Below are 230,686 nucleotides of genomic sequence, written 5' to 3'. Positions count from 1 at the left end.
ATTTCCATCGGATCGTTTTCGATTGCTTCATTTGCTTCAAGCTTCTTCAGCAAGTTAGGCGCACGGCGGGTCACGTTCAAGCCGCCATCCAAGATGCCTTCTGTTTCGAAACCACGCTCCATGCAACGCGTCATCACACGCCAGATCTGTTCTGCACGTTGATTGATGGCTTCCATATCCTGAAACGCTTGTTCGTTTTTCAGAATCATGCCGCCAAGGCTCATGCCATTCTTCTCTGCCTGTGCCAACATTTCGTCTGCACTGGAGAATGGAAACTCAACTTCTACGGGAGCAGTCGCACTGCCATTTTGCAGTTCATCCGCCGTTGCGATGAAACCACCACCGATAGAGTAGTAAGTTTCAAACCCAACCTGATTGCCGTGCGCATCTAACGCAGTAATCGTCATTCCATTCTCATGCAGAGGAAGGTTCTCTTCGTGGAACAACATGTCCGTTTTGTAGTTGAATTCGATTTCATGACGGCCATCGACAGACATCATGCCCTCTTCAATCGCCTTGCGCATCGCTTTGTTCGCAGAAGCGATTTTGATGGTATCTGGTTTGTTACCCAACAGACCCAAAATCGTGGCACGGTCAGTATGGTGACCAATCCCCGTTAACGAGAGTGAGCCGTATAAATCGACTTGAATACGAACCACTTTTGCCAAGTTCGATTCAATCAAACGAGTGAAGTGGTAACCCGCGATCATTGGACCATTGGTGTGAGAGCTAGAAGGACCCACACCAATCTTGTAAATATCAAAGATGGACAGCATAAACTTACCTATTACGACAATGCAGCATAAAGCCAATCAGGGAGAACCATACAAGCAGCGATGGTCGCCACAGCGAACACCAACAGCCCATAATGGCTTGCGGTTGGCTTTGCAAAAAGATGTTTTTGATTATTGATAAAGATTTGTTGCTCGGCAGTCACAGCGCCCCAACGACGGCTCACTAACACACCAAACAAAAGGAAGACGAACGTACCAATTGGCGCGAACCACGGCCAAGCCACGTCGAGATACATCGCAGTAAACACCGCAATCACACTCATGATACTGCCAACGATCACGCCTTTCTCATTGGCTTTCACCCAGAATAAACCAAGCACGAATGAACCCAAACGGATACCAACAAAGATAGAAGTCAGACTAGCGATGGTTTTGAGTACCGATTCATTCGATACCGCCAGAAGAGCTGGCACTACCACCATAGCCGCAGCGAGCAAACTCATCTTTCTTGCGACTTTTTCGTAGTGCTCATCATCGGCACTCTTGCGAACGAAACGCTTGTAGATATCGAACGTTGCGACGGTCGCCATTGAGTTGTAGGTAGAATCCAAGGTCGACATTGCGGCCGCCGCCAATGCGGAAATGATCAAACCAACGACGATTGGGTTAGTGTGGTTGAAGACGAAATCCAAAATCACTTCGTTGCTGTTTTCAAACGATTGATCTTGATAGAAAACACTCAAAAGAACACCGAGTACCGCGAAGAATAAGTACACAAAAAATGCACCGTAACCACACAACAGCATCGACTTCTGCGCCGTCTTTTCACATCTCGTCGCTAACGTGCGTTGGATGATCAATTGGTTGGTGCCGTACACACTCAAATGCAAAAAGCTCACGGCAACCACGCCAGCCCAGAGTGTGGTATCTACGCCTAAATCAAAGTCTAAGTTGATGATATTCAGGTGATTACGAGAAAGGTAATCTGCCGCATTAATCTCTATCATTAGAATGGCAAAGATAGCGATGCTGCCTGCTACCAATACTGCAGATTGCAACATATCGGTCCAGATAACCGTGGAAATTCCGCCCGCATAGGTATAGCAAGCAGTGAAAATACTAATGTAGATAATGGCTTCAGAAATACTGATAGGCAGAACTTGCACTAAGATCAGCGCCACGGCATACAAAATCACACCCGCAGAGATACATTGAACCACAATGAACACAATCGAGTTGATGGTTCTTGCATACACCCCAAAGCGGTGCTCAAGGTATTCATAAATCGAAGTCAAGCCCAGCTTATAGAAGACAGGCACAAAGAAAATGACGGTGAAAAAGATAACGATGGGATAGTTAAGGTGAATACTCATCGCTTCCATGCCAGAGCTATAAACCCAACCAGGCATCCCTACAAACGTCATCGCACTAATGTAAGTCGCAAGTATCGAAACACCCGCCGTAAACCAGCCAAATTGCTTTCCACCCGTAGAAAAGTCGCCACCATTGCTGTAGCGCTTATTCACTAAATAGCTGATTAATATGGTGATTAACACGTATAACGCAATCACCACAAAACTTGAGTACGTAACCATTTCAGGGTTTCCATAATTCTGGGTGCTAATTATTTGTGCTTGGATATTACTTTAAAAAAGCATATCTAAACGATAATCCCGCCATAACTGTGACTATAATCACCAATATAGACGGTTATATATTCAAAAATGCCAAAAAGACCGATTTAATGAGACTCCCATCACTAAAAATCACAAATTGGGTACGCATTCATTTTAAAATTGATATTGATCACGGATCTAATGACCTTAAAAAAACTATGATTCACCACGACACGAAATCGAAGATGATCCCAATAAGATCGTGTTCTTTAAGTTTGAATAGCAACAAATCCTAAGTGAAATAGAGGTTTATCGGTCATGAATGCCAAAAGACACATGAGCGAAGTTCCTATGATTCAAAGGGTAGCTGCCTATCTAGCGATACTGGTTGGTTACTTTTTCTATTGTTATAACTTTGTAATTATTGACTACGTACGCCCATACATCGTTGAAGCGTATGATGGTATTAGCCTGTCAGACACTGCCCAGTTCTATACATGGCAGTCGGTTGGTGCACTTATCGGTGCATTGAGCTGTGCTTGGTTCGCAACAAAATTTGGTAAGAAATCCACTCTTATTACCATCACAGCCCTAAACGGTGGCGCAACGATCATCAATATGATGTTCACCGACTACACAACATGGGCAGCAATGCGTTTCATCATTGGTTTGTCACTGGGTGGTTACTTCACCGTGGCAGTAAGTTTGATGATCGGCCTATTTACGCCAACGGTACGTGGTAAGTTGACGGCATTCGCGTCTTCTATGTTCTCTGTAGCACTGATGGTAATGGGTGCGTATGCAGCATTTATTGCAAGTATTGATGCACCATGGGAAAGCCTAATGCTTGTCGGTGGTATCCCACCATTGGCAGCGGCTGTTGTCATGATCTTTGTACTACCTAGCGACAGCAAAGTGATCGCTTACGGTGAAGAAGAGCAAGCAAAAGCAGAAGAATCAGATGCACCAGCGAAAAAAGGCTCTTGGGGCGAAATGCTAAGCAAGCCTTACCGTAAGATCACTCTAACGTGTCTATTACTGGCTGGCCTTAACTTCTACGGTTTCCAATTCTTTGGTGGCTTCGTAACCACATACCTACGTGATGTACGTATGTTCGACGGTGCAACCATCGGTCTCATCTTCTCTATCTCAGCATTTGGTTCACTGTTTGGTGCGTGGTTCTGGGGTTGGGTAGCTGACAAATTCGGTCGTAAGGTGAACGCATTTGGCTTCATCCTAGCGGGCATCATGGTTTCAATCTTCTTTGTTGCACCTGGCGACATGGTGATTGGCGGCCTAAACATGCTGGCTCTACTTGGTCTGATTTACAACTTCGGTCTGTCTTCTTCTGCGGTATGGGGTGGTTACTTCTCAGAACTGTTCCCAGCACACCTACGTAGCTACGGCGCAGCGCTATTCCACGGCGGTCGTATCCTCGGTATGTGGGCACCAATGGTACTTATCTTCATCCAAGAGCGTACCGACCTACAAACCGCAATGTGGGGTTCACCAATCGTATGGATCCTTGCTGGTCTTCTATGGCTATCACTGCCAGAGACACTAAAAGGCGGCGTGTTCGATAAGAGCAAAAAAGCCGAAGCAGCAAAAGCGTAACTGAATTTCAAAAACTCCGGCTGGCTCCCCGGCCGGATGAAAAAACTTAGTTTCGAGTCCTGTTCCCAAAGCCGACTCGACAGCAAATAAGAGAGTTTATTATGTCTAAATATCAAGAAGCAAAACGCGTTGTACGTGAATACTTCAGCGCAATGGAAAACGCAACTCACGAGAACGTGGCAGAAGTACTAAAAGCACATACTTCAAAAGATTACCTATGGCGTGGTGTTTACCCATTCCGTGAGCAACAAGGCGCTCAAGCAGCGGCTGACGTTTTCTGGGCTCCTTTGATGAAATCAATGACTCGCATGCAGCGTCGTCAAGACATCTTCATCGGTGGTGAGAACGAAGTAACATCAGGTGAAATCTGGGTAATGAGCATGGGTCACTTCATGGGTCTATTCGACGCTGAATACCTAGGCATGCGCCCAACTGGCAAAATCATGAACATCCGTTACGCAGAGTTTAACTGTGTTGAAAACGGCAAGATCACTAAGACTGGCCTATTCCTAGACCTTCTAGGTGCGATGGACCAAGCGGGTTGTTACCCACTACCACCATCAACAGGTAAGCACTTCGTATACCCTGGTCCTCGTAACCACGACGGTCTACTGTTCGAAGACGCAGCACCAGAAGAAGGCGTAGCAACACTAGCACTAGTGAACAAGATGGTTGATGACCTATCTGCACTAAACGACAGCGGTGCTATGGGTTGCCCACCAGAAGTTCTTGAGAAGAGCTGGTCTAAAGACATGATCTGGTACGGTCCATGTGGTATCGGTGCGTCTTACACAATCCCTCGTTACCAACAGCAGCACCAATTGCCGTTCCGTAACAACCTGAAAGACAAGAAGTTTAACGGCCACGTATGTCGTTTCGCAGAAGGTAACTTCTCTTGTTTCTTCGGCTGGCCAAACCTATCTAACACGCCAATCGGTGGTTTCCTAGGTATGACAGGTGGTGAAGTACGTGCAGACATGCAAGTGGTTGACGTTTACTACCGTGACGGCGACAAGCTATCTGAGAACTGGGTACTGATCGACCTTCCTTACTGGCTAAAACAGCAAGGTCTAGACGTGTTCGAGCGTACTCAACAGATCCTAAACCCTTCTCTATAAGAAGTCCTAGGGGCGGATTGTCAACCCGCCTTTATGTTGCCTGAATCCCCTCTCGGTTCAGGTGACATGCTCCCAACTCGTGCCTCAAGGATGGGGCACAACCTCAAGATAGAACCCTTATTCAAAACGGGCATGAACGCACGGTGGCTTTCTGCGCCCTGAATAATGAGATTGATGATGAAAAAGTCGACCCTTTCTGCAGTGATTTTAGCAGCGCTTACTTCTAGCTCAGCCTTTGCTGCACACACTTTTGTTAATGACGCTGGCGACAGCCTAACCATCGATGGCCGTTTCGATCTTCGCTACCAAGACCGTGGCGATGATGACAACGGCGAATGGAACAGCGGCAGCTCACGTTTCGGTTTGAAAGGCCAAATGGGTCTGGATAACGGCTGGACTGGTTTCGGTCACGCGGAATGGGGCTACAACTCTGGCGCGAACGGCGACAACATTTACGACCGCTTGCTATACGCAGGTGTTGATCACGAAAAATACGGCAAGATTGCTGCGGGTACTAAGCAGTGGTCTACCTTCTACGACGTAGCATGGTACACCGATTTAGGTCGTGTATTCGGTACTCGTGGCTCAGGTGTTTACAACCTAGCTGACTGGGGTATCGCATCCGGTGCTGGTCGTGCAGAAAACTCAATTACGTACCGTAATTCAATCAATGAAAAAGTGAGCTACGGCTTTACTTACCAAACCACGCGTGAAGATGTTGCTCTAGCAGGCAATGCGACAGCCTCACTGAAAAACGGCATGGGTGCGTCGATCACTTACAAACCCGTTGATGGCGTAACACTGGGTGCGGCTTACCATCAAAATGAAGTTGCTGATTTAGACGCAAGCGTGGTTGGCGTAGAAAACGGCGACAACATGCGCATCATGCTATTGGGCGCAAACTACAGCAACGGTGGCTTCTACGCAGGTGCGACTTTCCACGTTGGCGAAAACTGGGAAGCAGTGAGCCAAGGCGGTACGGACGTAATGTTCGATACCCTAGGTGGCGAAATCTACACTTACTACCACTTCGATAACGGCCTACGCCCAACGTTGAACTACAACTACATGGAAGATCGCGGTGACGAGACACAAGGCTACGAGCGTAACTTGCTGATTCCTGGTCTTGAATACCACTTCCAGAAGAACAAATTCCTAGTTTGGACTGAATACCAGTTCGACCTAGGTAAAGATCAGTACGATGGCAGCAAATTCGAAAACCGTGATGATCAATTCGCGGCAGGTATTCGCTACTACTTCTGATAATACTCATCGCTCACCACCTATACCCAAGTAACCTTAAGGTGGTGAGTGATGAAGTTCTTATCAACACTAAGCAAAGTTATCTTGAAGCCAAGTAGTCATCACTTCACTAATAATTAAAGGCTGCTCAAGCGTAGATAGATGCCCACACTCAGGGATAACATGAAGCGTGACGTTTGGGATGCATCTCTCCATAAGCAGATGATTGTCTAGCGGACAAAGCTTATCTTCTTTACCTGTTATCACCAACGTAGGAGCTTGAATGTCCGCCAATAAAGGTCGAGCATCCGGGCGAGTTGCTAACGCTTTAGCATGTGCTTCAAATGCCTCCAAACCTACATTGACCGCCATGCCTTCTATACGCTCAGTTAACGCTTTGTCTTGCAAACGGCTTGGATGAATCAGCACTGGCATTAGAGTATCAGGCGTAATGCGTTCAAACTCACCATTTAATGCCTGACTAACCAGTGCATCACGCTTTTGTGTCACCTCTGGCTTTTCATCTGCTGCATTGGTATCCATGAGGATCAAGCCTTTGACTCTGTTTGGCGCTTGACGGTACACCTCAAAGGCAAGAATCCCACCCATTGATAGGCCACCCAAGACAAACTCCTGCGGTGCGTCTTGCAACACTTTCTGCGCCAGCTGTTCCATTGACGGCAATGAGGCCAGCGTCGGGCATGAAGGCTCAACCCAACTTGGCAACGCTCGGTTGACTTCCTCAAACAATGTGCCATCACAAAGTAGTCCGGGTAGCCAAACTAACGAGGTGGGTTGCGTCATTTTATTCTCCTGCCAGCGGCTTTGGTTGATCAGACCCAAGAATGCAATACGTCAAACTATTACCACGCAAGTTCGTCAGTGAGTATGACGCACCTTCTGGAACATTCAGCACATCACCGCGCGTTAAAACAACACTCGCTTGTTCGCCTTGATGCGTGAGGACCACTTCAGTATCGCCATCAAAGTTGATAAGCACTTGTTTTTCTTCTCGGCAGTGTTGAGGAATCGAGCCACCTTCAGAAAGCTCATAAGCCATGATGCTCACTTCATCTTCACTCTTTACTTGGAAGTCATAACTCGCCAAAGGATGACCCGTTAAGGCGTATTGTTTCACGTTGCTTCCGCCGAAATCGCCTTTGATTTCACGATAATCTTTTTGCAGAGCGACAAATGGCATCATCTCTTCTGCGGTGTAGGTATCGAAGGTCGCGAGCTCTTCTTCGGTAAGCAGCGGCATCAATTCTGATTCTTGTGGCACCGGGTCGCCATTAATGGTGTCCACGAGTGTGCCATCGGCTTTGAGGTATAAACCATAACCTTGACTGTCTTTAATAACGTTTGGATGCCAAATAACGCCGCCACCTGAATCGTCGCCGCCAAGTACCGAGAACATAAAGCCGTAATCGCGGCCAACCACTTCAAATCCACGGAAGAGATTGGTTGGAATCGAGATGACGTCACCGTGAGACAACACCGCCTCATGCTCTCCATCGTTCCCCCAATAAAAACGGAACTGACCTTTGAACACCAAGAAAAGCTCAGCGGTACGATGAGAGTGCAACGAATTTTTGATGCCCGGCGGTTGGCCTGCGGCACCAATATTAAAGCCCGCCGTATCGCGAATATGAACATGCTGACGACTGCTCTCTGCCACCCCAGCACCGATAATGCAAAAGTTATCTTTGAGATCACTGCCTGGCGTGCGCGCATCAATAAACGCACTCGTACCCGGAATCAGTTCCATGTAGCGGACCAGGTTATTATTCATTTTAGATTGTAGAGTCATTGTAAATCCTTGTTGTCCTTGTTTGGACCTAGCCTTTGAATTGTTAGTTACAAACCTAAAGTTAGTTACAAACCTAAAGTGTGTTACAGACCTAAAGGTCGCCCACCATCAACCGCGATGGTATTGCCTGTCGAGAAGGTCAGAAGATCTGCAGCGGCGTACACGGCTTGAGCGACTTCTTCATCATTGGCTAAACGCTTAAGCGGTGTGGATTGTTCTTGTTGATTACGCCATGCGTCATCCAAGCCTTTGACAAACTCAGTGTCGACAAGCCCTGGAGCAACAGCCAGAACTCGAACCTCGGGAGACAGAGCGCGAGCTAAAGAACGGGTCATGTTCTCCGCGGCAGATTTACTTGCACAGTAAGCAATGTTGCTCCCCATCGCAGTCTGTGCCGCGATAGAAGTAATGTTCACCACACAACCATTGGCTTGCTTAAGCCAAGGCTCAAACGCTCGAACCATGGCAAAAGGCGCACGGACGTTCACTTGGAAAATTTGGTCAAACAGCTGGTCATCTAAACTTTGCAAATCAGAGTGCGCGACGAATTTCGTCATCCCCGCACAGTTGACCAACAAATCCAGCTTGTCGCTTATTTCACTGACTTGATGTTTAAGCTGTTCAATCGCACTAGAATCTGCCACGTTCAATTTGAATGCTAGATGCTCGTTACGTGGCAGCGAGGAAAGCACATCCTCGGCCGCTTTCTGATTACTGTTGTAGGTCAGAATTACGCGATATCCCGATTCAGCTAGCTTGCGACAAATGGCGGCACCCAGTCCGCCACTGCCGCCTGTGACTAAGGCAAGTTTCGACATATTACGCCTCTTCCACTTTGCCTTTGTAACGGCGCACACGAATATCCGCTTGCTCTTTGTGGCCAGCAAAACCTTCGAGTGCACACAAGCGAGAGCAGTACTCACCGACTTTTAGCGACGCAGCTTCCGTTACACGCTGGTAAGTACAGGTCTTGATAAATTTACCTACCCAAAGACCACCGGTGTATCGCGCTGCTTTCTTCGTTGGCAGTGTATGGTTGGTACCAATACATTTATCGCCGTAAGAAACGTTGGTTTCACGACCTAGGAACAAGGCACCGTAGTTGGTCATGTTATCTAGGAAGTATTTAGGATCTTCCGTCATCACTTGAACGTGTTCAGAAGCGATATCGTCTGCCACTTCCACCATTTCTTCGTAGCTATCACACACAATCACTTGTCCGTAATCTGCCCACGCTTTACCCGCAACTTCAGCCGTTGGGAGAATGGTTAACTGACGTTCAATCTCTTTGATGGTCTCTTGTGCAAATGTCTCGCTGTTGGTCAGCAAGACAGCGGGAGAGTTGTAACCATGCTCGGCCTGACCAAGCAAGTCTGCCGCTGCCAATTCCGGGTCACAGCCTTTCTCATCAGCAATGACCAAGGTTTCCGTTGGCCCTGCAAACAAATCGATACCAACGCGACCAAACAACTGACGTTTTGCCTCTGCCACAAATGCGTTACCCGGCCCTACAATCATATCGACTGGCGCAATAGTCTCCGTGCCCAATGCCATAGCTCCTACCGCTTGAACACCACCGAAGCAGTAGATTTCATCCGCACCCGCCATTGCCATCGCAGCGACAATCGCCACATTCGGCTGGCCATTAAACGGTGGTGCACAAGCAATAACACGTTTTACGCCCGCGACTTTCGCCGTCAGTACACTCATGTGAGCGGATGCAACCAATGGGTATTTACCGCCAGGGATGTAACAACCCACGCTGTTTACTGGAATATTCTTATGCCCCAGTACCACACCAGGCATGGTTTCTACTTCGACGTCTTTCATTGAGTCACGTTGAATTTGAGCAAAGTTTCGAACTTGTTGCTGAGCGAACTCGATATCATGACGAGTCGATTCATCAAGCGCATCCACACAGGCTTGGATTTGCTCTTCTGACAGGCGGAATTGCTCCGGCGACCAGTTATCAAACTTTTCAGACAACTCACGTACAGCGCTATCACCTTTCGATTCAATATCAGCAAGAATGTTTTCAACAATCTGACGCACTTTTGCGTCGTTTGATGCTGATGCTTCTTCAGTGATTCCGTTTTTTAAAATGCGTGCCATTGGTTTTCTCCTTGAACATTGAGGCTGACGAACGGTTATTTTTATGCTTTTGGATACGAATGCAAAATCAGATTAAACACTTAATTAACATTTGACAAGTTAAGTCAACAAACCACAAAAACCCCCCTTAAGCCTTTGTATTAATTAATTTAAACAAATAAAAGCAAGTAATAAGGACCTTGATTGAGTTTAATTTTTAATCAAAAATGAGTTTTAGATCACATCATTTTTACTCATCATTTACATTTCTCCGTGTTAGTTTTTGCATACCTTTGCAAAGGAGATAATCATGAGCAATTTTAAGCAACGTCTGACTAAAGAAACGCTATTAGGTACATTTGTTAAAACCCCTCACCCTCACATTATCGAGGTATTGGCACTGGCAGAGTTGCCTTTTGTGGTACTGGATGCAGAGCACGCACCTTTCGATCGTTCCTCGCTTGATCTGTGCATCATGGCGGCCAGAGCGAATGACCTCGCGTGCGTGGTACGAGTACAAGACAGCGCTCCTTCAACCATTTTGAACGCGCTTGACTGTGGCGCGGCGGGTGTACAAATTCCCCATGTTTGTACTGCTGAGCAAGCGACGCAACTGGCGAAAATCTGCCATTACGGCGAAGGTGGCCGAGGGTATGCTAGTTCCAGTCGAGCAGCGCAATACGCCACTAAGCCCATGGTTGAACACTTAAAAGACAGCCGTGCGAATACGATTGTCATTGCACAAATTGAAGACCCTCAAGGGGTCGAAAATGTTGAAGCGATTGCCAATGTTGAAGGTATTGATGCGCTCTTCATTGGCCAAGTTGATCTCACTGTCGCTTATGGTGCTGATAGCGTTCATGATGAGAAAGTCGCACAAGCAAGTATGCGAGTAATCGAAGCGGCCAGAGCCGCCAATAAACCTGTTGGCATGTTTGTCGCAACGGCTCAACAAGCTCGGGAATGGCGTGAACTCGGCGTTAGCTTCTTTTGTGTTGGGTCTGAACACAAAATGATCATTGATGCCTTCAAACAAGAGAGAAATGTGATGAATTCTTGAGTTTTCTCTGATATTTACGCCTTATCAATGTAATGCTCTAGACACAGAAATCCCCTAGCCCATACACTCAGCACGTATGAGCAGGTTCAATGGCCTTAAATAAGGAGTATCACCATTAAAGCGAAAGTAACTTCGATCGACGTCGCGAAGATGCTCGGCGTCTCTCAATCGACGGTATCTAGAGCATTCAGCCCGACTGCGAGTATTAGCGAGAAGAAACGCAAAATGGTGATGGATGCCGCAGCTAAGCTCGGATACACACCGAATGCCATCGCCCGAGGTCTGATTTCGAATCGTTCAGGCTTAGTGGCGATTGCGTTAGATAGCGAATCAAACCCAATGTACGACATGCAATCTCGTGCTTTGGCTGTCGAAATTCAAAAGCGTGGCGGACAAGTTGTGCTTTGCCCTATCGACAAGGACGACCTCGATCTCGCCATTTCACGCGCCATTGAATACCAAGTGGACGGACTCGTTATCGCCACCAGCCGTTTAACTTCACGCGCGTTTGCCCAATGCGAAAAGTTTGGCGTTCATTTAAGCTTGATCAACCGCTACGCCGAGGGTATTAATGCCAACAGCTCTGGTATTGATAACCGCTTGGCGGGCCAACAAGCAGCCGAGTATTTAACGCAGAAAGGCGCAAAACAGTGTGCTTATATCAGTGGCGATGCTGGCTCCATGACCAGTGAAGAGCGTTGGCTGGGTTTCTCTTCAAAATTGCAAGAACTCGGCTCCCCGTCACCAACCTTTATCCAAGCCAAGTACAGCTTTGAAGCAGGCTTAGAAGCGGCGAAAGCGATCTTGTCGCACACTAGCAAACCCGATGCAATTTTTTGTGCAAACGACATCCTCGCCATGGGTGTGATGGATGGCTTGCGACAAGCCGGAGCAAAGATCCCCCAAGACTTCTCTGTGATGGGTGTAGATAACATTCCGATGTCTGCATGGCCGAGCTATGATTTGACCACCATTGCTCAACCAGTCGACAAAATTGTTAAACGAGCGGTTGAAGACTTGATGAATCGAATCAACGGCAACCTGGATGCAACTGGCGAATACCTTTTCGAGCAAGGCACCTTGATCGAACGTAGTAGCACCATTTAATAAATCCATTTTTATTCATTCTTCATAAAACAAAATGCCTTGCTTTCGAGTAAGGCATTTTCTGTGATCACGATTAAATTTTCACCAATCGTTATTTAATACCTCATCAATTCATCAATCTTGTTATTGACTTGTTACTTTAATGTTTTATTTTGGATTCGTATGCAAAATGGATATGAATTGCTCAACTAATTTATAAAAACATAAAAAGTTGTGTGACTTGCCGACGAATGCCCATGGCAGGTCATACCAGAAACAAGGAAGAACGATGAAGAAAGCAATCCTTACTTCACTTACCGCACTGGGGCTTGCATTTAGCAGTATGAATACGTTTGCAACCAGTGTTGTTCGTCTTGCTCATGACAGTCAAGAAACCTCTCCCGTACACAAAGCAATGCTCTATTTCGAACAAGAAGTGGAAGCTCGCTCAAACGGTGAGATAGAAGTTGAAATCTATCCGGCAAGACAACTAGGCGATGTGCGTGAGACGACTGAACTCGTGCAGCAAGGCAACTTACAAATGACGTTTGGTGCGTCAGTTTTACTCTCTCCCTACGTCCCAGAGTTTAACGTGCTCGACGTGTTCTACCTTTTTGATAGCGAAGAGCAAGCACACAAAGCGCTCGACAGTGAGAAGATCGGACAACCATTGTTGAATGCTATGGAATCAAAAGGCTTTCATGGACTTGGCTTTATGGAGGTCGGCTTTCGTAGCGTAACCAACAACAAACAGCCAATTGATAGTATTGAGGATCTGAAAGGGCTAAAGATTCGCTCGGCATCTAACCCCACTCAAATAAGCGCGTGGAAATCTATTGGTACTGCACCAACACCTCTGTCTTGGGGAGAAATTTTCACCTCGTTACAACAAGGCCTGATTAACGCTCAAGAAAGTGCTATCTACTCTATTTATGCCGAACGTTTTTACGAGGCACAAAAGTACCTCTCTTTAACTAACCATATATACACCAACTACGTGTTGTTCATGAACAAATCGTTTTGGGATTCACTGCCGGCCGCACAACAAGCGCTGATCAGTGAAGTAAGCAAAGAAACCATCGTAAAACAGCGTGAGCTCGCCGCTAAGCAAAACCAAGAAGTAATCAAAGAGCTCGAAGCAAAAGGCATGACGGTTAACATCGTCCCAGACGAGGTACGCAGCATCATGAAAGAGAAAATGAATGCGGCCGTGTACCAGGACTTGCGCAGTAAAACGGGTAAAGACTTGTTTGACAACGTGATGGCCGAGATAGAACGCCTATAACTCCCACTCTTTTTCACGATCTGGCAACAGGTCGTGCTTTCTCGTTTTGGAGGTGAACATGAAGTGGTTTCGCTTACTAGGCAAATACCTAGAACCAACCCTTATCGTTATCGCGATCTCAACGATGACAACTTTACTGTGCTTGCAAATCGCCCTACGCCTGTTCGATGCAACGATCGCGTGGGCTGAAGAGCTGGCTCGTTATTTATTCGTATGGGCGATGTACCTGAGTATCAGCTATTGTATCCGAGATGATCGGCACATCCGCATTCGTGTGTTCATCGATAAACTTCCGGGCAATTGGACGCAATTCAGTTTGATTGTTTCTGATCTTATCTACCTTGCCTTTAGTGCAACTGTCGCCTGGTTTGGATTTAAGGTTATAAACCGCAGCCTGCAACTCGGTCAGATTGCACCCGCAATGGAAATTCCTATTGCGTGTTTGTATGCCTCTGTTTTAGTTTGCGCACTATTAAGCTGCGCGCGCCTAGTGACAAGCATTTATCAACGTGTGAACGCGTGCTCCACCAGCAATGAACGAGTTCGCTTTTCTCGCCAACGCTATCGCCATATCAAAGCAAAGTATCGTACTTCTAACCGACTATTGGAGTTTAACGCATGACGTCTGCACTTTTGTTTGGCAGCTTTGGTCTGCTTCTGCTCATTGGCGTTCCGGTCGGTATTGCTCTGGCGGCAGCCAGTATGGTCGCGATATTAAGCCTGCCATTCCTTAACATCGAGTTTTTAGTACAAGGCTTGGTGACAGGGCTCGACTCCTTCCCTCTCCTCGCCGTCGTTCTTTTTACCTTAGCAGGTAACCTTATGAGCCAAGGAGGGATCTCAAAACGATTATTGCATGTGGCGGAGGTCTTCTTTGGCCACTTTACTGGCGGGCTTGGTATCGTGGCCATTGTGGCGTGTATGTTCTTCGCATCCATCTCTGGAACAGGGTCTGCCACTGTTGCCGCTATCGGCCTGACGATGATTCCTTCGATGGTGAAGAAAGGCTACGACCGCAGCTTTGCAGGTGCTTTAATCGCGTCCTCCGGCGGAATTGGCGTCATTATTCCACCCTCTGTGGTGATGATCGTCTACGCGATCACTGCTGAAGTCTCCGTCACTAAGATGTTCATGGCGGGCATCATTCCTGGCTTGGTCGTCGGTATGGTTTTGATCGGCTATTGTCTAATTGTCTCAAAATTGCGGGGCTACACAGGTAACGAGCGCAAAGCGACCTGGGCAGAGCGTCTTGATGCGCTAAAAGAAGCCAGTTGGGCAATGCTACTCCCCGTGATCATTCTCGGCGGTATCTATTCCGGTATCTTCACACCTACCGAATCAGCCGCCATTGGTGTGCTCTATGGCTTATTCTTTGGCATGTTTGTTTATAAAGAGCTCAAACCAGCGCAAGTTGTGAAAATCATTCTAGAGTCGTCACTGTTAGTTGGCGCAGTACTCGTCATTGTGGGTGCGTCCGTGACGTTTGGCCGCATATTGACCCTAGAACGTCTACCGACCGAGATTGCTCAGTTCATTCTATCGATTACTGAAAACAAACTTCTGATACTGCTTTGCATCAATGTCCTGTTGTTGCTTGTCGGTACCTTTATGGAAACGCTGGCAGCCATTGTTATTCTCACGCCAATTCTGTTACCCATTACGTCAGCACTCGGCATGGACCCAGTTCATTTTGGTATCGTGATGATCGTGAACTTGGCCATTGGCTTTGTTACGCCTCCTCTGGGTGCCAACCTGTTTATGGCAAGTCAGGTAGGCAAAGTACCGATAGAGTCGCTCTCTAAAGCCATCATGGGTTGGATTGGTGCAATGATAGTGGCCTTGATGTTGATTACCTTCATCCCTGCCATCTCGCTATCATTACCTGCGCTTTTATCCTGATCGTTGCACTCATAGAGCGCTTATGACTGTTATAGCCACTAGATAAACACCTTTCTAGTGGCTTATTCGTTATCTACTTCCGATTTAATAAAAAAGCCTTTAAGCATTCGTATGCAAAGGGAAAATCTGAAAGATATTAGGATAATTGACACCAAAATAGCTGAATATTAGCGATAAAGTCTATTTGGGTGCCTTGATCTGCATGATTATCAGTTTTGGCTTAATCATTTGTTTCCATTCAAACAGATCAAAATAAATTAAGCGATTAAAAAACAATAAGATACTAGAAAATTCATACAAAAAACTTTGACCTCCTTTCTTATTAACACGTCTCGATAAGAGATAGCTTCCATCTCGCCTGTACTTTTTTAGTTTATTTTCCGCTCAATTGTTAAAAATCTGATCATCAGCACGCTATTTAAACAACCGAAAAACAATCCGTTGACAAAATGGCAACATGATATATTTTGAATACGTAATCAAAACATAATTATTCAATTACGGAGGTGATTTATGGCCATGGTTGGCTTCGATGAAAAGTGGCGTGATTTTCCCGACTACATTCTTGGTATCACAAAAGAGATTTGGGAAGACCGAGGTTTAAACACCTTAGAACACTACTACTCTCCCGACATTGTTGTGCGTACTCCACTCTCTATCGTTCAAGGAAACGAAGGGGTGATCAGTGCAACAATGGCGACACTGGCCGAGTTTCCCGATCGCACGCTATATGGCGAAGACGTCATTTGGTCAGGCACCCCGGAACAAGGCATGCTTTCTTCTCATCGAATCATCTCTACTGCAACACACAGTGGCAACGGCTTCTACGGGCAAGCCTCGAACCGCAAAATTCGTTTCCGTATTATCGCAGATTGCCACGCTATCAATAACCAAATCAATGACGAATGGTTGGTTCGCGATCAAGCCGATATCGCGAAACAACTGGGTATGACGTCAGAAGAGTTTGCACGCCAACAAATCGAATTTGAAGGTGGCGTGGAATCAAGCCCATTTCCGTTCACACCTGAAGTCGACATTCCTGGACCTTATTTGGGCGTAGGCAACGACAACGAATATGGTCAGCGATACGAAGCAATTCTCAGAAGCCTTATGAATGCCGAGTTCTCTATAGTACCGAAAGAGTACGACCGCGCTTGCATCGGCGAATACAGTGGCGGTCAAACTGCCCTATCACACTCGGAAGTCGATCATTTTTGGATGGCACTTCGTGCGTCTTTCCCAAATGCTCAATTTACCGTTCACCATCGTATTGGCCGAGATGACGACATGATGTCACCACGCGCGGCAATTCGATGGTCTTTGCACGGTAAGCATGAGGGATACGGGATGTTTGGTAAGCCTTCAGGAAAAGAGGTTTACATCATGGGGATCAGCCACGCTGAGTTTGGCCCTTGGGGTCTTCGTCGCGAATTCACTTTGTTTGACGAGACCGCAATCTGGAAGCAAATCCTGCTACAACAAGGCTAACGGCTGACTAAACACTATTTATTAAAATCACAGACAGTAAGGAAGCAACATGTCACTCAACATCATCGAACAGTTCTACCAGAACTACTTCAAAGCCGCAGACATCGAGCAAAAACAGGCCGCTCTGCAAACTTTGAACCCTGACGTAAAATGGTGCGTGGCGCACCCTGTGAACGATCTTAATGGCCCAGATGCAACCCACGAATCTTTCCTCTCACCACTTGTGAATGCTTTGCCTGACGCCGAGCGCCGACCAATAATTGTGATGCACGGCGAATACGAAGGCCGCACTTGGTACAACTCTACCGGCTACTTTATCGGTACATTTGAACAACCACTGTTTGGCATCCCAGCAACAGGGAAAACACTCTACTTGCGTTACACCGAAATGGTGTGTGTGGAGAACGACCAAATCACCGAATCATACATGATTCCAGACTTCATCGATGCGATGAATCAAGCAGGCTGCAACCCTCTTCGTAAAAGCTTAGGTCACGATGGCTTGGTTCCTTCTCCTGCAACTTCTAACGGTATTCAACAATCTATTGTGTCTTTGGAAGAAAGTGAAAAGAGCGCCCAGCTGGTTGAAGATATGCTGTCTTGCTTGGGTCGTTTTGATGGCAAAGATCTTTTCTCGATGGATTTAGAAAACTACTGGCACAATGACTTCATGTGGTACGGCCCTGCTGGTATTGGTACTACACGCGGTATCAAAGGTTTCCGTAACCACCATCAAGCGCCATTTGTGTTTGCCTTCCCTGACCGAAGTGTCGATATTGAGGTCAATTTTTTGGCCAAAAATGACTACGTATCCACAGGTGGTTGGCCACATATGCATGGTACTCACACTGGTCACAGTGGATGGCTCGGTCTTGCCCCAACCGGAAAACACATCGAACTTCGCGTTATGGACATTTGGCGACGCGAAGGCGATTTACTGAAAGAAAACTGGGTGGCGATCGACATCGTTCATATCCTGCTGCAACTTGGCTATGACGTGTTTGCACAAATGAAAGAACAGTTAGAAGGACCTAATTATGCATGAGTTTGGCGCACTTAACTGGAGCATCCTTGGTGGATACATAGCCCTAACGCTAGTATTGGGTGCGGTGATTGGTAAGCGAGTAACTTCAGCTAGCCAATTCGCCTTGGGTGATAAGAACATCCCTTGGTGGGCGATCGGTATTTCAGTCGTTTGTACTTACGTCAGTGCCATGTCGTTCCTTGGCGGGCCAGCTTGGTCTTACAAAGAAGGCCTGTCGGTTATCGCGATTCACCTCAATTATCCGCTGGTGATCTTCTTCATCGTGGCTGTGTTTATGCCGTTTTTCTACAACAACGGTTTAACCTCTATCTACGAGTATCAAGAACGACGCTTCGGTAAGGCTTCACGACTGACTTTGTCGTTTATCTTCCTTATCAAACAAGCATTGAGCTCGGCAGCCGTACTCTACGCGACAGCAATGATTTTAGAGTTCATTACTGGTATCGACGTGATGTACTGCATCATGATCGTCACTGCAATTGCCCTCATCTACACCGTAATGGGCGGTATAGCGGCTGTCATTTGGACCGATGTTATTCAAGCAGTAATCTTATTTATTGGCGCATTCATCATCATCGAAGCCGTGTGGAATGGCATGCCTGCCCCGATGACGGAGGTCATGGCAGAACTCAAAGCGAAAGGAATGACAGATGCCCTACAAACAAGTTTTGACCTAAGCCAAGTAACGACGGTATGGGCCGGCGTTATCGCAATGACGATGTTCCACACCACCGTGTATGGCGGTAACCAGATGATGGTACAACGCTGTATGGCCGCGAAAAACATGGGCGATGCGAAAAAGGCAATGTTGATGATGGGCTACGTGGCCTTCTTTATTTACTTTGTCTTTATCTTGCTTGGCGTCCTGTTCAACGCTTATTACGACGGTAAAGAGTTTGAAAACGGCAATACCATCATTCTTCATTATGCGAGTGAATATGGAATGCCAGGCTTGATGGGCATCATTGCCGCAGCGATTCTGGCGGCAAGTATGTCGAGTCTCGATTCCGCATTTAACTCAATGGCGACCGTTTCTGTGGCTGACTTTTACAAACGCTTCTACAAGCAAAACGAGTCGGAAGAGCATTACTTGAAGGTATCGCGCTTCTTTACAGTTGCATGGGCAATTTTGGTCATCATTCCAGCAATCATGTTTGCCACCAGCACAGGCTCGGTACTGGAAGTGCTGAGTAAGGCAGGCTCTTACTTTGTCGGTGCGAGCTTCTGTATGTTTGTCCTTGGGTTCTACTCAAAACACATTACTGAAAAAGGCTTGTTGATTGGCGTTGCTGCTAGCTTCTTGGTGATTTGGTATGTAGCCGTTGCGACCGATATTGCGTGGCCTTGGTATTGCGTGATTGGCGTCCTTGTGAATGCCGTTGTCGCTTACATTGCTAGCCTTCTCCTGACGGGTAAACAAGATGAAATGCATCTTTACACAGTGAAAGGCCAGCAAGCGGAATATGCTCGTCTAAATAAACCAATCAAGGAAGATGGTTGGTATGTCGTTCCCGGCAAAATCGATGCTCCATGTTATGGCTTACTAGTGATGTTTGTATTCTCTCTCGTGATGCTTTGGGGGATCAACGCGTTTACCGACAACGCTCCTATGCTGATTAACTTTATGCGTGGCTGCTCTATTCTTGTCGCTACCGCTTGCATCGGATACATGGGGTATTCACTCCTCTCCCCGAAACGTAAAGTTGCAGTCAAACAAGCAAATTAATGTTCTTTACGTAGATACTGTACGTCTAACAAACGGACAGTATCTACGCTCTAGATCTAGTGCTAGCTCAAAGCAAACCAAATGGGTTAACCCACATTTTGCTTTTTAATACTCCAAAGCCATTATTCTACTTAGGATACCCCGTCAGAACATTTATGAATACGTACCTATTTATGCTAGTCTTATGACCTCAATTACTGGCAACTAAGTTTTATTCATGAAATCAATTAAACACGTAGTCACATCAAAAGATGTGGCAAAGATGGCAGGCGTCTCTCAATCTACTGTATCGCGCGTGTTTGTTCCGGGTAGCTCAGTATCCGAAAAGACCAAGCAAAAAGTCTTTGAAGCGGCTAAAGCCCTTAACTACCGCCCTAACGCCTTTGCACGTAGCCTGACCACAAACGAATCGAAATTGATAGGTTTGGTGTTTCCTGATGCGGATTACCCTATCCATATGAAAACACTGCAATTAATTTCCAGTGAGTTACAGAAAAAAGGTTATTCTGCCGTATTGATTCCATGGCAAGTGGATGAAGAAGAGGGCCACTCAATCCCAAATATCTTCCAGTATCGCGTCGATGGTGTCATTGCTGCTTCCGCAACCTTCAATAAGTCCCTTTATGAAGAATGTGAAGAGTTTAATATCCCAATTGTTCAATACGCACGAGTTGTTGAAGGTACTAGGAGTAGCTACGTTATCAGTGACAACTACGAAGCAGGCCAACAAGCTGCGCAACTTCTGCACAAAAGTGGCGTGAAGAACGCGGTTTATTTGACGGGAGAAGTGCCAACCTTTACGAATGACGAACGTCAAAGCGGCTTCTGCTCTGAATTTGAAGACCTAACCGGCAAGACGCCACGCATCATTGAAGCCAGCTATGACTACGCGAGCTCACTTGATAAAGTCCGTGCCATACTGGCAGACAAAAATCGGCCTGAAGCGGTGTTCTGTGCAACCGATAACCTTGCGATGGCGGTCATGGATATCGCCCGTATAGAATGCGGGTTGAGGATTCCTCAGGACTTACAAGTCATTGGTTTTGATAATATTCCTCAGACAGAATGGTTAAGCTATCAATTAACCACGTTCCGCCAGGATTTCCGTCGCCTCGCTCGCGAGTGCGTGAAGATCATTGTTGATCAAATTAATACGAAAAACGGCAGCCTAGTAAAAATGATGGTGCCAGTGAAGTTAATCGAGCGCCAGACAACAAAAGCTTAAATAGCTATAGCCAGCCATTCGGTTGGCTTTTTTATTTGCCTCTGACTCCCAAACGGCTCATTTAGTGTTGTAAGCATTAATGAACCCATGTATATTTATGAGCTATTACACTATATGAACCAAACAAAAAAAGGCTCATAATCCTTATGACCACGTATCTTTACACTCGTTATTCGCCAAAAAATCGAGCTTACCAAGAGCACCTTAATACTCTAAAAGCTTTTGCTCCCGAAGCTCAGCATTTTGAGGATAAGGTTCGTGGTTGCATGCCTCCAACCGAGAGAGAGGCATTCTTACGACTGCTCGATTCCGTCAGAGCTGGGGATACGATTGTGCTCTGGTGGCTGACCGCATTTGGTCGCGACTTTAGTCAAGCATTGAACACGGTAAAAATGCTACTCGATAAAGGGGTAACATTGAAAACTGTATGTGAATCAATAACTTTTGAGCCAGGTTCTGTTCAGACTCAAACACTACTCACAGTGTTATCTGGATATGGGAAAGTGCAGACTGAACATCGCCTGTTTGCCGCAGAGCAAGGGCGACAGGCCATTAAAGAGCAGCCAGAATTATGGAAACAGAAGTTTCGCGGCCGCCCCGCAAACAAAACCAAACACCAACAGATCGCAACGTTACTGCTAGAAGGCTACACATTGCAAAACGTAGCAGAGCAATGCGAAGTCAGTCTATCGACTGTGAAGCGGGTCAAAGCAAAGCTAAATGAAGTGGATGACGAAGGCGGCTTAAGCTCACGACGCCAAAAAGGTTGTTTGAATGGAGACCAGTCATGAGTCGCCCAATCAACTTTCATACTATACTACTCGCCTGTCTTATTATTAGCGTTGGCCAGTTGAGCATGGGGCTAGTTATGCCCTCTTTGCCATGGATAGCAAAAGACTTTTCCATCTCCCTCGACCAAGCTCAACTGCTTGTGAGTATTTATTTGCTCGGCTTTGGCCCCTCTCAATTTATATACGGGCCAGTGTCAGATGCTTTAGGACGAAAAAGAGTATTACTTACCGGTTTACTCATCGCGATGTCTGGTCTGCTGATGATTATTTTCTTCAGTGACACATTTACAGGGATGGTGATGGGGCGCTTTTTACAAGGGTTAGGTACAGGATGCTGCGCGGTACTCGCTAGGGCGTCGACTCGAGATAGATTTAGCGGGGATGAACTCCCTGTGGCAATGTCTTACATCGCCATGGCGGCTTCAATCACGCCACTTATTGCACCTGTAATTGGCGGCTTTATCAACTTCCACTTCGGTTGGAGTATGGTGTTTATTTCTCTGTTGGGCTATGTCTCGCTGGCCTGGGTAATCATCGCCTTTAAGTTCACAGAAACCATCGCAAAACGTTCTGTCATTCCGTCACCCCGAAAAATGTTGCTCCAATACAAGAGCTTACTTACGTCTCGTTACTTTATGAGTTTCGCCAGTATCAGTTGGTTAAACTTCAGCTTAATGATTACGACAGTCTCTGTGATGCCATTTATCATGCAAGATCAAATTGGCATGACCTCCGCTCAATACGCGATGTGGGCGCTCATTCCCGCTTTGGGTATGTTATGTGGTACCACGATTTGTAACCGAGTAAGGCCAATTATTGGCAATAAAAAAATGCTGCTTTGCACCCCATTTCTTCACCTCGCTGCCGCAATATGGTTATTTTTCTGCCCTGTTGAGCCTCTATTTCTGATGCTAGGACAGCTATTAATGATCTTGGGTAATGGTATTGCCCTACCTTGTGCACAAGCGATGGTAATGCAACCTTATAAAAAGCAAGCAGGTGCCGCAGCGGCAATGTCTGGTGGTGGACAAATGGTCGTCTCCTCATTGGTCAGCTTAGCTCTGGTGCAGCTTGGATTGAGTCAAGCATGGCATCTAGCGATCGTTATCGTAATATTTGCATCGCTTACCTTCACCAACATTCAACGTGGCTTCAGTGCAGAGCAACCTTCAGAACAATAACAAAAAACATACTATTGTCCTTATAGCTACAACAAATCGTATAAACTTAAATTTAGGAAAAGTTGGCGGATACTAACATGATGTTGCATTTAAGAATTGGCGCCTTAACACTCGCCACATTGATATCCGCTGGTACTGACGCGAGCGCCAACGAGAACTGGCAGTTCGAGCGTGACAAGAATGGAATCACAATTTACTCCCGAGAACATAGTGACGGTTTAGTTGAGATCCGTGCCCGGATGTTCACACCCACCAGCTATGGTGCATTTTTAACGCTACTGGAAGACAGTGACAATATCCCGAACTGGATTGACAATGCCAGTCATAGCCGGGTTTTAAATCAGATATCGGCCACCGAGAACATCGTTTACACCCAGTTTAAAGCACCATGGCCTGCCAAAAATCGGGATATGGTCACCTACTCAAAGTACTGGGTCGATGAGCTGGGATTCACGATAGAAATCAAAAGCGCACCTGACTCATATCTTGCTGAACAAAATGGTTATGTTCGAATTCGCTCGGTTGATGCGACTTGGGAGTTACAAAAACTCACAAACGATACAACACTCGTGGAATACAAGGCGTTTGCTGACCCCGGAGGTCTATTGCCAAACTGGCTGATCAACAAACTCTCAAAAGAAAGTGCATGGGCGACATTTAGTAATTTAAGAAAAGAGTTACCTGAATATCAACAATACTCTCATCCTCAAATAGATGAGTAAGCGTCGCTCTTCCCACTCGCTTTTTAATACGGTACATAATAACAAAAGGCGGCATATGCCGCCTTTTTCTACTCAATGTGTTACTGTTGTGCAACCGTTACAGGTTTAGTTGCACCACGGTAATCAAACTCAAAACCAATACCTTGGTCTGTCACGTCCATCGTCATACCACCAACAAGCTCGCCTTGTAAGCTTTTGACAACATCATCCGGAACCGGCTCCCCAGTGATTGACGACGCACTCTCTAGCACTTCCAAAATACGCTCTGAATCAAAATCAAAGCTGAACAAGCCATTTGGAGAAAGTGATTGCGCCATCACTTCTTTGCTTGCTTCCGCAGCACTATCACCACTGTAAAGAGTGAAATGGTTTTCGTTTAGACGAGCAAACACGTCCACCTTCATGCCAGTATGCATTTCTAATAGGTCACTGACATTAACAGGTTGGTTATCCGGTTGAATTTGCAATTGAGCAAGTTCAGGAACGAACATTTGCGCAGTTTGAATAAGCATCATTGGATCATTGGCAGAAAGAGACAACATACCATCTAGCTGGCTAAATACTTCACCATGCTGAGCATTAGTATCTACTTTGATATCAAACATTTGCAGGCTTAACCCTTTAAGGCCGTTAACCATGCCTGACCCCATGCTTACAGCGGCTGCTGGATTCTGGCCGCCCATCTCTTGCTGCATTTGTGTCAATAAAGAGCATTGATATTGAGGCTGGGTCAAGTCAGCCCAAATCTGACCAATCGATGGCGCTAGCGTATTAATGTCTAAACCAAGCGCCATACTAAAGAAACTCTTATCACTTTTAGACTCTGCCAATACACCACGAATCGACTTGAGCGCATCTAGAATCACTTTATTGTTGGACTCAACAACAAAAGAACCTTTAATGAACGCCTGATCGCCTTTCATCTTGTATTCTGCAAACGCGACGGACTGAGGCCAGTTTTCTGCAACTTGAGTAAGCTCAGTATGGCAGGCTGGTGAACGCATTTCCTCAATAGTTGGTTCAGGATCTATTGCATCCAACGTGCTGATTTGACGAGCAAACATATTGCCATCTTTCGTCGTCAAACCTTTAATCACTTCGCGATGATCAAAGTAACCAAAAGAGTTGTTGTTTTCACCGTATTTGGCTTGCAACGCCTCAAGGCGTCCACTGTCAGCAATATTTTGACTTGGTGCTTCAAGCCCTAATGCCATTTTAATCGGGTTTTGAACGCCCAGTTGCGGAACATCAACCGTTAACGTAAGCACGTTATCAACCACGGCTACAACCAAGCCAATACCGTCCTGCGGGTCAATTGAATCAGTCATCTCGTAACGACGATACTCGACGTCACCAAGCTTAACCAACTCATGCTTAGCGCCGCTCATCTGCTCTTCATGATCCAGTGTTTTCCATAACGCGGCAGGGTCTTCAATATCCACTTTGTACACCGGTACCATACCAATTGTGTACAACACAGGATTAATGTTTTCCCCGGTGCCCAAATAAGCTTTTAATGTTTCTGGCGACGCAGCACTCTCTAGGTACCCATCGAATAAGTTAACTGCAAACTGCTGTTGTGGAGACAGTGGTTCATCGGCAAAAAGTTCTGCAATCGAGCCTTGGTTCGCCGTACCGAATGCGTTCATGTATTTATAATGGTTAAAAGGTTCTGTCTGATACGTCACCATAAGTGAATCTGCAGGAACTTGCGTTAACAGTGAGCCTGCATCACTTGCGGTAGTATTGTTTTGGTACAGGTAGCCAGCGCCCCCTGCAGCTGCGACCACTGCTGTAGCCAATAGTAGTTTTTTCACGACCAACTCCGTTGTCATAGTTATGTGTTCCTAAACGAAATGTAACGCTTAGGTTTAAAGCCAATGAATAGTGCTTTATATCAACCGCTATCATAAACAAGTTATCGATGTAATGAATGTCGGTTTGATAAATTATCCAACATTTATAAGGCAAACCGTGAAGTAAGTTGAATTGCGTGCGGATGCTATTGGCAATATTCACAATCCAATTTCTCGGATAACCGCCTTAAAAATCATAATATTCAGTTAAATGAAGCGATTTGGAGTAATTACGACCAAAATCAGCAGAATATTAAATCTTTATTGAGTCTTTTATCTAATATCTGAAAACGCCTCACGACCTGACACTTCTTTCCAATTTGCCTCTGGCAGTCCCTACTCGTTTTCCTTACATTCCTACTAACTCAGTGACGAGACGTATACCAAATACGAGCAATAGAAGACGATGAAAGACCAGTTGACGATCTCTATATCAACTATCAATGGCTCAAGACATTGGTACTTCAGTAAAAGGATGCAACGCAACATAAAAACGTTTTTCGTTTTTTTTGTTGTTGCTCTGGCCGCGACCGTAATCTTAATTCATCACTTGTACACTCGCGTTGATAATGCAGCGTTAAAACAAGCTGAATTGACAGAGCATTCACGCACCATGGGTGAAGAACTCAGCACACTGAAAACACTTAAATCAGAGCTAGAAAATGACCTTTCAGAACGTGAAGAACGGGTACAACTTGTTTCGGAACGTTTGGGTGAATTAGAGAAAGTGCTTGGGGTTGGAGAACATACCTCGACAAATAACTTGGATGCTAGGCTCGATGCAGCGGCGATAACCTCAAACGTTCGCATGGTGTTATTAAACCAAATACCAAGTGGCTCTCCAGTCGGCAACGTACGGCTATCTTCCGGATTTGGTAAGCGTATCCATCCGGTGACAAAAGTTGCCAAGATGCATCGTGGGCTCGATTTTGCCGTAAATATCGGCACCAAAATTTATGCCCCTGCCGATGGGGTAGTGGAAGTCACCCGCCGCAGTAATAAAGGCTCTGGTAACTTCCTCAGGCTGCAACATTCTTTCGGTTTTTCGAGTTCTTATTCGCACTTGAAAGCGTTCAAAGTAAAAAGTGGTCAGTTCGTCAAAAAAGGGCAGCTGATTGCAATTTCCGGCAACAGTGGGCTCTCTTCTGGCCCTCACCTGCATTACGAGGTGCGATTTGTTGGGCGAGCACTGAATCCGAAACCATTTGTCGATTGGAGCCTTAATGATTTCGAAGACATTTTTACTAAGGAGCGAAGAATACGATGGGAATCTTTAATCAAAACAGTGGAACAACGAGTAGCTCAGCAGCTTCAACTCTCATCGCCAAAGGCTGTTCTCTTAGCGGAGAACTCAAAGTAGAAAACGATGTCCAGATTGATGGCATCGTCGATGGTCAAATTAACGTGGAAGGCACTCTCGTTGTCGCAGAAAGCGGGCGAGTAAACGGTGAAATCTACGCTAAACAGCTGATCATTAATGGCATGATGGACGGAAACTGTCACGCAGAACACATTCAAGTACTTGCCAAGGGACGCGTAAGTGGTAGGATCTGGAGCAATAACCTCAGCATTGAACCTGGTGGTAAATTCTTTGGTGAAGCAGCTGAATTACCTGAAAAAGAAGTGGTAACGCTCAAGGGTAAGGCTCAAGACAGTGCGATCACAAAAGAAAACAACACCAACAATGAAAAGCGACTTTCGCGTAAATCAGCATAAAAGCTTTGATTTAAGTGCTTAAAAAAGACGGCTTTCACGCCGTCTTTTTTATTACTATTGCCACGATTTTCGTCAGAAACTACGTGATTATTCGGCCGGATTTAAAACCATCACCGAGCGTTTTGCCTGTGGGCCAAAAACTGATTTTGCATGCGCTTTCACTTCATCTAACGTCACACTTTTAGCCACTTTCTCAACGTCAAGTAACACATCGACGCCGTAATCATGCACCAAATAACGAGTATATGCCCATGATCTCTGTGCTGGGTTGTCATCCAATCCTTGCATCGCGACTGCCAGTTGTTTCGCGGCCGTATCCACTTCTTTTTGGGTAATATTTGACGCTAAACCATCAAACACTTTGCCTAGTTTACTCTCTAAAAGTGCCACGTCTTCGGGCTCAACTTGAGACTCCAAGAGCCAATCAGAGATGGGTTCGCGATCTTGTGTCATGGTGTAAATGCTCGGGCTGTAATCAAGGCTAGACTCTTCTCGCACAATATCCAAAACACGTGCATTACTAATACGTTGCAAAATATCTTCGATAACCGTGTCTCTTGCCGTACGTTGGTAATCGCTCGTATTAGTCAAACGCATTACATACAACGATGAAGGTTCATGCCCATCCGCAACCACAGTTCGCTCCGGCACTTCCGGGTTAAACGCAACGTGATAATCAATCGAACGACTCGGTTTCATTTCGATAGAGGCCACATATTTACGCAAAAGTGGTGTAATTTCTTCCGGCTCTACGTTTGCAACAATAACCATCTTAAAACCATCATTGGTTTTGAAAAGTTGCTCATGCACCGCTAGTATCTGCTCGGAAGTCACTTGTTCAACATCATCACTGGACACTATACGATGACGACTACCCGGCAAATAAGAATTGCCGTTTGCTTTTTGAATCAGTTTTCCCATCGGTGATTCAAAAAAAGCGCCGCTCTGCTGTTTAAACTCTTGCTTCGCTGCTGCCATCTGGCGCTCGTCGACTTTAATCTCCGTCGCTAGGTTGTATAGTCCATTCAAAGCATCAGTTAGGTGCGTATTTGGCGCCGTAATTTGTGCTCCGTGACTGGTCGCATCAAGCATCGCGCCAAGCGCAATGTTGTTTTTGCGTAAGTAGCTATCTAGCTCTGAACCAGAAAATGCCCCTAACCCACTGCGTATTGCCGTTGTTGCTGCGATTTCATAAGCGGCATACAACGTCGGATCAACAGCGGCTTTACCACCTTGGCTCGCATAGTAAATATACGCTCGACCACCCGCTTTAGTATCTTTTTGGAACCACACTTCGACACCGTTTGATAGCGTATAGACTTGAAAACCACCCGCTTCCTGACGCATGCTCGTGATGCTGCCTTCCTGGGTAGGCTTTAAGAATCCATCCACTTTGTCATACATCTCTAACGGTTTTTCGCCAGTTTGAAGATAGGCACTGTTTAGAGCGGCAAATACACCATTGAACTGTTCTGACGTTTCGCTTTTCCCCAAACCAATAAAAAAGCTTGGCTGCTGAGATAACAAAGCCGCCAATTGTGTGTTAATGCTCTCTAAATTCTCGTTGTTGATGAATTCTGCCAAACTCTGGGCATAATTCTCTTTTGATTGGCTGACACTGTCTTGTCCAATTTGAAAAACACGTGCTTCTGCGTAACTGTTTGGCTTACGCTGACTCCAATCTGAATCAATATTTGCAAGTTCACCTTGCCAATTTGACATAACGCTATCTAACTCGGATTGAGTCGCACCATAATCTCTCAACGACGCCAAGGTACGAATGAAAGTCTGGTGCATTTGTTCGCGGCGATCTGGTGCAAACGAAATCCCTGCCGACATCATACGCTGATAGTTAGAGTAATAGGGCTCTGCATAAGCGTATTGAAAAGGTTCAGCGGCATCACTGAGTACACGGATCAAACGCTGTTGAATGAGTTGTGTTGCGACTTCATCACGCCACACTTCATGTTGTTGCTCAATCGTCGTGCCGCCACTTAGACCACGCTCAATCACTAAATGAAGACTTGGTGATTCCATCGTGTTACTTGGCAAGATTCTGTTTTCGTTGTTCACTCGAATATCACGGCGCTTCTCTATTACCGTATCCGAGGTACTTTCCCAGTTCGAGAACTTGCTTTTGATAATCTTGGACAGTGAATCTACGTCGATATTACCAGTCACAATCAACTCGGCATTTTGTGGCTGGTACCATTTGTCGTAAAACGCCTTTAACTTACTTGAGGAAGCATTTTGAATCGCTTCGCGAGTACCAATTGGGTCATGCTCACCATACATAGTGCCTTCAATCGAGGCTTGGTAAGCATGCATAGAAAAGGACTTATCATCCGGATTGGCACGTCGCCATTCCCCGAGAATCACCCCTTTTTCTTTCTCTACTTGCTCAGGAGCAAACTCAAGTCCGTTACCGATATCTCTCATCCACTTCAGGGCATCTTCTAGCTTCGTATTATTCGCAAGGTCAAGTTGGTAAGACGTTTGCTGATAACTGGTAAAAGCGTTGATATCAGCGCCAAAGCTACCACCAGATTGCTCGAAAAGTTTGACAACGTCGTTACCGGTAAAATGCTCACTACCATTAAACGCCATATGCTCAACAAAGTGAGCGTAACCCTTTTGAGAAGATGTTTCTTGGAATGAGCCGATATTCATCACCAAACGGACCGAGACTTCTTGGTCTTCTGTTGGATAAAGATGGTATTTCATACCGTTCGATAACTGGTCCACGTGCCAGTTGGCGTCAGGTTGAATCGGCGTCGACTGTTGTATCAGAGCACACCCTGACACTAATAACGCGGGGACTAACAATATACTGCGCATAACGATTGCCCATAACAATGATTAAGCTAATCAATATATATCCGGTGCTATAACCTTCACATTTTTAATGGATTGTCAGACACGCAAATGTGATAAAGATCACCATTTATTGAAATCAATTCTCATTTACAAAAATCGACAAATCCTTACTTTACAAATACATAAATAATATCGTTCCAAATCCTTTTGCTTATTTGATGTAAAACTCAAATTCGCGACATGGAGTCAGTATTTATTTTGAGCAATAAAATATAATTATTGAACAGATTCGAATCTGACTTTCTGCTGCATATTCAACAGCGCAGAGAGCACTGATGAGAATAAAAACACAACAACTATTATTCAAAGATCTATTATTCGCTTTATGTTCAAAAATCTATCACTAAAAAACAAACTGGCAATCTCTGCCAGTGCCGCCATCATTCTAGGGGGAGTGCTGGTAGAGGGGCTGTCTTTTCGAGATTCATTAAACAGGCTCGATGTCGAAGTCGCACAGCGACTAGAAAGCACTAGCGCATCTTACAATCAATACGTAAAGGACTGGCTACTCTCTAAAGAGCGCGCACTAACTTCACTCTCTTCTGATTCAGAGAAACGTTCTCTGGTTACGCATTTGAAACAAGTCCGAGACTCTGGCGCGTTCGATAACGTTTTCCTCGCTTACCCGGACGGGTCACAAGACAACGCTAATGGGGTGGTTTTGCCACCAGGTAATAACGATCCTCGTAAGTGGGGTTGGTATACCAATGCAATCGCCAACCCATCGAAAGTCTTTATGGATAACCCAACCGTCGCAGCAGCCACAGGGGCTAACGTCGTGTCGCTCGGTAAAGCCTTGCAATTGCATGGTCAAACCGTCGTTCTGGGTGCTGACGTAGAGATCGGTGATATCCTGAACAGCCTCAACCAAGTGATCCTACCGGGTGAAGGTTATATGTTTATTGCCAATGAACAGGGCAATATTTTCACTCATAACAACGGTAAACTGCTGAATCAACCGGTTAGCAAGCTAGGCCTCAACAACAACGACATTACGTCTGCCGCACGTTCAGGTACAGAGCGTCGCGTCTCTATTAACGGCACCGAATATGTGATTTACGCGCGCCACATAGAGGGTACCAAGCTCACAACAGTGACGGTTTTAGATCAAAACTCGTTGGTTGCCCCACTCTACGATGCTGTTTGGGATCAGATCATCGCAACCACCATCGTCGTCGTTATCTGTGTGGCTTTGTTTAATCTGCTATGTAGCATCTTGTTCCGTCCGCTCTACAACGTTTCGAATGCGCTCGCACAAATCGCAAACGGCAGCGGCGACCTAACTCAACGCATCAAAGTAGAAAACCGTGACGAAGTTGGTGAGCTGGCTGAAAACTTCAACCAGTTCGTTGAAAGTTTGCAGCAACTTATTGGTCACATTCGTCACCAAGCGGAAGAACTGAGCCAACAATCGGAGCTGAGCACGAATCGCGCGAATCAATCGGTTTCCGATCTGAACCATCAGCAACAAGAAATCACTATGGTGGCGACCGCTGTGACTGAAATGGCATCGGCAACGCAAGAGATTGCAGCACATGCAGAGCAGACGGCTAAAGCCGCTCAAGACTCTTCAGCAAGCACACAAAACGGTCATGAGTTGGTGATCAACTCCAAATCGTCCATCAATAATTTGTCTTCTGAAGTCAACCAAGCGAGCGTTGTCATCGGTGAGCTCAACCAGCACGCGCAAGACATCTCAACCGTGCTATCAACGATTCGAGACATCGCAGAGCAAACCAACTTACTGGCTCTGAATGCGGCGATTGAAGCGGCGCGTGCAGGTGAACAAGGTCGCGGTTTTGCCGTTGTTGCAGACGAGGTTCGCGTGCTATCACAACGCACACACACCTCAACCGAAGAAATTCGCTCGACGATCGAGACCTTGCAGCAAACCACACAACGCGCTGTGACTATCATGGATACAAGCTCTCAGCTCGCGCAAGGTTCGGTGGAAGATGCTGATCGCGCAGCACTGGCTCTGGATGAAATCAACGCGGCCGTTGCGCTGATCAGCGATATGGCAACGCAAATTGCGACCGCCGCCGAAGAGCAAACGCACGTAACCAATGAAATCACGCAAAACGTCACGTCCATTAAAGATGTGACCGATCACTTGGTAGTTGGTGCCGAAGAATCGATGAATCAATCTGCTGAGCTGAAATCGCAAGCTGAGGATCTCAACTCGAAAGTGGCAACGTTTAAACTGGCTTAAACGCCACGTTAAGAACGCTCTTAAAAACAACCCCCGCTAGCAACTTGTTACTAGCGGGGGTTGTTTTTATGGATCGACGTTTTTATTGCAGATAGCTTTCGAAAGACGTAAACCTACACCGCCACACACATCGGCGTGCCTGAGATTGGGTCGTTAAATACTCTCGCTTGTAAATCAAACACCGATGCCAACATACCTTCTGTCAGTACCTCTTGCGGTGTTCCCTGCGTGACTAACTGACCTTTTTCCAACACCACCAAATGATCGCAGTAACGGCACGCTTGGTTTAGATCGTGCAGCACTACGACCACTGTTTTGCCTTTGTCGTTCATCTGCCTCATGAGTTTCATCAGCTCAACTTGGTGAGAGAGATCCAAGTAAGTGGTTGGCTCATCAAGCATCACTACGTCGGTATCTTGCGCCATTACCATCGCAATCCACGCCCTTTGCCTTTGACCGCCAGACAGCGATTCAACTGGCTTGTCAGCAAACTCAATCACGCCAGTATCTTGCATTGCTTGCTCGACTAAGGTCTTGTCTTGTTGACTTAACCGGCCCCAATGAGAGAGATAAGGCGAGCGGCCATATTCGACCAGTTTTCTGACGGTAATACCTTCAGGACTGACAAGAATCTGCGGCAGCAAAGACAACGAACGCGCCAAGCGTTTATCCCCGTAGCTGCTTAGTGGTTTGTCGTCATACAACACTTGGCCAGAAGCGGGTTTATTGATGCGTACCAAGGTTTTTAATAGTGTCGATTTACCGCAACCATTTGGACCAACTAGTGCGGTAATTTTACCTTGAGGAATCGACAAAGAGAGATCTGGAATGATGGTCTGTTTGCCGTACGCGACGGATAAGTTCTGCGTTCGTAACATGCTTACCAACCTCTATAACGATACAAAAGAAAAATGAAATATGGTGCGCCAATAACAGATGTTAGCACTCCCGCTGGTAGCTCAATTGGCGGCTGTAAGCCTCTCGCTAAACCATCGGCGCAAATCACCAACAAAGCGCCAAGGGTTGCAGCGGCTGGAATCAACAACTTGTGGTTGTGGCCAAACAGCAAACGCGCAAGATGCGGCGCAAGCAGGCCAACAAAGCTGATCGTGCCTGCCACAGACACACTGATACTCGCCAATAGCACGGCAGCAATCAACGCAATAATTTGGATCTGTCTTGGTTTCGTGCCAAGCGTAGTAGCGCTTTCTTCTCCCAGTCCCATAACATCTAGCCGCCAAGCCAGCCAAAACGCCAATGGCAGTAGCAGCAATAGAGCACTCCAAATAAACGGCACTTGTTGCCAATTTCGTCCCCACAAACTGCCGGTTAGCCATACCATCGCCGTGTTGATTTCGATAGGGTGCACAATCAGAAGAAAATCGATACCGCTGGCTAAAAATGCGCTGACAGCAACACCAATCAGCGCCAAACGTGCTGGTGTTGGTTTCGACCAGTAAGCCAGCACAGCAATAAAGCCAGCAGCAAGCAAGCCTCCCGCCATGGCGACCATCGGCAACATTTCCACTGGCGCATCCGGATACAGCACCAAACAAGCGGTAGCCGCCAGTCCTGCTCCGGCGCTTATCCCCATTAAATCTGGTGAGGCAAGTGGATTACGGATGACGCCTTGAACTAAAACGCCTGACAGCCCCAACCCAGCGCCCACGCCAATAGCGAGCAACATTCTCGGTAATCGATATTGGTGAATCACAAAGTCCGAGTCAGAGAAAGAAAACAGTAATGCAAAAACCTGTTGAGCCGACATGTTCGCCGCGCCAACAAACAGCGTGAGAGAAGACGCAATCAGCAACAATCCAACTAATGCAAACAGTTTGGTTTGATTCATCATGATGATTTCCTCATTGCAATCGCGATAAAGCAAGGTGTGCCCAACAGCGCGGTAATCACGCCCACTGGCGTTTCAGCCGGAAAGGCAATCGCGCGTGATAAAGCATCTGACCACGTCACCAATGCCGCGCCACACAAGGCGGAAACCGGAATGAGAATGTGATAGTTGTGACCAACAATCGGGCGTACCAAGTGCGGCACTAACAACCCGACAAAGCCAATTGGTCCAGCAATCGCTACACTAGTTCCTGCCAACAGCACAACCGCTAAACCACTAATAAATCGCGTAAGACGAATGTTACCACCTAGCCCAACAGCAACTTCGTCCCCCAACGCGAGTAAATTTAAGTTTCGCGCTAAGCCCATGGCGAGCACCAAACCTAAAGTCGCAAAAGGCCACAGTTGCTGCCACTGCTCAGAATCTACCGCGGAGAGTGAACCCGTTAACCAATGCAACACGCTGTAAGCCATGTCATCCGCCAAAATTACCGACGCACGAGTTAACCCTATCAGCAGTGCACTGATGGCAATGCCCGCTAGCACTAAACGCAATGGGTGAGAACGCGCGGAGAAAAAACCACCCAACAACATGACCGCACCACCACTTAGTAGCGCGCCGAGTACTGCGTTGATGATTGGGTTCAATTGAATAAAGAATGGTACGCCGATAGACGCCAAGGCCATAAAACAAGCCGCACCAGCATTAATGCCGAGAATGGATGGCGACGCCAAAGGGTTACGAGTCAATCCTTGCATCAGCACTCCGGATACCGCAAGCGAAGCGCCAATTAATAACCCAGCATAGGTACGAGGCGCACGCAGCGTCGCGAGGATTTGATGCAGCATATTGCCCTCATCAAACGCAAACCAATAGCTTGTCAGATCATTAACGCTCAAAGAAAAGTTGGACCAGCCAATCATTGAGGCTGCATAGCCTGAGAGCGTACACAACGCCATAGCACAGACAAACAAGCTCGCTTTCCAATGCGATTTGCTAACCGAAGACGCGCTTTCCGAGCTTATCGCCGCACTCATGAGCGCTCCAATAACGCTTCAAGATTGCGGGCAATTTCTTCCGCAGCCAACATGCCGCGATTTAACGACCACAGTTCAGGAGAAACCTCAACAAGTTGCTGTTTTTTCGCAGCAGTTAGCAACTTAAACAATGGATTTTTGCGCCACTCATCCACAATATTTGGTTGAGAGTAAAGTCCAACTAACAACCAATCAGGGTTGGTTTTTAGTAAAAGTTCGAAACTGGTTGGGATATACGCTTTTTGCTCAGATGGAGCCAGCGGGCTTTGGATGCCCAGCATACTCAAAACGCCCCCAGCGTAAGAAACCGGGCTATGCAACCACATCCCTTTGTCAGAAACCACACCAAACTGAATGGTTTCCTGTGTTGCAAAATGCTGTTTGAACTCCGCCATTGTCTGTTTGTGCTGCTCAATTCGTTGTGTCATTTTCGCTTGTTTGCCAATTGCCACGCCGATTTTGTGTGCGGATTCGAGATTTTCTTGATATGTCTCACCACGGCTTTTTAACAGCAAAGTTGGCGCAATTCGCTGCAAATCTTGATAAATCGCGCGATGACGTTCTGCATCAGCAATGATCAAATCCGGCTTGAGCACCGCAATCGCCTCTAAACTCGGTTGCGAGCGCATGCCGACCGATTGCCAAGGACCAACCTTGGCACGAACAGCAGGAATGACTCGTGTGGCATCGTTGTCATCGGCGACGCCTACAGGTGAGACATCGACTGCCGCTAATGCATCGACAAACGAAAATTCTAAAACCACAATACGTTGAGGTATCGCTTCTAGCTCAAAAGTGCCTTGCTCATCTTGCACGCTGCGCGCCTGAGAAAATGCGCTAAATGACATCAAAGCTGAGCTCAACAGCATCAGCAAAACTGTTGAAAAGTGTTTGATCGTAAATTGTTTTTTATTTTTCATCTTGCTTTTTTCCAGTGCTAAGAGTTTTCCATTACCTAAGATCGGCAAAGTCGCCAAGGTAAATTGGCGACTTTTCTTTTCAAACTCGGTGAACGAAACGCTTAAAACTGATAGTTCAGATCCAGTGTGTAAGAGCGTCCCGGAGCTGGGTACCGACCAACTGGGCTTGTATCAATCCCGCGGAAGTAATACTCCTCGTCAAACAAGTTGTTCACCGCAACATTCATGCGTAACTTGCCTTTGTCGTCTTTGTATAAATCCGTCCCCAAGTTGAAGTTCCACACCATGTAAGATGGTACTTTACCCGTTGCGCCAGTTGCATCTTCGGCACTGGTGTTGGCGTTATCGGTATACGAATCACTAAAGTAGAAGCCCGATAGCGTGGTGTCCATGCCGTAAAATGCGTAGGTTGCATCCCAACCAAGCTGATGCTTAGAGGTGTAAGGCAGTTGATTACCTTTATTCGCGCCTTCTTCTTCAAGCGTAGCGTCTAGATAGTTGTAGCTTGCGCCTAAACTCAGTGCAGGTAGTGCTTCAGGCACGTAACGAGCAGAAAGCTCTATGCCTTGGTGAAGTGTTTTTCCGATGTTATCGAAGGTCTGCGTTGAGCTTTGCCATTGCAATTGATCTTCAAAGTCGATGCGATAAAGTGCAGCGTTAAAGCTGGTCGCATCTTGGGTGTAACGCGCGCCGACTTCGTAGTTCCAAGCCAGTTCGCTACCTTCTTCACCCAAACCTCGGATGTAGGCAATTTGTGGCGCACGAAGTGATTTTTGCGCGTTCGCATACGTCACCCACTGGTCAGTTAAGTTGTATGCCACCGTCAAACCTGGCAACCATTCCGTCACGGTGTTGTCTGCCGTTTGTTTTTTACCACGATCGGTAAACGTCATTCGAACCGACTCAACACGCAACCCAGGCGTTACCTTCAATGTATCATTGAACAAACCAATTTCGTTGCTAACGTATCCAGCAAACGCGTCCGTATCTAGATGCCAATCACGCGGAACGCTGGTTGCACCACCGGCGATTGGAGTCTGAGTGAGTTTGTAGTCAATGTCTTCATTAACATAACGGGTACCCACGATCCAGTTTTGAGTAACGGATTTACCTTCGCCAAAGTACATCGCCATTTTTGGCTCTATACCATACACGGTAAATTCACGTGGAGAGGTACGAACGTCCGTCGCTGGCAGAGCCGGATCCGCCCAATGGCCACCCGCGCTGTTAAAGCCCCACTTGAAAAGACGCTCTGACTTATGGCCAAACGTTAGCACTTCTAGCTCGGCACTGTCGGCAAATGGCAAATCGTGGATGTACTTAACACTCCAGCGCGTCGACTTACCTTCATAATCATCGTAAGGACGTTTCGATTGGTGACGATCTTGCTCGTAATCTTGTGGCGAAAGTGCGCCCGGCATTTGCGTTTCAGCATCGTAACGTTGCAGGAATGCTTGAATCTCTTGAGTGTCACTCAGTAGCCACTGTGCTTTGGCTTGGAAGTTCTTCACGTCCGTATCGGAATGTTCACGGAAGCTTTCACCTTTTAGGAAGTTACCTTCCAACTGTAGTGCAAATGTGTCGCTTAACCAGCCGCCCGTGCGTAGGTAAAAATCATTCAGCGGCGCATCACCGCCATCAAAAACGGTAAGGCGGTTACTGATTTCAGTTTGCCACGTGTGTGGAATCGGTTTGGTCACTAAGTTGATCACACCACCGACGTTGTTTGGGCCGTACTGTACTGCGGCACCACCGCGTACAATGTCAATACGATCAAGCATCGACAGTGTTGCTGGGAAGATAGACTGACCAGTGTGACCATATGGCGCAAGTGTTAGCGGTACACCATCCATCAAGAACTGAGCATGACCACTACGGCTTGCTTTCAAACCACGTACGGAAATGTTAGGCAATACGCCCGTTCCGCTTTCATCCTGAACTTTAATACCCGGCACGCGCTGTAGCGCGTTATCAATCGAGCCTGCGGCGGTTTTCTCGATTTGATCGCGGGTAATGACGGTACGAGCACCTGGGTACTCTTTGACGTCTTCAATTTCAGATTTACCAATCACGCTACCAGTGACAACGACGGTTTCCATCGTGGTAGTTTGTTCTTTTTTAGCAGGAGCAGCAACCGCGCTCATGGATGTGGCAGAAGCGATTGCAATCGCAAGCACACTGTAAGTGGTAGACAAACCAGCACGTACACGCACTTTACCATCCAAATTCTGGTAAGACATTAAGATCTCCTTTGCGAGAAATTGAGCCTCGGGCAGAATACATCCCGTAGGCTCTAGGGGCTAAACATCCTCAATATGAGGCAAAAATCGGCTAACAGGCGCTAACTACGCACAAAAAGCCTAGAACTGATATCCGTAGCTGAGCATGAACTCGGCTGGTGCGCCGTAGCCAATCTGGTTTAAGCCAGACGTGCCGTTTGTTGCGCCAAGAATGTATTTCTCATCCAAAATGTTGTAAGCGTTCGCTTGGATTTTGTGACGACCAGTGGTGTACGCCGCCATCAAATCCACCGTTGTGTAATCGCCAAGTGCGACGGCTTCGTCGTTACCTGCGTAACGGTCGCCCACGTACTTCACACCACCGCCTAAACGCCAGTTGTCATCCAATTGGTAAGTGCTCCAAAGAGAGAACAAGTGGTCTGATACATCGTTAGGCTTTTTGCCTGTGGCTTTGTCTTCCGCATCTAAGTAGCTGTAACCAACAGAGATGTCCCACTGTTTGGTGATTTGGCCGCGAGCCTCTAATTCAATGCCTTGGTGACGCACTTCAATTTTATCGATCACATCGCCGTCCACGTTAGTTTGTGGTTGCTCTTGATCAATCTGGAACAGTGCCGCATTCAACATTAATGCGTTATCCAAAAGGTACGCTTTCGCACCCACCTCTTTTAAGTCGGTGTGGAAGAATTCCGCCAATTTTGGATTGATGTAGATACCAGCGTACGGTAACTGCCAAGAGCGCGCTAAACTGGCGTATACGGATGTGTCGGAATTGATGCGGTATACCAAACCAGCACGGTAGCTGACTTTGTCATCATCCAACTTTTCCTTATCTGAGCCCGCTTTTTGTTGTTCGAGCTCCATCGAGTCGTAACGCACGTTACCGATCAAAGAAAGGTCGCCCCACGTATAGACGTCTTGCACATACAAACCTGTCGTGGTGGTGGTATTGTCACGAAATGGCTTAAAGCCCGGATCAGGCGTTGGACCAACGACTGGGTCGTATATATTTTGCGGAGGAAGCGTTTTGTCACTTGCCAACGTTAGGTCGATATCGATCTGGTTGAAATCTGCACCCACCATCAATTGATTGTCCCTGGTTTCCCAAACCAACTCAGATTGTAAAGTGGTCGTAGTACGTGGATCGTAACCAAAGTTGTTGACGGTTTGAGACACTTCATTACCCGTCACTTTGCCCTGACGCGTGCCTTTTTGCTCAAGTTCGATATGGTTGAACGCCGCTCGGTTGTTCCATACCCATTGATCATTCAGACGCCATTCGTAATCCACCGCAATACGGAGACTGTCTGACTCCTGATAGTCGTTTGTGCCGCCAAAGTAAGTGCTTACTGGCAAATCAACTGGCTTGCCATTTTTTGATGGCACACCACGATACGGCACTAGTTCTTGATGGGCGTATTCCACGTCAATATCAATGGTGTGACCGTCCGCTGGTAACACACGAATGGTCGGTGCAATGAAGAAATCGTTTGAATCAACATGATCAACGTACGAGTCGGCTTGACGGTATTCCAAGTTAATACGCCCGTTGACCTTATCTGTAAACGCCATTGAGCTGTCGACCTGACCAACATACTGGTTGTTGCTGCCTACACTACCGTTTACGTGAGTAAAATTCTCACCGTTAGCGCGTTTCGTCACCAAGTTGATGATGCCCCCAGCCGAACCGCGGCCATACAAAGCACCCGCAGGGCCTTTCACAATTTCAACGCGTTCAACGTTCGCTAAGCTGCGGTAAGACTGCAACGTACCGTCATCTCGCAAGCCATCACGGTACATATCGTTGAGTGAATCAAAACCACGGATCATGAACTGATCGCGGCTGCCTTCGCCCAAGGTGTTATTGACCCCGGCTACCCCATCTAGCGCATCCACTAAACGCACCGCGCCTCGGTCTTGCATTTCTGTTTTCGTTACTACGGATACCGCTTGTGGCACATCAAGCCATTCCACATCGGTTTTGGTGCCTGATTGAGGCATGTGTTCAGCATAACCTTCGTACTGATGACCGAAGACTTGAATCGTTTCAGTTGCTGATGAGGTTGAGTTCGTCTCTTCTGAAGCCACTGCGCTTGGTGCTACTAATGAAGAACCAATCGCGACCGCCAAGGGGGTCAGGGTCAATAATTTATTCATTCCATAATTCCGTTTAGTTGTTATAAAGCCAACGGATGGAAATAAGAACAAATATTATTTCTATTTGCAATATTAATTTTATGCTCTATATTTATTTACCCTAAAAACACAACTAACAACAAAAAAAACCAAATATCATAACAATAAATACTAAAACTTCTGCCCTCCGTCTCGAGAGAGGCACATTGGAAGACGACCGTGAGCGACTTTATCAACGTTAGAAGAAAATGTTAGAAAATTAGGAAAGCTCATGAAATCTACGATGATTATCGTAAGTCATGTCGTTAACGATGCAGTCACTCACGGCTTTGTGCCTGCAGCTAAAGCGATGGACCTTCACGTCGTTCTTATCACCGACCACAAGCTAAGCCATTTAGAGCTGGCGAGTCGTGATAGTCACTTTAATCCGGATACCATTCTAGAATGTGATGTCTTCAACCCATTAGAACTCATCGAAACCATCACGGAGCATGAATTAAAGCCAGACGCTATTTTCAGCAATAGTGATCACTTACAAACTTCCACCGCCATCTGCGCGCAATTTTTTGGCCTCCCATCCAAAGATTGGTCTGTCACGTTAAAGGCCAAAAACAAACACTTAACTCGACAGGTGTTAAATGAAAAATCCTTACCCAACACACAAAGCTGTTTGCTGCATCGCCATTCGAATGTGGCATTAGGCATGGCCTTCCCTGTCGTAGCAAAACCCAAAGAAGGCGTGGCAAGTTTAGATGTACAGCGCTGTGACTCCCAAAGCGAGCTCGATGCTTACTCCGAGGCGTTTTGGCAAAAGCACCCAAACACCGCCATTCTGGTGGAGCAGTTTCTTCAAGGACCGTTGGTTACGCTCGAAACTTTAGGAGACGGTAACCAACTTATCGCCGTGGGCGGTTTTGATGTGTCGCTCTCTGAGCCGCCTTACTTTATCGAAACCGCCGCAGACTGGAACGGACCAAACGGCATTGCTCACCGAGAAGCTTGCTTGGCTCAACTTAAAGCGTTCGGCGTTGGTTTTGGAGTTTGCCACAGCGAATTTATCATTACGGAAAATGGCCCGGTTCTGGTGGAAATTAACTACCGCAGTATTGGAGATGGCCGCGAATTCTTGCTCAACAATCTCGCTCACTTCGGTTGGTTTAGCACAATTTTGGGTCTGCATTTGGGCCGAAGATTGGCCGGCGATTACCAAATTCATGGGTCAGCGCACGTGCACTATGTGGTTGCGGAGCACAGTGGTGTGATTGATGGAGATTCAACCTCCTTCATCCAACACGATGACGATATCATCACTCAGCAACAGGTACTAAAAACCGCTGGAGAACACTTCCAACAGAGTTATTCCAATAAGGATTATCTCGCCCGAATTTCGATTGTCTCACCATCAGGGCGAAACCTCGACCAAGCGCTGCAGAACGCGCTTAGCAATTTCGATCTCGCTCCGACTCGTGAGGTGGCAGCATGAATGACAACGCTTTGTATCTAACGCAACGATTGATCGACACTTGCTTACGGGAAGACATGTTTGGCATTTTGTCGAAAGCCAAGTTCAGTAGCGACGCGCCAAAAGGGGGAATTGTTCCTCAAGGCGAGCAAGTCTGGCTGATATTTGCCAACTCTGATTTCACGTTGTATTTACCCGTTGCGCCAACGTATTACATGCAGCACTGGCGCTACGGTCACGCCAATGACGAAGCACCACAAGGTTGGTGGGTGGAGAAAAATGGCCAAGTCGAACATCAACAACATTACAAAGAGTGGATTGCACTACTAACGACACTGGCGCATGAGAGCTCTCACGAGTTGCTGGCGGGATACCTTCAAGAACTGGAATGTGCAGAGAAACACAAAGCGCTGTGTGACCAAGCGTTTCATCATCACGCAGACCACATTTCTCAACCAATATCCGAGCTTGGTTCCTGGCATAAAAAGCTGCTGCTAGCCGACCAGATCGCTTCTTACCTTGACCATCCGTACTATCCAACTGCGCGTGCGAAGTTTGGTCTGAGCGATGAAGACCTTGCTAAGTACGCGCCCGAGTTCGCACAAAGCTTTGCTCTGCATTGGATTGCGATTGAAAAATCACTGGTGACATTAACCAGCGAACAACCTGATTGCTGGCCGACCATGGAGCAAGTTGGGCTTCCTGCTGATTTTGCACTGAGCCACGTTCTGTTCCCTGCACATCCGCTCACCCTGCGATCTTTAGAAGCCTTACCCGAAGGCATGATAGAAGCGCCTTTAACGTATCTAGACGTGACGCCGACGCTTTCCGTTCGTACTGTGGCCGTCAACGAGGCACCGCACATTCACATCAAGGTTCCGCTGATCATGCGATCGCTAGGCACAAAAAATATTCGCTTAATCAAGCCTTCAACACTGTATGACGGCCACTGGTTTGAACGCCTACTCAGCCACCTTGAACAAACGGACGCCGACTTAAACAGTCGCTTGTTCCATTGCAACGAAAAACACGGTGGACACGTCGGCGAGGATAAAACCTTCGCGTACATCGTACGTGAGTACCCACTTACTCATTGCGAAGACAAAGCGTTAGTTCCGGTTGCAGCACTGGCAAGCCCAATGCCTGACGACCGCTTGTTCTTAGAACATTTGGCAGAACATTACTATCAACAAGATACGCTGGCGTGGTTCCAAGATTACGTCGATCTATTATGCCAAGTGCACCTCACCTTGTGGCTTCGTTATGGCATTGCATTGGAGTCCAACCAGCAAAACGCCATCGTTGCATTTGATCAACAGGGCAAAATGACGCTCGCGATGAAAGACAACGACGCGGCGCGAATTTGGCCAGAGCGCTTCCGCTTTGCAACAGACCATGCTGCCGAAAAACACGGCGCAAAAACAATTCCAGTGGATTGCGATGAACTGCTCGACCAACGCATCAAAGTCGACAATGAATTGGCGCTCGGTCAGATGTTTACCACCATCACATTACAATTGGATATCGCAGCGATTGTAGAAGCAATGGCTACAAAGGGCATTGCCTCTTCAGCATCGCTTTACGCCATCGTGGCCAAAAGCATTGCTGAGCAACTCAACCGATTGGAAGGCGAAGGGTTAGAAACAAAACTGGCACGCGAGTTACTGCAAGAGGCGCCTGATTTGTACGCCAAGTACTTGTTGAGCTCTGGCAGTTTGCTCTCGAAAGAAGCCTCCGGCGCGAGTGACATCAATAAGTTCTATGGTTTGTCGGTCCCGAACTTCTTGCTGCTTTCTAGCGAAGAAGCGCAGCGCGCCTACTTAGAAGCCATCAAAAAAAGCGTACGTTAAACGATTATGACCAAACTCATCTACAGTGTGTTGTTGTGCCACTTTATCGCTGCGTTTGCCGCGTTAGGTATGCCGCTATTTCTACCCGTCGTGTTGCCAACATTAGGCGCAAGCATTGATGCGGACTGGGCAGGGGTATTGTTTATCCTACCTACGTTTTGTACTGCGTTGGCGGCGCGATTTTGGGGCAACTTTGCCGATCGCTACGGTCGCCGCCGCTCACTCTTGCGTGCGCAACTTGGCCTTGCAGCAGGTTTTGCGCTGTGCGGCTTGGCAGACAACCTCGCCATGTTTGTGTTTGGTCTTATTGTTCAAGGAACCTTTGGCGGCACCATGGCCGCCTCGAACAGCTACTTATCTAGTCAAATTAAAGAAGCCAAAACACTCGGCAAGTCACTCAATAAAACCCAACTATCTGCTCGCTTGGCGCTGATCGTTGCGCCCATTGGGCTCGGCTGGAGCTTGTCCGAAACCAACCCACTCAACGCGTACCTGTGGTTATGCGTTTTGCCTTTAATTGCTATGGGCATCACGCTAACACTGCCTGCGGATAAACCCGCCGAACGAAACCTCGAAAAGCCAAACTCAGAATCTCAGCAAGAAAAACCGGTTGCACAGAAAAACGCAATGCATGCCATTCGCTGGATCTTCTTTGCTCAGTTCGGGTTTGCGTTTTCCATGGTGGTGACCTTTCCTTATTTCTCGCCGTTTGTGCAGCAATATGGCATCACTAACCACGCATGGATCGGTTTTTTGTACGCACTGCCGCATGGTGTCTATCTGTTGCTGGCAGGCAAAATCCACGTGTTGTCAGATGGGCTGAGTCGCCATCAACCGCTGCGCACGTTGTGGCTCGGGTTTGCATTGCTTGCCGTGAGCTCTGCTTTGCATTTGATTGCGTCCGAAACCGCACTCATTGCTGCGAGAATTATCTTCGGCATCGCGATGGTGTGTTGTTATCACGGATTGCATCAGCATCTTGCGAGCAATCTGGATCGCAAACTCAGTGGCAAAGTATTTTCTCGCTTTGATGCCATGTCCAAATGGGGTGGCGTGGCAGCGGGATTTTGCGCTTCTTTCATTTCTAGCTTGGGGCTACTTGAGGTTCCTTTCCTACTTTCTGCGATAGTCAGCGTAATCACCTTGATCGCGCTGGTTCTCCACTCAAAATTTGGAAATCAACATGTTACAAACTCAATCCTCTCAGACTAGCGAGTTGCGCGCGCATGAGGTGCAGCTCAACCGTGAGAAAGCCCAACTCAACACGATAATGGGTGTTCTTAATTGTTACTTACGTGAATTTGCGCTACCGAATCAACAAGTGGAATGGCACTACCAATCGACATCGCTACCCCAAACGTTAAAACGCAACTATCCCGCTAAACAGCGGATAGCCGTTCATCTTTCTCAACAAAATGGCGTGTTGGTTTTGCCGATTCACTACGCGAGCAAACTGGGCAAAATCAAATTGGCAGAACTGCCGTGGGCGAAAATGCCGGGATCTGGTTGGGCGAAATTGGATGCCACGCAAACTCTTACGCTTTTGCTTAACTATCTCAAGCAGGTGTTGGCGATCCCATTTAACCATGAGCTGATCGAACAACTGGAAAATAGCGTGCTGGTTACCGAGCAGTTTCTCAACGTCGCGCCCAAATCGCATCACAACGAATTTATCGCTTCGGAACAATCTCTGATTTGGGGGCATACTTTCCATCCGACCCCGAAAAGTCGTTCGGGCGTCACCATGGATGATCTCTTGGCGTTTTCTCCAGAAGTCGGCGCGCAAGTCCCGCTGTACTGGTTTGAAGTGGATACGTCCTTACTTGATGTGCTGAGTTCTGACGGAGAAGCTAACCCTGCGCAGCGCATGCTACAACAGCTCGCGCCACAACACACCGCCAGCAATGAGAAGACCCTCTACCCTTGCCATCCTTGGGAAAGCTACACCATTTTGAGCAACCCAAGCGTGAAGCGTGCCATTGAGCAAGGCAAGATCACACCACTGGGTTTAGGTGGTGAAAAGATGCAGCCGACCTCTTCAGTTCGTACCCTCTACCACCCAGATATGGACTGGTTTGCGAAATTCTCCATCAACGTACGATTAACCAATTGCGTGCGCAAAAACGCGTGGTACGAACTCGACAGCGCCGTGCAGCTCACGTCGATTCTCAAACCGATTCGAGAAAACGAACAGCTGCACAACCCCGTATTTAAAGTGATGACAGAGCCTTACGCCACCACGTTGAATCTAGAAAGTGTCGCTGAGCACAACTGGGACGACAACACCAAAGCACGCGAATCGTTTGGGATTTTGTATCGCGAAAATTTCTCGCTGAGCGAAGTCGACATCTTGAAACCAACCCTCGCTGGCGCTCTGTTTGCTTACGATAATAACGGCAACAGTCGCATTGCTCAACGCCTTAAAAACAAAGCGCGTACTACGCAAAATCGCTATTCCGACATCGCGACACTTTGGTTTGAACGCTATTTGCATTGCCTGATCCCGGGCGTATTTAATTACTACTTCAAACACGGGGTGGCGTTTGAGCCGCATTTGCAAAACACCCTGATTGGCTTTGAGCAAGAGATGCCGTGTTGTGTTTGGATTCGTGATTTGGAAGGCACTAAATTACTGCCGGAGTTCTGGCCAGCAGAAACATTAACTGACTCGTCTGAACGCGCACGACAATCGGTTTACTACAGTCGCGAACAAGGCTGGAATCGCATCGGATACTGCACCTTTATCAACAACATCAGCGAAGCGATTTTCTTCATCGCAGAAGGTGATGAGCCACTAGAGCAAACGCTGTGGAATGCGGTGCAAAGTGCCATTGTGCATTGGCAATCAGTGAATGGAAAACAACCGGAACTAGAAACGTTGCTAAATGGCGGTCACTTCCCAAGCAAAAATAATTTCACCACGCGTTTGATGCAAAAAGCCGATAAGGAGTCGGGCTATACCCAAGTCGCCGCGCCTTGGCAGCAACACGAAAAAGGATCGCAACATGTCTAATTCACTCTCTCTACCGACACACGTTTGCCAACAAGTTCACACGCTCGCACGGCAGCAAAGTCAACCCTTGTGCGCGTACGTGTATGACCTAAGCGCCTTAGAAGAACACATCAAACAACTGCGTCACGTTTTGCCGAAAAATGTCGAGCTATTTTACGCAGCTAAAGCCAATCCATCGGGCCCGATTCTCAAAACGCTCGCGCCGTATGTCGATGGTTTTGAAGCGGCATCTGGCGGGGAGTTGGCACACCTCCACCAGCAACAACTCGATAAACCATTGATCTTCGGTGGCCCAGGAAAAATGCCAAGTGAATTGCAACAAGCGATTGAACTTGATGTCGATGCGATTCACGTCGAAAGCCTCACTGAGCTGCAACGCATTGGTGCGCTAACCGAGCGCCTCAACCGCCCTGCTTCGATCTTTTTGCGTATGAACATCGATATTGGCGACATCACGCTCAGCAAGTTGGCAATGGGCGGCAAGCCGACTCCGTTTGGCTTGGACGAGTCCGAACTGAGCAATGCTTTGATGTTGCTGCGCGATTTCCCGCAAGTGTCACTCAAAGGCTTCCATTTTCACTTGATGTCGCATCAGCTTGATGTTGAACGCCACTTAGCGTTAATGCAGCGCTATTTCCAAGTCGTGAAAGCGTGGCAACAAGAGTTTGAACTCGGTGAGCTGATGATCAACTTAGGCGGAGGCATGGGGATTAACTACCAAAACCCTGAGCAACACTTTCCGTGGATGGAGTTTTGCGACAAGTTGGAATTCCTCATCGCCAAAGAGCAAGTGCAAGATTGGACACTGCGTTTTGAATGCGGACGTTTCATCACGGCGGCATGCGGTTATTACGTGATGGAAGTACTGGATATTAAGCAAAATCTTGGCGAAAACTTTGTCATCGCGCGCGGAGGAACTCACCACTTCCGCACGCCAGCGGCGCAGAGCCATGATCATCCATTCGTCATCCTGAAAAACGAGCAACACCACGAAATTTCTCACCCAATTCAGCATACACAAGCGACCTTTGTCGGTCAGCTTTGTACGCCCAAAGATGTGCTGGCACGCAATCAACACGTCGCCCACGTCGATATTGGTGATTATGTTGTGTTTACCTTAGCGGGCGCCTATGCGTGGAACATCTCCCATCAAAACTTCTTGATGCATGAACCGCCGATCTTCCACTATTTTTAAACGGCATACTTCGCTTTACTCAAGCCCCAATCATTGGGGCTTTTTTATTCCATCTCGGCACAAATTCATTGCCATTAACCGCTTTGCGAAATAGCAATAATGCGTTTTATCAGCTCGTCGGGTTCCATCTTGGGATTGCGGTAAAAACGGAAGATTTCCGAGTTTATCGCTTGCTGAGCAACCGGATTGACCGCCATTGAATCAATCATACTCGGCACAGCGAGGTTGTGTTTAACGCCGTAGTGAAAGTCTTGATATGACTGGACCTGACACGGATTAAAATCGCTGATGTCGATATCGGTGCGTACCGGAATCGAGCCTTTTACCTTATTGAACTTGGCTTGAAACTCGACGTCTGCCAGCGCGCTTGCGGTTTGCTGAGCAGCCTCGGAAGAAAACGACTTGCTCGACATAAACACCAAGCTGTCCATGTTGTAGAGGAATACACCATCGCTGTCAGGCGTTGGGTAACAGCCGACCTCTTGTGGAACTGAGACTTGATTGGCGAGCAGCTCACCCAAAATCCAATCACCGCCGATTTGAAACAGCGCTTGACCGTCGGCTAGCGCTTGGGTCGCCGTATCCCACTTACTGTCGGGTAATTGGTTGTCGATCAACAAACTCAGGCGGCGAAATTGCGTCAACGCTTGGCGCAGGGTATCACTGTCGATGCTGTCTCGCTCAAGTTTAACCATTGCATTGGTGTAGAACTCAACGCCGCCAGTGGAGATCACTAAGTTCTCGAAAAGTTGGGCGACTTGCCACGGCTGCTCACCGACTGCGATCGGCTCGATGCCATTTTGCTTCGCAAGCTCCATGGCGGCGAACATTTCTTGCCAATTTTTCGGCGCGGAAAGATTCAGTTGTTTAAGCAGCTTGTGGTTGACCCACAACCAGTTCAAGCGGTGCAGCGTAAGTGGCAGGGCGATATAGCCGTTTTGTGTTTTATTGATTTCGATAGACAGCGGGTAGAGCACCTCGTCCCAGCGCTGCTCATCCGCTACCGCGTTGACGTTGTGCAAAATACCGATGGCATCCCACGCCTTAATACTTGGCCCTTCGATTTGCGCGAAGCTCGGTGGGTTGCCCGCCAGCGCGCGTGCTTGCAGTACCGTCATCGCGCTGTCGCCACCACCGCCTAACACCGGACTTTGCAGCAGCTCTATATCGTGCCGTTTTAGCTGAGCTTTAAGTGTTTGCAGCGCTTGCTGCTCGCCGTCAGAAGTCCACCAATGTAAAAACTCTACCCCTTGTGGAGACTCAGCGTGAGCGACGCAAGGGGCGAGCAACAGTGGGAACAAGAATGCCAGTTTGTTCATAGTCAGTCTCTCGGGAAAGTCAGTGTGGCGCAGAGGCCGCCAAACTGAGAATGGCTCAGCGACAAACTGCCGCCGTGAGCCTTTGCAATGCTCTGTGAAATGGTTAACCCCAGCCCACTGCCTTCTTTATCGTTGCTAGCGCGGAAGTATGGCTGGCAGAGCTTTTCAAGTAATAAATCGTCAACACCATCACCGTGATCTTCAATTTCAATCTGGATCGACTCTGGGCTTTCACTCAGCGTAATGTCCGCTTGATGGCCGTATTTGAGCGCGTTATCGATCAGATTCTGAATGCAGCGCTTAATCGCTAACGGTTTGCCGGCAAAGTGGGTGCGGATTTCACCGTGGATGCGAATCGTGTCCGGCGCATCGGCGATATTGGCGGAAATGTGCTGAATCAGTTGGGTGAAATTGATCGGCTCGATTTCCTCGTGGATATCGGTCTCTTTAATGCATTGCAATGCGCCTTTGACCATCAAATCTAGGTCGTTACTCAGGCGGATAAAGCGTTCTCGGTCGGCGTCGTCATCCAGCATTTCCGCCCGTAGTTTTAGGCAGGCTATCGGCGTTTTCAGATCGTGGGAGATGGCGCTGAACAGCATCTCGCGGTCTTTAATGTGGCTGTCGATGCGTCGGTTCATTTTGTTAAACGCACGTACCGCTGCTTTCAGTTCGTTACTGCCGCGCTCAGAGACTTCGGGCACGTCTAATCGGCTCGACATCAGGGTTGCTGCTTTTGCCAGCTCTCGAATTGGTTGAATTTCTTTGCGAACGATAAACCAGGTACACAGCAACAGCATTAGCGCGGACACCAATAGCGTCAGCCATTGGCGCAGCTCAAAATAGTTAGTCTCTAGGTTGATGTAAGGCGCGGGTAGCACCGCCGCGAGATAAAACCATTCGTTCTGTGCGACTTCGACCTGCATCACCAGAATGGGTGGGTTGAGGTCACCAAACGAAAGCGAATAATGCGCCCACAATAGTGGCAGTTCATCGATAGGTAGCTCGTTGTTGAACACTTTGAGTTTGTCGCGCTGGGTGAACTCCACCTCAATATTAGGAATGCCGCTCAGCTCGCTTTCTAATACCTCGCGAACTTCGTTGATGACCAACGTTTTGCGCTCGCTCTCTGGCAGTGGGTCGACGTCAATCTGGTGATTGTTGAGTGAGACGAAAAAGCGCGTACCACCCATGTTGCGTAGTTGATTGAGCACCAAGTGGCGATACTCCGAAGGGAGGGTTTGAAAGAAGGCGATGGTAGAAGAAGCACTCAGTGCTAAGCTTTTGACTGTGGTGGTCAGGCCTTCTTTATCGCGTTCGCTGGCGTGTTGATACCAGATAATCCCGGATAATACCTGCGCCAGAATGATCACCAGCAACAAGAACACACTGGTACGAACGACCAGTGATCCCGTCCAGTGTTTAATTCTCATAATGCACGTCCGTGGTCAGCATGTAGCCTTTGTTGCGCACCGTTAAGATCAGCGAGCGGTCTTTATCTTCAAGGTGATGACGCAAGCGGCTGATCTGCACGTCAATGCCGCGTTCAAACGGGTCGGCATCACGTCCCCAGATCTCGCGCGCAATGTCATCGCGAGACAATATTGATTGCGCGTGGTTGACGAACAAACCGAGCAGCGACAAATCCGCGCCACTCAGTTGCTTGACCTCGCGGCTAGCAACGTGGGTCAGTTGTCGGGTTACGGTATCTAATAACCAATCGTCAAAACGCACTTTACGCGTCAGTTTGCTATTGGCGGTCGATTGGCTGCGTCTCAGAATGGTTTTGATGCGCGCGAGCAGTTCACGCGGGCTGAATGATTTGGTGATGTAGTCGTCAGCGCCCATTTCTAGCCCTGCGACTCGGTCGGCTTCTTCAGTGACGGCGGTCAGCATGATGATCGGGATATCGGAGTTTTTGCGCAGTTTCTGGCACAGGGTAAAGCCGTCTTCACCGGGCATCATAATATCGAGGATGATCAAATCAGGATGGTGATCGTTGAGCAGTTGCCACATTACGCCGCCGTTTTCCGCGCAAAGCACTTCAAATCCAGCGCGGCCAAGGTAATCTGACAACGCTTCGCGAAGGTCTAGGTTGTCATCGACGACCAGTATCTGCTTGTTTTCCATCCTACTTTCCCTGTGTCCGTCCCTGTGCCTGCCCCTGAGTTTGGCGCTGGCCAATATGATGCATTCTTAAACGCCCATGCACAATCGAGCCGATTGCAATTTTCACTTCTCGGTGTAAGAGATTTGTAAGCGGCCACTTACAAACTGATTGCCTTTTGTAACCTTAGGCGCCGCCTTGCTCGCTATGATCATCCTGACCTTACGTGAAACAACATGACCTGAAGGAATCAGGTCCTACAACACTGGCATTCGTCAGGAGGAAACCATGTTTGCAAGTATATTTGGACAACTACAAAAAATAGGGCGGTCGTTGATGCTGCCTGTGGCGGTGTTACCAGTGGCCGGCTTGATGCTGGGTATTGGTAACGCGGGCTTTGCGTTTATTCCAGACGCGGTCAACAAAGTGATGCTCGCCGCCGGTGAAGGCGTGTTCGGCAACATGCAGTTGATGTTTGCGGTCGGTGTGGCGCTCGGATTATCAAAAGGCAATGACGGTGCCGCGGCGCTCGCTGGCTTAGTTGGCCTAATTATTATGAACGCATCGCTCGGTATCGTGACTGGTCTGCGCGGCCTAGAAACTGACGCCACCATCATGGGCGTTGAGACGCTACAAACCGGGGTGTTTGGCGGCATCTTTATCGGTGCGGTCGCGGCAATCATGTACAACCGCTTCTACAACATCAAACTGCCGGAATATTTGGGCTTCTTCGCGGGTAAGCGATTTGTGCCCATTGTCACCGGTTTATCGGCGATCGTCGTTGGTGCGATTCTCGCGTTTGCATGGCCACCTGTCGGACAACTTCTTGATGCATTCTCTCATTGGGCAGCGTACCAAAACCCTGTACTTGCGTGGGCGGTTTACGGCGCGGGCGAACGTTCACTACTCCCGGTTGGTTTGCACCACATCTGGAATGCGCCGTTCTTCTTTGAAGTCGGCAGCTATGTAGACCCAGAAACCGGCAAAGAGTTTACCGGTGAGCTCACTCGCTTCTTCGCGGGCGATAAAACCGCAGGTTATCTGTCTGGTGGCTTTATGTACTCCATGTGGGCGCTACCAGCAGCGGCATTGGCGATTTACCACTGCGCGTCTCCTGAGCGTAAGAAAATCGTCGGCGGTTTGATGATGTCTGCGGCGTTGACCTCTTGGTTGACTGGTATCACAGAGCCAATCGAATTTACCTTCCTATTCGTCGCGCCAGTGCTGTACGTGATCCATATTTTCCTAACTGGTATTGCGTTTGCGATCACCGCATTTTTGGAAATCAAACACAGTACTGACTTTGCGCACGGCGCGATCCAGTTCTTCCTTTACTACCCAATGTCGACCAACGCGTGGATGTTCATCATCATCGGTCCAATCTGGGCGACGCTGTACTACGGCTTGTTCCGATTCCTAATTGTGAAGTTGGATCTAAAAACGCCGGGCCGTGAAACCGACATTGCAGAAGTGAAGATTGCCGGACAACCTGATGAAATCGCGGTAGATGTAGTGGCTGCATTGGGCGGCAAAGCCAATATTAAGTCAGTCGATGCGTGTATTACTCGTCTGCGTGTCTCGGTGAAAGACATTGCTAACGTTGATGTTGCTAAGCTAAAAGCACTTGGCGCACGAGATGTATTAGTGATTGGCGACAGTTTACAAGCGATTTTCGGTACGCAGTCTGACTCAATTAAGTCAGAAGTGCACAGCGTACTCGCCACCTCCTAATCTTACCTCCCCCAATCTAGGTAAGATTTGCCAACCTCCTTGTGAGGTTGGCTTTTTCGTTTTCGGAGTAAAAAAAGCGAAGCCAATAACCAGCCCTACTTCGCCGCCGCGTTGGTTAAATTGCCCAGCACGCCGCTGATTTTGTTCAATACCTCGTCGCAGCCTTCAATATGATGGCGCTGTTTTAAATACATCGGAGCGTTGTAAGCTAACCACGTTTTGCCGTCAGCATCTTCATACACCAACACTTTTTGGGGTAAATCGAGCGCCACTTCCTGCGCACAGATCATCAGTGGCGTGCCCACTTTAGGTTTTCCAAACACGATAACTTCGGTTGGTCGCAACGTCATATCGACTTTCGTGGCATTCTCTTGATGGTTAATGCGCGCAAAGACGTTCAACCCTTTTTCTTGCGCGATAGCGACAAATTTATCCGCCGTATTTTTTGCTGAATGCGTGCTCGCAACGGTTACCACACCCTCCCCAGCCAATGCACTCAATGACGTCAACGCCACGACCAACCCAATGATTACTTTTTTCATTTGTCGTCCCTTCCTCTCTCTGAGTCGAAAACTAGATATAGAAAAACCAAGTGTAGGAAAACTATAGAAGTCAAATTCCGCTATCGCGAATTGCACTCTACCCACTCAAGAGTCGACCGTGTAACACGGATTAATTGATTCAGATTAATAAAGCGTTAACTAGCTGAGCATCAAAAGCGTGAAATACGTAACATTTGCAGCCTATTTTAGTAAGAAAGAGAAAAGTAGTGACACGCGATCAATTTGAGTTATTAGCACCCGGTGGTGATTTAGATTCCATCAAAGCCGCCATTGCCGCTGGCGCCGATGCAATTTACTGTGGGCTCGACCGCTTCAATGCTCGTAACCGAGCGACCAACCTCACTTTAGATAACTTAAATGGCGTGTTAACGTTGGCCCATCAGCACAGCTGTAAGATTTTCCTAACGTTGAATGTGCTGATTTTAGAAAGTGAAATTCCAGCGATTGTTCGCTTGCTCAGCCAACTGAACACCACCAAAATCGATGGCGTGATCGTACAAGATCTCGGTCTGGCCTACATTCTCAAACATCACTTTCCCGATTTGGATGTGCACGCTTCAACGCAACTGAACACGCATAACGAAGGCCAAATCCTCTTTCTCAACCAGCTCACCGCAAGCCGAGTAAACTTATCTCGCGAACTTAACATCAGTGAGATAAAACATCTGGCGCAATTTGGTCGCGAGCACAACGTAATGATGGAAGTGTTTGTCCACGGCTCATACTGCATCGGATTCTCCGGAATTTGCTACATCAGTTCCGCTCGCAATGGCGCATCAGGTAACCGTGGACGCTGTAGCCAACCTTGTCGCGAACAGTACGAAACGACCAAAACAGGCAACAACTACCCACTCAATATGAAAGACAACTCCGCCTTTGGGGACTTGGAAGCGCTTGCTGATGCGGGTGTGTATTCGTTGAAAGTGGAAGGCCGCATTAAGAAATCCCACTACGTGTACACCGTGGTCGATAACTGGCGTAAACAGATTGATCGCTTGTGCGAGGGTTTGGAACTCTCTGAAGACACCACAGAGTTATACACAGTGTTCAACCGTGATTTCTCCAACGCATTTTTGCAAGGTGATTTCGGCAAGGCGATGTACATCGACAACCCGCGCGACCATGCTGTAAAGCATTTTTCGAAGGTTTACCAATGCCAGTCTGCTGATGATGTACAAGCGGTGAAAAAGAAACTCTACGATGACAAAACCGCGATCATTGAGAAAGTGGCAGAGCAAACTAAGTCGTTCGATGTCACTTCAACACAAGTATCCGGCAGCAGCTTGAAAGGGTCGATTGATGTGCCAACTCTGCCAACGTTACCTCAACCAGAACCTCGCCAAGGTGCGCCAAAATTATCGGTTCTGATCTCGTCAGCACAAGAAGCCATGCTGTGCGAATACCACGACGTTGATGTTTACTATCAATTGCCAATGGGATTGTCTGGTGAACTGAGCGCGATGATTGAATTGTTCCAAGCCAACCCAATGCTCAAACCTTGGTTCCCAGCCATTTTGATTGGCGAAGACTACCACGCCGCGCGCGTATTTTTGGAAACCATCCAACCTGAGTTGTTGATCACCAACAACTCAGGTGTCGGCATGATCGCAAAAGAGCTCGGCTTAGGCTGGGTGGCAGGCCCACAACTGAACACGGTGAACTCATACGCGTTTAAATGCCTTCAAGACGAGTTCGCGGCAAGTGGCGCGTTTGTTTCTAACGAGCTGAATATGAAGCAGGTGCGTCACATAAAGCGTCCGAAAAACATGCGCAGCTTCTACAGCATTTATCACCCGAACACTCTACTCACGAGCCGCCAATGTTTGTTTCAACAAACCGAAGGATGCCGTAAGGTGAAGGTCAACAAAAGTTGTTTGAAACGCTGTGATAAACGCACGTCTATCATCAACTTAAAAGACAATCCTTACTTGGTGCAAAAACAAAAAGGCAGCCACAATTCAATCTACAGCGAGCACAACATCTTAAACCTGCAAGTGCTGCACGATCTGCCGCAATTGTTTACCGATGTGTTGATCGATCTGTGTGATATCCAGACCGAAACAAAAGTCTCAGCAAGCAAACCTGAGTTGATTGACGCGTTCTTAGCTCTACTTGAAGATCACAGTGAACAAGCCGTCCAAACGCTGAATGCCATGATTCAACCAACAGCCAACGCGCAGTATTTAAAGGGGTTATAGGCGGTACTTGAAAGTTAAACAACGCATCCACTCTCAACATATCTTGAACACATACAGTGCACTGACTACAATAGCGCACTTTTTACGGAATTTAGGTCAAACAAAATGACAGATACAGCTAAACCAGCTCTACCAGATCGCCTAGCGGGTAACCCACGTAGCCCATTCTTCATCAAAGAATGCTTCGAGCACCAAATCGGTATTCGTATCAACGGCCAAGAGCGTACTGACGTAGAAGAATACTGCATCAGCGAAGGTTGGGTAAAAATTGCTTCTCCTAAAGCAAAAGACCGTTTCGGTAACCCAATGCTAATCAAACTTAAAGGCGAAGTTGAAGCGTACTACGTGTAAGCTGACCACGCTGAATGTATTTGAAAGCTCGAGTCTGACTCGGGCTTTTTTAATGCCTGTCATATCCCCTTCTCGTTTAATCTATTCCCTCTTCTTTTCAGTACAAGTTATTAAGAAATCGATGTAAATCGCTGTTTTTATCTGATTGTTGTCTAAAGTTTCTAAAGAACGAACTGCAATAGCGATTGCCAAAAGAAACGACACCTTTTGAATACAGGGAGAGGAAATGGAAAGCCCACTTGTCACACTCAAACACGCCAGCAAAAGCTTTGTCGATGGCAAAGAGACACATCGCGTGTTGGAAGGCGTCGACTTTACGTTGAACACAGGAGCGAGCGTTGCGCTGACGGGTGCAAGTGGTAGCGGCAAAAGTACCTTACTCAATGTCATCGCTGGCTTTGAGCCGCTTTCCGATGGTAAGTTGTGGTTAGATGGCGATAACACGGCGGCTTGGAAAGACCCACAATGGAGCCGATTTCGACATCAAAAACTCGGTGTTATCTTCCAGCAATTCAATCTATTAACGCCGCTCAACGTGCAGCAAAACATCGCCTTCCCTCTGCATTTGAATCAACAAAAATGGAATGACTGGTGCGATTATTTGGTCGAGACTCTAGGCATCAGCCAACTGCTCGATAGACATGTTTCTGCCCTTTCCGGCGGTCAACAACAACGAGTCGCTATTGCGCGCGCCTTAGCACACAAACCTAAACTGCTACTTGCTGATGAACCCACAGGTAACCTCGACCAAAAAGCGGGGTTAGAAGTGATGAAGCTACTCAGTGAAATCACCACCCAAGGCAATACGGCAGTGCTGTTAGTCACCCACAGCCCTGAATGCGCTGAGTTTATGAAAACACGGCTGCGATTAGATAATAGTCAGCTACAGAACAGTCATCACCAAAACAAACATGAGCTTCGCCATGAAGCAAGCTAAGCAACCAAACACCAGATTCACGCATACTCGACTCGCCCTGAATCTGTTTGTAGCGCACTATCGGCAGGCGCCACTGCAAGCCGCCGCAATTCTGATCGGTATAGTGCTGGCAGTGACCTTGTTTGTTGCGGTGCAAGCCATCAACCTCAATGCCAAGCGCAGTTATGCTGAGTCTACCGAGCAGCTCAGCGCACAAGCTCAGAACGTAATTATTCCACCAGCAGGGCAAAACTATCTGCCCGAATCGCTCTACTTCACCCTTAGACAAAATGGGCTCAGTGCAGCACTACCGGTAATCGAAGGGCGAGTGAGAGACGAACAAGGGCGTCGCTGGTCAGTACAAGGCAGCGAGTTGATTGCCGCTATCTCTTCACGTTCTCGCTATTCATCGGATAGTGAACAGAACGTGTCTTTGTTCGACAGTGCTTTACCTTTGCCTGAGCTTTTGGCTGGCAAGCCGATCGTAATGATGAGCCAATCTCAACATCAAAACTTAGGGGAGGTAGAAACCCTAACTTTGGACGACATTCCAACCAAAGTGGTGGTGTTGCCTGACGAATGGCAGTTAGGTAGCCGAATGTTGATGGACATTGGCTTTGCCCAGCAACTGCTCAATAAACAAGGACAGCTCAGTTACATTGCGGTTTTCCATTCGGGTGATAAAGGGCATAAAGGCACGCAAGCAAATTGGCAAAGCATCATTGGTGAGCAAGGGCAATGGATTTCCAATAACCAAAGTACAGACCTTGGTTCGCTGACCGACAGCTTTCACCTCAATCTCACCGCAATGAGCTTACTTGCCTTTTTAGTCGGGTTGTTCATTGCCTACAACGGCGTAAAGTACAGCTTGCTTAAACGCAATCGGCTGTTAGTGCAAATTCAACAGGCGGGTGTTGCGCCGAGCATTGTGTTCTCTGCGCTGTTAGTTGAACTCACTATTCTCGTTACCATCGGTGCTTCCCTTGGTTTTGTATTGGGCATGCAGCTCAGCCATTGGTTGCATCCGACTGTAGCTCTGACTTTAGAACAACTTTATGGTGCGACACTGCTGCCCGGCACTTGGCAGTGGCAATGGTGGGCGCAAGCCCTGCTGCTCACGTTAGCCGCAACCCTGTTGGCGTGTTGGCAGCACTTTAAACAGCGAGTGCGTCAGCCGCTTTCCTCTCATGGTGGATTTTATCAAGCGCCGGAAGCCTCTAACGAAAACCAATTGTTCGTGATAGGTGCTGCGTTGACGACTTTCGCACTTGCAGGGTTATGGCTGAGTGAGCATCACCGCTTCACCATGGCGTGGCTCGGCGTGCTTGTGGTGTCGATTCCTTTGTATCTACCCAAAACACTCAGCGTGTTAGCCAATTGGTGTGAAAAGCGCACCAGTTCTGGTTTGATGCAGTATCTGTTTGCTGAGCTGCGCGAGCTGATTTCTCCGCTTTCTCTCGCCATGATGGCACTGCTACTCGCCGTTACAGCCAATATGGGCATGAATACGCTAGTTGGCAGCTTCGAGTCCACCCTAAAACAGTGGTTAGAACAAAGGTTGCACGCCGATATTTACGTCAGCCCTGCGCAAGGGAAAATCGCAGATGTGGAGCGCGCGTTAGGGCAATTCGACAAGGTTGAGACCGTCTACAAGCAATACTACGTCGACGATAATCTGCATGGTTTATCAATTTTGCTTGGCACCAAAGACAAAGACACCTTAGAGCAAACAATAGTGTTCAAATCGCGTTTGGAGAACTTCTGGTCACGCTTTTACCAAGGTGAGTTGGTCGCTATCAGTGAACCAACCGCGGTCAAACTGGGTTTATCTCTGGGTAGCGAGCTCACGCTTGATGCCGTTCCAAATAAGAACCTACTTGTGGGTGCGATATTCCACGATTACGGCTCACCCAATGGTGAAGTGTTATTAGCACCAAAGCTATGGCAAGAGAGCGGCTTTACCGACTTGCCGACAAGCCTTGGCATTAAAGTATCTGGTGACCCACAAATCGTATACGACCAACTGCGCGAGCAATTGAATCTGCACCCAAGTCAGCTCTACGATCAGGCGCAAATCAAATCCATCGCGTTGGATATTTTCTCGCAGACCTTCGCCATTACGCGCGCACTCAACGGCGTAACTTTGATGGTCGCGGTAATTGGTCTGTTCAGTGCTTGTTTTATGTTGCTCGACGCGCGCAAAGCCGCCATTGCAAGGCTGTATGCACTTGGCGTTAGTCGTCGTAAATTAATGACCATGGTGGTCGGACAGATCGTCGCTTTGGTCAGTTTTACTCTGGTTATCGCCCTGCCCCTCGGAGCCATGGTGGGTTACGTACTGACAGACATCGTCACCTTACGAGCTTTTGGTTGGAGCTTAAATTATCTGTGGAATTGGAGTGACGCCCTCAGCATTGCGGCAATCACAATCTTGGTGGCAGTGATCGCAACCTTGATTCCGCTGTGGCGATTGGTCAGTAAGCCTGTCGTATCCAGTTTGCAAAGCGAGGTGTTGTGATGGTTCGATTGGCAAGCAAACTTACTCTACTCATAAGCAGCTTATTCCTATTCGGTTGTGAAGATGCGCAGCAACAAAATATGGGAACTTTTCTGGGCAGTGGAGATATGCAAAGCGAAAGCAACCTATTCACACCCGTAGAAAAAGGGATTGAACTCACCTTCCCTGCAGACCATCAAGCACACCCAAACTTTCGTCATGAATGGTGGTACTTAACCGCTAACTTAATTGATGAAGATGGCACTCCACTTGGCGTCCAGTGGACACAGTTTCGCTTTGCTGCTGCGCCGCCAACGGGCGAAGATGACGTGAAGAAAACCGAATGGCAAGCTCAACAAATCTACATGGCGCACAGCGCAGTGACGACCGCAGACAAACACTACGCCGATGAAAAATGGTCGCGCGATCAAGCCTCTCTCGCTGGCGTCGACACTTCACCATTTCGGGTTTATCTCGATGATTGGCAGTGGACTTCTTCAACCACCGATCTCTTCCCTGCCACATTGAATGCAAACTCCGAACAGTTTGGCTATTCGCTCACTCTTACCAGCAGCGCACCGTATCAAAAACAAGGAGAGCAAGGGTACAGCACCAAAAGCGCCGATGGTCAGGTGGCTTCGTATTACTACAGCCAACCGTTTATTGATGTCTCCGGTGAAGTCACGATCGACAGCAAAACCCATCAAGTGTCGGGCAAAGGCTGGATAGACCGAGAGTGGAGCTCGCAATTCTTACTCGACTCACAACAAGGCTGGGACTGGTTTGCCCTAAGATTGAGTGACGACACCAGCTTGGTGGTGTTCCAGTTGCGGGATTCCAAAACCGGAGCAGCCAGTTACTCCAACGCAAGACTGATGCAGCAAGATGGCTCTGGCATCGCCATTTCTCAAAAAGACATTCAGTTAAAGGCAACTAAGCAAACAGAAATCCAAGGGCGAAAGTATCCAACCGAGTGGCAAGTATCGATTCCTAACCAGCAAATCGAACTTACGGTTTCTGCCCTCAACCCGAACGCGAAAATGCCCCTTTCTGTGCCTTATTGGGAAGGCCCAGTGCGTATTGAGGGCTCTCATTCTGGGACAGGTTATATGGAACTAACGGGGTATTGAAAAGTTGAGTGATTACCCCAATTATTCAGCTAGTACAAACACAGGTAACCGAGTGATACACTGCACCTCAGTGTCATCCAATGAATAATTGAAAGGAAATATGATGAACCCAATTATCGCCTTGCTAAAAGAGAACAACATCAGCGACGAACAAATCAACGAGATTTTTCAGACTCTGACGCAAAACCCTCTAGCGGCAATGGCAACAATCAGCCAACTAGGCTTGCCACAAGACAAGCTACAAATGCTGATGGCGCAAGTGATGCAAAACCCTGCGCTAATCAAAGAAGCGGTAGACGAATTGGGATTGGATTTCTCAAAGGTTGAAGAAGCAAAAGAGAAGCTTCAAAGCCAAAACCAAGGCAACTAAGCCTTTGCCATTTAGCGCTGAATATAGAAAAGGCCGTTAACCCGAGCATTTGGGTTAACGGCCTTTTTTGTTAGCTAATTATTAGCGATTTAAAGACGCGAATTGTTCTGCGGTCATGCCGTAGTAAAGCTTGTCGTCAAAGCCTTGCTCTCGTTTGTAGTAGTCTTTCTGACGGCCTTCTTGAGTAAAACCATTTTTCTCTAACGTTTTGTAAGAACCAGCATTAGAAGCGTAGCAATCCGCACTGACTTTATGGGCGTTTAGCTCAGTAAATCCAATCTCGGTCATCATTTGGCAAGCGCGAGTCGCAACGCCTTTGCCCCATGCACAAGTTGGTAATTGATAACCCACTTCGTAGTTGCCAGTTAAGAACATCACCGCGGTCACTGCACACATTCCCATGTACAGACCTTGTTGGTCGCGAATCACGAACGTTGGGCTATCTGGCCAAACATCGTCTTTAATCGCTTGTGCCGTATTTTCAATAATAGGGCCAAAGAAGCCTTCATATAGGCTGTTGTCAGCAGGTGCGAAGAACAGATATTGATTGACCTTATCGTCGTTCAACATCTCGATAATATCTTGTAGATCAGAGCCTTGAATCAGTTGGATAGTCAAAGATTCATTAAATGGGATGGCTTCGCCTTGTTTTAGTTTTTGATATGACATGTGTTACCTCGTTATCTGCTGAAAATAGTAGCCCAGCGGATAAGAGAAGAATTGGATTTTTGCGACAACTTTCGGGCTGATTAGCAATGTATTACGACTCAAAATCGCCATAGATATCGATGGTTAAGTCACGCTTTTTCAAGTATTTGCTCGGCGTTTTTCGTAGCTGCTGTTTGAGGGTGCGAATCAAATGCGATTGGTCACTGAAACCAAATTGTTGTGAGAAACTCGCCCAATCAATCGCCTCTTGTTGCTTGTAGAGGGTAAAAATCATCTGCTCCAGACGCGCCATTTGTTGATACTGCTTAACGCTCAACCCCACCACTTGCTTGAAACTGCGCTCAAGCGTTCTTCGAGAACAGGCGCACTGTTTGGCTATCTCATCAATATCCATCGCTAGTTCAGGTGAGCGTAGTGCTTGAGCGTCCATCACGGATACCGCTTTTTGCGATGCCAAAAACGGTTTGGTACGGCAAGGGTCGGTATCTAACGCATCTAAATGTTGTTTGATGTAGCTCAGCAAACATTGCGGTGAATCCTGCAACTCTAACTGCCATAGACCTTGTTGAAAGCGCTCATCAAACGCCGCGTTAAGCCAATCAAACCATTCGCATTGGTTAATTGCAGCTACTTGGGATGCATCACTAAACCGTGATTCAATGGCATACAAACCCTCTGGGCGAAAGGTGATACCAATACGCTTGATGGGTGCCCTATCTTCCAACAACAGCAAATGTTCGTTAGCCGTTAATAAATGGCAGCCTTTGCCAGCAAGCTTAGTGTCTCTCGTGTCGTAGCTGTAGCCTTGCTCTGATGGCGTAAAGAGTAAATGAGCACGCGGGTTTGGAATAAGGTGCGGCTTGGGGTCAATGACTTCACCCTCTAGCACTTCCAAGTACCAAACTTGATGAACGAGCCATTCGTACTCTGGCATAGACTGTTTCCAAGCTATCATGATTGTCCTAGCGGTTAGTAAAGATAATGAGCACAACGTTTTTGCTTAAACATCTGTTCGTTGAGTGTGACTGATTGACGCTCATCTCGCCACGCATTTCTCACCCTACTCCCTTGCAAGCTTGTTGGATTGCGGTAGGCTTTGAGCAGAGAATACAAGCTGAACAGAACAAGGAAATACCCCGATGCGCGTCGACTACCACCAACGACTGGTTCCTGTGATTCGCTTTTTAGAGCAACACTTTAATGAACCACTCAACCTGCCAGAAGTGGCCGCGCTGGCGAACCTTTCCCCTTATCACTTTCATCGCACCTTCAAAGCCGTGCAAGGCGAGACATTGGCTGATTTCATTCGACGTTTGCGTCTAGAAGCCGCCGCCGATGACTTATTCAAATCCAAGCAACCAGTATTGAACATTGCCCTAGAGTACGGATTTTCTAGCTCACAGAGCTTAGCCAAAGCCTTCAAACAACATTATGGCGTTACACCTACGGCCTTTCGTGACTGCGAAAACTATCAGCAATTTTCTGAATTAGCACGAAACAGCAAGATTGGACACACGTTGCGCAAGAATGGAAACGAAGTAACACCAAGCGATTCATATACTGGCTCTGAACTCACCAAATGGAGCACGACAATGGAAACGCAAAACTTTGAAAAAGCAAAACTGGCTTACATTCGCGTAAACGGCCCTTACGGGCAAGGCTATGAAGAGCCATCAGGTCGCCTGTATCAATGGGCAGGAATGAAAGGTTTGGCGGGCAATACCTGCATCTTCATCTACCATGACAATCCTGAAATCACGCCAGACGAGAAGTGTCGCACTGATATCTGCTTGATGGTGCCAGAAGATACGGAAGTTCCAAAAGGCATTGAGCTGCAAGACTTCCCCGGTGGTCAATATGCGGTGATGCGCCAGCACATTACTGACCCGAGCCAATACTCAAAAGCATGGGATGATGTCATGAGCAAGGTAATTGAATCCGGTATTGAGAACGACGACCGTCCTTGCTTTGAGCTTTACCACAGCTTTGACCCACAAACGCACCATGCAGACGTTAGCTTCTGCACTGCCATCAAATAAACCAAAAGCCTGCATCGTTGCAGGCTTTTTCATTTCTTACTCTGGTTGCTTAAATCCGTTCTTCCAAACGCTGTTTATCTTTTAATCCAATTACTTAGAACACGAATGAATACCTCAGTGTTTTCGTGATCCTACTTCGCGTTTTGACCACGCGCGTTCATTTGCTCGGCTGAGTTGGGATTCATTTCACAGATTATTCATGAAGCGAACCTAGACTGAAAAAATTCTATCGACCCCGTTAGACCTACAACGCTAGGCACAATAAAAACTAGGTACTACAGCACCTCTAGGACATTCCATGAAGAAGAACTTACTTGCCATTGCTCTTGGTAGCGTAATTGCGCTGACTGCTGCCCCATACTCTATCGCGGCTAACGATGCTGCTATCCAATCTTCCGCCGACTACTCACAGATCGTCACCAAACGTCAGGTTGTCGACCAACTGCTGAATGACGCGGTACAAGCATTCAAATCCCCTGCGCGTATCTCGCATGCGGGTTTTACCGCCAAAATGCCGAGCAACATGGAGATTGTTACCGACCGCTTACTAGAAGCCTACAAACTTGAGCCGTACCGCACTGACCTACTGATTTCTGCGGCAAACGCACAGATCTACAACAAGAATGCAGACCGCGCGATTGAACTATTTGAACAAGCTCTTTCTGTCGCACCAGACGATGTGGATTTGCACGCTTACTTAGCGGTATGGCAACGCTTTGAGGGCAACCAAGCAGAATCAGCGAAACACATGGCGACGCTCATGAAGCTCAATGCAGGTAAAGCGGCAGATATCCAACGCATCTTCGACACCGTAGACCGCGTACTTGCAACGCCACTAAAAGAGAAAGCCGATAAAGGCAAACTGGATGACAAAGGCGCTATAGTCACGTTGGGATACGCGCTGAACCCAGATGGTTCAATGCATCAAATCTTGGTTGAGCGTCTGGAAACCACGCTAGCAATGGCGAAAGCAAATCCAGACGCGTTGATCGTATTAACGGGTGGTGTACCGAAGAACCACAAAACCGAAGGCAAGTTAATGGCGGATTGGCTGATTGAAAAAGGCATCAGCAAAGATCGCATCATTGAAGAAAACTACGCCACCAGCACGGTAGGTAACGCTCTATTTAGCAGCTACGCATTGGCGCGTCATAACATTAAACACGCGACCATCATCAGCTCAGCGAGTCACGTGCGCCGTGGTCAAACATTGTTTGAAATCGCAAGTTGGCAAACTGGCCCACAAGGCATCACTTTCGACACCGTAAGCTACCCAGACAAGCCACTGAAAGACTTAGCCAAAGCCAGCGATAGCGAACTGCTTGGTATCTACCGCGATGCACTGCGTACATACGGCATGTGGAGCTACCGCTCTTACCCGCTAGAGTCGCGTTAAGTATTCTCGACTCATACCAATCAAAAAAAGCCTGCGCACTTGCAGGCTTTCTTGTCTTTGTAACGTGGTAAGAACCGCTTAAATTGCTTCGCCGTTTACCGTTACTGCCACATCAATGTTGCCACGAACTGCGTTTGAATATGGGCAAACTTGGTGTGCAATGCGCGTTAGCTCTAGCGCTTGTTCTTGTGGCATGTCTAGCTCTACCGCTAGGCTCACTGTCAGTGCAAAGCCACCGTTATCATTTGGACCAATGCCCACTTCTGCCGTTACAGGAGCGCTTTTCAGGTTTACTTTACCTTCACGTGCTACGTGCAAAATCGCGTTAGAAAAACACGCTGAATAGCCCGCTGCGAACAGCTGTTCTGGGTTAGTTGCTGCGCCTGTGCCGCCCATTTCCTTCGGGTATGACAGCTCTAGATCGAGAAGACCGTCATCAGTTTTTACTTGACCATTACGACCAGCCAAAGCGGTAGCTTGAGTTTTGTATAGAGTAGTCATGCGAGTGTCCTTCTTAATTTAAGTTGCGCACAATTTAATTGCTTGCAATCTTACATCGAAGTGAAGATAGTTTGCAACTATATTGTGCACAATTTATTTTATAACTCTCTTTCTCTGTAAGCAGGTAGGCAACACCAATGAGCCAGTGTTACACCGACAATACCATGACCGACAACGATAAACTCTTACTCGAAAACCAAGTTTGCTTCCCGCTCTACAGCGCAGCAAATGCAGTGATCCGAGCTTACCGCCCGTTGCTGGACGAGCTTGATCTGACTTACTCGCAGTACTTAGTGATGATGGTGCTGTGGGAGAAAGACGGTGCCAGCGTGAAAGAGCTGGGATCACAACTGCATTTGGACTCTGGCACACTCACACCGCTGCTCAAACGCTTAGAAGCAAAAGGTTATGTAGAACGCGGCCGAAGTGAAACCGATGAACGCGTTCGCGTACTCAACCTAACAGAACAAGGTCGTGACCTTAAAGAACAAGCCAAGTCAGTGCCAAACGCCATGATGTGTAAAATCACCTTAGAGTTGGATGAAATGATCATGCTGAAGAAGTTGTGTGGCAAAGTGCTCGACAATCTGAGCTAAAAAATAGAAGCATTCGCTTCCCAACTTCCTATTAGAAAGAGCCTGCCGAGATGCAGGCTCTTTCGATCTTATTCAGACGATCCACTTAAGGTCATCACCGCTATTCTCTATTGCTACTCTGCCTTCATCTTCAATAAAACCTATCAAAGGAACCCCTCTTACATCGGATTTCCCTATCAAGTGAAATAGGAAATGGCTATCAATAGGATAGTTACAAGCGATTTTCCTTAAACACACTCCGATGAGAATATACTTTCCGAAAGCAACAACAGCTCAGCTTAAAACATTCAAAGGAAAGTAAATTATGATTAATACTCAAATCAAACCATTTGCAGCTACAGCGTACAAAAACGGCGAATTCGTTGAAGTAACAGAACAAGACGTTCTAGGTAAATGGGCAGTATTCTTCTTCTACCCAGCAGACTTTACGTTTGTATGTCCAACAGAACTGGGCGACCTAGCAGACCACTACGAAGAGCTACAAAAACGTGGCGTAGAAGTTTACTCAGTATCAACTGACACACACTTCACTCACAAAGCATGGCACGACAGCTCAGACACAATCGGTAAGATTCAGTACTACATGCTTGGCGACCAAACAGGCAACATCACAAACAACTTCGGTGTGATGCGTGAAGGTCAAGGTCTTGCAGACCGTGCAACGTTCCTAATCGACCCAGAAGGTACTATCCAAGCAATGGAAATCACTGCTGAAGGTATCGGTCGTGACGCAGAAGACCTACTACGCAAAGTGAAAGCAGCTCAATACGTAGCAGCACATCCAGGCGAAGTTTGCCCAGCTAAATGGAAAGAAGGTGAAGAGACACTAGCTCCATCACTAGACCTAGTTGGCAAAATCTAAGCCACTGAAATTTAAGTTCTAATCAGTTCCGATTTCCTTTTTCTGATTAGAACTGAATTAGAGAGCACTTCAGGTTAGATACCTTGACGACCTTCTGCCTGATTTGCTTTCTCCCCCTCAGGTTTTATCTACAGTAACCACTTTTAATATTTTTAGGGTAGTAACAACTATGTTAGACCAAGCGATCCAACAACAACTCAAACAATATCTGGCTAATGTAAAAGAAGAAGTTCGTTTAGTGGTTAGTCTAGATGAAAGCAAAGCATCGAATGACATTTTGTCTCTAGCGAACCAAATCGCAGAGATGAGCGACCTAATCACCGTTGAACGTGACGACAACGCAAGCGCACGTAAACCAGTGATGGCGGTAACTAACCCAGCAAAAGGCACAGCACTACGCTTTGCAGGCTTGCCAATGGGTCACGAATTTACCTCTCTAGTATTGGCACTGCTTCATTCTGGCGGTCACCCAATCAAACTAGAACCAGAAGTGATTGAGCAAATCGCAGCACTAGACAAAGATCTAGACGTAGAAATCTTCATTTCACTTTCGTGTCAAAACTGTCCGGACGTGGTTCAAGCGTTCAACATGATGGCGGCGATCAACCCGAAAGTAAAAGCAACCATGATCGACGGTGGTTTGTTTCAAGATGAAGTGAAACAACGCGACATCATGGCCGTACCAAGCGTATTCGTGAACGGTGAGCTATTCGGTCAAGGCCGTATGTCTCTGACTGAAATCCTAAACAAAGTGGATGACGGCGCGAGCGAGAAAGCCGCGAAAGCACTGAGCGAAAAAGACCCATACGATGTACTTGTTGTCGGCGGTGGTCCTGGTGGTAGCGCAGCTGCACTATACGCTGCTCGTAAAGGTATTCGTACTGGCGTTGTTGCTAAGCGTTTTGGTGGTCAGGTTATGGACACCATGGCAATCGAGAACTTCATTTCGGTAAAACGCACTGAAGGTCCAAAACTGGCAACAGACCTAGCAGAACACCTAAAAGAATACGACGTAGACGTCGTGACTGAGCAACAAGCTGAGAAGCTAATGGGCGCAGCACACACTGAAGATGGCTTGATTCACATCCAACTTGAAAGCGGTGCAACGCTGAAGAGTAAGAGTGTCATCCTAAGCCCTGGTGCACGCTGGCGTGAAATGAACGTTCCGGGTGAGCAAGAGTACCGTAACAAAGGTGTCGCGTACTGCCCACACTGTGACGGTCCACTGTTCAAAGGCAAGAAAACTGCAGTTATCGGTGGTGGTAACTCAGGCATCGAAGCAGCTATCGACCTTGCTGGTATCGTAGAACACGTAACGGTTCTTGAATTCGCAGACGTACTTCGTGCAGACCAAGTGCTTATCGACAAAGCGAACTCACTACCAAACGTAGACATCATCACGATGGCGCAAACAACAGAAGTAGTGGGCGACGGTACTCGCGTAACAAGCTTGAAGTACAAAGACCGCAACACAGACGAAATCAAAGAGATTGAATTGTCAGGTATCTTTGTTCAAATCGGTCTAGTACCGAACACAGAATGGCTAAAAGATTCAGAAGTAGCGCTATCTGAGCGCGGCGAAATCGAAGTCGGCAGCCGTGGCGATACTAGCCTAGAAGGTGTGTTCGCAGCAGGTGACGCAACAACCGTTCCTTACAAACAGATCATCATTGCGATGGGTGAAGGTGCAAAAGCAAGCTTAGGCGCATTTGACTACCTAATCCGTAAGCAAGGTTAATCTCCAATTTCTTGAGCACAAAGCGCACGGTGCTGTGTTTTCTTCCCCGGAAAACCAATCGGGGCACCGTGACAGCGATGAGTAACAAGAAATAAAATCAAAAAACCTAGAAGCCCAAAGACTTTGCCAGCAGGTATTAACTGCTGGCTTTTTTGTTTTTTTTTGGGGGGGGGAAACAAATTATTACTAGAAATAACAGCGTAAAATAAAGCTGCCGAAATACACTTAGGGTGAAACATTGCGGGCTTTAACTCGTTTCTACTGCTTCAAATATCAGGCCTTTTAGCTGACAACGATGGTAAATTTCATACAAACCACCTAATTCATCATTGCAGTAAACACCGCTTCCGTTATTTTCAATCCTGAACAAGCCTCCGGATTTGATTGATTTACTACTCAACACTAATTTTTTAAACCGCTTTACACGACTTGGCTTACCATTAGCTCTTACATTTAACACAGTGCGATCCTTATCAATGGCATCGCAAGTTTTGAGTATGTTTATAGCATACCAACGCTCGCCAGCGACGCGTAATGGCAAAAACTCACAACTGGAATCAAGAGCTTCGTTTATTTGATTATATGCGGACTCAGAACAAGCAAACTCGCCTGCACGCCAGATTGCAAAATCAGGTTTTGTTGTAAGCATGTGGTTATCACTCACCCACTCCAAATCAATAATCATCCAAGTATCAGCGACACGCTCACCACATAACTCCCGCAAATCGCCATCCGAGTATTGTATAGAAATCTCTAGTTGAGTTTCTTGTAAAAAAGGGAAATTCTCAACATCATGATTAAGTGTAAAAACTTTCATCTTTTGCTTACTTAAATCAAACGGTTAACTGGAAGTCCCCCATCATGTAACATCTTTCCAATCTTGCACAAGGTTTCAATGATTTCTGTGTGAGCCAACTCTTCAGTGTCAGCTGCCTGACCTTTATAAATGGCGTCTACAAATAAAATCAAAAAAGCCCTTTACCTCAACTTTACTTGAGGTTTTAGCATATTCATCGTTGGCTAGAAAATGACAAAAAGGAGCACATCATGATCCAACTAGAACATATTAACTTAGTCGTGAAAGATATCCCTGAAATGCTGAAGTTTTACCAAACTGCATTTCCACATTGGTACGTGCGTGATGAAGGTAAAGGCGAATGGAGTGGCAAGCCAAGAAACTGGCTACATTTTGGCGACGAGTATCAATACATAGCCATGAGTGACCATGGCGAAGGAGAAAACCGCGAGTTGAGCGGGCACCAAGTTGGGCTAGCGCATTTTGCTTATGTGACCAACAACGTCGATGCAATCATCAAAAGACTAACCGATGCAGGTTATCCGATTGCCCAACCTGGTGCTGATGAACCATATCGCAAAAATGTGTATTTTGTTGACCCTGCAGGTTTTGAGATTGAATTTGTTGAATACCTGGCGGATGACCCAAAACTTCGTAACCTGACAAGCTAAAAGAGATGTAAATAATAAAACGCCAGCAGATAGTGACTGCTGGCGTTTTATTTTTTATCTATCGGGCTTCTTTATCGCATTAGCGCTGTTTGGCAAAAACCTGAGTCCAGTAATACCCGTAACGTGCAGAGTGATTTTCGACAAGCGACGCGCCCATCTGATCAAAATCCGCACTCATGATATTAAGGCAGTGACCTTCACTCGATAACCAAGCATTCACGACGGCGTTAATGGTGCTTTGCCCTACGGCGACATTCTCACCAATGGCGCTCCAAGCATAACCCGTAGCGTTAACTCGATCTGACATTTTGCTGCCATCAGAGCCTGTGTGGCTCATGAAATCGCTGTTCGCCATATCGCTTGAATGTCGATAAGCGGCGCTTTCCAAATCGTAGCTCCAAGTCAGGGCCCCAACAGGTGGCATGGTGGTTGCGCCACACTGTTGTGTAGTAGAGCGAGCGCTGTTGACCGCTGCAAGCATCTGCTCGGCAAATGTGCCTTGTGACGATGTGGAACCTGTGTTTTGTGAGCCGCTTTCTGCTGGGGCTGACGACTCCCCATCGCCGCCACATGCGCTGAGAAGTAGGGCCAAAGCAGGCACTAAGATCTTAGTTGGCATTGTCTTTCCTTTATGAGTGACGAAGAGCAAACTGCGCTTTTCGATAATAACGCCCAATAAACTAACAAAAACCAATAAAAGCGTCATATAGCTTAGGGGGTTTTAACCAAAGACTCACATGAAGTTTTCAATCGCCTTGGTTCGGTCGATAAATCGGCAACGTTTCAGCCCAAGTATGGAATGGCGTTTCATCCATATCCTGTATTGCTTGAGTGATAAAATCGATGAACACCCTAACTCGTGCAGGCACATAATCCCGGTTGGCATAGAGAAGATACACGCCATTTCCTGCTTGGCGCATGCTCGGAAATATCGGCACTAAACGCCCCGCTTTAAGCCAGTCTCTCGCGATAAAATGAGGGATCTGAGTTAATCCTAAGCCTTCTGCGCAAAGCTCTGCCATGGATTCACCGTCATTTACAATGTAGTTTCTTTCGGGGTCATATTCACTCGCACCGTCTGGTTCTGGCATCCGAATCGGCAACAGTTTCCCCGTTTGTTTAAAACGAAAACGAACCCAAGAATGGTCATTGAATACATCCGGGCCACTCGGAACACCATGGCGCGCTAAGTAATCCTGACTGGCACAAATGATAAAATCGATAGGGCTCAGCTGACGCACAATCAATTGACTATCGTGAACGACACCAGAGCGAATCGACACATCAATACCTTGCTCAATAATATCAACGTAGGCGTCATCGTAATGAATATCGATAGTGATGTTAGGGTAGCGGCGACAAAACTCTTTTAATAAAGGACGAATATAGAGGCGACCGTACGAGACTGGCACATTAATCTTAAGCTGCCCTGAAAGCGCATCATTGTGACTTTTTAATGAATCCTCACATGCCGCCAGCTCCTCCAGTACAAACCTAGCAGTATTTGCGTACCTACGACCAGCTTCTGTCAGGCGGCTCTGTCGCGTAGAACGTTGAAAAAGCTGTATACCCAAATCGCTTTCAAGACGATGTATGGCTTTACTCACGGTCGAAGGGTCAGTGCCATACACTTTGGCAGCCGCAGCAAAACTACCGCCATCTAAAGTGGCAATAAAAAATCGTAGGGACCGTATCTTATCCATATAACCAATGAACTCTATTCATGAATTTTATTCACTTTAGTAAAGACCAAGTGGCTCTTCAATCACTAATTAGCCTAAATATAATGAACCTCAATAACTTGATGCTCTGTTAGCGAGGAAAAAACCATGGGTAAAAACGGATTGAAGAATGCACTACAACTATTGATAGCGACACTAGTCCTATTCTTTGGGGTGCTTCAAACAGCACATGCCGCAGATAAACGAATTGGTATTCTGGTTTACGATGGCGTACTGACCTCTGATGTTACTGCTCCTTTAGAGGTTTTTGGCGTCGCAAGTCGTCTCACTTGGTTTAGTGATTATGACGTGCTCACCATTTCCGTCTCAGATCAGAAAACCATCACCACTGAAGAAGGATTAAAAATTGGTGTGGATGCTTGGATTGGTGATCTGCCGGAACTCGACGTATTGGTTTTAACATCCAGCTATGACATGGATGCACTAATCGAAAATAAAGATCTCATTCACTTTATTAAAACTACCTCAAAGGCGGCAGATTGGATGGCAAGTAATTGCTCTGGCGCGTATTTGTTAGCCGAAGCTGGCCTTTTAAACGGCAAAAAAGCAACAACTTGGGCCGGAGGTGAAAACGGCTTTCAAAGAGATTACCCAGCAGTCAAAGTACAAGTCGACCAGAATTTTGTCATTGATGATGGCGTTATCACTTCGAACGGTAGCCTAGTTAGCTATCAAGCTGCTCTTAAGCTACTTCACCTTATGACTTCAGAGTCTAAAGCTCAGGAAGTCGCAGATGCCATCCAGTACTCACGTTTTTCCAACCAACCATTTTAAGCGTGTAAGAAAGTAATCAGAGCCACCCTTCGATATTTCGAAGGTTAACTCTTCGAATTTATCTTCCTAATCGAACAACCCTTTTTATCACTGTAAAAGCGATAAAAAGGGTTGTCGTTCATCTGGCAGACACAACGTGCTCTCCAAACTTTTTATCTTAATGCTATGGAAAAACATAAACGTTACGAAGCACTGACGAAAGATCGATACCAAGAGATCTACCGTCTCGCGTATTGGTTATGCAAAGATCACCACCTTGCTCAAGATTTAGCGCAAGAAACCTTTCTGAAAGCGTGGCGATTCTTTGATAAATTAAATGACCCCAACGCCGCGAAGTCTTGGCTCATTACTATTTTGCGTCGTGAGAATGCTCGGCGCTTTGATAGAAAACAGTACGATTTTGTCGACATTGATGAGTGTGCAATACAGACAAAAACCTACCCTGGCAGTGACTACGACATGGCCCAAGATTGGCTTCAAAAACAAATGATGATTCTCGAACCCAAATACCGAGAGCCGTTGCTCTTGAGCTTAGTGGCTGGGTTGAATCATGATGAAATTGCCCAAGCCTTGAGGCTCAACCACAACACAGTGGCGACTCGATTATTCAGAGCGCGTAATCAGATCATCGCACAGAAGGAGAGTCATTAAGACACAAAAAGTAGTCAATCATGTAAACTAACTGGCTATGCTCCGGTCTATTTCATAAGTCGTTACACAACTCGACGCTTTAACGCTTTACATCAAGCGCGACTAGATGAACACTTCTTGTCAAAGTACAATAACAGCCGACATAGAGTAGAGTCAGTAAAACATTATGAGTAACACGACGGCGAAAAAGCCGAATCCCTTATTTGAAATCCTTTTCAACGTATTTATCCCTTCCTTCATTTTGATGAAGTTTAGTGGCGATGAGCATCTAGGGACAGCAATGGCGCTGGTTGTCGCTTTGCTATTTCCTATCATTTATGGCGGTATGGACCTTGTCCGTAACAAGAAATTTAACTTTATTTCTGCTCTGGGCTTTATCAGTGTTCTACTAACTGGTGGCATCGGCTTGTTAGAGCTTGATACACGCTGGTTAGCACTAAAAGAAGCCCTGATTCCTGGCCTGATCGGTTTAGCGGTTTTGGGTTCAACGTTTACCCGCTACCCACTGATGCAGAAGTTAGTACTGAATAACACAGTGTTGAATCTCGCGTTGATTAACCAACGTTTAAAAGAAAATGGTAAAACCGATGCGTTCGAACGTTGCCTTATGTCTTCTAACTACCTGTTTGCAAGTACTTTTGCGTTCTCATCTGCAATGAACTACTTCCTTGCGACTTGGATTGTGACTAGCCCTTCTGGTACTGCTGCCTTTAACGAAGAGTTAGGAAAAATGACGCTGTACAGTTACCCAATGATTGCCATCCCAAGTATGTTGATGATGTTCGGTATTTTTTATTACATTTGGCGTCAAGTACGTGCGATGACATCGCTCGAAACAGAGCAAATCTTCCATCTAAAATAGCCCAATCATTACAAGTAAACCCATAAAAAAGGGAGGATTTTATCCTCCCTTTTCTCAACAGGCTCACTGTAATTCACAGCGTCAAAATGATTTTTCCTGACACTGCTGACGAGCGTCGCTCAACCATTTCAATCGCTGTTTGAAAGTCCTCTAACGGCAGATCATATGCAACGTTTAACTTTATGTCGCTGCTAATAAAGTGTTCTAACATTTCAGCGAACACCGTCTTTCTCCCACCTTTACCTACCGATTCTTCCCAATACCGCAAAAAGAATGTACTAAAGTCGATGTTGTTGGCCTCCATCGATTCAAAAAACCCAGGCGTATAAGGCGTTAACGACAATGTTCCGTAGTTAATGTATTGGCCGTTTTCTTTCAAGGTACGAATGAGATCCGTGCCAGCCTCACCACCTATCGCGTCCAGAGCGACCGTTGGTTGTGGCAGTTGGCGCGTTTGCAGCTGCGCTTGTAAGTCTTTCTTCGCGTCCAACACTGGAATCGTATCGTACGGATACTTTTCTGGCTTTGAAGTCACAGCAATCAGTGTAAAACCCAGTGAGTGAGCAAGCTGGGCGAATATCTTACCGATCGCTGACCCTGCCGCATTGATGATCACCACATCGCCTTTGTTCAACTTCGCCACTTTAGTGGTGATAACCCACGCGGTTAGCGCGTTGATGTACAATTGGCAGGCATAGCCGTTCTCCAAACTCTCAGGTAGCGGAAAAAGATTCTCAGGCGAGGCATCTATGTAGTATTGCCAAGTACCACTCATCGCCACCAACACCTTTTGCCCAACTTGAAGGTCAGTTTGACCAACTGCACTGACTTCCACCACACGCCCAACCGCTTCAAATCCCGGCACGCGAGGTGGTACGTGAACGCGGCGGTATTGCCCAACACCATGAATGGAAAGCAAGTCACTTGGGTTAATATTGGTGGCTTCCAGTCGCACCCGAACCTTGCCCTGAGCAAGCGGTTTGAGGGGCTCTTTTTCCAACGACAGCGACGTTTTGGGTTGACCAAAACAGAATTGATTCACTCGAGTATTTATCGTTGGTGCCATTGTTATTCATACCATGTAATTGAAATTCAAAAAGGAAGTTTCGCGACTTCTACTCAAAAGCATTAAGTGAAGTCGAAGCTCTGTATTTCTACCTGCGCGATGCGCCGTTCACTCTAAACTGTTGTGGCGTCATATCAAAATAGGCTTTAAATGCTTTGATGTAGGATGAGTCATTTTGATAACCCACTAGGTCTGCAATGGCTTGGATTGGCAACGATTCATCTAACAAAGAAAGCGAGTAAATTAGCCGAATTTGTTGCCGCCAAAGTAGAAATGAAGTGTTGAATTCCTTGGCGAACAGCCGTGATAAAGTACGCTCAGACGCCCCAATTTTCTCCCCCCACTCTTTTAGCGAACAGCTCAACGCTGGCTCGTCAGTCAGTCGCTCGAAAATCAGTTTTAGTCGTCTGTCTTGTGGCAGCAATAACTGAAATGTCTGCACGTTGCGTTTCAAAATTTGATCATGCAGCACCGCCAGTAAATGCAACACTTCTTCGTGGCTTGTCTCACCTTCACACAGTCTGCGGATCTCTTGTAAAAGCTCATTTAAAAACGACGTTAAAGCAATGGTTCTCACTTGTGGCTCGTACGTCGCACCAAACTCAGGGTTGAGGTAAATGCCAACAAATATCGTATTGCTTAGAGCAATCGACTCGTGTTGAACACCCGCAGGAACAAATAACGCAGAGGTGTGCGGAACCAAGTGCTGATAATGCTCCGTTTGTGTTTGCAATAACCCTTTGATAGGAAAGATGATTTGATGCCAAGTGTGTTGATGCAGCGCATCAATGTAACCTTTTGGCATGTCGATGGTTTTCACTAAAACAGGAGAATGGGGATTCGCGGCCATCATCTCATTGGAGGTGACGACGCCTGACTTCGAATCAATTTGGCGAGTTAGCATTGTTAGTTGTCTTTTCATCCCTACACCGACACAAGTTTACTAGGCTATCATGCTCCGCATCGCGAATGAAGGTAAACACTTTATCTCTCATTCAAATAATAAGGAGGTTATATGAAGAAAATCGGCGTCGTAAAAGCTGTGCTAGCAGGGAAAACCGTCCCTTATGCTCATGGAGCGCAAAGCGCAATCAACAAACAAGTGCTACCTGAGCGCCAGCACGCAACAGAGCTTGGTTTTATCAGTGATGAACAAGGCGATCCGCGCTTTCATGGTGGCATTCAAAAAGCGCTTCATATTTACCCAAGCGAGCACTACCTAATCTGGCAACAAGAATTAGGCGAAAGACCAATTTTCCAATCCGCCGGCGGCTTTGGCGAAAACATCAGCTCCGAAGGCGTCACCGAATCCACGATTTGCTTGAAAGATAAAATTCGCATCGGCTCAACACTACTGGAAGTGTCGCAAGGTCGCATGCCTTGTTGGAAACTTAACGTACGTTTTGACCAACACGACATGGCGAGAAAACTGCAAGATACGCTTCGAACAGGCTGGTATTTCCGAGTGTTGGAAGAAGGCGATATCGGTGCAGGTGACGAGATTATTCTGTGCGAAAGACCTTATCCAGAATGGCCACTGGCTCGCATCATGGGCGCGGTTTTCACTGGCTGTTTAGATAGAAAAGAACTCACTCAGCTGTCTGAGCTGCCGTTAGTCGAGTCTTGGGGCAAGTTGGTCGAGCGCCGTCTAGAAACTGGTGAAGTCGAAGATTGGGAAATGCGCTTGATTGGCCCAACTGCCGTTAATACTCAAAAGTAAAATTTGTAAGCCATGCTCTGAACCGACTATGCCGTCAAGAGCGTGTTTTTTGTTTTACTTCGCACTCGGGGCTGGGCGTTTCGACTTACCTTGAAACTGCTTAATGCTCTTCTTAGCATGAGTTCGACGGTTGGCTTTTTTATCGCGTGGCGCGCGTTTGCTCTCGCCAGTTGATGGCTTATCCGTTACTGGAAAACCTGCCAGATCTTGCACTGGTAATGCACGTTGAGTCAGGTGACGAATCGCGCTTAGTGCGTCCATTTCACCATGACAAACCAATGACACCGCCACACCTTGTTCGCCTGCGCGAGCGGTGCGCCCTACTCGGTGAACATAGGTTTCTGCATGCATTGGCAGTTCAAAGTTGATCACTACAGGCAATTGCTCAATGTGAATGCCGCGCGCTAGTAGATCGGTGGCAATCAACACCTGAATTTGCCCAGATTTAAACTGCGCCAGTGCTTCTTCTCGCTCATCTTGACTCTTATTGCCATGCAGCGCATTGGTTGAGATGCCCGCTTTATTCAGCTTCTTCGCTAAGCCATCGGCGTTCTCTTTCGCACCAATAAAGACTAATGCCTGAGTCCACGCGTTTTTTTGAATCAGTTCAATCAATGCCTTGGTTTTACTGCCTTTGTTAACGAGGTACAGCGTTTCAGCAATATCTTGGTTGGTGCTGTTTTCTTGATGCGCTGCAACTTGCTTTGGTGCCGGCATAAGCAGCTTCGCTTTACCCTTCAACTCATCTGAAAACGTTGCCGAGAACATCGCGGTTTGACGCTGGTTTGAAATAAGCCCCGCAATATTTTGTACGTCAGGCCAAAAGCCCATATCCAACAGACGATCCGCCTCATCCAATACTAGATAATGAACATTGCTCAAATCCAAGCCATTATTTGCTAGGTCAACCAAACGACCTGTCGTCGCGACAAGGATATGAGGATTTGTCGCTAGCGCCTGCTGTTGTTGCTCTTTATCAACGCCGCCACACAAACACACTGCGTTGAGTTCAAGAACTTGACCAACTTGGTTAATTGCTTCACTCACTTGCATTGCCAGCTCACGAGTTGGCACAAGAATCAGCGCTTTTTGCTCTGGATTGACACCCAGCTTTTCCAACAAAGGCAAACCATAAGCAAGGGTTTTGCCGCTGCCTGTATTTGCCAAAGCCAATAGATCTTGACCAGCCAACAGCTCAGGAATGGCCAACGCTTGAATATAAGTCGGCTTCTTGAAGTCTTTTGGCAGTGCATGAATCAGCTCAGAACTCAATGAGAGAGTAGAAAATGGCATTAACGAAAACCTTGTACTTTGGGTTGAAGAAGCAATGAAAATAATGAAGATGCGGTAAAACGAAGGCGCGGACTTTACCACAATCTGCTAGGTGAACCATCCTATTTTAGGCGCTTAAACCAAGCGTCGCCTACGCAAATCGTCAGAAAACTAAAAAGCGCAAAAAAGCCGTTAGTCTGTACTGCCACAGAGCTAACGGCTAAAAACCCTTGAAGAGAACGCTTCGTCAGCCTTTCACTGCGGCTGAAAAGAAATGTGCAGTTTATTAAAGCACAGCTTTACGATTCGGTAAGAACACTTCACCCAACATGCAACGAACCGAACCACCACCAATAGATTCTATGGTAGAAACGTCGAATGGCAGCAATTTACCGTGCGTCGCCAATTGGTTTCTTTGTGCTGGTGAGAATGCATCGTACGCCGATTGCGACATCGCAATCACCTTGTCGCCGTTGATCGTTTCCAGTTGCAGAATGTTACCGCAGAACTGGTTCATCTGTTCAAGCGAAATTGAGATGACTTGCTTGTCTTTGGCGAGTGACTTCATTACAAAACGACGCTCAAATTCTGGGATCACTTCGTCACAAATCACGCAAAACTGTTCGCCAACCGCCATCATCACATTGGTGTGATAAATCGGCGCACCAGACGGCAAACGAGTTTGGAAAGAAATCACTCGTTCATAGCCAATACGATCGGCGTAATCTTCTAAAACCAGACGATCACAACGTTGTGAGAGTGCGGCATAGACCGTTTTATTTAGGTGGTCAAACACCATCACACCCGTGCTTTCTAAATACGCTTGCTCGTCAAGATATTCAGTTAGACTGCTGCGTCGATGAACTTCTCGCCCTGCTTGCGCTAGTGCTGCCACAAGCGCATCGGGACGTACTTCTTTTTGACGGTTTTCACAGGCCATTGGAAAGGTGTACAACGTGCCATCTGGCGTAGTGCTAAACCAATTGTTTGGAAATACCGCGTCTGGCGTCGCAACATCTGAAGTTGGATAATCAAACTCAACAACTTGAACGCCCTCTTGACGCAGCGTTGCAACCATACTCGCGAACTCGGCCATTACTCGACGTGAGACTTCTTCTTGGCTGAGTGACACTTTATGTTGGAACTCATTATCTTGTGCGGTTTCTTCATTAAAACGAAACTCTTTCGGTGGCACCATCACTACGCAGTTTGTGGTTTGGCGCTGAGCACTTTGCGTGCTTTCTTCTTTCCCATTAGCAAATTGGGTCACTGATTCGTGTAATAGCATCCAATATATTCCTTATCACTAGAATGAGGAGATTGTAAATTTATTGTTAACTTCAGTTTTGCTGTTTTGACAATTAATTTAATTGCACAAAAGTGTTTTTTGCTGCATTAAGTTTATTTCTCCCTAAATTTTATTGTCACTTTGCAGGTTTAAGATTTTATGGCACCGTGATGAACATGATAAGAATTCATCATAAGAATCAGAACCATAGACAATCACACTCATAACCAACTAGTTACATTTAAGACACAATCGGTTAGACTATTTTTTCGCCCCTCTCGTCAATCGGTCTGCTTTATCGAGGAGCAGGCAAGAAACTCTCATACACGCGGTTTCGTCCAAAGCAGCGTGAATCGATGGATTTAGCCACCCCAAATGGCACTGTTTTAACTTTAGGATGAGTTATGTTTAAACGATTTGAAGGCTTTACAGAGCCGTTCCCCAAATCTACACCGGATCAGCCTCCTTCAGGGATGTTCGCTTTTCTGCGTTATTACACTCGTGGTTATGAAAAGCCTTTGATCATCATGTCTTTGATGGCCACAATTGTGGCTGTTGTTGAGGTAATGTTGTTTGGCGCCATGGGACAACTGGTTGATTGGTTGTCTACCAGCAATCCAGAAACGTTCTTACAAGACAATAAATCGGATTTGATTTTCTACGGAGCCTTATTGCTGGTTGTCATGCCTATATTGGTGATCTTGTACTCGTTGCTCGTTCATCAAACGTTATTGGGCAACTACCCAATGTCTATCCGCTGGCTTGCACACCGGTATTTGCTCAATCAAAGCTTGAACTTCTATCAAGATGATTTTGCAGGTCGAGTCGCAACGAAAGTCATGCAAACCTCATTAGCTGTGCGCGAAACCGTAATGAAAGCTATGGATGTGTTTGTTTACGTTACGGTTTACTTTACCAGCATGATCATTATGTTAGCGACGGCAGACTGGCGTTTGATGATCCCAATGATCGTCTGGCTACTCGCTTACATCGCTATCCAAATCTATTTTGTCCCTAAGCTCAAAGACGTCGCTTCAGCGCAGGCCGATGCACGTTCGACAATGACAGGGCGTATCGTCGACAGTTATACCAATATTCAAACCGTCAAACTGTTTTCTCATAGCCAGCGCGAAACCCAATATGCCGAGCAAGGCATGAAAGGATTTTTAAATACGGTCTATCGTCAAATGCGCCTAGTGACCGGCTTCGACGTCGCTGTAGAGATCTCAAACTATATTTTGGTCTTTTCCGTTGCTGCTTTATCGATTTACCTGTGGTTGGATAGTGCCATCAGCGTTGGCGCGATTGCGATTGCTGTTAGTCTTGCATTGCGCGTAAACGGTATGTCGATGTGGATTATGTGGGAAGTTGGCGCCCTCTTTGAAAACATGGGAACCGTTGTCGATGGAATGAAAACGCTTTCTAAGCCTATTGATATTAAAGATAAACCAGGCGCAAAAGACTTGGTTGTCACTGAAGGAGGCATTCACTTTGATAACGTAAGCTTCCATTACGGCGAGAACAAAGGCGTAATTAGCCATCTCGATCTCAACATCAAACCAGGAGAGAAAGTAGGCTTGGTTGGGCGCTCCGGCGCCGGGAAATCGACTTTGGTGAACTTGTTACTTCGTTTCCACGATGTCGAAGACGGCAGCATTAAGATCGATGGACAGAACATCTCAGAAGTCACACAAGACTCTTTGCGTTCAAAGATCGGTATGGTGACCCAAGATACTTCTCTGCTACACCGTTCAATTCGTGACAATATTTTGTATGGCAATCCAGATGCGACAGAAGAAGATTTGCTGAAAGCCACTAAGCAAGCGCATGCCCATGAGTTTATCGAAACTCTGACCGACCCATTTGGTAATGTCGGATACGATGCGCAAGTTGGTGAACGTGGTGTGAAACTGTCTGGCGGCCAACGTCAGCGTATCGCAATATCTCGTGTGCTACTCAAAGACGCACCATTGCTGGTATTGGATGAAGCAACATCGGCTCTGGATTCAGAAGTCGAAGCGGCGATTCAGGAAAGCTTGAATGAATTAATGCAAGGGAAAACGGTTATTGCTATCGCTCACCGATTATCGACCATCGCACAAATGGATCGCCTCATCGTGCTAGATAAAGGCAGCATCGTTGAACAAGGTTCTCATCAAGAACTCATTGCGAATAACGGCATTTACGCCCAGCTTTGGGCGCATCAAACTGGCGGATTTATCGCTGAAGAACTAGACAATCAACACGCTTCTTAACGAGTGATAAGCTCAATAAAAACGGCGCTTTAAGCGCCGTTTTTTATTTTAATCCATGGCTAGATGCTCATATAGCCATTGTGGTTTCTCATATATGAAACACTCTCCATGATAAAGCTCACACTTTTTCTGCTAATATACCGCCTCGTTGCGTATCCATTGCAATGAACACAATACAGAGTATTGAGCCGTCTTCATTTGTCATTTCACTTTTTGAGAAACAGCTATACTCAATAGATGGCTTAGTTATTATATTAACAATAAGGTAATTAGCTTATGTGTAAATGTGGTTCAATGCAGATCGTACAACTCAAACCAAGTTGGGCTGACAAGCTATTCGGCTACTCAGAAAGATGGAAATGCCAACTTTGTTGTAAGATCTACCGCATCTAAAATTAAAAATAGAATCTTAGTTTTTCTAAGAAAAAGCAGTGGCCCGACAATGATTGTCGGGTTTTGTTTTTCTGTACATCCATTTTTATCCCTTCGCAACACGGTCACTCATCACGGCAAAACCTAGCATCTCAATGTGACTTAGGTATAGAATCAGGCCCACTTATTCTTTCCGATATTCACATATAACTGGTCACTATGAACAAAAGTTTGCTAACGAATGTCCTCGCTATCGCTTTGATGGCTGGAGGTCATCAATTACAAAACGACTATCTTTGGTATGCGGGGCTATTTGCGTTCTCAGGCGCCATCACCAACTGGCTTGCCATCCATATGCTGTTTGAGAAAGTGCCTGGATTATACGGTTCTGGCGTGATCCCCGCGCGATTTGAAGAGTTTAAACTGGCTATCAAAAACCTGATGATGGAACAGTTTTTTACTGAAGCGAACATTGACCGATTCTTGAATAAAGAAATGGCGGGCGGTGTGAACATCGATCTTCAACCAGTAATTGAGAAAGTAGATTTAAATCCAGCATTTGATTCCCTAGTGGAAGTAATTGAAGGCTCTCAGTTTGGTGGCATGCTAGCGATGTTTGGCGGCTCGGAAGCGCTACAACCCATGCGCCAACCTTTCGTCGAAAAGATGCAAGAATCCATCATTGAGTTGAGCAAGAGCGATAACATCAAAGAAGCACTGAAAGAGCAATTCGAATCTCCTGCAATGATGGATGAGATAAAGCAGAACATTGAAGGTATCATCGATCAACGTTTAAGCGAATTAACACCGGCATTAGTTAAAGAAATGGTGCAAAAGATGATCAAACAACACCTTGGCTGGCTAGTCGTTTGGGGCGGTGTTTTTGGTGGTTTAATTGGCGTTATCAGCACCTTTATCGGGGCATAATCGCTCACCGATTTATTAAAAAAGTAATATACCAAGCCACGCTAAATAAGGAGGATCAACACATGCCTCGCCTAACCAAGGAGCTCGGGATTAACACCAAATCCCGTTTTATGTTCTTCTATGACCACTTCACTACGAGTTTGAATCACGCCCGGAAGCGTGCCTAACTTGCTCGACATAAACTCCTGATACGCTTTCATGCTCTTAACACGAACTTTTATCATGGTATCGAAATCTCCAGAGAGCGAGTAGCACTCTTCAATTTCAGGCATCAATTCCACCGCTTTCGCAAACTTTTCAAAAATAGAAAAACTGGTTTGGTCTAAACGAATATGGATGAATACTTGCACATCCAGCCCCAACTTTTCCGCATTCAACTCCGCATGGTAACCATTGATATACCCTTCTTTTTCTAGTCGCTTTACACGGTCAGAACATGGAGAAGTCGTTAAGTTAATCAGCTTTGCTAGTTCTACAACTGGAATTCTGCCTCTCGAATGAAGCACTCTCAAAATATGTAAATCAATCCGGTCCAATTGATAACTCATTAACCCACTTCCTTGTAACCACTTAGAAAGCATCACATTAATCGTTGCTCAAACAATTGCAAACCATCAAATGCACAGCATGTGAAATTCAGCAGAGAATAACCAGAAAACAACGAAGGAGGGAAAGAGCTATGATTATTGCCGCTCACTTAGTAACCGTGATATGAAGAGAAAAAGCAACCTAGCGGCTCCCGCGGAGTCGCAAATTTGAAAGCGCATGACACGCCTGTATAGATATGTCGTTCGGGCAACACTGCCCTATTTAACCATTAATCATGGCTATCACTCAGAATTAGAGTGCGGCCGATGTATGCCGTGTAGGATGTGGAACAACCTCTCCAATTGCACGATGATTACAACAACGGCAGTAGTATTGAGGCTCCATCTCGTAATAATGTTCACCTGATACAAATTTCGCCATCAGCTGTGTAAAACTCACCATTTTGCCTGTTAACGACTCAACAGACTGAGGCTCGCAACGCTTCATAATCACTTTATGTTGCGTTGATTTTCTACAAGCTGCGCAATATATATCCGGCATTTCTCTTCTCCCTACTTTTCGTCCTACTGACAATTGACATATTTTGTTCAAAATAATTCCACAATTAAAAAGCTCCTTTAATTTTTTGTGCCCTATCTTCAAAAAATTGAACGAAAGTATCAAAAAACTGAGACATTGGTCAGACCTCAACTTTTGTACCATCAATATGAGCAAACGTGCTTATGTGTGTAATAATACGACACATTACACATAAGCAATTGTTCGGGCTTATTATTTAGTAAGGCGCATGACAACTACACGCCTGGCTAGATCGAGCTTTCGAGACGCCTTGTTATCTCGATTTACCCCGCAAACCAGTTGCTAGCAGCTATAGCCGTCTCATCAAGGAAGAAATGCATGACGATACAACCGATTCTCACTACCGAAAGACTCGTCCTCCGACCATTCAATATCGATGACTGCCAACAAGTGGCTTTACTCGCTGGAGATAAGCGAATTGCCGACATGACAGCAAACATCCCTCATCCTTATGAGCGACCGATGGCGCAAGCATGGATAGATAGGCACGATCCGATGTATCAGCAGCATCAAGGCGTGGCGTACGCTATTACCTTGCGAAACACCGGGGAGTTACTTGGTGCAGTGAGTTTACCGCGTATCGAAGAGGGCTACGGTACATTAGGCTACTGGGTTGGCGTGCCACATTGGGGGAAAGGCTATGCATTCGAGGCCTCCAAAGCCTTACTCGAATTTGCTCGAATGCACTTTGAGTTAAACGGAATAACCGTGATGCATTTGGTGGACAATCAGCGTTCTAAATCGGTGATCCAAAAACTAAATATCCCTTACATCGGTGACAAAACATTGCGCATGCAAGGCAAAGAACGAAAGGTTTGTGTCTACCAACTCACGTTCGTCGCTTCTGAATAAAGTCGAGGAATATGTCGGATGATCATCCATGAAACTTCACAAAATCTGCCCAAGAACAACCCTTTCTTGCTAGGAACTGTATTGTTGTCGCTGTTCTATTTTTCCTACCTAGCAGACAAGATCGTCGAGTTTGGACTCGTAGCACTCACAATAATAGGATTGAAACTGCTCTCAACGTACTTCACGCGCCGCGCGTTCAATCCTAAAACGCTAGATATCGATGCAAGCACCAACACCTTGAAGTACCGCCAGGGCTCAACGGTTTACTTCCGTCTACCTCTTGATGACATTGTCAAAGTCCAAATACAGAAAGAGTTCTTCTCTAGCAAAAGTTTGATGCTCTACACAGTCAACGACGCTTACCAAGTGCCGAATTCAGACAATTTCGATTCTCTACAGTTAAAGGATTTAATGAAACAACTTGAAGAGAGAATTGATGATCAATCTCGCTAAAACGAAAAGAGAAGACATTCTAGAATGTTGCCAATTTGGTCTCTAAATAGAAAGACAAAAAAGCCAGCAATAACGCTGGCTTTTCTCTGTGTTAGTCTTGTGCGACTTTCACGCGAATTTTGCTTTTTTCTACGTTCGTCAAATTCAGTGCTTCAAGAGCAGAAATGGCTTCTGCTTCGTCCGGCATGATGACAAAACCGAAGCCTTTCGACAAACCCGTGTCTTGATCAAGCACTAGCGAACACAGTTCTACTTTGCCGTACGCTGAGAATAATTTGCGGATATCTTGCTCGGTCATGTGACGAGCCAAGTTTCTTACTAAAAGTTTCATAATGAACCTAGTTGGTTTGATAACGGTTCGATTCTCTCAGTTTCTCTCTGGCAAACCAAGTGAATAATATGACGGCGTTGACTAGATCATTCTAAGTACATCTGTTTAAATGATTTTCCGTTCATTTTTCACCCATAGGAGAGTCGGCATGGAAACGAAACGTCTCAAACTCATCCCTGCTTGTTTAGAACGAGCCGAAGAGGCGCATCAAGCTGTCGTTCGCAGCCAAAAGACTCTCGAAGTCTATCTGCCGTGGGTGCCTCATGTGCTGACATTAGAAGCGATGATAGAAGGGACAGAGAAAGCCATCGCAAACTTTGAAAACTTCGAAGAAGAGCTGCGTTACTACATCATTGAAAAGGAAAGCGATCGCTTACTGGGTGCGGTCGGCTTGATGATTCGAGATCCCGACGTACCATCCTTTGAGATAGGTTATTGGTTAGATAATGCTGCCGTTGGCAATGGTTATGTTGCCGAGGCTGTGCTCGAAGTTGAGCGCTATGCGTTTGATGACTTGGGCGCCAAGAGAATCGCAATTCATGCTGATAGCACCAACCAAAAGAGCTGGGCTGTAGCCGAACGCTGTGGTTATGAGTTCGAAGGAGAGCTCAGAAACGAACGTCTGACTACATCGGGAGAGTTGAGTAACACCGTTATTTACGCCAAAATTCGTCGCGACTAACACTCCAATCTAACCGAGCAATGCTAAGCTTTGATCTCAAGCTACCACCATTAACGTTAATTAAGTTTCAGATAAAACAAAGCCCGCTAAAATAGCGGGCTTTGTGTTCATATACGGGAAGTTACTAGTCTAGTTCAACCAGTTTTTTCTCGAACGACTGGTGTTGGTCTAACACGTCTTGCGCAGCACCGCCCGTTGCTTTACTTACCACAATGATAGCAAGCGTAGAGAAGATGATGCCCGGTACGATTTCGTACACATCAAACCAACCGCCAGTTAGCTGCTTCCAAACCACGATAGTGATACCACCAACAAGAATACCTGCTAACGCGCCGTTACGGTTCATACCGCTCCAGTAAAGGCTAAGTACAACCGCAGGACCAAATGCCGCACCAAAACCAGCCCAAGCGTAAGATACAAGACCAAGTACTGAGCTATCAGGCGTCATCGCTAGGAATAGCGCAACAAGCGAAATAACGATAACACCGATACGACCAATCATTACGATTTCTTCAGAAGACGCTTCTGGCTTGAATACTTGCTTGTAGAAGTCTTCTGCAAGCGCTGAAGATGAAACAAGGAGCTGTGAGTCAGCGGTACTCATTACCGCCGCTAGGATTGCTGCTAACAACATACCCGCAACGACAGGGTGGAATACTGCGTTAACCAATAGCATGAAGATCTTCTCACCGTCTTCTAGTTGAGTACCCGGATGACCCGTAACCCAAACCAGACCAACAAGACCAACAAGCATTGCACCGACCATAGATAGTGCCGTCCAAATCACTGCGATACGACGTGCAGTCGTTAGATCTTTGTTTGAACGAGACGCTTTAAAACGCGCTAGGATGTGTGGCTGACCAAAGTAACCAAGGCCCCACGCCGCTAGAGAGATAATAGCAATCGCAGATAATGGTTCGCCTTTCGCGTCATTCCATAGCGTTGCAAGTTCTGGGTTGATGTCATGTAGATCAGAACTTAGCTGACCTAAACCACCGTCCATTACTGCTATAGGAACAATCATTAGTGCAGCCGCCATTAGTAGACCTTGCACTAAGTCAGTCCAAGATACCGCTAGGAAACCACCGAATAGTGTGTAAGAAACGACACACACCGTACCGATGATAACAGCGTAGGTATAATCTAGACCGAATACCGTCTCAAACAGTTTGCCCCCTGCGACCAAACCTGAGCTGGTGTAGAAAAGGAAAAATAGAAGAATGAAAAACGCAGAGATTGTCTGAATCAGCTTCGACTTATCGTTGAAGCGACGTGACAGGAACTCTGGCAACGTTAGCGCGTCAGTTTGGATACTGTAGGTACGAAGGCGTTTTGCACTGATGAGCCAGTTTGCCCATGTACCAAGAAGTAGACCGCCGGCTAACCAGAAGGCCTCGATACCCGCAGCGTACGCATAGCCAGGCAAGCCTAGCAGCAGCCAACCACTCATGTCTGAAGCACCTGCAGATAATGCAGCAGGCCACGGACCTAGGCTACGGCCACCTAGGAAGTAGTCAGATGAATTGGAAGTCCTCTTATACGCGTAAACGCCAATAGCAACCATAATCAGTAAATACGCCACAAAAGTGGACGTGATAGCAAAGCTATTTTCTATCATTAGATAGTCCTCGTTATAATTATTTCCTTCCTTGCCTGCCCTGATATTTTACCGTCTCAGCAATACATCAGAGTATAAAAAACCAATCTGGACCGGCTCTCAGTCCAGTTACTCCAGATTGGCATTACAAGTCAGGTTAGTGAGTTTCGTTCCCCAACTCGAGTAGAGTTGCGTTACCACCCACCGCGGTAATATTTATCGTTCGAGTGCGCTCAGTAATGAAACGCAACGAGAGATGAGGATCATGAGCCAATTTCGGTGACTCTAAATCCGTTTCAGAAACTAAGCCGACGATTGCACCGTCACGCTTAGCTAGTTGAAGATTGAGCGCATGCTCAACCTGTGAACGCCCAACATAACCCACACTACGTACATCGTTCTCAAGCAACGGGGCAGACGCATCGTACGCAACAACCTGGACTAAGTTAGATGGGAAGTTTGCCAACGCTACAGCTTGCTTAACCAATTGGTTTAGCTCTGCATTGTCACTGCAAACGACCACACTGTTGCCTGCAATTAAGGCACAGGTGATCATCGCAAAAGCACTGTATAACGCATTATCAGCAGGCTCGATGTTGTTTTCACAAATCACCAAAGCCACACCGCGTCCTGCGGCATACAGTTCGTTAGTTTCCCCTGTAGGGCCAACTAACTGGTGAGTTTCTGCAAGAAGAGCTGATGCTTGTTGCAAGTGGTAAGAAACCACTTTGGCAACGGTAGACTGCTGCCCTTCTAGTGCAGATTTAAATGCCAGAACATGCTCGCATTTGTAATCAAAATCAGTCAGATTCCACTGCTCCCACGCAGAGAATGCATCTTTAAAATAGGTGATCTGATGAACCATAATGCGACTCCTTATGCGTTTTCTGCTTGAACAAGAAGATGTTGAGTAAAGCGGAATAGGTAGTGTGGACCACCAGCTTTTGGGCCAGTACCCGACAAGCCTTGACCACCAAACGGCTGTACACCAACCACAGCGCCAACTTGGTCTCGGTTGATGTAGCAGTTACCTACTCGAGCATGCTTCTCAATCCAACGGTACGTGGTTTCGTTACGGCTATGGATACCCATCGTCAAGCCAAAACCCGTTTTGTTGATCTGCGCAACCACGTTCGGTAATTCAGACGCTTTAAAGCGAACAATGTGCAATATTGGACCAAATTGTTCTTCTTTCAGCACATCGATGCCCGAGATTTCAAACGCACTTGGTGAGACAAAGTCACCATGCTGGCACGATTCATCCAGCTGTAGCTGAGCGACTTTAGTCTGTGTTTTGCTCATTTGCTCAAGGTGAGCGAGGAGTTTTTGTTTTGCATTGCTGTCGATAACCGGACCAACATCTGTTTTGTGTAGGTAAGGTAAACCAACATGCAGTTCATTCATCGCACCCTGAATCAGGTTGATCATACGGTCTGCTACATCTTCTTGTACAAATAGAACACGAAGGGCAGAACAACGCTGACCAGCAGATGCAAACGCCGAACGAATCACATCACGCACCACCTGCTCTGGCAATGCAGTACTGTCCACAATCATTGCGTTTTGGCCACCTGTTTCCGCAATAAACGGAACCGGTTTCGCGCTGCGCTCCGCAAGCGTAACGTTAATGCGTTGCGCCGTTGCCGTTGAGCCAGTGAATGCCACACCAGCAATAGCATCATGAGAAGTCAGTGCATGACCAATCTCAGCGCCGCGACCAGTAAGTAACTGAATCACACCTGCAGGGAAGCCAGCATCAAGCATTAGTTCAATAGCGCGAGCGGCAATTAAGCTTGTTTGCTCAGCAGGTTTTGCAACCACTGTGTTACCCGCAATCAGTGCTGCCGTCACCTGACCAAGGAAGATAGCCAACGGGAAGTTCCAAGGGCTGATACACACAAACACACCAAGACCTTCACGGCTAGAAATGCGTTTCACACCATCAAAGCCTTCTAGCTCAAATGGCTGTAGGTTTTGCGCTTGTTTCGCGTAATAACGACAGAAATCCACCGCTTCACGAACTTCATCAATGCTATCGTGAATCGTTTTACCCGCTTCTTTGTGACAAATCGCCACCAGCTCAGCCAGGTTTTCTTCCATTAAGTCAGCAAGCTTTTCTAAACAAGCCGCTTTTTGCTCAACAGGAACGGTTTTCCAATCAGAGAAAGCAGTTTGCGCCGCATCAATTGCAGCGGAAACGTGATCAAGAGTTGCAAATGCCACTTTGCCGACTTCAATTCGGCGATCGTATGGTGCGGTGATGATCTCAGCCGCATTTTCCTTGATCATGCTTTCGGCAAAGCGTTCACCATTGATCATCGGGCCTGCAACCCACTGGTTGTCCATGAAGCTTTCGACCTGAGCTTCAAATGGCTTCGCTTCACTGTCGATGTCGATGTTGACGCCATATGAGTTCTTACGCTCAGGGAAAATGTCGGCAGGTAATGGGATCTTGTCGTTGTGTAGCGTGTCAAAACCCGTCAACACATCCACAGGGTGATGGGTCAACTCGTAAATTGGACAACGCGCATCAACTAGACGGTGTACAAACGAGCTGTTCGCACCATTTTCAAGCAGACGACGAACCAAGTACGGAAGAAGATCAGCATGGCTACCGACAGGTGCATAAATACGTACTGGCTGACCGTACATTTTCATAACATGGTTATACAGTGAATCACCCATACCATGCAGGCGCTGGAACTCGTATTCTTTGTGCTCCGCCATGACAGCAATTGCCGTCACCGTGTGAGCATTGTGGCTTGCAAATTGTGGGTAGATATTACCGCGAACACCTTCGCTAAGTAGGAAACGAGCACAAGCTAGGTATGCAACGTCCGTCGCTTCTTTGCGAGTGTATACTGGGTAATTTGCATAACCCGCTTGTTGAGACCACTTGATTTCGCTGTCCCAGTACGCGCCTTTAACCAAACGCAGAGGAATAACGTCACCTTGTTCTTTTGCGAGTGCATTTAGCCACACCAAGACTGGTAGCGCACGTTTTGAGTAGGCTTGAATAACCAAACCAAACTTGCCCCAACCCTTCACAAGATCGCTACGGTATACTTTCTCAAATAGCTTCAGGGAAAGCTCAAGGCGATCCGCCTCTTCTGCATCGATTGTGATTGCAACGTCGACTTCAATAGCACGTTTTAGTAGTTGCATTAGTGAGTCATACAACTCTGTCATTACACGCTCTTCATTTGCGACTTCGTAGCGCGGGTGTAATGCAGAAAGCTTGATGGAAATCGAAGGCGCTGGACTGGTGTCGTTACCGTAAGTCTCGCGACCCACCGCTTCGATCGCCATTAGGTAATCTTTGAAGTACTTGTTCGCGTCCGCTGTAGTTAACGCCGCCTCACCTAACATATCAAATGAGTAGGTGAAACCTTTGTCGCGCATTGGACGACCGTTCTTTTGCGCTTCTTCGATCGTACGACCACGAACAAACTGGTGACCCATGATCTTCATTGCCTGATACATGGCTTTACGAATCACAGGCTCAGAGAATTTATTTACCAGACGGTTTACAGCCTGACCTGGGCTCTGGGTGCCTTGCTCACCAAGACCAACCACTTTACCTGTTAGCATAAGGCCCCATGTTGATGCGTTAACAAACACAGAGTCAGAGTTCTTCAGGTGAGATTTCCAGTCTGCGACACTCAACTTATCTTTAATCAAAGAATCTGCTGTCGCGGCATCTGGGATGCGCATTAATGCTTCTGCAAGACACATCAGCAAGATACCTTCTTGAGTATCTAAGCTGTATTCTAGCAATAAAGCATCAATCATCTGGATTGACTTCTTATCGGCACGAATGGCTTCGATAAGGTGGGTCGTTTGGGTAGTGATCGCCGATTTTTCATCCTCTGTCGGCGTCGCTAGTGGCAATAGTTGCTCTAGCCATTGAGACTCGTCCACCATATATAATGGCGAGATCAGTGACCACAACTTATCAAGCGGCTGCCCGATAAATTCCGGTGTCAACACGTTCGTAGCTGTAAACATGTGTGTTCCTCAATCTCACTCCTCGAAAACCGCTTCGAGGATTATCAATGGCTGGCAGTGTATTTTGAGGCCGATAAGAATACTTGTCAAAAACTACGACATTTTTGCCAAAAACTCGCTTTTATAACAAAACATCCACATAGTCACATTCAAATAGGTAATATTTTGTGTTGTAAATTTTAATTTTTTCATTGCATTCACAACAAAATATCAAGAATATCAATAAGATTTTTGTGAAGAGCTCGTTCTAAGAGAAAATGTAGGATCAAGTGGCATATCAACCACTGCAAAGAACAGAGAATTTAAAAAAACGAGAGATAGGTCACGTGAATAAAACATAAAAAACCATGCATAGTGCATGGCTTTATTCTGATTGATGATTATTTGACCTAAAAAAACGCGTTGTTATCCAACTTGTTTTTTATAACGGGAAGGTGATATTCCCTGTAAGCGAGTAAAAGTATGAGTAAAAGTACTCTGGCTTGAGAAGCCAGTAAACTCGGCAATTTGCCCTAAAGAAAGGTGCCCTTGCTCGATTAATTCACGAGCCATGTCGATTCGCTTTCCGAGAACATATTGATGAGGTGTAATCCCTATCTGCTCTTTAAACAAGCAATGAAACTGACTTTCCCCAAGAAACACTCGCCCGGCCAATTGAGCCACACTAATCTTATGACTCAGGTGCTGCTCAATGTAACGATCAATCGCCTCCAAATCAAAGCGCGACTCTTTTCGACTGGTCTCAAATGCCGAGATATGGCGCTGCATTAATGCAATCACAGTGTCGTTACACGCACGACTTAACAGCAGGTCATCCGGATGGTTTCGCATTTCCTGAACCAACATCTGTATCAGCTTCTGAATTTGACTATCTAACTGGAAGTAGACATGATCTCTCTCCAGGTTATTGATTTTTTGAAGCATTTCGGGATCATCATTTGTCGGTTTGGGCATATTCAGCACCAAAATATCCGATTGATTGATGACGCCACCGAAAGCATGATCAGAGCATGCGGTAACCACACAACCTTGACCAGGGCCGACAAGATTACCTCGCCCGCGCACTTCAAATTCGGCTTGCCCTTTTAAACCAATCACGATCTGCGTATAAGAATGATCGTGGCAATCCATATAAGACGGAAGTGTGATCAGCTCCGCCGGCTTTGGAAGCATAATCTCTTGATATGAAAGGATTTTTTGGTTATCTGAATCACTCATTTTAAACAGTCGTCTTTACACGGTCAGCTTACGTCTTCGCATCATATACCTTCTTTGTTGGGTTGCAACTTTTACCCAACTCAATCGACAAGATCAAACCAGCATGATCAAGTTCATTTACATGATCATAGTTCCGGAACGATGATCATGCGAGGTTAATTTACGGTCAGTGAGCAACCAATTTTATTAACAAAAACGGATAGATAGGCAACACCTTACGTATACATAATCAATCAATGTAAAGATCCTTATTACCGAACAATCTGTTATTTTGTAAAACACCGTGCTCCATATTAGATAAGTCGCCCCTGAAACGGATCGAAACCCACTCTTAAGCTCAACATAGAGGGATTTCCCCCCTTACTAATATGCCTCTGATTCAATACATTAGTTATCGAGCTTTAAGATGCATACGATCTAAGGCTCTCGGTATCTCATTGATACCTCTAACTTACTTAGCAGACCCTCGCTAGGTAATTTAGAACCTCTTCTACACGTCGACAAGATTATATCTTGTGTTGCCAGCCCGTCTTCAGGCTGGCTTTTTTTTCGCTTCTCAACAATGAAAACAATGGCATAAGCTGATATCATAGCTTTTGTCTCACTGTCCCTCTCATATGCTTAGGTGCTGCTCTTTCGCTCACAAGTGATATGAACGTCAACCACATTACAACTGAGTTGTAGGAAGCATGATCAAGGACGATACGAGTTGTAAGCCGAACATTGGCGGACATCCGTGAGCGCACATATCTGTAATGAAACAGACCATTTTCCCAATTAAACTCTTCGTTCCATTTCGTCGTTGTCTATGACTACCTGACGAAAACATCGAACACCATGAATTTAATTGGATTGAGCGCCAATCAACGAACGTGTTCTAGCAACGTAACTGCCTACTTGGCAACATCAATACGAGCCATGTAACACGGACGTCTCTGTATTGGTAAAAGCAGTATGTAGTGAGTCCTTTTGTGAATATTTCAGTCGATACCATAGAACAATCCCTCCTTAAACAGCTACCAGGTTGTTGGGGATGCAAAGATAAAGATTCGGTATTCCTATACGTAAACCAGGAATACGCAGAACTGTTAGGGCACACATCGCCCGAGGAGTGCTTGGGTAAAACTGATTTTGATATGGCCAGCCCAACCACTGAATGCGCGCAAGAATTTCAACGCCAAGATAAACACGTTCTCGAAACTGGCGAGTCACTAAAAATTCTGGATATCCACCCTTATCCAGATGGCCGCTGGCGAGCACATATATTTACTAAAACACCGTGGCGAGATGACAATGGCGACATTGTAGGCACCATTTTCTACGGAAGAGAACTCACCGACACTGCCGTGATTGAAGTCGGGTATTGGGTTTGTCGTGCAATCAGTACCAACCCAAATCAACAATCCATCTTTCGTTTTTCTAACTTACAACCAAAACCAGAGAAGCTCACATGCCGCGAGCAAGAAACGCTTTTCCTCTTGCTCTATGGCAAAAAGCCTCAATTTATCTCTCAGGTCATGGGCATATCAACAAAAACCGTTGAAGGTCACGTCGCACGCTTACGTAATAAGTTTGCAGCGAACAGCAAGAACGAACTAATAGATAAAGCAATGGAAGCAGGCTACGGCTCTGTTGTACCCAAAACGCTGCTTAAGCATCAATTATCGGTTGTGTTGAATGGAGAGCGATAATTCGCATCGCTTCCACCTACAAAAACACCGCCCCAATTCGGCGGTGTTTGTTTATTCATGAGGGACCATAAGCCTATGGCGCTAAACGATCAATGTCCCAACTTCCATCATGCTGGGAGAAAAGAAAACGATCGTGAAGGCGATGTTCGCCACCTTGCCAAAATTCGATGCTCTTTGGTTTTACGCGAAAGCCACCCCAAAAGGTTGGTACTGGTATTTCACCCTTAGCAAACTTCTGTTTTAGCTCTAAAAACTTACCTTCCAACACACCTCTGGCAGAAATACGGCTACTTTGTTTGCTCGCGATTGCGGCCAACTGGCTCTCTTTAGGACGAGAAGTAAAGTATTTCATATTCTCTACGGCGGTAAGCTTTTCAGCCACACCAGTAATATGAACTTGGCGCTCTAACGGGTGCCAAGGGAAGTGCAAACTAATATTGCTGTTATGCTCTAGCTGCTGGGCCTTGCGACTGCCTAGGTTGGTGTAAAACACAAAACCATCTTTGTCGACGTTTTTCAATAGAACAATGCGTTGAAACGGCATGCCATTTTCATCAACCGTTGCAACTGTCATCGCAGTCGGGTCCGTTAAACCCGCTTCAACTGCTTGCTCTAGCCACAGATTAAATTGATCAATAGGATCAGCTTTCAAATCTTTACGACGCAGCCCACCTTTGGTGTACTCACGACGAATATCAGCAAGTTCCATCTTTACTCCTTCACTCGTTTTTGTCGATTGTGCTCCCGATACTGAGGAAATACAAGGACATCATTGTGCTTGTTATCGTTGCCGCTCACAGCATCACAGTGCGTCATTTGATACCATGACACAAAAAACCAGTGAGCTGATCGTGAACTTACTCAACCCCAAAGCCCTACGTCATTTTTTACTGCTACTGTGTGCCGTTGGCATTTCAGGGCTTGCGCTTACTCATCATTACGCAACTCAATACCAACATGATCAATGGCAACAAAAGCTAGAGAGACAAGCCGCGCAAGTATCACAAGAAGTGGACTACGAACTGGCAAAGTTTGAACAGATACCAAACCTATTAAGTCACGACCCAAGACTACTCAAAGCAGTCGAGCGCGGAACGCCCTCTCAAGAGCTCAACCTACTGTTATCAGATTGGTTGAAGCAAAGTTTGGCCGATACGATTTACGTTCATGACCGTACCGGGTTAGTCATAGCCTCAAGTAACTTTCAGCAAGAAGATACGTTTGTTGGCTCTAGCTTTAGCTATCGCCCCTATTTTAAAAATGCGCGACGCGGTGAGCCCGCTCAATACGTTGGATTAGGCGTACGCTCGAATAAACGTGGGTACTTCTTCTCATCTCCGCTGTGGGTAAATGAGGAAGTCGTTGGCGTGATCACAGTAAAAGTGAATTTGGAGCAATTAGAACAGCGCCTTTCGCAAACCACGACTGACGTACTCATTACAGATAAACACAATGTCGTGTTTATGAGCAATTTACCAGACTGGCGCTATCGTGCACTTTTCCCACTGTCATCGAGTGCAATAAATGAACTTACCGAAACGCGTCAATATGGCGATACCTTACCCGAATATTTTGGTGAGTTAACGGCACACAGTGGTGTCACGGAGTTTGATGACAATCAATTGCTTCTATCACCGAATTACCTCGCATACGCAACACACTTATTGGATAAAGGGTTTCGCGTCGTTGCCTTAATTAACCACAACAGCGTTCTTGCCGCCGTTTTACAGGCCGATATCGTCTTCCTGATCTTATATGCGCTCATTGCTCTAATTGCGTTAGCGTGGTTCCAAACCCTAGTTAACAAAGCACGCCTTGCCCATCTCAATGTGAGCCTAGAAGAAAAAGTAGTGCAACGAACACTAGTTCTGAGTGAAGCCAACCAAAAACTACAACAGACCATCCGCCAATATGAGCAAAGCCAACAAGAGCTTAAACAAACACAACAAGAGCTGACGCAAGCCGCGAAATTGGCACTGTTGGGCGAGCTATCAGCCAGTATTAATCATGAGATAAATCAGCCACTTTCCGCACTAAGAACCTATACCGAAAACTCGCAGCGTTTGTTGGCAATGGAAAAATACCCAATGGTCGCTGACAATTTGGGCAAAATGCTGACACTCAATGACACCATTTCGGAAGTCATTGCCCGCTTAAAAGTCTTTACTCGGAAAGCCACACACGATTCACACAATGAAATCTCAGTACTGCACGACGCGGTACATACTGCCACCAGCATTTTGAGCAACAAGCTTATTAAGCAAGGAGTAACACTAAAAGTTCCGGCCATCGACTATGATGTGAAGCTGGCCATTCACAGCGTTGAATTAGAACAAGTGCTGATAAACCTCTTCCACAACGCCGCACAAGCGATGGAAAACCACTGTATCGATCCGCAAATATCCATTGCTGTTCAGTGTCATGATGACAGTTGCGACATTCTTGTTTCCGATAACGGACCAGGGATGTCAGACGAAGCCCTAGCAAAAGTGTTCGACCCATTTTTTACGACTAAGCCGGAGGGTCTTGGATTAGGTTTAACAATCTCCAAGCGGATTATAGAGAGCTATCACGGCTCCCTCTGTGCCTATAAACATCAGAACACAGAACAACAAGCAGGAGGGATGACCTTTATCGTGACGCTACCAATAGTCAATCAGAATAAACGTACCCCAGAAGTGGAAAACGACCATGAATAACCCAGTTTTCTTTGTTGATGACGAACCACACATTCGTGATGCCGTGTCTCAAGCCCTGCTGATTGAAGGGATAGACGTCACCTGCTTACCAAACGCAGTAGAAGCCTTACGCGTAATCGACTCAAATACGCCTGCGATTATCATTACCGATATCCATATGCCCGTGATGGATGGCTTGGAGTTTATGCGAACTTTGCGAAGCAAAAACGATCACTTTCAATTCATCGTACTTACTGGACATGGAGATGTGAAAACCGCGGTAGATGCGATGAAAAGCGGCGCGTACGACTTTCTAGAAAAACCGTTTTCAACGGAACAGCTCATGAAATCGCTCAACAATGCCAGCGATAAACTGAACTTGTTGCAAGAAAACATCTGGCTTAAGAAAGAGCTCGACATGCAAACTCATGTTGGTCCGAAAATGATTGGTCACAGTAAGGCCATGGTTAGTATTCGTCGCGCCTTGATCAGTGCGCCCACAAGCCAGCCGCTCATTTTTGTAGGTCAAGATGGTACGGGTCGGCGACTCGCTGCACAATTTGCCCACGACATACATGCAACACCGGATAGTGAGCTAATCGCCGCTTCTGGTGAAGACCTCTATGAGCTTTCATTAGAAGCGCTCGACAAAGCCATACACCGCTTAAGTGAAGGAAAACGCCACTGCAGTTTGTACTTACATAGCGCAGAGCATGTATCATTTGAGCAATGGGAATACTTATTCAAGCACCCAAAACTTGAACGTGTTTTTGGCGCGACCACCCAAGCCGAGCCGCCTCTAAAATCCCTGGCGACTCTAATTCACTTACCGACGCTCGATGAGAGAAAGGAAGATATAGGGCCTTTATACAAGCACTTTGTGCGCCACACCGCGAGCCGATATCAGTTACAGCCGCCACATATCAGCCTAGAAGAGGTCAAACACCTCACCAGTCTCGAATGGCCAGAAAACGTTAAGCAGCTACGCCAATTTGCTGAACTTCGTGCCCTCAAGCCAGATACTTTTAGAATGGAAGATTGGAACAGTGAGAAAAGTCTTGAAATTCAGAGTATGACTCAGCGCACAGAATACTTTGAATATTGCTTGTTATTCGATGCATTGCAAAGACATCGCGGCAGACTCAAAGAGGTTCAACTAGAATTACAGGTATCACGCAAAACCTTGTACGACAAACTAAAAAAACATCAGTTGGATAAAGCCAAGTTCAAGGCGTAATAGCTATACTCCGGCGCTAATTATGCTTTTGTTTGATTTAGAAAGTGTAAGAAAGCTCATTTGAAGAGAGAATAACCCTCTTCTCATATTTTGTTAGCCGAGCATGCTGACATGATCGGTTAATAATAATAAGATCATAAAGATAATCCGTAATTATATAAGCAGGGACTGTGATGAGCCGAGATAACTACAACAAACTCAACGATGAAGAGTTGGATTTTGTTGATGACAAAACTGCAGCATTGCTCCTCAATACCCCCAACAGCGCGCGTTTTATGCTCTGGGTTATGGTGCTATTTTTCATTGCAGCAATAGGTTGGGCATCTTGGGCTGAAATCGACAAAGTCACGGTTGGTCAAGGCAAAGTGATTCCCTCCTCACAGATACAAGTAGTCCAAAACTTAGAAGGTGGCTTAGTCAAAGAAATCTTGGTCAAAGAAGGTCAGTTGGTTGAAAAAGGCCAACAGTTACTGCTTATCGACGACACCCGCTTTCGCTCGGATTTTCGTGAACGTGAGCAACAAGTTGCCAACCTTACCGCATCTGTGCTGCAACTATCCGCTTCTATTAACAGTGTTGCCGTTAATCGTGATTTTGAAACGGAAAACTGGCGTCAAAGTGTACTACTTGATTACGGTAAACTGACCTTCCCACCAACCTTGGAAGAGACTCGACCTCAACTCACACAGCGTCAAAAAGCAGAATATCGCGAAGATCTAGATAATTTACGCAACCAACTTTCTGTTATTGACCAACAAGTGCAGCAAAAGCAGCAGGACTTGGTAGAGATCCAAGCACGAGTAAGGAACTTGCGTCAAAGCTACCAATACGCGAAAAAAGAACTCGATATCACCAAACCTTTGGCAGACGAGGGCGTTGTTCCTCGTATTGAACTGCTCAAATTACAGCGCCAAGTCAACGATACCCGTCGTGAAATGACGTCCAGTGAGCTCAAGATTCCCGTATTGCAATCAGCGATTCGAGAATCCATGCTCAACCGTATTGATGTTGCACTCAAATTCCGCTCTGAACAGCAAGAGAAACTCAACAGCGCCCAAGACCAGTTATCTGCCTTGGTTGAATCAGCGGTGGGCTTGGAAGATAGAGTAAACCGAACGGTTGTGAATTCGCCAGTAACAGGCAAAATCAAAACACTGAACATCAATACTGTCGGTGGTGTTATCCAACCTGGTATGGATATCGTCGAGATCGTACCAACAGAAGACACACTATTGGTAGAGGCGAAAATTGCGCCAAAAGACATCGCATTTTTACGCCCAGATCTTCATGCTATCGTGAAATTTACAGCTTACGACTTCACAAAGTACGGCGGTTTAGAGGGAGAGTTGGAACATATCAGCGCGGATACCACTCAAGATGAAGAAGGCAACAGCTTCTACATTGTTCGTGTACGCACCGAAAAAACAAACTTTGGTCAAGATGCAGATTTACCAATCATTCCAGGAATGACAGCATCGGTCGATATCATCACAGGGAAGCGAACCGTTTTGGAATATCTACTTAAACCGATTTTAAGTGCCAAAACGAACGCCTTGAAGGAGTAAACCACATTAAGATACTCGCGATAGGGAGTATTGAGCGATAAGTAATTAAATAAAAAGCACTTATTTCTCACTGACGAACTCTCTAGAAGAGTATACTTGTGATACGAGTCGAATATGCGATCCAATTTGCAGCGTAAAGTTACATTATTAATCAGCTTAAGTTGTTTGTCGTTCCAACTTGGTGCGCTGAACAGTAAAGAACAACGATGGGTCAATACGGTCACAGCGGTGTACGGCGAACGTGCGGGATTGCGCGTAAATACATGGCGAAAGAACCTCGACTTATTTAAACAATTAGAGACTCATGAACAGCTCGCTGGCGTTAACGACTTTTTTAATCAGCTGTATTTCGTTGACGACATAAAACTGTGGGGAAAGACAGATTATTGGGCTACGCCACTCGAATTTTTAGGGAGTAACGCAGGAGACTGTGAAGATTTCACTATTGCTAAGTACTTCTCTTTACTCGAGCTAGGAATACCAGATTCAAAGATGCGGTTAATATACGTAAAAGCCATCGAACTGAATCAGTTTCACATGGTATTAGCTTACTACCCTACCCCAAGTTCTGAGCCGCTCATTCTCGATAATATCAATCCTGACATTGTCCGAGCCTCTAAGCGTAGCGACTTGCTACCGATATACAGTTTTAATGGTACAAACCTGTGGTTGATGAAGTCATCTGCTAGCACTGGAGAGCTGGCAGGGAAAGCATCACGGTTGAGCCTTTGGAATGACTTACGCTCGCGCGAACGTAAGTTGCAGTTAAATAAACCTAAAATTAACTATGACGAGTGAGAAACATGACCCTATATAAGAAGCTTGTGGTGGGGATGGTTACGGTCTTTATACTCTTGTTGGCATCAGTATTCGTAATCCAATTCAACACGACTCGAGACAGCTTGGAGCAACAGCAACGTTCAGAGGTCAACAACACTATTAACACCGTAGGTTTGGCACTGGCTCCTTACCTAAAGGACAAAGATAAAGTAGCGGTTGAGTCCGTGATTAATGCTCTGTTTGACGGCAGCACCTACTCCGTTGTTCGTCTTACAGCATTAGATTCTGACTACCAGATCGTGCGTACCTACCCAGTTAAACCAAGTACGGTGCCACAATGGTTTATCGACATGAATCTATTTAAAGCGATTCACGATAAGCGTGTTGTGACCAGTGGTTGGATGCAGCTCGCCGAAGTAGAAATCATTAGCCACCCAGGCGCAGCTTACGAGCAGCTCTGGCAAGGTTTTATTGGGTTGCTGTCTGTATTCAGTGTCATTTTTCTGGCTGGTTTAGTGGCAATTTCATACATCCTACGTCGCTCGCTAAAGCCGTTAACGGCCATCGTGAATAAAATGCATGAAATCGCGAATAACCAATTTGGTGAACCGCTTGCTCGTCCAAGAACCAAAGATCTTATCGCGGTGGTAGATGGCATTAATATGATGTCTGCTCAAATCGAGCTATCATTCAAAGAGCAAGCCAAAGAGGCTCAACGTCTGCGTGCTCAGGCTTACCTCGATCCTATATCTAAATTGGGTAACCGCTCATTCTACATCAACCAAATCGACCAATGGCTTGCAGAGCAAACGCAAGGGGGTATCGCGCTACTCCATGCTGAATACATTGGCGACATTTACGAGACCAAAGATTACCAACGCGCAGATGCCCACGTTAAAGAACTGTCTCAACGTTTGAAAAACACCATTGATGTACCGGGTGCCACTATTGCTCGCTTGTCTAGTGATGAGTTCGGCTTGCTTTTCCCTCATATGGATGAGAGCGAGTTACGCATTTTATCGGACAGCATCGTCAATTGTGTGAACGGCCTAAATACTGACCCAACAGGCTTAGCAAAACCTAAAGCGTCACTAGGGGTTGCACACAGCAAAGATCAGAAAACGCGCTCTGAAATCCTCTCGATGGTGGACAACGCACTATCGAAAGCCAAAGCGCAACCAGACAAGCCATACGGCTTCATTGGCAGTGATACACCTTCTAGTTTGATGGGTAAACAGCAATGGAAAGCGTTGGTTGAAGAAGCCATTCATAGTGATTGGGTTAAATTCCGTTTCCAAGCTGCGAAAAACACATGGGGTAAAGTATTCCACAACGAAGTATTTTCAAGCATCGAAAAAGATGGTGAAACGTATCGTGCGAATCAATACCTATTCGCACTAGAACAGTTAGACGCCACCAACATCTTTGACCAGTATGTCATTGAATCAATGATTAAGATGCTAGAAAATGGTGAACTTAATGACCCAGTCGCGATTAACATCGCGCAAAGCAGCTTGTCTCAACCATCGTTTATTCGCTGGACAACTAGCATGCTAGAGAAACACGCCAAAGTGGCCTCTAAGCTACATTTTGAAATTCCAGAGGAATGCTTTATCGATCAGCCTCACCACACAGCACTGTTATGTAATGCCATTCGCCAATCAGGTGCTGAGTTCGGCGTAGATAACTACGGACGTAACTTCCAATCTTTGGAATACATCCAAGAGTTCCGCCCGAACTATGTGAAGCTCGATTACCTATTCACACACAACTTGCACGACGAAAAACAGAAATTCACGCTAACGTCGATCTCTCGTACTGCCCACAACCTTGGTATTACGACTATCGCATCGCGTATCGAAACTCAAATCCAGTTGGATTTCCTCACTGAACATTTTGTTGAGGTATTCCAAGGATTCATCGTCGACAAGGAATAAAAAGGTTTATCAACGATGAAAGACCCTTTACTGAATTCGCTCATCTACGTTAGCCGTTACTATGGGTTAGCTAACTCGCCAGAAGCGCTAGTCAACGGACTACCGCTATCTGACGGTAAACTGACCCCATTTTTGCTACCAAGAGCAGCGGAAAGGGCCGGATTGGTTGCCAAGGAAAACCGCGCAGAGCTGGAGAGCATCTCCAGCCTAATTCTGCCGGCAATCTTAGTTCTTAAAGGCGGTGACTCTTGCGTTCTCAACAGCATCAATATGGAGAAACGCGAGGCCGAAGTCACCACCCTAGAAAGTGGAATGGTGCCGATCTCTATTCCATTAGAAGACCTACTTGAGCAATACACTGGTCGGTACTTTTTAGTTAAAAAGCAATTCCGTTTCGATGAGCGCTCTCCCGAAGTGCTCAAAACCAACGAAGGCCACTGGTTCTGGTCAACCTTGTGGCAGTCAAAACGCATCTACCGTGATGTTTTAATCGCATCACTTCTCATCAACCTCTTTGCGGTTGCCGCTCCGCTATTCACTCGCTTGGTGTACGACAAAGTGGTTCCGAATCTTGCGTTTGAAACCCTATGGGTACTAGCAAGTGGCATCTTTGTCGTGTTCCTGTTTGACTTCATTCTCAAGTCGCTGAGAAATTACTTCATTGATGTGGCGGGCAAGAAGTCTGACATTCTGATTTCATCCAAACTGTTCAGCAAAGTGATGGGGATTAGAATGGAATCGAAGCCGCCTTCGGTCGGTGCCTTCGCTCGCCATTTACAAGAATTCGAATCTATTCGAGAGTTTTTTACTTCAGCGACCGTCAGTGCTCTCATTGATTTGCCTTTTGCCATTTTGTTCTTAGTGATTATATGGTTAATGGCTGGCGATCTTGTGTATGTACCGATGGTGGGCGTGGTCATTTTGATTATTCACTCGCTACTTATACAAGGGCCGCTGCGTCGCTCCATTGAGGAGGGTTCACGCCTAGCATCGCAAAAATATGCCAATTTGATAGAGAGCTTGGCTGGGTTAGAAACCGTAAAAATGCTCAGTGCGCAAAGCCAATTCCAATACCGCTGGGAAGAGGCAGTTGCGCACATGGCGAACTGGAATATAAAAAGCCGCCGAATTACGGATAGCATTCAAAACGCAGCAGGTTTTGTGCAGCAAAGTAGTAACGTAGGGATGATCATCCTAGGCGTTTACTTAATTGCAGAAGGCGACTTAACCATGGGCGGTTTGATTGCCGCAACCATGCTTAGCGGCCGCGCGATTGGTCCTTTGGTTCAGTTATCCTTACTCTCTACGCGCTACAACCAAGCGAAGTCTTCTATGACAATTATCAATCAAGTCATGGAAATGCCGGATGAACAAGAAGAAGGTAAACGTTACATTCACCGCCCAATAGTACAAGGCAAAATTGAACTTGAACGCGTGACCTTCCACTACCCAGATTCACCGGTGGCGTCGATTCGAGATTTGAGCTTGACCATTAACCCAGGCGAAAAAGTAGCGATCATAGGCCGTATCGGTTCGGGTAAAACCACGTTAGAACGTCTCATCATGGGCTTGTATCAGCCGACGGAAGGTCATGTTCGCATTGATGATACCGACATCGCACAGCTGCATCATGTCGACATTCGCCGTAATATTGGTTGTGTGCCGCAAGATTCGAATCTGTTCTTTGGTTCTATCCGCGACAACATTACGCTAGGTCGCCCATTAACCGATGACCGTGACGTACTAGACGCAGCAAATCGTGCCGGTGTTACTGCGTTTACGCAATCTGACCCAGCGGGCTTAGAACGCCAAGTTGGTGAAGGTGGAGCAATGCTTTCGGGTGGTCAACGTCAAGCAGTCACGATCGCTCGTGCATTTTTGGGTCGTCCTCCTGTTCTACTAATGGATGAACCAACCAGTGCGATGGATAATCGCTCAGAGATGCACATTAAACATCAATTAGCACAGTTGAAACCTAGTGAAACGCTGATTCTGATTACGCATAAAACGTCTATGCTCGACATCGTTGATCGCGTAATTGTGATGGAAAAAGGCAGCATCATTGCAGATGGCCCTAAAGCGCAAGTGCTGAACGATTTGAAACAAGGCAAAGTGCGTGCGGTTAGCTAGCCTGAATTCACATTGATAAAAGACAAGGGCCCCGTTTAACTTGTGTTTAACGGGGCTTATTTTATTGGGAGCCCGAGATAATTAAGTTCTTCAAGCGCGACCCAAACGAGTACAAGGCCAACAATCACGAATAAAATCATAATCGCCTTTTCATCTTCTTCCATTTTTCAACGCCCTAAAAGCTATTTCAATTAATACACCTTAGGTTATCAGGACAAAAGTCATATTCAGCTCGTTTATAAGGAACTAGCGTCATAGAATGTCGGATATGGGATACAGCTCAAAGATTGCTCTTTTCAAAATCACGTCAGCTTTGGTTGAATATAAGTAATAAAGCCAAAGAGTTCGCAATGCTCACTAAGTCTTTGATTAACCAATATAGTACTCTGTAGTACCTCAACACAGAGACAAATGGTGTAAAGAAAAATTGTGATTACTTACAGCAAAAAATCAGCTATAAAAGCCGCTTTCTAGATATCGTCGAGATGAAGAAATGAATGATTGGATCCAATTAGAGCAAGTGAGCCAGTATTTCACTACGGGCTCCCTCGGTTACAAACTATTGATGGGCATTTTTGTCCTGATCGCGTATCGCATCCTGAAGAGGATTGTAAATAGAGCCATCCTAAATTTGGCAACAACGAAAGGTGTAAAAAAGGCTCGTTTGAGTTTTATTCAGCGCTGTTTCAATGTCGCGCTGCTATTTTTGACCGCCTCTATTTTTGCCATTATCACAGGTATTGGCTATGGCGATGTGTCTTTGTTCCTATCGTCCATTTTTGCCGTATTAGGTGTGGCGTTTATTGCGCAGTGGTCAATTCTGAGCAACATCACTGCCAGCTTTTTGATCTTTTTTGTCTTCCCGTACCGAGTGGGTGACCGAATTAAAGTCGTAGACAAAGATGAAGACATCTGCGGTGAGATTCAAGAAATCAGCATGTTTCACGTGTTAATTAAGCACGACAACGGTAACTTGATCACTTACCCAAACAACCAGATTTTGCAAAAAGCAGTGCTAAAGCTGGCGAAAAACAAGCCAGAGCCAAGTAAAGTAAAATCTCGGATTTATACTCGCAGAAAGAAATAACCCACTAAAAAGCCGATGTATCTACATCGGCTTTTTAGTATCACTTGGTGGTCACAAATAACCCAAAGTTAATGGCGAAAAACAGTGAAGAGACAAAACGTATAAGCTGAAGGTCACCACTGTATTCTTTCATGATAAAAACATGACACATCGCCGAAACCAAAAGCGCTACTTTAACCAAAGGAAGCTTCTTATTTACGAACCTTAAATAAATACAAAAATAGAGATGGTGCAAGCAAAGAAAAAATCGTCACTAGTTCCATCTTCCTTAAAATACAAGGACATGGTTTTAGTTAAGCTTATATTTTTAGCTTCATTATGAGCCACCCACTAATAGTTAGCGAGATAAGGGCATAAAAGAGGTAAAAAACAAGACTGACCGAAACAAAAAGTAGTGCATGCACTTTTTCTTCTAAGCTCTCTGGATGAACATTCATATCCACATCAAACACACCCGCTATAAAGTGTGCAAATACCGTGGAAGAGGCTGTAGAAAGGCCTCCTACCATAATGATAATAATCCCTCGCCTTAAGAAACGATGAAATGTACTTTTCCCGCCTTGGATCAGGTCTGAGTTTACATATTTTAATCTATTTTTCCGCCTATTAATCATCACTAGCATCGGTACCTTTATCATTGTTTCCAAGAGAGTTTTCTACATCTTTAAGATCTTCCTTTAACGCTTTTATACACGACATTCATCGTCGTTGCATTCACTGTAGTTATGCCGTCGACTTACCCTATAAGAAAGCTCTTTAGATACCAATTCGTACTTTATCTATCTCAAATCTCTTCTTGACCTCAACTTATCTTGAGGTTTTAGCCTTAGTCGCACGATTAAAAATCAACAATGAAAAAAGGAACCATTGTGTCCAAAATTGCGATTATTTATTTCTCTAAAACCGACGTTACTGGTCAGCTTGCTCGCGCGATTGCCGCAGGTGTTGAACAACAAGGCATTAAGCAGCAAGATGAATGTGAAATCCTCTCTCACCGAATTGAAGGCAGTGAGATTATTGAGGGACGTTTTGTGAACCCTAAACTAATGGATGAACTTGCTGAGTGTGATGCAATTATCTTTGGCTCACCGACCTATATGGGCGGTGTAGCAGCGCAGTTTAAAGCATTTGCAGATGCAAGCAGTGAATCTTGGTATTACCAAAAATGGGCGAGCAAAATCGCGGCTGGCTTTACCAGTGGTGGGGCAATGAATGGCGACCAATCTTGCACATTACAATATCTACAAACGCTCGCTAACCAACACGGCATGATGTGGATCGGGTTGGATAAGATCAGCAATTCTGGGGAGCAAAACCTGAATCGTTATGGTGTACAAGGTGGTATTGTTGCACAAGGTGATGAAGGTGGTCAGTTGCATGCTTCTGATGTTGCAACAGCGGAGTATCTTGGCAAACGAGTCGCTATGCTCGTGAACAAGCTCTCCACTCGCTAACAATAAAAAGAAGCCCCGTAAGATACATCTTCGGGGCTTCATATTTATCGCTTGTTTTGAGCGCTACTTCTTGATGTAGAGGTCTTTCGAGTAGATACGACCTTCTACGTTGTTCTTGGCAAAACCGCCAACCGTAGGACGAACCAAACGCGCTTGCATGTAGTAGTAAATCGGTGCGATTGGCATATCCGCCGCCAACAATTGCTCGGCTTGATCATAGAAACCTTGGCGCGCTTTCTCATCGGTTGCGGCCAATGCACTGTTCATCGCGTTGTCGTACGCTTCATTGCTGTAACGTGCAAAGTTACCCGAAGAACCTGAGCGAAGTAAGCTCAGGAAAGTAGACGCTTCATTGTAATCACCACACCAGGAAGCGCGCATCACATCGAAATTGCCTTGTTTACGCGCCACTAAGTATGACTTCCACTCTTGGTTTTCTAACTCCACGTGTGCACCGAGATTTTTTTGTAGCATCGACGCTATCGCAACCGCGATCGATTTGTTTGCCTCACTGGTGTTGTACAGCAATTTAAAATCGAGCGGCTTGTCTTGGCTGTAACCCGCTTCTTTTAACAACTGACGCGCTTTCTCGTCACGTTGTTGCTGACTCCACTTACTGTATTCAGGCGGCGTCGCATCAAACCCTGCGGTGTACTGATGCGCAAAAGTATAAGCAGGAAGGTTGCCCACTTGCGTGACACCATTCGTAATCACATCGCGCATGATGGAGTACGACACCGCTTGACGCACTCGCACATCATCAAATGGCGGACGAGTGGTATTGAACGCGTAGTAATACGTACACAATAATGGCACCACCGTGTAAGCCTGCTTGTAATCTTGTTTAAGCTTCTGCGCCATATGAGTCGGCACATCTGACGTGATATCCAGCTCTCCTGCCGCATAGCGATTGATCGACGCGTTTTGGTTTTCAAACGGAATGTAAGTCACTCTGTTTAGATGCGTATCTGCGCTGTCCCAGTAACTTGGACTCTTAACCAGTTCAATGCGTTCATTCACGACCCACTTATCCAATGTGAATGCACCGTTGCTAACAAATTGGTCTGGTTCGCTCCACGGCTTGTCGCGGTTTTCCACTGTCGCTTGATGCACTGGCATCATGGACGTGTGCCCAGTCATAGCAACAAAGTACGGCACTTGACTGTCCAACTCAAAACGTAGGGTGTATTTATCCACTGCCTTGATACCGAGATCGTCCAAAGGCTTTTTGCCCTCTGCTACATCGGCGATGTTTTTGATCTTGGTGAGTTTGAGATACCAAACATTTGGAGAAGCGGTCTTCGGATCTACCGCTCGGCGCAGTGAATAGACAAAATCATCCGCTGTCACAGGCTCGCCATTCGACCATTTCGCGTCTTTGCGAAAGTGAAAAGTAAAAGTTTGGTTGTCCTTGGTTTCCCATGATTCTGCCACACCGGGAATGATGTTTCCGTCACGATCTTGAATCACAAGCCCTTCAAATAAGTCACGAATCACATGCATTTCTGGCAGACCTTCGGCTTTCGCTGGGTCAAGCGTCGCCGCCTCTGCGTCATTCGCACGTACTAAATGCTGTTCTGCGGCAAGTTGAATGCCTTTAGGTAAGGTCTCCGCAGCAACTGATGTAGCAAGAAAAGGGGTGAATAAAGAGGAAATCAGCAACGCCGTTGAATGTTTTTTAAAATCCATATCGTTTTTCGTTCTCCTAACGAGTCTTGTGAAGCAAATTCCACAATTAACATTTCAACCGTTGACGAGTTTAAACGGTTCAGTTTAGCTAGGTGTAATTAGCTTAGATATTGATACTACTTCATCAATCAGGAGATTACGGTGAGTCTAATTCCAAGAACGGAAAGAGCGGCATTTTTAATTCGGCCAACATCATACGGTCAATCCGTGCTTGGTGCGCCATTACTGTATTTTCCGGCTCAAGTCGAAAGTGCTTCGCGAGGTTTGATTTTGGCAGGCACTCACGGGGACGAGACGGCCTCGATTGCAGGTTTGTCCTGCGCGCTAAGAAGCTTGCCTGCTGAAAACTTACGACATGATGTGATTCTGTCAATGAATCCTGACGGCAACCAACTAGGCACACGCGCAAATGCAAACCAAGTGGATCTCAATCGCGCGTTTCCAACCCAAAATTGGACTGAGCATGGCACAGTGTATCGATGGAGCTCTCACACACCCGTTCGAGACGTACAGGTGAAAACTGGCACTAAAAACCAACTAGAGCCTGAAGTTAGCGCATTAATTAACTTGATTGAACTGCGCAAGCCAAAGTTTGTGGTGTCGTTTCATGAACCGCTTGCTTTTGTGGATGATCCCAAACATTCCGACCTTGCCAAATGGCTCGGCGAGCAGTTCCAACTGCCAATCGTTGACGATATCGACTACGAAACACCCGGCTCATTCGGCACTTGGTGTAGTGAACGTGATTTACCTTGCATCACGTTGGAGTTACCAGCGATTTCTGCCGATCTCACCATTGAAAAACATCTCTCTGCTTTTATTGCTTTGCTGAGGCACGATCCGGATCTCTAGTCCGCTGTTAAACAAGCGATCATGTGAGGATCTGTTTGATGTCGGTACTGATATCGCTGATCAACTGACGGGCACTGTCGTCTCTTTGCTGAACCAAGATGATAAACAGCAAATCGGTGATCACGTTTTGCGCGGTACGCGAAGCAATGGATGAGCTGCGATGTTCCGTTTCATTGGCAATCGTATCAAACGTAATATCGGCAATACCGCGCAAGCGACTTCTTCCAGGCGCAGATAACGCAATCACCTTCGCGCCCTGCTCTTTTGCCGCTTCTGCCGCGACGAGAATTTCTTTGCGCTCACCCGAAAACGAGATTGCGATCTGAACATCTTCTGGAGAGAGCGTGCGGGCAACAGCAATCTGCACGTGGCTGTCTTGTTCAGAAAGCGCCGTAATACCAAGTTTAAGCAGTTTAAAGCTTAAATCCTTCGCGGTCAGTGCAGAGCCCCCAATCCCGACCACTTGCACTCGACGCGCTTCACTCAACCATTTCACCGCTTGGTGACACGCTTCGTAAGACAGCGTATTGGTAGTTTGAAACATAGCGTCGGTTTTCGCTTTCACCAGTTTCTGTGAAATTACCGCAATGGGGTCGTCAGCCAAAATATCACTGTGCAGCGGTGTCGACTGCATCGCATGCTTACGGCCAATCTCTTCATTCAGAGCTAACTTAAACTCGCTGTAACCTTTAAAGCCGATACGCTGAGTAAATTTCACAATGCTCGATTGACTCACTTTTACTTGCGCCGCAAGTTCTTGGCTGGTGAGCAGCGCCGCCTTTTCTGCGTTTTCAACAATCCAATCGCCAACCAAACGACCGCTTTGCGAAAGCTGAGTACGCCTCGCTACTATCCTATTGATAACTGACACAACAAAAACCTCAAAAATTTTAAATAAATTATTCCAAAACAGAAATAATAGGCGTTTGATTTAACCCCCTGATTATTCTAACCAAGACAGTTAATCCCGGATGTAATAGACGTATATTTTCTCTCATTATTCCAAATTTCTCCTGCATAAAGAATAACCTCAAGTGTGATTTTTATCACCAAACCTGAATATTTTATTCCATAAAATCGCCCTCAGATTGAACATTACAAAGAGTGCAAAACATGAAAATTGATTTAAGCAGATTGGTGACAGAAAGCCGTAACCCAGCCAGTGCCGAGATCGATACGCTTTCGACAATCGAGATGCTGCAAGTCATTAATGAAGAGGATCAAAAAGTCCCGCTCGCGGTAAAAGCGGTGCTACCACAAATTGCAGAGACAGTTGACGCAATTACTCAAGCTTTTGCAAATGGTGGCCGTTTAATTTACATGGGAGCTGGTACGTCAGGTCGCTTAGGCATTCTTGATGCAAGCGAGTGTCCTCCTACCTACGGCACGCATCCAGATATGGTGATTGGCTTAATTGCTGGTGGACATCAAGCGATTTTAAAAGCGGTAGAAAACGCAGAAGACAACGCGAAAATGGGTCAAGACGACTTAAAAGCACTTCACCTCACCAAGCATGACGTGGTTGTAGGCATTGCAGCGAGTGGCCGTACACCTTATGTACTAGGTGGTTTGGACTACGCTAAATCCATCGGAGCCACGACCGCATCTATCGCCTGTAATCCAGAATGTGCCATGGCAGAAGCGGCCGACATCGCGATTCTGCCGATAGTTGGCGCAGAGGTTGTCACTGGATCTTCTCGCATGAAAGCCGGCACCGCACAAAAACTGGTGCTAAACATGCTCACGACAGGCGCAATGATTCGTAGCGGTAAGGTATTTGGCAACTTAATGGTGGATGTAGAAGCCACTAACGCCAAGCTCATCCAACGCCAAACCAACATTGTTGTGGAAGCAACCGGCGCATCAAAAGAAGAAGCAGAGCGAGCATTAAAGGCCTGCGGTCGCCACTGCAAAACCGCCATCTTAATGATTTTGGCCGATTTGGATGCCGAACAAGCCAAATCACGCCTCGCCGCGCACAACGGCTTTATTCGCGCAGCACTAAATAATAACTAAATAATCCGAGTTCTGAAGGATAGACCCTATGGCAAAAATAACTTCAAACACAGTATCGCAGTTGCTGTCCGCAGTGGGTGGCAGTAACAACGTAAGCAAATGTGGTAACTGTATGACGCGTTTGCGTTTATCGCTCGCCAACAATGGCTTGGCTGATCAATCAGTTATCAAGCAAATTCCCGGCGTAATGGGTGTGGTGGAAAGCGATGAGCAGTTTCAGATCATTCTCGGTCCCGGAAAAGCTCAACAAGCGGCTGAGATGATGAATCAATTGATCGACAGCTTAACCTCTGGTGACAGTGAAGAAGCAGATATGCCGCAACAAGATCTTTCTGCCGTCGCAGCCGAGCAGAAAAAACAGATGAAGAGTAAGCAAACCAGTGCGGTTCAGCGTTTTTTAAGCAAGTTTGCCACCATCTTTACGCCGTTGATCCCAGGCTTTATTGCCGCTGGTTTGTTGCTAGGTTTTGCGACGTTATTGGAGCAGATGTTTGTTCTTGACCAGACACCAAGCCAGTTTATGTTGGATTTGATCGCCTACATGAAAGTCTTTGGTAAGGGTCTGTTTGCTTTCTTAAGTATTCTGATTGGTTACAACGCGCAGCAAGCGTTTGGCGGCTCTGGTGTTAATGGTGCCATTCTCGCCTCTTTGTTTGTGCTGGGTTACAACCCAGAGGCTACATCCGGCATTTACTCTGGCATGAACGAGTTTTTCGGCTTTGCGATTGATCCGCGCGGCAACATTATCGGCGTACTTTTAGCAGCGATCATCGGTGCACAAGTCGAGCGTAAGGTTCGTCAATACATGCCAGATGATCTGGACATGATCTTAACGTCCGTTATCACTCTGTTGATCATGGGTGCGGTAACCTTCTTGATCATCATGCCGATCGGCGGCGAGCTGTTTAAAGGGATGTCTTGGTTGTTCCTCAACTTGAACGATAACCCATTAGGCGCTGCAATCTTGGCAGGTTTGTTCTTAATTTCTGTGGTATTTGGCATCCACCAGGGTTTTGTTCCAGTGTACTTCGCATTGATGGAAGCACAGGGCTTTAACTCGCTATTCCCTATCCTGGCGATGGCAGGTGGCGGTCAGGTTGGCGCGTCAATGGCGCTGTATTTCAAAGCCAAAAAAGACGCTCTACTGCGCACCCAAGTTAAAGGCGCTATTATTCCGGGTCTTCTAGGCATTGGCGAACCATTGATTTACGGCGTGACATTACCACGCGTAAAACCATTCGTTACCGCTTGTATTGGTGGTGCTGCGGGCGGCTTCTTTATCGGTTTAGTTTCTTACCTTGGCTTACCAGTTGGTCTTAATACGGTGTTTGGCCCGTCCGGTATCGTGGCGATTCCTCTCATGACATCTGAAAATGGCATCTTCCCGGGCATGATGGTGTTTGTTGCCGGACTGCTTATCTCTTACATCGTCGGCTTCCTCGCGACTTACTTCTTTGGCTGCAAAGACGTCGATTTAAGCTAAATCATTCTTCCCCTATAGGAATGGACTAGCTCGCGCCCTTGGCAAACAAGGGCGCACCCTCTCTCTACTTCACGACAATTTTTCTTATTCCGTTACTCGGAAGAGGCTTTGTCGTACCTAAAACAATAGAAATGAAAGGTCGTTAATCATGAAAAAGCACATTTTGGCTCTACTTCTCCCTACATTGATGGCATCAAACGCAATGGCAGCGCAGCTGTATCAAGCGGAAGATGGGTCAGTTTTAAATATTTACTCTCGTCTTGGTTTCAATGTCACCAGTAAAAATGACGAGCACGGCGATGCAAATGGCGAGTTTGATGGCCGTATTGGTTTAAACGGTTCACAAACCATCAACGAGTACGCGTCGATCATCGGCCAAGCGCAATACCAAGTGGGTGCAGCTGAATACGCAAACCAAGTAAACGACAAACCATCTCTGACTGCACGTTATGTATGGGCGGGTATTGATGCGAAAGATTATGGTCGTATTACTGGTGGTCGCGTGGCATCTGGATTGATTATGTTTACCGACATTGGTGATGTGTTCGCCTCTTCCGATGTTTCTATGGCGCGCCAAGCGAATAAAGTCGACAAAACCGCGACGCAAGTTTTCCGTCAAGATGGCACGCTGCAATATCAAAACAGCCTAGGTAATTTCGACTTTTCTGTCGCGTACATTTTAGGAAACAACACTTCTGAGCTCGACTACGGTTACAACGCTGCACTGCGTTATACGCTAGACATGGGGAATTTGGGTACCTTGGCGCCAGTGGTGGCGATGCAGAAAAATAAAGGTGATGCACGTGAAAGCAACGACACCGATTACACATTCTGGGGCGCAGGTACGCGTTACTACCTAGGTGATTTGATGTTGGGTGCGTTGTACTCGGAAGATGAACTAGAGGGCTATTACTCACAAACCAGCACCGACAAAGTGATGGAATTGACGGCGGTTTACAGTGTAAATGACAAATGGGCACTGCGTGCTGGTTATCGTTCTTTAGAAAACAGTGATGGTGACGAGCTAGAGCTGAAAGATACAACGCTAGAAGTGCAATACAAACTGACGCCTCGTTCTTCTATCTACACAAACTACGTTGATCGTAACGGCTCGCGTGGCTACAGCAATGGACAAGAAGTCTCGTTTGGCGGTGCGCACGCAGACGAAAGCTACTACCACTTAGGTCTGCGTTACGAGCTGTAAGCACGATACTTAATGTAAGTTAGCTGAATCCATGAGCTTCTTCTGTGTCCGGTCAGTAGTTATTGCCTTTAATGCTGATTTGAAGAAGCTCACCCTCGTAATATGTTTTCTTCGTTACCTGTTTTGACCAACACGCCTGCATCAGGGAAGCTGGTGACAGTAGCTAACAATTTTCCATCAACAAAGTGCAATGCCGCATAATCGTGAATGCCATAACAAGTGATGCTAGGTTGAGAACAAGCAAAGGCTTGGAAAACCTCGAACTTCTCACCTACATGAGAAAAATGCGCCGCAGCCAAACCGTCAATAAATCCAAGACAACGCATAACTTGGTATGCTTCGGGATCACTGTCTGTCACCGCAAACTCAAACCAACAAATTGCACCTGCGCTCATGCCACAAATGATGATGCCTTGTTCATAACACTGCTTGAGTATTCTATCGATTCCCCATTCGCGCCAAATGGCCAACATCGAACGCGTATTACCGCTACCTACGTAAATGATGTCTTGTTCAAATAGCGTTTCTTTCCAACCAGCTTCAAACTTAAACAGCGGAAAATGGGTCACGTTTTCACTAAGCTTCGCATCGTAAAAACGTTCAATCACTTCATCGGCATCTCCCGTGGCTGTCGGTAGAAAACAAATGTTTGGATTCTCCTTACCAGACAAAGACAAAATGTATTGATCGAGCGGGCTCGGATTCTCTCCCATCATCCAGCCCCCACCGCCAATCGCAATACAGTGTTTTCGCATTCCTTTGCTTCCTCAATTGTTGCTAAGTTTGTTGTCGCTATTCGCCGACAGAATATATGTTCCTAAAGTGATCAATGAACGCTCGCGTTCTTCTTGGTAAGTGCTCACGTTTTGGGTAAAGCAGATAAAGCGGCAAAATCGCATCCGTTTGCCATTCTGGCAGCAAACTCACGAGTTGTTCTTTTTGTGCAGGGTCGAGTTTAGCCAGTGCAAATTCATCTAACATGGCTACACCACAGCCAGCCAAAGTAGCATCCAACATGGACTGGACAAGATTAAAACTCAGCGTACTTTCTAACTCAATGCTGCACTGCTGTTGAGTTTGCTTATGCGTAAACGTCCACTTGTCTAACACCAAGTCGCGACTTTTATAAAGGATGTGCTCTAAGTCACCAAGCTCCTCTGGCGTACTTACATTTGGTTTATCAGCTAAATACGAGCGATGAGCGATCGGTTTACAGTGTAAAGCGCGTAACTGATGGCCGACGTAACCCTCAGGAGGAGTATCGGTAAAGTAGAATGCGATATCAAACCCAGCTTCAATCAAGTCGAGAGGTGTCTCTGTGAATATCACTTCGACGCTCACTTGTGGATGTTGCAATCGAAAATCGATCAATGTTTGGCTGAGTAACGCGGCTCCAAAAGAAGCGGACGCCGCTATTCTCAATTTTCCCGATACGATCTCGTTTGCCATCACTTGCTCATTGATCTGCTCAGCGCCTTCGAGCAGTTGCTTTACCTGCTGATAAAACCGCAAACCATCGTAGGTCAAATTAAACTGGCGCGTAGTTCGCTGAATAAGCTGCACCGACAATATGTCTTCAAGCTGTTTAAGTTGCCGACTTACATGCGCATTCGAACAATTCAGTCGCTTTGCTGCACCAGCAATACTTCGTTCCTCACACAAAGCGAGGTAAAGTGGTACGTAGCTGAGCCATTTTATTTCCATACAGTAATTCTGAATCTCTAAAATCAAACTACTGGAAATAATAGAAAGCCTCTAAACTCTGTACAACCTAAATTTGAAAGGATGAGTTATGAGTGTTTTCGACACGTGGTTAAAAGGTCAAGTCATTAAAGATCACATCACTAATCCCAATATCATCGTTGGCGATTACAGCTATTACTCGGGCTTCTATCATCAAAAAAGCTTCGAAGAGCAAGCGGTACGCTACTTGTTGGGTGACCCCGTCACACTTCAAGAATGGCAAAGTAGAGAACCCGATAGCATCGACAAATTAATCATTGGCAAGTTTTGTTCCATCGCTTCTGGAGCCACCTTCATGATGGCAGGAAACCAAGGTCATCGCATTGACTGGATTTCGACCTTCCCCTTCTCTCCTGAAGAATTTGGAGAAGGCGTACAAGACGGTTTCGAGCGTGCCGGAGATACAGTGGTGGGGAATGATGTTTGGATTGGCAGTGAGGCGATGATCATGCCCGGAGTAAACATCGGCGATGGAGCCGTCATCGGAGCACGCGCCGTAGTGACGAAAGACGTGCAACCTTATTCTGTGGTGGTTGGAAACAACCAAGTCGTACGTCAACGATTTAGCGATAAAGAGATTGAAACTCTACTCAATATCCAATGGTGGAACTGGCCAATAGAACACATTAAACAAGCAATGAAAGTAATGTGTAGCAGCCAAGTCGGTGCGCTTGCGGACTACTATCAAGAGCACATTGTCGATTTGTAGATAAAAAAAGCCCACACATCTTGTTGCGACGTGTGGGCTCAGTGAGTAAGAAAGCTTAAACCGCAGCGACATCCTCTTCTTCCAAGTTCGCCGAGACTTTAATTTCGTATTGATTGAAACGGAACGAACAACCGCCATGAGTGCGCTTTGTCGTTACTTGCTCGTCGCCAAACTGCACCGTCACGCGAGTGAAGACACGCTCTTTGGCTTCGACAATATTTTCTTCTAACGCGACTTCAAAGTCGTGTTCCGTTTGTTCTAGCTTTTGCTTTATCGCTTCAAGCTGCTCGTTGTTTTGTGTTTTCATCACGTCAATCTGAGCTTGTTCTTCGTCGGTACGTTCGGCTTTAGGACGTTTCTTAAATTCGAGCTCTTTACGAATCACATCCATCGTTCCTTCTTGAGCGTATTTGTATTGATCTTTGAGCTCTGCTAATCGCTCCTTAAATGCAGAATAGCGTGCGAACGCTTCTACCTTAGTGGCGGTGTCGCCTTCTACGCCCAATTGTAAGCACACCACTTTGCCACCGACTTTTACATCTCCGCCGCTAAGCGTGCCGTTCCTACCGTTCGCATCTAGCACCGTCAGATTGCGCCCACAAACAATATCGTTATTCATGCTGTGCACCGCCAACTCAATATCTTCGCCGGCTTGCAAATCACAATATTGGGCGTAGCTGGCACGAATCGAACCTTTGGCTTTGACGTGACAACTCTTTGGCTGGCCATCACTCACGGTGTGGCCAATGATCCCTTTACCAACTTGAATGTCGTCTTGCGCTTGTACGTCAGCCGATTCAATGAAGCCGCCTACAGTAATAGAACCCGTCGCTTTAACAATCATGCCGGATTCAATGTTGCCACCGATAATCACATTCCCTTTGAATTTCACGTGACCTGTATTCACGCCAACGCTATTGAGACAGAGTGCGTTATCAACTTCAATGGTTTTGTCTTTAATTAGAGGCGTACCGGATACCGATGCAATCAATAGGTTTGGGTCGTGCTTGCTTATCTCAGTGCCTTTGCCCGGCTTCATTGGGCTGTCTTTTCCGGCTTGCGGAGGAATCACTCGCCCTTGAACAGTAAAGCCAGGCGTGCCTTTGGTCGCAGGCGTGCGGCGCATCACCTCATCGCCTACGTCAACCGCGATAGTTTCACCGAGGTTACGTAAATCAATTTTGTCGCTAGCAGATTGGCCGTCTTTGGGTTTGAGGATGCGTTTGGTGATGTCTTTGACAAGAGGAGTAAAAAGAGCGTCTTTGCCTTTGATAGGTTGCTTACCAACCGCTACAGGTTGAGAAAAAGTTTCGCCGGGTTTGAGCTGAGTGCTGACAACCAACACTTTCTTCAAAGCCAGTTTGTTGATGCCTTTCGAAACTCGCGCTTGAGCAAGGGCTTGAACAATCTCGGGGCCACGTAAACCTCGGCCTCCGTACGCGCCGACAACGTTCATGCTGGCGAGCATGTCATTATTCGACAATTCGACCTCAACTTGTGCGTTGCGTTTTTCTGCAATGACGATGCCTTCGTAAGCTTCAGCTTTACGTTCTTTGGCGCAGTTAATGAACCTAACGACTTCCCCCTCTACAACAAACATCTTTTCGGCGTTCATTACGACGAGCTGCTCGTTTAATTCATTTTGATTTAGCTCACCACCGAGATCCACTTCACCCGGAAGACGGGCTATCACCTTGGTCTTATCTTCAGATAACTCAAGACACAGCTTCCACATACCCTTACCACTTTGCTTCCCATCAACACTCTCAGTCTAACCAAATCCGTTTTCTGAACAAACCTCGCATTTCTTATTATAGGGCTCACGTCACTAAAGAAAGTAATCCATCAATAACGGTTAAACAGGATATTAAGAGAAAACTCGATTTAGCCTAAAGCTCAATCAAAATACACGCTGAAACAAAAAAGGAGCTGGATTTACAGTGTAAAATCAGCTCCCAATAATTTCATTTACAGTGTAAATTCCTCTTTATTGTTTACAGTGTAAATCGCTCCAAATGTGCTTTACTTCGTCCCTTAACTGCTGCTCAACTTGCCTTCTTCCAGGTAAACCAAATTGCTGAGCACATTCAGTCCAACTACGGTTAAGAAAAAGCTTACTGATCATCAAGTCGGAAGCGGAGTTCAAACCTAAGTTAAGTAACCACTGCTGAAGCCACACAGACACAGACTCATAACTGTTACCACCATCAGCATAACATTCAATTAGTAATAATTTAGCGGGATGAAGTGGACTCATTCCCAAAGGTTGCGGCAATAGAGCTCGAAAAATAGGGGCTTCTAATTTTGGATAGACGTCAGCCACATTGTTAGACAACATTTCTTCAAATAGCGCCTGAGATTGGTCGACCCAAACCGTCTGTTGGGAATCACAAGGTTTGACCATCAAGACTGAATAACAACCGCTAGCAGCATCGCGCATTGACCCTAAGCGAATTGTACGGAAGTTCGATTGTCGCCAGAAATAGAGCAACTCTTCCGTCGCACCAAAACTCGTGGATAAGTAGGCAATGTGTTTAGCAGCCATTTGCTCAAGTTGCTGCAGAATTTTTTGACCAATGCCTTTTCCTTGCAATGCTGGATGAACCGCAATTCTCATGACTCGCAGCGTCGATAGATTCGCGACATTCGGGAATCCTAGGTGGTTTGCAATCGTAATTGGGGCTAAGTGTCCTTTAGGACGACGCTTACCAAGCTGGATTTCTTCAACCAACTCATCGTCAAGGCCCCCCTCTTCGACCGCTAATATCACCCCCACAACCGCATTATCTTGCTTAGCAAAATAGAGCTGACTGTTGTCGTCTTGCAAAAGGTGAATCAAATCATTCGGAGAGGTCTGATAATGAGCATTCACCAAAAGAGCGAAGCACTCACGCAGCAAACTAGGTTGCGATATCAAATTGTTCTTATCGGCTTTAGAAAGGGAAATTGAGTCGACCTGGTTAAGTTGATGGTGCGTTAACTCCGCATCCAACAAAAACGCGTCATAGAGCCATGATTCGAGCGCATCATTCATGCTCCAGCGGATGGGCTGTGTCATGTGCCATGTTTTCATTCCCGAACGCTGTTTCTGAAGCCAATCAACAAATTTAATCGTAAAGCCCCGGCCACAACCTTCATAACCATGAACAGTCGTAGAAAAAACGAGTCGATGATAATGTTCGGTAATGCTTTTGAGCATAGGAACTGGAATTGCAGCCGCTTCATCGACAAGTAACAAATCACATTCAGGTCTGCTCGATAGAAGTTCGTCAGGAGCAATGAATTGAATGGCTCCCTGCCCTGATTCTAATCTGTCCTTCCTAATACGCTGCGCATTAGGAAGTAGCCGCAAAGCATGTTGGTAAACAGGCTCAACGGCTTTTATAGATGGTGCCGTAATTAAGATTCTAAGTGGCTTCTGCTGTAATAAGCTAGCACACGCAATGCCGAGGGCACTTGTTTTTCCACGTCCACGATCAGCGGTCAAAACTAACGGTCGCTTTCGATGTCCAGTTACCACCTTTTCAATTAGAGAAATGGCATGTTCTTGTTCCGTGTAGTGGCTTTCTTTTTCTGCTTGCTTGATGTCTGGAGCCGTTGGCAATGGTTTGTTTTGCTCAATAACAACGAGCTTCTCCCATTGTTTGCGCATCCATTGCTGAGCAAAATTCGCATTTTGTCGCGGCTTAGTAATGACAATAAGAAAACCGCCGCCAACCAATGAGCCAAGCGCGGCGGTAAAACTATTTGCGTCAAAGCCATTTCGAGCATCAAACAATAGAACGTCACACTCTCTGCCTAGCAACATGTGCCCTTGTTTAGACGAAACACTGGATACGTTTTTCAAACCAAAATCACCAACAGAAAACCAACGTTGATGGCGCTGCGTTTTATGGAACTCTGACATCAACGCATTTTGCCAAGAAGCCTCGCCTTGAATGACAACACCAATCCTTTGGAAAGATTGGTGAGCTTGATGTTGAAGTGATGAAAGGAAATCAGATTGTGTCTGCATTTTGTCTATCCAACGTTGAACTGACGCAATGGTATCACATCTTTAATTTGACGCTTCTCAGATATAAAAAAACCGCCCTGAGGCGGTTGATTCAATCATCATTTGTTATTGCAGTTTGGTTTGTACAAACGCAAGAATCTCTTCCATTAAGCTGTCGTCAACTTTCTTCAAGTTCAACGCCAGGCTGCTACCTTTTCGGCTATAGCTTGCTCGACCTTTAACTAAGTCGACTTTTTCCGTCTTCTTACCAGGTTTTGCTGGTGCAAGTTCAGTAATCCAATTTTCGATGCTTTCCGTGACTTCTTTTGTCAGACGAGCAACGCCTTGAGCTGTGCTTCGCTGCCATAAAAATCCTTCGCTAGAGCGACATTTATCTAACAGCTCTTGCTGCTGCTCTGGCGTTAGCGTTGAAAACTGTTTGTGCAGTTTCACGATTGTTGGGCGACCGAGATCGCCAACATTCGGATACGCTTGAAGCAGTTCTAACGGTAATGCTGCGGCTTTTAAAGCGCCACTTACCAACGCTTCACTGCACTGGAACATTTTTGCCAATGCTTTCTGATCCTCAGCTTCACCACTATCAAGCTTAGCCTGCATCTCTTTACCTTTTTCGTATAAAGAGAGCGGTTTGTGAGCATTTGCCACATCAGACAAAAACTTAGCATGGTCAGTATTGATGTTGTCAGCAACATAAACCAAAAAATCTTGTTCAGCGAGGATACAAGACATGCGACGACGGCTACCATCTAAAACTTCGATCTTGCCATCTTCAGTTCTACGACCCACAGCTGGATATTGTTGGCCACGCTCTTTGAGCGTGACTAAAACATCGGATAAAGCATGTTCGTTTAAGAACGATTGCTCACGAGCGTTATCAACAAATACTGTTGTTTCTGTCGCAACTTTATTTGCAGGAATACGCACAAGTTCAAACTGAACAATATTTTCACCTGCAACTGCTAGTTCAATCGTTTGAGCTTTCTCTTTTGCCGCAGTTTGCGCCTCTTGCGGAGTCACAACACGACGCTTATTCGTTTTGCCAAATAATTTCGCGTTTAATTCAGACGTTTTCAAAGCCATTTACTTATTACCCCTGATTCAATGACGGCCAATTAGAGTGCAGCACACGCTCTAATTCCAGTGCGCTTTTATGAACAGCGTCTTGCGCGGTAGCTAGTGTCTTCTTACCGCCTTCAAAATCGCTTACTGTCAGATCAAATACTGTGCTGTAGGTATCGGCACAGGTTTCAAACGCACGGCTACGAGGAATAGTAGCCATCATAACTTGGTCACCTAGAAGATAGTTCATTTCAGTTAAAACAGAAACTTGCTTCTTATTGTCGTCCTCAAACATGGTTGGCATCAAGCGAACAAACTCAAGACCATTCCAGTCCTCCGGGAACATTTCATATACCGTAGGCAAATGCTGGAAGAAGTTTACTGTTGAAGCCCAGTCCAGACGCTTAGCCGCACAAGGAATTAGCAAGGCATTTGATGCATACATTGCATTCCATACTAATGGGTCAACGTGTGGACCGGTATCAATCATAATGATATCGAAGTCATCAGCAATTTTATCAATCAGTTGCTCTTTCAGCAGACGGACGATATCGAGTGATGGGTCTTCAGATAGCGTTTGCCATGCTTCCGCATTAAACATCGCGTCTTCTGGAAACGCTGAAATCGACTTTAAGTTCGGATATTGCGTTGGCAGCAATACGTTTTTACGTAAAAATTCACTGTCAATTTCCACACCATCAGGCACGTTACCCAACATAATGTCTACCGCAGAATAGATATTATCATGCTCTGCCATGCTGATTTGCGGGTTGAGGAATAAACGTAGCGAGCCTTGTGGGTCTAAGTCGATTAAACAAATACGGTATCGTTTATCCAAATTTAGCGCTAAACATGCCGCTAAATGAACCGCGGTCATTGATTTACCTGTACCGCCCTTTTGGTTCTGCACATTAATAATCCAAGGTTTGTTACCTGAATTCTTTTTACGCTCATGAAATTTAGGCACTTCAGCCGCATCCATGAGCATGTGTGCTTCTTCTAACGTAATTGAATAATGATTCGCGTTGTTTTTAGTAAATTGATGCCCAGCGGCTTCCATTTTACCAATCGCGTCGTCGAGCTTACGGCGAGTTAGACCAGAACGGGTTTCCATCATCGCTTTCGACATTGGTGGGAAGTAGTTATCGCTTCGCTCTTCTAAAACAATTTCAATACGGTCAGCTTGAACCTGCTGAGTCAGCTCCGCTAACTCAAGAAGGTTTTCAATCGTTTTTTCTCTTTTCATGCCAAATTCCGTTGGAAGGATTTATAATTGCAATTGTACAGCAGTAAAGACCAAAAACAACAAAAAGGTGCACAAACATTTTGAATTACCATCACATAAAAAAACACCCAAATCGACGCTTTTATGATTTATGGTCAAAAAGATAACTATTTTTAATCAAATAATCTTCTCATAAGTGGACACCTAAACTTAAAAATAAAAAGTGTTACAGCGTCACTCATTTACAATGTAAATCAATTTTCTACCGGAACGATTATAATCTTAAGCTAAATTACGGGTTATGTTAGACCAACCTAATTTAAACGATAAATAGTAAGTAATATCGGAACAATAAAGACCTGAACACCTTGATCATGTCTCCGAGCAAAATAGGGCAGTTCCAGCGAAACATCTATGGAAGTATGATCAAGGTATGCTTATGATCATGCTTCCGTGTTAATAAGCAAATCCGAAAGCATGATCATGGAAAAATAGAGCAGAGTACGGTGTAAACACGCAAATAAAATAAGATCCATTAATCGGAAATATGATCAAGCCGTAGAATCTCTCGGAAGCATGAGTTTTCTTCTCTGATTTACGGTTGAGTGCAGACAGAATGGGGGATTGAGCAGAAATTGACGTTATAGAAGCCGGAACAATGAAATTGCTCAAGTTGCTATGATAAATCACGCTCTCATGATCATGCTTCCTGTAAATAAGCAGAGACTAGGATTTACTTCTAAATATGAGCGACTTGAATGTATTTTAATCAGATGAGTGATATCTCATCAATATGGGCGCCAGAACGATAGATATATTGGCTCTTGATCATCGATCCGAGTATAAATAACATCACCAATGCACAATATAATCATCGTGAAGATCATTATTAAATACTGCATCTGTGGATAACCTGTAAAAACATCATGATCATCGTTTCAAGACTCTTTTGATCATCTTTTCATAACCTTAATGATCATGCTTACGAATAAATATGATCATGCTTTCAGGTTATTGTTGATCATACTTTCAGACTTCTTATGATCATAGTTCCGAAACACATGGAAATAATAGTCTTATAGAACAAAAGCTTAGCGAGAAATTTCAAGTCAGATCATTAGATCATATAATCAATTAAGATCAGATTAATCAAAAAGATCAGTTATTTAAAAAACAATCTTTTTTCTTTATTTATGATCTGTTTTTCTTTATTCTTCGGAACCATAGCACAACTACGGCTAGTGTGATCTGGATCTAAAATGACGGCTGATGAAAAAATTCTGATTAAAGCACCGAGAAGCCACAAAGATGGCCATCTTTTTGAGGTACATGAATCCTCTGCGGATTGGGTAGAGCAGTACCAACATTTCAAAGGGGTGACCAAAAGCATCTTAGAGTTGCTTAATCTGATCTCATTACGAGGCTTCAGCAGCAAGGATGGTTTGGTTTCAACCACAGAGATTGTGGAAGCAACAGATGGGCAACTCACACGTGCAGCTCTGCAACAACGTTTGCGCGCGGCAGTAAATATTGGTTTATTTACTCAAACTCCAGTGCGTTTTGAAGAGGGACTTGCTGGTAAAACGATGCTACATAAATTTGTGAATCCCAATCAGCTTATATCTGTGTTGGGAACAACAAGTCTTGTTACCGACAAAGTTCGCCAGAACGAGAAACAAAAACGTTCGAAAGCATTGGCTCAGACTCAAGTAAACAAACGTTTGTTGAATGAGCACGGGTTAAACACACCTCCCACGATGAAAGATGAAGCCGATCAATTTGTTGTATCTCCAACAAATTGGGCTGGGATAATTGACCAAGCACTTGCGCCACCAAGAACTCGAAAAAGTTATCAGAAATCCATGGTGTCGATCTCTGGCACAAAAGCCGTTATTGAGACGCGATCATCCAAAAATATCATGACTGTGGATGATCTCATGACCCTGTTCGCTCTCTTCACGTTAACGGTTCAGTATCATGATCATCACAAAGATCAGTATCAGCTTGATGCTGCTCACGTACCAAACAAAACGCCGCTATACATCACTGATATTTTGTCGCTCAGAGGCAAAAAAGACAGTGGCCCAGCTCGTGATTCCATTCGCGATAGCATTGATCGCATTGAATTCACTGATTTTCAGCTCCATGAACTTACTGGACGTTGGCTAAGTGAAAACATGCCAGAGGGCTTCAAAAGTGATCGTTTTCGTTTTCTTGCACGAACCATCACAGCCTCTGAAGAGGCACCTGTGGAGGGAAGCGATGGTGAAATTCGTATCAAGCCAAACTTATATATTTTAGTTTGGGAACCTTCGTTTTATGAAGAGCTGTTAACACGCGATTATTTCTTCTTGTTTCCGCCAGAGATCTTGAAACAACATACGTTGGTGTTTCAACTGTACTCTTTCTTCCGTAGTCGCATGGTTCGTCGTCACACGGATTGCATGCTACTGAGTGAGTTAAATCAGAAGCTTGCACGTAACATTGAATGGCGACGTTTCTCCATGGATCTGATCCGAGAACTAAAGCGTTTGTCTGATGGAAAAGGGAATGATGATCTATTCGTCGTTAATTTGTGGGGTTATCACCTGACGATCGAAACCATGATCGAAAATGACAAAGTGATGGACTACCAGATCGACATCAAATGTGATGTCGAAGAGGTCTTACGTTACTCGCGAGCGCGAACGACCAACGCAGGAAAGCGTAACATGGCGCCTACGCTGCCAAATCCACTTCGTAATGAGATGGTAACCCGACAACAGCTTGAGGAGCTCTCAGGCATCATAGACGGCGAATTTGAGCCTATTCAACGCAAAGCACCGTCTCCAAGAGGAAATTTAGGGCGACGCGTGAAGCAAAGAAAGCATTTGGTAGAGATCAATGCTGATGAGATCACCATTACTCTATCTAAATACACCTCACCAGAGGCTCTAGAACGCAGTATAACGGCTTTGTCTGCGATGACAGGGCACTCGTATGCCTCAATCAAAGAAGAGTGCTCAGATTACATAGAGAAGCTCGACTGGCTAAGGGTAGGGGATGAGCCGATTCCTTATGAGACATTAAGTAAAACCGTCGAGCTGTTTAACACCCAGAACGATGTTAAGCATCTTACCATCGAGCGCTTGATTGCGGGGTTAGCGGTGCGTCGGAAAGTTTGTCGTCAAATCTTCGATGGTCACATGGATGAAATGGTATTTCGTGCCTTGGATGAAATGGCGATTTAAAAGTGTCGCTTGATGTGTATCAAGCTATAGGTGTGATGTATCGGTTTGAAATGTAACAATGTCTTTCGATGATAAAAAACAGACTTAACTCTTACAAACCACTGACATTAGAAGCTAAGCCTAATACTACTATTTATCCCGAATAGACAACCTTTTGTCCTTTCTGATGATTAATAGATTGGCTCATATTGTTACATTCATTCTGAATAGACTTCGCGAGTTTCTCCTCAGGAAACTCGCTTTTTTTTGCCTAAAATTCCGCTAATTAAGCCTTGATCATTTTTCCGGACTAATGAGGTAAACCTTGATCATGCTTCTTGGGTTCATTCCAATGTAATGAACGCATCAACGCAACATGTGATTCGATTAAGCTATGGGCTTGTTCCTGCCACTTGTTTTGATCACACTGCTGATTACAAAACTCTAACGCCACAACGGTGAGATGCTGAAGTCGTCTCAAACACCAATCTTTGATCAGAATATCAGTCGAGACTTGGCATGCTGCTTGTTCAAGCTTTGCACTCGTATAAAGCAAAGTTTGATATGCTTTCTGAGGGTCTTGGTACCTTGCATGTTGAAACACGCGTAAACATCCATCCAACCAGCAAGCAATCGCTTTACTTTGAAGATCACTCAATTCGGGTCCAAACACGTCATCAGGCACCTGATATAAGATCGTTTCCAATTTTTCTACTTGATCATGTTTCCGCTGTTCGTACCACATGGCGATTTGATCTTGCCAAGTACTCAAATCCATTACGCTGCCTCAGTCCATTGTTTTACATAGTGATTTGGTCCTATTTGATCAAATTCGTCGACAATTATGCTGCTACGTTGACGAATTTCATCGGCATCTATCGAATAGTTTGGTTCATTTTTCACTAAGTTACCAAAAGGTAAGTCAGGATCAGGAACGGCAGAAATCAACAGCTTAGTATAAGGATGCTGCGGATTCTTAAGTATTGAATGAGTGTCGCCCCATTCAACGATTTGCCCTTTGTACATTACTGCGGTTTCTTCCGCGATGTAGTGCGCAGTCGCCAGATCATGTGTGATGTATAAAAAACCAATTCCCAGTTCTTGCTTCATTCGTTGCATTAAATTCAACACTCCCAAGCGAATAGAAACATCCAGCATAGACGTAGGCTCATCCGCAAGAATGATTTGCGAACCTACCGCTAAAGCCCTTGCTAAGTTTACTCGCTGACGTTGCCCACCACTGAGTTCGTGAGGGAACTTATTCAATGTCTCTTCAGGTAGTTCCACCAGCTTTAGAAGCTCTTCCAAGCGGGCTGGGATGTCGCGCTCGTTTTTGACTTGTTTATGAATTTTTAAAGGACGTGTTAGGTGATGGCGAATGGTATGAGTTGGATTGAGAGAGCCAAACGGATCTTGAAACACCATTTGTACTTTACTGCGATATTCTTGTAGAGCCGATCGTGACGTGATCTCATTTATGTCAGTGCCATTGAAAAGGATCTCGCCTTCCGTTGCAGGATAGACTTTGGTTATTAAACGAGCGCAAGTACTCTTACCGCAGCCTGACTCTCCAACCAAAGCCAAGGTTTTTCCTGCGTACAGATCAAAAGTCACTCCTTTAAGCGCACGAAAGGTTTCCTCTTTCGCTAAACCACCGCCTACTTTGAATTCTTTAATCACATTTTTCATTTGGATGATAGGCTGGCTCATGGTTACGCTCCTTGTAACTCTGGTTGTTTGTGGACGTCATGGATGTTTGGGAAAGAAGCCCAAAGCTTTTGCGTGTAGGGGTGTTGAGGATGATTGCGTATATAGTATGCTCGATTGACTTCGACGATTTCTCCGTGACGCATGATTGCAATTCGATCACATAGTTGGCTCATGAGTGCCAGGTCATGAGTGATAAAGAGGACTGAAAAACCGAACTCATCTCTAAGCTGATAAATTTGCTGTAAAATTTCTCTCTGTACCACTACATCTAATGCTGTTGTGGGTTCATCCATAATGATCAGTTTTGGATTTAGAGACAAAGCAATGGCTATCACCAACCGCTGACGCATTCCTCCTGAAAATTGATGAGGATATTCTGCTAAGCGTTCTCGAGGAATATTGACCAAGTCCAACAACTTTTCTGCTCTATCTTTTGCTTGAGCGTTAGTGAGGCCTTGATGGTGTCGTAACACATCTGCAAATTGCTCTTGTATCGTTAAGACAGGGTTGAGTGAGTTCATCGCGCTCTGGAACACCATGGCGATTTCACTCCACCTTAGAGCGGTCAGTTCAGAGTCTGAGATACTAAGGATATCTTTGCCATCAAACCATATTTTACCGCCAGAAATGAACGCTGGCGGCTTATGAAGACGATTTATTGAGAATGCGATTGTGCTTTTACCACATCCAGATTCACCGGCAAGACCAAATACTTCGCCTTTGCCGATATCAAAGCTGACGGACTTTACCGCATTAAAATCACCATTATCAGTGATGTAATCGACGCACAAATCTCGGATCTGGATGACCGGGTCATTGTGGTATGCATGACTTAAGTTAATACCATCCATATAAACACCTTATCAATCTAAAAGATAATTATTATCATTATCAGGTGTGGCGGTTTTTAGAAAGTATCAAGCTATGAATCAGTGAAGTGACTCGAAAGTTAGGTTAAACAGGAAGTGGTGTAATGCGTCGTTGATAAAACTAAAGAAGAGCAGAATTGAGAGCTAGATCAGCACACTTTTCGTAGGGGGAATTACTCAAATTTAATCGTAAATTTGTCCCTTGGCAAAACTTAAATGATGAATCTATTAAGGAGTTAACGAAAGGGCGGGAGGGGTCACATTTCCCTACAGTTTTTCTTACCACCTTGTTCCGGTTTTGCTATAGATTACGCATCGAAAACATGGTGTGTTCGGAGGAAATATGTCCATTAATTCTATCGACCATGACGAGATGACCAACATCGCTCACAAATGGGAATTACCTGATGAGGAAACCGTTGTGAAGCCAGAGAAAACAGTGAAATCAGCAGAAGCCAGAAGACGCATTGAAGCGTTACGTGAGATCCGTGAAAGTGGGTTGACCATTGAAGAAGCAAGGGAGCTTGGCTTGATACACTGATCGCCTCAGGTTGGTTTAGCAACCCATAGGGTAGTCGACGGACTGCCCTTTTTATTTTTTCACTCTATTACTCTCTTATTCAAAACCTCCATTTACCTGTCTTGCGCCTCAAAAGCACGAGTTTCACACTCACGTCCCGTCCCGAAGAAGTTTGACAATCTGACCTTGTGTTACTAGATATATCAGTAGCGATATGCTTTTTGTTGATTATCGCAACCACAAAGCAAGGAGCGCAAGTATGGTTGATCAAATCCTTTTTTATGAGCCCGATGAGCCCCACGGTTTTCTCTCAAATTTTTGCCATGCCCCAGTCAATATCTCCTCCCAAACTTGGCCCACCAGCGAACATTATTACCAAGCCCAAAAGTTTCTCGATGCTCAGTTGCAAAGTAAAATTCAGCACGCAAGCACCCCTGACGAAGCGTTTGCTTTAAGCCGCAAATACGAACACTTTGTCAGAAGCGATTGGGACGATATAAAGTTGGCTGTTATGGCTTTCATCGTTAGGGAAAAGTTTCTACAAAATCCACCATTAGCGCAGCAATTAATGAGAACGGGTAACGCTTGCCTAACAGAGCATTCTCATAAAGATGCCTTTTGGGGAGACGGGGGAGATGGTAAAGGAGAAAATCATCTAGGAGAGATTCTGATGAATGTGCGGGCAGAGCTGAGACATGTTGAGCCTTACAATCTCGTGAAGTTTATCGATAAAGCCAAATTGCCCACCCAGTGGGGCACATTTATGATGTACGGCTTTATTGAAGCCGCGACAAATAAAGAGCATCTTGCTCTGGTCTATGGTGAGCCAACAAAAAGTGCAGCTCCACTTATTCGGTTGCATTCGGAGTGTCTTACCGGAGATGCTCTATTTAGCACGCGTTGTGACTGTGGTTTTCAGCTTAATAGAGCGCTACAAAACATCGTCAAAGAGGGATGTGGCGTGCTGCTTTATTTACGTCAAGAAGGGCGTGGAATCGGCTTGATTAATAAAATTCGTGCCTATCACTTACAAGATGATGGCGCAGATACCGTGGAAGCAAATGAGCGTTTAGGTTTTGCCGCTGATATGCGTGATTACGCGTTCTGTAAAGGAATGCTAGAGCATTTGGGGATTGACGCTGTGCGTCTAATGACGAATAACCCACGCAAGCTCGCCGCCTTAAAAGCGGTTGATATTAACGTCATTGAACGAGTGCCATTACAAGAAGGGAATAACCCAAGTAATCAACATTACCTGCAAACCAAGGCGAGTAAATTGGGGCACATGTTTGATCCTAAGTTTGTTAACCACACTAAGTAAGTGCTACAGATTTCCCAGAAACAAAAACGCCAACGTATCATCGTTGGCGTTTTTGTTAATGAGGTGATTCATTGATACTTTTGAATGATTTCATCAATTTCCCCTGAGGCTTTTAATTCAACGAGTCGTGTATTGATGTAATTTTGAGTTTCTGGTTGCATTTGAGGAGAAAAAGCCAGGTAGATTGAGTAGTCAGGAATAACCGAGCTGAAAGGCTGTATCTGAAAATTCTCTAACGGCAAATTGAGTCGCTTTAAGTTGTAAAGAACTCGGGATTCCATCTCGACAAAAGCTGTATCTCCAGGGGTTCGGCTTATCACTCGGTATGCGGCGTTGTAGTCTTTCACGCGCATTTCATTGACACTGCCATTTTCAAAGAACGGTGTTAAATTTGGATAATCAAACCCCAGCAGTAATACAATAGAACGACCATGCATCGTATCCATATTTTTGAACTCTAAAGGCTTCTCGCTACTCGATACCAGTACATGTTTTACAGTGTAAATGGGCTCCTCAGATAAATTTTCCGATTGCACCTTGCCCCAGTTCGGGCTGCCATAAGTTAACCAGTTTGGCTCAGCGCCTTCTTCCAATATGGAAATCATACGTTTAAATGGATAAGTATGATAATTCACTTGGTAATCCGACTCCGCGAAGATAGCGCTGACGATATCGGTCACAATTCCGGAGTGCATTTGTCCCTGTTGTTCAATTTGAAATGGTCGAGCTTGTTCAGCAATGACGTAATAGTTCACTTGATTTGCGGTCACATGAGAACTTACAACAATTAAGCTAAAAGCCAATCTAAGTAGAAGTCTTTTCATCGTATCCTCGATTATTATTTGTGCGTAGCTATATTTAGAGTAGCGCAAGTTTATCGGAGCGGTTTCATATGGATGAAAAAGAGCGATCTCAACGTCGTTTTAGTATCGGCAACCAACTTATGTTGGCGGTATTAACGTTGAGTTTAATCTTTACGGTCATCATTTCTACAGTGAGCTTATATCGAGTTTTTCACGAAGATTTAGCCCATTTAGATGTTGAATTAAAGCAGGTTGAGTCTAGCTATTTATCGAGTTTTTCTGCGAGTTTGTGGGTAGAGGATAGGGAGCTGTTGCTGACACAAGCTCAAGGTGCAATGCGTATGCCCTCGGTGGACTACTTACGTATTGCTAGTGAAGACGAAGTTATCATTGAATTAGGTTCGGCGCTTTCTGAGGATGTTGTCGAGAGAAGCTGGCCGATGCAGTATCGGGTCGGCGATAAAACGTATGATCTCGCGATATTAACGGTTCAATCGGATCTTAGCGCGATATATGAAGATCTTTGGCAGCAGTTCTTTTTTCTACTTACGACAGAAGCGATCAAAATTCTTGTCCTCATCATTGGTGTTCTTTGGGTGGCGTTTCGCTTGTTGGTCAATCCGTTACAATTGCTGTCTGGTGCGGTGAGCGATTTTCGTGGCGGTACAGTGCCGAGTAAAGTGACTCTCCCTAAACGATGGTGCTTTGATGAAGTGAGTGTTTTGGCAGAGAAATACAACCGAAGTGTTGAGAAAGTGAAAGAGCACCAGACTGAGTTAGAGGCTGAACGCGATAGGGCAGAAGTCGCTAATCGTAAGAAAAGTGAGTTTCTTGCCACTATGAGTCATGAGATCCGCACACCGATGAATGGCATTATTGGTGTGTCGTCGTTGCTCAATGACACCGACCTCGATCCCCAGCAAAAAGAGTTTGTAGAGATCATTGACAGTTCTTCTCACTCACTAATGACGATCATCGACGACATTTTGGACTTCTCTAAAGTTGAAGCTGGCAAAGTAGAGCTAGAATACACGAGCTATGATCTTCGCGAGCTACTTGACGATGTCATCAGTTTACATAGTGTCAAAGCCAAGCAGAAAAACTTACAGCTGCTCAGCGATATTGATCCTCACTTGCCAACGGAAGTGCAAGGTGATGCCACACGATTGAAACAAGTTCTGAACAATTTGTTGAGCAACGCGATTAAATTTACCGAGCGCGGCCATGTGAAGCTTCTTGTAGCGTTATCTCGACTTGATGGAGAGACCGCTCATATCCGGTTTCGAGTTGTGGATTCTGGTATTGGTATTGCGAAAGAGCACCAACAAGCAATCTTCGAACGCTTCCAACAAGCTGATGGTAGTACCACTAGAAAGTATGGTGGGACAGGGCTTGGTTTGGCGATAGCTGCACAGTTGGTTAACTTGATGGGAGGGGAAATACAACTAACAAGTGAGCTTGGGCTGGGAAGCTGTTTTGAATTTTCGATTCCTGTTGCTGTAATAAATGCGCAATCGACCTATACCGACCAACTTAATGTATTAGATTTCCGGAAAGCGGAAGACAACGAAATCAGCCCTCAAGATAATGATAAACCTTGGGTATTGGTTGTTGAAGATACCATCGTCAATCAGAAGGTAGTTCGCATCATGTTAGAAAAACTGGGTGTGCGAGTGAGTGTCGCCAACCATGGCGAAGAAGCATTGCAGCTGTGTGATCAGCAGCCTTTCGATTTGATTTTTATGGACTGCCAAATGCCTGTGATGGATGGGTTTATTGCTACGGAGCGAATTCGAAAAATGGGAGAGTGGGGGAAACACGTTCCAATTATTGCGCTAAGTGCCAATGTCATTAAAGAGGATCAGCAACATTGCTTCGATGTTGGGATGAACGAGTTCGTGGCTAAACCCGTTACCAAGACTCGATTACAACAAATATTCGAACAGCATTTACCAAAAGCACTGAAAATCAGCGCTGTGCCTAAATAGTTAACTTGAAATCGATCAAGTTAAGTGCGTTTCTATTCTGTAATTGTAACTCTGTGTGATATAGTGCCCGGCTAGTATTTAAAGTACCTTGAGGCTGTGAATGTCGTTTAATCTATCCCTATTGCCGCCTGACGAAAAAAACAAAATCGAACTGGATAAGCAGGCGTCGTTTTTGGTTTGGAAGCTCAGAGAGGCCAAATCTGGTCCTGAAGCAATAGAAGAACAGTTGTCCAAGATTAACGATGCTGATGAAAAGGCGTTTTTCCAGCAATCGGTCGAAAAGTACAAACGAGTAATGGGTGTCGCTTAACGCGAACCGTGGCAATGGTTCAATCCAATGTGACGAATGAGGTAACCTCCCTATTCCTTTGCTAAGCGAAATTGAAAAGGTTTCGCTTTTTGCTAAAATCCTTCGCATTAAATTTGAATTTAGAGAGACATCCCGATGGGAAGAAGTTTTGAAGTGCGCAAAGCCTCTATGGCGAAAACTGCAGGCGCGAAAATTAAAGTTTATTCCAAATACGGTAAAGAAATTTACATGTGCGCGAAAAACGGTGGTGGTGATCCAGACATGAACTTGTCTTTGAAACACCTGATCGCAAAAGCGAAAAAAGACCAAGTTCCTGCGCACGTTATCGATAAAGCGATCGACAAAGCGAACGGTGGCGGTGGTGAAGACTACACTCCAGCACGTTACGAAGGCTTCGGTCCTGGCGGTACTAGCGTTATCGTTGACTGTCTAACAGACAACGGCAACCGTACTTTCCAAGATGTACGCCAATGCTTTGTGAAAGTCGGTGCGAAAATTGGTGTTGAGGGCTCGGTTTCTCACATGTTCGATCACCAAGCGGTATTCCAGTTCAAAGGCGACGATGATGAAATTATTCTAGAAACGCTAATGATGGAAGACGTAGACGTTACTGACGTTGAGCTAGAAGACGGTGTTATCACTGTATTCGCACCTCACACAGAATTCTTCAAAACAAAAACTGCGCTTAACGGTGCATTCCCAGATCTAACGATCGATGTTGAAGAAATCACATTCGTTCCGCAAACTCATACGCCTGTATCGGGTGAAGATGCTGAGAAGTTCCAGAAATTCCTAGATCTTCTAGATGACTGTGATGATGTTCAGCAGGTTTACCACAACGCAGAGCTGTAATTAATTCGCTCATATCGTTGTAAAAAGGCTTCCTCAGGGAAGCCTTTTTTTGATCGCTTTTTCTCAAGCAGAGCTATGCGTTACGATATTTGGAATAACACAGCGACATGATTACACCAAAACAGATACCTTGAGTTAGCATCGCCGTGCCGCCATAGCTAAAGAAGGGAAGTGGGCTACCCATTACTGGCAACAAGCCACTCACCATGCCCGTATTGATAAAAGCATACAGAAAAAAGCTCATCGCTAATGCGCCACTTACCAGCCGACTAAAAAAGTGGTCAGACTGACATGCAAGCAACATAACGCGTGCAGTAATAAACAAGTACAATGCGAGTAAGACTAAACTGCCAACAAAGCCCCATTCTTCCGCATAGGTCGAAAAAATAAAGTCCGTATGACTTTCTGGAATAAACCCAAGTGTTCCTTGCGTAGCATTCATCCAACCTTTGCCTTTCATACCGCCTGAGCCAATCGCAATCAAAGATTGGATGATTTGGTAACCCGAACCCAGTGGATCGGACTCAGGGTGCAAGAACTGTGTTACACGGCTCTTTTGATAGGTTTCCATAACGAAGAACCATAAAATAGGTGCTAACGTTAAAATGCTCGCAATAAACCCGCAGATTATTTTCCAGCTCATGCCAGCCAAAAACAAAACGAACAATGCATAAATGACGGTAAAAACTGCACCGTCTAAATCCGGTTGTAGCGCGATTAACCCGGCAGGAATCATTGTAATAAGTAAGCAAAGCGCAATTTTCCGACTGTCTGGTCGACCTCCTTCAATATGCAGCATCCAGGCGATCATGATTGGAATGGAAAGTTTGATTAGCTCAGACGGTTGAAAGCGGAAGAAGCCGATATCGAGCCAACGTTGAGAGCCATTGGTGCTATCACCAAATAAAGCGACAGCAAGTAGCAGAGCAACCGCAATAATGTAGAGATATGGAGCTGAGCGCTGATAGTTGGACGCTGGAATCGAGGACATGACCAAGATACAAACTAATGTCAGTCCGCAGCGCGCCAAATGTTTGAAGAGCATCGCCTCATTAAAGCTACTGGCACTCCAGAGAGTGAGCGAACTTAACAGCATGATCGGAATGATCGCCATGAGTAGTGGCAAATCAACTCTTGGGAAATAACGCTTATTCATTTTCAACGACCTAATAACGCACCTATTTTGAGTGCGAAAACAACTAAAACTCGAAGAGTTCAAACTATTCCGATGCTAAGAATCTCGATTCGGAAACAACAGACACCATGCAAAGGTGTGTAAGAAAGGAGAGTGCGACACTGTCTGTTATGGGTAGTTGTGAGATGGATAAATACACTAGCCTCAGATTTTAAGCCAGTGTTTTTATTGTGACTGCCGTAAAAATGTAGAGTTACGAATTAACGGAGTTGTATTTTCAGTTTAAGTTAATGTCATTCATCTTCTCTCAATACCATTCACTCCGCATAACTGCCATTGGTCGCATGCAAAAGCAGCGTGCGACCTTCTCCCTTAATCTCAAACCATCAAATCACGTTCAACTAAGGACAGTACATGATGGTTTCTCAATCTCGCTCAATCAAAGCTCTTAAACTGGCAAGTACGTTTATCGCCGCATTTGCACTTAGCAGCAATCTGGCTCTGGCTAACCCAAGCGAGCGCACACTCAGTCAATTCAACCAAGCGGCGCAGGGTGACTCTGGCTTAGTTGATACTGTTTATGGCGAACTATCCAAACAACTCGAAGAGCAGGGCGCAACGCCGGTGACCTTGGTTTACTTGGGCAGTGCTGAGACGTTGCAAGGTCGTGAGGCGTTTATGCCTTGGAACAAGATGAAGTTCACCGAGCGCGGTCTTGCCACAATCCAAAAAGGTTTGGATCTAATGGCGAATCAGCCAGTACCACTGCAAGAGCAACAGCGCTTACAAGGCTTGCCGGAATACCAATTAGCCACCGCCATGGCAGCCACTACGTTTACTTCTCTGCCAGACATGTTCAATCACTTTGAGCGTGGCTACGAGCTGTACCTTTCATTGCTCGATGAGCCGAGTTTTAGCCAACAACCTTTCGCGGCTACTTCGTGGATTTATCGCTACGCCATTGAAGCAGCACTACGCGCTGAAGATGTTCAACAAGCCAAAACATGGTTAGCGCAAATGGAGAAGTTGGGTGACAGCAATTTAGAAACGCAAACCGCGAAAGCGCTGCTAGCGAAATAGTAGGGAGGCGTCATGATCGTTTTTAATCAACTCAGTCGCGATTACGCCCTTGGCAGCCAAACGGTGCGTGCATTGCGAGACGTTTCTGGTGAAGTATTTGCCGGCGAAATGGTGGCATTATGCGGGCCGTCGGGCTCAGGCAAAAGCACCTTACTTAACGTGCTTGGCATGCTGGATACTCAATACCAAGGTCAGGTGACATTTGCAGGCACCCCATACCCAACCGGACAAATGCAGGCTGCGAAAATGCGCCGTGAAAAGCTTGGCTTTGTGTTCCAAAAATTCAACCTTGTCCCCGTGATGACGGCACTAGAGAACGTGGCGTATCCGCTACATCTCAATGGCTTTTCAAAAGTAGAACAAACCGAGCTCGCCACACAAATGTTAGAGCACGTTGGCTTAGGCGAGTTTATTCATCACATGCCCGATAACCTATCAGGCGGCCAGCAGCAGCGTGTGGCAATTGCACGCGCCTTAGTGCACAAACCGGCATTGGTGATTGCCGATGAGCCAACCGCAAGTCTTGATAGTCAAACTGCTAACAAGGTCATCGACATTATGAAAGGGCTCGGACACGAGCTTGGCACCACTTTTATCGTCGCTACACACGACCCTCGTATGGCATCTCGCTGCGATCGCACCATTGAATTGGTGGATGGCAAAATCACCCAAACGCACGCAAGTGTGGAGGAGGTTTCATGGGCAAGCTAATTCCTGTTTCGGTTCGCCTTGCTTGGTTGAACCTGCAACGCAATCGCCGCCGCAGTTTGTTGTCGATGTTGATCATTGCCATTGCCGTGTTTGCATTAACCAGTGCGGGCGGTTTTGGTCTGTACACCTACGACAGTTTGAAAGAATCGACAGCGCGTGACACGGGGCATCTGACGTTAACCACGCCGGGTTATTTCGCCAAAGAAGAAGAGATGCCACTGAGTAACGGTTTAACTCATGCAGACGACATTACCAAGCAATTGATTGGGTTGAATGAAGTGCGAGGTGTGCAGCCACGAGTTGAATTCAGTGGTTTGATTTCCAACGGCAACAAGTCATCGATCTTTATCGGCATTGGCGTGAACGAGCGCGAATTCGATATGAAAGGGCCGTTTTTGGATGTGCGCGAAGGGCAGACGCTGTCCAACATTCATGCATCGCGTTATGACCCAGCAGAGCCAGAAGTGATGCTTGGCATTGATTTAGCGAACAACCTAAGCGTGCACGTTGGTGATTGGATCACTTTGCTGGCGACCACAACCGACGGTGCGTTGAACGCGTATGACTTCAAAGTACGTGGCATCTATTCAACAGGCGTACCAGAGCTTGATAAACGCCAGCTGTACGTGCACATCAACAGCGCGCAATCGCTGCTCGGTTCAGACAAAGTCAGTGCGTTATCTGTCTTCCTGTTCGACACCAGTTTAACTAACCAAGTCGAGCAACAAGTGGCTTCGGTTCTGAGTAAGCAAAAGCAGAACTTTGGTGATCAAGATATTGAGATTACGCCTTGGCAAGAACGCGCGTTCTTCTATCTCAAAGTGAAAGATTTGTACGACCGTATCTTCGGCATCATGGGTGCAGTAATGGCACTGGTGGTATTTGTCGCGCTGTTTAACACCATGACCATGTCGGTAACGGAACGCACCCGTGAAATTGGCACCTTGTCAGCACTTGGTAGCTACCCTCGCGAAATTATTGCTGGGTTCTTGCGCGAAGCAGGGTTACTTGCCGTGATTGGCAGCTTAATCGGTGCTTTGTTTACGGCGCTAGTCACCGTCTTACTGATGGTCGTGGATGTGCAAATGCCGCCACCGCCAGGACGCACAGAAGGTTACCCATTAACGATTTACTTCTCTTGGGAGCTGGTGGCTATAGCTGGACTCGCAGTATTGATGATTTGTTTGGTTGCGGCATTTTTCTCGGCACGCAAAGGGGTGAACAAGCCAATTACGGAGGCTCTGATTTATGTTTAATTTCAAATCACTATTACCAATTGCATTGCTGACGGTAAGCGGCATGGCAAGCATGAATGCCAGTGCGAATGAAACAGCGTTAGATGCACAGCAAGTCGCGCAATTGATTGAAAAAGCCGACAGCTACCGCTTGCAAGATGATTCCTCCAAAGTGGTGTCACTGGTGCGCTTATATCAAGACCAAGAATTAGATAAAACCCGCCTTTACCATGTGTACACGCGTCCAAATCGTGAATCGCTGGTGGTGTTCAAATCGGCGGTTGAAGCTGGGCAAAAGATGCTGATGATGGGCGATAACTACTGGCTGCAAATGCCAAAGAGCCGCCGTCCGATTCGAATTACGCCAATGCAAAAACTGCTTGGTGAAGCGTCTATCGGCGACATCTCAACCCTGACGTGGAGCCAAGATTATCAAGGTGAATGGAAAGCGACAGAAACCGTTTCGGTGAACGGAGAAAGTGTCGCGGCTTATCATCTTGCTCTAAACGCGAAGACCAAAGGGGCGAGCTATCAGAAGATCGACTTGTGGTTGTCTGAGCAAGATGCGTTTCCTATCAAAGCCGATCTTTACTTGCGCTCTGGCAAACTCGCCAAGCAAGCGCAATACGGACGTGCAACCGACAACGGTGAAGACTACGTCAGTGAGATGACCTTGCTTGATAGCATTCAGCCGAGCAAAAAGACCGTTATCGAGTACCAAGAAATCGTGCCTTGGCAACTAGATAACAAGTTCTACAACCCAAGCTATCTGCCTAAAGCCAATACGACTCAGCTTTAGCCTGGACTCCGTAAATAGAACCATGAAAACGAGCAAGGAAGTTACATGAAATCGCACCAGCCTAACCTTAACAAAAGCACCAGTTTGTTGATTGCTGCCTCATTGTGTGTGGGCGCGTCAGCCCCTGCTTTTGCCAATGACGAACTGAGTTTTGAGTGGGATTGGGCTGTCAGTTACGAAACTGCCAAGCAGCGTGACAGCGCATTTATACAAGCGCAGAGCAGTTCTCGTGATTCACTTAATGCACTCTTGGATGTGCAGGTGAATTATCAAAACTTCAGTGGCTTGTTTGCTCTGTACAGCCAAGGTTTGTACCTCAATCAACAAGGAGAGAGTGACTGGTGGAGTGAAGCTGATAACCAACTGCTGATTCGAGAGCTGGCTTGGCTAGGAGAATGGCAAGTCGGTGATACCACTCTTGATGTGAGTTTGGGTAAGTTGCGCGTGGATTGGGGCGTCGGCTATGGCTACCGACCTTTGGATCTGTTTAAGCCTTATCGACAAAACCCGGTTGGCTTAGTTGCAGAAGAAGGTGCGGGTGTGTTTTCACTTTCACACTACGATATGGCAGGCGAGTGGACGGTGATTGCGACGGATTCAAGCTGGGGGCAACAAGACCAAAGTGCACTTGATCAAGCCGCAGAGCAACAAGGTATTGGTATTCGTCGTTATGCGCTGGTGGGTGACACCGAGTATCAACTTATTGGTTATTACGATGATGTGCGCCGAGGTTTGCTTGGCGCCAGTGCCATTGCCGTGTGGGATGAATCCATCGCCATGCACGGTTCCATGCTGTGGCAAAAGCAAAGTGTCGGCTATCAGTTTCAGCAGGATGATCTTTACCGACCCGTTTCGGTTGAGGAGCTGGGCAGCGCATTCCAAGCCTTAATTGGATTGAACTGGGCAAACCAAGCCGGACACAACGTGATTGCTGAATATTGGTACGACAGCCGTGCATGGTCGGAAGGCGAATGGCAACAAGCAATAGAGCGTGGCGAATTACTCTCTCAGATCCCCGACCATAATATATCTCTACTTGCGACAAGCTACGCCCAAGGGTTTCAGCATGCCAATATCGTTCAGCATAACGTAATGCTGCACTGGAGTTGGGATGTAGAAGCATGGGCTGCATGGAACGGTAAAGCGGATATGGGCTGGCTAAGTGATGTAACTCCTACGTTGGATGTGATGTTGTCGCCGCAAGATGGCGGTGTGATTGTCACGCAGTGGCTTAACTACCAATGGATTGATACTGGCGATCAAAGTGTAGAAGTGGAAGTTGCCGCACGCTTTTTAACCGGAGACGACCAATCTGCTTACGCACAAATCAATGATAAGCATATGATTGTATTTAACATCAAAGGGAAATTCTAAATGTGTTCAGCAAAATCAGTGGTGAAAAGTGGATGGCCGCGTAGCTTATTAGTGACCACGGCATTTTGTCTCTTTATCGCAGCAATGACGCTCTCGGTTTGGGGCGGTCCATTCTACATTCATGTGGCGGTTAGCTTTGGATTTGGCTATTCGGCTATTTTCTTCTCATGGCTTGTCGACCGCCTGTTTCCTACCATTCCTCGTTTGGCGGAAGTGGCTATCTCTTTGACGGCTTGCCTATTGTTTGGTGTGGTGAACGCCCAGCTTTGGCTTGGGGAATACTTCGGTATCTCAAGTATGCTGTCGGTTGGTCTCATGGGCTTGTTATTCAGTGCCATGTGCTTTTTCTATTTCTACTCACGCGAGCAACATGCGATCGCTCAAAGAGAGTTAGAGGCCATCAAACGCGAGAAAGCAGAGCAAGATCGTGCGCTCTTGCTGAGTCAGCTTAAGCAGATGCAAAGCCAGATTGAGCCGCATTTTCTATTCAATACCTTGGCGAATATCAGCGCGCTCATGTCGCAAGATGTTGATAAAGCTAAGCTGATGCTAGAACAGTTAACCGCGCTGCTGCGTGCAACGCTCAAAAGCTCACGTGAAGAGCACACTACCATAGACAATGAAACGGCGTTAATTGAGGCTTACTTAGGCATCCAGCAAACCCGTTTGGGTGATCGACTCAGTTACAAGATTGAGGTGGAAGAGGGGCTAGGCAGAACCGAGTTACCGCCGATGATGCTTCAACCCTTAATCGAAAACGCCATCATCCATGGTATTGAACCGAAGCGAGAAGGTGGCGAAGTCAGTTTGCTCATCAAACGCGAACAGCAGAACTTGAGGATTGAAGTCAGAGACACTGGTGTTGGCTTGAATCACGTTAGTGGTCACATGGGCTCTGGCGTGGGTCTAAGTAATCTCAAGCAGCGAGTTGAAGCTTTGTTCGCAGGGCAAGGAGAGGTTTCTATCAGTGAGTCTGCTCAGGGTGGCGTTTGTGTTCGCCTGAGTTGGCCAATGGAATCGTAATCAAGGAAGAAAGGAATGAATACAGGGTTTACTGCCATTATTGCTGATGATGAACCGCTATTGAGGCGTCATCTTGATAAAAGCCTAGCTGAAGTGTGGCCAGAGCTAGAGGTAATAGCCAAAGTCGCCGATGGTGAACAAGCGTTGCAAGCCATTGAGCTAAGTCAACCTGATATTGCGTTTCTCGATATTCGTATGCCAGTTTTGGATGGCATGACATTAGCGCAAAAACTCAATCAACTCGCCAATCCACCTTTGATTGTGTTTGTCACCGCGTACGATGATTACGCCATCAAAGCCTTTGAACAAAATGCCGCCGATTATTTGCTCAAGCCTATCTCGGATGAGCGCCTCCTGACGACGTGTGAAAGAGTGAAAGCACGCCTTGCTAAGCGAGAGCAAGAAAGCAGTAATGTGCAGATGAGCAGCCTATTAGAGCAGTTGCAGCAATTATCCGCGCCACAAACGCCGCAATATCTTCAGTGGATTAAAGCGACGCAAGGGGAAGATATTCATCTGATCGCCACGTCTGATGTGTTGTATTTCAAAGCGGAAGAAAAATACGTTTCTGTGTATGCCCAACAAGGACAAGGCAAAGTGCAGGAGTATTTGATTCGTACATCGTTGAAAGAGTTGATAGGGCAGCTTAACCCAGAACAGTTCTGGCAAGTGCACCGTTCAAGCGTGGTGCAAGTGTGCAAAATTAGCAAAGTAAACAAAGACTTTGCAGGCAGAATGTTTGTTCACGTTGGAGAAACTAAGCTCGCTGTGAGCCGTGCATCTCAAAGTTTGTTCAAAGGGATGTAATCGCTAGAACTGTTCACTCTTTACACTGTAAACTCGCTACTCTTAACCCAAATTATCAAGGAAGATAAATGAGTTATCGCGTAACCCTGTTAAATGCGACGGGAGAGTTGTCCCCAATCTCTGAGTATTTACATCAGAAACTTGATGATCTGAGCTTACAGCTTTCTAGTTACTTTGATTTAAGTAACATTGACCTCACCGTTAGCCCGTTTGATCGCAATGACGTACCGCAGACGGGGATTGGCGGCTATTGCTTAAGTGCCTATCGTGTAGAGATTCTGCTTGATACTCAACGTGCTGATATTAAAAACGTTATTGAGAATGAACTAGCTGCGGTGTTAGCGCATGAGTTGCATCACCTGTTCCGTATGCGAGCCGGAGAGAATGACGTTGCACTTGGTGATGTGCTGATTATGGAAGGGTTAGCTTGTCATTTCGAACGTAAGATGAATGGCGGCGTCACTCCGAGCTTGTTTGAGCAAATCAAAGATCAAGATTGGCGCCCTTTCTATGCTGAGATGAAAGGCAAGTTGACCAGCTTAGATTACAACTTCGACGCTTACTTTCTTGGTAGCGATGAAAGCCGCTGGCCGAAATACATGGGGTATTGGGTTGGGTACAACCTTGTTGCTGAATATCTGGCTGATTTTCAAGGCTCTGAACTGGATTTAGTCGGAGCAAAAGCCGAGCTTTTCTATCAATAACTCCGACACAAGCCAAACTAATAGGCTGAGTCATAAAAACAAAAAGCGCCTAGGTCATAAGACGTTAGGCGCTTTTGTCGTTTTATAGCGACGATTTCTCCGAAGAGGCGAATGGGCTTATTCGCTGATCGTCACTTTCTCAATAATGATTGGATCGCATGGAACATCATCGTGACCAAGTTTAGAGGTCGTTTTCACTTTCGCGATGCGGTTTACGACATCCATACCCGCGGTCACTTTACCAAACACTGGATAGCCCCAACCTAGGTTGGTGGTTGCGGTGTGGTCTAGGAAATCATTGTCTTCCAAGTTAATGAAGAACTGTGCTGTTGCAGAGTGCGGAGCATCGGTACGCGCCATTGCGATAGTGCCAACAAGGTTCTTTAGACCACGGTTTGCTTCGTTCGCGATAGGGGCGCGCGTTGGCTTTTCTGTCATGTCTTCGGTATGACCGCCACCTTGAATCATAAAGCCGTCGATAACGCGGTGGAAAATGGTGCCGTTGTAGAAGCCATCTTCACAGTATTTTTTGAAGTTCTTTGAGCTAACTGGCGCTCGTTCTAGGTTCAGTTCAATCTCGATATCACCGAAATTGGTGGTCATAATAATCATCTGGTTTGCCCTTATGGGTGCTAAGTTGGCGGCATTATAGCTAAGTCGTATGAGGATAGCAGAAATAAAAACAGCGACGTTTTGGCGTCGCTGTTTGCATGGTGAATGGGTGAAAAGCGTTAAACCGTAAAGCGACCGACCAAGTCGTACAGCTCGTTAGCTTTGTGGTTTAGGTTGCCACTGCCTGCTCGGTTTTGGTTGGCAAGGTGTGCCGATTGGCTGCTTTGTTGAGAGATGACTTCGATGCGTTGTGAAATCTCTTGCCCAACTTGGCTTTGCTCTTCGGTTGCCGTTGCGATCAAGGTGTTCATGTCCATGATGTTAGCAATTGCGGCTTGGATTTCTTGCAGTGCGGCAGAGGCAGCTCGTGCTTCTTCAACCGTTGCTTCACCGCGCGCTTGGCTCGAACCCATGGCTTTCACTGCCGCATCCGAGCCAGACTTCAATTGCTCAATCATTTGGTGAATTTCGCCTGTGCTGTCTTGAGTGCGACTCGCCAGTTTACGAACCTCATCGGCAACGACTGCGAAGCCGCGACCTTGTTCGCCTGCACGGGCTGCTTCAATGGCTGCGTTTAGTGCCAATAGGTTGGTTTGCTCGGCTATATCCTGAATCACTTCCAGAGAAGAAGAAATGTTTTTTACGTCGCTCTCTAAACGAGAAATCACCGTGCTGGCTTCTGACACTTCTAGCGCGAGTGCTTCGACAGAGTTCGCTGCCGAATCAACAATGTGTTTTGCTTGTTGTGAGTTTTCATCGGCGTCTCTGGCTGATTGCGCTGCTTGGTTAGCGTTGTTTGAAATCTCGTGCGCCGTTGCTGTCATCTCGGTCATTGCCGCTGCGACTTGTTCGGTCTCTTCACGTTGACCAGAAGCTAATTCATCCACTTGCGATGCACGCTGTGACATCTCGTTGGTCTCTGAAACCACTTCTTGTCCTACGTGGCTAACGCTCTTGATTATGCCTTGTAGGCTTTCAACGAAGATATTGAAGTTACGGCTAAGTTGGGTGAACTCCGGCACGCTCGATTCTTCCATGCGCGCTGTTAAATCTGCATCGCCTTGCGCGAAAGAGTGGATTGAGGCATCAAACTGCTCAATAGGCTTCATGATGCTGCGGTTAACAAACACAGCGAAGACCGCGACGATAGCAGCAATCGAGACACAGAACAGAGCAATAGCCGTCAGTGTGGTGTTGAGGGCCTGATGCGCGGCTTCTTCCATGTTTGCCACAATGGCGTCGATATCGTCCGTGTAGAAACCCGTTCCCAACATCAAGTCCCATTCAGGAATAAAGACTGAGTAGCTCAGTTTCGGTAGTGCTTCACTCTGACCGAGTTTCGGGAAGTAATAAGTCGTGAACTCGCCAGTTTTGGCATTTTTTAACAAATCCTGAATCAAGTAATTGCCTTTCTTGTCCTGCAAGTTATAGAAGTTTTCCCCGATGCCTTTGGTGTTTTTACCCACCACGACGCGAACGCCTTTTGAATCATAACCAAAGATGTAGCCGGATTGACCAAACTCTAGTTGTTTCAAGATAGGCAGAGCCTCTTCCAGTGGGGCATTTTGTGCGAGTAGCGGTTCGACAGCGGAACGCGCCATTTGTACGTAACTTTTGAGTTCGGCTTTTTTCATCTCCATCATTCGACTTCGAGTTTGCTCAATCTCGTGCTCGTTGTAGGCCGTGGTTTGTACGTAGGTGAACCACATCATGCCTATTGCCATAGTTAGAATTGGAATTATTGAAAGGATATATAGTCGTTTTCTGATCGTCAGATTCATAGAGACGTCCTTCTCTCGGCGCAGCGTTACAAGTGACAAGCTGAATAAGCTTGCCTGATAAAAGTGTTAATACTTATTGTTGTAATGCTTAGAGATTAACCGAGTTACTCAATCAGAAGTACTGGAAATTTGTAAATCTAGACGAAGGTCGTAGCATTTTTAAGCGGGATCACAATTAACGTGAACACGACCCACTATTGCAACGAGAAGTCCCCGTTAACCAATATGAGACGCGATACCTATTCTTTGCGAATTTCAGGTAAAGCCAGTCAGCAACAGGTTTAACGAGGCGCCAACGCAGTGGAGCGTAGAGCCAACCGCGACCAACTAATTGCCACGCACGATGAGTCACGTCCAACCCAAGCAGAAGCTCCCCCTTTTCGTTGAGGGCGTGCAAAATGGTGTTGGCTTGTTCAGGATCGATCTGAGGATAATCTGCGAATGCATCACTATAGATATCGACGGTTTTGATTTGCTGCTTGGCATCGCGTTGTTTTAGCGCCTTCATCTCTTTGGCACAAAGCGGGCAGGTTCCGTCATAAAATATGGTGAGTTTTGTCATTGCGGTTTTCTTGTTTGAGATTTTCTAATCGCTTTTACGTGGCGAATTTTCTTTTGGTTCATTGTTTTGCAAGTAATGCAGCCAATTGTCGCGAATGTTGCCGTAATTGAATTGGCAGAACTCTTTGCGATCACGCAGGTAGTCTTTTTCTACTTCATCGAGTAAGGCTTTGTATTGCTCAGGATCACTACCGTACACCAGACATAACGTTGAAAAGTAACGCTGCAAATCAAAGCTGTGTTCGTCAATGTACTCGCCAAAATCGTAGTAGTCCGGTCTGTCGTCGGATTCGAATGCGAACATGTCGGCGGCGCTAATGGCCATATCTGCGCCATCTTCTAGGAAGTCAATCATTAAAATAGTGGCAAAATTATCGACCGCATCTTCTTCTTTTCCGAGAACAGGGATGCTTTGATCTTCGATGTAAGCATGTCCAGCTTCATGAAGTAAAGTGTGCAATAACGTATCTAGCGCCCCTGTTTTTGGGGATTTTCCGAAGCGTTCTTCATACTGATTATTGGAGAAGTAATTGAGCGACTCCAAATAAAAAGTGTAAGGAACGTATATTGTGTGTGTATCAGGGTCATACATTGGACCATCTTCTCCGCCGTAAACCAGCGTGAGAGCTTTATCAAATGGAAAGTAGGCCTGAGATAGCTCAGCAAAGATGGTGTTTACATCGCTGCTTTGAATCGATTGTTGGGCGATTTTTTCATGAGTTGTCTCTACGGGAGAATATTGAATACGAATGTTTTCAGCTGCTGTAGCTGATGAGACGACGCTGAGTAATAGCGCAGCGCAAAGCGAATGAATGTTCATGTGGGACTCTTGTTATTGAATAACTTGTATAAAAAATTATACATGTTTTTGCCTGATGCATAGTTGGGGTTGTACTCATTAGCCAAAGTCGGGACGTCGGTCTCGAAAAGCAATCATGATAACATCGCATATTTCGGCTGCTTGGTTCTCTAGGGCGTTTATCAAGACCTCTTGGATAAGAACGGCGGTGAAGTTATTAGCTATGCATCGTTTTCTAAGAAGCTTACTGAGTAACTGTGCTTCGATCTTTATCTGTGAAAATGATAATAGGCAGTTAATCATTGCAAGGTTTAACCATGGGGTTGGTGAATGTCACTGAATTGAAGAAAATTATCAGCGATATGTTATAATCCTGCTCCGTTGTGACGAAAACGTTTGTTGCAGCCTGAGAGTTTCCTTGGATTCGGCTCGTTTATACACCATGAGCCAGAGTTGAAAAGCTACGACAGGAACAGGCAAACCCAATTGTTTTGAACGCGCTCTCGGCGTTTAGCGGTTACAACGGGAAGGAACTTTGTTTGATAGTAATTGACACATTCTGTTTAAGTAAGGGAGCCCGAAGTGGTTCAGAAAGTGTCACCCAGAATTTACTCACAACACGACACCCCAAGCGATAACGCACAGGTATTGCGAGGGGCCATTTGAAGGAGCTGTATCAGCTCCTTTCACATTTAAGGGCTTGCTAACAGCGTAAAAACTGACACATCGCTTAAGGAGCGCCCCTTAAACTAGCCTAAGGCGCATCTACACCAACTTTTTGAGTATTTTCGAAACAATAAAGCGAGAAAATTTGCTATTGAACGAAGGTTAAACTAACACTCATTCATTACGGAGAATGAAGAGAACAATAATAAGAGGCGATATGAATCATTTAATATCTGTAGGTGCACTGGAGTCCTTCTTGGTCGCAATCAGTGTGCTTTTCCTGGGGCATTTTATTAATGCTAAGCTACCGATTTTAAAGAAATTCAACATACCTGAGCCGATTGTAGGTGGTCTTATTGTGGCCTGCATGATTACTGCTCTTCATTTCAACGGCATCGACTTAGAGTTCGACTTGCCATTACAAAATACGTTTATGTTAATGTTTTTTGCGACAGTTGGTTTGGCCGCAAATTACACTCAGTTGATGAAAGGAGGTGCGAAGGTTTTTATCTTCTTAGCTGTCGCATCGTTTTACATCATCATACAAAACGGCGTTGGCGTTTCACTTGCGGCGGCGCTCGGTTTAGATCCTTTGATGGGGTTAATTGCTGGCTCGATTACTCTGTCAGGTGGTCATGGTACAGGTGCTGCGTGGTCACAAACCTTTCAAGACGTGTATGGATTGGATAACGTCTTAGAAATTGCAATGGCATCAGCGACTTTTGGTTTGATCATCGGCGGTATCATTGGTAGCCCTGTAGCGCAGCGTCTGGTGGAAAAGAACAGCATAGAGTCTGAGTATGGTCGTGGTGGTCGAGATGCCAAAACTCACGAGAAATTCCCGGAGTTGGTGACTTACAATGAATACGAAGAAGATAAAGTAACGGCGAAAAAAGTGGTGGAGAAACTCTTTTTCCTACTGATCTGTGTTACTGGGGCCAAGTATGTCGAGCAATGGGTAAGCACGTATGAAATCTCATGGCTGATGATTCCAGACTTCGTATATGCGCTATTCATTGGTGTGATCATTACGAATTTCTTGGAAGTGACCAAGATTCGTAAGTTAGATGCCGAAACGGTCGATATGTTAGGTACGGTATCGCTATCTCTGTTCTTAGCGATGGCTCTGATGAGCTTGAAGTTATGGAATATCTTCGATCTAGCGATTCCATTCTTGGTTATTTTAGCTGTGCAGTCTGTCGTCTTAGCAATCTTTACGTACTATGTTACGTTCAAAGTGATGGGAAGCAACTACGATGCTGCTGTTATTGCAGGGGGGCACTGCGGTTTTGGCTTGGGGGCAACCCCAACAGCCGTAATGAACATGGGTTCGATCGTTAACCGATTTGGCCCGTCGCCACAAGCATTTATGGTGGTGCCAATTGTGGGCGCTTTCTTTATCGACATCGTCAACTTAATTATCTTGCAAGGCTACATTTCATTCCTTGGTTAAAGTTAAGTGGATGAGCTCCTAGAGGCGAAATAAAACGGTCACAACACTGGTTGTGACCGTTTTTTTATGACTTGGTTTGGTCGTTTATTGAACGAAGCATTATTGGATAGTTCGGCTGAACTTGAGGCTAGCTGTCCAACCAAGAATACCAATGAAGGCGTAAATGCCAACGTTTAACCAACCCGCTTGAGGAATGGCATTGAATGGGTTTGGTGTAATAATGGCGTGCAGCGGAAGGTAAAGCACTTCGGAGAAAAACTGATCTAGCCCGTAGAAACCAAAAAGTGCGATAGGCATCCAACGCAGCGCATAAATGGCGATAAACAAAATGACCAGTGGTGAGTTCACTTTTTGTGAAATAGCCATCGCAGTTAATGCCAGCGGTAACAGCAGAATACCGGCGAACAACATTCTGATTAAAAACTCTCCCCAATGCAGCAGCACGTAACCTAACGAGGCTTGGCGGTACAATAAAGCCAATTGGTGATCAGTAGAGATGTTCAGCAACCACAACATTGAATTTGCAGCGAGTACGAGCACCGAGCAGACAAGCGGAATCACCAATAAGCCAAATCCTAGCTTCACTAAATGGGCTTTTATGTCACTGACAGGCATACTGCGCCAAAACATAATGCTGCCTTCCGCCCGTTCTTTGCGTAGCGTTCTTGGGAAGTACTGAACGGCTAACAAGATAGACAGCAGCCCTGCTCCTCCGGTAATCAACATATTGACATCATCACCAAGCTCTTTGTGAATGTCACTGACATCGCCACCAAAGCTCATTTGGAAAAACATATTGTGTTGTAGAGTGTCGTTACTCATTAAACTCACAAAGAGAATAACTCCACACGCCAACACAAACAGTGGAATATGTAAAACAAGAGGGTTTTCTAACCACTCTTTTTGCAACATCGCGACAACTGAACGCATTACGCTGCCTCCTTCTGCAATGCTAAAAATAAATCCGCTAATTTCACCCCATGGATGGAGCCCATTGTTTCTGCTTGTTGGGCATACTGGGCTTTGAGTAACCATTTCGTTGAACCGAGGCCTTTTTGTGACGAGAGTGGGTTCATCGCTTCAATTTGTGTGCGGTGCTCGTCGTTGGCTTCAAGAATGAAATAGTCTTCACTGATACTGTCCATCGAGGTTTGCAGAACGGGGCGACCATGCTTAAGAATCAGAACATCTGTCAGCAAGTGCTCAATCTCTGATACTTCATGACTGGCGATGATCAACACGCGCTCGCCGTCGTGAAACCATTCCAATAAGTGACGATAAAACGTCTCGCGATACACGAGATCTAACCCGAGTGTCGGTTCATCCAATATGAGGATTTGGGTGTTGGTCGCGATCACAATCGCGAGGTGTAATTGCACCTTCATCCCTTTGGATAAAGATTTGATACGCGCACGAGGTTTGATGTCCGTTTGACGAAGTAGCGTATCTGCTTGGGCGCGATTGAACCCTGGGTGCACGCCCTCGGTATAGTTAAGCAGTTGAGCAACGGTCATCCAATCTGGCAGAACGTTGACATCCGAGATGTAGGATAAGCTCTGCATTATCTTGTCGCGTTGCATAATGGGTTCAAATCCGTTGATACGAATAGTGCCCTGATATTCATGTGCACCGAGTAGGGCATTAATAAGCGTTGATTTACCTGCGCCATTATGGCCGAGTAAGCCAAGTACTTGTCCTGCATGTAGGTCGAAACTCACTTCATGCAGTGCTTCTCCTTGTTGCTGATATTGCTTGGATACGTTGTTTACACTGACTAATGCGCTCATTGGTCACCTTTCAAGTGTGGTTTTAGTTGTTGAATGAATTCGTCGAGTGACATATCCAGACGCTGTATTGTGTCGGCTATCTGCGGAATTTGTTGCTGAAGAAAACGTGCCTTCTCGTCTGCGAGTAATTTGAGCTTTGCTCCTGAAGCGACAAACATACCTTGACCGCGTTTTTTCTCCACTAGCCCGTCATCAACAAGCAATTGATAGCCTTTCATAACGGTGAGGTGGTTAATTTTCATATCTGCAGAGATGCTACGGACGGAGGGCAGAGCATCGCCTTCTTGCCAGACACCTTGCAGTATTTGCTGCGTGATCTGGTCTGCCAACTGTCGAAATATCGGTTGGCGATCATGCCAATTAGTCATGAGTGAATCTCTTGGTTGAGATGGTGTTATATATATGTATAACACCTAGTGCATTAGAGAGAAAGTAATAATTTAAAACCTAGTGTATCCGCCTGTCTCATTCGCTCTAAATATCCACCTATGTGGTCGTTGTTTTGAGGTTTTGTTTTATATGGAAATTAATTGCTTCTCATAAGTTGAGAAGTGTTGTTTTTCTCGTCCCATCAATACACTTATCGCCTGTTCTAAATGAATATTCTCACTGAATGATAATTAGCATAATTTTAGGTCTGCCTATTTCTTACTTGATGAGAATTGATGGTCAAAGAGGCCTAGAAAACAAAAGTTTCGAGAGGCAATCTGACTGGCTTAGGCACCTATCTCACGTTGAGCTCGTGCTCAATGAATGAGAAAGAGTAGAGTAAAGAGGTCTCATGAATCAGGTAATATCTATCGGCCCACAGGAGTCGTTCCTCGTCGCAATTTGCGTGTTGTTTTTAGGGCAGTTCATCAATACCAAGTTACCAACCTTAAAAAAATTTAATATTCCAGAGCCAATTGTTGGTGGTCTAGTGGTCGCTTGCGTAATCACGACGATGCACTTAAATGGTGTGGATGTCTCCTTTGATTTACCACTGCAAAACGTCTTTATGCTGATGTTTTTTGCAACCGTTGGCTTAGCGGCAAATTACACCCAACTGATTAAAGGCGGTGCGAAGGTTTTCATCTTCCTAGTTGTGGCATCGGTCTACATTCTTATCCAAAATGCGGTCGGCGTGTCCTTAGCAACAGCGTTGGGGTTAGATCCACTCATGGGGTTGATCGCCGGATCCATTACGCTTTCTGGCGGACATGGAACTGGAGCTGCGTGGTCGCAAACTTTTCAAGAAATGTATGGTTTGCATAATGTTCTAGAGGTGGCAATGGCTTCTGCTACATTTGGCTTGGTGATGGGCGGGATTATTGGCAGCCCTGTTGCACAAAAGCTACTAAACAAACACAACTTGGAATCGGAATACGGACGCACCAATCAAAGTCATCAGAGTTTCCCTGAACTGGTGACGTACAACGAACATGAGGAAGATCGCGTCACAGCGAAAAGAGTCGTTGAAAGCTTGTCCATCATTCTACTTTGCGTGACAGGCGCGAAGTATCTGGAGAGTTGGGTAAGCAGTTTTGACATCAAGTGGTTAATGATTCCCGATTTTGTGTATGCGCTGTTTATTGGTGTTGTTATCACTAACATCATGGAAGTGACGAAGGCGCGCAAGGTTGATTTAGAAACCGTTGATATTCTTGGCACGGTTGCACTATCTCTATTTCTTGCCATGGCCTTGATGAGTTTGAAATTGTGGAATATTTTCGATCTTGCGATCCCATTCCTTATTATTCTTGCTATTCAGTCGGCAGTGTTGGCGATGTTCACTTACTACGTAACATTCCGCATGATGGGAGGCAACTACGATGCGGCGGTGATCGCTAGCGGACACTGCGGTTTTGGGTTAGGTGCTACACCGACTGCGGTCATGAATATGGGCTCCATCGTGAGTCGATATGGTCCATCACCACAAGCATTTATGGTGGTTCCAATTGTCGGTGCATTCTTCATCGACATTGTGAATTTAGTGATTTTGCAAGGGTGCATCGCTTTTATTCGATAACATTCGCTTTTTTACCGAAATAACAAAGCCAGCACCTATACGCTGGCTTTGCTATTTGTAACACGAAATCTTGTTTGCCTGACTTCAAGCTGTGAAATCAATGCGTTACTATGACGACATAGTGTTCAATTTTGCAGCAGCATGAGGTACCCACATGTCTGAAAAAATATCGACGTCGGCATTAGCGAAAATGCGCAAGGTAGAAGCTAAGCTGCTGTTTGCCGATCTCAAACGTGCAGGCTACATCGTTCGCCAAGATGAAAAGTGGATTTTGACCGAAGAAGGGGCAAAGTTTGGCGGTGAGTATGTGGATCACCCTAAATTTGGCCAGTTCATCGTCTGGCCGACCAACTTACATATTGAGCTGACTCCCAGCTCAGGGAAAACATTGAGCGCGACACAACTGGGTGAAAAGCTGAAATTGAATGCGAAGCGCATGAACCAGCTTTTGAGTGAACTGGGTTGGTTGACCAAATCCGAAGAGGGATGGAGTGTCACAGAAGCTGGTGTGCGCGCTGGTGGGCAGCAAAGAACCGATAAAGAAACACAAAATACCTTTGTCGTATGGCACGATGTGGTGCTGCGTAACAAGCGTCTTAAGCAGTCTGTCATTGAGTTTTTAGGGCAAGACGCGGAGTCACATTCTACGGATAAATCGTACTCAAGCTTTCGCCAAAAATTTGAAGCCAAGCACCGAACATTAGATGGGCATTACGTGCGCTCTAAGGGGGAGTTGCTCATCGACAACTGGCTGTACTTGGCTGGTGTTGTGCACGCTTATGAGCGTCAGTTGCCGATTGACCAAGATGTCACTAGCGATTTTTACTTGCCAGGTGGCAAAGTCTATTTGCAATTTTGGGGAAGTGACGATGGGGAGATGGCTCAGGCCGACCGTGAGACCATTCGTACTGTTTATGAGCAGCATCATTTCAATCTTATCGAAGTCGAACCGAGTGAACTAGACAAGTTGGATGAAGTGCTTCCTAAGCGTCTTCGTCAGTTTGGTATTAAAGCTTATTGACGACTTAAGCCCGCTGTTCAGATAAGAAAAAACCCGTGTTCAACACGGGTTTTGTATTTTTAGTGTGTTTCTAGGCTGCCATCCTATGGGTTAAAAGCCTTTGATGTTTTCTGCTTCTAGCTCAGAGAAGTACTTCACTGTCTTCACTTTCAGTTCTTGTTGAGCTGGTTCGTCGCATACGATCACCGCTTTAGGGTGAAGTTGAAGAGCAGAAACTGTCCATAGGTGGTTTACACAACCTTCCACGGCTGCTTCAAGTGCCTGAGCTTTGTTATGGCCAGTGACCAAGATCATCACTTCTTCTGAGTCTAGAAGCGTACCAACACCGATAGTCAGCGCGTATTTAGGCACTTGGTTGATATCGCCGTCAAAGAAGCGAGAGTTCGCAATGCGAGTGTCTTCAGTGAGGGTCTTGATGCGAGTACGAGAAGAAAGAGATGACGCTGGCTCGTTGAACGCGATGTGACCGTCGTTACCCACGCCGCCCATGAACAGGTTGATCTTGCCGTAAGACTTAATTTTGTCTTCGTAACGCTTACATTCTGCGTCGTGATCGTCTGTGTTACCGTTCAGTAGGTTGATATTTTCTTCTTGAATATCAATGTGATTAAAGAAGTTGTTGTACATGAACGAACGGTAAGATTCTGGGTGATCCGCAGGGATGCCAATGTACTCATCCATGTTAAAAGTCACGACGTTTTTGAAGCTGACTTCGCCGGCTTGGTAAAGCTCGATTAGGGCTTTGTAGGTTGCTAGAGGAGTGCCACCAGTTGGTAGACCCAGAACGAATGGACGCTCAGCAGTAGGTTTAAAGTCGTTGATACGCTTAGCGATATGCGCAGCTGCCCACTTACCTACTTGTGCTGCTCGAGTTAACGGGATAAGTCTCATTTTGTGCCCCTAGTTATTGGAATTGACGATGTACTGAAACATTAATTCGCATTATAAAATAAGTAATGGCGAACTGCTATTGTTTTAGGTCAAAATTTTGCTTTTTCTTTAACCAATGTTGGTTTTGTCGACGATTTTTATATCTAAATGCTTTTATAAGACGATTTTTACAAAGAAATTGCATTATGAAACTGACGAATCAATAGATAAAATTTATGATCTAAATTAAGTTCTGCCTTCGCACTTAACCTTGTTTTTTAACAACCTACAGAGTGCGAAATCGCACACGAACTTCAAATATTATGGGTTAGATATGGCATGGCGCTCATTCTTTAACCATAATTGAAATGTGTAAACCAGTGAGGAATTCGGTATGAAAAATGAGTTAGATCCGAGCAAAGTACTACAGGCTTACGAATGTGTGATGAACAACGGTACGCCAACCGAATTTGGTAAAATGTATGAAGGTGTAGAAGCGTTTTCTGACTACGATGGGTACAACGTTTTCTTGAGAGGGAATGGTGTTGAGCTAAAAATTGGCTTCCACAACACCTATCACTTGGAATATGACCAAGAGCATTTGAAAGAGAGCTTTCTGAAAAAGATTGCGACGCTCGCCAAGTAAACGGTCATCACCCAAATATTAAAAAAGCCCTTGGGAGAATGCCCCCTTGGGCTTTAGGAGAAGAAATGAGCTTGTCTTGCTCGCTCAGTAAAGTCAAACGAGCTTTCGCCTACTGCTAGAAAAAGGCGAGAACTAGGTTATTGGTTATTAATCGTCTTCAACCAAACTCTCTTCAATGTATTCTTCTGTGGCGTCAGGCTTGTTACGACCATTTAGCGTATGGAAGCGCTTGCGACCACGAGCAAGTTGGGTGTACTTTAGCCACGTACGCTCAAGTTTTGTTTTTGCTTTGCCCGGGTTTTCTAACACCTTGATGAAGTGTTTCTCTTCGCTGTTTTCAGGTGTTAATTCGCCTGACTCTAAGCCAAGCATTGTATCCCCATAAATTGTTAGGATTTCCTCTTCTGAAAGAGTAAAATCGCCAGACTTTGCAAAGCCGCGTGGGAATTTTACGTTATCGTAAAAACGTTTTTTGCCATGACGGAATTCAGTGTCAGACATGTCAACAGCCTCTGTAACCGTTATTGATGAATGTAGTGAACTTACGGCGAAAATTAGGCTTAAATCTAACAAAAGAAAAACAAAACTTTTTTGTCGTCATGATTTTAATTAGTTGTTAATCTGGTTTTATATTAACCAGGAGATGGTTTATGGATGTAAAAGTCTTTCGAACATTTTTAGAGCTGGCAAGAGTTCGTCACTTCGGACGTGCTGCTGAGAACCTTTATATTACCCAAGCCGCTGTGAGCGCACGTATCAAACAATTGGAAAGTTACTTCGATACGCAATTGTTTATTCGTGATCGAAATAACATAAAGTTGACCTCTGCAGGTGAGCGCTTAATCAGCTATGCCGAGGTAATGGTCACTACATTGCAACAAGCGAAGCTAGAATTATCGCTTGAAGATGGCAAAGCGCTGCAACTAACGTTAGGTGGCACGCCAAACATTTGGGACGCTTATTTACAGAATTGTTTAAGTGTCGTCACAGATTCGTTTGGTGGTTATGGCTTCATGGCAGAAGTGATGGGACGTGAGATGCTCAGTCGTAGCTTGCTAGAGCGCACGTTAGATATGGCATTTGCGTTCGATCAGATCAAAGCTGATGAGCTTAACTGTAAAAAAGTGGCAGATGTTGTTCTCGTTCTGGTATCAACTGAGAAAGATTCTTTAGACACCGTTTTCGAAAACAAATATGTGTACGTTGACTGGGGGACGCGTTTCTCCTCAGAGCATTCTGAACGTCACCCTAAGATTCCGGCTCCATATTTACGCACTTCAACAGCGCGTATCGCATTGGACTTTATTTTAGAGAAGGGTGGAGCCGCGTACTTACCAATCTCTCTCGTGGAGCCATTTATCGCTAATGGGCAGCTTCACAAGGTGTCTGGAGTAGAAGATTGGTGTCGCCCTATCTATTTGAGCTATCGTAAAGCTAGCTCGTCTGTAGACGCGATTAAGCAAGTGGAAGAAATTGTCAAAGAGATCGATCCACTGACCGCTTACAGTTTTCAGCAAATTGGTTCTGGCACTTCCGACGAATAGCGTTGAATGAAAAGTCAGAAAAACGAAAAAGCCGCCTTGAGAAATCAAGGCGGCTTTGTTTTTATCTCGATGAATCGATAGTTATGGTAAGTCAAACAACAGGGCTGTTGTGCTTTCGTTTGATGTATTGCGCAAAACAACCTTACTCTGGTGTTCAACCTTCGCGCCGTCGCCAGCCGTCAAAGTGGTATTGTCGACACTAAGGCTCCCAGTCACTTGATGGATGAATAGATTTCGGCCCGACTCAATCTCAAAGTTTAGTTCGCTACTTGGCTCAAGAATTAACTGATGCAAAGTCGCATCTTGCTTAATAAGTAGCGTGCCGTTTTCTCCAGTTGGAGTTGCGATAGTCGTTAACCCAGGATTGCGACCAAAATCTTTTTGCTGATAACCTGGTTTGGTTCCAAATGTGTTCGGTTGAATCCAAATCTGTAGAAACCGCAGCGTATCTTGGTTCGATGCATTGTACTCACTGTGGTAAATCCCTTTCCCTGCCGACATGAGTTGGAATTCACCTGCAGGTAGTGTTTTGACGTTACCTTCACTGTCTTTGTGTGCGATAACACCTTCCAATACATAGCTGATGATCTCCATATCACGGTGGCCATGTGTATCAAAACCCGCGCCAGGCTTGACTACATCGTCATTAATGACTCTCAGCTCAGAAAAGCCCATATGTTGAGGATCGTAGTAGCTACCAAAAGAAAACGTATGTTTGCTATCAAGCCAGCCAAAGTTTGCTCGACCTCGGTCTGCTGCATGTCTTACCGTAATCATAAGGCCTCCTTAAGAGAGCTTTTTGTTTAAGAAGTTATCTAACGCTGCTTTACCTGCGCCAGAGAACGCCAGAGAAACGCTTGCTGCCAGTAATGCTAAGCCAAACTCGTAACCGTTGTTTGCCATGAACAGGCCATTTTCAAAGTGGACAGAGAATATCGCTACCACCATCGTGAACGCCAAAGCAACCGCTGCTGGTCGAGTTAGCAGACCAAGTAAAATGAACAAGCCGCCAAAGAACTCTGCGCTGCCCGCAAGTAACGCCATGAGCACGCCAGGACCTAAACCGATAGATGCCATCCACTGACCTGTGCCTTCTAGCCCGTAGCCACCAAACCAGCCAAATAGTTTTTGTGCGCCGTGCGCCATAAAGATAATGCCGATTGGAACGCGAAGTGATAGTGCGCTGTAACCTGCGTTTGATGTGGTAATTTTCTGTAATAGTGCTTTCATGATTCTGTCCTCTGACTCTTTTCAATGAGTGGGAAGCGTGTGCTCCCGTGCTGTTGAGAACAGTTTAGGTAGAGGCGAACATAAAAATAACGGGAGGATTTTGATAAACTCGTTCTAAAAAATTGAATGATTGGTTTTTATTTATTTAAATCAATGTCTTGATTTTTATATTTGGGTGTTTATTTGCCGATTATTGTCTGTTTTAAATCAAGGTCTGTCATTATTTTCGATAAACATTTTTGCTGTTAAACAAAAAAAAGAGCACATGTACTGTGCTCTATTGCTTTCGCTTTTAACAAGGGAGAAAGGTGTGTTAAAGAAAACCGTCAGAGGTTCATTAAGCTCTCTAATGACTCCTCTACATTGTTGTAGTGATAAGTTCGAATATTACGTCCATCCGTCGCATTAATCTGAATTTCTGAGATCTCGTTATCTGAGTCTCGTTCGATAATTCCAATAGAATGATCTACGGATTTACTGGTAATAACCTTTTGGTTTCTTAATACAATTACGCAAGTATGTAAGTCCATGCCAATTCCCTTTAGCCGACGTTGTTGTGATGTTCTGGATCTAACTTTAGTGTACAAAAGCGCTAATGCCAATAAATCTCAATATTGAGTTCCGAAAATGGCTAATTGTGGGCGCTTAAGCAAGCTACAATAACACTATATTGAATGATGCCTATGAACAATAAATGACAAAAGGCATGAGCAAGGAAAGCACTATGTTTATTCACCCCCATACCTCACTGACCTTCGAGCAGTGTCACAAGGCGCGAGTCGCGCGAGACAGTCGTTTTGATGGGCGATTTTATGTGGCGGTAAAAACAACGGGAATCTTTTGTCGTCCGATTTGCCCGGCAAATTTGCCTAAAGAAGAAAATGTTGAGTATTTCGCTGATAAGACGCAAGCCCTTCAAGCAGGGTACCGTCCGTGTTTACGCTGTCGACCTGATAGCGCGCCTGGATCTTGGGCATGGAAAGGTGTCGAGACGACCTTTCAACGAGCGATTTCGTTAATTGATAGAGGGGAGTTGCATCACCATTCGGTGTCTGAGTTGGCTGAGCGTGTTGGGATTTCTGACCGTTACTTACGTATGTTGTTTGAGCAGTATCTAGGTATGTCACCCAAGCAGTATGCGCAATATCAGCAACTAATGTTCGCCAAACAGTTGCTTCACTCCAGCTCTATGTCGGTCACCGACGTGGGGTTTGCGTCAGGTTTTAACAGTACGCGCCGCTTTAACGATGCTTTTCAAAAGTTTCTCAAACTAACGCCTTCTCAAGTACGCCGTAAAGAGTTTGATGGTGCGGGTTGCAATCGAATTGCCTTACCTTATCGAGGTGAGTTGAATTGGTCGCACATGTTGGACTTCTATCGTTTGCGAGCGGTTGAGGGGGTTGAGCTAGTGAGTGATGAGAGTTATCAGCGCAACGTTTTTTTGGATAACAGCAAAGCCTGGTTTAAAGCGACAAAAGGTGAAGGATACTTAGAACTGGCGTTTGAAATTGAAGACGTAACGAAGCTGCAAAACTTGGTGTCTGACATTCGTCGTATGTTCGATCTTGACGCTGATATTTGTACTGTTGAGCAGCATTTGGAGTATGTCGCGCCTGGGCTCGTGTCGAGTAAAGGTATTCGTATTCCTGGTGTATGGAATGCATGGGAAGCAGGGGTTAGAGCGATTTTAGGCCAGCAGGTGTCGGTTAAAGCTGCGATTGGTCAACTTAACTTATTGGTGGCCACACTTAGTGGAGAGTCAGAAAAACGTTTTTTCCCGACTCCCAGTGATATTGCGAACGCCGACGTGAGCTTTTTGCGCATGCCGCAAAGCCGTAAAGAGACGCTAGTGCGCTTCGCCCAGTTTATGCAGGACAACTCAGAAGCTGACCCCCAGCACTGGCTAGCTTTGAAAGGCATTGGACCTTGGACCGTCAGTTATGCTCAACTGCGAGGGCAATCTCAACCCGATTGCTTTCTAGATAAAGACTTAGTGGTGAAAAAGGCGATGCAGCGTTACCCATCACTGAATACGCACACTGCGGCCCCTTGGGGAAGCTACGCGACGTTTCACTTATGGAATCAATCATGAAAACATTTTATACCGAAATACCGAGTCCACTAGGAACGGTGACTATCCAATCGAACGCTGAGGGCTTGCTTGGCATTTGGTTTGAAACATGCACCACTAAGCCTAGTGAGCTGGGAGTGCGAGACGAGCAGCATCCGGTTTTGCGCCAAGCTGTCACCCAACTGGATGAATACTTTGCTGGTCTGCGCAACGAATTCGATTTGCCCCTTGCAGCGACAGGCACTGATTTTCAAAATCAAGTTTGGCAGGCACTAACGACCATTCCATATGGGGAAACGTGGAGCTATCAAGATCTCGCGAATGCGATAGGTAACCCTAAAGCTGTGCGTGCTGTTGGGTTAGCAAATGGGAAGAATCCGATTTCTATCGTGGTGCCTTGTCATCGCGTTATTGGCAAAAGCGGAAAACTGACTGGGTATGCAGGTGGAGTGGAGCGCAAGCAACGTTTGCTCGCGTTGGAGCAAGGCACACCGCTTTAAGTGAGGCGATTCTCATATAGGGATTAAGCGTGCTACACAGGGGTAACGATAGTGTAGAGTTTCATATTCGTTATACGAACAGAAAAAGGACAATAAGGACATGCCTTTCAAAACGGATTTTGATGCCTTCATGAGTGAGTGTTGGCAGCATCACGAGGAAAATCCCGAACAAATTTATGCTCAGCTAGAAACGGCTCTGAGCGAGGTGGAAGACGTTACCCAAATCGAGCGAATATTCGCATTGATGCTGCATACCGCTATTGGGCATCTCCAGAGCCCAGAACAGTTTCTTACTTGTTTAGATCACTTTGATGAACGCAAGGTTGCCGAGAGTTTGGCATTTCAACGCAGTATTGCCGTTGCGCGCTACTTCGTAGATGGCACTGACAATATGGAATTATTGGAAGAGCAAGAACAACGCCGAGTTTACGCTTTGATTTCGAATGAACTTTCTGCACTTGTTCAGCTTGAACTGGCGAGTCAATGGTTGGTGAAGGCAGCGTTAGGAATGACGCCGAACGATGCAGAAGGGCCATTAGCGCGCGCTATCGCGATCACTGCGAACAACTTAGCATGTCAGTACGAAGCGCTGGCTGAGCGCACGTGCATGGAAAAATCGAAGATGTTAGAAGCAGCGACACTCGCGCTAGACTATTGGAAAGTGGCAGGGGGGTGGATGCAAGAAGAGCGCGCAGAGTATCGCTTAGCGATGAGCTTGCTTAAAGCGGATAAACCGCAAGAAGCCAAAGTGCATGCTGAGCGCTGTGAGGCTATTTGTCAGCAAAATGGTAGCGACGCGTTTGAGCTGTTCCACGCACATGACTTGTTGATGCAAGTACACTTCCATCTTAGCCAGAAATATAAAGCTAAATTGGATGAAGAGATGCAGCAGCACTGCAAAACGAGCTCGTTGACGTGATCTTAGCGTTGAATGAAAAAAGCCCCGAGCGACTGGCTGGGGGCTTTAGGGTTGTTGACTATGCAGCGATGATTATGCTGCTTGCGCTTTTGCTTGGTATCGTCCTGGTTTATGGTTCATCGCCAAAATCAAGTTCGTTGCGATGGCACCTAGAACAGATAGAGCGATAAGGTGCACATCTACAATGAACAGTGACATCACCACGATGGCACAATCTAACGCCATTTGAACTTTACCCGCTCGAACTCCAAAACGTTCCTGAAGGTACAACGCTAGAATGTTAAAGCCACCCAAACTCATTTTGTGACGGAAAATTACCAACATACCGATTCCAATCAGCCCACCACCCAAAAGTGCCGCATAGAAAGGTTCGATTCGTGAAATCTCAATCACATGATGCAGATGATCGACCGCAAAAGAGACAATCGAAACCGCAATAAAGGTATTGATAGTGAAGCGCCAACCCATGCGCATCACAGATAAAATATAAAAAGGGAGGTTAAGAGCGAAAAATATCTGACCAAAACTGAAGTCACTCACTTTGGTTAGGAAGATCGCCAAACCAGCCGTACCGCCAGTGAGCAATCCTACTTTGCTAAAAAATATCACCCCAAGTGACACCAACGCACTGCCGAGCGTCAGAGCCAAGAGGTTCTCTCTTAGGCTATGATCTTTGTCCATAAATTAATTTCCTTGGTTTAAAAACCGCGCCGGAGATAACACGTCTCACGGACGCGATAGACAGTCGCCAAAATAGCAACTAACAAATCGGCCAATAAAATGTCGCGAAAAGTGATGGATGTCGAGTTTTTGGACGAAATTATGATGATATTAACCTGTTTAACATAATGTACACAGATAGAAAAACAACAAGGAAAAGTTATGATTAAGAAAGTTGGCAACACCCAAATCAACACATTACATCGACTGAGTTGTCACTGTGGAAAAGTTGAGCTGGAACTGGCGTTACCCAATGGTATTGAGAAGCCGAGACGGTGTGACTGTTCTATGTGTCGACGTCGTGGCGCGATTGTAGCATCTGTACCTTTGAACGGTATTCGTATTGTGCAAGGCGAAGACGTCTTGAAGCAGTATCAATTTAATACACACACTGCGAAGCACTTTTTCTGTGGCGAGTGCGGTATTTATACGCACCATCAGCGTCGTTCTGACCCGAGTGAGTATGGCTATAATGTCGGCTGCTTAGAGGGCGTCAACCCATATGATTTGGGAGCGATTGAAGTGATGGATGGCGTTAACCATCCATCCGACCGTTAGGTTACATTGCAAGTTAAGTGACTAATTCTAGGTGTTTTTAAGTAAATAAACCGCTATTCATCCACAAGTGTACCGCAATACTGGCGGCATAACCCAAGGCGATGACGGGAGCCCACTTTAAGTGGCCAAAGAAGGTGTATTGTCCACGCGCGGCTCCCATTAAAGCGACGCCTGCCGCGGAGCCAATGGAAAGCAAACTGCCACCGACACCTGCGGTTAATGTGACCAGTAGCCAGTTGCCCATCGACATGCTTGGTTCCATGGTCAGTACAGCAAACATAACCGGAATGTTATCGACGATTGCAGATAGGACACCAACCATTACGTTTGCCCAGACTGGGTTCCATTGCGTGTACATGACGTTTGAAACCAGTTCGAGGTAGCCAAGTAAACTTAAACCGCCAACACACATTACAACACCGTAGAAGAACAACAAGGTGTCCCATTCAGCTCGAGACACACGATGAAACACATCAAACGGAACCACTGAGCCTAAGCGCTTCAATGCCTGATCATCGCCATTGGCAATTGCCATAGCTGCTTTTTTTGCGAGTGAGTGTTTGAGAGTTTGGCGCAAAAAATATCCGAAAAACTGTAAGTACGCCAAGCCCATCATCATGCCCATAACGGGTGGGAAGTGCAGCACAGCATGGAAAGAGACTGCGGTGGCAATCGTCAAAATGAACAACGCGACAATACGCCTTGCCCCGCGTTTTAGCTCAACGTGTTGGTGAATCGTATTCGGTTTTGTGTTTGGAACAAACAGTGACATCAAAAACGCGGGAACCAAGTAGTTCACCAATGACGGTACAAACAACGGAATGAACTCAGCAAAGCTGACATGACCGGCTTGCCACACCATCAGGGTTGTAATATCCCCAAATGGGCTGAATGCACCGCCAGCGTTGGCTGCGATAACAATGTTGATACAAGCAAGATTGACGAACTTAGGATTATCACCAGAGACTTTCATCACTACAGCGCACATCAAAAGGGCCGTAGTTAAGTTATCGGCAATCGGTGAAATGACAAAAGCGAGAAACCCCGTCAGCCAGAACAACTTTTTGAATCCAAAACCTTTACAAACCATCCACGCCTGTAAGGCATCGAAGAGTTTGCGTTCTTCCATTGCGTTGATGTAGGTCATCGCCACGAGCAAAAACAGCAGCAACTCGGCATATTCCAACAAGTTATGTTCTAGTGCGGATTTGGCGATTTCAGGCTGGTTGTGCTGAGCAAAGGTGTAGCCAATCAGAATCCAAATTAACCCTGCAGCGAGCAGCACTGGCTTGGATTTTCTCATTTTCAGATACTCTTCCAACATAACCAGTATGTAAGCGATCGAAAAGATAATCAGAGCCGCGTAACCGACACCAGAATTAACGAGGTTCAGTTCATTGGTTGATGCAGCAAAGGTGGCGCTAGAGAACAACAAACAGCAGAAAGCCACAATTGGATAGATTGGCATAGACATTTCTCCTTTGTCTGGTTGGAGAAATATTAGCCACAAATGAATGAGTTAGTTGTGAGAGAGCTCGAATTAACAGTAGGAGTTAGGAAATGATAGTGTGCGCCACTATTTTCTGAGTGACGCAATGCTTGCTGCGCCGAATAAAACCGCAGCGGCATATAAACCGTAAGTTAACCAGTGACTAATCTCTAAAAAAGGAACGAGTCCTTGACCTGCCCACATACAGCCTCCGTTTAATGAGCAATGTTGTAATAGTCGAGCCAATTTAAAGGAAATGAACAATGTTTTTTGTGAGTGAAAGCAAATTCTGAAGGATTAGAAAGTCAAAAATTGGTCAGTGAGAGAGAAATCTCATTTTTAACTGGCTAGCTCTAACCCTTTTGAGTTAAAGCTAGCTATATCTAGAGCTGAATGCATTTAGCGTAGGAGCCATTTTTTCAACGGTGAAGTGTCAATTGCTTTCACAAGCAGCATGGTTGCAACAATCGTTGCAGGATAAATAAACACATCTTTCGCGAGGTGTTGCAGCCCGATAAATCCAGCGACATTCATCATGACAATTATGATAAGCAGATGGCTAACATATATTCCTAACACGCTAGGAGATAGTTTGAAGACCCAAGGCATGTCGCCAAAATGAGGGTGAGCCAAAAGCCACATAAAGACACCTACAGTCCAGATAACGGTACCGAATAGGAAGTCGTGCGAGTTGAAAGCGATGTCATGTTGCATCAGCCAGTAAGCTTCACCAAAATGCAGTGCCATGCCAAGAATAATGCATCGAACCGTATTGTTTCTCGACCACCGCCACTGCGCTTCTCGTGCGAAATAACCTAGAGCAACTAGCAACGTGCTGAAAAAAGGCCCGTTACGAGTAAAGAAAGGCGCTGGCAGGTCGGTAATGGTCGCGTAACTGCCAGCAAAGACCCCGTATATGTATAGCAATACTGCGGTTGGCAGTATCAGTTGCGCCATATTGATATGCACGAGAAAGGCAATTAACGCTACGGCAATGACCAGAGCCGGAATAAACCACAGATGAACGAGTCCGCCTTCGATGAGTGAATTGATCGGGGTTGACATTAAGTACCCCCAATAACCTTGCCTTTCGGCGAGATACCCAGCCTCAGCGACCGTCTGCCATTGGAATGGCATCAGTAAACTGATCATGCTCCAAATGAGCCAAACCTTCATTAACGGTTTGGCGTAGTTCTTAAGAGTATCGATAGGTGAGTGACTCAACTTCGGCTGGATTAGATAACCCGAGATGAGAAAGAACAGCGGAACAGCAAAACGAGCCAGTTGGTTGAGCATATAGCCAACCCATGGTATCCCATTCCACTGCCAGTACGTCAGTGCCATCTGGCAATGCAAACCCACAATCGCAAGCATCGCAATGATACGTGCAAACTCTAAGCTGGCTATTTTTTGTTTCTTTGCCATTACATTGTTTACCTAAATAAAAAACTTAGGTGAAAATAGCAGGTTGTTACTGAAGTAATACGTGAAAAAGTCAACAGACTTGCGCTTACATTGAAGCTGTTTTGAAAATTAAGACTTACTTCAAACTTCTTAATTATTAACCTATTAACGCAATCAATACCTGATTCGTGAGTCGAAAATAGCACTGAATAATGGTTAGACCAGTTAACTCGAGATTGCAAAAAAGAACGATCGTGCTAAAAATAAGATTATGCAAAAAGGAAAAGTGACAAAAGAGTTTATTCTGCAGCGGGCTTTTGAGATCGCCAGCGAAGACGGATTAGAAAGTCTTACGATTGGAGAGTTAGCCAAGCAATGCGGTATGTCGAAAAGTGGTCTGTTTGCCCACTTTAATTCGAAGTTGAATTTACAGCTATCGGTGCTTGATCACGCCAATAAAGTGTTCGCTGATCGGGTTATTGAGCCTGCTCGAGAACTCGGGGATGGCAATATCGAGCGTAAAATTCGAGGGTTGCTCGACTCTTGGATGACTTGGAATCACGCATTCCAAGGAAGTTGTATGTTTCTTGACGCTTGGAATGATACGGCAGATAAAGATTGCCCGCTTCAGGCCGGACTGCGTAAATCCATAGATACTTGGCTGAGTTATTTGGAGATCCAAATAGCGAAAGGCAAAGAGAAGCAAGAATTTGCAGCAGACTTAGATACACGCCAAGCAACATTTGATTTGTACGGTCTCTATTTGAGTGCGCATGTTTTTTACTCAATTAAAGGTGAGCAAGAAAGCTTGCGTCTGTTTTGGCAAGGGATCGACAACTTATTTTCTCGCTGGAAAGGCTAATATCGGTTATTCGCTTCCCAGATTCGTAGACATAAAATCACAAAGAGCGGCTGAGTTCGCTCTTTCTTATCAGTATGAAAAAGCACGACCGTTCTATTTTGTGCAAAGCTGATAGTTAAGGACATGATTATGAGTGAAAAAATTTACTTTAATACATCGCAACGTTTCAGTATTAAGCGCAGTTTGGTGAACATGAGTACTCGGTTACACCATACACTGGCCCCGTCACATGCAAAGAAGACCGCGCGCAAGCTTCTTCTGACACCTGCTCGTACGCAACCTAAAAATATTGAACCTCAAGGGCTTATCAAAGGTGAAATTAAAGGGCATGCAGGCATCATCAAAACCTATACTTTGGGCTCTGGACCTATTTGGGTGCTAACTCATGGTTGGTCTGGCACGGCAAGTCAGTTTTATCCACTGATGGAACATATTGCGTCGAAAGGGTTTACTGCTTTGGCGTACGATCATCCGGCACATGGTGAGAGTGAGGGGCAGTATGGGCACATTCCGGGGTTTGTCAGAGGATTAGAAGATGTGTTGGATACGGTCGAGGATATTGTTGGCCTAGTTGGGCACAGCATGGGCACCGCTTCTGCTCTTGAGTGTAGGCACAGTAAATTAGAAAACAAGCCTTTGCTGCTTATTGCTCCGGTATTAAATTACGTAGAGAACTTATTCGGTAGCATTGCACGTTCCGGTTACTCGATGAAGCTTTTTAATGCTGTGGTTTCAGAAGTTGAAGACCAATTTGGTTATCCGTTACAGTCCATTGATCCGATGAAGCGTTTGTCTGAGCGTCCGTCTCACACCATTATTATTCATGATGAGCAAGACAAGTTCACCAAATACAGTGTCTCGGCAAAAGCGGCTGAAGAGATTAAAAACGTTGAGTTAGTGACAACACAAGGTCAGGGGCATGGTCGAGTGATGAAGTGTGAGCAAGTCTTCAGTAGTTTTGACCGTTTGCTCGATAGTGCTTGGTAACCCTTACTTTTACTGATTGACTCGCTCCGTTTTGCGCTAATTCGATTTGAAAGTAACACCTCAGATTTTTTCGTCTCTGGTGTTGCTCTTCTCGTTAAGAGGTTAAATCCAAAAAGGACAGCCGAAGCTGTCCTTTGTTTATTTAGCAGAAAGTCTGCAAGGCTGAAATTAGTTACAGTTAGCTACGCCAACTTCTTTCCAAACGCCCCATTCGCCAGATTGGCTAGGATCGTCACCCTGAGTCCACCATTTCGCTTCCCACGTTTTACCTGCGTGAGTCACTTGGTTACCACCTGTGTACACTGCGCTCGCATCCCATGCGTTGTCACAAGTACCAGGGTTCGGATCGGTTGCGTGCTGTGCAACAACCACTGTCGCGCTTGCCGATGAAGACGCTTTACCGTCGCTCACACTTACAGTGAAGCTTAAGCTTGTGTCTTGCGGGTATTCCGCAGCAGTGAACGTGACTTTAGAGCCTTCAACCGTTGCATTCAGACCTTGAGGTAGAGTCCAGTTGAATGTCAGGGTATCGTTGTCTGCATCGCTAGACGCAGCTGCATCTACAACCACAACGTCACCAGCGTTTGCTGTTGCTGGAGCAACAACTTGCGCTACTGGTGCGCTGTTCACTGGGTCAACAACACCTGCTGGTTTCACTGTTACTACAACGAGGTCAGATGCCGTTGCACCCTCGTTATCAGTCACCGTCAGCTTGAAAGTTAATTGCTCTTCAACAGTAACTTCTGCTGCATCAAAGCTTGCTTTCGCTGTGTTTGCACCTGTTAGTACCACTGCTGTGCCAGATACTTGTTCCCAAGCGTAGCTTGCGATGGTGCCGTCAGAGTCTTTTGACAGGCTGCCATCTAGAACCACATTTGCAGGACCTGTTACCGATTGATCTGCGCCAGCGGCTGCGGTTGGTTTACGGTTTGGTTGAGGTACCACACCACCGGCCATACCTTCGTGCATCGCGTTTAGAATGTCACCGTTATCCGCGTCAATTTCCCAAGAGAATAGACCAGCAAGACCAAGAGACTTCGCGTAGCTACCTTTTGCTAGCACTGAACGGTGGTCATCAAATGTGATCAACTCGCCCGTAGTACGGTTCCATACCCATGGTGCTTCTGCTTGTGCATCGTAGCCGTACTCGAAGCCGTTAATACCAGTGTTGTTTGCACCTAGCATGAATGACTTAATGCCTTTGTAGTCAATTACGCCATCTTCCCAAACACCTTGCGCTGTGCTGCCCTTCAGTTTACCTGTAGCAGTACCCGTCATTGGGTCGTTTGGATCGGTTAGCGTATCTGGAGTTACGCCTTCCCAGCCACGACCGTACATTGCTGTACCAAGTACTAGCTTGTTTGCAGGAACGCCTTGAGCAAGAAGAAGTTGAATGCCGTTATCTGCTGTGTAAGCAGGACCTTTGTACGGTTCGCCGTTCTCATCAACGCCACTACCGTCACACTGACCAGGACGCATGAATGAACCACAGTAAAGCGCAGTCTGGTGACCAGGAACGTTATTCCAACCGCCGTAGAAGTCGTAAGTCATTGCGAAGATGTAATCCATGTACTGAACTGCATCTGCGTAGTCTACGTCTTCAATCTTGTCGTAACCGACACCGATAGCGGACGTTAGCTCGTAAGTACGGCCTGTCTCAGCTTCTAATTCATCAAGCATTACGCGCAGTTCACGCATCAGTGCGATGTATGCTGGGCCATCGTTTACAGGGTCGCCCTTATCGGCTGCTGCACCGCCGCCGCCAGGGAATTCCCAGTCGATATCAACACCGTCGTAGAATTTCCAAGTTTTCAGGAACTTCTTAACTGATGCGACGAATGTGTCTCGGTTTTTCTTGTCCACGAAATCGAAGAATGGGTCAGACAGTGTCCAACCACCGATCGATGGGATGATTTTTAGATCAGGGTTACGTTGTTTCAATGCCATTAGCATTGCGTAGTTACCCTTGATAGGCGTGCTGTATTCATGACCAGCTTGTGGGAAGCTCTTCTGATAAGCAGCCCAAGGGTCATGGATAACGACTTCATAATCAGGCACACCTGTACAAGCAGTTTGTAGCGCGTTGAAACTGTTGCCGCCAACAGACTTCACAGACTCATTTGGGCCACAAATTGGGATAAAACCGTAAAGGATGTGAGTCAAGTTGTCGACCGGCATATTATCGACTGTGTAGTCACGGCCATAGATGCCCCATTCAACAAAATACGTACCCATCACGACGCTTGGATCGGTATTGTAGGTTTTGTTGTTTGGATCAACATTCATCGTTAGTGGCTTCAGGTGAGAACCATCGGTATCTGCAATTGTGATTTCAGCTGGTGCGCTTTTCGCACAACCTGTCGCATCACATGCTTCGATTTCCATTTGGTATAAGCCACCTTGGCCGTATTCAAACGAAGCTGTCGTTTGGCTACCAGTGATAGGGCCGCTTGCTACTTTTACACCATCAAAATAGACGTTGTAAGTGTCACCAGGTGTGCCACTCCACTGGTTAAATTTAACAGTAATCTTCGCTTGCTCATGGTATTTCACCATGTCGTAGTAGCCTGACGTGGTTTCCATCGCGAGTTCAATTTTAGAAAACTGAAGGTTGTTGGAACCGTACATATCGATACTTGGTGCGGTTGGAGCCGCAACTGCAGCGCCTGATAGCGCTAAAGCAACTCCAGCTGCACATAGGTTAAATCGAATCATAACTTCTCTCTCAATCCTTGGATTCATGTTCTACCTAGAACATAGGCTGCTCTTGCACCAGATAAGATGATTGGATTTACTCCACGTGCAAAAGCATCACACTCAGCATTTCAGAGAGTTTTTTTTCGTCAAAAAAAATTAAGACGGTTTTCGAGGCACTTGAGAGAACTTAACTAAAACTCGCACTCTGTTACACAGAAAGTGTCAGACTGAGTCAATAATTTATAAAATCTCAGCAGAAACTAAAATTATTGTTTACTCAGTAACGAGTTAGTTAAATGCGATGAAGGCCTTATTTTGTTGTTTATTAAGGTTTTGTTTCATTGATATAGAAAGAGAATTGAAACGAAAAATAGCCGTGAAGACGTATTAGTCACGGCTGAAGTGTTCACTCAACGCGGCGCGACGTTTAGAGGCTGCACCGGTTTCTGAGCCCTGAACGGTATGCTCAAATCCTTTACGAATGAATCGCTGATCTGGAATAAGAGGCTCAATACGGCGTATTTGAGGTGAAAGATGAGAGCCCGAGATCTGATACGCTGTCTTTCCTAATCCGGTATTCAACGTGATGACCTTGCCATCGAATTCAAATTCCGTCGTAATAAGTCGATGGTTTCGGTATACCCCATCTTCAGTGAAAACGAGACGTTCTGTTTGGTAGGGTGGCGCGCCAATCTCAATCCATTCGCCGTACACCTTTTTCGGATCAATGTGGTCTTGATAGGATAGGTGGATTTGATAGCCAAAAAACGTCAACAGACCCATCCCGAAGCAGACAAATGTACTCTTGAAGATTTTGGATTGGTGGCGAGCCAAAAATGAAAGTTTTGGTTCTTGTCGTGCTTTTCGCCTTCGGCGAGTCGAGTCCGTCATAGATCTAATTTTCTCCACTTTTTTAACATGGTGGAAACCTTCCTTTTTAAAAACAAACAATCCCGCCATTGAGACGACGAAACTATGATCTAATGTCCACTTTTACATTCAGATACACATCTTATTGATGGTTTTGTTGTTTGCTCACATTCATTACTTCGCAGTTTTTCTTGATCGGTTTAGGTCGCCTGATTAATCCTCGTGAAAAGAGGTTCTCGCTCAGTAGCAAAGGATGTGCGTTATTACGTTGAGTTTAATGGCTTTCAAAGCTTGAGTAACGGAAAGAAACAAGGTAAAAAAGAGCGGACTTTTGATAAGGAAACCAATAATGAATATTAAGGAAAATAGCTATTTTGCTGGTAGTGTAAAATCACTGGGCTTTAACCAGAAAGATCAGGATGTTAGCGTTGGTGTGATGCTTCCTGGTGAGTACACGTTTGGTACTCAAGCACCAGAGCGTATGACGGTTGTAAAAGGTGCGCTTGTGGTCAAGCGTGTTGGCGAGAGCGATTGGACGACTTATCAAAGTGGTGAGTTTTTTGAAGTGGAAGGTAATTCTTCATTTGAGCTTCAAGTGAAAGAAGCGACTGCGTATTTATGTGAGTACTTCTAGCGTTCATTTGTTGCTCGTCATAAAACCACCTTCGGGTGGTTTTTTCGTCTATGTGCTTCACTTATAACGCATCTTTTTGGTTATTTGGGTATATACTTAATAAAAATGTACCCATCGACCAGGGAGGAAGTGATGGCAGTACAACGCAAGCATTCTGATCTCCCTCCTCGTTACGAGGACAAAGATCTCACCAATGAGCAAAGACAGCGCTTTACCGAAGTTGCCAATGCCGCTCATAAGAGACGTGAATTTTATCGACGTGCTCTAGGAAAGAGCTTAATGGGCAAAATGAAGGGCCGTGCGTTTAAAGATCACCCCACTCGTCAGCAAGACAAGCCGAACAGAACGTTGCAAGTAGTGTGGTTAATCGTATTCCTCGTTGTGGGGCTTTGGGTGATGCATGTGTTCGCTTAGTCATTAGCAAGCTTCTGGTACCGCTGGTGCATCAGATGTTGACTGTTCTTCCGTATTGCAGTGCTCATAAAAGGCGTACTGGTTTTTACCAGTATGTTTAGCTGCGTACATTGCTTTGTCTGCACATCGAGTCAATTCAGACAAATCCTTTGCATCTTGCTTATAGATAGCAGCACCTACACTCATCGTTAACTCGTTAATCATATCGTAGCTTCGGTAACCTGTCGGAAACAGATTTACGATCCGTTTTAGGATGCTGTCTAGGTCATCTTTACTTTTTACATCGTAAAGCATGATTACAAACTCGTCGCCCGCAAATCGAGCGATGGAGTAGTCGTGTTTATCTGTTTTTCTGTCTTTGTTGCGAATGTTATTTTTTAATCGAGTTGCGAAGGCTTGAAGTACTTGGTCACCAATATCGTGCCCGTAGGTGTCGTTGATGTGCTTGAAGTTATCGATATCGAGAAAAACCAATGCGGTGATGCTGTCATCAGATGAGTGCTTGATTTCATCGAGCTTTGCGCGCGCCCAAGTCTCAAAGCTCCAGCGATTGGCAAGCCCAGTGAGCTGGTCAAAATATGCTAACTCCTCAATCCCCTCACGATACAGTGTTTGAATGTAATTGAGGACTTTCGTGTAGTAATACGAGAACGTGTGACACACAAACGCGGTCGCTATCAGGGTCAGCATCAATCTCCGCTCTATGATTTCTGTGGCTGTTGGCAGTCGATCTAAAAAAGCGACCCCAAAAAAGATCAGTAAAATGTAGGTGCCACTGAACAGCAGACCGACCTTAAACTCATTAATTAATACCAGAGTGGCGACAATAGGATATAGCCATAGCACCTTGCCTGACGGAGCGTCGTTATACAGAAGTAACAATAACCCTTCGAACATTAAGACAGCACTTAGCCATAAGTCGGCGTATTGATGGTGCCGCTGGACTTTTATTACATAACTGATTGCTAAGCATGCCAAGGCACACAAAGCATGGAAAAAGCTTAAGCCCCAGTTATTCTCAAGTGATTGAGCAATGGAACCATAAGTTAAACAGGCAGCGGCGATACTGGAGCATAAAAAGACAATTTTCTTTTTTCTTGTTGAGCGGATGTCCGCCATTTCTTCTAAGCGCGCCCCAGCCAATGTCGACATTACGTATCCTTGCTTAATTAACGTGTACGCTTATTCTAGGCGGTATTTTCGCGATAAATAGAACAACAAAGTTTCCAAATGTGATATCAGTCATTTTTAGTGCAAAGCCATCAGTGTGATTTGGTGCGAGTGTTCAAAGAGGAATGGTAGCGCATGCAGGTTTTCATGACGGTTCTTCATGGCTCTATATGGTTGGACTGATAACTCAAAGTAATGTATCTAGTTAGACGCATTACTATTGATTATCCTGATTCTGTTCGGTGCTTGTTGATTGAGAGTATTGTTCACCAATCTCTGCTCTACTTATCGTTAAGGCATATGTCGTTTCGAAAAGGCATTAGAAATATTTTTCCGAAACAGGGCGAAATATTGTTGTCGTTATGACCAATATGCGACTAGAATCCGCGCTAAATCACAACCTCATATCGAGCTTCGTTCGAGTCACTATTTTTAAACTGCTTCACAAAATTGTGAGGCAGTTTTTAGTTGTAGGAAAGGTTACAAGCATGCCTAAAAGCCAAAACATCAACCAACGAATGTCCATCGTGGCATTAGCTTGGCCAATTCTTGTCGAAATTTTGCTACGGACGGCTTTAGGAACCAGTGACGTGTTCATGCTGAGTGGCTACTCAGACAAAGCCGTATCCGCTGTTGGTGTGATCACGCAGATTACCTTCTTTTTAATCATCGTTTCGACGTTTGTCAGTAGCGGTACGGGGATTTTGATTGCCCAATACAATGGCGCTGGACGCGAGCAAGAGTCAGTGAGCGTTGGTGTTGCGAGTATTGCGTTGTCTGTGCTCGTCGGTGTGCTATTGAGTGTGATTGCCGTGCTTGGTGCGATATACCTACTCCCGTATTACGGCTTGGAAGCGCAAGTCGAGCAGTACGCTCATGAATATCTGCTGATAAGCGGTGCGATGACGTTTAACGTTACGATTGGCGTTGTTTTTACAACTATTCTGCGTAGTCATGGTTATTCACGTTCCCCAATGGTGGTGAATTTGATCTCGGGTGTGTTCAACATCATTGGTAACTATATTGCGCTTTACCAGCCATTTGGTTTACCTGTGTATGGTGTGCAAGGCGTGGCAATAGCAACCGTCGTCAGCCAAATCATCGGTACGTTAATGTTATGGTTTATTCTCGCTCGCAGTAGCATTGAACTACCAATGTCGACTATGAAACAAGTACCGGCAGAGATTTACAAAAAGATCTTAAAAATCGGCGGTATGAACGCGGGTGAAGTGCTGTCTTACAACGTGGCGCAAATCTGCATTGTGTACTTTGTGGTGCAAATGGGGACGGCATCGTTGGCGGCTTTCACTTATGCACAAAACATTGCCCGTTTCTCGTTTGCTTTCGCGTTGGCAATTGGTCAGGCAGCGCAAATTCAGACCGGTTACTACATCGGTAAAGGTTGGGTGAGTAGCATTTTAAAACGCGTACAAATCTACTTCTTAGTGGGGTTTGTGGCATCAACGGCGGCAACCACACTGATTTACCTGTTTAGAGAAGAGATTCTGCGCGTATTTACCGATCAACCAGAGATACTCGCATTGGCAGGTTCGTTAGTCATGGGCTCAATTTTGCTCGAGGCCGGACGTGTGTTTAACCTGATTTTTATCGCGGGGCTCAAAGGCGCGGGTGACATCAAGTTCCCAGTGCAAATGGGGATTTTGAGTATGTGGGGATTAGGCGTGCTTTTCTCTTACATCTTTGGCATCCACTTGGGTTATGGCGTTTTAGGGGCTTGGATGGCAATCGCACTCGATGAATGGGTACGTGGTATCATCATGGCAAGGCGTTGGCGCTCTCAGGTGTGGACCAAGTTTAAGGTGAGCTAACGGTTTTCGGTATCGCGCATCACGCTTATTCTGGTGTTAGAAAAAAAAGGCACTGATAGTCAGTGCCTTTTTGTTATTTAAACTTGGGAAGACGTTAGAATTCGCACTCAGCTTGGAACACCATGCGTTCTTTGCTGTATGGATGATCCAGCTCTAGCATCTCAGCATGCAGGTGCAAGCGATTCGCTTTTTCGCCGTATAAACCATCACCAACCATCGGCATGTTTAACCCCATGTGATGAGCACTGTGTACACGTAGTTGGTGAGTTCTCCCTGTTTTCGGATACATGTATACCTTGCTGCGTCCATCTTTGACTTCAATCAGTTGCCAGTAGGTTTCTGCATGTTTCCCGTGTTCAAAACACACCAGTTGACGTGGGCGGTCGTCGGGGTCACCACGCATTGGCAGTGAAATTTCCCCTTCAGGCTCGTTTAATACGCCTTCGAGCAGTGCCATATAACGTTTTTTTACGCCGCGAGCCATAAACTGTTTTTGCAGACTTTTGTTCGCGCGCTTGGTTAAGGCAAACACCAAAATGCCAGAGGTCGCCATGTCGAGGCGATGAATCACAAACGGCCCTTCCACATCAGGGTACATCGCTTGTAGGCGCGTATAAGCAGAGTCCTTGATAGTTTTACCAGGCACTGAAAGTAAGCCCGAGGGCTTGTTGACGACGACCATAGCGTCGTCTTGGTAGATTATCTCTAGTTCTTTGTCTTCTGCCCAATTCTCCGCCAATGGATTAGGTTCGACATCCAGCCCTTGCATCATATGGCCCAAAATCGGCTGACATTTGCTATTACACGATGGGTAGAATTTTTTGTGTTGGCGAACTTCAGACTTTGGCGACACACCCCACCAAAATTCTGCCAACGCCAGCGGTTTGAATCCGTGTTTAAACGCGGATTGGAGCAGTTTTGGCGCAGCACATTCCCCCGCACCTGCTGGTGGAACTGGGTTTGTGGTGTCTGCAAAAATGTCCACCAAGTCGCGTGCTTCGCCATGGCTGTTTAGGAAGCGGTATTGTTTATGCAATTTGTGCTGTAAAGCGTTGGAGAGCGTTTTGCGCTGCTCTTTCAGGTGAGCAAGTTGCTGCTCTAACTCGGCCAATCGCGCTTCTTTGATTGCAAGCTTTTCATCCCACGCTTGCTTTAAGTATTTGAGAACGTTTTTCTCAGCGACACTTTGCTTACCCAACTCATCCAACAAGATTTTGAGATCATCGGCATTGAGCGTTTGCTCGCCCTGTTGGCGCTGTCGCTTGCGTGCGGCGCGGCCATCAATCATCACTTGGCGCTGTGTTTGCTCCTCTTGCTGATAAGCGGCTCGGTCGGCTTGGATTTGCGCTTTAAGATCCGCTAATTCCGGATTCGCGGCACAGGTTTTGTACTCCGCATTGGCGGCGTTGATGGCATCCGTTTCTGCGCGGAAGAAGCCTTCATCGGTCAGCATGTCGTACACAGGAGGGACAAATCCTGGAATCAAGTTTTGGTCAGCAATTTTGCCAGAAAACGCACTTAAAAAGCCGAGATCGCCTTGAGGGCTTTTTACTAGTAATACGCCAAACATTTTGCCTCGCCCCGTTTCTTCATTAACCAAACCAAAATCGTGTTCGAAGTCGGTTTGCGCTAATAAGTGCTGTTGCAATTGCTTTGCGGCCATAACGCAAAGAGGATGCGGCGTGTAGTAGAACGGAAACGTAAACTGCGTTGGCAATTCATAGCCAGAAATATCAGCAGTAAAACGAGTAAAACAATGTTCAGGCGAGTGCATGGTGGGTATCCGCGAGAGTAAAAAATCGAGCGAGGATTGTACCTGTTTGAGTCAGGATTGCCATGTCGGTGTTGGCACTCGCTCTTGGATTAAGAACAAGAGCGAGTGGGGAAGAGCTTATCGCAGTTTTTGTAATGCAAGCTTCCACTGTGCCGGTTTGTCGTAGTAGGCCGAGTGCGGCAAGGTCAAGTACTCGCCATTTACTTCTGCAATCAGGGTTGGATAACCACCAACGTGTAACTGTCGCATCAATTGTCGGCTAGAGCGAATTCTCTCATCTAGTTCGGCTTCGCTTAACGCCATGTTTTGCTCCCACGCATCACTTGTTAAACCTAGCGATTCTGCAATGGCTTTGAGCGTCGATGCTTCATTCACTTTTAACCCGAGCTGATAATGCGCAGATTGGATGGCCTTTAGCATGTGCCATGGATTCAGCCCCATTTTCTCCGCACTCAAGATCGCTTGTGTGGGTAGATAAGAATCAAGAACAAACGCATCTTCGCTTTTCACGCGTTGCAGATATGCTTCACCAAACGTTGCTCCGGTTTCGGTTGCGATACGAGCGTCACTGTTGATGATGTGCTGACGAAATTCAGATTCAATCGCGCGTTTCTCAATCATACCGCCGGGATGAAGCTCTACCTTAAATTGAGAGGTGTCCATCAAGGCTTCGATGAGTGGTGATGCCCCGTAGCACCAACCACACATGGGATCGAAGAAGTAATGCACGGTTACCATGACATTTCACCAGTATGCACTTTCGCACCGATTTCTAGCGCGATTGGCAATTGAGCTTCTGGGTATTTCGCTGACATGGTGTCAATGAGTTGAGCGCTGTTATTGCTGTGTTTTTTCGCTTGCTGAAAATCCTGCAAGTATTGTTGCGAGTAGCGAATGGTGTCTGCGTTCAGCTTTGAGCCTGTTTTCATGTGACCAGGAATGACCACTTGAGGTTTAAGCGCAAGCATCTCGCTAAGTTGCTGCTCCCAAGCATTGATGGCGGTTTGGTCAGCGGCATCTGCCATCCACAAATGTACGTTTGAGTACACGGCTACGTTACCTAGAATCGCTTTGTTATCTGGAATCCATAGGTAAGGGCGGTGTGCTGATGTGCCATGGTTACCACGAATTTCAATCTTATGACCTTCTAGCTCCAATGATGCTTTATCGTACGCGACAGGGATCACTGGTTTTACCGGTGCGTTTGCGCCAAGCTTTGGTCCCCAGTACGCCAGCTTTCCAGCCAATTTCTCTTTAATAATTTTTTGAACCGCAGGCGTTGTGATGATCTGCGCATCAGGGAACTGTTGGTGTAAGGCCTCTGCGCCAAAGTAGTAATCTGGGTCCGCTTGACTGATAAAAATGGTTTTAAGTGTTTTGCCTGAGTCCAGCACTTTAGCGGCAATGCGCATCGCGTCAGCTTTGGTGAATCCAGTGTCGATAATCATGGCGTCAGTCTCACCGTATACCAAGGTTGAGTTTACGTGGAAGCTGTTACCGTCGGCGTTGTAAACCTCAAGAGTAAGGGGAGAGTGGTTTGCCGCTAGAACAGGGCTTGCCATTAAAATGGATGCAGCAATCAAAGTGAATTTTTTCATAATAAGCTCCTAAAGAATTTGGGGCCAAGCGACCATGGCTTGGGAACGGGAGCTATATTAGGAAATTGATACGCTCGGAAAAATACACAATAATGTGCATCACTATTTCTTATTTCGATCAAATGTATGGACAGAGTAACGGCAGCAAGAGTATTTGTAGATGTGGTGTATTCTGGCAGTTTTACCGCGACCGCCGAGCGGTTAGACATGTCTCGGCCAATGGTAACTCGTTATGTAGAGGCGATGGAGAACTGGCTGCAAACTCGTTTGTTACACCGCACCACGCGCAAGGTGTCCCTCACCACCGCAGGGGAGCGCAGCTTGCCTCAGATTGAGCGCTGGTTAAAACAGGCCGATACATTAACGTCGAACATTGCCGTTGATGGTGAGCTGTCCGGAAAAATCCGTCTTGCGTCTAGTACTTCATTTGGATTCTCACAGTTGATCCCCGTAGTAAACAGTTTTATGCAAAAGCACCCCAAAGTGTATATCGACATAGATCTGCAAGATTCAGTGAGTGATCTAACCGAACAACGCATCGATCTGGCGATCCGAATTGCGTCAGATCCCGATCCTTCTTTGATTGGTAAGCCGATTGCGGTGTGCGAATCGGTGTTGGTAGCATCACCGCAATATTTACAAACTCACCACGCGATCGCGCATCCGCGAGATTTATCTTCACACGACTGTTTGGGATACAAAAACTTTGAGCGTCACGTGTGGCATTTGTCTCAGGGCGACCAGTTCGAATCGGTGGGAATTGAGTGTCGCCTAACCAGCAATGAGGCCACGGCGTTATTGCATGGCGCTTTACAAGGCATGGGTATTTCGATGTTGCCAACTTACTTGAGCAATATCTATCTCAAATCGGGTCAGCTTGAGTCGGTGTTGCCGGATTGGAAGCCAAATGATCTCAACATTTACGCGCTGTATTCATCACGTAAACACTTGTCTCCTGCAGTGAGAGCTTTCATCGATCACAGTGAAGATTACTTTAAACAGCATCCTTGGTAATAGCGAAAGGCGTCGTCATCCCGACTTGAGATTCATACAAGATCCTGTACCTTACATGGATATATTTTCGCAGCGTCATTTAGAGTTTTAGTTAATGTCACAAGTTCGCATCAAATTTATTGCTTCCGATATGGATGGCACATTGCTTGACCAATACGGTCGTTTGGATCCGGAGTTTTTCGATCTGTTTTTGCAACTGGAAGAGCAAGGTATTTTGTTCTCCGCTGCGTCTGGTCGTCAGTATTACAGTCTGCGAGACACGTTCGCGCCAATCAAAGACAGACTGTTGTATGTGGCTGAAAACGGCACCTTAGTGATGTACCAAGACAAAGAGCTCTACAGTTGTACCATTCCTAAAGCGGAAGTGTTGGAGATTGTGAAAGCGGCTCGTGAGATTGACGGGGCGAACATCGTATTGTGTGGCAAGCGCTCGGCGTACATCGAAACGCATGATCAGCAATCGCTGGAAGAATTTCAAAAGTACTACCACCGCTGTGAATATGTGACGGATTTGCTTGAGGTCGAAGACGAGTTTATTAAGGTAGCAATTTGTCACTTTGACGGTTCGGAAGAGCTCCTGTTCCCGACCATGAACGCGAAGTTTGGCGCAACGCATAAAGTCGTAGTGAGCGCAAAAATTTGGCTGGATGTGATGAATGCCGAGGCGTCTAAAGGCGCGGCCATTCAGCACCTTCAAGAGACGATGAATTTTACTCCGGCAGAAACCATGACGTTTGGTGATTACCTCAATGACCTCGAAATGCTGCAAGTCAGTGAGCATTCGTACGCGGTTGCCAACGCGCACGAAGAGATTAAGAAAATTGCTCGTTATTCTGCGCCAAGCAACCAAGAGGCTGGGGTACTCAAAGTGATTAAAGAGAAAGTGTTAGCGAAGTAACGCTCATTTTTTCGATGTTATTTTCTTCTTCACGTAAAAAGTCCCGCAGTGTATGCGGGGCTTTGTTTTTTTGGGGGGAGTAAGGTTCCCGTTTTAGCGTACGTACTTGGCGGTTGCACTGACTAAAAAGTGTTGCAATTTCCCGTCTGATTTTGGCACCCACAAGTCGTTATGATAATGGTAAATACGGCCATTGACGGTCACAGACAAGGTATTATCACCCGTTTGCTCCATGCGAATAAACTGATCCGAAGTGACCAAAAACGGCTCTTGCTCTTCAATGCTCTGGCCCGTTGCCAATACGAAGTAGCCGAATCGGTTGCCAGCATCCGGATCGGTTGAGTAGATTCGATGTCCAACGAGGCTGTAGTCGTCGTTGAGTACCTGCTCAAGCGTTTTTTGCCCGATGGTTTCGTGCGATGGAATAAATACCCAAGCCAACACACCTGCCGCAATGACTGCCAGTAGAAGCAGTACTTGCATGAACTTTCTCATCATATATACCGTTTAACGTTGAAATTTCATTTTGTACATGCGCTTATCCGCTATGCTGATAAGAAAGTCAACATTGTCACTGTCTTTAGGGTATTGCGCTAAGCCCATGCTTGTTGAAAGTGTTGAGACTTTATCGGAGTTTAATATTTGTGCATCAAAGACGGTATTTATCTGCTCACGTACGTTCTCTTCATTGAGATGTTCACCTTCAAGGATAACCGCGAACTCATCTCCTCCCATGCGATAAACAGTAAAATCATTGAGTGTCATAGAATTAAGCCGCCTAGCGATTTCCCGCAGTACAGTGTCGCCAACTTGGTGTCCGTGTGTGTCGTTGATTTCTTTAAAACCATTTAAATCTAGAATCCAGAGAGAAAAGGGCCTTTTTTCTTGAGTAAATTTGTTTAGGGTAATGAATAGTGCATTGCGGTTCCCTAGGTTCGTCAAAGGGTCGCTTAGCGCCAATTTTCTATGAAAATGGGATTCACGATAAAAGAAATAAGTTAGAGAGATAATCGACAAAACGAACGTCGCAAACAACATATATTGTGCTTGCATTAAGCGCTGGGTTTGACCTTTTTGTGCTTCATAAGCTTTACTACTTAGACGGAAGTTTTGATTAACGAAGTCTATTAAGCCTAAATATAGTGTTTGAGTTGAACGATAAAATGCAGCTGCAGCTTGGCTATCACCTGTTCTAGCTTCTACTAGTTGTTTTTCTAGCTCTTTGAACTCTTCAAAAAGGTTAATGAAGTAAAGGTGCATGTTGTTCCGAGAAAAGAACTTATTGGCTTTCGTGCTACTGGTCAATAAGTCAAAGCGACTCCACGCTAACTCGTATTGAAGCTCTGCACCGTCAATATTCAATACGTTTTCATCTAACCGTCTGGCCTCGCCGACAAGTTCTGATAGTTCTTTGGAGAGTTGGAATAAAAACCAAGTCGCTTGTTTTTGTTCGTTATTAAAATTTTGTGAGAGTGAACGTGTTTGCTGTAAAAGCACGACATTCGCGAGAAGCAAAGAAACGGCAAACACCACCAGCAGCATTTTGCTGGTGGTAGAATATTGCAATATTCTTTGTTTCTTAGAATAGGGTTCTGATAACTTCATTCTTATTATTTTTCTTTTATTTCATTTACTTGCCATACCATTTGCGCATGATATTTATTGTAGTTTAGCTCTGGATAGAGATTGAGTGGATATATCACCCAGAAAGGGCCTTTATTCCTGACTTTTATGTAATTCTGATCTTGTTGATAAGCCAGTATTGGTTGATATCGAAGAATATCTTGTCGGGACAATGTCGAGTGATAGTCGTTTAAGCTGCTGATATCAACCTGCTCTGGTACCTTTCCGTAGACGTGTGTAAGAAGCGTGCTGAGTTTAACGCCTAAAAATTCTGACGAGGCAGGAAGCCAAGGCAATGTCATCGTGTAGCTAGTGGTAGGTAAAGCTTGGATCTCTTCCAGTTCCAGTATGACACTAGGCTGCTGGCTACTACTAAATACGATCGTATTTGCAGACAAGAATGGCGCAACAAAAAACAGACCTAGCGCGACTATCTTTTTCATCATATGCCCTTTTGAGTTTTATTCTTTTTTCTTAGCTAGGACAAAGGTGCTAGCGGTAATTTATTTATAATTATAGAGCCAACCGGATGAGATTTTATAATACGTTATGTTTCAAAAATAACTGTCGGTTTACGTCACGTCAAGGTTATTAAGTTGCTTCTTAATTAAAAGCTCAGAGTATTGGGATGATGGTAGAGTTTCGTAATGATTTCGCGGTATTTAATTGGTTTTTAGTGCAACTTTGTGTCATTTTTAATAAAGATACTGTGTCGGAAATGAGAATTTAATAAGGCGAGAAATGGATGTCGAATTTGTTCTTAAGTTACATTATTTTACATATTTAAATCATCGATATTCAGATATGTATTTGTTAGTACGTAAAGAAAATAAAGTCACCTAGTTTTGGTGACTTTATTTTTTATTTCATGAGCTTACTTAAATTAACTATGCAAACAAATATTTTGCATGGAAGTTGAGGTGCTCTTCAATAAAGCTTGAGATGAAGTAATAGCTATGGTCATAGCCTGGTTGCATTCTCAAGGTTAGGTTTGAATCGTGTATTTTTGCCGCAGCAATCAGCGCTTCCGGTCTAAGCTGCTCATTTAAGAAGCCATCAGCATCACCTTGATCAACCAAAATTGGTAATGGTGATTGTTGTTGTTTTAGAAGTTCACTTGCATCGTATTGCTTCCAGCTTTCAAGCTCCTTGCCTAAGTAAGCAGTAAAGGCTTTTTGTCCCCAAGGGCATTGCATTGGGTTACTGATTGGACTGAACGCTGAAATAGAACGGTACTGTTCTGAATTTTTCAGACCAATGGTGAGCGCTCCGTGGCCGCCCATACTGTGACCGGAAATTGACTTCACGTCAGAGACTGGGAAGTTACTTTCGATGATCGCAGGCAACTCCTCAGTCACATAGTCGTACATACAGTAATGCAGTGACCAAGGTGCTTGCGTCGCATTAAGGTAAAAGCCAGCTCCTTTTCCTAGGTCATAGCTTTCGTCGTCAGCGATACCTTCGCCTCTCGGACTTGTGTCTGGTGCAATGATCGCAATGCCAAGCTCGGCCGCCATACGAAATGCGCCCGCTTTCTGCATAAAGTTCTCATCGGTACACGTTAAACCAGAGAGCCAGTATAGCGCGGGTACGGGATTTGATTTCGTTGCGTTAGGTGGCAAGAATATCGCGAAGCGCATGGTGCAGTTTAGGGCATTGGATTCGTGTGTATATTGCTTGTGCCAACCGCCAAACACTTTGGCTTGGCTTACATTTTCAATGGTCATGAATAAACTCTCTAATTAGCAGAAGGAATTCAGGCTCCCCAAAAGGAGAGCCTGAGGCAGCATTATTGATCCATATGGATAACTGTTCGGATGCTCTTACCTTCATGCATCAGATCAAACGCTTTGTTGACGTCTGCTAATCCCATTGTGTGGGTAATGAACTCCTGTAAGCCGAATTCACCAGCCATGTAACGGTTTACGATTTCTGGAAGCTCAGAGCGACCTTTAACGCCACCGAAAGCGCTGCCACGCCATACACGACCAGTTACCAGTTGGAATGGACGAGTTGAGATCTCTTGACCTGCACCAGCAACACCAATGATGACTGACTCACCCCAACCTTTGTGACAGCACTCAAGTGCTTGGCGCATCACGTTTACGTTACCGATACATTCGAATGAGTAGTCAACACCACCGTCTGTCATTTCAACAATCACTTCTTGAATTGGCTTGTCGAATTTTTGTGGGTTGATGCAATCAGTTGCACCAAGTTGTTTCGCTAGGTCGAATTTGCTTTCGTTGATGTCTACACCGATGATGCGGCTGGCACCAGCCATGCGAGCACCGATGATTGCAGAAAGACCGATACCGCCGAGACCAAAGATTGCCACTGTGTCGCCTTTTTCAACTTTAGCTGTGTTTAATACCGCACCCATACCAGTGGTTACGCCACAACCTAGAAGACAAACTTCTTCAAGTGGTGCTTCTTTGTTTACTTTCGCTAGTGAGATTTCTGGAAGAACCGTGTACTCAGAGAAAGTAGAACAACCCATGTAGTGGAAGATAGTTTCGCCGTTGATAGAGAATCGGCTTGTGCCATCTGGCATTAGGCCTTTACCTTGCGTTTCACGAACGGCCTGACATAGGTTCGTTTTGCCAGATTTACAGAACTTACACTCACCACATTCAGCAGTGTAAAGTGGGATAACGTGGTCGCCAACTTCAACGCTTGTTACGCCTTCGCCAACCATTTCAACGATACCGCCACCTTCGTGACCAAGGATTGAAGGGAAGATACCTTCTGGATCGTCACCTGATAGTGTGAATGCGTCAGTGTGACAAACACCAGTTGCTACGATGCGTACTAGCACTTCGCCGGCTTTTGGAAGTTGTACATCAACTTCTTCCATTTTAAGCGGCTCACCTGCAGCCCAAGCGACCATTGCTTTTGATTTTATGTGAGTTTGACCAGGTTTGATTTCAAGCGACATTGGATGTTTCCTTTATATTTTCAGTATATGGAGTGACGTAATAAGCGTAGTTAAGGTTTGCTTACCGCGCTTCGTCGTTTTGTTGGTGCTCATTTTAGGTGTTTCAGTAAAAATGATAATCCGTCCATTTTGAAAATGATTTTTACATATGCGTAATAATGATAAGGTGAGCGTGTAAAAAGAGTGCGATGCCTCCTTAAAGCGGAAGGGAAATGGAAAAGGTGATTGACCTGAAGTTAGATAGAGGGGCTAAAGTAGAAAACTGTCAAACCATCAGCTAAGTAAGAGTGATTATGAATAAGACGGATCTGAGTGCCTATTTAACCAAGCTAGGCTTGCCTAGTGAATTGCCCGCCGATTTGGAGTCATTGCACAGAATTCACGTGGCGCAGCATCGTTGCCTGCCGTTTGAGAATTTTGACATCGCATTGCAGCGAGGCGTCTCTGTTGAGATTGAAGATATTATTCAAAAAACCGTGTACCACTCTCGCGGTGGTTACTGCTTTGAATTAAATGGTTTAATGCTTGATGTGCTCAACACTCTTGGGTTTGAAGCGCGAAGTTTGCTAGGGCGTGTACATGTGTCTGGTACACCAACAGGTCGTAGTCATCAAATCACGTTAGTGACGTTAGAGGAACAAACATGGATTGTCGATGTGGGTTTTGGCTCCAATACCCCTCGAGCGCCATTGCCATTTATCCTTGACCAAGTGATTCAGACGGATTTACAAACCTTCCGTTTTGTCAAAGATGCTCAGTTTGGTTATTTCCTCCAAGTGCTTTCAACCGATGGAACGGACACGTGGAACAATCTATACAGCTTTGACCTAGAGTTTGTGTTTGCTGGTGACATTGCATGTGGCAACTTCTTTACCTCGACTTCGCCTAATTCACGTTTTACTAGCGCAAGAGTCGCTGCTAGAGCGACAGAAAGTGGGTTGGTGACGCTGCTTAACTACACACTCAGATGCACCAATCATGAAGAGCTAACAGAAATAGAGCTAGAGCCAGGTCAAACCTACCTGGATGCGTTGAAAGAATATTTTGGCATTGAGCTTGATGCGCAATACGACGATCTTCGTCCGTTACCTGACGCGTAAAGTTTTCCAGTTTTCAAAGCGTAGCGCGACGAGAACAATGTAATCACTATTTGTCTAGAAGAGGTCGACAGGAATACAGCATGGCGAATTGGGAAGGAGTCAGCGAGTTTGTTGCCGTAGCGGAAACTAACAGCTTTACAGCTGCCGCGGCTAAACTGAAAACGTCAGTGGCACAAATCAGTCGCCGCGTATCGGCACTTGAAGAGCGTCTTGCGGTTAAGTTACTGCATCGCACGACGCGAAAAGTTTCTCTGTCTGAAGCTGGACAGCTTTATTATCAGCAGTGCAAACATTTGGTCGAAGGGCTAGAACTAGCTGAGCTTGCTGTAACGCAAATGCAAACCGAACCGCGAGGTTTGCTGCGTGTGACAGCGCCTGTGACCTATGGGGAAATGAACCTCGCACCGCTCTTGCATCAGTTTTTGGAGAAGTACCCGCGTGTGGATCTCGATTTAGTTCTGACCAATCAAAAACTGGATTTGATAGAGCAAGGGGTAGACGTGGCGATTCGTCTTGGCCGCCTGCAAGATTCCAGCATGATCGCAAAGCGTCTTTCGTCGCGTCAAAATTACGTGTGTGCTAGCCCTATGTATTTGGAGCGATTTGGCGAGCCTCACACATTATCCGAACTGGCTCGACATCAGTGCTTGGTTGGTTCGGTCGATTATTGGCATTTTAAGGAAAATAAACGCGATAAGTCTTTGCGCGTGTCGGGGAGGATTAAATGCAATAGTGGTTTTGCGCTAATGGGCGCCGCCAAACGTGGTTTGGGTTTAGTGCAGTTGCCGGACTATTACGTTCAAGAAGCCCTAGATAACGGTGAGCTAGTCGAGGTGCTGACCGATTACCGAGACGACCGTGAAGGCATTTGGGCACTGTATCCACAAAGCCGAAATTTATCGCCCAAAGTGAGGTTGTTGATCGACTTTTTAGCGCAGGAACTAGCGGATTAGAGTTTTCATGAACTTTAATACAACTGAAGTTGCTAAAACGCCCGGTGATGCCGGGCGTTTTTATTAGGATGAGAGCTGGAATCGAAAAGACATGAATCACTATTGGTTGGATTCCGCGTCTTCACGTTTAATCACTTTGTGCCCATCTTCAGACACGCCTTGCTTCCAATAGCTGCTGATGTAGATGTTCTCGCGATCGACTTCTTTCTCATTGCGGAAATATTGGCGCAGCGCGCGCATTGAATCGAACTCACACGCACACCATACCGAAGCGTTACCGTCTAACCACTCGAGTTCGCGAACGCTATCAGCCAAGGTTTGCTGTTCAGTTAGCCAAATCAACTCCATACCGGCTGGCGTGTTTAGGGGTTGAATGTCGGCTGGAGACATCACGCTGATCACAGCGTAGCCTTTGGCCTCTTCTGGCAGCGTACGAATTTTCGCAGAAAGTGCTGGAAGTGCTGTCATATCGGCAGCCATGAAGAACCAATCCGCCTCAGTATTTAAGTTGGAGATGCTACCTGGCCCAACAATGCTGATCGTGTCGCCTTTTTGCGCGGCCATTGCCCAACGCGCTGCAAATCCGCATTGCAGATCTTGCGTTACGTGTCGGACGAAATCCACTTCGATTGAACTGGTTTCTGGATGAAAGCGTCGGATAGTGTAGGTGCGCATGATTGGTCGGTCGTCTTCTGGCAGGATGCTCAGATCCGCGCCGCCCATATCGTTAAACAGTAATTTGATGTAACTGCCTTCGCAGTCACGAGGAAAGTGGCTCAGCGCCTCACCTTGCAAGGTAATGCGCTGCATGTTTGGAGTGATGGTTTCTGTGTCTGTGACAACAAGCGTTTTAGGTTGAGGCTTCTTTTTCATTGTTACTTTACTCGATAATTATTCTCTTTCTCATTTAAAGATTATCAAGTTCCCTAACAAGAGGGTAGCGTCTTTAAACAAATTTACACTGTGAATTAACGCCAAAGCCTCAAGCAAAATGCAGTATCTGTCCTTTCCCAATTACGTAAAGTGAGTCGTTTTTTAACCCAAAATAGACTTATATCATTGGAATCGTAGACAAAAGCAACAGCGCAGCCATGCTGTAGTTGAACCCCTTAACGCGTTTATCGGTGGTCAACCAACGCTGCAATTGCATACCTGCCGCCGTCCAAAATGTTACCGATGGCAAGTTGGCTAAACAGAAGATACCGGCGATAAAAGTCAGTTCGAGCCATGCACCGCCACTGCTGTATACCGTAATGGCCGTCAACGCCATCGACCAACCTTTTGGGTTCACCCATTGGAATGCAACAGCCCCTAAAAAAGACATCGGGCGAAAATCGTGTTTTGCTTCGGTTTTGTCGCTGGTGGCGATTTTGTACGTCAAGTACAGCAAATAACTCAAGCTCAATACTTTTAAAATCGAGTGGGTTAGCGGGTAGGCATGGAACAGGCTCATCAAGCCAATACCCACCAAAATTAGCATGGCACCAAAGCCGAAGGTAATGCCCAACATGTGTGGGATAGTGCGTTTAAAGCCGACATTTGCCCCTGAGGTCATCAACATAATGTTATTGGGACCCGGCGTAAAAGTGGAGACAAAAGCGAACAACGCCAAAGCGCCCAGTTGATGATATTCCATAGATTGTTCCTTGAATCAGTTCTCGATAAGTAAAGAACAACTATAAGTAGAACTGAGGTCAATATTGTGCTTTTATTTGATGATTAGAAACTAAATAAGCAATGAAACATCATCATGGATAGATTTGACGAAAGAATATTGCAAGTACTCAAACGAGACGGAAGAATCTCCAATGTGGAGCTGTCGGAACGCGTTGGTTTATCTCCGTCTGCAACCTTACGCCGAGTGCAAGATTTAGAGCGTAAAGGCGTGATCAAAGGCTACCGAGCGGTACTGGATAATCAGCAACTTGGCGTGGGTTTTGTCGCTTATGTGTCGATTGGTTTGGCCTCGCACTCTAAGCAGGCGCAGTTGGGTTTCGAAGAGCATGTGCGTTTTGTAAACGAGGTGGTGGAATGTCACAACATCACTGGTGCGAACGAGTATTTGCTGCGTGTGGAAACGCAAGATCTCGCCGCTTATAAAGCGTTTCACGCTGATGTGTTGGGTGAGTGCGAACACGTCAAGTCGATCACAACCATGGTGGTGATGGACACACCAAAAGACGAGCGCTAGCCAAACGAGAGTGACAGTTTTTGTGGCACACGAATTTGAAGTGACTCGAAAGAGTCAGTCGAGTATGAGAATGGTTCACAACAAATGCTGGAAAGCAGATGGCACTCTTACAATTTCCATATTTATTCTCACCTTCTAAATAATCCCATCCTGCTAGTTTTGCTTAAACCGCTTGTGTTTCAGAGCGGCGAGTCAGCAAAATTAAGGATGAACGATGAAATCACATGTAACACTTCCTCTTTTGAGCTTAAGCGCTGTTGCCGCATTGAGCTCATTTAACGTCAACGCCCACGGCTGGGTAGAATTTCCAAGTGCTCGTCAGAATACGTGTTATTTAGACGGTGGTTTTTGGACCAACGAGATCCCTAACCAAGCGTGTAAAGCGGCTTTTGAAGAATCTGGCGCGTATCCGTTTGTGCAGCGTAGCGAAATTGCAGCAAACGTACCAAATTACCGAGATATGGAGCATGTGAAAGCCGTGGTTCGCGACGGTGAGCTATGTTCTGCTGGCGATGCAGCTAAGAAAGGCTTGAACATTCCTTCTCCAAACTGGCAGCGCACCAATGTTACGCCAGATGCAAATAACCAGATTGAATTGGTGTTTTACGGCAAAGCGCCGCACAACCCATCGTACTGGGAATTCTATCTCACCAAGCCAACTTATGATGATTCAAAACCTCTTACTTGGAGTGATTTAGAGCTGATCGACACCGCAGGTGATGTGTATGTTGATGCGGAAAAACGCTACCGTATTCAGGTGACTTTCCCTGCTGATCGTTCCGGCGATGCGGTGCTTTATACTCGTTGGCAGCGCATTGATGTCGCTGGGGAAGGCTTCTACAACTGTAGTGACATTACGTTAAACGGAACGGGTACGACGCCACCGACTGACCCTGTTGATCCAACCGAACCAGGCAACAATCTGACATCTCTAGGCTACTTTGTTCAGCAAGGTTTTGGGCCAGTAGAGTCTGGCGATACGGTGCGTTTCCGTACGTTTAATGCGACGGGGAATGAAATTGTCGATATTTCACTATCAATCAGCGCAAACAATACGGCGACTTGGGCTGCAGAAATAGCAGATCAATTTAACGCGCAGCAAACGGGCGATTGGTATGTTGGCATTTGGCATCAAGAGATGAACCACTACATGTTCGATAGTAAGAACGTGAATGCAAACCAAGTATTAGCGCCAAGTGCAGACTTCAGTTATGCGTTGTCACTGATCAAAGCGGATGTACCGCCACCAGTTGAACCAACCAACTTGTGGGACAAGACGGCCGTTTACAACCAAGGTGATGTGGTGACACACAACGGCAAAGAATGGACTGCCCAGTGGTGGACGTCTGGTGAGGAACCAGGCACAACGGGTCAATGGGGTGTATGGCGTTAAGCCAGTTATTTGGGCCCTGAACAGTAAACCCTTCTCATGTGAGAAGGGTTTGTTTTTTCAGTCTAAAACGATCACTTTGGTTGAGTGGTTGTCTTGAAAATCAGAGCACATATCGTTATTCGCTTGCTCTCCACTCGCTCCAGTTGAGCATCGCGTAGTCTGCCAGTTTTAGCATCGGAATGTCTTCGTGCGTATCACCGTAGGCATAAATAGACGCAAACTCGTCGAGCGAAAACGTGGCCCTAACGCGCGAGACTTTTCTTTCTAAACTGCAATCACCTTGCTGGTAAAAGCCACTCAGTTTTGGCTGTTCTGAGATCAGTTCACTGCACAGCAAGTGGTAACCGTTCACTTCACACCAAGGCTTGAGATATGCATTGAGTGATGCCGACACCACCACAATGGTATCGCCTCTGTGTTGATGCCACGCCAACCTTTCCATCGCTTCTGGCCGTAAGTACAGCGGGATCACTTCATGGGCAAACTGAGTGCCAATCGCTTCAATTTTCTGCGTTTCTTTCCCTGAAAATGCAATAAAACTGCTGAGAGGGCGCATAACACGAGCGGGTAACACTCCGAGTTTGTACAGCGCATAAAATGGCATGATAGCGACCTTTCCTACTCGTTTGCGCAGGCCATAAGCAGAATAGTGGAGGAAAAGGCTAAACATATCCTCTCGGGTGATGGTGCCATCAAAATCAAACAGTGCCAGTGACGGCTTAGTAGTATCGAGCAAACTCAGCGCCTATTTTTGGGTTTAAGATCGTTTTGTGTTTATTGATAAAACACCGCCAACCAGATGGTTTCTTGCGTTGGGTCAGTCCAGCTCACTTTGTGTTTGGTATGAGCTGGAATCGTAACGTGATCGCCTGCCTCAAGTCGTTGCACTACACCTGATTCAAAAGTCAGCTCTCCAGCTCCTTTAAGAACCAAGACCCATTCATGTTCTTCTTGATCGTACCAGCCACTTTCGGGCGAGGTTTGCCCTGTTGAGACAATGCGTTCTATACGCAGGTTTTTGTGGGTCAGCAGGTCTTCGAACACTTCCTCGTCGAGGTTATTCGGTAAGTCTTTAAACAGGTTCATGGCCTTTCCTTAGAGAATGATCAGTCCAAAAGGCGCAAGCAATTGCTCTTGTTGCCAATCACAAATTTTAACACCAAACAGAGAAACGCGGCGAACATCCAGCCCGTCTAGTTCGACATGAGTCAGATCACACTGCTCAACGTTAAAGGTTCCCCATTGTTCTGGCGAGAATTCGCAGCGAGATAAATCCGAGCCTTTGAGAGTTGCCCCTGCGAGGTTCGCACCGTTCCAACGGTTTTCAAAGAGGTCACATTTTTCTAGTAACACTCGCTCGAAGTTACAGTAGGTGAGGTTGCAGCCAGTAATAAAAGCAGAACAGAAAAACATGGTGTTACTGACGCGATTAGCAAAGTTCGCACCTTGGAAGTTTGCCCCTTTGAGATCGCACTTACGTAGCTCCAAGCCCATACAATTTGCGCCGTTAAACAGGCTCATCGCCAACATGCAGTTCGTAAAGCTAGCGTCTTTTAAGTTCGCGAAGCGAAAACTACACCCTTCTAGCGCTTTGGATTCGATAAAGCGACAGTCGATGAACTTAGCATCGCGCAGATCGGCATGGTCGAAACAGCACATATAAAAGTGGCAGTTTTTAAAGGTAGCATTCTGAAAATCGTGATGAGAAAAGTTTTCTCGTTCAAAAATGAGATCGGTTTTTAACATGTCTTCTCCTTAGTTGCGAGCAGACTAGCACTCCAAGTGACTGATTTTCCAGAAAAATAACTTCTTGTATTTCAGTGTTTTACAAACCCCTCAAATCGCGATTTTAAGGGGTCAAACGAGCTTTTTAAGTGGGTTGTTTTTTGAAAATAGAAGACGTAGAGGACGAAAAAAGTTTTTGCTGGCTACGAGCCTTAACGAGAGGATTCGCATTTATGGGTATGCATGGCAACTCACACGCACAGTTTGCATTACAGAATTGTATCCTATTTGCATAATTTGTTGATCAATATGGCGTTTCTCCATACAAAAAACCTATATTTTTCACAAATTGATTTCCATCAAAATAGTAGGGTTTCTATGTGCTAGATTGCGCACAGCTCAAAAAGATATAGATACCCGTGTGCTTCAAGGCGCTGAGTTTACTTGAAATCTCAGATCAGTTAGCAGGCACCCCTTTGGGTACGACATAACGAAGCCCTACGAAAGGAAATAAAAATGAAAAAAACAATCTGCAGTCTAGCAGTGGTTGCTGCACTCGTGTCACCAAGTGTTTTCGCTCATAAACAAGGTGACTTCGTTCTTCGTGTTGGTGCGGCGTCTGTCGTTCCAAATGACAGCAGTGATAAGATTCTTGGTTCTCAAGAAGAGTTAGAAGTTGACTCAAATACGCAGCTTGGTTTGACGTTTGGCTACATGTTTACAGACAACATCAGTTTAGAGCTTCTAGCAGCAACACCATTCAGCCACGATATTTCAACAGACTTGTTAGGTCTTGGTGATATCGCGGACACCAAACACCTTCCACCAACGCTTATGGTGCAGTACTACTTTGGCGAGCCACAAAGTAAGTTCCGTCCATACGTGGGTGCAGGTCTCAACTACACCATGTTCTTTGATGAGGGCTTCAATAGCACGGGTAAAGGCGCTGGTCTTTCAGATCTTAAGTTGGATGATTCATTCGGTCTAGCAGCGAATATTGGTGTGGACTACATGATCAACGATCAATGGTTCCTCAACGCTGCTGCGTGGTACGCAAACATTGAAACAGAAGCAACTTACAAAGCAGGTGGAGAGAAGCAAAAAACCGACGTCAAAATTAACCCTTGGGTATTTATGATCAGCGGCGGTTACAAGTTCTAAGAAAAACCAGTAGTTACACGCACATTACTATTATTGGCATGACTTTGGGGGCGGTTACGGGGACTGCCCCTCTTTTTTATCCTCGTTTTGATTGCACATCATTTACTCAACTTAGCAACATGCAAAATTGGATCTTTACCTTGCAGATCATTTTATTGTCCGAAGATCGAAAAGTCCTACACTGATCACATAATTGAACAAGTGGACAATATAAATGAGCGACGACATCGCGAAGCATTCTTCCGCCAGATCTAAGCTGGTAAAAACTCTTTTCTTCACTCTCTGTGTTATTGCATTTAGTGCGATGTATTGGTCTTGGCAGTATTCTGACAGTCATCCAAGCACGGAAGATGCCTACGTTAGGGCAAAAATTTTGTCGGTAGCGCCTCAGGTAAAAGGCCAAGTGGTTTCCGCGGATGTCAAAGACTTCCAATCTGTTAACAAAGGTGACCTACTGCTGAAGATAGATTCACGCCCATATTTGTTGGCAGTGAAGCAAGCAAAAGCGGCATACCAATTGGCGGTCCAGCAACATGACGTTGCCGATAAGCAGGTAACTGAAGCTGTTGCGGGCTTAGATGCGGCGCGCTCTAACCTGATAGAAGCGCAAGTGGAGTACAAACGTACGGATTCCTTGGTGAAACGCAAACTGGCGTCGAACCAAGATTTAGATACGGCAAAAAACAAACTAGCCAATGCCCAAGCGAGCCTGGAGCAAGCGCGCGCGACGGTAGAAAAAGCCATTGCGAACCGTGGTGAAGAAGGCGCAGAGGCTGCGGTTGTTCAACAAGCGGGAGCACAGTTAGCGCAAGCAGAGCTGAACTTGAGCTACACCGACATTACGTCACCAGTGGATGGCATTGCCGGTGAGATCAATACGCACGTAGGCTCGGTCGTTAGCGTGGGTCAAACGTTGTTCCCTGTGATTTTAAAAGACAGCTATTGGGTACGCGCGAACTTTAAAGAAACCGATCTTACTCATATTAAACCTGGCATGCATGCGGATGTGGTGATTGATATGTACCCAGACGTGGTGTGGAAAGCAACGGTAGAACAACTATCGCCTGCGAGTGGTACATCGTTCTCCTTGATGCCACCAGAAAACGCAACGGGTAACTGGGTTAAAATCAAACAGCGTTTCCCTGTACGTTTGGCATTAGAAGTACCGGCCGATGCGCCGCAACTTCGCGTGGGTGCGAGCTCAGAAGTCACCATTGATTTGCAAAGTAGCGTGCAATGAGCCATCAAATTACGGCAGACAAACGGGGGATTGCCACCGTCGCCGTGATGCTTTCTGCCATCATGGTGTTAATCGATATGACCGTTGCGAACGTGTCGCTATCGCACATGATGGGCGCGTTGGGCGCAACGGCAGACCAAATTACTTGGGTGCTGACGGGTTACAGCATGGCGGAAGCGATCTTCATTCCGATGACCAGTTTCTGGGTGTCGCGCTTTGGTGAACGCAAAGTCATGCTGGTTGCCGTGGTCGGCTTTGTGATTGCCAGTGCGCTTTGTGGGCAAGCACAGTCTCTTGAAGAGATGGTGCTATTTCGCATTATCCAAGGCGCTTTCGGCGCGTCGGTGATTCCATTGGCGCAGTCGACGTTAGTGCAGATTTATCCGTATGAGCAAAAAGGCAAAGCGATGGCGATTTTCTCCATCGGCATTTTGCTTGGTCCTATTTTGGGCCCAGTTGTGGGTGGTGTGATCACCGACAACATTAACTGGCGCTGGATTTTTTACATCAACTTGCCATTCGGTTTGATCTGTACCTCTTTGATTTATCGCTATATCCACATCGACAACAAATCCAAACCTAACTTTGACTGGTGGATCATCGGTTACATGGCGTTAGGTGTGGGCGCGTTGCAGTTTGTGTTGGATAAAGGGAATGAAGAAGACTGGCTCGACTCACGCATGATTCAGACGGCGATATTGCTCGCAGTCATGGGATTGGTGATGTGGATCTATCGCAGTTGGAAAACCAAAAGTCCAATAGCGCCATTGTGGCTGCTGAAAGACCGAAACCTTATGGTCTCGTCATTGATGATTGCCGTGGTGTCGATGGCGATGTTTGGCCTGACGACTCAACAACCAATGCTGTTGGAAAGCTTGCTGGATTATCCGGTCTCAACCACTGGTTTATTAATGGCACCGCGTGGGTTGGCGTCAGCGGCGATGTTGATTTTGGTGATTAAGCTCAATCCGCAATTCGATCCCAGAATCAAAATAGTCTTTGGCTTGAGCTGCATCGGGATTGGTAGCTATTTGATGACGCAGTACTCACTGCAGATCGATACATTTTGGATTGTGATGCCGAGTATGATTCAGGGGATGGGGCTTGGTTTAACCTTCTCGACGCTATCCACCTTGGCGTATTTAACGATTCCGAAAGAGCAATCTGTTGCGGCGGCGAGTATTTACAATCTGTTCCGTACCATTGGTAGCTCGTTTGGTATTTCTATCGCCACCACGTTCCAATATCGTGATAGTCAGCAGCAATGGCATGCGCTGGGAGAGGGTATTAATCCTTATAATCCTAACTTGCATGACTGGGCGGCCAATCAGGGGCTTTCTATTACCGACCCGGTTGCGTTAGACCAATACCAACAGATGTTGCAGCAGCAATCGCAAATGGTCGCGTTTGTGCACACCTTCCAGCTTGTGGGAGTGATGTTCGTGATCATGATGCCGATGCTGGTTTTCATTCGGTCGCGTGAATAACATGAAGTTCCGGTGAATAGTGTAAGAGAACGCCTCTCAAGTTGTGTCAGCTTGAGAGGCGTTTTTTATTGGACAGTGCCAGTGAAAGAAGGACGTTTACTCAAATGTCACTTCGTCAAAATGCGGATTGGTTTTGAGCGCGCGCATTGCGACTAATTGTTCAGTCGGAAAGGCGGTGTGCTCACCATCCATATCTAAAAACAAGCACTCTTGTCGCTGCATGTCGTAGCCTGTGTCGAACGCGTTGCCCTGATGAGTTTCACCATTTTTTAGTGTGATCTCGATAGGGAGCTTAAACATACAGGCGATTTCAATAAAATCGTATTGGCTGCAAGTCACCATAGCTTTCTCCTTTCAAACCGACGCAGTATTCAGAAGGTTTGAGAACCGCTTCCTTAATATAGAAAACGTTTGATTGAAACTGAATCTTCATCTTACACCTCATTTTGGTCACGAAATAGACATACACGCACGTTTTAATAAACCTACTGTTGAGCGTTCGCAAGCGAGACAAAACTACGATATGTCTGAAACGATACTTAAGCGCACATACCTAACGAGTGAACAAAAGACACAAAAGCCAAGTTCACTGATTTCCCCTCAAACCTACCATGCGCAGTTGGCGCACCGTGTTCACCACTCGCCTCAATTTGAAAACGGCCGCGTTAAAAACGAGATGCCAAATATCCCTAGCCCGCAATCATTCTGGCAGGTGTGTTGGAGCTATCTTGGTGGTAGAACGCCATTGAGTCCTAACGAACATCTGCCACATTTCCCAATTCAACCTACGCAGTTTGCGCAGAGAAGTGAATCGATGCGCGTTACTTGGCTGGGCCATTCCACCATGCTGGTGGAGGTCGATGGCATTCGAATTCTGACTGATCCGGTATTTGATTACGCTTCTCCGTTCATCGCAAAAGCGTGGTTTGAACGCAATATTCCCAATACCCATGCCAGAGATTGTTTGCCGATTCCTGAAATTATCGTGATTTCGCACGATCATTACGACCATTTAGAAGCATCGACCATACGTTTCTACGCCGATAAACCCGTGACTTTTTATGTACCCTTAGGGGTTGGCAAGCATCTGATAAAGTGGGGCGTTTGCGCAGACAACATCGTGGAATTCGATTGGTGGGATAGCGTGCACTATGCCGGAATCGAACTGATTTGTACGCCTGCTAACCATAATTCGGGTCGTACTTATTTCGATAAAAACTCGACCCTGTGGGCTTCTTGGGTCATCAAAGGCAAAGAAGAGACGCTCTATTTTAGTGGCGATTCAGCTTACGATTCGCACTTTTCCGAGATCGCACTGCGATGTGGACCAATCGACATTGCCTGTTTGGAAGTGGCTGCTGATGTGAAAGGCCAGGGTTATCCGGTCGAAAACTGGGGGCACATGCAGGCTCATCATACCGTGCAAGCGTTTCGCGATTTAAATGCGAAAAAACTGTTGCCCGTGCATTGGGCTACATACGAGCTATTTACTCACCGCTGGGACGAACCGATTTTAGATTTGCTTACCCATTGTCAAAAAGAACATATAACGCTGCTGACGCCAATGCCGGGGGAGAGTTTTTACGTTCATCAAGAACATATAAATAAACAATGGTGGCGAGAAAAAGAAATAGGTGAGCCAGATATAATTTTGACTTAATAATATGTTCTTACTTCAATAATTATTTTAGAAGTTAACCTTGTTATTTTCAGAATATAACAAGGTTTTTTACTCGCTTACTCATCAATCACTTGAGGTTTTAACTCGACGACATTTCCTTCCGGATCATGTATATAGAGTGATCTACCGAACCCTTGTGCGCCATACCGCTTCGCAAACTCTTCGGTTTCAATGCCGCGCGCACGCAGATATTCCAGTAATTCATCCTCGGAAAAAGGCGCCAATTGCAGGCAAAAATGGTCAATATTACGACCATTTTGAACTGGTGGCTTACCGCCGAGTTGGCCCAATTCGCTGTCTACCGTCACTACATCAATCAATGCGTTACCTGCCCTAAGTTGAGTTAAACCAAGTTCCGTTACTTCGCGTTCGACAGGGCAGCCCAAAATGTCTCGATAGAAATGCAACATAGCATCGAGGTTACAGGTCCTTAAAACAACATGATCAAGCGCTTTGATGGCGATTGGATTTTTGGTGGGCATGCTTCACTCCTTTTTGCATTGTGTTGAGGTAAGTATAAAGTGACCTTAAAAGTGGTGAGAGAAATGATCAAATTCCAGATGTTTTTTTGCTAGAGCGAGTGCAGAAACACTGCAACTCAAAGCAAACAAAAAAGGCTAGCGTATTGCTAGCCTTTTGGGATATGGATGGGGCTATTACTCGTAATCAGAAGCGTAAGTTTCTTCGTAAGAGTGTGAGTAAAGCTCGAATAGGTTGCCGAATGGGTCTTCTAGGTAAACCATTTTCGCAGGCTTATTATCGTCTTCTGGGTGGTAACGCATGATGTCCATGCGAACTTTGCCACCTAGTGCTTCGGTGCGTTTGATAGCACCTTCAAAATCGTCTGTCTGTAAACAGAAATGGAAGATACCGATGCGAGAAAAATCCACTTCATGGCGCTCTTGACGTTCTTTCATTTCGAATAACTCAAGGCCGATGCCATCACTTGTCACAAGGTGCGCAATGTTGAAGCCTTTAAAGCCTTCCCCAAAGACCGCAATACACATTCTGCCAATTGCCGTTTCGCGTTCTTCAATCACTTTCGTGTTGCCCATAACGACTTTTAGACCTAGCGCTTGCGTGTAAAACTCAACCGCTTTGTCCATATCTCCGACCATAATACCGACATGATTCATTTTCATTTGTTTGCTCCCAACATGTGTGTTTGAACGTTGTCTTGTTTCGATGTGGGAGAGTATATGGCGTGATGTTGATTACATGAAATTATCATAAATTATAAAAATGATAATTTTATTTAATGCTATGCATGTTGGGATTGAGTTAGTGAGCTAAGGCCTCAACAGCTTGCCTCACCGAGGTGAAATGAATCTTGATAATACACCGTTGCGCGAGGCTGAATTCATGCGATTGGATTAATGACGTAACCTCTTCTACGGACAGCGTTCGTTCTTTTGGGTGTAAAAGAGTGGTGTTCGAACCATTGTTTTTCAATTCAAACGTGTTGCCATTTGAGTCAATAACGTAATCATCTTGCCCAAAAATGAGGGCTTCGCATTCAGAGTCTAAGTCGGACTGGGAATGCGTGTAGATCAGCTCATCGTCGCCGTCTAGTTTTAGCAAGCATGGCCAGCATACTGCGTGGTCTCTCATGGTTAACTCATTATTCATTGTTATTTAGAAACTTGACCCAGGTTGTTGCAAAAACGCTAACTCTTCGGGAGTGCTCTCTCTTCCCAGTATCGCATTGCGATGAGGATAGCGCCCAAACTGGTCGATGATGGCTTTGTGTTTTAGCTCAAAATCGTAGTTATTTTCAAGCCCTGATGCGCAGAACAATTTTTCAGCTTGGACATGAATGAGGCGAGATTCGCTGTGCATAAACGGCATGTACAAAAAGCTTAGCTGCTCAGGCGCTAATTCTTTGTCGTAACCTAACCGAATTGCCTCTTGAGCCAATGCTAATGCGAGTGGGTCTTGTGCAAACGCTTTTTGGGTGTTGCGATACACATTACGTGAAAACTGGTCGAGGACGATGATTTCGGCCAATCGTCCTTGTGCGCTGTTACGCCAATTAAACAGTTCACAACGAGCCGCTTGTTCTAATACCGAGGCAAATCGCGATGTAATACGCTTGTCCAGTTCTGGGTTGTTTTCAAACCAATTTTTGGGCGATAGCTCCTCGAACCAAAATTTGATGACTTCTTGGTACATGGATCTTCCTTCCTATTGCATTAGCTAAAGAATAAAAAGCCAGAAGGCGAGCTCCTGGCTTTCTGCGTGTTATCGACCGTAAGTCTCTATGATGTAATGTTCAAAATCGTCACACATTTGTTCGTCAGAGATGGCGTTGCTTGCCAGCTCTTTACTGCCGTCGACGACTTTAATCGCGGCGTTCAGTGAAGCGACTGATGCTCGCTCTCGCGTCGCAAGTGAGTCGATTTTCTTCTGCTGCACTTCCCATGCCTGTTCTGGCGACAGGTTACACACGTCTGCAAGGTATTTGGCATTGAAGCCTTCGCCAGTCAGGCTGACAATGGTTTCGTTGTGCGACAAGTGATTGCCTGCGTGCCAGTAGTGTTTTGCCAGCAGTGGGCCAATTTCTGGGTTATCCGTCAGGTAACCAAACTTCTCAAGGAAGTATGCACGGGTCTGATACACCGCCATGTGCGCGAGTAGATAACCTTGATACGCACAAGCTGCTTCGTCGGATAGCAAATGTGGAATCGCCATCAGTGGGCGAGGGCTGCATTCCAAACCAAGGATCTGTTTTTCACAATCGCGAGCTAGCTTAGTGATGCGCTCTGGCGTTAACTCGTCATCGCTCAGTTGATACAACGCGCGCTCAAAATATGGCACAACCAAGATGCTACGTTCTTCATAAGCTTTGAATGGCTGACGGCTGTTGATCATTGCTTGAATAATCTCATCAGGAACAGAATTCCCTTCATCATCCAGTGCGTACTGTTTTAGCCAATCGGCATCGGTTAACAGGCTATCACAGAACATCGACTGAGTTTCTGCATAAGCCATTGACGTCGGCGCAAACTCCTGCGAGAAACAAGGCGCGTTCATTTTTACGTTCGCAAAGTGTGCTGCGTGGCCACCTTCGTGGAACAGCGTGTTAATGCCATCGTAGCCGCTGCCCACTTGGTCTGGTTTGGCATTACTGGTGAAGTTCACCTGCGCTGCGACCCATTCGCCTTGATTATAGAAAGAAGGGATAGGGCCGTGGCAGAACCCATTCGGGTACTTACCTTTGCGATCTAGTAAATCCAGCGTTAGCGTCGCACCAGAGTAATCAATATTTAGGCGACCAAATGATTCTACCCAGCGTCTCAGAGATTTTGAGAACGGCACGTATGGGTCAAGGTCACGCATAACGTCACCCGCGAATGAGTAAACAAAGTTGTAGCCTGCTAGTGCGCTTGCGCCTTTCTCTTTCGCCAAGTTTTCTAAGCTGTTTAGATGCGCATCTCGCGTGCGTTGTTCGAAATCTTCCAAAATCTCGAATAGCTGTTCAGAGCTCATCTTTTCCGTTTTTTGCACGGAGTAATCAAAGAAAGTCGCATAACCGAGTGAGCGAGCGAACTGGTTGCGCAGTTTGATCAGCTCTATAAAGCCGTTTTGCAGTAGCCATTGTTCAAGGTTCAGCAACGCTTGATGAGCCGATTGGCGAACTTCTTCATGATTGCTGGTGCGAATGGTTGAGCTTAATACGGGTAGTGAACCTTCTACTTGCTCGCCGTTCTCATCGGTAAATGTTTGTACGTGGTTCTGTTTTTTCTCGAAGAGCTCAGCTTCAAAGGCAATGAGCTGATTTTTCAACGCTTGTGCTTTTTCGCCCTCGATAGCGTGAGATTCAAACATCGCCAGCCAACCAGATAGACCCGTAATGGTTTGTTGTTTCTCTTGTGGGTCGGTAATTGAGTCCGCGGCTTCAAGCTGTTGTTTGATGGCAGTAATTTGCTCGGCGTTGCTTAAAAAGCTTGTCCATGCCGTTTGTGCTTGCGTCGAGCCATCATGGTCATCGCTGATCCCCATGTAAGTTTCCCAAAAGAAATCTTCTTTGGTGCGGTGAATCGCAAGGTAACGTTGATTGAGGTCGTTGAGATAATCCGTTGCGGTCATTTTGATCCTTCAAATGGTTTCGTTATGTAGACAGTTGATTATTGCACGCTTGGCCGCGAGAAAGGAACGCTAATCTCATTTGTCGATTTTGCATCGCGTAAAGGTGATTTTACTATTTGTTTACATTTGGGTGGGTTAATAGGAGTTCTGAGCTTGCAGTGTTAAGACTGGTATGGAGTTTACAGTTTATTAAGTAATTAATCTGCGGTGCGCTATCGATGATCCTTATCAGGTGTAATAAGATTTCCATATCGTGGCGATACATTTGGAAACGATATGATAAATAAGACAAAAGTTACGTTATTGGCGGTAGGTACGATTTTAGTTGGATGTTCCACAGTCGCGCCACCAAGAAATGATGCGGTTGAAAGCATTCAACAAAAATGTTCTGTGATTTTAAGCAATGATGTTGCGGGCGACCAGCGCTGGCAGACGTACAACGGCTTGCTTGTAGAATATGCCGTGCATGGCGTTAAGAGTCAGGCACAACTGGAACGTTTTGAAGCGTTTGTGCAGAGAGTGCAAGATGATGAGTCTGGACAGTTAGTTACAGAGTTGATTGAGGTCACCGACTGGGGATGCTCAAACGGCAATTATCTAGAAGAGATGAGCTTGTTTATTCAAGAAGTTCAAAAGTAAAAAACCGAGCGTTAAGTCGCTCGGTTTTTCTGTTTGTGGAACGCTTTTGTGCGCTGGCTCGTCAGGACGTTTACTCCTCTGGATACTCGCCCATACCTTCCGCTTTCCAATGCTCTCCAGGAGCAAATGCTTCATCGCATAAATCTACGGTGTAGCCCATTTCTGTGATTTCCTTCAAAGTGAGGTTATCAGCAATATTTGCAACTTCCCCCGATTTATTCCGTAACTCCATGTTGATCTCTCCTCTGTAGGTAGACGAGTGGCATCAATGCACAGTGAAGAATGCATTGGTAACCTTTGTTCTAAGTATATAACCCTCTGCTAAAAATGAAGGCTTAATCCTCTTTTTAAGTGTGGTTAATTGGATAATGCTTTGAGCTGCTTCCGTTATTTAGAACCGCAGCATCGCGATAGTTTGCCATTTGTGATTTATTGAGTGATTAAACGGTCAATTTGGAAACTCGAAATGGTGATTCTCGACCACGCTTTAGCACAACAAATTGTTGATCGAACCATGTCCATCATTGGTCACAATGTGAATGTGATGAACTCGGCAGGCATCATCATTGGCAGTGGCGACCCTAAACGTGTTGGGCAAGTGCATGATGGCGCGGTACTGGCGCTGAATCATGGCGATTCGCTAGAGCTTAATGAGCAGCAATGTTTGACGTTGCAGGGTGTCAAACCCGGTATCAATATGTTGTTGAAATTACATGGCGACGTGGTCGGTATTGTTGGCGTCACAGGCGAGCCGGAGAAAATCCGAGATTTTGCAAAACTGGTTAAAATGACCGCTGAACTGACAATCGAGCAAGCCGCGCTGGTGGAAAAATTTCAGTGGGACAGACGTCATCGCGAAGAGTTTATTCTGGCTTGGATCAATGGGAAATTGACCGATGAAGAGCTGAAAGATTGGGCGATGCGTCTTTCTATCGATGTTACTCAACCACGGGTGGCAACGGTGATTGAAGTCTCGACTCCGTCCGCCTCGAAAAGCATGAAGAGTGTGCGCAATATTGTTGAGCTGCTTGAATACCCAGAGCGTAACAACCTAGTTGCGATTGTCTCGGTGAATGAAATTGTGGTGTTGAAACCGTGTCATTCCGTCAAGCAGTGGGATAGCCAAGTTGAAAGTGAGCGCATTGATAAGTTGATGTCGCGTTTAAGCGATCACGATTCGCATACGTTTCACATTGCGCTAGGGCAGCTGTTTAATGAGCCTAAAGATGTCGCGTTGTCATACCAAAGTGCGAAGCAGGTATTAGCCATTGGCAAGCAGTTCTACCCAGAGAAACGTAAGTACCTGTTCGACGAACTTCGTTTGCCTGTGCTGTTAGCGCCGTTGGCGGATATTTGGCAAGGTGAACAAATTATTGATGGCGTGAAACGGTTGAAAGAGAAAGACAAATCCGGGCAATTATTGAAAACCCTAGATGCGTTGTTTGAATGCAATGGCAATGTGACGGAATGCTCTAAAATGCTGTTTATTCACCGGAACACTCTGCGTTATCGGTTAGAAAAAATCACCGAGATAACGGGGCTACCAACCACCAATTTTGTGGGGTTAGCGGAGCTTTATATTGCGACTCGGCTCTCAAAAATGTCGTGATATTGTGCATCTGCACAATACGCGTCATTTTTTGACCACATCATTTGTCACTCCGCCTAAAGGAATTCTAAAGCAAACGATTAATAATTCATGCGTCCCTACATGTTGAGTGAGCCAACACGGACTCGCTCAGCAAAAGAAGAATAAATGGAGTTATCATGAACCTTATATTAATCCTGCTCGGGGTGATCGCATTTATTGTGCTCATGACCACCAAATTCAAATTACATCCCTTTTTAGCGCTGATCATCGCGGCGTTCCTTGCGGCATTTGCTTACGGCTTACCGGCAGATAGCATTGCCAAAACCATTGCTTCTGGCTTTGGCGGCATCCTTGGTTACATTGGTTTGGTTATCGTTTTAGGTACTATCATTGGTGTTATTTTGGAAAAAAGTGGTGCAGCGATCACTATGGCCGATACGGTCATCAAAGTGTTGGGTGAGCGTTTCCCAACATTGACCATGAGTATCATCGGTTACATCGTTTCTGTTCCGGTATTTTGTGATTCAGGCTTTGTCATTCTGAACTCGCTCAAAGAATCACTCGCGAAGCGTTTAAAAACTTCAAGCGTTGCGATGAGTGTGGCGTTGGCAACTGGCCTATACGCAACGCACACGTTTGTGCCGCCAACTCCTGGACCGATTGCCGCTGCGGGTAACTTAGGCCTGGAATCTAACCTTGGTTTAGTGATTGGTGTGGGTGTGTTTGTTGCAGCGGTTGCGGCGTTAGCGGGGATGTTGTGGGCGAACCGATTCCAACATGTTGAACCAGATGGCATTGAAGCCGCAGAAGAAATTCAGCAAGACTGGCAAGCACTCAAAGCGTCTTACGGCAAATTGCCAACGGCGAGCCAAGCATTCGCTCCTATTTTTGTTCCAATCTTATTGATCTGTTTTGGCTCTATCGCGAAATTCCCAAGCCTACCGCTGGGCGAAGGTTTTGTGTTTGATGTTCTGACTTTCTTAGGACAGCCACTAACGGCATTGGTGATTGGCCTGTTCCTTTCTGTTCGCCTACTCAAGTCAGACAACAAGATTGAAGAATTTGGCGAGCGAATCAGCCAAGGTATTACGGCTGCTGCGCCTATTCTTTTGATTACCGGTGCTGGTGGCGCATTTGGCGCGGTATTAAAAGCCACGCCGCTAGGTGAATACTTAGGTACGACGCTATCGGCGCTGGGCGTGGGTATTTTCATGCCATTTATCGTTGCGGCTGCGCTAAAGTCGGCGCAAGGTTCATCAACGGTTGCATTGGTGACCACATCGGCTTTGGTTGCGCCTATGCTTACGCAATTGGGGCTCGATTCAGAAATGGGCCGCGTATTAACGGTGATGGCGATCGGTGCTGGTGCGATGACGGTTTCTCATGCAAACGACAGTTTCTTCTGGGTAGTTTCGCAGTTTAGCCGCATGTCGGTGGGCTTAGCGTACCGCGCGCAAACCATGGCTACGCTCGTTCAAGGTGTCACGGCAATGGCATTGGTGTACATTTTGAGCCTCGTTCTCTTATAAGTCTCTGGAAATACGTATGAAAGTGGTAATTGCACCTGATTCATTTAAAGAAAGCTTAACCGCCAAACAAGTGAGCGAGGCGATCAAAACGGGTCTTGCTCGCGTATGGCATGATGCTGAGTTTGTTACGGTTCCGGTCGCAGACGGTGGCGAAGGCACGGTTCAATCTTTGATAGATGCAACTCAAGGCGAACAAGTCTTCACAACAGTGACTGCGCCATTAGGGAATGATGTTGAAGCGTTTTATGGCATCCTCGGCGACGGCGAAACTGCGGTTATTGAAATGGCGGAGGCCAGTGGGCTACACCTTGTGCCGAGTGACGCTCGCGACCCAAAACTGACCAGTAGCATTGGTACCGGACAGCTGATCAAACACGCGCTAGACAGAGGCATTCAACGTTTAATCATTGGTTTGGGCGGCAGCGCTACCAATGATGGTGGCGTGGGCATGTTGACCGCGTTGGGGGTGGCGTTTCTTGATGACTCTGGTCATGCAATTACCCCAAATGGAGGCGGGTTAGCGGCGCTTGCGTCCATCGATATTTCTGGTCTTGACCCTCGTTTAGCAACTTGCGAAGTGTTGGTAGCGTGCGATGTTGATAACCCACTCTGTGGTGACAAAGGCGCGTCGGCTATCTTTGGCCCTCAAAAGGGAGCGACCGTATCAGACGTCACTCAGCTCGATAACGCATTGCGCAAGTTTGGCGAGTTGACGGAACAAGCGACGGGTAAGCATGTACTGACTCGTGAAGGGGCGGGTGCTGCTGGTGGTATGGGCGCGGCCTTGCTCGGGTACACGCCAGCACGTTTGCAACCAGGAATTGAGATTGTGCTTGAAACGGTCAAACTTGCTCAGCATGTTGAGGATGCGGATATCGTATTTACAGGCGAGGGTCGAATCGATCATCAAACCGCACATGGCAAAACGCCGATGGGCGTTGCTCAGGTGGCCAAGCAGTGTAATTTACCAGTCATTGCATTAGCAGGCTGTGTGGGCGACAACTATCAGGCGGTTTATGAGTGCGGTATTGATGCGGTGTTTGCTTGTGTACCAAGGGCGATGAGCTTACCTGAGGCCATGAAAGAGGCCGACGTCAACGTTGCTAATTTAGCCGAAAACGTCGCGAGAATGTGGCAAATTAAGTCGCACTGAAAGCGATGACGATATGAAAAACTCCACCTTTGCGTGGAGTTTTTTGTTGTTACCTGTTTGCGTGTGTCGGCATAAGTTCATTTAGTAAGAGCGAGTTAACAGGCATGCTTTGCTATCAATTTTGCCAGTGTTTGCATCGCGTGACTCCAATCGGTTTCATGACCAAAGTTTGCCACGCTGAGGCGTACGCAATGCCGATATTGCCCTTGAGTGCCAAATACGGTGCCGGGAAGTAGGCTGATTCTGTGCTTATTGCATGCTTGATACAACGCATAGCTGTCCGTGTCTTCGGGCAGTCGCAACCAAAGCAAGAACGAACCTTGCACGGCGTTGATCTGGTATCGATTTTTTAGAGGTTCGTATTCATCCAAGTATTGATGAAGCATCTGGATAAATCGGCGCATGTTGTTTTGATAAACCCGACCCATTCGCGCAGTATGCGTTCGATACTTGCCTGACGTTAGAAACGTTGCCACGGCGGATTGCATCAGGTTCAAACTGCCCATGTTCTCACACAGTAGATATTGCTCAATCTGATCTCGATATCGCCCCGCCAACATCCAACCAATTCTCAAACGCGAATCGAGCGTTTTGGATAACGAATTCACGTAAATTACGCGTTGCTTGTCATCGAGCAATCTCAAGCTTGGTAACGGCTTGTCATAGCTTAACCCGCCAAACACATCGTCTTCGATAATAGGAATATTGCCAGATGCCAAGAGCAATCGCTGGCGCTTTTCTAGCGGCATCATTGCACCAGTTGGATTGGTGAAGTTTGGCGTTACGATGATCGCTTTTATGTCCCATGTCGCCATTGCTTTTGCTAAGGCTTCGGGGCACATACCGTCGCGTGGGCAACTCGGAATTTCCACCACTTTGAGGCCGAGTGATTCTAGCATCAATAAGTTGCCAAAATAGCAAGGGGACTCCACCGCGACGATATCGCCTTTTTGTGTCGTTGCGCGCAGCGCTAGGCTAATGGCTTGTTGCGCGCCGTGCGTCACCATGATCTCATCCAACTTGGCTGGCGTGCCCAAATCTTGTGTGATTTTCGCCAGTTGTTTGATTAAGAGGTGATCACCGGGTGGTAATTGGTAATGGCTCGGTACATGCGTTTGCTGGCGGCTGTGGCGGCCGATCTCGGCGTACAAGCTTTTGATCGCGGGGGAGTCAATGTTTGGGTGGGCAGAACCGGTAGGCAAACGCTCTTGGTATTCAGGATAAGTAAGGATTTCTTTGCAGATCGAGAGCAAATCCACACGAGTCGGATCCGGAATTGAGCGAGAGGTCGGCAAGGCGATTTTAACTCGATAACCCGATTTGGGAACCGAGTACACCAAGTTTTGCGCTTCCAACTCTTGATACGCACGAATCACGGTGTTTTTGCTGACGCTTAATTCTTGGCTCAACGAGCGAATGGAGGGCAGTCGATCATCCGCCTGATAAACGCCATCATTAATGGCTTGTTTGAGGTGTTTTTCCACCACGAGGTACTTATTCCCTTCACCGCTTCCCAATAAATCTGTACCCATAAAAACACTTCCATCTGTCACTTTTTGAAAACACTGTACCTAATTACATTAGCAGTATCTCAAAACATAAAACAAGCGTGAGTGAGGCGATCATGTTAATCCGAGCCATCCCTTTTGTATTTGTCATCCTTTGGGCTTCTGGATTCGTTGGTGCGCGTTTTGGTTTGCAATATGCCGAGCCAGCGACACTACTTTCTATCCGTATGGCATTCAATGTCTTATTGTTTTTGGTTCTTGTGGCGGTATTGCGTAGAAGGTTGCCGACAGGAAAAGATTTTTGGCACAGCTGTGTGGTTGGTGCGTTGATCCACGGTTTCTATCTGGGCGGTACTTATTTCGCTATCGCCTTGGGTATGCCTGCTGGGTTGAGTTCGTTGCTGGTGGGTATTCAACCGATTTTAACCGCGGCTTTGCTGGTGGCGTTTGTTCGTGAGGAATTTAAACCCTCGCAATGGTTGGGTTTGGCTCTTGGTTTTGTCGGTATCGCTATGGTGTTGATGGGCAAAATGGAGTGGCAATCCGAGCAGCATAAAGTGTTGGCCATTGGTTTGTGTTTGTTGGCTTTGGTTGGTATCACGCTAGGGACGCTTTATCAGAAAAAACATTGCCAACAAGTGGATATGGTGGGTGGTGCGACGGTGCAATATTTGGCCGCGCTCGTCATGTTTCTGCCCGTTGCGATGCAGTTTGAAACCATGCAAGTGCAGTGGGAACTGGAGTTTATTTTGACTGTGTTGTGGTTGGTCGTCGTGCTCTCTTGTGTAGCTATTCTACTGCTGCTGTACATGGTTAAGAACGGTGCTGCATCGAGCGTAGCTTCTGTATTCTACCTGGTGCCGCCAACGACGGCGATTCAGGCTTGGCTCGCGTTTGGAGAGTCATTTGATTGGATGGGGATTTCTGGTTTCGTACTGGCAGCTACGGCGGTGTATTTGGTGGTTAAAAAGCCGGATCTGACGATAAAGAAATCGATTCAAACAGAATATACCTAAATTGGGTAGGGACATTTGCGTATCAGTGGGTACAATCTGCTTCATCTTAATCCGTGGAGCAGAATGATGAAGGTAAAGCCAGATCGAATGACCGCCATGCGTAGCATCATCGAGCAAGTAAAAGCGGAACTACCAATTTATGAACCAGAAACGTTTGTATGTGGACCAGAAGGGCAGTGCATTGGCTGTCCGAAGAAATTGTTGGAAATGGTCGATTCAGAAGTCACTTATTGGGAGTCAGCCATGGAGCGCGGCATTGTTCCGCAGTTCGATGAGATTCGTCGTTTTGGCAAAATGTGCACGAATGTTCGTCGTGGTCTGGTGCGAAATAATGTGCCTTTACTCAGTAACTAGAGAGTAAAAACCGTCTAATATCTGACACATAGCGTCGTTTTGTTACACTGCTCTTTGGCTGCTGTTCTCAAGTTTGAGTGGTGTTTGTCTCTTCTTACCCCTTAAGCCTTTAATCGTAAGAAATTGGCGATATATTGGCTCGGTCTCACATGGATGTGGGGCTATTGTCTTGGGCTAGTTGAGATAAGAAACGTGAAATCAAAGGGATTTACGCTGATGGAAATCACCATAGTGCTTACCACTTTGGCTTTCATCGCATTAGCTGCTTTACCAGTATTACTCGATATTCATCGCCAAGCATACGCTGCGATGCTGCACAGTTCTCAGTCTTCTTTGGGTACGGCTCTCAAATTCTTTCATGCTCAATCAGTGATTGATAACGCTTACGGCCAAGAGCACGTTCACTACATTGACCGACATGTCAAAACACGCAAAGGCATGCCAGAAGCGAGTGCCGATAGTATTCGAGCTTTGTTAGAAATCGATCTACCAGCCAGAGGTTATTCGAAAATTGACGTGCCGTGCAAAGGCAGTGATTTTTGCATCATCGGTCAGCAGCACCCAAACAGTGCTCATTTTGTCGCTATTCCTGATTATCAGTTCTTAGATAAATCGGGTGTTGATCGCGTGGTGTACATTTGGCCGCAAGGTTACACACTGGCAGAAGAAGCATGCTATTTCTACTACGTGAATCAAGCCTCTAACGATTCAATTGTTCGAGGGCATGTGACGCAAGGGTGTTAACCCCAAATAAGTGTTGCGAACAACGGTTATCGTGAGTCTACAAATCTGGGCTTTTCGAACGGCTTTGCGCTTTATACAATATCATTTTTTGACTCATCAAGACTTTACCATTTGGCAAGGTCACTTCCCCAAGTTCCCCCTGATGTTCAAATCCAAACCGTTCATACAAAGCAATCGCTGGTGTGTTGGTTTTGTATACGTAGAGTGCGATTTGGTCGTAACCAAATTCCCAACCACGTGCGATCGCGACAGCCAACAGTTTTCGCCCCAATCCTTTGCCTCGGTAGTTTTTGTCGATGTGAATACCAAGAATACCGACGCGAAGGCGTTGCTCTCTTTCGTAACCGCACATCTCAGCTGGGTAGATTTCAACACTACCGATAAGTTTTTGGCGGTCAAACGCGACAAACTGAGGGATGGACTCGTTTTCCACACGTTGCAGGATTCTGCGAAGCGTTGCGTTATCGGGTGCTGGAGAAATCAAAAATTCCCCTTCGGAGTACACTCGATTCCACAGCGCGGTGAAGCGCGCGATATCGCTCACCTTGATGGATCTGATTTGCATTCATCTTCCTTGATTAGTGCAGGTTAGTAACGGTTAGGGGATAAGCTCAGATAAACAACGAATTTGGTTAGGAATGGCTTCGGCTGGTGCATCAGCGCCCGTTGGGTTAAACCAAATTGTGTTTACGCCCGCTTTCATCGCAGGGTAAATATCTTTGTGAGGTAAATCGCCAACCATGGTTATTCCACTCACGTTAACCCCTAACTGTTTTGCGATGGCGAGATAAAACTCAGGTTGGTTTTTAGCGATGCCGAGGTTGGCAAAACAAAAATAGCCATTTAAGTATTGGTCTAAGTCGACGCGAACAAATGCACGCTGAACCTCTTCCATGTTGGAATCAGATGCACTGGTCGCAATGTAGATGGGATGATTTTGGGAAAGTATTGCCAGTGTTTTTCTGGCTTGAGGAACTGCTTCTACGTGTTCCCAATCGCACATTTTTCCTTGTGCGTGAGGGAAATCTACCATCAAGGTGTTCCCCCAATCGAAAAGATAAATCATGTTCGAATCTCCTTATCCGCACATCATATCGTCTTTTTCTAAAATCAGGGGGGTAAATTGCATCGATAAATGCGATTTAGGTGGGTTTAGTCGTGAAAAGCGCTTAATTGTCGTTATCGTTACAAATGTTTCAGCATAATGCGTGAGTTAGTTTTAAAACCTTGATTATCGTAAAAGCGCTGTGCTGGCTGATTGAATTCCATCACTTCCAATCGAATTTGTGTGGCATTGGCGTCGCGCGCCCATTGCTCACAGGCTAGGAGCAGTTGGCGGCCGATTCCTTGCTGCTTTTGCGCTTCATCGACAACAATTGTTCCCACGCGACAAATTGGGTCTTTGATCAGAAAACTGACGGTGTCGTTTTGGGTGATCATCGCGGTTAAGAAGCCGAGAATTTGCTGTTCGCGTTCGGCAATCAAAAAGAGTCGCTCTTTGTTCTCTAGTGCTTGTGCAAGAAATTCACGGTCAGCTTCTGATGGCGCAACAAAGGCTTCTGGCGCATTCGCAAAATGCAGTGAATTAATTTGAAAATTAAGCTGAAAAATTTCGTCTAAATCATCGGGAATCGCTTGTCGGATATGGACTTGCATTCTATCTGCCCCCTGCAATATCGATAAATGATCCTGTGATATAAGAGGCTTCGTCACTTAATAGCCAAGCGATCGCATTTGCCACTTCTTCTACCGTGCCACCGCGTTTAAGAGGAATTTGAGGGCTGAGTCTATCTACTCGGTTTGGTTCTCCGCCGTCGGCATGCATATCAGTGTAAATGAAACCAGGTCGAACGCCATTGACGCGAATATTGCGCTCTGCCAACTCTAGCGAGAGCCCTTTAGTTAAGGTATCCATCGCGCCTTTTGATGTGGCGTAATCGACATACTCAAATGGCGCGCCTGAGCGCGACGCTCCAGAGGAGACATTCACAATTGCACCGCCTGCACTGAATCGCTTCGCCGCTTCTCGACAGCAGAGAAAACAGCTATTCACATTGGTGTTCATTACTTTCTGAAAGCGTTCCAAGCTGATTTCTGACAAAGGCGATTGAGTAAATAGGATGCCAACGTTGTTGACCAAGTGCGTCACTGCACCAAATTCACGTTCTGTTTCATCAAACAAGGAGAGCACTTGCTTCTCATCGGCTACGTCTGCGGCGATGGCAATCGCTTTGCCACCGTTTGCTTGTATTTCTGCCACAACTTGGTCGGCGGCCTCTTGCTGAGTGCGGTAATTAACGCAAACGCGATAGCCTTGCTCGGCCAGCTTTTTCGCCGTTGCGGCTCCAATGCCTCGGCTTGCGCCGGTAATGATGACTACTTTATTCAAAATACGTCCTTATTTTTGTAGTGAGTAGATTTTATCGGCGTAGGGTTTGCCACCAATTTGGTATGCGTCTGGAATGACCTCAATGAGTTCGAAACCACATTTTATCAGGACACGTTCTGACGCAATATTGCCTTCAGTGACCGTCGCGGAAAAGTGGTTGATGTTATGTGTCGAGGTTGCCCAGTATAGAAGCGCTTGAAGAGTTTCTGTTCCAAACTGTTGGCCATGAAATTCCGGCAAAAGTAAGTAACCTACCTCTGCCTTACCGTTTTCAATAGCAAAGCCAGTGATGCCGATGGGTTGTTCAGATTGCTTATCGAGTATTACAAGGCAAAGCCAATGCTGGCAATTTGGGGTCCATGGTAATAATCGCGAAGCAAATTTTTCTCTTATTTCTGTTTCGCTGGGACGATCGAAACAGAGCGCAATAACCTCTTGTTCGGAGAGTAATCGTTGAAAGAGTTCCCAGTCACTGGCTTTGATGGGTCTTAATTGGCTTCTGTGCGTCTCGATATAAACTGACATGCGTGTCCTTACTGCATCAATGTGGAGATTCAGTCTCTCATCCTCTTATCTGTTTAATCAAATAGTTGCATTCATAAAAGTGATTTATGTGGTGAATAGTTGGCTGGGTAATGGATTATTGCCATATATTCATCTTTGAGATGCAAATAACAAAATTTCATACTTGAGGCATACAGAGCAACACGGAAATGATGTGGATCAAGAGAGGACTACCCATAAAGTAGTAATTTGCGACCTATAATTACATTTTATTTGGAAGTGTTGCTAATTATGTCAATAAAAAAACGATATGTTGCACTGCTGGTTGCTGCCGGCATTGGTGTGGGCTGGTTAACTTTGGGGGGGAGTGCGGTAGTAATGCATTACACCTCAGATACTGAATTTTGTCTCTCGTGCCACTCTATGGAAACCCCTTACAAAGAGTACCAAGGCTCAGTGCACTTCAGTAATGCGAAAGGCATTCGCGCGGAATGTTCTGACTGTCATATTCCTCAAGAACCAATGGATTACCTGATCACCAAAATTCGCGCGTCGAAAGATATCTACCATGAATTTGTGACAGGTAAGATCGACACGCCAGAGAAATATGAAGCACATCGTAAAGATATGGCTGAAACGGTATGGGCTCAGTTCCGTGAAAATGATTCAGCGACGTGTCGTTCGTGTCATGATTTCGATGCAATGGAAGAGTTTGAGCAATCACGTGATGCGGCGAAGATGCACGCTTACGCGAAAGCAAACGATCAAACGTGTATCGATTGTCATAAAGGTGTGGCGCACTTTGCACCAGAAGCAGAGCTAGACAGCAAGGCATTTGAAACGTTGATGAGCTTCACCACAAAAACATCACCTGGTGCCAAAGTCGTTTACCCTGTGACTGAAATCGCAATGGGTGAGATGGGTAAAATTAACCCAACGACGAAGTTGGAAGTAATCAGCTCTGAAGGCGACAACCGCACTGTTAAGTTGAACGCATTCCAAATGAAAGGCGCAGAGCAAGTGCTTTACATGGGAGAAGGTCAACGTGCCATCGTAGCAACGCTAACAGAGCAAGGCCAACAAGCGCTTGAAACTGGTGAATTTGAGGCAGATGTTTACGGCAACGAATGGCGCGCGGTTTCTCTAACTGGCGCTATTGATTCTCCAGTTGTTGACACGCTTGAACCAGTATGGTCATACGCAGAAGAGTTGGACAACGTTTACTGTGCAACTTGTCACGCGAAAATTCCTTCAAATCACTTCACAGTGAATGCATGGGGACCGGTAGCGAAAAGTATGGGTGATCGAACTGATATTTCAGCCGAGAACCTAGAAATTCTAACCAAGTTCTTCCAGCACCACGCGAAAGATGTGGTTGGTCACTAACGATAAATAGAAGGATAAGATTATGACTAATATGACCCGTCGCGGATTTCTAAAAGGCACTGGTATGGCGGCTGGTGCAATGGCATTCACTTCATTTGCACCTATGTCTGTTGCGTCTTCAAACCAGCGTGGCAAGGGCATTTTGACAGCGGGCCGCATGGGCCCAATGCTGTGTGAAGTGCAAGACGGTAAGCTGGTTTCAACCACGAACGCATTGCCACAAACGGTACCAAACAGCCTACAAAGCACCGGTCCTGACCAAGTGCACACTAAAGCGCGTGTTAAGTACCCAATGGTTCGCAAAGGTTACTTGGCAAACCCATCAGCTCCCGAAGGAGTTCGTGGCAGCGATGAATTTGTACGGGTGTCTTGGGATGAAGCTTACAAGCTGATACACGAGCAGCACATGCGCATTCGTAAAGAATATGGCCCGGCTTCTGTGTTTGCTGGTTCTTACGGCTGGCGTTCAAGTGGCGTGCTGCACAAAGCACAAACCTTGCTGCAACGTTACATGAGCATGGCGGGTGGCTATTCAGGCCACTTGGGTGACTACTCAACGGGTGCTGCGCAGGTCATCATGCCGCACGTTGTGGGCTCTATCGAAGTATACGAGCAGCAAACCACGTACCCAGTGGTACTAGAGTACAGCGATGTGGTTGTGCTTTGGGGCTTAAACCCGATCAACACTCTAAAAATCGCGTGGAGCTCAACAGACTGTGCTGGTCTTGAGTTCTTCCATCAGTTGAAAAAGTCAGGCAAGACGGTTATCGCTATTGACCCTATTCGTTCTGAAACCATCGAGTTCTTTGGTGAGAATGCGGAGTGGATTGCTCCTCACCCAATGACCGACGTGGCAATGATGATGGGTATCGCACACACCTTGGTGAAACAAGGTAAGCACGATAAAGCCTTCCTCGATAAATACACCGCAGGTTACGACAAGTTTGAAGCGTACCTGATGGGCGAAGAAGACGGCGTAGAAAAATCAGCAGAATGGGCATCACAAATCTGTGGCGTACCTGCGAAGCAACTTGAGCTACTGGCTGACATCTTCAGTAAAAACCGCACCATGCTGATGGCGGGTTGGGGCATGCAGCGCCAACAATACGGTGAGCAGCGTCACTGGATGCTGGTTACACTGGCAACAATGTTGGGTCAAATCGGTTTACCGGGCGGTGGTTTTGGTTTCTCTTACCACTACTCAAACGGTGGTAACCCTGCTCGTGATGCTGGCGTACTTCCTGCGATTTCGGCATCGCTGGGTGGCGGCTCTTCTGCGGGGAACGACTGGGCGGTGTCTGGCGCGGTGCAAAGCTTCCCTGTGGCGCGTATTGTCGAGGCGTTGGAAAACCCAGGTCAATCCTACCATCATAACGGTCATGAACTGACGTTCCCGGACATCAAGATGATTTGGTGGGCAGGTGGTGCGAACTTTACTCACCACCAAGACACCAACCGTCTGATCAAAGCGTGGCAAAAGCCTGAGCTGATCGTGATTTCAGAGCCTTACTGGACGGCGGCTGCGAAGCACGCGGACATTGTTCTGCCAATCACCACATCGTTCGAGCGTAACGACTTAACGATGACGGGTGACTACAGTAACCAACACTTGGTGCCAATGAAGCAAGTGGTTGAGCCGCAAGGTGAAGCGCGTAATGACTTCGATGTATTCGCGGACATGGCCGAGATGCTAGCTCCGGGTGGCCGTGACGTATACACCGAAGGCAAAACTGAAATGGAATGGCTGTACGGCTTCTACAAGGCGGCGCAACAAGGTGGCCGTGGCTCTCGCGTAGCAATGCCGAACTTCAGCAAGTTCTGGGAAGATAACCAACTGATCGAGATGAAGTGGAACGAGAAGAACGCACAGTTTGTTCGTTACGCAGATTTCCGTGAAGACCCGATCATGAATCCACTCGGTACACCAAGTGGTAAGATCGAAATCTTCTCGAAAACCATTGAAGGTTATCAGTTGGAAGACTGTCCTCCACACCCAACGTGGATGGCACCAACCGAGTACACTGGCAATGCAAAAGACGGCGAGTTGCAGCTAATGACCGCGCACGCAGCGCATCGTCTACACAGCCAGTTTAACTACGCGAAGATTCGCGAAGAGTACGCAATTGCAAACCGTGAACCTATTTGGATTCACCCTGAAGATGCGAAAGCGCGTGGTATTAAAACGGGCGATTTAGTTCGTGCGTTTAACAACCGTGGCCAAGTATTGGTTGGTGCAGAAGTGACTGACCGAATCAAGCAAGGTTCAGTGTGTATTCATGAAGGCGGCTGGCCGGATCTGGATCCGAAAACCGGCATTTGTAAGAACGGCGGTTGTAACGTGTTAACGTTGGATATTCCGACCTCTCGACTTGCAAACGGCTGTGCGGCGAACTCGGCACTGGTTCGTATTGAAAAATACACTGGCCCAGAATTAGAACTAACAGCGTTTGAACCACCAAGAAATGGCTAGAAAAAAGTAGCGATTGAAAGCAAGAAGCCAGCGAATCGCTGGCTTCTTTTTATCTAGTCATCGTTCACATTAGCGCGAAGCGAGAGAAACAAACGGCATCTGTTTCTTAATCTGAAATGTCGGGAGTAAAGTAAATACAATCGCGACAAACAAGACCGAGCCTATTAAATCTTCAGGGCGATGCATGCCCAGCCATAAGCGGCTATATGCGACGCTCATTCCCCACATCCACAATGACAGTGCAGAGATATAGCACTTGTTCTGTAAGAACAAACCACCAAAGAAAGCCAAACAAATCGAAACGAAAATCGTATGGCCGGATGGGAAAGAATAGTCTTTCTCGCCTTGCCAATGGCGCGTTCGCCAATCACTGACGTGTTCAGAAATCTGGTTAATTACGTTGGCTTGCTGCTTTGTATCCAACTGATAAAACGCTTCTGGGTGCTCAATCAATTGCTCTGCAGCAAGCAGTTCGGCGTAGGGACGCGGGCTTTCTGTCATCAGTTTTAGCCCCGTTTTGCTGGCAAAACCAATCACCAGTAACAACCCTAACATTGAGAGTTTTTGTATCCACTCAATGCGACTTGGTTTAAAGCGAAATAAAGAAAGCAGTAGCAGTGTTAACGTAATTAAAAAACCTTTGCTACCAGCAGAATCTGTGAGCAAAGTAAAAGTAATACCCAGACTTTCAGGCACCTGTGAAGTGAGATTGTGATAAGAGCCAAACAGCGACATTGGGATGATGCCAAGAACAAACAAGGCGAGCATCATCAATCCATATTTTTTGGTTTTCATTGAGAGCGTTTTGTTTTTATTGAGGGTTATTCAACCACGTGAAAATAAGGGGCTTATCTTACGTTATCTGGCGTGAAAAACTTATCAACGCTCTGTCAATTCGAGCGTGAAAGTGATATTGCAGCTCTTCGTTGTGAAAGGAGAGGTTGTTGAAAGTACTGAAAGGCAAACGCGCTCATCCATAAGCGCTTTGTTCAGGCGTGAGCAAGGTTAGCTCATCAACCCTAATAAATATTCCGATGCGGCTTTTGGATCTTCTGCGTGGCAAATCGCTGAAACCAAAGCTAAGCCGTGAACACCAGTGGCGCTAAGCTGTGGAATGTTACTTTCGTTAATGCCGCCAATGGCAACAATCGGCAGTGAAGTCGTCTCTAACGCCATTTTCAAACCATCAATACCCCAATGTTTTTTGGTGTTGGTTTTGGTCGGCGTCGCGAAGATAGCGCTCAAACCGATGTAATCAATCGGCAGAGAGTTTACTTCTGCCAGCTGCTCTTCAGTCTCAATCGATAAGCCGAGAATCTTGTTTGGGCCAATCAATTGACGAGCGATCTCTGCTGGCATGTCTGACTGCCCGAGGTGAACACCATCGGCATCGACGGCAAGGGCAACATCAACACGATCATTGATGACTAACGGGACTCCAGTGCCTTCAAGAATCGTCTTGACGGCTTGAGCACGTTCGATAAACGCACGCACATCACCGTGTTTTTCGCGGACTTGTACCATAGTCACGCCACCTTCCACGGCTTTTCTCACAACACGCTTTAGTGTGGCTAAATCTTGTTGGTCATCGGTGACCAAATATAAACGATAGGCGTTCATTGGGTTTCCTTTAAGCCTCTCATTGAAAGAGGATTGAGAGGCTAGTGTTAAAAGAGAGAAAAGCTTAGCTCACTTGCAGTTTTAGGCGCTTTGCCAGTGTCTCTTCATCTAGCTGGTAAAGCTCATCCAACAGGTTCATTTGCAGGCTACCTGGGCCGCGAGCTTGTTCCGCTGCAATCTCGCCAACAACGCCTAGTACCGCCGCAGCAGCAAGTCCGGTGTTATCACCAACTGCAGCAAAAGCACCCGTCAGTGCCGTTAGTGTACAGCCCATTCCGGTTACGTATGGCATCATCTCGTGACCATTGTTCAGCTGCACATTCTGCTCTTTCGTGACGATGTAATCAGTCTCGCCAGAAATCACCACACTTGCACCATACTCTGCGACTAAGAAGTTCGCTGCGCCAAGTGCTGCATCGCTGCTGTCTAATGCATCGACGCCTTTGCTTTGTGCTTGCTCGCCAGCGAGTGCAATGATTTCTGAAGCGTTACCTCGGATGATGAGTTTGTCTGCAAGGCGTGCGATTTCGCGCGAGGTTTCGGTGCGCAGTGAACTTGCGCCGCAACCGACAGGGTCGAGCACAACGATTTTACCGTTCGAGTTGGCTTTCTCGACGGCGTAGATCATGCGCGGCGTCCAAACGCTGTCTAGGGTGCCGATGTTGATCACCAAAGCGCCAGCAAACGACATCATTTCTGCCATTTCTTGCTTTGAATGCGCCATGATAGGCGAAGCACCGATAGCTAGCAAAGCGTTCGCCGTGTTGTTCATCACCACGTAGTTAGTGATGTTGACGACTAACGGCTTTTGCTGGCGTACTGCGGTTAATGCTTGGGTGATTTGTTCAATTAACATGAGACTCTCCGATTAATCTTGCTGAGCGTTCAGACCTTGTTGCCAGAATGCCACTTCCATACGCGTTGCGGTTTTGAATACCTGAATCAGGTTTTGACCACGCTGGCTATTGATATCGATTTCCGCCAATAACTGATTAAAGTGTTCTGCACCTTTTGCGACACCAGATTGGAATTCCTCACCACCGTAGAGGTTGATCCAACTTGCGTATGGGTTACCTTCGAGCACAGTGCTTTCGTCTTCAATCAGCATCTTACCGATTACGGCATAACCGATAGAGCATGGCGCAAGTGCCGCGTATAGATCAACAAGATCGCCGGTCATGCCAGCATCTAATACGTAACGGGTATAAGCTACCGTGCCGAAGTCTTCTGGCTCGTTTTCTAGGTCAGACTCCGTCAGCCCCCATTGCTCACAGTAAGTCACGTGGTGGGCGATTTCAGAATCTAGCAATGCATGTACGCTTGGTAGGGCACGGCGCATGTCATCCAAAGTACGTGCTTTGTAGATCGCTAATGCGTAAGCTCGTGCGTACTGTTTTAGGAAAAGAAAATCCTGCTTTAGGTAATGCAGAAAACAAGGCTGAGCCAGAGTGCCTTGCGCCAATTGCTGCACGAAAGCATGCTCAGTGTATTCTTGCCAATCTTGGTGGCAAGCGTCGATCAAATCTTGGTATTTCATAATGGGTATCTCGTTATCAAAAGACCCTAGGCTTAGATCCTAAGGTCAGTAGAATTAGTCAAAGCTCGGTACGTAATCTTTCGCTTTTGGCAGTGTTTCGATGATTTTTTGTGAATACATGAATTCGGCGTAATCATCGTAGCGTTTCAGATCTACTGCGGATGGACGAAGAGCGAAACGAGTTAGTGTGTCATTCCAAGCGCGCTGGTTAAGCTCGTTGTTGAGGGTGTCTGGTGAATAAGCCACAAACTCTTTCCAAGATTCTTTTGGATGGTTAACGATGTAAGTGGTCGCTTGCTCCAGTGCTTTGTTGAATGCCTTGATGGCTTCTTTGTCGTAGGTTTTTGCATTGGCTACGAAGACTAACTCGTCATACGCTGGCACGCCGTGTTCTTCAGGGAAGAAGGCTTTAGCTTTATAACCTTCTAGTGCAAGTTGGTTGGTTTCGAAGTTACGTAGACCACCCCAAATCGCATCCACCTTGCCAGACGCAAGAGACGAAGATAGCGCCCAACCTACGTTGATGATTTGTACGTCAGAAAACTTCACATTCTCTTGAGCTAACATGGTGCCGATTGTTGCTTCTTCGTTGCCTGCGATCGCAATACCGATCTTCTTGCCTTTCAAGTCGCCAAGGTTTTCATTCTTACCGTTGTCCAACACCATCAACGTGTTGAGTGGCGTAGCAATCAAAGTCGCAGAGCGGATTAGTGGCAAACCAGCCGCGACATCGATGGTCAGGCTTGGTTGGTAAGAAATCGCCATGTCGACCTTGCCCGCCGCGACCAACTTAGGTGGCGTGCTTGGATCTGCCGGCTCCTGAATGTTGACCTTCAAGCCTTGCTCTTTGAAGTAACCACGCTCTTTGGCAATAACGATAGGACCATGGTTTGGATTGACGAACCAATCCAACATCAGTGTCATCTCTTTTTCAGCTGCAAGCACGTTGGTTGATACCACTGAAGCGAGTAGAGCAGCAGCGCTCATAAGTTTGTTTTTATTCACGGGGTTCTTCCTTTTCTTTCCCAATTTTCTTTGGTTATTTTCTGTAATTACTTGCTTTCCCAAGGGATGGCTTTTTTCAATAATTTATCGGTGATGAAGTAGAGTGCGATAGACAGCACGGCGAGGATAAACAGCGCCGCAAACATCTCATCAATGATCATGCGAGCGTTGGCTTGGAGCATCAGATAACCCAAGCCTTCACTTGAACCTACCCACTCACCGACCACTGCTCCAATCGGCGCAATAACGACGGCAACACGAATACCTGAAGCTAAAGTTGGTAGTGCGGCTGGCAATTGAATATGACGAAGTAACTGCCATTTAGAGGCGCCCATGGTCTTGGCAAGGTCGAGGTAACCTGTTGGTGTATTGCGCAAACCGTCGTAGCAACATGTCGTGACGGGGAAAAAGATGATGATCGCCGCCATGACTACTTTCGATGCAATGCCGTAACCCAGCCAAAGCATCAGTACTGGCGCGATAGCGAACACAGGGATCGCTTGGCTAGCAATCAGAATTGGCAGTAACCAACGCTTCAGCGGTTCGAACATCAACATTTGCAATGCGAACAGCAAACCCATTGATAATCCGAGCGCCAAGCCAAGTAAAATCTCTTGCGCGGTAACCCAAGTATGTTTGAGCAGGACATCGTAACGAGTGACCAATCTATCCAGCACTTCAATTGGTGAAGGTAAGATGAAGCTTGGCATGTCGAATACCACAACAACCAACTGCCACAATCCCAAGATCACCGCAGTACTGATGACCAAGCGCAGAGCCGGATGGGTCACGCGTTCTTTTTTACTAATGCGCGCCGAAACGGAGTTGTACTGAGTCATATCACTCATAGTCTTTCTCCAGTTGATCCAAAATCGCTTGTTGTAGCGCCGCGCACTCTCCATCGAGAACTCGTGGCGGCTTGGAGTCTGGAACGACCAAGTGCTGAGCTTGCGCAGGCGTGCCTTGCAACACATAGAGTTGGTGAGCTAATCGCACCGCTTCTTGTGGGTCGTGGGTAATCAGAACAACCGTCTTATCTTTCAGTAATTCGGCAGACAAGGTCTGCAACTTATGGCGAGTAACCGCGTCCAACGCAGAGAAAGGCTCATCCATCAGAACCAGAGGCTTGTCTTGCATCAGAGTGCGAGCAAGGGCAACACGTTGTCTCATGCCGCCAGAGAGCTGAGTTGGCTTAGCATCCGCGTAATCGGCGAGTTTTACTTGGTTTAGTAAAGCCAGTGCACGTTGTCTATTTTGCTCTGGTGCTTGCTCTTGAGAAAATCGAGAACTGAGGCAGACGTTGTCTAACACATTCAACCACGGTAGCAATAAATCCTGCTGAGCCATGTAAGCGATACGGTCATGCAGTGCAGCGCCATCCGTTGTGATGAGTTCGCCATGCCAGTCAACTTGGTCATCCAGTAGGCCAGCTAAGTAACGCAATATTGTGGTTTTCCCGCAGCCACTTCGTCCGAGTAATACCGTCCATTTACCGACGGGAATGGTCATGTTCATTCCTGCTAAAGTCGGTGTTTGGCTATCTTTGTATCGCAGGCTAGCATCGGAAAGCTGAATGCCAATCGCGTTAGCGAACATAAGTATGACCCGCAAAAAAGTGGTTCACAGGGCCGTGACCTTTACCGACATCCAGTTCATCAGCGTGCGCGATAGCTTGGCTGATGTACTGCTTACCAAGGTGCACCGCTTTGTGCAGATTGTTGCCTTGGCCAAGATAAGACGCAATGGCGGAAGAAAGTGTACAGCCTGTGCCATGAGTGTTTTTGGTTGGAAATCGCTTGGCGCTAATTAACTCGGCACTGTCTTGCATGATAAGCAGATCGTTGCTGTTTTCATTTTCTTCAAGGTGACCGCCTTTGAGCAGAATAGCTTTGGCGCCAAGCGCACGAAGGTCGGTAATCATATCGTTCATTTCAGATTCTGATTGAGGCATTGGCTTACCCGTCAATGCTGCGCCTTCGGGTAGGTTAGGGGTAATGATGTCTGCGAGCGGAATCAATTCTTCTTTTAAAGTGCTGATTGCCGACTGTTCCAGTAATAGATCGCCGCTGGTGGCCACCATCACAGGGTCAATCACGAGGTGTTTTGGCTGGTATTGTTTAATTTTGTCTGCAACGACTTTGATGATGTTGGAATCTGCCAGCATGCCCACTTTGACTGCAACGATGTTGAGGTCGGTAAATACTGCATCAAGTTGGCTCTCTACATGGTCGAGAGGAATGGGGAAAATCGCAGAAACGCCTTGGGTATTTTGCGAAGTAATCGCCGTGATTACCGAGCAAGCAAAACTGCCGGTTGCGGACATCGCTTTGATGTCGGCTTGAATACCTGCACCGCCACCACTGTCTGAGCCCGCGATGGTCAATACGATAGGGGTAGGCAAGGCTGGCGTGTGATGTGAATGAGGTTGTGATTGCTGCGTCATGGTCGCTCCTACTACAAGACGTATAGGAACTGACTTTGACCGTTGCAGATAGATCGATTTTTCGATCGCTATCGCTTACCTAAGAGGGGCGACGAAAGGCAAAGTGTGCATAGTTCCCTACGTCAGTGCTAACTGAATCAGGTTCAACGGGTCTCGAATTTCGATCTCAGCCAACACTTGTCGTGTGGCCCCCCGACTATTTCGTTCGGATGATAGCAGGACCATTGCGGAAGGGATACGTTTTTTGAGCGTAATTATAATGAGTATTCAATTATGCGAGGTGAGTGATAAAGTAAGCACCTAAATGGTTTGCTGGGTGGAATTTACTAGTGCAACGCTCTGGTGAATGAGCAGAACCTGGAATATTTAATAAATAATCGTGGTCTCGTTAAGCAAGGATTAGCACAAAACAAGGTTAAAAAACTGTTAAAATTTAACGTGTTGCCAATTTAACTTTGTTGAACTTTTTCACAGTTAATTAGGAAGGCTAAGACGATCATCGAGCAAGGAGACTTCATGCTTAATTCTGTAACAGCGAAGTCAGTGATCGATCATGCGCTCTTTTTGGGGGCTGATTTCGCTGAACTATTCGTTGAACATCACCAAACCAACACTGTCCAGATCGCATCTGGTGAAGTGGATAAGGTTAACTCGGGTATCGATTTTGGTATCGGTATTCGTCTTTTTTTCGGTCATAAGGTGCTTTACGGTTACACCAACAGCACAGATGAAGCCGAACTAAAGCGCGTAACCTCGCTGCTTGCTGCAAAAGACAAGCGTGAGCAAATCGCGTCAGCGGGTTCTTTGAATTTGAACCGCTACCCAATCCAACATGGTTGCCGCATGCCGCTAGGTAAGGATGCTAACCTAGATTCAAAAATCGCGTTTCTATTGAAAGTTGACCAAGCCGCACGTGCTGAGAGTGAACATATCAGCCAGTTTATTGGCAGCGTTCTTCAGCGCGAGCAACAAGTGTCTATCTTCAACTCAGAAGGTCTACACGTTGACGATACTCGCCACTACATTCGTGTTGCTGGTAACACTGTCGCGCAAAAAGGTAATGAGCAGTCTTCTGGTATGGAAGGTCCTGGCGCTCTTGCTGGTTGGGAATTCAGTGAACAGCTTGATGCCAAAGAGCTAGGTCAAACTATCGCGCAGCAAGCGTTAGTAAAACTTGGCGCGGATGCTTGTCCATCGGGTGAAATGCCGGTGGTGATTGGTAACGGTTTTGGCGGCGTTATCTTCCATGAAGCATGTGGTCACTTGCTAGAAACCACTTCAGTTGCGAAGAAAGCATCAGTCTTCCACGACAAGATGGGCGAAATGGTTGCTCACACCGCAGTGAATGCAGTCGATGATGGCACCATGACCAACGAATGGGGCTCGATTCACATTGATGATGAAGGTATGAAGACTCAGCGCACTCAACTGATCAAAGACGGTAAGCTAACCAGCTTCATGGTCGATAAAATGGGTGGCATGAAGACAGGTTATGAGCCTACGGGTTCTGGTCGTCGTCAAAACTACAAGTTCGCACCAACCTCGCGCATGCGTAACACCTTTATCGAAGAGGGCGAGCATTCACTTAATGACATGCTGGCAGGCATCGAACGTGGTATCTATGCGAAGAAGATGGGCGGTGGCTCTGTTCAACCGGGTACGGGGGAGTTTAACTTTGCTGTTCGTGAAGCCTACCTCATTGAAAATGGCAAAATCACCAAGCCTCTGAAAACAGCAACGCTGATCAGCACGGGTCCAAAAGTGTTGAAAGAAATCAGCATGGTCGGCAAAGACATGGCGCTTGCGCCGGGCATGTGTGGTTCCGTGAGTGGTTCAGTACCAACAACTGTCGGTCAGCCAACGCTGAAAGTAGATAACATTCTGGTAGGAGGCGGTAACTAATGAGCCAAGAACAACAACTTCTTAATGCGGTTGATTACGTCCTATCAGAAGCAAAACGCCAAGGTGCAGAAGCGGACGTCATTGTAAACCGTAACAGTAGCTTTTCTTTGAAAGCGAACCAAGGAAAGCTGGATGAGTACAAAGTAAGCTCAAGCCAAGTTCTGGGTGTTCGTGTTGTGAAAGATGCGCGTGTTGCAACAAGCTATTCTGAGTCGTTAGAGCAACCAAGCTTGGATTTGATGCTGACCAACGCACTGCAAAGCGCTCGCTTTTCCAAGCAAGATGAACATCAGACTATTAGTTGCGTGAACAGCCAAATCGCGACTGATGTTGCTGAGATTGCGCAAGAAGATACAACTTCTGTTGACGAAAAAATCGAACTGTCTCTCGCTCTTGAGCAAGGCGTAGTGGCTCTGCCTCACGCCTCTAGCGCACCTTACAATGGTTACAGCGATGGCGAAACACAACTGATCATTGCCAATACTCAAGGCACATTGTGTCAACACTTCGAGCGCTCGTTCACTTGTTACGCGTATACCTTGTTTGAAAAAGACGGCAAACAGTCAATGGCGGGTAGAATGTCACTGGGTCGCCGTTTTGATGAGTTGAATCCAGCTTACTGTATCGAGGGTGGCTACAACCTTGCTCGCGATCTTCTTGAAGGCGCACCGGTTGCGACGGGTAACTACCCTGCTATCTTCCACATCAATGCGCTAGCAAGTTTATTCGGTGCTTTCGGCAGTGCTTTCTCTGGCGTAAGCGCGATGAAAGGCATTACGCCACTGGGTGACAAGCTTGGTCAACGTGTTGCGAGTGATTTAATTACCTTTACTGATACGGCTTACATGCCAAATGGTATGGCAATCGCGAGTTTTGATAGTGAAGGCTTCGCTACTCAAGATAATGTCATGATTGCTAATGGTGAGTTGAAAACCTTGCTACACAACAGCCAGACCGCAAGTTACTTGGGCGCAGTCTCGACAGCAAGTGCCGCTCGCGGTGCAAAATCGAGCCTAGACGTATCAGCGAATCACAAAGTGATTGCGACGGGTAACAGCAGTGCGTCAGAAGTAAAAGCGGGTGAGTACCTAGAGTTAGTCGAACTTCAAGGTGTCCATTCTGGTGCGGATGCAGTGAGTGGTGATTTCTCATTTGGCGCGAGTGGTTTCTTGTGCCGTGATGGTAAGCGCATTCAACCAGTTCGTGGGATCACGGTAGCGGGTAACTTCTACAATATGCTGCAAGAAGTTGAGGCAGTAGGTGATACTCAGCTAATTAACGATAGCCGAACTTTCTTCTCGCCAGACGTTCGTTTTGCTCGTTTGAGCATTGGTGGTAAGTAAACTTAGCATTACTATAGAAACAAAAAGAGGACTCAATAGAGTCCTCTTTCATTATCTAGCAACGTGTGCGCGAATAACTAGAATTCGCGTATGTCCAACTCATTGTGGATCAATACTACACACTGAGAAGCGAAAAGCATCTTAGGACCTAAGCTGATCTTCTCTGTGCCAAGGCGCTTTAAGCTGTTAAAAGACTTTTTCGGCATCGGTATATGGTCAGTTAGCAAGAAACATGGATTTTCACCAATTTCTGCATCACGAACAAATTCGCCTTTCTTATCCAGCATATATAGTTGGTGATCTTCTGCCAGTTCTTGTACTAGGCGTTCAAAGCTCACTGTACGAACGGTAATACCAGGTTCGACTTCACGAAGTTGCTCTTTACCCATACCAACCGAAGCATCCAAAGCGCGAGCCACTGCTGCAATCAAGGTTGACTCATGGAAGCCGCCAATGTTGGTGATGTCGTTGGAGCGAATAGTAATGGTGCGTGAGAAATCTTTTGTGCTTTCTAAAACCAAGTGAACAACCACATCTTCACGGTGTGATTGAGCAACGAACATCGTGTTCATCATGGTATGAGCAAGAATCTCTGTATGCGCTTCATTACCAACACCTTCTAACAGTGCTTTGCTGGTGGTTGGCGCCGCGCGAGCTCGTAAAACAAAAGAGCGCATGAATTTAGCCTCTATATAGGAAGAGTGAATGCGCGGAAGTATATACCCAAGCAGGGAAGGGATGCGAGTTTAATAGCAAATGTGAACTTACTTACAAAGCTTCGATTGTGGAGCTGGGTGTGCTGGTTAGAATAGGAGGCAACCCTGTTAGGAGTGGTATATGGAAATCAAACAGATAAATAAAGACATTTATAAAAAGAAAGTAAACCTTGTGATTGGCGGTTTTGTTGCGTTGCTCGCCATCTCCTCTCTTGCCTTTAGTACCTTGTTGATTGTTTTGTTTGGCAACACTGAAGTCGTACCAGAACAATCAACGGGCAATTTCCATTGGAATTTGATTGGTGTCGTTCTCGCAGTTGCAACTTCCCTCTCTTTATTGAATCAAATTAAAACTCGACCATACATGGAAGAAGTGCTGTACGTTTGGAAACTCAAGCAGCTGCACAAAAAGATCTTTCGTAAACTAAAAAGCATTAAAGCAGCCGCGAACAATGGCGATGTAAAAGCGCTGACGATCCTTAAGTTCTACTATACGACTCAAAGTCAGGTGTTTGAGCTAGACAACAACACACTGACGATGAGCAGTGTAAATAAAGAATTGGAGGCTCTCGAGCAAATCGAAGCGGCGCAATCAATGAGTCTCGATATCACAGGCTTTGAAGAGTCTTGGCTAGACACATATTGATTGCCTATTTGCTACTTGAAGTTAACAACTGAGTGCTAAAAATAAGCGTTTGAGTGAGATTTAATCATTCGACGCTTTTTTTTGATTTTTTTTCTGAAAAGGGGTTGCCAAGAAAAATCATCTCCCTATAATGCGCCTCCGTTGTCAGGGCAAAGCGGAAACGCAAAAGCGGTTGGCAAGAAGGCGAAAGAAAACTTCTAAAAATTAATTTAAAAAAGTGTTTGACACTGAAAATTAATTCCTTAGAATACGCCTCCGCTTCGATAGCAAAGCTTACGAAGCAAGCTCTTTAACAATATAGACCTATCAATCTGTGTGGGCACTCGTTGATGATAATCCAATTAGATACCTCGGTATCAAATTAGGTTTCAATGAAACGAAGTGACCATTGAATCGAAAGATTCAGCACAGTCAATTCAAACATTACTTATGTAATGTTCAGTATTCATTGAGCCGAACAAAATCTTAAATTGAAG

213 protein-coding genes and 1 riboswitch (1 of these 214 cut by a window edge) are annotated in these 230,686 nt (G+C 46.1%); of the genes, 109 read left to right on the top strand and 104 right to left on the bottom strand.

Translation table 11 applies throughout. The features are described 5' to 3' along the window. Window positions 1–776, bottom strand: partial view of an L-serine ammonia-lyase gene (locus R7F67_RS03100; protein WP_017634477.1) — the 5' portion only. It extends 595 nt beyond the left edge of the window; 776 of the gene's 1,371 nt are visible here — the first part of the coding sequence; the start codon lies at window positions 774–776; its stop codon lies off the left edge, out of view. A gap of 11 nt (window positions 777–787) precedes the next feature. Beyond that, window positions 788–2,329, bottom strand: a complete 1,542-nt coding sequence (locus tag R7F67_RS03095; protein WP_258475672.1) for a sodium:solute symporter — start codon at window positions 2,327–2,329, stop codon at window positions 788–790. 339 nt (window positions 2,330–2,668) lie between these two features. Between R7F67_RS03095 and R7F67_RS03090 the strand changes: the two genes are divergently transcribed. From R7F67_RS03090 to R7F67_RS03080, 3 genes are all read left to right on the top strand, one after another. After that, on the top strand, window positions 2,669–3,964 hold the full coding sequence (locus R7F67_RS03090) for an MFS transporter (protein WP_005374774.1): 1,296 nt from the start codon (window positions 2,669–2,671) through the stop codon (window positions 3,962–3,964). Between the two features lie 101 nt (window positions 3,965–4,065). Next, window positions 4,066–5,082 (top strand): nuclear transport factor 2 family protein, encoded by a 1,017-nt coding sequence (locus tag R7F67_RS03085; RefSeq protein ID WP_053350178.1) that lies wholly within the window; start codon window positions 4,066–4,068, stop codon window positions 5,080–5,082. Between the two features lie 177 nt (window positions 5,083–5,259). Then, on the top strand, window positions 5,260–6,345 hold the full coding sequence (locus R7F67_RS03080; protein ID WP_258475671.1) for a porin: 1,086 nt from the start codon (window positions 5,260–5,262) through the stop codon (window positions 6,343–6,345). 69 nt (window positions 6,346–6,414) lie between these two features. Here R7F67_RS03080 and R7F67_RS03075 read toward each other — a convergent pair whose 3' ends face one another. The 4 genes from R7F67_RS03075 to hisD all read right to left on the bottom strand — a co-directional run bounded on the left by R7F67_RS03075 (window position 6,415) and on the right by hisD (window position 10,246). Continuing rightward, window positions 6,415–7,128 carry an alpha/beta fold hydrolase gene (locus R7F67_RS03075; RefSeq protein ID WP_064369576.1) on the bottom strand — a complete coding sequence of 238 codons (714 nt, stop codon included), beginning with the start codon at window positions 7,126–7,128 and terminating at the stop codon, window positions 6,415–6,417. Between the two features lies 1 nt (window position 7,129). Next, window positions 7,130–8,134 carry a cupin gene (locus R7F67_RS03070; RefSeq protein ID WP_005374765.1) on the bottom strand — a complete coding sequence of 335 codons (1,005 nt, stop codon included), beginning with the start codon at window positions 8,132–8,134 and terminating at the stop codon, window positions 7,130–7,132. An 83-nt stretch (window positions 8,135–8,217) separates the two neighbouring features. Beyond that, window positions 8,218–8,952, bottom strand: a complete 735-nt coding sequence (locus R7F67_RS03065) for an SDR family NAD(P)-dependent oxidoreductase (RefSeq protein ID WP_025768659.1) — start codon at window positions 8,950–8,952, stop codon at window positions 8,218–8,220. Window position 8,953: 1 nt separating this feature from the next. Continuing rightward, window positions 8,954–10,246 carry a histidinol dehydrogenase gene (hisD, locus tag R7F67_RS03060; protein WP_005374756.1) on the bottom strand — a complete coding sequence of 431 codons (1,293 nt, stop codon included), beginning with the start codon at window positions 10,244–10,246 and terminating at the stop codon, window positions 8,954–8,956. A 289-nt stretch (window positions 10,247–10,535) separates the two neighbouring features. On the opposite strand from hisD, the gene R7F67_RS03055 reads away from it, so the two are divergent. The 12 genes from R7F67_RS03055 (at window position 10,536) to R7F67_RS03000 (ending at window position 23,733) form a co-directional block, all read left to right on the top strand. Next, window positions 10,536–11,285, top strand: a complete 750-nt coding sequence (locus R7F67_RS03055) for an HpcH/HpaI aldolase family protein (RefSeq protein ID WP_318056885.1) — start codon at window positions 10,536–10,538, stop codon at window positions 11,283–11,285. A gap of 150 nt (window positions 11,286–11,435) precedes the next feature. Beyond that, a complete protein-coding gene (locus tag R7F67_RS03050; RefSeq protein WP_025768661.1) occupies window positions 11,436–12,392 on the top strand; it encodes a LacI family DNA-binding transcriptional regulator in 957 nt (318 codons plus the stop codon). Window positions 12,393–12,660: 268 nt separating this feature from the next. Further along, window positions 12,661–13,656, top strand: a complete 996-nt coding sequence (locus R7F67_RS03045) for a TRAP transporter substrate-binding protein (RefSeq protein ID WP_176311365.1) — start codon at window positions 12,661–12,663, stop codon at window positions 13,654–13,656. A gap of 58 nt (window positions 13,657–13,714) precedes the next feature. After that, window positions 13,715–14,278, top strand: coding sequence for a TRAP transporter small permease (locus tag R7F67_RS03040; protein WP_054574865.1), 564 nt, complete (start codon window positions 13,715–13,717; stop codon window positions 14,276–14,278). After that, window positions 14,275–15,555: a TRAP transporter large permease gene (locus R7F67_RS03035; RefSeq protein ID WP_054578612.1), complete on the top strand. Its 1,281-nt coding sequence runs from the start codon at window positions 14,275–14,277 to the stop codon at window positions 15,553–15,555. Before R7F67_RS03040 ends, R7F67_RS03035 begins: the two co-directional genes overlap by 4 nt. 513 nt (window positions 15,556–16,068) lie before the next feature. Beyond that, on the top strand, window positions 16,069–17,043 hold the full coding sequence (locus R7F67_RS03030) for an ester cyclase (RefSeq protein ID WP_053307979.1): 975 nt from the start codon (window positions 16,069–16,071) through the stop codon (window positions 17,041–17,043). A gap of 49 nt (window positions 17,044–17,092) precedes the next feature. Further along, window positions 17,093–18,088 carry an ester cyclase gene (locus R7F67_RS03025; RefSeq protein WP_054578611.1) on the top strand — a complete coding sequence of 332 codons (996 nt, stop codon included), beginning with the start codon at window positions 17,093–17,095 and terminating at the stop codon, window positions 18,086–18,088. After that, complete coding sequence (locus R7F67_RS03020; protein WP_017820102.1) at window positions 18,081–19,814, top strand: sodium:solute symporter family transporter; 1,734 nt, start codon at window positions 18,081–18,083, stop codon at window positions 19,812–19,814. The genes R7F67_RS03025 and R7F67_RS03020 overlap by 8 nt, the downstream gene beginning before the upstream one ends. 217 nt (window positions 19,815–20,031) lie before the next feature. Next, a complete protein-coding gene (locus R7F67_RS03015) occupies window positions 20,032–21,039 on the top strand; it encodes a LacI family DNA-binding transcriptional regulator (protein ID WP_017820101.1) in 1,008 nt (335 codons plus the stop codon). 146 nt (window positions 21,040–21,185) lie between these two features. After that, entirely contained in the window at window positions 21,186–21,830 is a 645-nt protein-coding gene (locus R7F67_RS03010; RefSeq protein ID WP_186585586.1) for a recombinase family protein, read from the top strand. Then, window positions 21,827–23,011: a multidrug effflux MFS transporter gene (locus R7F67_RS03005; RefSeq protein WP_318056884.1), complete on the top strand. Its 1,185-nt coding sequence runs from the start codon at window positions 21,827–21,829 to the stop codon at window positions 23,009–23,011. Before R7F67_RS03010 ends, R7F67_RS03005 begins: the two co-directional genes overlap by 4 nt. A gap of 77 nt (window positions 23,012–23,088) precedes the next feature. Then, on the top strand, window positions 23,089–23,733 hold the full coding sequence (locus tag R7F67_RS03000; RefSeq protein WP_005383447.1) for an START domain-containing protein: 645 nt from the start codon (window positions 23,089–23,091) through the stop codon (window positions 23,731–23,733). Window positions 23,734–23,813: 80 nt separating this feature from the next. Here R7F67_RS03000 and R7F67_RS02995 read toward each other — a convergent pair whose 3' ends face one another. Then, the gene (locus tag R7F67_RS02995) at window positions 23,814–25,568 is read right to left on the bottom strand and encodes a hypothetical protein (RefSeq protein WP_181881329.1); all 1,755 of its coding nucleotides are present in this window, start codon (window positions 25,566–25,568) and stop codon (window positions 23,814–23,816) included. 427 nt (window positions 25,569–25,995) lie between these two features. Here R7F67_RS02995 and R7F67_RS02990 point away from each other — a divergent pair, with 427 nt between their 5' ends. Both R7F67_RS02990 and R7F67_RS02985 read left to right on the top strand, forming a co-directional pair. Next, window positions 25,996–26,949 (top strand): M23 family metallopeptidase, encoded by a 954-nt coding sequence (locus R7F67_RS02990; protein ID WP_005374721.1) that lies wholly within the window; start codon window positions 25,996–25,998, stop codon window positions 26,947–26,949. Beyond that, window positions 26,853–27,305 (top strand): polymer-forming cytoskeletal protein, encoded by a 453-nt coding sequence (locus R7F67_RS02985; RefSeq protein ID WP_080276973.1) that lies wholly within the window; start codon window positions 26,853–26,855, stop codon window positions 27,303–27,305. Before R7F67_RS02990 ends, R7F67_RS02985 begins: the two co-directional genes overlap by 97 nt. A gap of 87 nt (window positions 27,306–27,392) precedes the next feature. On the opposite strand, the gene R7F67_RS02980 is transcribed toward R7F67_RS02985, so the two are convergent. Then, window positions 27,393–30,143 carry a M16 family metallopeptidase gene (locus R7F67_RS02980; protein ID WP_318056883.1) on the bottom strand — a complete coding sequence of 917 codons (2,751 nt, stop codon included), beginning with the start codon at window positions 30,141–30,143 and terminating at the stop codon, window positions 27,393–27,395. A 364-nt stretch (window positions 30,144–30,507) separates the two neighbouring features. Here R7F67_RS02980 and R7F67_RS02975 point away from each other — a divergent pair, with 364 nt between their 5' ends. Beyond that, complete coding sequence (locus tag R7F67_RS02975) at window positions 30,508–32,394, top strand: methyl-accepting chemotaxis protein (protein WP_064369570.1); 1,887 nt, start codon at window positions 30,508–30,510, stop codon at window positions 32,392–32,394. Window positions 32,395–32,507: 113 nt separating this feature from the next. Here the strand turns inward: R7F67_RS02975 and fecE are convergent, their stop codons facing one another. The 6 genes from fecE to R7F67_RS02945 all read right to left on the bottom strand — a co-directional run bounded on the left by fecE (window position 32,508) and on the right by R7F67_RS02945 (window position 40,597). Next, complete coding sequence (gene fecE / locus R7F67_RS02970) at window positions 32,508–33,272, bottom strand: Fe(3+) dicitrate ABC transporter ATP-binding protein FecE (RefSeq protein WP_054575393.1); 765 nt, start codon at window positions 33,270–33,272, stop codon at window positions 32,508–32,510. A gap of 2 nt (window positions 33,273–33,274) precedes the next feature. Next, complete coding sequence (locus tag R7F67_RS02965) at window positions 33,275–34,246, bottom strand: FecCD family ABC transporter permease (protein WP_258460688.1); 972 nt, start codon at window positions 34,244–34,246, stop codon at window positions 33,275–33,277. Further along, window positions 34,243–35,202: a FecCD family ABC transporter permease gene (locus R7F67_RS02960; RefSeq protein WP_373921365.1), complete on the bottom strand. Its 960-nt coding sequence runs from the start codon at window positions 35,200–35,202 to the stop codon at window positions 34,243–34,245. Before R7F67_RS02960 ends, R7F67_RS02965 begins: the two co-directional genes overlap by 4 nt. A 74-nt stretch (window positions 35,203–35,276) precedes the next feature. Beyond that, window positions 35,277–36,200: a Fe(3+) dicitrate ABC transporter substrate-binding protein FecB gene (locus R7F67_RS02955; protein WP_025768676.1), complete on the bottom strand. Its 924-nt coding sequence runs from the start codon at window positions 36,198–36,200 to the stop codon at window positions 35,277–35,279. Window positions 36,201–36,301: 101 nt separating this feature from the next. Next, window positions 36,302–38,440 (bottom strand): TonB-dependent siderophore vibrioferrin receptor PvuA, encoded by a 2,139-nt coding sequence (gene pvuA, locus R7F67_RS02950; RefSeq protein WP_054576556.1) that lies wholly within the window; start codon window positions 38,438–38,440, stop codon window positions 36,302–36,304. A 120-nt stretch (window positions 38,441–38,560) separates the two neighbouring features. Further along, the gene (locus R7F67_RS02945) at window positions 38,561–40,597 is read right to left on the bottom strand and encodes a TonB-dependent receptor (RefSeq protein WP_033906633.1); all 2,037 of its coding nucleotides are present in this window, start codon (window positions 40,595–40,597) and stop codon (window positions 38,561–38,563) included. 250 nt (window positions 40,598–40,847) lie between these two features. On the opposite strand from R7F67_RS02945, the gene R7F67_RS02940 reads away from it, so the two are divergent. From R7F67_RS02940 to R7F67_RS02920, 5 genes are read left to right on the top strand one after another with little or no spacing between them, the layout of a single operon-like run. Beyond that, on the top strand, window positions 40,848–42,059 hold the full coding sequence (locus tag R7F67_RS02940; protein WP_054576555.1) for an acetyl-CoA carboxylase biotin carboxylase subunit family protein: 1,212 nt from the start codon (window positions 40,848–40,850) through the stop codon (window positions 42,057–42,059). After that, complete coding sequence (locus R7F67_RS02935) at window positions 42,056–43,888, top strand: IucA/IucC family protein (protein ID WP_318056881.1); 1,833 nt, start codon at window positions 42,056–42,058, stop codon at window positions 43,886–43,888. The genes R7F67_RS02940 and R7F67_RS02935 overlap by 4 nt, the downstream gene beginning before the upstream one ends. Before the next feature lie 6 nt (window positions 43,889–43,894). After that, window positions 43,895–45,100, top strand: coding sequence for an MFS transporter (locus R7F67_RS02930; protein WP_054576553.1), 1,206 nt, complete (start codon window positions 43,895–43,897; stop codon window positions 45,098–45,100). Beyond that, window positions 45,072–46,901, top strand: a complete 1,830-nt coding sequence (locus tag R7F67_RS02925; RefSeq protein WP_318056880.1) for an IucA/IucC family protein — start codon at window positions 45,072–45,074, stop codon at window positions 46,899–46,901. Before R7F67_RS02930 ends, R7F67_RS02925 begins: the two co-directional genes overlap by 29 nt. Then, window positions 46,894–48,096 (top strand): type III PLP-dependent enzyme, encoded by a 1,203-nt coding sequence (locus tag R7F67_RS02920; protein ID WP_318056879.1) that lies wholly within the window; start codon window positions 46,894–46,896, stop codon window positions 48,094–48,096. The genes R7F67_RS02925 and R7F67_RS02920 overlap by 8 nt, the downstream gene beginning before the upstream one ends. Window positions 48,097–48,170: 74 nt before the next feature. Here the strand turns inward: R7F67_RS02920 and R7F67_RS02915 are convergent, their stop codons facing one another. From R7F67_RS02915 to R7F67_RS02905, 3 genes are read right to left on the bottom strand one after another with little or no spacing between them, the layout of a single operon-like run. Further along, the gene (locus R7F67_RS02915; protein ID WP_203514903.1) at window positions 48,171–49,415 is read right to left on the bottom strand and encodes an ABC transporter substrate-binding protein; all 1,245 of its coding nucleotides are present in this window, start codon (window positions 49,413–49,415) and stop codon (window positions 48,171–48,173) included. 2 nt (window positions 49,416–49,417) lie between these two features. Then, window positions 49,418–50,848: a HAMP domain-containing sensor histidine kinase gene (locus tag R7F67_RS02910; protein ID WP_318056878.1), complete on the bottom strand. Its 1,431-nt coding sequence runs from the start codon at window positions 50,846–50,848 to the stop codon at window positions 49,418–49,420. After that, a complete protein-coding gene (locus R7F67_RS02905; protein ID WP_005383484.1) occupies window positions 50,838–51,545 on the bottom strand; it encodes a response regulator in 708 nt (235 codons plus the stop codon). The genes R7F67_RS02910 and R7F67_RS02905 overlap by 11 nt, the downstream gene beginning before the upstream one ends. 265 nt (window positions 51,546–51,810) lie before the next feature. Between R7F67_RS02905 and ptsG the strand changes: the two genes are divergently transcribed. Then, window positions 51,811–53,253, top strand: coding sequence for a glucose-specific PTS transporter subunit IIBC (gene ptsG, locus R7F67_RS02900; protein ID WP_025500127.1), 1,443 nt, complete (start codon window positions 51,811–51,813; stop codon window positions 53,251–53,253). 95 nt (window positions 53,254–53,348) lie between these two features. Here the strand turns inward: ptsG and R7F67_RS02895 are convergent, their stop codons facing one another. Continuing rightward, a complete protein-coding gene (locus tag R7F67_RS02895) occupies window positions 53,349–53,795 on the bottom strand; it encodes a DUF302 domain-containing protein (RefSeq protein ID WP_258475664.1) in 447 nt (148 codons plus the stop codon). A 227-nt stretch (window positions 53,796–54,022) separates the two neighbouring features. On the opposite strand from R7F67_RS02895, the gene R7F67_RS02890 reads away from it, so the two are divergent. The 6 genes from R7F67_RS02890 to R7F67_RS02865 all read left to right on the top strand — a co-directional run bounded on the left by R7F67_RS02890 (window position 54,023) and on the right by R7F67_RS02865 (window position 61,278). Further along, window positions 54,023–56,014: a U32 family peptidase gene (locus R7F67_RS02890; RefSeq protein ID WP_064369561.1), complete on the top strand. Its 1,992-nt coding sequence runs from the start codon at window positions 54,023–54,025 to the stop codon at window positions 56,012–56,014. A 105-nt stretch (window positions 56,015–56,119) separates the two neighbouring features. Next, the gene (locus R7F67_RS02885) at window positions 56,120–56,365 is read left to right on the top strand and encodes a DUF3297 family protein (RefSeq protein WP_005374689.1); all 246 of its coding nucleotides are present in this window, start codon (window positions 56,120–56,122) and stop codon (window positions 56,363–56,365) included. Between the two features lie 226 nt (window positions 56,366–56,591). Further along, window positions 56,592–57,302 (top strand): ABC transporter ATP-binding protein, encoded by a 711-nt coding sequence (locus R7F67_RS02880; RefSeq protein ID WP_042522244.1) that lies wholly within the window; start codon window positions 56,592–56,594, stop codon window positions 57,300–57,302. After that, the gene (locus R7F67_RS02875; protein ID WP_318056877.1) at window positions 57,289–59,799 is read left to right on the top strand and encodes an ABC transporter permease; all 2,511 of its coding nucleotides are present in this window, start codon (window positions 57,289–57,291) and stop codon (window positions 59,797–59,799) included. The genes R7F67_RS02880 and R7F67_RS02875 overlap by 14 nt, the downstream gene beginning before the upstream one ends. After that, window positions 59,799–60,908: a lipocalin-like domain-containing protein gene (locus tag R7F67_RS02870; RefSeq protein WP_206949175.1), complete on the top strand. Its 1,110-nt coding sequence runs from the start codon at window positions 59,799–59,801 to the stop codon at window positions 60,906–60,908. Before R7F67_RS02875 ends, R7F67_RS02870 begins: the two co-directional genes overlap by 1 nt. A gap of 103 nt (window positions 60,909–61,011) precedes the next feature. Beyond that, window positions 61,012–61,278, top strand: coding sequence for a DUF2999 family protein (locus R7F67_RS02865; RefSeq protein WP_004746427.1), 267 nt, complete (start codon window positions 61,012–61,014; stop codon window positions 61,276–61,278). An 81-nt stretch (window positions 61,279–61,359) separates the two neighbouring features. Here R7F67_RS02865 and R7F67_RS02860 read toward each other — a convergent pair whose 3' ends face one another. Both R7F67_RS02860 and R7F67_RS02855 read right to left on the bottom strand, forming a co-directional pair. Then, a complete protein-coding gene (locus tag R7F67_RS02860; RefSeq protein WP_042522248.1) occupies window positions 61,360–61,947 on the bottom strand; it encodes a GNAT family N-acetyltransferase in 588 nt (195 codons plus the stop codon). Window positions 61,948–62,038: 91 nt separating this feature from the next. Further along, window positions 62,039–62,902: a helix-turn-helix domain-containing protein gene (locus tag R7F67_RS02855; RefSeq protein ID WP_042522249.1), complete on the bottom strand. Its 864-nt coding sequence runs from the start codon at window positions 62,900–62,902 to the stop codon at window positions 62,039–62,041. Between the two features lie 184 nt (window positions 62,903–63,086). Here R7F67_RS02855 and R7F67_RS02850 point away from each other — a divergent pair, with 184 nt between their 5' ends. Next, window positions 63,087–63,986 carry a GyrI-like domain-containing protein gene (locus R7F67_RS02850; RefSeq protein ID WP_042522251.1) on the top strand — a complete coding sequence of 300 codons (900 nt, stop codon included), beginning with the start codon at window positions 63,087–63,089 and terminating at the stop codon, window positions 63,984–63,986. Window positions 63,987–64,284: 298 nt separating this feature from the next. Then, window positions 64,285–65,382, top strand: a complete 1,098-nt coding sequence (locus R7F67_RS02845; protein ID WP_017634518.1) for a YdcF family protein — start codon at window positions 64,285–64,287, stop codon at window positions 65,380–65,382. Window positions 65,383–65,460: 78 nt separating this feature from the next. Here the strand turns inward: R7F67_RS02845 and R7F67_RS02840 are convergent, their stop codons facing one another. Further along, window positions 65,461–65,883, bottom strand: coding sequence for an organic hydroperoxide resistance protein (locus R7F67_RS02840; protein WP_005374640.1), 423 nt, complete (start codon window positions 65,881–65,883; stop codon window positions 65,461–65,463). A 137-nt stretch (window positions 65,884–66,020) separates the two neighbouring features. Between R7F67_RS02840 and R7F67_RS02835 the strand changes: the two genes are divergently transcribed. The 3 genes from R7F67_RS02835 (at window position 66,021) to ahpF (ending at window position 69,079) form a co-directional block, all read left to right on the top strand. After that, window positions 66,021–66,479 carry a MarR family winged helix-turn-helix transcriptional regulator gene (locus R7F67_RS02835; RefSeq protein ID WP_206949177.1) on the top strand — a complete coding sequence of 153 codons (459 nt, stop codon included), beginning with the start codon at window positions 66,021–66,023 and terminating at the stop codon, window positions 66,477–66,479. A gap of 304 nt (window positions 66,480–66,783) precedes the next feature. Next, entirely contained in the window at window positions 66,784–67,341 is a 558-nt protein-coding gene (gene ahpC / locus R7F67_RS02830; RefSeq protein ID WP_005374632.1) for an alkyl hydroperoxide reductase subunit C, read from the top strand. A 169-nt stretch (window positions 67,342–67,510) separates the two neighbouring features. Next, on the top strand, window positions 67,511–69,079 hold the full coding sequence (gene ahpF, locus R7F67_RS02825; protein ID WP_005374617.1) for an alkyl hydroperoxide reductase subunit F: 1,569 nt from the start codon (window positions 67,511–67,513) through the stop codon (window positions 69,077–69,079). On the opposite strand, the gene R7F67_RS02820 is transcribed toward ahpF, so the two are convergent. Together R7F67_RS02820 and R7F67_RS02815 are read right to left on the bottom strand one after the other, a co-directional pair. Further along, complete coding sequence (locus tag R7F67_RS02820; RefSeq protein ID WP_318056876.1) at window positions 69,076–69,318, bottom strand: hypothetical protein; 243 nt, start codon at window positions 69,316–69,318, stop codon at window positions 69,076–69,078. The genes ahpF and R7F67_RS02820 overlap by 4 nt on opposite strands. Before the next feature lie 8 nt (window positions 69,319–69,326). Further along, entirely contained in the window at window positions 69,327–69,896 is a 570-nt protein-coding gene (locus R7F67_RS02815; RefSeq protein WP_053350147.1) for an imm11 family protein, read from the bottom strand. 230 nt (window positions 69,897–70,126) lie between these two features. Between R7F67_RS02815 and R7F67_RS02810 the strand changes: the two genes are divergently transcribed. Then, the gene (locus R7F67_RS02810; RefSeq protein ID WP_005374615.1) at window positions 70,127–70,546 is read left to right on the top strand and encodes a VOC family protein; all 420 of its coding nucleotides are present in this window, start codon (window positions 70,127–70,129) and stop codon (window positions 70,544–70,546) included. A gap of 79 nt (window positions 70,547–70,625) precedes the next feature. Here R7F67_RS02810 and R7F67_RS02805 read toward each other — a convergent pair whose 3' ends face one another. After that, window positions 70,626–71,165, bottom strand: a complete 540-nt coding sequence (locus tag R7F67_RS02805; protein ID WP_005398264.1) for a CAP domain-containing protein — start codon at window positions 71,163–71,165, stop codon at window positions 70,626–70,628. Window positions 71,166–71,292: 127 nt separating this feature from the next. Further along, complete coding sequence (locus R7F67_RS02800; RefSeq protein WP_054576541.1) at window positions 71,293–72,249, bottom strand: LysR family transcriptional regulator; 957 nt, start codon at window positions 72,247–72,249, stop codon at window positions 71,293–71,295. Window positions 72,250–72,375: 126 nt separating this feature from the next. Here R7F67_RS02800 and R7F67_RS02795 point away from each other — a divergent pair, with 126 nt between their 5' ends. From R7F67_RS02795 to R7F67_RS02785, 3 genes are all read left to right on the top strand, one after another. Then, complete coding sequence (locus R7F67_RS02795; RefSeq protein WP_005374612.1) at window positions 72,376–73,062, top strand: DJ-1/PfpI family protein; 687 nt, start codon at window positions 72,376–72,378, stop codon at window positions 73,060–73,062. Window positions 73,063–73,182: 120 nt separating this feature from the next. After that, window positions 73,183–73,713, top strand: a complete 531-nt coding sequence (locus R7F67_RS02790; protein ID WP_255209459.1) for a sigma-70 family RNA polymerase sigma factor — start codon at window positions 73,183–73,185, stop codon at window positions 73,711–73,713. 166 nt (window positions 73,714–73,879) lie between these two features. Beyond that, a complete protein-coding gene (locus tag R7F67_RS02785) occupies window positions 73,880–74,575 on the top strand; it encodes a VC0807 family protein (protein ID WP_017820075.1) in 696 nt (231 codons plus the stop codon). Window positions 74,576–74,648: 73 nt separating this feature from the next. Here the strand turns inward: R7F67_RS02785 and R7F67_RS02780 are convergent, their stop codons facing one another. Continuing rightward, window positions 74,649–75,641 carry a zinc-dependent alcohol dehydrogenase family protein gene (locus R7F67_RS02780; RefSeq protein ID WP_047102450.1) on the bottom strand — a complete coding sequence of 331 codons (993 nt, stop codon included), beginning with the start codon at window positions 75,639–75,641 and terminating at the stop codon, window positions 74,649–74,651. 88 nt (window positions 75,642–75,729) lie between these two features. Beyond that, on the bottom strand, window positions 75,730–76,545 hold the full coding sequence (locus R7F67_RS02775) for an AraC family transcriptional regulator (RefSeq protein WP_025768697.1): 816 nt from the start codon (window positions 76,543–76,545) through the stop codon (window positions 75,730–75,732). A 111-nt stretch (window positions 76,546–76,656) separates the two neighbouring features. Between R7F67_RS02775 and R7F67_RS02770 the strand changes: the two genes are divergently transcribed. Next, window positions 76,657–77,361, top strand: coding sequence for an MOSC domain-containing protein (locus tag R7F67_RS02770; protein WP_047102451.1), 705 nt, complete (start codon window positions 76,657–76,659; stop codon window positions 77,359–77,361). Window positions 77,362–77,415: 54 nt separating this feature from the next. Here the strand turns inward: R7F67_RS02770 and R7F67_RS02765 are convergent, their stop codons facing one another. Together R7F67_RS02765 and R7F67_RS02760 are read right to left on the bottom strand one after the other, a co-directional pair. Further along, window positions 77,416–78,654: a DEAD/DEAH box helicase gene (locus tag R7F67_RS02765; RefSeq protein WP_137282945.1), complete on the bottom strand. Its 1,239-nt coding sequence runs from the start codon at window positions 78,652–78,654 to the stop codon at window positions 77,416–77,418. 265 nt (window positions 78,655–78,919) lie between these two features. Then, complete coding sequence (locus tag R7F67_RS02760) at window positions 78,920–79,921, bottom strand: arginine deiminase-related protein (RefSeq protein WP_213895243.1); 1,002 nt, start codon at window positions 79,919–79,921, stop codon at window positions 78,920–78,922. A gap of 404 nt (window positions 79,922–80,325) precedes the next feature. On the opposite strand from R7F67_RS02760, the gene R7F67_RS02755 reads away from it, so the two are divergent. Together R7F67_RS02755 and R7F67_RS02750 are read left to right on the top strand one after the other, a co-directional pair. Beyond that, window positions 80,326–82,176 (top strand): ABC transporter ATP-binding protein, encoded by a 1,851-nt coding sequence (locus tag R7F67_RS02755; protein WP_005374597.1) that lies wholly within the window; start codon window positions 80,326–80,328, stop codon window positions 82,174–82,176. A gap of 591 nt (window positions 82,177–82,767) precedes the next feature. Next, a complete protein-coding gene (locus tag R7F67_RS02750; RefSeq protein ID WP_005383549.1) occupies window positions 82,768–83,475 on the top strand; it encodes a DUF445 domain-containing protein in 708 nt (235 codons plus the stop codon). A 71-nt stretch (window positions 83,476–83,546) separates the two neighbouring features. Here R7F67_RS02750 and R7F67_RS02745 read toward each other — a convergent pair whose 3' ends face one another. Together R7F67_RS02745 and R7F67_RS02740 are read right to left on the bottom strand one after the other, a co-directional pair. Further along, entirely contained in the window at window positions 83,547–84,023 is a 477-nt protein-coding gene (locus R7F67_RS02745; protein WP_005374595.1) for an Lrp/AsnC family transcriptional regulator, read from the bottom strand. 292 nt (window positions 84,024–84,315) lie between these two features. Further along, window positions 84,316–84,564 carry a hypothetical protein gene (locus R7F67_RS02740; RefSeq protein ID WP_130545664.1) on the bottom strand — a complete coding sequence of 83 codons (249 nt, stop codon included), beginning with the start codon at window positions 84,562–84,564 and terminating at the stop codon, window positions 84,316–84,318. Between the two features lie 357 nt (window positions 84,565–84,921). Here R7F67_RS02740 and R7F67_RS02735 point away from each other — a divergent pair, with 357 nt between their 5' ends. Together R7F67_RS02735 and R7F67_RS02730 are read left to right on the top strand one after the other, a co-directional pair. Then, entirely contained in the window at window positions 84,922–85,455 is a 534-nt protein-coding gene (locus tag R7F67_RS02735; RefSeq protein WP_085569453.1) for a GNAT family N-acetyltransferase, read from the top strand. Between the two features lie 18 nt (window positions 85,456–85,473). Continuing rightward, window positions 85,474–85,908 (top strand): hypothetical protein, encoded by a 435-nt coding sequence (locus tag R7F67_RS02730; RefSeq protein ID WP_017820067.1) that lies wholly within the window; start codon window positions 85,474–85,476, stop codon window positions 85,906–85,908. Between the two features lie 91 nt (window positions 85,909–85,999). Here the strand turns inward: R7F67_RS02730 and R7F67_RS02725 are convergent, their stop codons facing one another. Continuing rightward, on the bottom strand, window positions 86,000–86,239 hold the full coding sequence (locus R7F67_RS02725) for an RNA recognition motif domain-containing protein (RefSeq protein WP_005374587.1): 240 nt from the start codon (window positions 86,237–86,239) through the stop codon (window positions 86,000–86,002). Between the two features lie 148 nt (window positions 86,240–86,387). On the opposite strand from R7F67_RS02725, the gene R7F67_RS02720 reads away from it, so the two are divergent. Beyond that, window positions 86,388–86,921 carry a GNAT family N-acetyltransferase gene (locus tag R7F67_RS02720; RefSeq protein ID WP_170889920.1) on the top strand — a complete coding sequence of 178 codons (534 nt, stop codon included), beginning with the start codon at window positions 86,388–86,390 and terminating at the stop codon, window positions 86,919–86,921. A gap of 124 nt (window positions 86,922–87,045) precedes the next feature. Here the strand turns inward: R7F67_RS02720 and putP are convergent, their stop codons facing one another. From putP to R7F67_RS02700, 4 genes are all read right to left on the bottom strand, one after another. Beyond that, window positions 87,046–88,539, bottom strand: a complete 1,494-nt coding sequence (putP, locus tag R7F67_RS02715; protein ID WP_005374582.1) for a sodium/proline symporter PutP — start codon at window positions 88,537–88,539, stop codon at window positions 87,046–87,048. 136 nt (window positions 88,540–88,675) lie between these two features. Beyond that, window positions 88,676–89,383: a 1-pyrroline-5-carboxylate dehydrogenase gene (locus tag R7F67_RS02710; RefSeq protein WP_262645781.1), complete on the bottom strand. Its 708-nt coding sequence runs from the start codon at window positions 89,381–89,383 to the stop codon at window positions 88,676–88,678. A gap of 11 nt (window positions 89,384–89,394) precedes the next feature. Further along, window positions 89,395–92,526, bottom strand: a complete 3,132-nt coding sequence (putA, locus tag R7F67_RS02705) for a bifunctional proline dehydrogenase/L-glutamate gamma-semialdehyde dehydrogenase PutA (protein ID WP_318056875.1) — start codon at window positions 92,524–92,526, stop codon at window positions 89,395–89,397. Window positions 92,527–92,931: 405 nt separating this feature from the next. Further along, a complete protein-coding gene (locus tag R7F67_RS02700) occupies window positions 92,932–93,744 on the bottom strand; it encodes an AraC family transcriptional regulator (protein ID WP_213869908.1) in 813 nt (270 codons plus the stop codon). A 971-nt stretch (window positions 93,745–94,715) separates the two neighbouring features. Here R7F67_RS02700 and R7F67_RS02695 point away from each other — a divergent pair. Then, the gene (locus R7F67_RS02695; protein WP_318056874.1) at window positions 94,716–95,435 is read left to right on the top strand and encodes a helix-turn-helix transcriptional regulator; all 720 of its coding nucleotides are present in this window, start codon (window positions 94,716–94,718) and stop codon (window positions 95,433–95,435) included. A 73-nt stretch (window positions 95,436–95,508) separates the two neighbouring features. Here R7F67_RS02695 and pdxH read toward each other — a convergent pair whose 3' ends face one another. Then, window positions 95,509–96,144: a pyridoxamine 5'-phosphate oxidase gene (gene pdxH, locus R7F67_RS02690; protein WP_005374570.1), complete on the bottom strand. Its 636-nt coding sequence runs from the start codon at window positions 96,142–96,144 to the stop codon at window positions 95,509–95,511. A 115-nt stretch (window positions 96,145–96,259) separates the two neighbouring features. On the opposite strand from pdxH, the gene R7F67_RS02685 reads away from it, so the two are divergent. The 7 genes from R7F67_RS02685 (at window position 96,260) to R7F67_RS02655 (ending at window position 106,849) form a co-directional block, all read left to right on the top strand. Next, window positions 96,260–98,134, top strand: a complete 1,875-nt coding sequence (locus R7F67_RS02685) for an ATP-binding protein (protein ID WP_213899047.1) — start codon at window positions 96,260–96,262, stop codon at window positions 98,132–98,134. Next, the gene (locus R7F67_RS02680; RefSeq protein ID WP_005383565.1) at window positions 98,127–99,350 is read left to right on the top strand and encodes a sigma-54-dependent transcriptional regulator; all 1,224 of its coding nucleotides are present in this window, start codon (window positions 98,127–98,129) and stop codon (window positions 99,348–99,350) included. The genes R7F67_RS02685 and R7F67_RS02680 overlap by 8 nt, the downstream gene beginning before the upstream one ends. 173 nt (window positions 99,351–99,523) lie before the next feature. Continuing rightward, window positions 99,524–100,915 carry an HlyD family type I secretion periplasmic adaptor subunit gene (locus R7F67_RS02675; protein ID WP_005374562.1) on the top strand — a complete coding sequence of 464 codons (1,392 nt, stop codon included), beginning with the start codon at window positions 99,524–99,526 and terminating at the stop codon, window positions 100,913–100,915. 114 nt (window positions 100,916–101,029) lie between these two features. After that, the gene (locus tag R7F67_RS02670) at window positions 101,030–101,713 is read left to right on the top strand and encodes a transglutaminase-like cysteine peptidase (RefSeq protein ID WP_005374561.1); all 684 of its coding nucleotides are present in this window, start codon (window positions 101,030–101,032) and stop codon (window positions 101,711–101,713) included. A gap of 5 nt (window positions 101,714–101,718) precedes the next feature. Further along, a complete protein-coding gene (locus tag R7F67_RS02665; RefSeq protein WP_005374560.1) occupies window positions 101,719–103,632 on the top strand; it encodes an EAL domain-containing protein in 1,914 nt (637 codons plus the stop codon). A 15-nt stretch (window positions 103,633–103,647) separates the two neighbouring features. Further along, entirely contained in the window at window positions 103,648–105,762 is a 2,115-nt protein-coding gene (locus tag R7F67_RS02660) for a type I secretion system permease/ATPase (RefSeq protein WP_005374556.1), read from the top strand. A 493-nt stretch (window positions 105,763–106,255) separates the two neighbouring features. Then, the gene (locus tag R7F67_RS02655; protein ID WP_042522270.1) at window positions 106,256–106,849 is read left to right on the top strand and encodes a mechanosensitive ion channel family protein; all 594 of its coding nucleotides are present in this window, start codon (window positions 106,256–106,258) and stop codon (window positions 106,847–106,849) included. Window positions 106,850–107,148: 299 nt separating this feature from the next. Here the strand turns inward: R7F67_RS02655 and R7F67_RS02650 are convergent, their stop codons facing one another. Continuing rightward, the gene (locus R7F67_RS02650) at window positions 107,149–107,487 is read right to left on the bottom strand and encodes a hypothetical protein (RefSeq protein ID WP_318056965.1); all 339 of its coding nucleotides are present in this window, start codon (window positions 107,485–107,487) and stop codon (window positions 107,149–107,151) included. 231 nt (window positions 107,488–107,718) lie between these two features. On the opposite strand from R7F67_RS02650, the gene R7F67_RS02645 reads away from it, so the two are divergent. Continuing rightward, entirely contained in the window at window positions 107,719–108,303 is a 585-nt protein-coding gene (locus tag R7F67_RS02645; protein ID WP_054576529.1) for a flavodoxin family protein, read from the top strand. Window positions 108,304–108,366: 63 nt separating this feature from the next. On the opposite strand, the gene R7F67_RS02640 is transcribed toward R7F67_RS02645, so the two are convergent. Further along, on the bottom strand, window positions 108,367–109,992 hold the full coding sequence (locus R7F67_RS02640; protein ID WP_054576528.1) for an ABC transporter substrate-binding protein: 1,626 nt from the start codon (window positions 109,990–109,992) through the stop codon (window positions 108,367–108,369). Between the two features lie 141 nt (window positions 109,993–110,133). Here R7F67_RS02640 and mpaA point away from each other — a divergent pair, with 141 nt between their 5' ends. Next, complete coding sequence (mpaA, locus tag R7F67_RS02635; protein ID WP_033907251.1) at window positions 110,134–110,844, top strand: murein tripeptide amidase MpaA; 711 nt, start codon at window positions 110,134–110,136, stop codon at window positions 110,842–110,844. 19 nt (window positions 110,845–110,863) lie between these two features. On the opposite strand, the gene R7F67_RS02630 is transcribed toward mpaA, so the two are convergent. After that, window positions 110,864–111,715, bottom strand: a complete 852-nt coding sequence (locus R7F67_RS02630) for an SIS domain-containing protein (RefSeq protein ID WP_005383578.1) — start codon at window positions 111,713–111,715, stop codon at window positions 110,864–110,866. A gap of 242 nt (window positions 111,716–111,957) precedes the next feature. Here R7F67_RS02630 and murQ point away from each other — a divergent pair, with 242 nt between their 5' ends. From murQ to R7F67_RS02615, 3 genes are all read left to right on the top strand, one after another. Continuing rightward, window positions 111,958–112,860, top strand: coding sequence for an N-acetylmuramic acid 6-phosphate etherase (murQ, locus tag R7F67_RS02625; protein WP_053303963.1), 903 nt, complete (start codon window positions 111,958–111,960; stop codon window positions 112,858–112,860). A gap of 28 nt (window positions 112,861–112,888) precedes the next feature. Then, window positions 112,889–114,343: a PTS N-acetylmuramic acid transporter subunit IIBC gene (gene murP, locus R7F67_RS02620; protein WP_062730872.1), complete on the top strand. Its 1,455-nt coding sequence runs from the start codon at window positions 112,889–112,891 to the stop codon at window positions 114,341–114,343. 148 nt (window positions 114,344–114,491) lie between these two features. After that, the gene (locus tag R7F67_RS02615; RefSeq protein ID WP_213907524.1) at window positions 114,492–115,547 is read left to right on the top strand and encodes a porin; all 1,056 of its coding nucleotides are present in this window, start codon (window positions 114,492–114,494) and stop codon (window positions 115,545–115,547) included. Between the two features lie 89 nt (window positions 115,548–115,636). Here R7F67_RS02615 and R7F67_RS02610 read toward each other — a convergent pair whose 3' ends face one another. Both R7F67_RS02610 and R7F67_RS02605 read right to left on the bottom strand, forming a co-directional pair. Beyond that, complete coding sequence (locus R7F67_RS02610) at window positions 115,637–116,302, bottom strand: peptidase E (RefSeq protein ID WP_318056873.1); 666 nt, start codon at window positions 116,300–116,302, stop codon at window positions 115,637–115,639. Between the two features lie 37 nt (window positions 116,303–116,339). Then, window positions 116,340–117,251, bottom strand: a complete 912-nt coding sequence (locus R7F67_RS02605; protein ID WP_054576523.1) for a LysR family transcriptional regulator — start codon at window positions 117,249–117,251, stop codon at window positions 116,340–116,342. An 88-nt stretch (window positions 117,252–117,339) separates the two neighbouring features. Here R7F67_RS02605 and catC point away from each other — a divergent pair, with 88 nt between their 5' ends. Beyond that, on the top strand, window positions 117,340–117,999 hold the full coding sequence (catC, locus tag R7F67_RS02600) for a type C chloramphenicol O-acetyltransferase (RefSeq protein ID WP_021821184.1): 660 nt from the start codon (window positions 117,340–117,342) through the stop codon (window positions 117,997–117,999). A 55-nt stretch (window positions 118,000–118,054) separates the two neighbouring features. Here catC and R7F67_RS02595 read toward each other — a convergent pair whose 3' ends face one another. From R7F67_RS02595 to R7F67_RS02580, 4 genes are all read right to left on the bottom strand, one after another. Continuing rightward, window positions 118,055–119,734 carry a DUF342 domain-containing protein gene (locus tag R7F67_RS02595; protein WP_054576522.1) on the bottom strand — a complete coding sequence of 560 codons (1,680 nt, stop codon included), beginning with the start codon at window positions 119,732–119,734 and terminating at the stop codon, window positions 118,055–118,057. Window positions 119,735–119,986: 252 nt separating this feature from the next. After that, complete coding sequence (locus R7F67_RS02590; protein ID WP_318056872.1) at window positions 119,987–122,014, bottom strand: tRNA(Met) cytidine acetyltransferase TmcA; 2,028 nt, start codon at window positions 122,012–122,014, stop codon at window positions 119,987–119,989. Between the two features lie 105 nt (window positions 122,015–122,119). Beyond that, window positions 122,120–123,094, bottom strand: coding sequence for a ParB/RepB/Spo0J family partition protein (locus tag R7F67_RS02585; protein WP_005374504.1), 975 nt, complete (start codon window positions 123,092–123,094; stop codon window positions 122,120–122,122). Between the two features lie 7 nt (window positions 123,095–123,101). Continuing rightward, complete coding sequence (locus R7F67_RS02580) at window positions 123,102–124,319, bottom strand: AAA family ATPase (RefSeq protein WP_005374503.1); 1,218 nt, start codon at window positions 124,317–124,319, stop codon at window positions 123,102–123,104. Between the two features lie 1,238 nt (window positions 124,320–125,557). On the opposite strand from R7F67_RS02580, the gene R7F67_RS02575 reads away from it, so the two are divergent. Further along, window positions 125,558–127,528: a replication initiator protein RctB domain-containing protein gene (locus R7F67_RS02575; protein ID WP_318056871.1), complete on the top strand. Its 1,971-nt coding sequence runs from the start codon at window positions 125,558–125,560 to the stop codon at window positions 127,526–127,528. Between the two features lie 289 nt (window positions 127,529–127,817). Here the strand turns inward: R7F67_RS02575 and R7F67_RS02570 are convergent, their stop codons facing one another. The 3 genes from R7F67_RS02570 to R7F67_RS02560 are packed head-to-tail and all read right to left on the bottom strand — an operon-like array spanning window position 127,818 to window position 130,068. After that, the gene (locus tag R7F67_RS02570) at window positions 127,818–128,285 is read right to left on the bottom strand and encodes a hypothetical protein (protein WP_005374501.1); all 468 of its coding nucleotides are present in this window, start codon (window positions 128,283–128,285) and stop codon (window positions 127,818–127,820) included. Further along, a complete protein-coding gene (locus tag R7F67_RS02565) occupies window positions 128,285–129,217 on the bottom strand; it encodes an ATP-binding cassette domain-containing protein (protein ID WP_065275568.1) in 933 nt (310 codons plus the stop codon). Before R7F67_RS02565 ends, R7F67_RS02570 begins: the two co-directional genes overlap by 1 nt. 2 nt (window positions 129,218–129,219) lie before the next feature. Then, a complete protein-coding gene (locus tag R7F67_RS02560) occupies window positions 129,220–130,068 on the bottom strand; it encodes an ABC transporter ATP-binding protein (RefSeq protein WP_065275569.1) in 849 nt (282 codons plus the stop codon). Between the two features lie 361 nt (window positions 130,069–130,429). Here R7F67_RS02560 and R7F67_RS02555 point away from each other — a divergent pair, with 361 nt between their 5' ends. Together R7F67_RS02555 and ribA are read left to right on the top strand one after the other, a co-directional pair. Next, the gene (locus R7F67_RS02555; RefSeq protein ID WP_005374493.1) at window positions 130,430–130,627 is read left to right on the top strand and encodes a PA3496 family putative envelope integrity protein; all 198 of its coding nucleotides are present in this window, start codon (window positions 130,430–130,432) and stop codon (window positions 130,625–130,627) included. 238 nt (window positions 130,628–130,865) lie between these two features. Next, window positions 130,866–131,927, top strand: a complete 1,062-nt coding sequence (gene ribA / locus R7F67_RS02550) for a GTP cyclohydrolase II (RefSeq protein WP_017635221.1) — start codon at window positions 130,866–130,868, stop codon at window positions 131,925–131,927. A 68-nt stretch (window positions 131,928–131,995) separates the two neighbouring features. Here ribA and R7F67_RS02545 read toward each other — a convergent pair whose 3' ends face one another. Further along, on the bottom strand, window positions 131,996–132,751 hold the full coding sequence (locus R7F67_RS02545) for a substrate-binding periplasmic protein (RefSeq protein WP_005374490.1): 756 nt from the start codon (window positions 132,749–132,751) through the stop codon (window positions 131,996–131,998). Between the two features lie 68 nt (window positions 132,752–132,819). Between R7F67_RS02545 and R7F67_RS02540 the strand changes: the two genes are divergently transcribed. From R7F67_RS02540 to R7F67_RS02530, 3 genes are all read left to right on the top strand, one after another. Next, complete coding sequence (locus R7F67_RS02540; RefSeq protein ID WP_042522309.1) at window positions 132,820–134,718, top strand: ATP-binding protein; 1,899 nt, start codon at window positions 132,820–132,822, stop codon at window positions 134,716–134,718. Window positions 134,719–134,818: 100 nt separating this feature from the next. Continuing rightward, complete coding sequence (locus tag R7F67_RS02535; protein WP_005374484.1) at window positions 134,819–135,028, top strand: DUF3283 family protein; 210 nt, start codon at window positions 134,819–134,821, stop codon at window positions 135,026–135,028. A gap of 135 nt (window positions 135,029–135,163) precedes the next feature. Then, a complete protein-coding gene (locus R7F67_RS02530; protein ID WP_005374482.1) occupies window positions 135,164–135,880 on the top strand; it encodes a YebC/PmpR family DNA-binding transcriptional regulator in 717 nt (238 codons plus the stop codon). A 73-nt stretch (window positions 135,881–135,953) separates the two neighbouring features. Here R7F67_RS02530 and rodA read toward each other — a convergent pair whose 3' ends face one another. Beyond that, the gene (gene rodA, locus R7F67_RS02525; protein WP_206949183.1) at window positions 135,954–137,036 is read right to left on the bottom strand and encodes a rod shape-determining protein RodA; all 1,083 of its coding nucleotides are present in this window, start codon (window positions 137,034–137,036) and stop codon (window positions 135,954–135,956) included. 393 nt (window positions 137,037–137,429) lie between these two features. Here rodA and R7F67_RS02520 point away from each other — a divergent pair, with 393 nt between their 5' ends. From R7F67_RS02520 to R7F67_RS02485, 8 genes are all read left to right on the top strand, one after another. Continuing rightward, on the top strand, window positions 137,430–138,095 hold the full coding sequence (locus tag R7F67_RS02520) for a hypothetical protein (RefSeq protein ID WP_053303974.1): 666 nt from the start codon (window positions 137,430–137,432) through the stop codon (window positions 138,093–138,095). Between the two features lie 12 nt (window positions 138,096–138,107). Then, complete coding sequence (locus R7F67_RS02515) at window positions 138,108–138,806, top strand: ABC transporter ATP-binding protein (RefSeq protein WP_262659795.1); 699 nt, start codon at window positions 138,108–138,110, stop codon at window positions 138,804–138,806. Continuing rightward, a complete protein-coding gene (locus R7F67_RS02510; protein WP_206949185.1) occupies window positions 138,794–140,062 on the top strand; it encodes an ABC transporter permease in 1,269 nt (422 codons plus the stop codon). Before R7F67_RS02515 ends, R7F67_RS02510 begins: the two co-directional genes overlap by 13 nt. Beyond that, window positions 140,055–140,840, top strand: a complete 786-nt coding sequence (locus R7F67_RS02505) for an outer membrane lipoprotein-sorting protein (RefSeq protein ID WP_318056870.1) — start codon at window positions 140,055–140,057, stop codon at window positions 140,838–140,840. The genes R7F67_RS02510 and R7F67_RS02505 overlap by 8 nt, the downstream gene beginning before the upstream one ends. Before the next feature lie 45 nt (window positions 140,841–140,885). Beyond that, window positions 140,886–142,214: a hypothetical protein gene (locus R7F67_RS02500; protein WP_318056869.1), complete on the top strand. Its 1,329-nt coding sequence runs from the start codon at window positions 140,886–140,888 to the stop codon at window positions 142,212–142,214. Further along, window positions 142,215–143,237 (top strand): sensor histidine kinase, encoded by a 1,023-nt coding sequence (locus tag R7F67_RS02495; protein ID WP_039986431.1) that lies wholly within the window; start codon window positions 142,215–142,217, stop codon window positions 143,235–143,237. A 15-nt stretch (window positions 143,238–143,252) separates the two neighbouring features. Continuing rightward, window positions 143,253–144,044: a LytR/AlgR family response regulator transcription factor gene (locus R7F67_RS02490; RefSeq protein WP_104028363.1), complete on the top strand. Its 792-nt coding sequence runs from the start codon at window positions 143,253–143,255 to the stop codon at window positions 144,042–144,044. Between the two features lie 68 nt (window positions 144,045–144,112). Beyond that, window positions 144,113–144,748 carry a DUF2268 domain-containing putative Zn-dependent protease gene (locus R7F67_RS02485; protein WP_206949188.1) on the top strand — a complete coding sequence of 212 codons (636 nt, stop codon included), beginning with the start codon at window positions 144,113–144,115 and terminating at the stop codon, window positions 144,746–144,748. A 117-nt stretch (window positions 144,749–144,865) separates the two neighbouring features. On the opposite strand, the gene R7F67_RS02480 is transcribed toward R7F67_RS02485, so the two are convergent. The 4 genes from R7F67_RS02480 to R7F67_RS02465 form a co-directional block, all read right to left on the bottom strand. Further along, a complete protein-coding gene (locus R7F67_RS02480; protein ID WP_318056868.1) occupies window positions 144,866–145,360 on the bottom strand; it encodes a peptidylprolyl isomerase in 495 nt (164 codons plus the stop codon). A gap of 119 nt (window positions 145,361–145,479) precedes the next feature. After that, on the bottom strand, window positions 145,480–147,141 hold the full coding sequence (locus R7F67_RS02475) for a methyl-accepting chemotaxis protein (protein WP_213893183.1): 1,662 nt from the start codon (window positions 147,139–147,141) through the stop codon (window positions 145,480–145,482). A 175-nt stretch (window positions 147,142–147,316) separates the two neighbouring features. Then, window positions 147,317–147,703 (bottom strand): thiol-disulfide oxidoreductase DCC family protein, encoded by a 387-nt coding sequence (locus R7F67_RS02470; protein ID WP_031780806.1) that lies wholly within the window; start codon window positions 147,701–147,703, stop codon window positions 147,317–147,319. Between the two features lie 24 nt (window positions 147,704–147,727). After that, window positions 147,728–148,522, bottom strand: a complete 795-nt coding sequence (locus R7F67_RS02465; protein WP_005383215.1) for a DUF4344 domain-containing metallopeptidase — start codon at window positions 148,520–148,522, stop codon at window positions 147,728–147,730. A gap of 862 nt (window positions 148,523–149,384) precedes the next feature. Here R7F67_RS02465 and gltS (R7F67_RS02460) point away from each other — a divergent pair. Then, the gene (gene gltS / locus R7F67_RS02460) at window positions 149,385–150,620 is read left to right on the top strand and encodes a sodium/glutamate symporter (RefSeq protein ID WP_005374448.1); all 1,236 of its coding nucleotides are present in this window, start codon (window positions 149,385–149,387) and stop codon (window positions 150,618–150,620) included. 99 nt (window positions 150,621–150,719) lie between these two features. On the opposite strand, the gene R7F67_RS02455 is transcribed toward gltS (R7F67_RS02460), so the two are convergent. Genes R7F67_RS02455 through R7F67_RS02445 form a run of 3 tightly spaced genes read right to left on the bottom strand, consistent with a single transcriptional unit; the run spans window position 150,720 to window position 152,775 of the window. Further along, window positions 150,720–151,550 carry a hypothetical protein gene (locus R7F67_RS02455; RefSeq protein ID WP_318056867.1) on the bottom strand — a complete coding sequence of 277 codons (831 nt, stop codon included), beginning with the start codon at window positions 151,548–151,550 and terminating at the stop codon, window positions 150,720–150,722. Then, window positions 151,550–152,407, bottom strand: a complete 858-nt coding sequence (locus R7F67_RS02450; protein WP_005383221.1) for an ABC transporter ATP-binding protein — start codon at window positions 152,405–152,407, stop codon at window positions 151,550–151,552. Before R7F67_RS02450 ends, R7F67_RS02455 begins: the two co-directional genes overlap by 1 nt. Next, window positions 152,404–152,775 (bottom strand): GntR family transcriptional regulator, encoded by a 372-nt coding sequence (locus R7F67_RS02445; RefSeq protein WP_005374444.1) that lies wholly within the window; start codon window positions 152,773–152,775, stop codon window positions 152,404–152,406. The genes R7F67_RS02450 and R7F67_RS02445 overlap by 4 nt, the downstream gene beginning before the upstream one ends. 413 nt (window positions 152,776–153,188) lie before the next feature. Here R7F67_RS02445 and gltS (R7F67_RS02440) point away from each other — a divergent pair, with 413 nt between their 5' ends. Further along, entirely contained in the window at window positions 153,189–154,415 is a 1,227-nt protein-coding gene (gltS, locus tag R7F67_RS02440; protein ID WP_005374443.1) for a sodium/glutamate symporter, read from the top strand. 154 nt (window positions 154,416–154,569) lie between these two features. After that, window positions 154,570–155,436 (top strand): hypothetical protein, encoded by an 867-nt coding sequence (locus R7F67_RS02435; protein WP_005374442.1) that lies wholly within the window; start codon window positions 154,570–154,572, stop codon window positions 155,434–155,436. A gap of 90 nt (window positions 155,437–155,526) precedes the next feature. On the opposite strand, the gene nagB is transcribed toward R7F67_RS02435, so the two are convergent. After that, window positions 155,527–156,327 carry a glucosamine-6-phosphate deaminase gene (nagB, locus tag R7F67_RS02430; RefSeq protein ID WP_005374441.1) on the bottom strand — a complete coding sequence of 267 codons (801 nt, stop codon included), beginning with the start codon at window positions 156,325–156,327 and terminating at the stop codon, window positions 155,527–155,529. 373 nt (window positions 156,328–156,700) lie between these two features. On the opposite strand from nagB, the gene R7F67_RS02425 reads away from it, so the two are divergent. Beyond that, entirely contained in the window at window positions 156,701–156,952 is a 252-nt protein-coding gene (locus R7F67_RS02425; RefSeq protein ID WP_005374440.1) for a DUF3081 domain-containing protein, read from the top strand. Between the two features lie 147 nt (window positions 156,953–157,099). On the opposite strand, the gene R7F67_RS02420 is transcribed toward R7F67_RS02425, so the two are convergent. Continuing rightward, entirely contained in the window at window positions 157,100–157,453 is a 354-nt protein-coding gene (locus R7F67_RS02420) for a DUF413 domain-containing protein (protein WP_005374439.1), read from the bottom strand. 149 nt (window positions 157,454–157,602) lie between these two features. Here R7F67_RS02420 and R7F67_RS02415 point away from each other — a divergent pair, with 149 nt between their 5' ends. Further along, on the top strand, window positions 157,603–158,496 hold the full coding sequence (locus tag R7F67_RS02415) for a LysR family transcriptional regulator (RefSeq protein WP_005374436.1): 894 nt from the start codon (window positions 157,603–157,605) through the stop codon (window positions 158,494–158,496). Window positions 158,497–158,577: 81 nt separating this feature from the next. Here the strand turns inward: R7F67_RS02415 and R7F67_RS02410 are convergent, their stop codons facing one another. From R7F67_RS02410 to R7F67_RS02400, 3 genes are all read right to left on the bottom strand, one after another. Further along, entirely contained in the window at window positions 158,578–159,273 is a 696-nt protein-coding gene (locus R7F67_RS02410) for a pirin family protein (protein WP_017821043.1), read from the bottom strand. Window positions 159,274–159,282: 9 nt separating this feature from the next. Next, on the bottom strand, window positions 159,283–159,726 hold the full coding sequence (locus R7F67_RS02405) for a DoxX family protein (RefSeq protein WP_005374434.1): 444 nt from the start codon (window positions 159,724–159,726) through the stop codon (window positions 159,283–159,285). Between the two features lie 326 nt (window positions 159,727–160,052). After that, the gene (locus tag R7F67_RS02400; protein ID WP_017633816.1) at window positions 160,053–160,256 is read right to left on the bottom strand and encodes a hypothetical protein; all 204 of its coding nucleotides are present in this window, start codon (window positions 160,254–160,256) and stop codon (window positions 160,053–160,055) included. Window positions 160,257–160,450: 194 nt separating this feature from the next. Here R7F67_RS02400 and R7F67_RS02395 point away from each other — a divergent pair, with 194 nt between their 5' ends. The 3 genes from R7F67_RS02395 to R7F67_RS02385 all read left to right on the top strand — a co-directional run bounded on the left by R7F67_RS02395 (window position 160,451) and on the right by R7F67_RS02385 (window position 163,216). Beyond that, on the top strand, window positions 160,451–161,818 hold the full coding sequence (locus tag R7F67_RS02395; RefSeq protein ID WP_085569478.1) for an AlkA N-terminal domain-containing protein: 1,368 nt from the start codon (window positions 160,451–160,453) through the stop codon (window positions 161,816–161,818). After that, window positions 161,815–162,297, top strand: coding sequence for a methylated-DNA--[protein]-cysteine S-methyltransferase (locus R7F67_RS02390; protein ID WP_318056866.1), 483 nt, complete (start codon window positions 161,815–161,817; stop codon window positions 162,295–162,297). The genes R7F67_RS02395 and R7F67_RS02390 overlap by 4 nt, the downstream gene beginning before the upstream one ends. 100 nt (window positions 162,298–162,397) lie before the next feature. Then, window positions 162,398–163,216, top strand: coding sequence for a hypothetical protein (locus tag R7F67_RS02385; RefSeq protein ID WP_258475652.1), 819 nt, complete (start codon window positions 162,398–162,400; stop codon window positions 163,214–163,216). Between the two features lie 72 nt (window positions 163,217–163,288). On the opposite strand, the gene R7F67_RS02380 is transcribed toward R7F67_RS02385, so the two are convergent. Next, complete coding sequence (locus R7F67_RS02380) at window positions 163,289–163,897, bottom strand: YitT family protein (protein WP_005374427.1); 609 nt, start codon at window positions 163,895–163,897, stop codon at window positions 163,289–163,291. Between the two features lie 201 nt (window positions 163,898–164,098). On the opposite strand from R7F67_RS02380, the gene R7F67_RS02375 reads away from it, so the two are divergent. Continuing rightward, window positions 164,099–164,494: a GFA family protein gene (locus tag R7F67_RS02375; RefSeq protein WP_054576509.1), complete on the top strand. Its 396-nt coding sequence runs from the start codon at window positions 164,099–164,101 to the stop codon at window positions 164,492–164,494. A 37-nt stretch (window positions 164,495–164,531) separates the two neighbouring features. Here R7F67_RS02375 and nhaD read toward each other — a convergent pair whose 3' ends face one another. Together nhaD and R7F67_RS02365 are read right to left on the bottom strand one after the other, a co-directional pair. After that, the gene (nhaD, locus tag R7F67_RS02370; protein WP_258475651.1) at window positions 164,532–165,962 is read right to left on the bottom strand and encodes a sodium:proton antiporter NhaD; all 1,431 of its coding nucleotides are present in this window, start codon (window positions 165,960–165,962) and stop codon (window positions 164,532–164,534) included. 420 nt (window positions 165,963–166,382) lie between these two features. Next, complete coding sequence (locus tag R7F67_RS02365; protein ID WP_258475650.1) at window positions 166,383–167,408, bottom strand: acyltransferase; 1,026 nt, start codon at window positions 167,406–167,408, stop codon at window positions 166,383–166,385. Window positions 167,409–167,658: 250 nt separating this feature from the next. Here R7F67_RS02365 and R7F67_RS02360 point away from each other — a divergent pair, with 250 nt between their 5' ends. Beyond that, the gene (locus R7F67_RS02360; RefSeq protein ID WP_005374416.1) at window positions 167,659–168,249 is read left to right on the top strand and encodes a TetR/AcrR family transcriptional regulator; all 591 of its coding nucleotides are present in this window, start codon (window positions 167,659–167,661) and stop codon (window positions 168,247–168,249) included. Window positions 168,250–168,378: 129 nt separating this feature from the next. Further along, window positions 168,379–169,236 (top strand): alpha/beta hydrolase, encoded by an 858-nt coding sequence (locus tag R7F67_RS02355; RefSeq protein ID WP_213914699.1) that lies wholly within the window; start codon window positions 168,379–168,381, stop codon window positions 169,234–169,236. A gap of 168 nt (window positions 169,237–169,404) precedes the next feature. Here R7F67_RS02355 and R7F67_RS02350 read toward each other — a convergent pair whose 3' ends face one another. Next, window positions 169,405–171,951, bottom strand: coding sequence for a glycosyl hydrolase family 18 protein (locus tag R7F67_RS02350; RefSeq protein ID WP_213905603.1), 2,547 nt, complete (start codon window positions 171,949–171,951; stop codon window positions 169,405–169,407). A gap of 369 nt (window positions 171,952–172,320) precedes the next feature. Continuing rightward, the gene (locus tag R7F67_RS02345) at window positions 172,321–172,824 is read right to left on the bottom strand and encodes a DUF2850 domain-containing protein (RefSeq protein ID WP_171344999.1); all 504 of its coding nucleotides are present in this window, start codon (window positions 172,822–172,824) and stop codon (window positions 172,321–172,323) included. Window positions 172,825–173,152: 328 nt separating this feature from the next. Here R7F67_RS02345 and R7F67_RS02340 point away from each other — a divergent pair, with 328 nt between their 5' ends. Together R7F67_RS02340 and R7F67_RS02335 are read left to right on the top strand one after the other, a co-directional pair. Then, complete coding sequence (locus R7F67_RS02340) at window positions 173,153–173,437, top strand: pyrimidine/purine nucleoside phosphorylase (protein WP_005383244.1); 285 nt, start codon at window positions 173,153–173,155, stop codon at window positions 173,435–173,437. A 132-nt stretch (window positions 173,438–173,569) separates the two neighbouring features. Beyond that, window positions 173,570–173,851 carry a hypothetical protein gene (locus R7F67_RS02335; RefSeq protein ID WP_005374405.1) on the top strand — a complete coding sequence of 94 codons (282 nt, stop codon included), beginning with the start codon at window positions 173,570–173,572 and terminating at the stop codon, window positions 173,849–173,851. Window positions 173,852–173,854: 3 nt separating this feature from the next. Here R7F67_RS02335 and R7F67_RS02330 read toward each other — a convergent pair whose 3' ends face one another. Further along, window positions 173,855–175,003 (bottom strand): GGDEF domain-containing protein, encoded by a 1,149-nt coding sequence (locus R7F67_RS02330; protein ID WP_017821033.1) that lies wholly within the window; start codon window positions 175,001–175,003, stop codon window positions 173,855–173,857. A 506-nt stretch (window positions 175,004–175,509) separates the two neighbouring features. Here R7F67_RS02330 and R7F67_RS02325 point away from each other — a divergent pair. After that, complete coding sequence (locus tag R7F67_RS02325) at window positions 175,510–176,850, top strand: MATE family efflux transporter (RefSeq protein WP_065275588.1); 1,341 nt, start codon at window positions 175,510–175,512, stop codon at window positions 176,848–176,850. Window positions 176,851–176,944: 94 nt separating this feature from the next. Here R7F67_RS02325 and R7F67_RS02320 read toward each other — a convergent pair whose 3' ends face one another. The 3 genes from R7F67_RS02320 to R7F67_RS02310 form a co-directional block, all read right to left on the bottom strand. Next, window positions 176,945–178,624 carry an RluA family pseudouridine synthase gene (locus tag R7F67_RS02320; protein WP_318056865.1) on the bottom strand — a complete coding sequence of 560 codons (1,680 nt, stop codon included), beginning with the start codon at window positions 178,622–178,624 and terminating at the stop codon, window positions 176,945–176,947. A gap of 117 nt (window positions 178,625–178,741) precedes the next feature. Continuing rightward, window positions 178,742–179,362, bottom strand: coding sequence for a DsbA family protein (locus tag R7F67_RS02315; RefSeq protein ID WP_053303990.1), 621 nt, complete (start codon window positions 179,360–179,362; stop codon window positions 178,742–178,744). Continuing rightward, entirely contained in the window at window positions 179,356–180,222 is an 867-nt protein-coding gene (locus R7F67_RS02310) for an MBL fold metallo-hydrolase (RefSeq protein ID WP_213880272.1), read from the bottom strand. Before R7F67_RS02310 ends, R7F67_RS02315 begins: the two co-directional genes overlap by 7 nt. A 126-nt stretch (window positions 180,223–180,348) precedes the next feature. Here R7F67_RS02310 and R7F67_RS02305 point away from each other — a divergent pair, with 126 nt between their 5' ends. Next, a complete protein-coding gene (locus R7F67_RS02305; protein WP_213880274.1) occupies window positions 180,349–181,236 on the top strand; it encodes a LysR family transcriptional regulator in 888 nt (295 codons plus the stop codon). A gap of 94 nt (window positions 181,237–181,330) precedes the next feature. Beyond that, window positions 181,331–182,134: a Cof-type HAD-IIB family hydrolase gene (locus R7F67_RS02300; protein ID WP_054729173.1), complete on the top strand. Its 804-nt coding sequence runs from the start codon at window positions 181,331–181,333 to the stop codon at window positions 182,132–182,134. A gap of 93 nt (window positions 182,135–182,227) precedes the next feature. Here the strand turns inward: R7F67_RS02300 and R7F67_RS02295 are convergent, their stop codons facing one another. The 5 genes from R7F67_RS02295 to R7F67_RS02275 form a co-directional block, all read right to left on the bottom strand. Further along, complete coding sequence (locus R7F67_RS02295) at window positions 182,228–182,617, bottom strand: hypothetical protein (protein WP_318056864.1); 390 nt, start codon at window positions 182,615–182,617, stop codon at window positions 182,228–182,230. Window positions 182,618–182,641: 24 nt separating this feature from the next. Further along, a complete protein-coding gene (locus tag R7F67_RS02290; protein WP_017821028.1) occupies window positions 182,642–183,739 on the bottom strand; it encodes a GGDEF domain-containing protein in 1,098 nt (365 codons plus the stop codon). Between the two features lie 5 nt (window positions 183,740–183,744). Then, on the bottom strand, window positions 183,745–184,200 hold the full coding sequence (locus R7F67_RS02285) for a hypothetical protein (protein WP_005374384.1): 456 nt from the start codon (window positions 184,198–184,200) through the stop codon (window positions 183,745–183,747). 444 nt (window positions 184,201–184,644) lie between these two features. After that, window positions 184,645–185,484 (bottom strand): S-formylglutathione hydrolase, encoded by an 840-nt coding sequence (fghA, locus tag R7F67_RS02280; protein WP_005374382.1) that lies wholly within the window; start codon window positions 185,482–185,484, stop codon window positions 184,645–184,647. 62 nt (window positions 185,485–185,546) lie between these two features. Beyond that, window positions 185,547–186,695 carry an S-(hydroxymethyl)glutathione dehydrogenase/class III alcohol dehydrogenase gene (locus R7F67_RS02275; RefSeq protein WP_017821027.1) on the bottom strand — a complete coding sequence of 383 codons (1,149 nt, stop codon included), beginning with the start codon at window positions 186,693–186,695 and terminating at the stop codon, window positions 185,547–185,549. Between the two features lie 293 nt (window positions 186,696–186,988). Between R7F67_RS02275 and R7F67_RS02270 the strand changes: the two genes are divergently transcribed. Both R7F67_RS02270 and R7F67_RS02265 read left to right on the top strand, forming a co-directional pair. Beyond that, window positions 186,989–187,795, top strand: a complete 807-nt coding sequence (locus R7F67_RS02270) for an arylamine N-acetyltransferase (protein ID WP_318056863.1) — start codon at window positions 186,989–186,991, stop codon at window positions 187,793–187,795. Window positions 187,796–187,875: 80 nt separating this feature from the next. Further along, window positions 187,876–188,748 (top strand): LysR family transcriptional regulator, encoded by an 873-nt coding sequence (locus R7F67_RS02265; RefSeq protein ID WP_017633836.1) that lies wholly within the window; start codon window positions 187,876–187,878, stop codon window positions 188,746–188,748. 99 nt (window positions 188,749–188,847) lie between these two features. Here the strand turns inward: R7F67_RS02265 and R7F67_RS02260 are convergent, their stop codons facing one another. Beyond that, window positions 188,848–189,621 carry a siderophore-interacting protein gene (locus R7F67_RS02260; protein ID WP_017821025.1) on the bottom strand — a complete coding sequence of 258 codons (774 nt, stop codon included), beginning with the start codon at window positions 189,619–189,621 and terminating at the stop codon, window positions 188,848–188,850. 178 nt (window positions 189,622–189,799) lie between these two features. Next, window positions 189,800–190,384 carry a LysE family translocator gene (locus R7F67_RS02255; protein WP_054578560.1) on the bottom strand — a complete coding sequence of 195 codons (585 nt, stop codon included), beginning with the start codon at window positions 190,382–190,384 and terminating at the stop codon, window positions 189,800–189,802. 114 nt (window positions 190,385–190,498) lie between these two features. Between R7F67_RS02255 and R7F67_RS02250 the strand changes: the two genes are divergently transcribed. Then, on the top strand, window positions 190,499–190,939 hold the full coding sequence (locus R7F67_RS02250; RefSeq protein WP_005482841.1) for an Lrp/AsnC family transcriptional regulator: 441 nt from the start codon (window positions 190,499–190,501) through the stop codon (window positions 190,937–190,939). A 214-nt stretch (window positions 190,940–191,153) separates the two neighbouring features. After that, window positions 191,154–192,332 (top strand): lytic polysaccharide monooxygenase, encoded by a 1,179-nt coding sequence (locus R7F67_RS02245; protein WP_318056834.1) that lies wholly within the window; start codon window positions 191,154–191,156, stop codon window positions 192,330–192,332. A gap of 115 nt (window positions 192,333–192,447) precedes the next feature. On the opposite strand, the gene R7F67_RS02240 is transcribed toward R7F67_RS02245, so the two are convergent. From R7F67_RS02240 to R7F67_RS02230, 3 genes are read right to left on the bottom strand one after another with little or no spacing between them, the layout of a single operon-like run. After that, the gene (locus R7F67_RS02240) at window positions 192,448–193,068 is read right to left on the bottom strand and encodes an HAD-IB family hydrolase (RefSeq protein WP_053308043.1); all 621 of its coding nucleotides are present in this window, start codon (window positions 193,066–193,068) and stop codon (window positions 192,448–192,450) included. Window positions 193,069–193,106: 38 nt separating this feature from the next. After that, window positions 193,107–193,418, bottom strand: coding sequence for a cupin domain-containing protein (locus R7F67_RS02235; protein WP_005383281.1), 312 nt, complete (start codon window positions 193,416–193,418; stop codon window positions 193,107–193,109). 9 nt (window positions 193,419–193,427) lie between these two features. Next, entirely contained in the window at window positions 193,428–194,078 is a 651-nt protein-coding gene (locus R7F67_RS02230; protein ID WP_005374358.1) for a Qnr family pentapeptide repeat protein, read from the bottom strand. A gap of 495 nt (window positions 194,079–194,573) precedes the next feature. Between R7F67_RS02230 and ompW the strand changes: the two genes are divergently transcribed. The 3 genes from ompW (at window position 194,574) to R7F67_RS02215 (ending at window position 197,945) form a co-directional block, all read left to right on the top strand. Continuing rightward, window positions 194,574–195,218 carry an outer membrane protein OmpW gene (gene ompW / locus R7F67_RS02225; protein ID WP_005374357.1) on the top strand — a complete coding sequence of 215 codons (645 nt, stop codon included), beginning with the start codon at window positions 194,574–194,576 and terminating at the stop codon, window positions 195,216–195,218. Window positions 195,219–195,432: 214 nt separating this feature from the next. Then, entirely contained in the window at window positions 195,433–196,458 is a 1,026-nt protein-coding gene (locus R7F67_RS02220) for an HlyD family secretion protein (protein ID WP_005374355.1), read from the top strand. Beyond that, the gene (locus tag R7F67_RS02215) at window positions 196,455–197,945 is read left to right on the top strand and encodes an MDR family MFS transporter (protein WP_017634371.1); all 1,491 of its coding nucleotides are present in this window, start codon (window positions 196,455–196,457) and stop codon (window positions 197,943–197,945) included. Before R7F67_RS02220 ends, R7F67_RS02215 begins: the two co-directional genes overlap by 4 nt. A gap of 96 nt (window positions 197,946–198,041) precedes the next feature. On the opposite strand, the gene R7F67_RS02210 is transcribed toward R7F67_RS02215, so the two are convergent. Then, window positions 198,042–198,287, bottom strand: coding sequence for a Rho-binding antiterminator (locus R7F67_RS02210; RefSeq protein ID WP_005374351.1), 246 nt, complete (start codon window positions 198,285–198,287; stop codon window positions 198,042–198,044). A 181-nt stretch (window positions 198,288–198,468) separates the two neighbouring features. Between R7F67_RS02210 and R7F67_RS02205 the strand changes: the two genes are divergently transcribed. After that, complete coding sequence (locus R7F67_RS02205; protein ID WP_054576493.1) at window positions 198,469–199,605, top strand: MBL fold metallo-hydrolase; 1,137 nt, start codon at window positions 198,469–198,471, stop codon at window positions 199,603–199,605. Between the two features lie 77 nt (window positions 199,606–199,682). Here R7F67_RS02205 and R7F67_RS02200 read toward each other — a convergent pair whose 3' ends face one another. The 5 genes from R7F67_RS02200 to R7F67_RS02180 all read right to left on the bottom strand — a co-directional run bounded on the left by R7F67_RS02200 (window position 199,683) and on the right by R7F67_RS02180 (window position 203,715). After that, the gene (locus R7F67_RS02200) at window positions 199,683–200,108 is read right to left on the bottom strand and encodes a VOC family protein (protein WP_017634369.1); all 426 of its coding nucleotides are present in this window, start codon (window positions 200,106–200,108) and stop codon (window positions 199,683–199,685) included. A 174-nt stretch (window positions 200,109–200,282) separates the two neighbouring features. Further along, a complete protein-coding gene (locus R7F67_RS02195; RefSeq protein ID WP_025768760.1) occupies window positions 200,283–200,768 on the bottom strand; it encodes a VOC family protein in 486 nt (161 codons plus the stop codon). A 139-nt stretch (window positions 200,769–200,907) separates the two neighbouring features. Continuing rightward, window positions 200,908–201,237: a DUF4144 domain-containing protein gene (locus R7F67_RS02190; protein WP_033907198.1), complete on the bottom strand. Its 330-nt coding sequence runs from the start codon at window positions 201,235–201,237 to the stop codon at window positions 200,908–200,910. A gap of 24 nt (window positions 201,238–201,261) precedes the next feature. Continuing rightward, complete coding sequence (locus R7F67_RS02185) at window positions 201,262–201,798, bottom strand: DUF924 family protein (protein WP_262600561.1); 537 nt, start codon at window positions 201,796–201,798, stop codon at window positions 201,262–201,264. A gap of 69 nt (window positions 201,799–201,867) precedes the next feature. Continuing rightward, window positions 201,868–203,715, bottom strand: coding sequence for a M3 family metallopeptidase (locus R7F67_RS02180; RefSeq protein ID WP_206957588.1), 1,848 nt, complete (start codon window positions 203,713–203,715; stop codon window positions 201,868–201,870). A 276-nt stretch (window positions 203,716–203,991) separates the two neighbouring features. Between R7F67_RS02180 and R7F67_RS02175 the strand changes: the two genes are divergently transcribed. Continuing rightward, window positions 203,992–204,354, top strand: coding sequence for a hypothetical protein (locus R7F67_RS02175; protein WP_017634365.1), 363 nt, complete (start codon window positions 203,992–203,994; stop codon window positions 204,352–204,354). A gap of 70 nt (window positions 204,355–204,424) precedes the next feature. On the opposite strand, the gene R7F67_RS02170 is transcribed toward R7F67_RS02175, so the two are convergent. Continuing rightward, a complete protein-coding gene (locus R7F67_RS02170) occupies window positions 204,425–204,586 on the bottom strand; it encodes a hypothetical protein (RefSeq protein ID WP_318056833.1) in 162 nt (53 codons plus the stop codon). A 234-nt stretch (window positions 204,587–204,820) separates the two neighbouring features. Between R7F67_RS02170 and R7F67_RS02165 the strand changes: the two genes are divergently transcribed. The 3 genes from R7F67_RS02165 (at window position 204,821) to R7F67_RS02155 (ending at window position 208,627) form a co-directional block, all read left to right on the top strand. After that, entirely contained in the window at window positions 204,821–205,963 is a 1,143-nt protein-coding gene (locus tag R7F67_RS02165; RefSeq protein WP_318056832.1) for a sugar diacid recognition domain-containing protein, read from the top strand. 158 nt (window positions 205,964–206,121) lie between these two features. After that, window positions 206,122–207,474, top strand: a complete 1,353-nt coding sequence (locus tag R7F67_RS02160) for a GntP family permease (protein WP_318056831.1) — start codon at window positions 206,122–206,124, stop codon at window positions 207,472–207,474. Window positions 207,475–207,490: 16 nt separating this feature from the next. Further along, complete coding sequence (locus R7F67_RS02155) at window positions 207,491–208,627, top strand: glycerate kinase (RefSeq protein ID WP_017634361.1); 1,137 nt, start codon at window positions 207,491–207,493, stop codon at window positions 208,625–208,627. A gap of 95 nt (window positions 208,628–208,722) precedes the next feature. Here R7F67_RS02155 and R7F67_RS02150 read toward each other — a convergent pair whose 3' ends face one another. Further along, on the bottom strand, window positions 208,723–210,159 hold the full coding sequence (locus R7F67_RS02150) for a PLP-dependent aminotransferase family protein (RefSeq protein WP_171345574.1): 1,437 nt from the start codon (window positions 210,157–210,159) through the stop codon (window positions 208,723–208,725). 92 nt (window positions 210,160–210,251) lie between these two features. Here R7F67_RS02150 and R7F67_RS02145 point away from each other — a divergent pair, with 92 nt between their 5' ends. From R7F67_RS02145 to R7F67_RS02135, 3 genes are all read left to right on the top strand, one after another. Further along, window positions 210,252–211,151 (top strand): DMT family transporter, encoded by a 900-nt coding sequence (locus R7F67_RS02145; protein ID WP_017634359.1) that lies wholly within the window; start codon window positions 210,252–210,254, stop codon window positions 211,149–211,151. Window positions 211,152–211,217: 66 nt separating this feature from the next. Beyond that, the gene (locus R7F67_RS02140) at window positions 211,218–211,505 is read left to right on the top strand and encodes a hypothetical protein (RefSeq protein ID WP_005374318.1); all 288 of its coding nucleotides are present in this window, start codon (window positions 211,218–211,220) and stop codon (window positions 211,503–211,505) included. Window positions 211,506–211,658: 153 nt separating this feature from the next. Beyond that, window positions 211,659–212,249 (top strand): type II secretion system protein, encoded by a 591-nt coding sequence (locus R7F67_RS02135; protein WP_225455765.1) that lies wholly within the window; start codon window positions 211,659–211,661, stop codon window positions 212,247–212,249. 37 nt (window positions 212,250–212,286) lie between these two features. Here R7F67_RS02135 and R7F67_RS02130 read toward each other — a convergent pair whose 3' ends face one another. The 5 genes from R7F67_RS02130 to R7F67_RS02110 form a co-directional block, all read right to left on the bottom strand. After that, a complete protein-coding gene (locus tag R7F67_RS02130) occupies window positions 212,287–212,814 on the bottom strand; it encodes a GNAT family N-acetyltransferase (protein WP_054575248.1) in 528 nt (175 codons plus the stop codon). A 33-nt stretch (window positions 212,815–212,847) separates the two neighbouring features. After that, window positions 212,848–213,315, bottom strand: coding sequence for an HAD family hydrolase (locus R7F67_RS02125; protein WP_149191650.1), 468 nt, complete (start codon window positions 213,313–213,315; stop codon window positions 212,848–212,850). A gap of 119 nt (window positions 213,316–213,434) precedes the next feature. Next, entirely contained in the window at window positions 213,435–213,905 is a 471-nt protein-coding gene (locus R7F67_RS02120; RefSeq protein WP_025768770.1) for a GNAT family N-acetyltransferase, read from the bottom strand. A 1-nt stretch (window position 213,906) separates the two neighbouring features. Continuing rightward, a complete protein-coding gene (locus tag R7F67_RS02115) occupies window positions 213,907–214,638 on the bottom strand; it encodes a glucose 1-dehydrogenase (protein ID WP_318056830.1) in 732 nt (243 codons plus the stop codon). Window positions 214,639–214,647: 9 nt separating this feature from the next. Further along, window positions 214,648–215,163, bottom strand: a complete 516-nt coding sequence (locus R7F67_RS02110; protein WP_017634358.1) for a GNAT family N-acetyltransferase — start codon at window positions 215,161–215,163, stop codon at window positions 214,648–214,650. Window positions 215,164–215,433: 270 nt separating this feature from the next. Here R7F67_RS02110 and R7F67_RS02105 point away from each other — a divergent pair, with 270 nt between their 5' ends. Together R7F67_RS02105 and R7F67_RS02100 are read left to right on the top strand one after the other, a co-directional pair. After that, window positions 215,434–216,528 (top strand): NapC/NirT family cytochrome c, encoded by a 1,095-nt coding sequence (locus R7F67_RS02105; protein WP_053304006.1) that lies wholly within the window; start codon window positions 215,434–215,436, stop codon window positions 216,526–216,528. Window positions 216,529–216,550: 22 nt separating this feature from the next. After that, entirely contained in the window at window positions 216,551–218,998 is a 2,448-nt protein-coding gene (locus R7F67_RS02100; RefSeq protein ID WP_054576484.1) for a trimethylamine-N-oxide reductase 2, read from the top strand. A gap of 69 nt (window positions 218,999–219,067) precedes the next feature. On the opposite strand, the gene R7F67_RS02095 is transcribed toward R7F67_RS02100, so the two are convergent. The 8 genes from R7F67_RS02095 to thiD form a co-directional block, all read right to left on the bottom strand. Then, window positions 219,068–219,793 (bottom strand): phosphatase PAP2 family protein, encoded by a 726-nt coding sequence (locus R7F67_RS02095; RefSeq protein WP_025768774.1) that lies wholly within the window; start codon window positions 219,791–219,793, stop codon window positions 219,068–219,070. Between the two features lie 210 nt (window positions 219,794–220,003). After that, the gene (gene thiE / locus R7F67_RS02090; RefSeq protein WP_053304009.1) at window positions 220,004–220,618 is read right to left on the bottom strand and encodes a thiamine phosphate synthase; all 615 of its coding nucleotides are present in this window, start codon (window positions 220,616–220,618) and stop codon (window positions 220,004–220,006) included. Between the two features lie 64 nt (window positions 220,619–220,682). Further along, the gene (thiM, locus tag R7F67_RS02085) at window positions 220,683–221,474 is read right to left on the bottom strand and encodes a hydroxyethylthiazole kinase (protein WP_054576482.1); all 792 of its coding nucleotides are present in this window, start codon (window positions 221,472–221,474) and stop codon (window positions 220,683–220,685) included. A gap of 12 nt (window positions 221,475–221,486) precedes the next feature. Continuing rightward, window positions 221,487–222,155, bottom strand: coding sequence for a thiaminase II (tenA, locus tag R7F67_RS02080; protein WP_054576481.1), 669 nt, complete (start codon window positions 222,153–222,155; stop codon window positions 221,487–221,489). Between the two features lie 54 nt (window positions 222,156–222,209). Then, window positions 222,210–223,160, bottom strand: a complete 951-nt coding sequence (locus R7F67_RS02075) for an ABC transporter substrate-binding protein (protein WP_020195161.1) — start codon at window positions 223,158–223,160, stop codon at window positions 222,210–222,212. A gap of 47 nt (window positions 223,161–223,207) precedes the next feature. Continuing rightward, entirely contained in the window at window positions 223,208–224,008 is an 801-nt protein-coding gene (locus R7F67_RS02070; protein ID WP_050918773.1) for an ABC transporter permease, read from the bottom strand. After that, entirely contained in the window at window positions 224,001–224,756 is a 756-nt protein-coding gene (locus R7F67_RS02065; protein ID WP_054575239.1) for an ABC transporter ATP-binding protein, read from the bottom strand. The genes R7F67_RS02070 and R7F67_RS02065 overlap by 8 nt, the downstream gene beginning before the upstream one ends. Then, on the bottom strand, window positions 224,746–225,603 hold the full coding sequence (thiD, locus tag R7F67_RS02060; protein ID WP_005383329.1) for a bifunctional hydroxymethylpyrimidine kinase/phosphomethylpyrimidine kinase: 858 nt from the start codon (window positions 225,601–225,603) through the stop codon (window positions 224,746–224,748). The genes R7F67_RS02065 and thiD overlap by 11 nt, the downstream gene beginning before the upstream one ends. 97 nt (window positions 225,604–225,700) lie before the next feature. Beyond that, a riboswitch (TPP riboswitch) is annotated at window positions 225,701–225,808 on the bottom strand. A 311-nt stretch (window positions 225,809–226,119) separates the two neighbouring features. On the opposite strand from thiD, the gene R7F67_RS02055 reads away from it, so the two are divergent. Together R7F67_RS02055 and R7F67_RS02050 are read left to right on the top strand one after the other, a co-directional pair. After that, entirely contained in the window at window positions 226,120–227,505 is a 1,386-nt protein-coding gene (locus R7F67_RS02055; protein ID WP_017820998.1) for a TldD/PmbA family protein, read from the top strand. Next, the gene (locus R7F67_RS02050) at window positions 227,505–228,848 is read left to right on the top strand and encodes a TldD/PmbA family protein (protein ID WP_017820997.1); all 1,344 of its coding nucleotides are present in this window, start codon (window positions 227,505–227,507) and stop codon (window positions 228,846–228,848) included. The genes R7F67_RS02055 and R7F67_RS02050 overlap by 1 nt, the downstream gene beginning before the upstream one ends. 77 nt (window positions 228,849–228,925) lie before the next feature. On the opposite strand, the gene trmY is transcribed toward R7F67_RS02050, so the two are convergent. Beyond that, window positions 228,926–229,525, bottom strand: a complete 600-nt coding sequence (gene trmY / locus R7F67_RS02045; RefSeq protein WP_017634347.1) for a tRNA (pseudouridine(54)-N(1))-methyltransferase TrmY — start codon at window positions 229,523–229,525, stop codon at window positions 228,926–228,928. A 160-nt stretch (window positions 229,526–229,685) separates the two neighbouring features. Between trmY and R7F67_RS02040 the strand changes: the two genes are divergently transcribed. Further along, on the top strand, window positions 229,686–230,210 hold the full coding sequence (locus tag R7F67_RS02040; RefSeq protein WP_318056825.1) for a DUF3087 domain-containing protein: 525 nt from the start codon (window positions 229,686–229,688) through the stop codon (window positions 230,208–230,210). Window positions 230,211–230,686: the final 476 nt, after the last annotated feature.

This window comes from Vibrio sp. YT-17 (assembly GCF_033337375.1).
In the GTDB taxonomy this organism is placed as follows: domain Bacteria; phylum Pseudomonadota; class Gammaproteobacteria; order Enterobacterales; family Vibrionaceae; genus Vibrio; species Vibrio alginolyticus.
The sequence above is the reverse complement of the archived record's forward strand: the minus strand, read 5'-3'. Positions and strand labels throughout refer to the sequence as shown.

Coding starts and splice junctions, on each gene's coding strand:
- R7F67_RS03095 (WP_258475672.1), bottom strand. CDS start 2,329: ATGGTTACGTACTCAAGTTTTGTGGTGATTGCGTTATACGTGTTAATC.
- R7F67_RS03090 (WP_005374774.1), top strand. CDS start 2,669: ATGAATGCCAAAAGACACATGAGCGAAGTTCCTATGATTCAAAGGGTA.
- R7F67_RS03085 (WP_053350178.1), top strand. CDS start 4,066: ATGTCTAAATATCAAGAAGCAAAACGCGTTGTACGTGAATACTTCAGC.
- R7F67_RS03080 (WP_258475671.1), top strand. CDS start 5,260: ATGAAAAAGTCGACCCTTTCTGCAGTGATTTTAGCAGCGCTTACTTCT.
- R7F67_RS03075 (WP_064369576.1), bottom strand. CDS start 7,128: ATGACGCAACCCACCTCGTTAGTTTGGCTACCCGGACTACTTTGTGAT.
- R7F67_RS03070 (WP_005374765.1), bottom strand. CDS start 8,134: ATGACTCTACAATCTAAAATGAATAATAACCTGGTCCGCTACATGGAA.
- R7F67_RS03065 (WP_025768659.1), bottom strand. CDS start 8,952: ATGTCGAAACTTGCCTTAGTCACAGGCGGCAGTGGCGGACTGGGTGCC.
- hisD (WP_005374756.1), bottom strand. CDS start 10,246: ATGGCACGCATTTTAAAAAACGGAATCACTGAAGAAGCATCAGCATCA.
- R7F67_RS03055 (WP_318056885.1), top strand. CDS start 10,536: ATGAGCAATTTTAAGCAACGTCTGACTAAAGAAACGCTATTAGGTACA.
- R7F67_RS03050 (WP_025768661.1), top strand. CDS start 11,436: ATGCTCGGCGTCTCTCAATCGACGGTATCTAGAGCATTCAGCCCGACT.
- R7F67_RS03045 (WP_176311365.1), top strand. CDS start 12,661: ATGAAGAAAGCAATCCTTACTTCACTTACCGCACTGGGGCTTGCATTT.
- R7F67_RS03040 (WP_054574865.1), top strand. CDS start 13,715: ATGAAGTGGTTTCGCTTACTAGGCAAATACCTAGAACCAACCCTTATC.
- R7F67_RS03035 (WP_054578612.1), top strand. CDS start 14,275: ATGACGTCTGCACTTTTGTTTGGCAGCTTTGGTCTGCTTCTGCTCATT.
- R7F67_RS03030 (WP_053307979.1), top strand. CDS start 16,069: ATGGCCATGGTTGGCTTCGATGAAAAGTGGCGTGATTTTCCCGACTAC.
- R7F67_RS03025 (WP_054578611.1), top strand. CDS start 17,093: ATGTCACTCAACATCATCGAACAGTTCTACCAGAACTACTTCAAAGCC.
- R7F67_RS03020 (WP_017820102.1), top strand. CDS start 18,081: ATGCATGAGTTTGGCGCACTTAACTGGAGCATCCTTGGTGGATACATA.
- R7F67_RS03015 (WP_017820101.1), top strand. CDS start 20,032: ATGAAATCAATTAAACACGTAGTCACATCAAAAGATGTGGCAAAGATG.
- R7F67_RS03010 (WP_186585586.1), top strand. CDS start 21,186: ATGACCACGTATCTTTACACTCGTTATTCGCCAAAAAATCGAGCTTAC.
- R7F67_RS03005 (WP_318056884.1), top strand. CDS start 21,827: ATGAGTCGCCCAATCAACTTTCATACTATACTACTCGCCTGTCTTATT.
- R7F67_RS03000 (WP_005383447.1), top strand. CDS start 23,089: ATGATGTTGCATTTAAGAATTGGCGCCTTAACACTCGCCACATTGATA.
- R7F67_RS02995 (WP_181881329.1), bottom strand. CDS start 25,568: ATGACAACGGAGTTGGTCGTGAAAAAACTACTATTGGCTACAGCAGTG.
- R7F67_RS02990 (WP_005374721.1), top strand. CDS start 25,996: ATGAAAGACCAGTTGACGATCTCTATATCAACTATCAATGGCTCAAGA.
- R7F67_RS02985 (WP_080276973.1), top strand. CDS start 26,853: ATGGGAATCTTTAATCAAAACAGTGGAACAACGAGTAGCTCAGCAGCT.
- R7F67_RS02980 (WP_318056883.1), bottom strand. CDS start 30,143: ATGCGCAGTATATTGTTAGTCCCCGCGTTATTAGTGTCAGGGTGTGCT.
- R7F67_RS02975 (WP_064369570.1), top strand. CDS start 30,508: ATGTTCAAAAATCTATCACTAAAAAACAAACTGGCAATCTCTGCCAGT.
- fecE (WP_054575393.1), bottom strand. CDS start 33,272: ATGTTACGAACGCAGAACTTATCCGTCGCGTACGGCAAACAGACCATC.
- R7F67_RS02965 (WP_258460688.1), bottom strand. CDS start 34,246: ATGATGAATCAAACCAAACTGTTTGCATTAGTTGGATTGTTGCTGATT.
- R7F67_RS02960 (WP_373921365.1), bottom strand. CDS start 35,202: ATGGCGTTGTGTACGCTCTCAGGCTATGCAGCCTCAATGATTGGCTGG.
- R7F67_RS02955 (WP_025768676.1), bottom strand. CDS start 36,200: ATGAAAAATAAAAAACAATTTACGATCAAACACTTTTCAACAGTTTTG.
- pvuA (WP_054576556.1), bottom strand. CDS start 38,440: ATGTCTTACCAGAATTTGGATGGTAAAGTGCGTGTACGTGCTGGTTTG.
- R7F67_RS02945 (WP_033906633.1), bottom strand. CDS start 40,597: ATGAATAAATTATTGACCCTGACCCCCTTGGCGGTCGCGATTGGTTCT.
- R7F67_RS02940 (WP_054576555.1), top strand. CDS start 40,848: ATGAAATCTACGATGATTATCGTAAGTCATGTCGTTAACGATGCAGTC.
- R7F67_RS02935 (WP_318056881.1), top strand. CDS start 42,056: ATGAATGACAACGCTTTGTATCTAACGCAACGATTGATCGACACTTGC.
- R7F67_RS02930 (WP_054576553.1), top strand. CDS start 43,895: ATGACCAAACTCATCTACAGTGTGTTGTTGTGCCACTTTATCGCTGCG.
- R7F67_RS02925 (WP_318056880.1), top strand. CDS start 45,072: ATGTTACAAACTCAATCCTCTCAGACTAGCGAGTTGCGCGCGCATGAG.
- R7F67_RS02920 (WP_318056879.1), top strand. CDS start 46,894: ATGTCTAATTCACTCTCTCTACCGACACACGTTTGCCAACAAGTTCAC.
- R7F67_RS02915 (WP_203514903.1), bottom strand. CDS start 49,415: ATGAACAAACTGGCATTCTTGTTCCCACTGTTGCTCGCCCCTTGCGTC.
- R7F67_RS02910 (WP_318056878.1), bottom strand. CDS start 50,848: ATGAGAATTAAACACTGGACGGGATCACTGGTCGTTCGTACCAGTGTG.
- R7F67_RS02905 (WP_005383484.1), bottom strand. CDS start 51,545: ATGGAAAACAAGCAGATACTGGTCGTCGATGACAACCTAGACCTTCGC.
- ptsG (WP_025500127.1), top strand. CDS start 51,811: ATGTTTGCAAGTATATTTGGACAACTACAAAAAATAGGGCGGTCGTTG.
- R7F67_RS02895 (WP_258475664.1), bottom strand. CDS start 53,795: ATGAAAAAAGTAATCATTGGGTTGGTCGTGGCGTTGACGTCATTGAGT.
- R7F67_RS02885 (WP_005374689.1), top strand. CDS start 56,120: ATGACAGATACAGCTAAACCAGCTCTACCAGATCGCCTAGCGGGTAAC.
- R7F67_RS02880 (WP_042522244.1), top strand. CDS start 56,592: ATGGAAAGCCCACTTGTCACACTCAAACACGCCAGCAAAAGCTTTGTC.
- R7F67_RS02875 (WP_318056877.1), top strand. CDS start 57,289: ATGAAGCAAGCTAAGCAACCAAACACCAGATTCACGCATACTCGACTC.
- R7F67_RS02870 (WP_206949175.1), top strand. CDS start 59,799: ATGGTTCGATTGGCAAGCAAACTTACTCTACTCATAAGCAGCTTATTC.
- R7F67_RS02865 (WP_004746427.1), top strand. CDS start 61,012: ATGAACCCAATTATCGCCTTGCTAAAAGAGAACAACATCAGCGACGAA.
- R7F67_RS02860 (WP_042522248.1), bottom strand. CDS start 61,947: ATGTCATATCAAAAACTAAAACAAGGCGAAGCCATCCCATTTAATGAA.
- R7F67_RS02855 (WP_042522249.1), bottom strand. CDS start 62,902: ATGATAGCTTGGAAACAGTCTATGCCAGAGTACGAATGGCTCGTTCAT.
- R7F67_RS02850 (WP_042522251.1), top strand. CDS start 63,087: ATGCGCGTCGACTACCACCAACGACTGGTTCCTGTGATTCGCTTTTTA.
- R7F67_RS02845 (WP_017634518.1), top strand. CDS start 64,285: ATGAAGAAGAACTTACTTGCCATTGCTCTTGGTAGCGTAATTGCGCTG.
- R7F67_RS02840 (WP_005374640.1), bottom strand. CDS start 65,883: ATGACTACTCTATACAAAACTCAAGCTACCGCTTTGGCTGGTCGTAAT.
- R7F67_RS02835 (WP_206949177.1), top strand. CDS start 66,021: ATGAGCCAGTGTTACACCGACAATACCATGACCGACAACGATAAACTC.
- ahpC (WP_005374632.1), top strand. CDS start 66,784: ATGATTAATACTCAAATCAAACCATTTGCAGCTACAGCGTACAAAAAC.
- ahpF (WP_005374617.1), top strand. CDS start 67,511: ATGTTAGACCAAGCGATCCAACAACAACTCAAACAATATCTGGCTAAT.
- R7F67_RS02820 (WP_318056876.1), bottom strand. CDS start 69,318: ATGTTTCACCCTAAGTGTATTTCGGCAGCTTTATTTTACGCTGTTATT.
- R7F67_RS02815 (WP_053350147.1), bottom strand. CDS start 69,896: ATGAAAGTTTTTACACTTAATCATGATGTTGAGAATTTCCCTTTTTTA.
- R7F67_RS02810 (WP_005374615.1), top strand. CDS start 70,127: ATGATCCAACTAGAACATATTAACTTAGTCGTGAAAGATATCCCTGAA.
- R7F67_RS02805 (WP_005398264.1), bottom strand. CDS start 71,165: ATGCCAACTAAGATCTTAGTGCCTGCTTTGGCCCTACTTCTCAGCGCA.
- R7F67_RS02800 (WP_054576541.1), bottom strand. CDS start 72,249: ATGGATAAGATACGGTCCCTACGATTTTTTATTGCCACTTTAGATGGC.
- R7F67_RS02795 (WP_005374612.1), top strand. CDS start 72,376: ATGGGTAAAAACGGATTGAAGAATGCACTACAACTATTGATAGCGACA.
- R7F67_RS02785 (WP_017820075.1), top strand. CDS start 73,880: ATGAGTAACACGACGGCGAAAAAGCCGAATCCCTTATTTGAAATCCTT.
- R7F67_RS02780 (WP_047102450.1), bottom strand. CDS start 75,641: ATGGCACCAACGATAAATACTCGAGTGAATCAATTCTGTTTTGGTCAA.
- R7F67_RS02775 (WP_025768697.1), bottom strand. CDS start 76,545: ATGCTAACTCGCCAAATTGATTCGAAGTCAGGCGTCGTCACCTCCAAT.
- R7F67_RS02770 (WP_047102451.1), top strand. CDS start 76,657: ATGAAGAAAATCGGCGTCGTAAAAGCTGTGCTAGCAGGGAAAACCGTC.
- R7F67_RS02765 (WP_137282945.1), bottom strand. CDS start 78,654: ATGCCATTTTCTACTCTCTCATTGAGTTCTGAGCTGATTCATGCACTG.
- R7F67_RS02760 (WP_213895243.1), bottom strand. CDS start 79,921: ATGCTATTACACGAATCAGTGACCCAATTTGCTAATGGGAAAGAAGAA.
- R7F67_RS02755 (WP_005374597.1), top strand. CDS start 80,326: ATGTTTAAACGATTTGAAGGCTTTACAGAGCCGTTCCCCAAATCTACA.
- R7F67_RS02750 (WP_005383549.1), top strand. CDS start 82,768: ATGAACAAAAGTTTGCTAACGAATGTCCTCGCTATCGCTTTGATGGCT.
- R7F67_RS02745 (WP_005374595.1), bottom strand. CDS start 84,023: ATGAGTTATCAATTGGACCGGATTGATTTACATATTTTGAGAGTGCTT.
- R7F67_RS02740 (WP_130545664.1), bottom strand. CDS start 84,564: ATGCCGGATATATATTGCGCAGCTTGTAGAAAATCAACGCAACATAAA.
- R7F67_RS02735 (WP_085569453.1), top strand. CDS start 84,922: ATGACGATACAACCGATTCTCACTACCGAAAGACTCGTCCTCCGACCA.
- R7F67_RS02730 (WP_017820067.1), top strand. CDS start 85,474: ATGATCATCCATGAAACTTCACAAAATCTGCCCAAGAACAACCCTTTC.
- R7F67_RS02725 (WP_005374587.1), bottom strand. CDS start 86,239: ATGAAACTTTTAGTAAGAAACTTGGCTCGTCACATGACCGAGCAAGAT.
- R7F67_RS02720 (WP_170889920.1), top strand. CDS start 86,388: ATGGAAACGAAACGTCTCAAACTCATCCCTGCTTGTTTAGAACGAGCC.
- putP (WP_005374582.1), bottom strand. CDS start 88,539: ATGATAGAAAATAGCTTTGCTATCACGTCCACTTTTGTGGCGTATTTA.
- R7F67_RS02710 (WP_262645781.1), bottom strand. CDS start 89,383: ATGGTTCATCAGATCACCTATTTTAAAGATGCATTCTCTGCGTGGGAG.
- putA (WP_318056875.1), bottom strand. CDS start 92,526: ATGTTTACAGCTACGAACGTGTTGACACCGGAATTTATCGGGCAGCCG.
- R7F67_RS02700 (WP_213869908.1), bottom strand. CDS start 93,744: ATGAGTGATTCAGATAACCAAAAAATCCTTTCATATCAAGAGATTATG.
- pdxH (WP_005374570.1), bottom strand. CDS start 96,144: ATGGAACTTGCTGATATTCGTCGTGAGTACACCAAAGGTGGGCTGCGT.
- R7F67_RS02685 (WP_213899047.1), top strand. CDS start 96,260: ATGACACAAAAAACCAGTGAGCTGATCGTGAACTTACTCAACCCCAAA.
- R7F67_RS02680 (WP_005383565.1), top strand. CDS start 98,127: ATGAATAACCCAGTTTTCTTTGTTGATGACGAACCACACATTCGTGAT.
- R7F67_RS02675 (WP_005374562.1), top strand. CDS start 99,524: ATGAGCCGAGATAACTACAACAAACTCAACGATGAAGAGTTGGATTTT.
- R7F67_RS02670 (WP_005374561.1), top strand. CDS start 101,030: ATGCGATCCAATTTGCAGCGTAAAGTTACATTATTAATCAGCTTAAGT.
- R7F67_RS02665 (WP_005374560.1), top strand. CDS start 101,719: ATGACCCTATATAAGAAGCTTGTGGTGGGGATGGTTACGGTCTTTATA.
- R7F67_RS02660 (WP_005374556.1), top strand. CDS start 103,648: ATGAAAGACCCTTTACTGAATTCGCTCATCTACGTTAGCCGTTACTAT.
- R7F67_RS02655 (WP_042522270.1), top strand. CDS start 106,256: ATGAATGATTGGATCCAATTAGAGCAAGTGAGCCAGTATTTCACTACG.
- R7F67_RS02650 (WP_318056965.1), bottom strand. CDS start 107,487: ATGATAAAGGTACCGATGCTAGTGATGATTAATAGGCGGAAAAATAGA.
- R7F67_RS02640 (WP_054576528.1), bottom strand. CDS start 109,992: ATGGATTTTAAAAAACATTCAACGGCGTTGCTGATTTCCTCTTTATTC.
- murQ (WP_053303963.1), top strand. CDS start 111,958: ATGAAAATTGATTTAAGCAGATTGGTGACAGAAAGCCGTAACCCAGCC.
- murP (WP_062730872.1), top strand. CDS start 112,889: ATGGCAAAAATAACTTCAAACACAGTATCGCAGTTGCTGTCCGCAGTG.
- R7F67_RS02615 (WP_213907524.1), top strand. CDS start 114,492: ATGAAAAAGCACATTTTGGCTCTACTTCTCCCTACATTGATGGCATCA.
- R7F67_RS02610 (WP_318056873.1), bottom strand. CDS start 116,302: ATGCGAAAACACTGTATTGCGATTGGCGGTGGGGGCTGGATGATGGGA.
- R7F67_RS02605 (WP_054576523.1), bottom strand. CDS start 117,251: ATGGAAATAAAATGGCTCAGCTACGTACCACTTTACCTCGCTTTGTGT.
- catC (WP_021821184.1), top strand. CDS start 117,340: ATGAGTGTTTTCGACACGTGGTTAAAAGGTCAAGTCATTAAAGATCAC.
- R7F67_RS02595 (WP_054576522.1), bottom strand. CDS start 119,734: ATGTGGAAGCTGTGTCTTGAGTTATCTGAAGATAAGACCAAGGTGATA.
- R7F67_RS02590 (WP_318056872.1), bottom strand. CDS start 122,014: ATGCAGACACAATCTGATTTCCTTTCATCACTTCAACATCAAGCTCAC.
- R7F67_RS02585 (WP_005374504.1), bottom strand. CDS start 123,094: ATGGCTTTGAAAACGTCTGAATTAAACGCGAAATTATTTGGCAAAACG.
- R7F67_RS02580 (WP_005374503.1), bottom strand. CDS start 124,319: ATGAAAAGAGAAAAAACGATTGAAAACCTTCTTGAGTTAGCGGAGCTG.
- R7F67_RS02575 (WP_318056871.1), top strand. CDS start 125,558: ATGACGGCTGATGAAAAAATTCTGATTAAAGCACCGAGAAGCCACAAA.
- R7F67_RS02570 (WP_005374501.1), bottom strand. CDS start 128,285: ATGGATTTGAGTACTTGGCAAGATCAAATCGCCATGTGGTACGAACAG.
- R7F67_RS02565 (WP_065275568.1), bottom strand. CDS start 129,217: ATGAGCCAGCCTATCATCCAAATGAAAAATGTGATTAAAGAATTCAAA.
- R7F67_RS02560 (WP_065275569.1), bottom strand. CDS start 130,068: ATGGATGGTATTAACTTAAGTCATGCATACCACAATGACCCGGTCATC.
- R7F67_RS02555 (WP_005374493.1), top strand. CDS start 130,430: ATGTCCATTAATTCTATCGACCATGACGAGATGACCAACATCGCTCAC.
- ribA (WP_017635221.1), top strand. CDS start 130,866: ATGGTTGATCAAATCCTTTTTTATGAGCCCGATGAGCCCCACGGTTTT.
- R7F67_RS02545 (WP_005374490.1), bottom strand. CDS start 132,751: ATGAAAAGACTTCTACTTAGATTGGCTTTTAGCTTAATTGTTGTAAGT.
- R7F67_RS02540 (WP_042522309.1), top strand. CDS start 132,820: ATGGATGAAAAAGAGCGATCTCAACGTCGTTTTAGTATCGGCAACCAA.
- R7F67_RS02535 (WP_005374484.1), top strand. CDS start 134,819: ATGTCGTTTAATCTATCCCTATTGCCGCCTGACGAAAAAAACAAAATC.
- R7F67_RS02530 (WP_005374482.1), top strand. CDS start 135,164: ATGGGAAGAAGTTTTGAAGTGCGCAAAGCCTCTATGGCGAAAACTGCA.
- rodA (WP_206949183.1), bottom strand. CDS start 137,036: ATGAATAAGCGTTATTTCCCAAGAGTTGATTTGCCACTACTCATGGCG.
- R7F67_RS02520 (WP_053303974.1), top strand. CDS start 137,430: ATGATGGTTTCTCAATCTCGCTCAATCAAAGCTCTTAAACTGGCAAGT.
- R7F67_RS02515 (WP_262659795.1), top strand. CDS start 138,108: ATGATCGTTTTTAATCAACTCAGTCGCGATTACGCCCTTGGCAGCCAA.
- R7F67_RS02510 (WP_206949185.1), top strand. CDS start 138,794: ATGGGCAAGCTAATTCCTGTTTCGGTTCGCCTTGCTTGGTTGAACCTG.
- R7F67_RS02505 (WP_318056870.1), top strand. CDS start 140,055: ATGTTTAATTTCAAATCACTATTACCAATTGCATTGCTGACGGTAAGC.
- R7F67_RS02500 (WP_318056869.1), top strand. CDS start 140,886: ATGAAATCGCACCAGCCTAACCTTAACAAAAGCACCAGTTTGTTGATT.
- R7F67_RS02495 (WP_039986431.1), top strand. CDS start 142,215: ATGTGTTCAGCAAAATCAGTGGTGAAAAGTGGATGGCCGCGTAGCTTA.
- R7F67_RS02490 (WP_104028363.1), top strand. CDS start 143,253: ATGAATACAGGGTTTACTGCCATTATTGCTGATGATGAACCGCTATTG.
- R7F67_RS02485 (WP_206949188.1), top strand. CDS start 144,113: ATGAGTTATCGCGTAACCCTGTTAAATGCGACGGGAGAGTTGTCCCCA.
- R7F67_RS02480 (WP_318056868.1), bottom strand. CDS start 145,360: ATGATTATTATGACCACCAATTTCGGTGATATCGAGATTGAACTGAAC.
- R7F67_RS02475 (WP_213893183.1), bottom strand. CDS start 147,141: ATGAATCTGACGATCAGAAAACGACTATATATCCTTTCAATAATTCCA.
- R7F67_RS02470 (WP_031780806.1), bottom strand. CDS start 147,703: ATGACAAAACTCACCATATTTTATGACGGAACCTGCCCGCTTTGTGCC.
- R7F67_RS02465 (WP_005383215.1), bottom strand. CDS start 148,522: ATGAACATTCATTCGCTTTGCGCTGCGCTATTACTCAGCGTCGTCTCA.
- gltS (WP_005374448.1), top strand. CDS start 149,385: ATGAATCATTTAATATCTGTAGGTGCACTGGAGTCCTTCTTGGTCGCA.
- R7F67_RS02455 (WP_318056867.1), bottom strand. CDS start 151,550: ATGCGTTCAGTTGTCGCGATGTTGCAAAAAGAGTGGTTAGAAAACCCT.
- R7F67_RS02450 (WP_005383221.1), bottom strand. CDS start 152,407: ATGAGCGCATTAGTCAGTGTAAACAACGTATCCAAGCAATATCAGCAA.
- R7F67_RS02445 (WP_005374444.1), bottom strand. CDS start 152,775: ATGACTAATTGGCATGATCGCCAACCGATATTTCGACAGTTGGCAGAC.
- gltS (WP_005374443.1), top strand. CDS start 153,189: ATGAATCAGGTAATATCTATCGGCCCACAGGAGTCGTTCCTCGTCGCA.
- R7F67_RS02435 (WP_005374442.1), top strand. CDS start 154,570: ATGTCTGAAAAAATATCGACGTCGGCATTAGCGAAAATGCGCAAGGTA.
- nagB (WP_005374441.1), bottom strand. CDS start 156,327: ATGAGACTTATCCCGTTAACTCGAGCAGCACAAGTAGGTAAGTGGGCA.
- R7F67_RS02425 (WP_005374440.1), top strand. CDS start 156,701: ATGAAAAATGAGTTAGATCCGAGCAAAGTACTACAGGCTTACGAATGT.
- R7F67_RS02420 (WP_005374439.1), bottom strand. CDS start 157,453: ATGTCTGACACTGAATTCCGTCATGGCAAAAAACGTTTTTACGATAAC.
- R7F67_RS02415 (WP_005374436.1), top strand. CDS start 157,603: ATGGATGTAAAAGTCTTTCGAACATTTTTAGAGCTGGCAAGAGTTCGT.
- R7F67_RS02410 (WP_017821043.1), bottom strand. CDS start 159,273: ATGATTACGGTAAGACATGCAGCAGACCGAGGTCGAGCAAACTTTGGC.
- R7F67_RS02405 (WP_005374434.1), bottom strand. CDS start 159,726: ATGAAAGCACTATTACAGAAAATTACCACATCAAACGCAGGTTACAGC.
- R7F67_RS02400 (WP_017633816.1), bottom strand. CDS start 160,256: ATGGACTTACATACTTGCGTAATTGTATTAAGAAACCAAAAGGTTATT.
- R7F67_RS02395 (WP_085569478.1), top strand. CDS start 160,451: ATGTTTATTCACCCCCATACCTCACTGACCTTCGAGCAGTGTCACAAG.
- R7F67_RS02390 (WP_318056866.1), top strand. CDS start 161,815: ATGAAAACATTTTATACCGAAATACCGAGTCCACTAGGAACGGTGACT.
- R7F67_RS02385 (WP_258475652.1), top strand. CDS start 162,398: ATGCCTTTCAAAACGGATTTTGATGCCTTCATGAGTGAGTGTTGGCAG.
- R7F67_RS02380 (WP_005374427.1), bottom strand. CDS start 163,897: ATGGACAAAGATCATAGCCTAAGAGAGAACCTCTTGGCTCTGACGCTC.
- R7F67_RS02375 (WP_054576509.1), top strand. CDS start 164,099: ATGATTAAGAAAGTTGGCAACACCCAAATCAACACATTACATCGACTG.
- nhaD (WP_258475651.1), bottom strand. CDS start 165,962: ATGCCAATCTATCCAATTGTGGCTTTCTGCTGTTTGTTGTTCTCTAGC.
- R7F67_RS02365 (WP_258475650.1), bottom strand. CDS start 167,408: ATGGCAAAGAAACAAAAAATAGCCAGCTTAGAGTTTGCACGTATCATT.
- R7F67_RS02360 (WP_005374416.1), top strand. CDS start 167,659: ATGCAAAAAGGAAAAGTGACAAAAGAGTTTATTCTGCAGCGGGCTTTT.
- R7F67_RS02355 (WP_213914699.1), top strand. CDS start 168,379: ATGAGTGAAAAAATTTACTTTAATACATCGCAACGTTTCAGTATTAAG.
- R7F67_RS02350 (WP_213905603.1), bottom strand. CDS start 171,951: ATGATTCGATTTAACCTATGTGCAGCTGGAGTTGCTTTAGCGCTATCA.
- R7F67_RS02345 (WP_171344999.1), bottom strand. CDS start 172,824: ATGACGGACTCGACTCGCCGAAGGCGAAAAGCACGACAAGAACCAAAA.
- R7F67_RS02340 (WP_005383244.1), top strand. CDS start 173,153: ATGAATATTAAGGAAAATAGCTATTTTGCTGGTAGTGTAAAATCACTG.
- R7F67_RS02335 (WP_005374405.1), top strand. CDS start 173,570: ATGGCAGTACAACGCAAGCATTCTGATCTCCCTCCTCGTTACGAGGAC.
- R7F67_RS02330 (WP_017821033.1), bottom strand. CDS start 175,003: ATGTCGACATTGGCTGGGGCGCGCTTAGAAGAAATGGCGGACATCCGC.
- R7F67_RS02325 (WP_065275588.1), top strand. CDS start 175,510: ATGCCTAAAAGCCAAAACATCAACCAACGAATGTCCATCGTGGCATTA.
- R7F67_RS02320 (WP_318056865.1), bottom strand. CDS start 178,624: ATGCACTCGCCTGAACATTGTTTTACTCGTTTTACTGCTGATATTTCT.
- R7F67_RS02315 (WP_053303990.1), bottom strand. CDS start 179,362: ATGGTAACCGTGCATTACTTCTTCGATCCCATGTGTGGTTGGTGCTAC.
- R7F67_RS02310 (WP_213880272.1), bottom strand. CDS start 180,222: ATGAAAAAATTCACTTTGATTGCTGCATCCATTTTAATGGCAAGCCCT.
- R7F67_RS02305 (WP_213880274.1), top strand. CDS start 180,349: ATGGACAGAGTAACGGCAGCAAGAGTATTTGTAGATGTGGTGTATTCT.
- R7F67_RS02300 (WP_054729173.1), top strand. CDS start 181,331: ATGTCACAAGTTCGCATCAAATTTATTGCTTCCGATATGGATGGCACA.
- R7F67_RS02295 (WP_318056864.1), bottom strand. CDS start 182,617: ATGCAAGTACTGCTTCTACTGGCAGTCATTGCGGCAGGTGTGTTGGCT.
- R7F67_RS02290 (WP_017821028.1), bottom strand. CDS start 183,739: ATGAAGTTATCAGAACCCTATTCTAAGAAACAAAGAATATTGCAATAT.
- R7F67_RS02285 (WP_005374384.1), bottom strand. CDS start 184,200: ATGAAAAAGATAGTCGCGCTAGGTCTGTTTTTTGTTGCGCCATTCTTG.
- fghA (WP_005374382.1), bottom strand. CDS start 185,484: ATGACCATTGAAAATGTAAGCCAAGCCAAAGTGTTTGGCGGTTGGCAC.
- R7F67_RS02275 (WP_017821027.1), bottom strand. CDS start 186,695: ATGTCGCTTGAAATCAAACCTGGTCAAACTCACATAAAATCAAAAGCA.
- R7F67_RS02270 (WP_318056863.1), top strand. CDS start 186,989: ATGAATAAGACGGATCTGAGTGCCTATTTAACCAAGCTAGGCTTGCCT.
- R7F67_RS02265 (WP_017633836.1), top strand. CDS start 187,876: ATGGCGAATTGGGAAGGAGTCAGCGAGTTTGTTGCCGTAGCGGAAACT.
- R7F67_RS02260 (WP_017821025.1), bottom strand. CDS start 189,621: ATGAAAAAGAAGCCTCAACCTAAAACGCTTGTTGTCACAGACACAGAA.
- R7F67_RS02255 (WP_054578560.1), bottom strand. CDS start 190,384: ATGGAATATCATCAACTGGGCGCTTTGGCGTTGTTCGCTTTTGTCTCC.
- R7F67_RS02250 (WP_005482841.1), top strand. CDS start 190,499: ATGGATAGATTTGACGAAAGAATATTGCAAGTACTCAAACGAGACGGA.
- R7F67_RS02245 (WP_318056834.1), top strand. CDS start 191,154: ATGAAATCACATGTAACACTTCCTCTTTTGAGCTTAAGCGCTGTTGCC.
- R7F67_RS02235 (WP_005383281.1), bottom strand. CDS start 193,418: ATGAACCTGTTTAAAGACTTACCGAATAACCTCGACGAGGAAGTGTTC.
- R7F67_RS02230 (WP_005374358.1), bottom strand. CDS start 194,078: ATGTTAAAAACCGATCTCATTTTTGAACGAGAAAACTTTTCTCATCAC.
- ompW (WP_005374357.1), top strand. CDS start 194,574: ATGAAAAAAACAATCTGCAGTCTAGCAGTGGTTGCTGCACTCGTGTCA.
- R7F67_RS02220 (WP_005374355.1), top strand. CDS start 195,433: ATGAGCGACGACATCGCGAAGCATTCTTCCGCCAGATCTAAGCTGGTA.
- R7F67_RS02215 (WP_017634371.1), top strand. CDS start 196,455: ATGAGCCATCAAATTACGGCAGACAAACGGGGGATTGCCACCGTCGCC.
- R7F67_RS02210 (WP_005374351.1), bottom strand. CDS start 198,287: ATGGTGACTTGCAGCCAATACGATTTTATTGAAATCGCCTGTATGTTT.
- R7F67_RS02205 (WP_054576493.1), top strand. CDS start 198,469: ATGTCTGAAACGATACTTAAGCGCACATACCTAACGAGTGAACAAAAG.
- R7F67_RS02200 (WP_017634369.1), bottom strand. CDS start 200,108: ATGCCCACCAAAAATCCAATCGCCATCAAAGCGCTTGATCATGTTGTT.
- R7F67_RS02195 (WP_025768760.1), bottom strand. CDS start 200,768: ATGAAAATGAATCATGTCGGTATTATGGTCGGAGATATGGACAAAGCG.
- R7F67_RS02190 (WP_033907198.1), bottom strand. CDS start 201,237: ATGAGAGACCACGCAGTATGCTGGCCATGCTTGCTAAAACTAGACGGC.
- R7F67_RS02185 (WP_262600561.1), bottom strand. CDS start 201,798: ATGTACCAAGAAGTCATCAAATTTTGGTTCGAGGAGCTATCGCCCAAA.
- R7F67_RS02180 (WP_206957588.1), bottom strand. CDS start 203,715: ATGACCGCAACGGATTATCTCAACGACCTCAATCAACGTTACCTTGCG.
- R7F67_RS02175 (WP_017634365.1), top strand. CDS start 203,992: ATGATAAATAAGACAAAAGTTACGTTATTGGCGGTAGGTACGATTTTA.
- R7F67_RS02170 (WP_318056833.1), bottom strand. CDS start 204,586: ATGGAGTTACGGAATAAATCGGGGGAAGTTGCAAATATTGCTGATAAC.
- R7F67_RS02165 (WP_318056832.1), top strand. CDS start 204,821: ATGGTGATTCTCGACCACGCTTTAGCACAACAAATTGTTGATCGAACC.
- R7F67_RS02160 (WP_318056831.1), top strand. CDS start 206,122: ATGAACCTTATATTAATCCTGCTCGGGGTGATCGCATTTATTGTGCTC.
- R7F67_RS02155 (WP_017634361.1), top strand. CDS start 207,491: ATGAAAGTGGTAATTGCACCTGATTCATTTAAAGAAAGCTTAACCGCC.
- R7F67_RS02150 (WP_171345574.1), bottom strand. CDS start 210,159: ATGGGTACAGATTTATTGGGAAGCGGTGAAGGGAATAAGTACCTCGTG.
- R7F67_RS02145 (WP_017634359.1), top strand. CDS start 210,252: ATGTTAATCCGAGCCATCCCTTTTGTATTTGTCATCCTTTGGGCTTCT.
- R7F67_RS02140 (WP_005374318.1), top strand. CDS start 211,218: ATGAAGGTAAAGCCAGATCGAATGACCGCCATGCGTAGCATCATCGAG.
- R7F67_RS02135 (WP_225455765.1), top strand. CDS start 211,659: ATGTGGGGCTATTGTCTTGGGCTAGTTGAGATAAGAAACGTGAAATCA.
- R7F67_RS02130 (WP_054575248.1), bottom strand. CDS start 212,814: ATGCAAATCAGATCCATCAAGGTGAGCGATATCGCGCGCTTCACCGCG.
- R7F67_RS02125 (WP_149191650.1), bottom strand. CDS start 213,315: ATGATTTATCTTTTCGATTGGGGGAACACCTTGATGGTAGATTTCCCT.
- R7F67_RS02120 (WP_025768770.1), bottom strand. CDS start 213,905: ATGCAAGTCCATATCCGACAAGCGATTCCCGATGATTTAGACGAAATT.
- R7F67_RS02110 (WP_017634358.1), bottom strand. CDS start 215,163: ATGTCAGTTTATATCGAGACGCACAGAAGCCAATTAAGACCCATCAAA.
- R7F67_RS02105 (WP_053304006.1), top strand. CDS start 215,434: ATGTCAATAAAAAAACGATATGTTGCACTGCTGGTTGCTGCCGGCATT.
- R7F67_RS02100 (WP_054576484.1), top strand. CDS start 216,551: ATGACTAATATGACCCGTCGCGGATTTCTAAAAGGCACTGGTATGGCG.
- R7F67_RS02095 (WP_025768774.1), bottom strand. CDS start 219,793: ATGAAAACCAAAAAATATGGATTGATGATGCTCGCCTTGTTTGTTCTT.
- thiE (WP_053304009.1), bottom strand. CDS start 220,618: ATGAACGCCTATCGTTTATATTTGGTCACCGATGACCAACAAGATTTA.
- thiM (WP_054576482.1), bottom strand. CDS start 221,474: ATGTTAATTGAACAAATCACCCAAGCATTAACCGCAGTACGCCAGCAA.
- tenA (WP_054576481.1), bottom strand. CDS start 222,155: ATGAAATACCAAGATTTGATCGACGCTTGCCACCAAGATTGGCAAGAA.
- R7F67_RS02070 (WP_050918773.1), bottom strand. CDS start 224,008: ATGAGTGATATGACTCAGTACAACTCCGTTTCGGCGCGCATTAGTAAA.
- R7F67_RS02065 (WP_054575239.1), bottom strand. CDS start 224,756: ATGTTCGCTAACGCGATTGGCATTCAGCTTTCCGATGCTAGCCTGCGA.
- thiD (WP_005383329.1), bottom strand. CDS start 225,603: ATGACGCAGCAATCACAACCTCATTCACATCACACGCCAGCCTTGCCT.
- R7F67_RS02055 (WP_017820998.1), top strand. CDS start 226,120: ATGCTTAATTCTGTAACAGCGAAGTCAGTGATCGATCATGCGCTCTTT.
- R7F67_RS02050 (WP_017820997.1), top strand. CDS start 227,505: ATGAGCCAAGAACAACAACTTCTTAATGCGGTTGATTACGTCCTATCA.
- trmY (WP_017634347.1), bottom strand. CDS start 229,525: ATGCGCTCTTTTGTTTTACGAGCTCGCGCGGCGCCAACCACCAGCAAA.
- R7F67_RS02040 (WP_318056825.1), top strand. CDS start 229,686: ATGGAAATCAAACAGATAAATAAAGACATTTATAAAAAGAAAGTAAAC.